This is a genomic window from Hoyosella altamirensis (assembly GCF_014191505.1).
Lineage (GTDB): Bacteria > Actinomycetota > Actinomycetes > Mycobacteriales > Mycobacteriaceae > Hoyosella > Hoyosella altamirensis.
Genome location: NZ_JACHWS010000002.1, coordinates 282,023 through 512,708, shown reverse-complemented (window position 1 = coordinate 512,708; position 230,686 = coordinate 282,023). Strand labels below are relative to the sequence as shown.

Below are 230,686 nucleotides of genomic sequence, written 5' to 3'. Positions count from 1 at the left end.
CCAATGAAGCCGCTGTGCCTGCTGGGCCCAGAATGCGTCTCGGTCCTTGTCCGCCTCGCTATAGAGATCGGGACCCCCATTGGCTTGCGCGACGAACTCTGCACTGGGAGGGTACGTCGAATGCAGGGCCTTTCCTGCCTTTCCTGGCTTCTCTGTCGCTTCCGTAGGCATCTAGGACAACTCCCTTACATCGGTGGTTCTCGCCCATGTCAGAGGGCGACCGCACTTCGCGGATGGTCACGCTTTTTGACCACCCTTGTTTGTGAGGGTAGTCACAACCACAGTAAGTGCACAGACACCTTTCCTGTGTGCGGAGTCACACCTGCGGTGAGTGGTCGTATATGTGCGGCAGGCGGCGAGATAGGGCGTCTGTATCTTGGCCTGTGTGACTGACCCATTAGCACCGATTCTCGACCTGCCGGGAGTGCTCGACTCTGCCAACAAAGCCAGGGATGTCCTCACCCAGGCGCACCGACATCCCGCGAATCGGCGTGAGTGGGCGAAGTCTGCAACAGAAGCGTCTGTGCGGGCCGCGCGTGCCTCGTCGGCAATTGATGGCGGAAAGACAGAACTTGACCCTTCAGGTCAGTTTGAGGACCCAATACTTGCGGGAGCGTTTCGTGTTTCCCAGTCTCTCGACGGGGAAGGACTGACGAATATGACGCGCGTCTGGCAGCGTGCGCCGCTGCAAGCTCTCGCGCGCCTGCACATGCTGGCTGCCGCCGACCTCATCGAGGACGAAAAACAGCTGGGCAGGCCGAGGCCGGTTGAAGGCATCGGCGCGCGACTTGATCTGTTGGCTCAGCTCGTGACGGGAGGATCAAGTGCACCGGCGCCCGTTACCGCAGCTGTTGTGCATGGCGAGATTCTGACCCTGCGGCCCTTCGGCACCGCTGACGGCGTCGTGGCACGTGCCGCTTCGCGCCTCGTAGCCGTGTCGAGCGGGCTGGATCCGCACAATCTCGGTGTGCCTGAAGCTACCTGGCTGAAGAAGCTTTCCGCGTATCGCAGTGCTGCGGAGTCATTCGCGCAGGGCACGCCTGATGGGGTGGGTAACTGGGTCATTTTTTGTTGTGGCGCATTAGAGGCTGGCGGTCGAGAAGCGATCGCAATTGCTGATGCGGCCGCCGCGCAATCAGGCTAATACACGAAAGCGGGCGGCGATTCCTAAGAATCACCGCCCGCGTAGTACGAACATCATGGTTACCATGCGTGCGATTTCGGGTTGTGTGGGTTGGCCTCGGCGTAACCATCACCGTCCTTGGCGGATCCCTACCCACAAGGGACTAATTCGCCTCGGAATAAGCGGTGGCTCGCAGGCCCACAACACTTCTGCCCTTACGCGGCATGTGCTCCGCGTGGGTTCCTGGTGCTCGTACTAGGGACTCACGGCCGGGGAGGTCGAGATCTTCTCTTCCGATTCGGCCTTAGCCTGTCGTGCTCCCGTACCTCTTTTGTACTCCTGACCTGCGGCCCCTGCAAGACGTTTCAGGAGATTGGAAAAACTCCAGTCGGTTTAGTTTCGGCGCCGGAAGTAACTAAATGCCGCTGCACCAGCGGCGACTACAGCACTAAGGCCGATTGCGGCTGTGGTCGCAACGGCTTTCGTGGACGGTGCAGGGAGTTGCGCGCGCAGGGAAATCGGGTCGGAGAACGTCAGAACCGGCCAGCCCTGGGCCGCGGCTTCGCGACGAAGCTGGCGGTCCGGGTTCACGGCCGCCGGGTGTCCTACGGTTTCGAGCATCGGCAGGTCAGACGCTGAGTCGGTGTACGCGTGCGACACGCGCAAGTCATATCCTTCTTTTTCGGCGAGTTCCTGGATCGCGCGTGCTTTTCCGGGACCGTGACAGAAGAACTCCAGTTCACCGGTGTAGCGGCCATCACGGACAGCCATCCGGCTAGCGAGCGCATGCTTCGCGCCGAGCGCATCTGCGATTGGCTTGACGATCTCCGTGCCCGACGCCGACACGACGACCACGTCGTGGCCGCGGGCAATATGATCCGATATCAGTGCTGCCGCCTCTGCGAATACGTATGGAGTGACGATGTCGTGCAGAGTTTCCTGAACGATCGATTCGACTTGTGCAACATCCCAGCCCTCACACATTGTCGTGATGTGTGATCGCAAACGATCAGTTTGTTCATGATCGGCACCGGAAAGCAGGAATAAGAACTGCGCATAGCTGCTTTTGAGGACCGCACGTCGGTTGATCAAGCCTTCCTCGAAGAATGGCTTGCTGAATGCAAGTGTTGATGACCGCGCGATGACGGTCTTGTCCAAATCGAAGAAAGCAGCTGGGCGCTGCTGGGTTCCTGTACTGGCGTGACCGTGATTCACGCAACCCAGGATAGTTCTCGAAGGTAGAATCTGATGGATCGGGCCAACGGAGAGTTCGATCGATCGGCGTGAACGAATCCTGAAAAAGTCAGATGTTGAATGCGGAAACATCGCTGTGATCCCGTGTACTATGAAGGCACTCGGACATGATCCGGGTGAGTTCAGCCCGACCCCCCGGGGCTGAACTCCGACGACCCCCGCCCCCTCCCCCCCTGGCGGGGGTCGTCCCATATCTTCATCCTGAACTCAAATGGGCGCCGCAGCTTAGCTGAATAGGCGCCCTTCTTAGTTTTGGGGATCCTGCGCCTGCCTGGTTATCCACAGGATCGCGTTATCCACAGACTTTCGTGAACTTTTCTGGTGCACAGGGGGTTAGCTGCCACACCGTTGACGGCATGCGCATAAACGAAGCGACGCTCGTGTGGCTTGGTGATACCGGGGATACCACGGTCGCGACTGAAGTGCGGCGGATCGCTGCTGCAGCGGAGTGCCCCATCGAGGAAGTACACGCCGGTGACACGCACCCGCCCGGACACACAGCTGATGTGCCTAGTCAGGTGCGAAGGCGATGGCTGAGCGCACCTGCTGTCATCCTCGATCCACAGTCAGCGTCCGCATGTGCATCGAGTTCACTGCCGCGCCGGGACGGCATCATCCTGGTGCACTCTGGTGCTGGCGATGATCCATCAGACCAGTGGCGCGAATTCATCGGTCTCGGGATCAGTGACGTGTGTGCTCTGCCGGGAGATGAGGCACAGCTCATCACAATGCTGGCCGAAAGGCTGACGTCAGGCATTGCGGCGGGCCGTGTCATCGCAGTTGCGGGTGCGTGCGGCGGTGCTGGAGCGACAGTGCTCTCAGCAGCTCTGACGCTGGTCCATTCGGTGGCGCAGCCGCGTCGTTCGCTGCTGGTCGATACTGACTCCGAGGGTCCCGGTATCGACCTCATACTAGGTCTTGAATCGGCAGAAGGCCTGCGCTGGCCTGACCTCACCAACCTCACTGGGCGTGTCTCCGCGGAAGCGTTGTGGTCTGCCTTGCCAGCAGTAGATGGTATCGCGGTGCTGGCGCACTCGCGCGACGCGCGAACCGGCCCGCACCGGAAATCCGCAGACGCCGGCGTTCTACGTGCGGTCGTCGAGTCCACGCGATCCGCCGGAGCGCTCTGTGTAGTTGATGTGGCCGCCCTGCCGAGCATGGAAGGTGAATTGCTGTGCGAGATAGCGGATCTTGTCGTTCTGGTTGTACCCGCGCAGTTGCGCGCTTGTGCTTCGGCCCGAGTGAGATCGGTCCACTTGCGTGATCGGCGTTGTGGACTCGTGGTGCGGGGGCCTGCACCGGGCGGGCTGACTGGGCGTGATGTTGCTCGAGCTGTCGGGCTCGACCTGATAGCGACGATGCGGCCGGAGGCCGGGTTAGATGCACGGCTCGAACGCGGCGGCCTCACGCTGCCGCGAAGTTCACCACTGCGGAGCGCTGCGCTGCGAATTATGGACGCGGCAGAAGTGGTAGCGGCGTGAACGGGCTGACGCAAGAGTTTCTCGACCGTGTTCGTGCCCGCCTCGCTGACACAGCCGACGCGCTCACCCCAGCTGTCATCGCAGCCGCTGTGCGCGCGGAATCGAGTGGCGTCCTTGGTGACGCCGACGTCCTGTCTGCGCTTCGTGTCCTGCACACAGAGATGGATGGAGCCGGGATTCTCGATCCCTTGCTGGAAAACCCGCAGGTGACTGACGTGCTGGTACTAGGTGATGGCAGCGCGTGGGTGGACGCGGGCCGAGGGGTTGAACGAGTCAGCGTCCGGTTTCCGGATGCCGGCGCGGTTCGCCGGTTAGCTCAGCGACTCGCGCTGCGCGCTGGACGCCGACTTGATGACGCGCAGCCCTGGGTCGATGGATGGCTGCAGGAGCTGGGCGGGCACGGGTCAGGTGTCCGCCTGCATGCGGTGCTCCCGCCGATAGCCGTGGACGGCCCCTGCGTTTCTCTGCGAGTGCTACGGCCCGCTTCGCACACGCTGCGTGATCTTGCGTCGCAAGGATCCGTGCCGAGTGTTGTTCTGCCACTGCTCGAAAGGATTATCGAGGCGCGTCTGTCCTTTCTCGTGACCGGCGGAACGGGCACGGGGAAGACGACGCTGCTCGCTGCGCTTCTCGGCAGGGTGCCGCACACGGAACGAATCGTATGCGTCGAAGACGCGGCTGAGCTCGCGCCCCAGCACCCCCATCTGATCAGGCTCGCTGCGCGGGCCGCGAATGTTGAGGGCGCAGGTGCGGTGGAACTCCGCGAACTTGTCCGGCAGGCGCTCCGTATGCGCCCAGACCGCATCGTCGTCGGCGAAGTCCGCGGCGCCGAGGTCATCGACTTGCTGGCGTCATTGAACACCGGACATGACGGCAGCGCTGGCACGGTGCACGCGAATTCGCCCAGGGAACTGCCCGCGAGACTAGAAGCGCTGGCATCCCTGGGCGGAATCAATTCGGCTGCGCTCCACAGTCAGTTGGCTGCGGCGCTGCGACTCGTCCTGCATGTCGCGCGCGATCGCCGCGGTACGCGGAGGCTTTGCGAGATAGGTCTTCTCTCGAAGATGTCCACAGGCTGTGTCGAGGTTGTCACTTGCTGGTCGTATGCGGATGGGCGAGGTCCGGCGTGGGGCGAGCTGGACGGGCTCTTGCGTACGCGGGGAGGCGGCTCATGAGCGCCGTCGCCTGTGGTCTTCTTGGTGCAGCTCTGCTGGCTGCACCAAGCCCCCAGCGGAGGCGAAGGTTCCGGAAAGTGCTCGGACGCTGCGCCAGTTCAGGGCGGTACCGGATGCCAGCGTGGACGCTCGCCACTCTGCTGGCAGTCGGCGCTGTCATCGTCAGTGGTGTCATTCTGTGGCTAGCTGGACCCGCGCCCGTCTTCGCGTTATTCGCAGTGTGCGGCGTTGCCGTGAAACGTACACAGCGCCGGATGGCCGAGCGCGCTCACCGGGCGGATATCGGACGGACCGCTGAGGCACTCGACGCTGTGATTGCTGAACTGCGCGTTGGGGCGCATCCGGCGACTGCCTGCGCGACGGCAGCAGACCAGTCTCAGGGGACCGCGCGAACGGTGTTCGCACGCGCGGCCGCACGTGCGCGGCTGGGCGCTGAGGTCTCGGCCGGATTCTCCGACTCTAAAAGCGAATCTCCCACACGACAGATCGGGGCCGCGTGGCGCATTTCTGAGAGCCATGGGGTTCGGTTGGCGGAGCTGCTCGCCGCGGTCAAGAGTGATCTGAAGGCACGCAACGCATTCGAATCCCAGCTCCACGCGGGGCTGAGCGGGGCGCGGGCGACCGCCACAATCCTGGCTATGTTGCCCCTCGCCGGAATTGGTCTCGGCGAAATGATGGGCGCGGCGCCAATCCGGACGCTCCTCTCGACGACAATCGGAGGAACGCTACTCGTGGCGGGCACGTTACTCGCGGTCAGCGGATTGCTGTGGTCAGACAGGATCCTCGCGGGTGCGCGATGCTAAACGTGGTCGCTTTATTCGCGCTGGCGGCAGCAGCCCTGTGCTGGCCAGGCACCTGTGTCACTCGGGTTATTCCCGGTGCCGGTGGGTGCGCCACGAAATCGCGTCCTGACTGCGCGGCCAATGCGAGGGATAGCGGACCGTATGGAGCCGCCGCCGTTTTCGACGTCTTCGCCGCGTGTTTACGGGCGGGGCTCTCACCTGCAGGAGCGGCCAGTGCGGTCGCCACGACACAGCAGGGACAGGTAGCTGCGTTCTTCGGCAGAGTCAGCGATCTGCTGTCACTAGGTGTGGACGAAGGAACCGCCTGGACCAGCGCTGAAGGAAATCCAGAGACTGACGCCTTCATACGGGCGGCTCAACGATCCGCCCGGGCAGGAACACCACTTGCTGAGGCGGTCAGTGAACTCGCGGCTGAACTGCGGCAAACCGCGAAGGACAAGTCAGCGGAAAAAGCGCAGCGTGCGGGCGTTCTGATCGCCGGACCGCTCGGGCTTTGCTTCCTCCCCTCGTTTATGTGTCTGGGGATCGCACCCGTTGTTCTTGGCCTTGCGTATCAGCTGGCGCAGGGTGAGCTGCTGTGAACCCGCCGACGATAACCAAGCCCCGTCCTGCAACCTGCAGCACGGCCAACGAAAGGAATGTTCATGGACGAGAGTTCAGCAGCGGCCACCCCTGGAGAAGAAGTTCACGGGGGCATCGTCGAGCTCGTGGTCAGCCGTCTTCAAGGGCTGCAAGAGGAAGAGGGCATGTCGACCGTCGAGTACGCGATCGGGACGATTGCGGCGGCGGCGTTCGCGGCAATCCTGTATACGGTGGTGACGGGGAATTCCGTGGTGGGCGCGATGACAGGGTTGATCGAGCGAGCGTTGAGCACTCCAGTGTAGGTTTCGCCGATGATTCGGGTTCGGTGACCGTTGAGGCGGCGCTTGTCACTGTTGCGCTGATGCTGACAATGTGGCTGTGCCTTGGCGGTGTGTTTGCCGGGCTCGCGTACGTGCGTTGTGTTGATGCGGCGCGCGAAGCGGCGCTCGGGGTTGCGCGCGGGGATACGGCGGCGGTGGACCGTGCCCGTAGGGCCGCTCCTCGCGGCGCAGCGATCGAGATCGTTGGTGACCGCGGGAGCGTGGTGACGGCTCGTGTCGTCGCGCGTTCCCCGGTGCTGCCCTTGCTGACGTTGCGCGCCGAGTCGGTGACCGTGATCGAAGGCGGTGGCAGTGGGCGATGACGACGGGGTAGCAACGGTGCTCGGGGCTGTCCTAATGCTGGTTGTCGTGCTCGCCGCGGTGGCTGTGGTCCATTACGCGCTGATCGTGGGGGCGCGTCATCGTGCCCAGTCCGCGGCTGATGTGTCGGCTGTTGCCGCCGCGGAGTCGCTGGCATGGCTGCACGGTGAACCGTGCGAGGTAGCGCGCGAGGTAGCGAAGCTGAATCGGTCGGAGATTCGCGGCTGTGTTGTAGCGGGTCCCGATGTGGTGGTGCGTGTCAGTGTTGGGCTGCCAGTGGTGTTGCCGGGATATCGCGATGTCAGCGCGTCGGCCCGTGCTGGTCCAGCAAAGGTGCGGGCCCGCTGGCCAGACCAGGATCTGCTGGGAGGTCGGTGAGCACTGTGCGCAGCACGCGGACAGCGCCTGCCTTATCGAGCGGGTCGTTGCCGTTGCCACATTTGGGCGACTGTACGCACGCGGGGCAGCCCTCTGAACAGGAACAGCGCTCAATCACGTCGACTGTGGCGGTAAGCCACTGACGGATCGCACTGTGTCCGCGCTCGGCGATGCCGGCGCCACCGGGATGCCCATCGTAAATGAAGATCGTGGGGAGTCCTGTGTCTGCGTGAAGTGCAGTCGAAACGCCGCCAATGTCACCGCGATCCGCGGTCGCGACCAGCGGGAGCAGTCCGATTGCCGCGTGTTCCGCGGCGTGGAGTGAGCCGGGCATTTCCGGTTCGCTGACCATTTCGGCGTCCAGGCGCTCCGGACTGATGGTCCACATGACGGCAACGGTGTGGAGCGTGCTTGGCGGCATGTCGAGCTCTACGGTATCGAGGATTTCGCCAGAGGGGAGTCGACGCAGGTAACTCACTACTTGGCTGGTCACCTCCACGTCAGCGAGCCCCAGCGTGATGTCACCGTATGCGGCGCGTGTGCGGATACCGGTGATCCGGATGTCGCTCACCGAGCGAGAGGTGGTCGACCAGCCGGGATCGTCTCTCCGTACTAGCGCCAGCCCTTCCTCGAGTTCCAGTTCTTCGACAACGTAGGTGTCCCCCTGGTGAAGGTGCACGGCACCAGGGTGAACGGTTGACGGTGCGCGGCCCGCGTCAACTGTCCCCAGCAACTCGCCCGTGGTGCTCTCGGCGATCGCTATCTGCCCCGCGGTTCCGCCGCGGATGCTGACCTCCTCGTGAGGGTTCAGCCCCGGCGCGATGAACCAGCCGTGGGGCCGACGGCGGAGCAATCCTTCGGACACGAGCTGGCCGAGAGTAGCCGAGACATCAGCACGGCCTGCTTCCTCGTCGCTGAGCGGATGCTCGGACGCTGCGCATAGGAGGTGCGGCCGCTGCACGTAGGGGTTGTCCGGGTTGGTGACCGTCGCTTCGACGGGCTTCCCCAGCAGCGATCCAGGGTTGTGGATCAGGTAGGAGTCGAGGGGGTCGTCGCGCGCAACCAGAATGACCACTGCGCCTTGTCCCCGTCGTCCCGCTCGTCCGGCCTGCTGCCAGAAGGAGGCTCGAGTCCCAGGAAAACCAGCGATCACGACGGCATCGAGCCCGGCAATATCGACACCCAACTCGAGAGCGTTCGTTGTCGTGACCCCGAGTAGGGCCCCTTCAGCGAGTTCGGACTCGATTCGGCGACGATCCTCGGCAAGATATCCCGCGCGGTAGGCGGTCACTCGGTTCGCGAGATCGGTACCGGATTCCTCGAGGATTCTGCGCACTGTCACCGCAGCGAACTCCGCGCCTGCACGCGAGCGGACGAACGTCAGAGTGCGTGCTCCTTCTCGGACTAGCGCCGCAGTGAGCCCGGCAGCTTCGGTCGTCGCGGACCGGCGGGTCCGTTCGGGCTTATCGTCGCTGTCGGGAAGATAACCAGGCTCCCACAGAGCTACCGTGCGTGATCCATGGGGCGACCCGTCTTCAGTGACTTCTACGCAATGCGCGCCAACGAGGCGTGTGGCGGCAGCACCAGGGTTAGCGCTCGTCGCGCTGGCGAGAATAAATGTCGGTGTTGCGCCGTACCTTTTGGCAATGCGGCGCAGCCGGCGAATCACCCAGGCCACACCCGATCCGAAGACGCCCCGGTAGTGGTGGCATTCATCGATGACGACGTATTTCAGGCCGCGGAAAAAGCGGGACCACCGTTCGTGGCCCGGCAGAATCCCGATGTGCAGCATGTCCGGATTTGTGCAGACCCAGCGCGCGTGATTCCGGATCCAGGGGCGTATGTCGGTCGGGGTGTCGCCGTCGTAAAGATAGGGGTGCGCGGTGCTTAGGCCTGCCACCGCGTTCGTCAGCCGTGATGCGTTCTTGAGCTGGTCGGCGCCGAGCGCCTTGGTGGGTGAGAGATACAAAGCAGTAGCCGAAGGCGACTCGGCCAGTGCCGTCAGTATGGGCAGCTGATATGCCAGGGATTTGCCCGACGCGGTGCCGGTCGCGACGACGACGTTGGTGCCTCGGTGAGCGAGATCGGCGGCCCGGATCTGGTGACTAAACGGCTGCTCCACACCACTGGAAACCAGCTCGTCACGTAGCGGTTCGTAAACCCATTCCGGCCACGCCACATACTCGGCGGAGCGCGCGGGGATCACTGTTGTGAAAGCTGGCGACCCGCCGATCGCCGAAACATTGAGTGGCTGAAGCGCCTCGATCAGCTCTTCACCGTAATCCCGCGTCGGGGGACAAGGAGGGGTACCGCTCACGCGAGCCACGGTAGCGGTGTCTCTGTGGAAGGGCGAACTGCTGCTGATAGCCAACGTGGGCGGGTTTGCCTGGGGCTTTCCGTTCGCGCGCCGTCCCCGGAAAAATGTGGGACGGTGCCGTAATGAACATTTTCACTAATAATCCTGTCTCTAGGAGCTTTTCGCGTGTCGCGTCCCGAGTTGGCGCGACCGTCGTCCTGACGGCGGGGCTGGTGGCCGTAGGCGCTGGAGCGGCGACATCGAATCCCACCGATGTTCGTTACGTGTCCTTGGGTGACAGCTTTACGTCTGGCCCGAGCTACGACCCGTTTGGGGGATGCCCGCAACTTCCCTACGCATGGCCCAAACAGTTCGCTGCACAGTGGGGACTCGGGGGTGACTGGTTTGATGCGGCATGCTCCGGCGCGGTTGTGGATGGGAGAGGGACGAACACATTCGGGGAACAACTCGGCACGGCGCGCGCTGCGCTCGGGCCGCGAACCGAGCTGGTGACGATCCAATTCGGTGGCAACGAAACTTACGGGGCCGCGGGACGCAGTGCCGCGTGGTCTATGGGCCTCTGCATCATTGATTTCGTGAATGGATGCAACGACCCGGCTGACCCCGCGGCTGTCCGGGCAGACGCAGTGACCGGGGCGGAAATGGCGCGCCGACTCACATCGGGTGATAGCGGGGATCTGATCGGAGAGATCCGCAGGGCCGCGCCGAATGCGAGGATCGCGCTGGTCGGTTACCCGACCATCTTGCCGCCGGATTCGTCCGTGTGTGCGCCCGTTAACGGGGTTGAAGACCCCAGTTTTCAGCCGCGCGCAGCGTACGCTCACGATGTTTTGCAGCGCATAGAGGGGGCGCAACGGGAGGCTGCTGGCAGACTTGGACTCGAATTCTGGTCTCTGAAGAACGCCACGGCCGGCCGGGACATGTGCAAGCCGATTGGCCAGCGCTGGATCACGCGAGTCGGTGATTTCCACGAGGAACTGCTTCCGTTCCACCCCACAAGGGAGGGTCATGCCGCTCAGGCATCGGCGCTCACCTCCATGCGGACGGGCTAGCAGCCACTGGGGTGTTGAGCCGCAAGTTCCGCTCGCGGCGTCCCCTTTACCGCTACGGTGTCGTGAAGTAGACAAGCCGGGTGCTGGAAGGTGGCGCCCAACGCGACGAGTTAGGTCTTATGCGATGAAGATATCCGGGCCAGCGGGGCGGTGTTTGGGTGTCGTCTTTGCTGCATTTCTTGGCTTGTTCGGCACGGCGGGGCTGGTGGCGTGCGGAAATGAGGACGCAGCCGAGACTGTATCGACGGAGTCACCGGAACCGACTCCTATCGAAACGGATGATTGGCTCGCGCGGTTCTGTGCGCCTTTTATTTCCCTTGACGACTCATTCCAGCACTTCGACGTATTAGTCGCTGAGCCCCCCGGTGAGCCCGCAGAGGCGCACGAGGCCTATCTTGATCTGTTCTCGCATATGCACGCAGTGCTGGAGGGCTCGTCAGCTAGCTTCGGCGAACTGGGCGACCCGCCTGTGTCGGACATGCAGCCAGGTTTCAGTCAGGCGATGTCCGACGCGACTCAGCGCGCAGCGGACGACGTGGCGGAACTCCAGGCCAGGTTGGACGGGATCGAGCCAGATGACCCGGTGGCGATGGCAGAGTTCATGTCGGACATGGAGGAGGCCCCTAACCCCATTGCGACCGCGTTCGACGACCTAGAGGAGTTCGAATCCGCGGAACTCGATGCGGCTATCGGTGGTGTCCCCGAATGCGCGGTGCTGACGACGGAACAGTAGGCTACCGGCCTATTCGGCGGTGGAGTCTGAGGTAGGACATACTGACTGCGGGAACCACAGGGCGGGGCACATCGTTGTGCTGGCGGGGCGCATGGCATTCCCCGCATATGTCAGTCTGATGGGAATGTCTGCTTGGCAGGCTTCGTGAACGAGGTGTGAGGAAGGTGCGGTCTTCAAGTGGCAGCACGCGGTAGTGGCACGGCGAACGGTTCGGCACGCGCGGGGGATTCGCGGGTGGTCCGGCGTCTCGTCATCGTCGAATCACCGACGAAGGCGAAGAAGATCGCCTCGTACCTCGGATCTGGTTACGTGGTCGAATCATCTCGCGGGCACATCCGCGATTTGCCGAAGGGCGCGGCTGACGTGCCCGCCAAGTACAAGGGCGAAGCGTGGGCACGTCTCGGTGTGAACGTCGACGAGGACTTCGAGCCTCTCTACGTCGTCAGTGCCGACAAGAAGGCAACCGTGTCGGAACTCAAGGGGCTCCTGAAGGATGTTGACGAGCTCTACCTCGCCACAGACGGTGACCGCGAAGGCGAAGCCATCGCGTGGCATCTATTGGAGACGCTGAAGCCGAAAATCCCGGTTCGCCGGATGGTGTTCCACGAGATTACGGAACCTGCTATCCGGGCTGCCGCAGAAAACCCGCGTGACCTCGACTCCGATCTGGTCGACGCGCAGGAAACACGACGGATAGTCGACCGGCTGTACGGCTATGAAGTCAGTCCCGTGCTCTGGAAAAAAGTGATGCCCAAGCTGTCAGCGGGCCGCGTGCAGTCGGTCGCGACACGCATCATCGTGCAGCGTGAGCGTGAGCGAATGGAGTTCACGGCGGCGGAGTACTGGGACATCGCAGCGACACTGGATGCTGGCTCCGGGGTGACACCGCAGACGTTCGGCGCGAAGCTCATGTCTGTTGGTGGGGAGCGCGTCGCGACAGGACGCGATTTCGGGCCTAACGGCGTATTGAAGTCCAACAGCGCGGTCCGTGTGCTTGATGAGGCCCACGCTGGGCGGCTTGCTGAAGCGCTGCAGGGGCAGGCGCTGGCAGTGACGTCGGCCGAGGAAAAGCCCTACACCCGCAGGCCTTACGCGCCGTTCATGACGTCGACGCTGCAGCAGGAGGCAGGGCGCAAGTTGCGGTTCTCCGCAGACAGAACGATGCGCATCGCGCAGCGCCTGTACGAGAACGGCTACATCACGTACATGCGTACGGACTCGACCACGCTGTCGAGTTCCGCGATTGAGGCCGCGCGGAACCAGGCGCGGGAGTTGTACGGGCCGGAGTACGTCGCGCCGTCACCCCGCCAGTACACGCGCAAGGTCAAGAACGCGCAGGAGGCGCACGAAGCTATCCGGCCTGCGGGGGAAACTTTCCAAACGCCTGGGCAGCTTCACCGGGTGCTTGAAGCCGACGAGTTTCGCCTCTACGAGCTCATCTGGCAACGCACCGTCGCGTCCCAAATGGCAGATGCCAAAGGCACGACGCTGAGCTTGCGTATCACCGGCACCGCGGCAACCGGTGAAGAGTGCGTCCTCAGTTCATCTGGCCGGACGATCACATTCCCAGGTTTCCTCAGTGCGTACGTCGAGACGGTCGACGAAGAAGCAGGTGGACAGGCTGACGATGAGGAACGCCGCCTGCCGCGCCTGACGGAAGGCCACGCCGTCACCGCGAGCGAGTTGCGGCCAGACGGACACTCAACGTCGCCGCCGTCGCGATACACCGAAGCGTCGCTAGTGAAAAAGCTCGAAGATGAGGGCATTGGGCGGCCATCAACGTACGCGTCGATCATCAAGACAATCCAGGACCGCGGCTACGTCTACAAGAAGGGCAACGCGCTCGTCCCCTCCTGGGTAGCGTTCGCGGTTGTGGGTCTGCTTGAGCGGCATTTTGGCCGTCTTGTGGACTACAACTTCACCGCGTCGATGGAAGACGATCTCGACGCCATCGCTGAGGGCAGGGAGCGCCGGTCCGACTGGCTCGCCGCGTTCTACTTCGGTAGCGACGATCGTGCTGAAGGGACTCTTGCCAAGCTCGGTGGGCTCAAGCGTCTTGTTGGCGTCAACCTCGAAGGCATCGATGCTCGGGAGATCAACTCGATCAAGTTGTTCGATGATTCCGACGGACGGCCGGTTAACGTCCGGGTAGGCCGTTTCGGCCCCTATCTGGAGCGGACGATTGGCGAGGGAGATGCCGCGGAGTCGCAGCGCGCAAACCTTCCAGAAGATCTCCCGCCTGATGAGCTGACGAGGGAGATCGCGGAGAAGCTCTTCTCTACACCGCAGGAAGGCCGTGTCCTCGGCGTTGACCCCGATACCGGGCATGAAGTGGTCGCGAAGGAGGGCCGGTTCGGTCCGTACGTCACGGAGATCATTCCCGACGATGAGAAAAACGGCGACGCGAAAAAGGCCAAGCCGCGCACTGGGTCGCTGCTGAAGTCGATGGACATTTCCACGGTGACGCTCGAAGACGCGCTCAAACTGCTGGCGCTGCCTCGTGTTGTGGGCAAGGACCCCGAAAGCGGTGACGAGATCACCGCGCAGAATGGCCGCTACGGTCCGTATCTGAAGAAGGGCAGCGATTCGCGGTCGCTTGCGACCGAGGATCAGATTTTCACTGTGACGCTCGACGAGGCGCTGAAAATTTACGCCGAACCGAAGCGCCGCGGGCGGCAGGCTGCTGCGACCGAGCCGCTCCGGGAAGTGGGGGATGATCCAGCTACCGGCAAACCGATGGTCATCAAGGATGGCAGGTTTGGCCCGTACGTCACAGACGGTGAAACCAACGCTAGCCTCCGTAAAGGCGATGAGGTCGCGACGCTGACTGTGGAGCGCGGAGCAGAACTATTGGCTGACCGCCGCGCCCGCGGGCCAGTGAAACGCACTGCGAAGAAGACAGCGGCCAAGAAGACAACCGCGAAGAAGACGCCGGCGAAGAAGAGTGCTGCCAAGAAGACGGCGAAGAAATCGTCTAGCTAGCGTTCCGCACTAGATGCCCGCCTGTAAGGAATTGGCCCGGAAGTAGTCCCGCGCCAATTCCCGTCAGGCGGGCATTCTGTATACGAGGTCAGGCGATTGACTGACTCGCATCGGACACGAGTTGTCGTGCCTCCGCTGCATCCGCTGCGGTGAGGGCCAATTTGGCGAGTTCGCTGCACTGTGCCTGCGAGTGTGCAGCCAGTGTGACGCGAACTGCTGGGATGCTGCTCGGCGCCATCGACAGGCTGGTCACACCGAGGCCGACGAGAACGAGTGCGAGCAGCGGGTCGCTCGCAGCCTCACCGCATACGCCTACGGGCTTGCCCGTGTCCTTCCCGGCCTGCGCGGTGAGGTGGACTAGTTCAAGTAGCGCAGGCTGCCACGGGTCGAGGAGTTCCGCGAGTTCACCCTGCATACGATCCGCCGCCATCGTGTACTGCCCCAGATCGTTGGTGCCGATACTGGCGAAGTCGCAGCCCTCCAGCACCTGGTGAGCCCGCAGGGCCGCCGCAGGAACCTCGACCATCGTGCCCGCTGTACGCAGGCCGTGCTCATGTGCGGCCGCAGCGAACTCGGCGGCCTCACGCGGCGTCGCGACCATCGGTGCCATCACCCAGACGTCAGCATCACTTTTCGAAGCCGCCGCAGCGATCGCGGCGAGTTGGTCGGTGAGCATCTCTGGATGCCGCTTGGTCAGACGCAGCCCACGAACACCGAGGGCGGGGTTCTCCTCGTGACCGTGGTCAACGAACTTCAGAGGCTTGTCGGCACCCGCGTCTAGCGTGCGGACGACGACTTTCCGTCCGGAGAATGCGTCAAAGACTTTCGCGTAGCTTTCGGTCTGCTCAGCGACAGTCGGAGCTGTCACCTTGCTCAGGTAGAGGAACTCGGTGCGGAGCAGCCCCACCCCTTCGCTGTCAGCTGCCGCTGCCGCGTCCAGTTCGTGCGGCGCTCCAAGGTTGACGAGCAGCTTCACAGGAACGCCATCCGCTGTCTTGCCTGGTCCTGAGCTTTTTGCGAGCGCTCGCGCTAGTTGTTCGGCGTGAGCCTTCGCCCCCTCGATTTCTGCGGATGACGGCTCGATCCGGATTTTGCCCGAGGCGCCGTCAAGCAGCACGGTTGTGCCGTCGAGGAGGGCGGTAGCGTCCGAGCAAGCCACAATCGCAGGGATGCCCAGGGACTTGGCCAGGATGGCCGTGTGGCTCGTCGGTCCACCAAGTTCGGTGATAATGCCGAGTACCTGCTTGGTGTCCAGCATCGCTGTGTCAGCCGGGGCGAGGTCTGACGCGACCAGAATGAAGGGGTGACCCGGATTGGGGATACCAGGCATCGGAAGCCCGAGAAGTTCGGCAACCGTGCGGTTGTTCAGGTCGTCGAGATCCGCAGCACGTTCTGCAAGGTAACCCCCCGCGGCTTCGAGTGCGGCCCGGAATACTCCGAACGCCCCCGTCACCGCGTGGGGGAGGGACTTACCTTGCTCGAGCTGCGCCTTGATCTGAATGGCCAGCGAGGGGTCACGGGGCATCATCGACTGGGCGAACAGTACGTCCGACGCCGGCCCGCTGGTGGCGGCGGCTCGAGCACCCAATTCGTCTGCCACGGCGTTCAGTGCGCGTTGCGCGTTTTCAATCGCGGCAGCGATGTCGGCTTCTGGCCCGCTGTCCGCTGGGAGACCCGGAGGAGGGGCAAGGCGTGCGATCGGTGCGACCGCGATGCCTGTGCTTACGGGTGTTCCTGCAATCGTGTTGCCCATGGGAGTGACTCCTGCGCTGATGAATTCTGGGTGGGGCTGTTCTATTTGCCTGAGTCGTGGTTTTCGGCGACAACTGCTGCGACCGCCTCAAGTGCGGCATCCGCTCCGTCACCCTCTGCACGGAGAACGACTTCGTCTCCACCGCGGGCATCGAGTCCGATGACCATGAGGATGCTTCGGGCGTCAACGAAGTCGCCGTCCTTCTTGGCGATCGATACGGGAACTGTCTGGCTCGCAGCGGACTGGACCAGCAGGGCTGCGGGACGGGCGTGGAGTCCGACGGTGGATCCGACGACTACGGAACGTTCTGGCATGGCTTTTCCTTCGAGATTGATACTGATGAGAGTGATTGGGGTGGTGGTGCGGCTCAAGCAGCGACAGGCGTCGGTTGTGGCACGGTGGCGGTGCGAGTGAGCTGCTTCAAGCCGATGACGACGGCGCAGGTAACGAGGCTTCCGACAATGATTGCGATGAGGTATCCGAGCGGGTTGCCGATGAGACCGATAACCCAGATGCCGCCGTGCGGTGCACGGAGAGTTGATCCGAATGCCATCGACAGGGCCCCGGCGGTTGCTCCGCCCGCGATGGTCGAGGCGATGACACGGAATGGATCAGCCGCCGCGAAGGGGATAGCGCCTTCGGTGATGAATGAGGCGCCGAGCACCCAAGCAGCCTTGCCGGCTTGCCGCTCAGCATCGCTGAACAGCTTCTTACGTACGACGGTGGCGAGCGCGAGTCCGAGAGGAGGAACCATACCAGCGGCCATGACGGCGGCCATCACGGTCAGGTTGTCAGAGACAAGAGCGCCGGTGCCGAACAAATACGCGACCTTGTTCACAGGGCCGCCGAGGTCGAAGCCCATCATCGCGCCGAGAAGTGCGCCGAGCGCGAGCGCGTTGGCTCCGGTTAGTCCTTGCAGCCAGTCGGTGAGGCCGGTCTGGACGGCGGCGATCGGGCCGCCGATGACGACCAGCATCAGGAAACCGATCGCGAAGACGGAGAGCAGGGGGATCACGAGGATCGGCATCAAGCTGTCGAGTCCGCGTGGAGCCTTGATTTTCTTAAGCCACATGACGATCGCGCCGGCGAGGAGACCGGCGACGAGGCCACCGAGGAAGCCCGCACCGATGGCGACTGCCAAGAGGCCGCCGACGATACCAGCGGCGAGGCCCACACGATCTGCCATCGCATAGGCGATGTAGCCAGCGAGAACTGCGACCAGCATGGAGAACGCTGTTGCGCCGATCTTGAACATGACACCAGCGATTCCGGCTTCAGCGAGGATCGCCGAAAGGTCGGTGATTCCGGCGTACTCGACACCTTCGTACACGCCGCCGTCGACGATAGCGGCGATCTGCGCGCCGCCGATCATGAACGCGAGGGCGATCAGAATGCCGCCAGCTGCCACGAACGGAATCATGTAGGAGACACCGGTCATCAGCCACTGCCGCAGCTGCGTGCCGAAACCGGGGGCCTTCTGTGGCGTGGCCGGTGCGGAGACCGCCGCGGGAGCAGCGCCCGCTGCGGGGGCGTTCTCGGCCGCCGCCACCGCTTCGGCGACCATTCCGGCCGCGTCGTTGATTCCGCGCTTCACGCCGCCACGGATGGTGGGTTTGCCCGCGAAGCGCTCCTTCTCCCGCACTTCCACGTCTGCCGCGAAGATGACTGCATCCGCTTCAGCGATTTCTGCGTCAGAAAGGCGTTCGGCGCCTGCGGCACCCTGCGTTTCGACACGCATTTCGTGCCCGGCGGCCTCAGCCGCCTGCTCGAGTGATTCGGCCGCCATGTAGGTGTGCGCGATGCCCGTGGGGCACGACGTCACAGCGACGAGCTTGAGTTTCTTCATCGTCCGAGTACTTCCTTGTTGACGAGGTCTACGACGTCTTGTGGGGTGGATGCTCCGCGCAGCGCGGACCGGAACGATTCGCGGACGAGGCGGCGGGCGAGAGAGGCGAGAATTTTCATGTGTTCACTTCCCCCGCCGTCTGGAGCGGCGATGAGGAAGATGAGGTCGGCGGGGCCGTCCGCGGATCCGAAGTCGACACCATTGGTGCTGCGTCCGAACGCAAGTGTCGGCTCGGTGACGTATTCGGATCGAGCGTGCGGGATGCCAATGCCGCCTTCGATTCCGGTTGGCATCTGTGCTTCACGGTCGCGAATCGCGGTCATGAACCCTGACTCGTCAGTGACGCGGCCTTCTGCGGCAAGTCGGGCGACCAGGTTCGCTGTCGCTTCGCCGCGCTCCGAACCCTGCAGGTCCAGGTCGACGAGTGCCGTGGTGATGAGTTCTGACATTGTTAGCTCCGCTCTGTGAGCACGGTGCCGTGCTTCGGTTGGGTGATGGTGACAGTGACCTGTTTGAGGTCTTCTGGTGTGGGCATGCGGGTTCCGGGCAGCGTCACTGCGGTTGTGCCCCATGCGACTGCTTCACGGAGCGCTTCTGCGCCCGCTGCGCCACCTGCCAGGAACCCGGCGAGGGTGGCGTCTCCTGCACCGACGGTGCTGAGCACTGGGCCGGGCAGTTCTGCTGCCGCGTGCAGTTCCTCTGTGTCGTCGACGAGCAGGACCCCTGCTGCGCCGAGGGTGGCGAGGACGGTCCGGGCCCCGCGTGCCCGGAGAACGTGGGCCGCTTCGATGGCGTCACCGATGGTGGTGATATCGCGGCGAGCGCATTCAGCGAGCTCTTCGAGGTTTGGCTTGATGACGTCGGGTCCGGCGGAGAGGCTCGCCTCGAGAGCTTTGCCGCTGGAGTCGATCGCCACCTGGGCCCCGTGCTGGTGGGCGTGTTCGATGAGCTGTGCGTAGAAATCAGTCGGTGCGCCCGGTGGGAGGCTGCCACATCCGGCGATCCAGTCGGCGCCGGAACTGATGACACTCGTCGCAGCCCTGACGAGATGCTCTACGTCGCTCGCCGAAAGAAGTGGTCCCGCGGCGTTGAGCTTGGTGGTGGTGCCGTCAGCTTCAGCGATGGTGATGTTGCTCCGGATGTCACTGCTGATCGTGACGGGGACGGTGGGCACTGCTTCACGGCGCAGCAGCGAAGCGAGTTCGTCACCAGCCGTACCGCCGACAAAGAGGACCGCTGCGGTGTCTGTGCCGTGGGTGACGAGGGCGCGCGAAATGTTTACACCCTTGCCTCCGGCGTGGACGTGAGTATTGGTGACGCGCTGGACTTCTCCGCGCTGCAACACAGCTACCTCGACGGTCCGGTCAAGACTGGGATTCGCGGTAATGGTGATGATCATGCGCGGACTACCTTGGGGCCGGCGGCTTCGATCTCGGTTGCGATTCTGTGGTCGAGGCCGGTGTCGGTGATGATGAGGTCGACTGCGGAGAGGTCGGCGAACCGGGAGAGACAGTCGTTGCCGAACTTCGTGTGATCAGCAAGGACGACAACACGGCGCGCGGCACCGATCATTGCGCGCTTTGCTGCCGCTTCACCGATGTCGGGAGTGGTCAGCCCACGCTCAGCGGAGATCCCGTTGGCGCCGATGAAGGCAACGTCAACGTACGTGCTGGCGAGTGCTTGCAGTGCCCAGTCGTCGACCGTCGCGAGTGTTTTCCCGCGCACTTTCCCGCCGGTCATCAGCACTGTCGTGCGCGGCCGGAAGGCGAGCGCGCTGGCGATGGGCAGTGCATTGGTGACAACCGTAAGGTCACGGTCGCTCGGCCAGATTTCGGCTAATCGTGACGTTGTCGTCCCGGCATCAATGAGGACTGAGCCTTCGTTGGGGATTTCCGCGAAGGCGGTTTTGACGATGCGCTCCTTCTCGCCAGTCATGACCGTGTCGCGTACTGCGAGCGCCGGCTCTCCGCCGAGGTAATCGAGGGGCATTGCGCCGCCGTGGACCTTCTTGATGAGGCCGCGGCGCTCGAGCGTGGCGAGGTCTCGCCGGATCGTCTCAATGGAGACGCCGAATGTGCTCGCAAGCTCGCTGGCGTCAACTCGCCCGTTGGTTCGGGTGAGTTCGACGATGCGTTGGTGTCGCTCTTCCGCAAACATGTGGTCGTCCTGCCGTTCGTGTGTGTATATATCTGTTTTACGCCCGTTTGTGTGGTATGTCAAGTGTCACAAGGAGGGTATTTTTTCTGGGGTATCACAGCAAAGGCCGCCCATTTTGGCCGTTACCGTGTGGATTGGCCGCAAAACCCAGTGGGGATATGACTAGTTGCGCCTGTTTATGACTGATTAAGAGGAAGCGTCGGCGCTGCTAAGTCAGTGGGTACGCCTCGGCCCCTGAGCACCTCGGCCCGAACGATCTGCCAGCGCTGCGCCTCGTCTGGATGCGCACGGGAGACCGACGTGGCAGACGCAAGGACGCAGCCGGGTTCATCCTTGGCTAGCTCGGTGATGCGTGCAGCCTCATTCACCGGGTCGCCAATAACTGTGTATTCAAGCCGGTGGGCTGCTCCGACATTGCCCGCGACCGTGCTGCCCGCCGCGACTCCGATACCGAAACCGACAGCATCGTCGCCGGGGCCGGTGCGCAGAATGTACGGGAGGCGTTGCGCGAGTTCTCGTGCGGCCGCGAGTGCCGCACCGGCAGGGTCTGAATGTTCTAGTGGTGCACCAAAAACCGCCATCGCTGCATCGCCCAGAAACTTGTTGACGAGGCCGTCATGCCGGTCGACCGCCTCGACCACTACATGGAAGAAGTTGTTGAGGAGCGTGACGATCTTCGCTGGGGGCTGCTGCATCGCGAGGTTCGTCGAACCAGTGAGGTCGACGAAAAGTACAGCGACAAAACGTTCCTCGCCACCAAGTGCGACGCCGTCGCTCAGTGCGCGACGTGCGACGTCAATCCCTACATACCGCCCGAACAGATCCCGCAACTCTTCACGTTCTTCGATCGCTGTCACCATCTCGTTGAACCCGGCTTGAAGTTGCCCGAGTTCCGTGGCGTCGTAGATATGGACAGGCGTGCTGTAATCGCCTGCTTGCACTCGTTTGAGTGCGGCGCGGAGCTGGTTGATGGGGTCTGAGATCGCACCAGCGGTCAGCTTGGTGACCGCCAAGCTGCCGACGAGAAGCCCAGCGCTGAGGATCAGGATCGAGGACAGGACCGCCTCGGCTGACGATCTGAGACTTCCAGTGAGCGCGGCGGTCGCTACCACCACAATTCCTGAAACGGGCACCAGGACTGTCACTGACCAGCCAACGCGAAGGCGCGAGGACACACTGGGCGGCTTACGCAGGCTCGCATCACCTGAGGCGATAGCGTCGGCGTGAACCGGCCGCAATACGCGTTCAGCAAAGAGGTACCCGATTGCGCACGCCGTGCCTGCACCAATAGCAACCGTGAGCGACGTGATGACGGCGAACTGCACGGAGTCTGCGGTGGAGGCCACGAAGATGATGCCGCCGATCGTCCAGAAGGCCGCGAGCGCCCACGCCAGCAATGGGGGGATCCGTAGCGCGCGATTGCGTGCCGCATGTCCATTCGCGCCAGTTTGAGGCGCGGATTGCCAGACGATCACGGGGCGTGCAAGCAGCCAGGCGACGCCACTGGCCAGGACCGCGGTCATCGCAAGGTAGCCCAGGAAGGGCTTGATTTGGTCGAATTCCACTTCGTCCCCGATGCGGATCGCGTCGTCACCGGGAAGCAAATACTGGAGGAAACCGAACACAAATGCGGCGCCCGCCACGTTCGCGATCTGAATGCCAATCACGTAGAGCGGCCAGGGACGGGTGAACGAGCCGGTGAGCAATGGAGGGAATGACGCAGCAGCGGCGCGCGCTCTGTCCCGGAATCCCATGACATGATCTTCGCCTATCGCGGGCAGCCAACGCGACTTCTTCGCGCAACCAGCGCTAACCTCAAAGCCGTGGCGAATGTGTTCAGCGGTCTGGTGGGTCAGGAAGACGTGGTATCCGAACTGATCTCCGCAGCCGAGGCCGCGCGGGGGACGGGTTCAGTATCCGGCATGACTCACGCCTGGCTGTTCACCGGTCCGCCTGGGTCCGGGAGATCGGTCGCGGCCCAGAGCTTTGCGGCCGCGCTCCAGTGCACGCAGCCAGGCCTGCCCGGTTGCGGAGCTTGCGCGGCGTGCACCTCGGTGATGCACGGTTCTCACGCAGACGTTCGCCGGGTCATCCCTGAGGGGCTGAGTATCGCGGTGTCTGAAATGCGAAACATCGTGCAAGTCGCCTCGCGGCGTCCCAGCGTTGGCCGATGGCAGGTTGTCATTATTGAAGATGCGGACCGGCTAACGGAGGGGGCAGCCAACGCGCTGCTCAAAGTCGTGGAAGAACCGCCTACGCATACCGTTTTCCTGCTGTGCGCGCCGTCTCCAGATCCTCAAGACATAGCCGTGACGCTCCGATCACGCTGCCGCCTGGTGGTACTCCGCACCCCGGGAGCGGAGGCGATCGAAGCGGTTCTCCGTGAACGGGACGGGCTCGACGCAGAGACTGCACGATGGGCTGCATCCGTTTGTGGGGGCCACGTGGGCCGGGCCCGCCGCCTTGCCACCGACCCGCAGGCCCGGCAGCGCCGCGAGAAGGTCCTGGCGATTGCCCGAGAGGCGTCCCGCCCAGCAGCCGCGATCAACGCTGCCGACGAGATCCTCGCTACTGCGTCCGACGATGCGAAAACGGTTGGTGCGGAACTCAATGAAAAAGAAACTGACGAACTGAAAACCGCACTCGGCGCCGGTGGTACTGGCAGAGGGACAGCAGGGGCGCTCCGTGGAGCCACCGGAGCACTCAAGGAACTTGAACGTCGGCAAAAATCGCGCGCCACCCGAACCGCGCGCGACGCATTCGACCGGGCCTTGATGGATCTGGCGGGTCTCTACCGTGACGCGCTCGCCTTCTCGTTCGCCGCGAACGTCCCTGCCACACATCCAGACGTCGCTGACACTGCGCAGAAGATCGCCCGGGACTGCCGCCCTGAAGCGCTGCTGCGCAGCATCGACGCGATCCTCGAATGCCGGGAAGCGCTCGACACGAACGTCAAGCCTGAGCTGGCGATCACCGCGATGCTGGCCGAGTTGAGCGCGCAGATGCGCGCCGGTTAACCGGGCGGTTTTTCAAACCCGCACTGGGCCCGCTAGACTGCGTATCGCTCATGTGTTGCCACGGCAGCGCGAAGAGTGTTGCCGCCTTAGCTCAGTCGGTAGAGCGCTTCACTCGTAATGAAAAGGTCAGGGGTTCGATTCCCCTAGGCGGCTCAGATAAACCCCAGGTCAATTAGTGGCCTGGGGTTTTTGTGATGGATATCGCAGCGATTTCCGGCCTTGTTTTCTCTCGGGCATCTTGCCGCGCGCTGAGGGTTTCTGGTTTACTAAGCCTTACCTAAACTACTGGCAGAGGGGTCACGCTTTGTACGCATGCATCTGCGCCGCCGTGCCGCGAGAGCAGGTTGAGGCCACAATCCTGGCTGGTGCGCGCACCGTCAGGGAGATCGGCGACCGGTGCGGTGCGGGTAAAGGCGAAGGGTGTGGTTGCTGCAGGAAGCGGCTCGCCAGGCTCCTTCTGGAGCAGCGCGCACGGGCGACATCCATGGGGAACCTGCCGAACACGGCATGAGCGATTTTGTTGTGACGCGTATCACGCAGCGGTAAAGTCTGATCAACAACGATCGGAGGGCCAAATGCGTGGTGACGACGAGGTTATCTCCCTATTGAACGAGCAGTTGACCAGTGAACTCACGGCGATCAACCAGTACTTTCTGCATGCGAAGATGCAGGCCAGCTGGGGATTTACCAAGCTCGCGGAGCATACGCGGGCGGAGTCCTTTGAGGAGATGCACCACGCTGAGTGGCTCACTGACCGGATTTTGTTGCTCGGAGGGTTGCCGAATTACCAGCGGTTATCTGCCATCCAGATTGGGCAGACGATCCGCGAGCAGTTTCAGTCAGATCTCGCGATCGAGCTCGAGGTGCTAGAGCGATTGCGCAATGGTGTGCCGTTCTTCCGTGAGAAGGGTGACGCCGTCAGCGCAAATCTCTTCGAGAAAATCCTCGATGACGAGGAGCAGCACATCGACTATCTGGAAACACAGATCGAATTGATGGACAAGCTCGGCGAGCAGCTCTATCTCGCGCAACTCGTCGATCAGCCACCGACAGCCGGCTGACACTGCCGGCGGGTTTCGCGCAATAGTCAAGAACCCCAGGTCAATTCATGACCTGGGGTTCTGTCGTGGTGTGCTGTACGCGTGGGGTTGCTAACTGCGGATCTTGTTGACTGCCCACAGCAGAATGACTGCACCGAAAAGGCAGGTAAGGAAGCTGAAGAACCAGCCGCCGCTGCCGACGTCAACTCCGACGAGTGTCAGCAGAAAACCGCCGATGAGACCACCGACGACACCGACGAGAATGTTGAGCGGAATACCCTGCTTGTCGTCGGTTCCCATGATTTTGCTGGCGATCCAGCCAGCGAGCCCACCGATGATGATCCATCCGAGTATGCCGAGTCCTAGCATTGCTGCTCCTTTGCGTGGACGGTGACAGCTACTTCATCGCTGTAATGGGGAGCCTAGTCCCAAGATCATGACTGAGCGCCGAGTAGATCAATCTGGTATAAATACATCTTGTGTCTAAGAAGTACTCATCGGCGGATCGGGTGTATGAGCACGTCAAAGAGCGGATCATCGACGGGACACTCGCGGGTGGCGAGTTACTGAGCGAAGGCGAGATCGCTTCGGCACTCGAGGTATCCCGCACGCCCGTCCGTGAAGGGTTCCTTCGGCTCGAGGCCGAGGGCTGGATGCGGCTTTTCCCGAAACGGGGCGCGCTTATCGTTCCGATCGCTGAAGGTGAGGCCGAGGAACTGGTCGAGGCGCGATATCTGACCGAGGTTCACGCGATGAGGGTGCTCGCCGACGATAGTGACGCGCGTGGGCGCGTCGTGGAGTCATTGCGTGAGTCGCTCAATCGTCTGACTGACCTTCGCGCTCGCGGTGACGTGGGCGAATTTGTCGCCGAGGACGCGGACTTCCACGCAACCATTGTGGGCGCGTGCCGGAACCGCTTGCTCATCAGCTTCTACTCGACGTTGCGTGACCGTCAGCGCAGGATGTCGGCGCAATCTATCGCTCGCGACGTGGCCACTAGCCCAAAAATTCTCGAGGACCACCAGGCTCTGATCGACGTAGTCGAGCGCGGTGATGTCGAGGCGTATGCCGAGGCAGTGTGGGCGCACATGCGCCAGGTTCACCGTCTGACCGACCGGCCCAGACCTGACATCAGGTGGGTGAATCGTGGCTAAACGTTATCCCTGGGCGATAGTCGCGGCCGCCATCTTCGCCGTGGCGTGGGGCGGCAACGAATTCACGCCGCTGCTCACGATGTACCGTCTCGACCACGGCTTTTCCGATTTCGTGGTCGATGTGCTGCTCTTCGCCTATGTGCTGGGAATTGTGCCTGGTCTGCTGTTAGGCGGACCGCTGTCGGACCGGTTCGGCCGCCGCGTGCTGATGTTGCCGGCACCGCTCTTCGCGATCGCGGGGTCGGCTGTTCTCGCTGCAGGGTCGAGCCAGGCTGCCGTGCTGTTCGGGGGACGCGTACTGTCGGGCATCTCGATCGGTCTTGCGATGGCTGTTGGCGGAAGCTGGCTGACGGAACTGTCACGCGCCCCCTACGACCCAAAAGCGTATGCAAGCGCTGGTCCGCGTCGCGTAGCGATGTCGCTCACGGCGGGCTTCGCGCTTGGCGCTGGGGCCGCCGGTGCGCTCGCGCAGTGGGGACCGTGGCCCAGCGTCACCGCATATCTAGTACACATCGCGATTACCGCGGCCGCTTTCATCCCGCTGCTCGCGGTCCCGGAAACGCGTTCTGGCATCCCCGACCACATCCGGAAGGCGCCGCTGCATGCCGACCTGAAGATCCCCTCAGCTGGTCATCGGAGGTTCTGGTTGCTGATCGTGCCGCTAGCACCGTGGGTGTTCGGAGCGGCCGCGTCAGCATACGCGGTGCTGCCGAACCTCATGACTGAACATAGTGCGGGCGCGCCAATCGCGTTTGCGGCACTGCTGTGCCTTCTCGCGCTCGGGTGCGGGTTCGGCATCCAGGCGCTAGGCAGGAGGATCGATCGCCCAGGCACGGCGCGAGGAGTCATCACCGCTTTCATCCTGCTCGTCATCGCGATGCCGTTCGCCGCGCTTGCTGCGGCGACGCTCAGTGTCCCACTTGTGATACTCGCAGCCTGTCTCCTCGGCGCCGGCTACGGCATGGCGCTCGTTTCTGGCTTGCTCGAGGTGCAGCGCATTGCGACGCCGGACGACCTGGCTGGCCTGAGCGCTGTGTTCTATTCGCTCAGCTATCTCGGCTTTGCTGTCCCGGCGATGATGGCGCTCGGTGTGCAGGTGGTGAGCTACCCGGTGATGTTCCTCGGAGGTGGCGTTATCGCCGCTCTCTGTCTTTGCCTGGCGGTATTCGGGTCACGGATCGCCCCCGCACAATCGCTCAAGGCAAGTCGGGTAAAGGCGTCGACATAAGCCAGTCATTCCACAGGTCGAGCAAAGACTCGCTGCTGTACAACGCGGCGAGGCCGGTGAAATCGTCTGTCGTGGCGATGGAATGCCGGTACCTGTTCGCCCAGTCCTGCAGCAATGCGAAAAAAGCGTCATCGCCGATCCTGGTCCGCAGGGCATGCAATGTCAGCGCACCACGCTTGTACACGCGATCATCGAACATTCGCTTGGAGCCGGGGTCCGCTAACAGCAGATCCTGAGGTTCCTTCTTCAGTTTCTCCCAGTAGTGCCGAGCCCATTCTTTCGCGGTGGGGCCGTCGCTGGATTCGGACCACAACCATTCTGCGTAACACGCGAACCCCTCGTGAAGCCAGATGTCGGACCACTGCGCTGCCGTCACGCTGTTGCCGAACCACTGGTGCGCGAGTTCGTGCGCAATCAGCCGCTCTGACCGGCGCTTGCCGTCACAGTGATTGGACCCGAAGACGGACACGCACTGAGCTTCAAGCGGAATCTCCAACGGGTCCTCGGTGACGACGACTGAGTAACCACCGCTGAAAGGGTAGGGACCGAAAAGCTTGGTGAAAACCTTCAACATGCGCCGCTGGCGGGCGAAATCATTGTCAAAGTTGCTCCGCAACGATGGCGGCACGGCAGTCCGCAACCGCACCGGCGAAGGCGACACATCGTGCAGCGTGTAGGAACCGATCTGGATTGTCGCTAGGTACGTCGACATTGGTTCCGGCTGCTCATACACCCACGTCGTGGTCCCAGCGTGCGTCTTCCGGCTGCGAAGCGTCCCATTTGACAGTGCCGCATAGGTCGACTCGGTGGTGACGCTGATCCGGTAACTTGCCTTGGCGCTCGGATGATCATTGCAGGGAAACCAGGTTGGTGCGCCATTGGGTTGGTTGGCTGTGAGCACACCGTCGGTGAGTTCCTCCCAGCCGATAGCGCCGAACTGATTGGAGACCGGCCGGGGGCGCCCCGAGTACTTCACCTCGGTCACCACTGGTGCGCCTGCCGGAACCGGATTACGGGGCGTGATGCGCAGCTTTCCGTCTTTGTGGGAAAACTTCCCCGGAACCGCGCCGTTCACGCGGACCTTCGACACGCGCAGCGAAGACGCGAGGTCAAGGCTATAGCGCGCGAGACCCTCTGTACTCACCGCGGTGATGGTCGTCGTTGCCTCGAGCCGGTTGGTTGACACTCGGTAGTTGAGGTCAAGGTCGTACCGCGACACGCGGTAGCCGGTGTTTCCGCTAGCAGGCAGGTAGGTGTCGACGACGGAAGTTGGGTTGCTCGCTGCGGCGTTACGAGCAAGGGGGCGGGCCACGTCGACGTCCTTCCGAGAGTTAGCCAAGTAAAGGCTGAGGTTCAGGGTCCCGCGGTCGCCCACGGCGTAATGGGATTCCCTTGCCAGCGAGTGTTAGCTGGAACGCTGTCACCACGCATCAGCAGCGACGCTGGTCCGAGGGTGGCGCCGTCACCGATCACAGACGCGGGCAGGACCACACTGTGCGATCCCAGTGTGGCACCAGCGCCGATTACGACGCGTCCCACACTCATGACCCTGTCATGGAACAGATGTGTTTGCACAACAGAACCGCGGTTGACGGTCGCACCGTCACCCACCTCGACAAGATCGGCCTCGGGCAGCCAGTACGTCTCGCACCAGGCGCCGCGGCCGATCTTCGCGCCCATTGCGCGCAGCCAGAGGTTCAATACCGGTGACCCGCTGCAGATTCGTGCGCACCAGGGTGCTGCGAGCATTTCAGTGAACGTGTCGGCCAGTTCATTTCGCCACACGAATCCGCTCCAGAGGGGTGTCTCATGAGGCCGGACGCGTCCAACGCACAACCATTTCGCCGCCGCGGTGAGAACCGCGGCCAGGACCGCCGCGGTGAGAGCAAGGAGTCCGCTGACCAGAGTCGCTGTCAGGAAGCCATTCGCCGCAGTTATTGCGATGATCCCGCCGATCAGCGCCGCGCCGAAGCTGAAAGTGAGTATCACCGGGACAATCCGACCGAGCTCGACCAGGGTACGCATAGCCCGCAGACGCCGGGGGGGTGCGAAGGTTCGCCGTTCCGTTTTGGTGGCCGCTTTGCGGCGACGTAACTTGACTGGCGGGCTGCCCAGCCAGGACGAACCGTTCTTGGCATTCTCGGGCGTAGCCGACAGGACCGCGACCAGCCCGTTTTTCGGTACTTTACGGCCAGGTCCTGTCATTCCTGAATTACCGAGGAATGCCCGTTTGCCGACTTTCGCCGGCCCAATGTGGACCCACCCGTTTCCTAACTCGTAACCCGCGACGAGGGTGTCATCCGCGAGGAATGCTCCGTCTGCGATCGTGGTGAACTTAGGCAGGAGCAGAACTGTCGACGCCTCGACGTTGCGCCCCACTTTCGCTCCGAGTAAGCGCAGCCAGGTCGGTGTAAAGGTGCTTGCGTACAGCGGGAAGAGGAAGGTGCGTGCCGCATCGGCGAGCCGTTCTGATGACCAGGCCTGCCAGCCGTTACGGCTGCGGACGGGGTACGTGCCGGGGGTCAGTCCGATCGCGAACAGTCGCATGGCGAGCACCGTGAGGGCCGCGAATGTCAGCATGCTGAGCAGCGCGGCACCCGGCAGCCACAACAGAAATGGGCCCACCGCGCTCACAGGTGAGGACGTGTGCGCGAGCAGCGCTGCCAAGACAAGTAACGCCGGAACTAGCGAGAGGAACGGCAGCGACGCGAGCCCCACCGCAGTGACTCCGTATATCGGCACCCATTTGCGGCCCGGCGGAGGTGAGTTGCTCGGCCACCACTGCGCCGCGTTACCAATGGGCGCTGCGGGTGAACCAGCCCAGCATTCGCCACCCGGGATGCGCCCTGAGACCGCGGATCCAGGCTCGACCTTCGAGCCTTTGCCGACGGCCGCCCCAGGAAATAGGACAGAGCGTGCCCCAATCGCTGCGCGTACACCGAGCGTGATCCGGCCGACGTGGAGATGATCACCGTCGACCCAATGGCCGGAAATATCGGTTTCTGGTTCGATGGCGCAGCCGCTGCCCACGCTCAGCAGTCCGGTTACGGGTGGAATGGTGTGCAGACTGACTCGTTTCCCGATCTTCGCGCCGAGTGCGCGCGCGTACCAGGTCATCCAGGGGGCACAGGACATTCCTGTCGCACCGGTTGCTTCGGCGATCCGTTCCGCCAGCCAGATCCTCAGATGTACCGAACCTCCCCGCGGGTATGTCCCCGGCTCGATGCCAGCAAGCAGCGAGCGCGCTGCGCCAGCTGTGATTGCGATCCGCCCGGGCGGTGTGAGGAACAGCAGTATCAGCACGGCGAGGACTGGCCAGGGGACAGCGGGCAGCCAGCCGACTGACGTCAAGCTGGCTCCGAGGGTGGATACCATCGCAGCCCAGGTTGCCCACTGGACGCCGGTTAAGGTGAACGGAACCGCGAGCAGTGCGGTTTGAGCGAACTGGCTTGCCCGTGACTGTGGCCGGACAACGCGGCGAGCTGCATCGCCAACTGGCTGGGCGGCATCAATGTGGGCTGCAAGCGCACCGAGGCGATGATGCTCGTATAGCTGCGCGACCGTCATGCCACCGTGCCGTTCCCGGAGCCGCGAGACCAGCTGCGCGGCGGTAAGGGAGCTTCCGCCGAGGTCGAAAAAGTCGGCCCCGTTATCCGTGACCTCTGCGCCCAGCACGTCGGACCAGATTTCCGCGAGCCACGCTTCTGTCGCGGTAAGCGTCACGCTTTGACTGAGTTTCCCCAATGGCCCCAATGGCCCCAATGGCCCCAATGGCCACGGTAAGGCTGCACGATCTACCTTCCCTGACGTGCGAATGGGCAGTTTGGGAAGTACAGCGAGCCGGGGAACCAGTGCGGCGGGAAGGCGGTGTGCGAGTTCTGCACGCGCGGCAGCCGCATCGAAGTCCGCACCGCTTGTCGTGACGTAGCCGACGAGAACCGGTGCGGCCGTGCCGGTTCGCTGAATTGTGGCTGCGGCTGCGATCACTCCGGGCAGCGCCTGCAGGAGAGCGTCGATCTCACCTAGCTCGACGCGGCGGCCGCCGATCTTGACCTGATCATCAGCCCGGCCGATGAAAACGAGGCCTTCGGGGTCGAATCGGACGAGATCGCCGCTGCGATACGCACGCGTCCAGCCGAGTTCGGGGAGCGGAGCGTACTTGGCCTGGTCTTTCTCGGGGTCGAGGTAGCGGGCGAGTCCCACACCACCGATGACGAGTTCACCGGTGCCGCCGACGCCAACAGGCGTCCCATCTGCGCCGATGACGGCGAGGTCCCAGCCATCGAGCGGCACACCGATCCGAACTGCCTTACCGGGAAGGAGCGGTGCGGCGCACGCGACCACCGTGGCCTCCGTGGGGCCGTACGTGTTCCACATTTCGCGCCGGGAACTGGCGAGCCGGGAGACAAGCTCGGGCGGGCAGGCCTCACCGCCGAAAATGAGCAGTCTCACCGAGTCGAGTGACTCGGCCGGCCACAACGCGGCAAGGGTGGGCACTGTCGATACCACGGTGACTCCGCGCTCGACCAGCCATGGCCCAAGATCGGCGCCACTGCGGACGAGTGTGCGCGGGGCCGGCACTAGGCATGCTCCGCTGCGCCACGCTAGCCAGATTTCTTCGCAGGAGGCATCGAACGCGACGGACAGACCTGCCAGCACCCGGTCTCCAGGCCCGAGAGGCTTCTTCTGGAGGAAAAGTCTTGCTTCGGCATCTGCGAATGCTGCAGCGCTGCGGTGACTGACTGCAACGCCTTTGGGTACTCCAGTCGAACCTGAGGTGAAGATGATCCACGCGTCATCGCTGGGCTGCGGCAACGTCCGTGGCACGACCGGCGTTGTGAACTCCTGTAATGCCAGCGGCACGGAAAGCCCGGTGTCTGTGATGACGGCCGTAACACCAGCTTCTCCGAAGACCAGTTCCGCGCGTTCCGATGGATCGTCCGCGTCGACAGGAACATACGCGGCTCCTGCCGCGAGGATCGCAAGGATGCTGACGTAGAGTTCGCTAGTGCCGGATGACATTCGGAGGCCTACACGGTCACCTGGCTGAACGCCCTGGCGGTGCAGTTCATCGGCTTTTTCGAATGCGGCGGACAGCAGTTCACTGTAGGTCAGGACGACAGCGCCGGAGTCCAGTGCCGGTGCGTCGGGGTGCTGCGCTGCCGTTGACTGCACGATATCGAGAAGTGTCCGTGGTTCGGTTGCGTAGCGTGACCGCCGCAGAGTGTGCTGGCTGGCTGTCATTCCCGCGCTGGGCAGTGCGGGCGTCTCGGCTCGTTCGTCGAGTTCATTGCCGGTCGCCGTGGTGGAGAGTGTGAACGTCATTGCTTTGCCTCCGCTTGTGCAGCGTCGTCGGAAGCATCGGCCGGAGCTAGCACTTTCAGCGCCAGGCGATGGAATGTTTGCTTCTCTTTCTTGGTCAGGCCGCGAAACACTGAATCGATTGCCGACTCGACGATTGCGTCGCTGTGCTTGCGCGCCGCATGTCCGGTCTCAGTGAGCGTGAGGGTGTGTTTACGGCGGTCCTTCTTGTCGCGGGCTCGCGTGAGCAGCCCGCGTTTCTCGAGTTCGTCGACAATGCGGACCATGTCGCTTCGGTCGATCGCGAGCGCATTGCACACCTGCTGCTGCGAGAGCGGCTGTTGGGAGAGGCAGCTCAAGATCCAGTGCGTCCGCAAGCTGTAACCAGCGTCCGTTAAGGGGCGTTCAACGTTCTCGCGCACGACTCTATGGAGGCGGGAGATGAGGAAATCGGCACTTTTCAGCGATGACTCCGGCAGGTCATGCGATTTTGGCACCGGGCCACCATACCGTTTTGTGGGATCAATAAACAATTGGACACTCCCGCAAATTCCAGACCTCGAGGAGTGAATGCGACATAGATCACGTTCGCCCGTTTCGTACCCGCTGGTGCTGGGGGCCTCGGAGTGAGTCGAAGCCGCTAACCTAGGTGGGAGAGTGGGCGCAATGTCAGGAATGGCGTGTTGTGGGTCTACGGATCAGGAACCTAGGGGGCTAAGTGGTGAGCGCTGCAGGTGGCGTGACGTCGCGTGGCATCCTTGTCGCAATCATCGTCACAGTCACGGCCTTAGCCACGTTGCTTGCCGGTTGCGCCCGCGGGCCGTCGCCCACCGGCGCGTCCCAGCCCAGCGAGCTGTTTGTGGTGAACACGAGCCCTGAGCAGCAGCGCATACGAGCTGAATCTGTGGCTGCGATCGCTGAGCGTGTACCACCCGAGATCCGTGAGGGCGGAAAACTCGTGGTGGCGACCACCGGCAACACGCCACCACTATCGTTTCGCGCCGACGACGCGATGACGATGATCGGGGTCGAGCCGGACCTCGCTCAGTTGGTAGCTGACGTCCTGGACCTCCAGCTCGAACTGCGTACGACGGGCTGGAGCGACGTTTTCGAGGGCGTGGACGACGGCCGCTACCACGTTGGTTTCGGCAACATCGCGGCGACCGGGAACCGTATGGCGCGGTTCGACATGGTTACCTACCAGCGGGAAGATCAGGCGTTCGCGGCTCTAGCCGGCTCGAGCACCGAATCCATCGACCGGCCGGAAGACATTGCAGGATTGCGCATAGGTGTCGGTGAGGGAACGCGAAGCGAAGAGATTCTCCACATCTGGAACGACGAGAACCTCGCGAAGGGAATGCGCGCGGCCGAGTTCAAGAACTATGTAGATGGCCGCGAGTACTACGACGCACTGGAATCAGGCCAAATCGATGTGACGTTCGGCCCTATGTCGATCCTGAATTTCGAAGCGGTGACGACCGCGCGCACAAAGATTGTGGGCCGCGTGCCTGGGCTTGGGACAGAACCTGCCCTGGTCTCGGCGATAACGGAGAAGGGTAACTCGCTGGGGCGGATCGTCCAGGAGGCTCTCAACGCGGTCATCGTGACAGGCAAATACCATGCGGTGTTCGAAAGGTGGGCGCTTGACCATGCCATCGTCGGCAGGTCTCAGCTGAACCCACCCATCGAATAGTGGGGGCGGGGACACAAGTTCCGTTCGCCCACCTCTGCGCGACAAACGACTCTGCGAGAGTGCGCTGTCGCGCGGAGGTGGGCGAACCGGCCTAAGCAAGTACCGACTTGACGGTCAGTGGCCGTTCTGCATGCATCGCTCGATGGACCGCCGAATCTCTGCTTCGGCTTCCTCGCGACCAACCCAGTCCGCAGCGTGAACCTCTTTGCCGGGCTCAAGGTCCTTGTATCGCTCAAAGAAATGCTTGATTTCGTCGAGATTGTGCTGTGGCACGTCGCCAAGGTCCTTGATGTGGTCCCAGCGCGGGTCGACCGGTACGCACAGTACCTTTTCGTCGTCACCGGCTTCATCGCGCATCTTGAACATCGCAACCGGGCGAGCTTCCACGATGACGCCGGGGTACACAGGCTCGGGCAGCAGAACCAGGGCATCGAGCGGGTCACCATCGCCGCCGAGGGTGTCTTCGATGTACCCATAGTCCGCCGGATACTGCATTGAGGTGAACAGGTACCGGTCGAGACGAACCCGTCCCGTCTCGTGATCGACCTCGTACTTGTTTCGCTGTCCCCTCGGGATCTCGATCGTGACGTCGAATTCCACGCGTCCTCGCTTCGCTCGTGTGTCAGTCCGGGTCAAGGATAGTCTTGGCCCCGACCCTGCTGGCAACCAGTTGCCTCGGGGCAGCTTCATGCCCGGATGAAGGGATCACGATGGCAGAAGAGGAGGCACCGGCGTCACCGGCACAGCCTCGTGGTGAGCATGCCCGGTCTTGGAGGTTGCTCACCGCCGCAGCTTTTGTGGTAGTCCTGTTGGTCCTCGCTGGCACCGCAACTCTCATCACGGCTCGGTACGCAGACTCTTTCCGTTCGGGACAGGTGCACGCGATTGCACCACCACCGCCGCTCGTCACGCTGGAACCAGCGATTCTCCCCGTCAGTTCCGCTGCACCGATACCCTCGCGAGACGAGGTCGCCGCGGCACTGGCCCCATTGCTGTCCGATCCTGCTTTGGGTTCACTCGCGGGACAGATCTCCGACGCGAACACCGGGACAGTCCTCTGGACCCAGGATCCCGCATCTCAACGTATCCCGGCTTCATCGGTGAAGCTCCTCACCGCAGCAGCAGCGCTACTGGTGATTCCGCATGACTCCCGCGCTGAGACGTTAGTTGTCGCCGGTGACGAGCCAGGTGTCGCAGTCCTGATAGGAACTGGTGATGTGACACTGAGCGGGCAACCCGACGGTGCTGCTACCTATTACGGCGGGGCCGCCCGGCTCGACGACTTGGTAGCTCAGTTGCGGGACAGTGATACGGAAATCTCACGCGTACTCGTCGACACTGATGCGTACACCGGAGCTCGACTCGCCCCTGGCTGGAACGGTGAAAGTGTCGGTGAGGGCTACATTGCCCCCATGGAGCCGGTGATGCTCGACGGCGGGCGCATCGAACCACTCGAACCTGAATCGCCTCGTTGGGAAGAGCCAGCAATCGCGGCAGGCCGTACGCTTGCGGAGCGGCTCGGAGCCGACCCAGCCGAGGTCGGCATTGGGTCGGCCAGTGACGATGCACCTGTGCTGGCCCGCGTGAGTTCAGCGCCATTGCGGGTGCGCGTCGAGCAGGCGATGCAGCTCTCAGACAACGTACTTGCCGAAGCCATTGGCCGCGAAGTTGCCATCGCGGAGGGGGAGCCAGCCTCGTTTCGGGGCGCTGCCCGGGCGGTGCGTTCGGTGCTCGCGGAACATGGCGTGGCCATGGACGGGGTGGATCTTGCCGACACCAGCGGGCTGTCGCGTGATAACGCCCTTCCCGTTTCGGTACTCGATGGTCTGATGGTGCGTGCCGCAGCCGACGACGACGGACCGGGGGAGCGGGAGGAGCCAACCGGCTCGCAGCAGGCCGGCCTGCTGCGACCGCTGCTTGATCTGCTGCCGGTAGCGGCTGGTACGGGCACCCTCGAGGATCGATTCTTCGATTCCGCGGAAGCAGGCGCAGGGTGGGTCCGCGCGAAGACTGGCACACTCGAGGGGGTGAGCGCTTTAACCGGATACGTCGTGACGCAGCGGGGACGGGTCCTCACCTTTGCCTTTATTTCGACGGACAGCAACGCGTTCGAGGCGCGGCCGGCGCTTGACGCACTGGCTGCTCAGCTCCGGACGCTACCGAGAGCGGGAGAATGAGCGACACTGAGCGTGACGAATCAGCGGGCGCGATGGTGGATTGGCGCCTGGCTGCCAGAACGGCAGAAAAACTAGTCAGGCCAGGGCCGGCGATGTCGATATACACCCGCGAACAGGTGTCAGCCGAACTCGCGGAGCTGTCAGTGTTCGCGGATGCGCCCGTCCGCGAGGTGACGCTGCTCGCGGACGATAGTCCTGTCACGCCCGCGACCATCGTCGATAGACCAGGCTGGGCCCGCGCGGCCGCTGAATCGCTCGCCGATCTCACCGGAACCACGATGGATAAACCCGCTGGGCTCCTCCGTGGGCGGCCGGCGGGACTCCAGGCTGGGGCCGTGCTCGGTTTCCTGTCCACCGCGATCATCGGGCAATACGATCCCTTTACCGGCCCCGACGGGAAGCTGCTGCTGGTAGCGCCGAATGTGGTGGCGACAGAACGCGCGATGCGCGTGAACACACGCGACTTCCGGATGTGGGTGTGCCTCCATGAGGTGACACACCGCGTGCAATTCACTTCCTCGCCGTGGCTAGCCAAATACATGCGGGGTCTCGTCGACACGCTTGGCGAGCACAGCGACGAGAACCTTTCCGAGGTGGTGGGGCGTCTCGCAGCGGCAGTCCGTCGCAGTCGTGGTGCTGATCAGAGCCGTTCGGATCTGGGCCTAGAGCGAGGCATGGTGGGAGCCCTGCTCGCGACACAGCCACCGAAGCAGCGCAACGCGATGGTTTCCCTGCTGATGCTCGGAACTCTCCTCGAAGGACATGCAGAGCATGTGATGGACGCTGCTGGTCCCGCAGTGGTTCCCTCAGTCGCCCATATCCGCAGTCTTTTCGACGAACGCCGCCGTCGCCGGAACAACCCGATTCAATGGCTCATGCGGACCTTGCTCGGCGTGGACGCGAAGATCGCCCAGTACATCAAGGGTAAGGAGTTCGTCGACGAGGTGGTCGGACGAGTCGGGATGCGTGAGTTCAACGCGATCTGGAGCGAACCCGCAGCGCTGCCGCAGCCAGGCGAGATCGGTGCGCCCGGTGAATGGATCAAACGGGTCCTCGGGTGACGACGCGGAACCTCCACACAATTCGGCTCGCGGTTCGCAACTGGCTCGAAACGTACGACGAGGCATGGGCTGGCCAGAATGAAATCGTCATCGCGATGTCCGGCGGAGGCGACTCCACTGCCCTTTGTGCCGCGGCAGCGCTCGAACTCCCTGGCCGGGTCCGGGCACTGACGATTGATCATGGTCTCCAGTCTGGGTCGGACGAGGTCGCCGCTAGGGCCGCCCAGTTAGCGCGCGACCTGGGCTGCGTAACGGCTGAAGTACTCCGTGTTGAGGTTGGCAATTCGGGCGGACTCGAGGCGGCAGCGCGGCAGGCGCGATACCAGGCGCTTGACCAGTCGCGTCGCGGGTCCCCTGTTCTCGTTGCTCACACCCTGGACGATCAGGCGGAAACCGTGCTGCTCGGTCTCGCACGAGGGTCTGGTGCCCGGTCATTGGCAGGTATGCGCGCTTTTGCGCCGCCCTGGGGGCGTCCATTGCTGGGGATCCGCAGAAGCACGACTCGTGCGGCATGCGCAGAAATTGGAGTCACCCCCCACGAAGACCCCCATAACTCCGATGCCAGGTTTACCAGGGTCCGGCTGCGGAGTGAGGTGTTGCCATTACTCGAAGAGGTGCTTGGGGGCGGCGTCGCCGAATCGCTGGCGCGAACCGCCATGCAATTGCAGGACGACGTCGTCGTGCTCGACGCTCTGGCCATCGAGTTACTGCATGCGGCGCGAACAGACAGAGGCCTCGACACCGCGGTGCTGTCCGACGCGCCCGCCGCGACGCGACGCAGAGCGATACGGTTCTGGCTACTCGACAACGGAGCGCGAACCGCAACGGACGGTCAATTGCGAGCGATTGACGCTCTCGTGCGGGAGTGGCGCGGGCAGGGCCCAGTCGCGGTGCCGAACGGCGGCAGTGGACAAGGGGAGGGGGCGCGGTTAATGGTGGAGCGGCGGCATGGCACCCTTGGGATCGCAGTGCAACTGCGCCATTCCGTCCCCGGAGGACGGCGTATCGAGAAAGGGACCTGACCCGTGTACGACGGCGACATCGCGTCTGTGCTGATCTCGGAGGAACAGATCCGTTCACGTACAGCCGAACTTGCGGCGGAACTGGCAGAACGGTACAAGCCGGTGCCCAACGCCGGTCCTGAGGATGATCTCCTACTCATCGGCGTTCTCAAAGGCGCAATGATGTTCATAACAGATCTTGCCCGCGCTTTGCCGGTGCCGACCCAGATGGAATTCATGGCGGTCAGTTCGTACGGGTCGTCCACCTCGTCATCAGGTGTGGTGCGGATTTTGAAGGACCTTGACCGCGATATCGCCGACCGGGACGTTCTGATCGTCGAAGACATCATTGACTCGGGCCTCACGTTGTCGTGGCTGATGCGAAATCTCCAGACCCGCAATCCGAAGTCCCTTCAGGTCTGCACGCTGCTTCGCAAGCCCGATGCGATCACCGTTGACGTACCCGTCGCACATGTGGGGTTCGATATCCCCAACGAATTTGTCGTGGGGTACGGCCTTGACTATGACGAGCGTTACCGGGATCTGCCCTACATCGGTTTGCTCGACCCGAAGGTATACCGCTGAACGGTTCCCTTTGTCGTCAAGTTACCTCCTGCCGTGACCTGACGGTAGCCTGGAACTCCCGGCGTGATGTTGCTGGGAAAACCAGCGACTGCCCGCTCGCGCACTGGAAGGATGAGCCACCCGGCTGAACCTGTATGAATCGCAAGACAGTTTTCAGGAACCTCGGGATCATTGCAGCAATTCTGCTGGTGATCTATGCGTTCTCGTACTTCGGCGGTGACACCCGTGAGTACCACGAAGTCGACACATCTGTGGCGCTGGCGCAACTTGACGAGCGCAATGTCGTCGAAGCGCAGATCGATGACCGCGAGCAGCAATTGCGCCTGACACTGCGTGAAGCAGTGGAAGCGACCGAGGGTGAGACGCAAATCATTGCGAAGTACCCGATGGGTGCTGCGGAACAGGTCTACGACCAGGTTCGCGCCGCCGAGCTTGACCGGTTTGACACAGAAGTGACTGAGGACAGCTGGCTGGGAAGCCTGCTGCTGTTCATGCTGCCAATGCTGATCCTTCTGGGCTTGTTCCTTTTCATCATGATTCGCATGCAGGGCGGTGGCCGCGGCGGTGTGATGGGCTTCGGCAAATCCAAAGCCAAGCAGCTGACGAAGGATATGCCGAAGACGACGTTCGCTGACGTCGCTGGCGCCGACGAAGCTGTCGAGGAACTCGAAGAGCTCAAGGACTTCCTCCAGAACCCTGCCAGGTATCAAGCGCTCGGCGCGAAGATACCTAAGGGTGTTCTCCTGTTTGGCCCGCCCGGTACCGGTAAGACGCTGCTCGCCAGGGCAGTCGCCGGTGAAGCGGGTGTGCCATTCTTCACGATTTCGGGTTCGGACTTCGTTGAAATGTTCGTGGGTGTCGGCGCTTCACGCGTACGCGACCTGTTCGAACAAGCGAAGCAGAACGCTCCTTGCATCATCTTCGTGGACGAGATCGATGCTGTCGGCCGTCAGCGCGGAGCCGGAATGGGCGGCGGCCACGATGAGCGTGAGCAGACGCTAAACCAGTTGCTCGTGGAGATGGACGGTTTCGGTGCCCGTCAGGGGATCATCATGATCGCCGCGACCAACCGTCCGGACATCCTTGACCCGGCCCTTCTGCGACCGGGCCGATTTGACCGCCAGGTACCCGTCGGCAACCCAGATCTTGCTGGCCGTAAAGCGATCCTGGGCGTGCACTCACAGGGTAAGCCGATGGCGCCGGACGTCGACATGAATGCCCTCGCGAAGCGCACAGTCGGCATGTCGGGCGCGGACCTCGCTAACGTCATCAATGAAGCTGCCTTGCTGACCGCGCGTGAAGTGAAAACAGTCATCACGAATGAGGCTCTTGAGGAAGCGGTGGACCGAGTCATTGGCGGACCGCGCCGGAAGAGCCGGATTATCAGCGAGCTGGAAAAGAAGATAACGGCCTACCACGAGGGCGGGCATACGCTTGCTGGCTGGGCGATGCCAGACCTTACGCCGGTTTATAAGGTCACTATTCTCGCGCGCGGACGCACCGGCGGCCACGCACTTGCCGTACCCGAAGATGACAAATCGATGATGACCAGGTCTGAAATGATCTCGCGGCTCGTCTTCGCGATGGGTGGCCGTGCTGCGGAGGAACTCGTCTTCCAGGAACCCACAACCGGGGCGTCGTCGGACATCGAGCAGGCAACGAAGATCGCTCGCGCGATGGTCACCGAGTATGGCATGAGTCCGCGGCTAGGAGCTGTGCGCTACGGCCAGGAGCACGGCGATCCATTTGTCGGGCGGACTATGGGTATGGCGCCGGACTATTCCCACGAAATTGCACGCGAGATTGACGAGGAAGTGCGCAGGCTCATCGAAGCCTCCCACACTGAGGCGTGGGAAATTCTGCACGAATATCGCGATGAACTCGACCAACTTGCCCGCGAGTTGCTGGAGAAAGAGACACTGGTCCGCAAGGATCTGGAGCGAATCCTCGCAAGTGTCGACAAACGTCCCCGGATCACTGAGTTCAATGATTTCGGGACACGCACGCCATCCGAGCGACCTCCCATCAAAACACCCGCTGAACTGGCGAAAGAACGCGGCGAACCATGGCCGCCGGTTCCTGAGCTCACTGGTGCGCAGGCGCCCGCGACTGCAACCGCTGAGGCTCCAGCGGGACACCTGCCCGCGAATGGTGAGGACTCGACTGCACGGCACGAGCCGGTGGGCGTGAACGGTGGCGGCCACCACAACACGTGGAACGGCCAGCCGGCCCGCCAGCAAGACCATACTGTGCATGCCGGACAAACGCACCCTGGTCAGGCCGGTTATCCTGTCCATTCGCCGACGGGCAGCAGTGCGCGAGACGCAGGGCATTCCCGGTACGGGGAACCACCGGGATGGTCTGCGCCCGGATGGCCCCCGCGCGGCGGGGAGCAGCAATCGCCGGGGCACGAAGAGGCGCCCGGCCCGGGACCGCAGGATCCTCCGCCGCGGGAACCTCAATCGGACAGTCCCGAGCACAACGAAGCAGGTGAGCCCAGCGCGTGGCGCCCGCATCAGGAAGACTCGCAGCAACAGGACGGCCGGACGTCGTGACCAGCACTCGCCCCGAGGACCGCATTGACCCAGAGGACCGGATTAACGAAGTGCCGCGTGTTTTTGATCAGCCGCGCGCTGAGGCCGCGGTCCGTGAGTTGCTGATCGCTGTCGGGGAGGACCCCTCGAGGTCGGGCCTCGCGGACACCCCAGCCCGGGTCGCGCGGGCGTACGCGGAACTTTTTGCAGGTTTGCACACGGACCCAGACCACGTGCTCGACACGACCTTCGACGAAGGACATGACGAACTCGTTCTGCTGAAGGACATCCCCATGTACTCCACGTGTGAGCACCATCTGGTGCCTTTCCATGGCGTGGCGCACGTTGGGTATATCCCGAATGACTCGGGGCGGGTCACTGGCCTTTCCAAACTCGCCAGACTGGTTGATCTGTATGCCAAGCGACCACAGGTGCAAGAAAGGCTGACCAGTCAGATCGCTGATGCGATGATGCGCAAGCTCGATCCGCGTGGAGTCATCGTCGTTGTGGAAGCCGAGCATTTGTGCATGGCGATGCGAGGTATCCGCAAGCCTGGTGCAACGACGACTACATCCGCCGTCCGTGGGCTGTTCAAGTCCAGTGCGGCGTCCCGATCGGAAGCGCTCGACCTGATCATCCGGAAGTGATTCCGGCCATGGCAGAAACCGCATCTCGGCACCCGCACCCCGGTCTTCCTGCCCCCGGACGATGTGTCGTCATGGGAATCGTGAATGTCACGGGAGACTCGTTTTCAGATGGGGGCCAATTCCTGGACCCTGAACGTGCGATCGCGCGCGGGCTGGAACTGCGTGATGTCGGCGTGGATGTTGTTGACATCGGCGGAGAGTCGACACGCCCCGGCGCGGTGCGGGTAGATCCCGGTGTGGAGGCACGTCGGGTGATCCCCGTTATCTCGGCACTGACGTCGGCTGGAGTGGCCGTCAGCGTCGATACGATGCGTGCGAGGGTCGCGGCCGAGGCGCTCGCGGCCGGTGCGACCATCGTCAACGACGTGTCGGGAGGTCAGGCGGATCCCGACATGGCGAAGGTGATTGCTGACGCCGGTGTGCCGTGGATTCTCATGCATTGGCGGTCGAACGGCGAATATGTCCACCGTGCCGACGCGGGCGGACGCGACGGCTATCGCGACATCGTCAAAGAAGTCAGCGCGGAACTTCTCACTCAGGTCGACGCCGCCGTTCGCGCGGGTGTGGACCCGTCTGCTCTCGTCCTCGATCCGGGGCTTGGATTCGCGAAAACTGCTGAAGACAATTGGGCTTTACTCCAGGCCTTGCCGCACCTGGCCGGGCTGGGTTTTCCGGTATTGATCGGGGCCTCGCGTAAACGGTTCCTCGGGTCGCTCCTGGCTGACACGGATGGTGCGGATCGTGCGGTGCTAGAGCGTGACACGGCGACAGCGGCGATCTCGGCTCTCGCCGCCGCGGGGGGTGCGTGGGGTGTGCGCGTCCATGACGCTCGCTCAACCCTCGACGCGATTGCGGTAGCACACGCGTGGACCACGGGGCGGGTCTGATGGTAGCTGACGATCGGATTGAGCTGCGCGGCCTTACGGTGCGTGGCCACCACGGGGTTTTTGAACACGAAAAGCGTGACGGCCAGGATTTCGTGGTCGACATTGTGGTGCACCTGGATTTGGCCGCCGCTGCAGCCTCCGATGATCTTGGCGACACCCTCGATTACGGTGAGCTTGCCAGGCAGGCTGCGGCAGTTATCACTGGTGAACCCTATAATCTAATTGAATCTGTGGCTGCGAGAATAGCGGACGGCGTGGTGGAAGACCCTCGAGTCGAGGCCGTGGAGGTCACCGTCCATAAGCCGTCCGCGCCGATACCTCTCGCGTTCAGTGATGTGGCTGTTGTGGTGCGCCGTGACGGCGGTGGAAAGGGACATCCCGCGTGAGCTGCGCCGTCCTGTCCGTCGGTTCCAACATGGGCGATCGGCTGCAGCATTTGCGCTCTGTGGCGGAGTCCCTCGGTGCGCGGGTGGTGTCGCGCTCGAGCGTGTATGTGACCGCTCCCTGGGGCGACACCGATCAGGAAGACTTCTACAACACGATCCTCATCGCGGAGTGCCCGACGTGGGACATGTGGTCATGGCTGGAATTCGCTCAGCGCTGCGAGCGGCGCGCTGAGCGAGTACGCGAGCGCCATTGGGGACCACGAACGCTCGACGTGGATATCGTGAGCTGCTCAGATGCAGGCGAGCAGCTCACGAGCTCTGACCCGAAGCTGACGTTGCCGCATCCCCGTGCGCATGAGCGGGCCTTCGTCCTGGTTCCCTGGCTCGAGGCCGAGCCGGCCGCCACGTTGCTGGGCGTGCCGCTGAGCGAGCATCTCGATGCACTGCCCAGGGGTGAACGAGCCGGTGTTCGGCGTCTCGACGACCAAGCCGAGTGGTTCGTGTGAACGCCACCAGGGTGCGGGATCTCGCCGTCATCGGCATCGTAGCGCTCGTCGCGTCGTGGCTGCTCGCGGAGGCTTTCTATGGCTCGCTGCCGCCTATCAGGCTTCTCGTGGGAGCCTCGCTTTACCCGGTCGCGGTTGCTGAAGTCGCCTTCGGGTTCGTCATTCGCAACCGTGTCGCCTCCCACCGCGTTGGCATGGCGCGCAGTCAACTGCACCCAATAACCGTCGCGCGGGCAGTGGCGCTTGCGAAGGCATCGGCGCTGGTTGGTGCAGCTAGCGCCGGTGTGTGGGCAGGCTTGCTACTCGTCATAGCGCCGGATCGCGCGATTGTGCGAGCGGCGATGGAAGACCTGCCTGGCGCCACGATTGGCTTCCTCGGCGCGCTCGCGCTGACGGCGGCCGCGCTGTGGCTGGAGCAATGTTGCCGCACACCAGATGACGAAGAAGACGAGGGCCGCCCGGGCGGAGATCCAAGCTGGGGCACGGACTTTCGCTGATCCGGCGAATCGCCGGACCGGTTACGCGGGCAAATGGGGGCTGCGCGGTATTTTCGGCGCATGACTGTTCAGGGGCAGCCCCGCGGGCATCGACGTCGCAGGCATAAGTCGAATAGTGCGCTGATCGCCGCGCTGTTTCTGCTCGCGATCGTTGCCAGCATCTTTCTTGTCGCCAGCAACAGCGTCGAGGCGCTGCGCATTGGGATTGTGGCGGCGCTATGGGCCGCATTCCTGGGTGCTTTGGCCGTTACCAAGTACCGCAAGGAAGCTGAAGCAGATCGGGCGAAGGTCCGTGATCTGCGAATGGTGTATGAGATGCAGCTGTCGCGTGAAGTATCCGCGCGCCGCCGTCATGAACTGACGGTGGAGTCCAAGATCCGTCGCGAACTCGATGCAGAGGTCCGTTCGGACACTTCGCAGCAGTTGGCCGCCGTGCATCGTGAATTGTCAGCTTTGCGTGGGCATCTCGAATTCTCCTTCGGCCAGGAGATCCGCGGCGCTACACGCGCCTCTTTGCCTCCGGGCGCGCCTCTGGCGCGGGCTGAGACGCCGACGGGTGCTGTCGCTTCGGAGTCAGCAGAACGCACGCAGTTCACCAGCTCCACTGAGTCCGCAGCGGGGGACGTAGTGGAGGCCGAGTTCGAAACCGAGTACGAATCCGCGGCTACCCATCGTAAGCAGCGGACCGTAGCCGAAATCATCGAAGACCTCAAGGAAGCAACGCTGCCTTCGGACTCGCGCTAGGACCTCTCCCGGGGCCGATACAAGCGAGAACAGCGGTCACGCAGACACTCTCGATGCTGCCCAACTGCCCGCGGCCATCTCTCGAACGGCATCGATTTCTGATTGGGGAACAGGGACATCACCGATTGATTCGCCGGGCTCGTCGTGGAAGATATACAGCCGCGAGACGAGTTCAGGGAAGGGCAGTGAGGCCTCCCCGAAGCGTTCGCCATGGCCTTGCGTCGAAACCTGAACCCCGTTACCCCAGTTCTGCCCGCTGTCGTAGTTGGGGTTGTAGAAGTACACCCGCATCACGCCTTCCTGATCAAGTGCGACCCGGATCAGCGTGATGGCATGCCAGCCGACGAATTGCGCGGTGCTGTCAGTGACAGCTAGGCCTGCTGGCTGAGGATGAATGATCGGCTGGTTCCGGTTGTAGAACGGGTGGTAGCTGACAAAGAACTGGCGCACGAACTCGTCGTAATTGTTCAGGGCGCCGGTAGCGATATCTACAGCGATGATGAACTCGCTGCCCACCCACCAGCCATGAAACTCAGGGTTGATCCAGCGATGCGGGTCCTCGCCGCGATCATCACATCGGCGCCCCATCTCGGCGTATACCCGATCTAGGTGGGGGACTAGGACAGCCGAGACGGGGTCAGCGTCCAGCAGCGTCGGTGCGGCAAGCGCGTCCGGCAACTCGGCAGACCAGATGGGCTGGCCTTCGAAATGCATGAGAACCGTGTCGTACCTTGCGGCGTGATACAGCAGGTAGAGCAGGTATGACGGATCGCCGTACGACCACATCGAGATCGCTCTCGCAGACTGGCATGTCGGATTGTTCCCCTGTCCGATGCCGAGCGGCTGTCCGAGAACTGAGATCGTTCCAGCCAGAAGGAAAACGCTCGCCGGCAGGGCCGTGCCATAGATCGAGGTGATGGCCGCGCTCGCGCTCGGTGCGGGGTTCAGCGCAATCTGCCGCCACAGCCCCGGCGCAATTGGCGGGGCGTAGAGAATGCCCCGCTCTAGAAGATTGACCAGGCCGTACAGCGCCTGAGATGTGGCTGGATGTATCGCATCAAGAACGAGCCGATGGGTCAGTTCGGTGTAGCAGCGGAGTGCATCCCTGCCCGTGTTGCTGAGACCGAGAGCGTCCGCGAGGAGTTCTGGGTACCCGTTCTCAAGCAACCAGCGCACAAAAGCTGCGTGGTAGTCGGATACCAGTCCGGTATCGAGCATGGCGCGGGCAAGCCCGTTGGCCTCCTGCTCGAGGCCGGGGAGGTCGATGGACTCGAGACGGGTGCGGTACAGCTGGAGACCCGGATCGTCCCTGCAGTTCTGCGTTGGGCCGAATAGCGCGCTGATCAATCGGTCTGCGCCCAGCCGCGCCTCACCGAGGCTGCCTGAGCCATTGGCGAGGGTGACGGCGATCTGGGTCACCATTGATTTGACGTGGCCGACCTGGATTGGCCGCTGAGCGAGGATGCGCCAGATTTCGTCGATCAGGCTCGTCAGGATGTCGTCGAAGCCGACATGGTCGAGGAGGAACCGAAACAGGTTACTAACGGCGGCGTCGAGTGGTCCAAGCCGAACCCGGTCAGCCTCGTTCGCTGCTCCGAACAGGCGCTCGAGATTCAGCGCAAGCACCTGAGTCAGGAAGTTCCGCGCCCCATCCGGCGATAAGCCAGGATGGTGCGCGCGCCCGGTCGCGACCGCGAGGAAGCGCAGTTCGCTGAGGCACTCGAGCACGACAGTTTTGGGCTTCCCCTCACTCAACGTGAGTTGCACGAGTGAGGGCCGCAGACCCTCAGGACTGTTCCAGTCAGATCCGCTGAAAACACCCGCGGCGTCCAGTCGGGGAGACATCGCGTACAGGTGCTCGATACCACCATCTCGGGTGAGCACCCGTCCCGCGATCTCGACTACCCGCGATTGCAAATTTGACTTTGCAAATGCGCGCGCCTGCTCGAGCTGCACAACCGCATGCTCGAGCTTCTCAGTCAGCCGCCCCAAGTCCGAGTGCACGTCGGACGACTCGATTCCGGTATTCACCCGGAGTAACCGCCTCTCTGTGGATCACACATAGAAGTCGAGTTCCTCCTGCTTCTTCAGCAATTCCCGCATGGTCTCGGGGTCGTCGCCGAAGAAATACGCAAGACCCCAGTGGGTTCCGAAAGCTGTCCGCTTTGTCACCTTATTCTCCTGCGGAGCAATGAGGTCGTGGTACTCGAAGTATTCGTGCTCTTCGGTCTCAGCTGGGATCTGCAACTCGCTCACAACGCGACGGCGCGGGTAGACACCGAAGCAGCCAGCGAATCCCTTCGCATCCGAGACCGGGCGTGGGAAGAATTGTTCGACTTCCTCCTCGGAGGAATACGGGTCGAACATGAGCACGAGCCCCTGGTAGGCGTTGAACCCGTAGGCGCGTTCCAGCAACTCGAACACTTTGAATCCCGGCGGCCGGTATGCCACCTCACCGAAGTACATCTGGCCGTCACTGGTGACGAAGTACTCCGGGTGGATGAAGCCGAATTCGATATCGAACGTCTTGATCAGCTTCTCGATCTCTTCGGTGATCCGGGGCCGCCATTTCTCGAGCTCCGGGCTCGCGGGGACGAACACTGAATAGCCGAGGTGGACGTATTCGGAAATGTTGAGAAACGCAATCTTCCCGCGGTGAATCCACGCCTCGACCGCGAACTCCCAGCCGTTGAGGTGGCTTTCGAGCAGCGCGGGGAACTCGTCCGGTGAGATGCCCGCGACATCTTCCACCGTCGAAATGACGCGGTGGCCGAGACAGCCAGCTTTATCGAAGGCTTTGAGATGGATTGGGTCGTTCGGGTCGCCGTCGAGCTTGAGCAGCGTCTGATTGACACGCTTCAGAAAGCGGATTACGTCATCAGTGTCGTGCGCTTCCTCGAAGATCCCGACGCGGATGCCGCCAAGCTGCGCTCGTCGCTTCATCAGCGCTTTGTCGCGGAAAAGCATGGCCTGCCCATGCAAGCGGGGATTGCTGTGGAGCACTGCGTTGATAGCGCCGGCCCATTCGACCGTTTCCTCATACAGTGGGATGGCGACGTCAACCCCCATGTCCTTCAGGGTCTGCGCGATCTCCATCGACCGGTCGTTGAGGCGTTCGAAGTTCCAGCTGACAAATGGGATGGCGTTTTCATGCGCGTAGTTTTCAGCCCATTCCGGCGCAACCACGACATACTTTCGATCGAAGCGGTCTACGGCGTCTATAGCACTCAAGCTCCAGCCGAGCAGCGCAACGTGGCCTTTGCTGGGATCTTTCTCCATACTCTCTCCCCTCCTGAGGGTCTCGAGCGGTGAAATCTTCCCCTGTGCAGGGGTTCAATTCCATCGGGAGGGAGGGGAACCGCCACCGTCCGCCTGTCGCGGAACGGCGCAGGGGAAGCACCTCCCTCAGGTTCCACCCTGCCATGACAGGCATCACACGCCAACTAAGCATCCGCTAGTGGCGGCACCCCCGCATTGAGGGTGACACATTTCACTGGCGCTTCACCTTCAGGACCTCTGCACCGCAGGCATATCCTGTGAAGGCACGTCTGGTACCTGCTCGGCAGGACTGGAACGAATGAGAGGACGAAGGTGACCTCCGGTATTTCGGAAGAGTTCACTCGCGGCCCCATGCCTGCGCGCTTGGCGGTCGGAGTTATTTCGGCGGGTCGTGTCGGTACCGCCCTGGGTGAGGCGCTCGCCCAGGCAGGACATGTCGTCGCTTCCTGCACAGCCGTATCCGATGCATCGGTGTCCCGGGCGGCCACCCGTCTTGCCGAGGCGCGGATCCTTCCGCCGACTGACGTCGCGGCCGTCTCCGAGCTTTTGATTCTCGCCGTCCCCGATACGGAACTCCCGGGTCTAGTGCGCGGGCTCGCCGCATGCGGAACGGTCCGTCCAGGCACGATAGTCCTGCATACGTCGGGTGCACACGGCATTTCCATCCTGGCGCCGTTGACGGAAATCGGCGTGACTCCTCTTGCGGTACACCCCGCGATGACGTTCATCGCAACAAGTGAAGACACAGCCCGCCTGCCAAGCTCATGCTTCGGTGTCACCGCGGCCGATGAAGTTGGCTACGCGATCGCCCAGGGGCTGGTCCTCGAAATGGGCGCGGAGCCTGTGCGCGTCAGCGAAGAACATCGCGTGCTTTACCACGCCGCACTTGCACACGGAGCCAATCACCTGGTCACATTGGTCGCCGACGCGGTGGCAGGCCTGCGCAGCGCCCTGCGCGGCAACGAACTCCCATGGCAGGAACCGGTCGGTGACACGCCACGTGGCCTCCCAGAACGCGTCATTGCACCCTTGCTCTCCGCAGCGCTTGACAACGCACTTCGGCACGGCCGAGGGGCACTCACGGGGCCAGTCGCACGCGACGACGCAGAAACCGTCGCCCGCCACCTCGCGGCACTCGAGCAAGTTGATGCCGAGCTCGCAACGGGGTACCGCGCGCTTGCGCGGCGTACAGCGCAAACCGCGGGCGCGGGAGAGGCAATGTTCGAGGTGCTCAATGGAGGACAGCCGGGATGACATCACTGGACACATCAGCGCGCACAGGGTTCCGGGGTGACCGAAAGCTTTACTCGCCTGGCGAACTCCGCGTGCACAGCAGCCCGGCGCAAATCAGCCGGATCACTAAGGCGCTTCGCGGCGTAGGACGCCAGATTGTCCTCGTCCCGACAATGGGCGCGTTGCACGACGGGCACCTCGAACTCGTGCGGCAAGCAAAACGGACACCGAACTCCGTAGTGGTGGTGTCGATCTTCGTCAACCCGCTGCAATTCGGTGCGAACGAAGACCTCGACAAGTATCCGAGGACTCTCGATGCCGACCTGGAACTGCTGCGGGCTGCGGGTGTTGAACTCGTGTTCGCGCCGTCGGTCGCAGAAATGTATCCGGATGGACGCAGGACGATGGTGCAGCCGGGTCCCCTGGGTGAGGAGCTCGATGGCGAAAGTCGGCCAGGGCACTTCGCGGGAATGCTGACGGTCGTGGCGAAGCTCCTACTGAACACCAATCCGCACGCTTCGTTCTTCGGTGAGAAGGACTACCAGCAGCTCACATTGATCCGCCAGATGGAACGGGACTTGGGCCTAGGCGTCAGGATCGTGGGCGTGCCCACCGTGCGCGAAGCTGACGGCCTCGCCATGAGTTCACGCAACCGGTTCCTGGATGAGCGTCAGCGGACGGCCGCGACGGTGCTCTCAGCGGCGCTGGTCGCGGGTGCGCACGCCGGTCACGATGGCCCGAGCGCGGTCCTTGCGGCCGCGCGCAAGGTGCTTTCCGAAGAGCCCTTGATCGAGCTCGATTACCTGGAACTTCGCAGTTCTGATCTCGGTGCGATGCCGCCCGAAGGCGGACCCTCACGACTACTTATCGCTGCCCGGCTGGGGACGACCCGGCTGATCGACAACGTAGGCCTCGTCGTCTCCCCGGCAGCTCCCGCCCGTCCAGCCAGCTCAAAAGGCTGAAGTCCGTCAAGGGCACCATTCACAAGGAGGACCGCCCGATGTTTCGCACCATGCTCAAGTCGAAGATCCACCGCGCGACTGTCACCCAAGCCGACCTGCACTACGTGGGGTCTGTAACGGTAGATGGCGACCTGCTCGAAGCCGCTGACCTAATCGAAGGTGAGAAGGTCACCATCGTCGACATCAACAATGGCGCACGGCTCGAGACGTACGTCATCGAAGGCGAACGCGGGAGCGGCGTCATCGGCATCAACGGCGCTGCCGCGCACCTCGTACATCCAGGTGACCTCGTCATCCTCATCGCTTACGGCGTGATGGACAACGCCGAGGCCAAGGAGTACAAGCCGCGGATCGTTTTCGTCAACGACGAGAACAAGCAGATCGAACTCGGTGAGGACCCAGCGCACGCACCCGCGGGCTCCGGGCTGAAGTCGCCACGTCAGCCAGTTCGCCCGTTGGCCTCTAGCGTCATCTGAAACCGTGCTGCTCACAGTCGACGTCGGTAACACCAACGTTGTCCTCGGTCTTTTCGAGGGCACCGGCCAGCAGGCGCGGCTAGTTGCTGATTGGCGCGTACGGACAGACCCCCATACCACCGCTGACGAGATGGCCCTGACCTTCAGGGGACTGCTCGGCCCACTGGCCGCGCAGATCACGGGCGTTTCAGCGCTCTCGACAGTGCCGGCCGTCCTGGGCCAGCTCCGAATCATGCTGGATAGGTACTGGCCGTCGGTGCCGCAGATTCTGGTCGAGCCCGGCGTCAAGACGGGTGTGCCTTTGCTCGTCGATAATCCTAAGGAAGTGGGCACGGACCGGGTCGTAAACGCGCTCGCGGCCCACAGCCTTTATCCGGGCGCGTGCATTGTCGTCGATTTTGGTACGTCGACCAGCGTCGATGTCACCTCGCCGCGCGGTGAGTTTCTTGGCGGCGCGATAGCACCAGGAATCGATATCTCTGTCGATGCGCTTGCGGGCCGGGCGGCAGCACTGCGTAAAGTCGAGATCGCGCGACCGCGCTCGGTAATCGGTAAGAACACGGTCGAGTGCTTACAGTCCGGTTTTGTCTTCGGCTTCGCGGGCCAGGTAGACGGCCTAGTTCGGCGAATACTGCGCGAACTCCCGGAATTCACGGAGACAGACGTCGCTGTGATCGCCACGGGCGGTCTCGCTCCGCTGGTCATTGACGAATGCGAAACAATCGAGCATCACGAGCCTGACCTTACGATCAACGGTTTGCGGCTTGTCTTCGAGCGCAACCTAGAGTCTCCTCGGGGTTTTCGCAGGCCAGCTGGCCCCCCGAGCCATCCGCGCCCGCGGCTGTCCCGAGCGCGTTCGCCGCGCTAGGCGCCTCGCTCGCCCGTGTAACACCTCGCGTGGTGGAGTTCGGGGTACCGATCGCCGCGCGATTGTGGCAGAATATTTCTTCGTGACACACGAACTCATCACCAATGCGGGCCCAGTCGGGTCTGTTTCCGTGTGTCGTGCCCAGAAGTGTTGTCTGCGCTGACTTACGCGTAAATCCACTTCTTTTTTCACTTCTGGGAGAATTCCGTGCTTACATCCACACTTCATCACCGGCGCACGACCTTGCCGCCGCGAAGCAGCCATCGAACCTCGCGGGCACGCGTCCGTCAGGGTGCTCGATCCAGTGCTTCGCCGCGAAACCACTCGACCGCCGAGCTGTTGTCACTGGCCGACACATATGCAGCTCGGGTGCTCGATGGGGATCTTCCGCTCGGCGCGCAGGACGCCAGTGCTCGCTGGAAACTAGCTGAGGTCGGTCAGATGACCGTGTGGCTGGTCCAGTGGACACCAGGTGCGACGACGCGGCGGGCGTCGGCAGAGGCTGTAACAGTCCTTTCGGGCGAGTTACGTGTCGAACGCTGGACTGATGAGAGTCACACCCAGCGGACAGTGCTGGCGGGCGGGCAGGCCAGCTTTACCCAGGGCAGCAAGCATGCGATAACCGCGAGCGCCCCAGAAGGATCACCCGTCTTCGCTGTTCACGTATTGCCGACTGAGGTCGCGCCAGTACTGCTTCTCCCGAGCGAACTCGCACCACGGATAGCGGAGGGTGCGAAAGTCGTCGATATCCGTTCGCAGTCAGAGCGGAGTGCGCAGGGGCCGCTCCTGGGCGCCGTCGCAGTCGACCGGGAACTCCTCGAGCACCGGCTGGACCCTGCTGGGGCGCTCCGCCTCAGCGCAGCGGTGGACACCGATGTCGAGTGGATCATTGTCTGCGGGTCAGGACATACTGCGCCAGCAGCTGTCGCGCAGCTGCGCTCGCGCGGGTTTCGGAACGCTAAGGCAATTGCGGGCGGGTTTGAGGCGCTGCGGTCCACCGGTAGCTTGGACGCCGTCCTCGGCGGTGTGCATAACCACCGGGATGCGGCCGTAATGGCCTCTCATTAGTCGTTGGCGTCGAGGGTGACGTCTCCGAAATGGAGGGTAATCGTTGCGCGCGGGGGTGCGAGGTCACCCAGAATTTCACTGATCACACTGTGAGCAGCCGTACGGACCTCTTTGGCTGCCCGGCGCAGATCGGTGAGGTAGAGGGCGCTCAGTTCGATATTGAGCCCAGTGCATCTCGTCTCGTCTACGTCGACATCGATGCGCAGCGGGGCCGTCCCGCCCAGCCCTTCGAGTGCGTCACGGAGCTTGTGGCGAACAACGAGATCTGTGACGTACAACGCGCCGCGCATCGACTCCGCTCTGATCGGAATGCCATGCCGTGTCGTTGCCCGGACCCGGGCAATCACTCGATCCGTGATTTCAAGCCACTGGGAGTCGACATCAGCGTCGCTTTCGCGAAGTTCCCGTGCAGCACGTAGCACCACGTCGCTTCCGGGATCGTTCCCGTCTTCCTGTGGCAGGGTTTCTAACGCCATGGCTGCAGCCTCCTCCCGAGTGTCACTCGAGCTCTGGAGAGATTCCCCCGGACGACGTCATAGGGCATGCTGAGGGCCTCTCCGATCTCTCGATACGACAGGTCCTCCACCTCGCGGAGCAGCCAGACGGAACGCTGCTGGGCAGGCAAACTCTGGAGTGCAGCATCGAGCGCGGTGCGGAGGTCGCGATAGCGGGCCGCCCCTTCCGGGTCGGCCAGTGGGCTCGCATCGATGTCGTCGAATATCTCCTCCACGGGGGTGGGTCTTTTCTTGCGAAGTTTGTCCGCAGCTTTGTGAGCGACGATCGAAAACAACCAGGTGCGCAGGGCTGACCTCCCATGCCAGTCTGGCAGCCCCTGCCACGCAGCGACAAATGTATCTTGTACGGCTTCCTCGGCATCGCCCGCGTCACGGAGCATTCGCCGCGCATAACGGAAGAGCGCGCCACCGTGCCGACGGACGATCTCTTCGAATTCTCGCCGCGAGCCCAGGGCAGCGCGGCGGGCAAGGATGTGGTCCGGCACTGATGCGAGCGCCCCTACCTCAGAGGCGCTCTGCCGCGCATCGTTTCCGCTCGGTTCCGCCGTTCCAATCATCCGCACAGTCTCTGTTCGTCGTTGAATGCTGGTGCGATCTACGATTTGTACCTCGATAACGTGACTGGCTGCGTGCGAGTTCCGGTTCTAAGCATTTCAGCGCTTATGTCCGATTCACTAACTAGTGGCAGCCGCCACAGAACTTTGATCATGCAATTTCCGTCTGCCACTGCGACTCACTATATGTAAGCGTTTCGCAGGAATGCACTGAAAGGTATGACATGGGCGCAACGGAGCAGTCTGCACAGGAGACCAAGACAGTGGTGCAGCGCGGAGACGGTACTTCCCTGAGTGGTGGGGGCCTTCTCGAATCGTCGCACGGCCGGACCACCATCGCGGACACAGTTGTCGCGAAGATTGCTGGTATCGCGACCCGCGAAGTCAACGGCGTGCATGGGCTGGGTGGCTCGGCCTCCCGCGCGCTCGGCGTCCTTCGTGAGCGGATTCCAGGCGGGTCGACAAATCTCTCGCAGGGCATTTCCGTCGAGGTCGGTGAGCGGCAGGCCGCCATTGATGTCGACATCGTGGCGGAATATGGTGTGTCGATTCCCGAACTCGCCAAAGGTATCCGCCGGAATGTCATCGCGGCAATTGAACAGATGACGGGTCTTGAAGTCATCGAAGTCAATGTGAGTGTGCATGACGTATACATTCCGTCCGACGATGACGAGGAAGAACCCACCAGCGCCGGATCTCGCGTGCAATGACGTCGACAGAAACACGGGTCCGCAACATCGCTGACGTCGTACTCGGAGTCAGGGGAGTCGCCGAATTGCACGGCGGGAGGTTTGGGAGTCTCGGCACGTACCTCGCGGGCGAACGGATTACGGGTGTACGGATCGACGACGACGGGAGCGTCGAAGTTCATGTGTCGCTGAACATCGATGCACCGATCCGGAAAACCGCCGAAAACATCAGGGCCGCCGTGGCCCAGCTTGAACACGGCCCGATCAACATCACGATCGAAGACCTCACCTGAAGTGGAGCTCCCTCTTCATGGGCAGCCAGGCGGCGAGACACTCGGCCGTGCGTCACCTTCACATACGGGAGAAATTAGATGTCGAATGCTCAGATAGGTTTGCTGGCCGGTCTGCTCCTCGCGATCGCGGCGATTCTTGGCGGACTTGGCGGCTTTTTGCTGGCTGTGGTGTTCGCTGCGGCGGCGACAGCCCTGGGCGCCCATCGAGATGGCTCGATTGACCTAGGTGCTTTGCTTCGAGGACGGATCCATGGCTGAGCAGGAGTCACAACTGCGTGATCCAGAGGATCGCGGGCGCCTCGACCTCGATGACCGCGTCGTTGAATCGGTCGTCAGACAAGTCACAGCGTCCCTTCCGGGAGCAGTCGCGACTTCAACAAAACTCAGCAAACTGCTCGGTCGGTCTTATCCACGGGTCGAAGTCCGGATAGCCGGGGGCCAGGTACGGGTTGCCGTGGAAACCGCCGTTGCGTGGCCTCGGCCCGCGGGTGAGGTTTGCCGGCAGCTGAAGCGCGATGTTGTGGACCGTCTCCAGGACATCACTGGACTCGCAGCGGCACGGGTCGACGTCACTGCCCACTACCTGACTCGTGTGCACGAGGATCACCCTGGCGCCAAGTCGCTCTCGACCGCGGCGGATCGAGTCCGGGACCGTACGTCAGGAGGCGGTGCTGATGCGCAAGCAGAGAAATAAGACGCCGCGTCCGCTCGGCGCGCCAGGAAGCGTGTTCGGGGCCTTGCTTGTAGTTTTCCTGCTAGTCGGCGCCGGTGCGTTGATGGTCTGGGATTTTCTCGTGACGCGTGAGCTCGTGACGGGGACGGCCTGGATACCCTGGGCTGCGCAACAGCTGGATGGGCTGAGTGCCGCCGCGTGGATGGTGCCGCTTGGCGTCGTTCTCGGCCTTGTGGGCATATGGCTGCTGTGGCTGTCGGTCAAGCCGCGGCCCCCGCTGGCTGTACCGGCCGATGGCGAAACCGTTTGGGTCTCACCGAAAGTGATGGCCGCGCTTGCGAAAGCGGCTGTGCAGGACGTATCGGGCATCGTCGGAGTAAAAACAAGCGCAACGCCGAAGCGCATCAAGGTGACCGCAGCTGTGTGGGGCGCGGCGCCTGACGACCTGGAAGCGCAACTGCGGCGCGACGTCGAACAGCGGTTGGCAGGACTTGAGCGGATCCCACCGGTGAAAGTGAACGTGCGTCGCGAAGGAGCGTCCCAATGAGTCGTGGACTGACCGCCGCTGACCGGATCGCCACCTTTGTGCTCGGATTGCTTCTGCTCGCATCTGGCAGCGCGATCGTGGCCTGGCAACTTGGCTATCTCGACCGCTTTGTGACTAGCGGTCTTGACACCACATGGGTGCAACAGACGGTCGCGTCGGAGTGGTACCCATGGGTCTCGGCAGCTCTGGGCTTAGTCGTGGCGCTGACTGCCCTTTGGTGGCTGAGCGCTCATCTGAGAACACACCGGATGGGTGAACACACACTCGACGGAAGCGACATGAGCGGACGATTCACCGTAGAACCGGATTCGGTTGCGGCCGCTGCCGCAGCCTCGCTTACGGATTCTCCCGGAATCGTCTCGGCTAAAGGCAAGGCGATCATTGAACGGGGCGCGCCAGTTATGGCAATTAGCACGGTGGTCGCGCCCAGCTTCACAGTGGCTGACGCCCTTCCCGCTGCGGCCGAGCTACGCGACCACATCCGATCCGCAATGGACGCACCGGATTTGCCGGTCCGGGTGGAGCTCAACAGGGTAGCCGCAGAAGGCGATCGAGTACGGGTGCAGTGACGCTTGGGCGGGGTGCGCGGATTTACGATTCCGGAAACTGGCCCATGTGCAACTATCCTGGTCTGCTGTGAGTACTGCGTCTGAATCTGTGAACCCCGCGAACGAGCATGCCTCCGCGCGAGATGACTCTTTCTCCGAAGAATTCGAGCAGTTGCGGATTCGTCGCGAAAAGCGTGACCGCATCATAGAAGCCGGGGGCGACGCTTACCCCGTCACCGTCCGGCGGACGCATACTCTCACCGAAATCAGGGAAAAATACACAGATCTCTCCGCGGGTGACTCAACCGGCGACATCGTCGGTGTCGCCGGCCGGGTCATGTTCATCAGAAATACTGGCAAGCTCTGCTTTGCTGTATTGCAGGAAGGCGCTGGCACACAGCTGCAGATAATGCTGAGCCAGGCTGAAGTGGGCCCCGAATTACTCGCGGCATGGAAGTCTGATGTTGATCTCGGTGACTTCGTGTTCGTCCATGGTGAAGTGATTAGCTCACGGCGCGGCGAACTGAGTGTCCTTGCGGACACGTGGGAAATGGCGGCGAAAGCGCTACGCCCGTTACCCGTTGCGCACAAGGAACTGAGTGAAGAAGCGCGAATCCGGCAGCGGTACGTCGACCTCATCGTTCGTCCTGAAGCTCGCGATACCGCCCGCAAGAGGGTCGCGGTAGTTCGAGAACTCCGCAGTGCACTTGAACGCCGCGGTTTTCTCGAGGTCGAGACGCCAATGCTCCAAACGCTGCACGGTGGCGCGGCCGCGCGTCCTTTTGTCACGCACTCGAATGCACTCGATATAGACCTCTACTTGAGGATCGCACCAGAGTTGTTCTTGAAGCGCTGTGTCGTCGGCGGTATCGAGAAGGTGTTTGAGATTAACCGGAACTTCCGCAACGAGGGTGCGGATTCTTCGCATTCGCCCGAGTTCGCGATGCTCGAGACGTATGAGGCGTATGGCACATATGACGACTCCGCGCGGATGACCCGCGAGATCGTTCAGGAGGTCGCAGACGCCGCATTTGGTACGCGACAACTCGTCCTGGCCGATGGTTCGCCGTATGACATCGACGGCGAGTGGCAGATGCTGGAAATGTATCCGTCGCTGTCAGAAGCACTCGGTGAGGACGTGACACCTGACACAAATATTGAGCAGTTACGTTCATTCGCGGCGCGCACCGGACTTGAGATCCCGGAAGGCAAAGGCTACGGCCACGGAAAACTTGTCGAAGAATTATGGGAGCATCTGGTCGGGAACGATCTCGCCAGGCCTACATTCGTTCGCGACTTCCCCGTCGAGACATCACCTCTGACCAGGCAGCATCGCACGAAGTCCGGCGTAACTGAGAAATGGGATCTCTACGTGCGGGGTTTCGAGTTGGCCACCGGTTACTCGGAGCTCGTTGACCCGGTAATTCAGCGGGAGCGCTTTGTAGATCAGGCACGGCTTGCCGCCGCCGGAGATGACGAAGCGATGGCGCTCGATGAAGATTTTCTTGCTGCTATGGAGCACGGTATGCCGCCCACTACCGGAACGGGTATGGGAATCGATAGGTTGTTAATGGCGCTCACTGGGCTCGGAATCCGTGAAACTATCCTGTTCCCGATAGTTCGTCCGCTTGGAAAACGCCCGTAATTAGTTCTATGATCGGCATTGGCGGGGAAATGCGACAAGGTTGCGATTGGTAAAGCATTGCGATCCCACGCAGGACTCAAGGGCGTGTAGTGGCACGTGAGAAAGGGATTATTTCATGGCGCAGAAGGTAACTGTAACTCTGATCGACGATCTTGATCAGGATGCACCCGCGGATGAGACTGTTGAATTTGGTCTTGATGGCGTTACCTATGAGATTGATCTGTCTTCGGAGAATGCGGCTAAACTGCGCTCCGAGATGGAGGTCTGGGTTGCCCACGCGCGTCGCCTGGCGGGTCGGAAGACACGGCGAACAGCAACCGGTGGCGCACGACCGCGCGCGACACTCGATCGCGAGCAGAGCGCGGCCATCCGGGAGTGGGCTCGTAAGAACGGGTACAAGGTTTCTGCGCGCGGCCGCATCTCGGCAGAGATCACCGAGGCGTATAACAAAGCCAACTGAAGAGCGTAAGCCCTGGGCACGCGCGCACTGCACACAAGCCTCCGGAATGATTCCGGAGGCTTGTTGCGTCCGGGGAGCGATGTTCTCTGTGGGCGTAGCGCATTGTGAAACGAATTGCCGTACGGCACCGTTACCTCAATACATGGTTATCGCAGGATGGACTGCGGGAGCCGAGTACTACCGTGATCGTGGTGGTGCAGCGGCGGCGTTCACATTCGCCCACTAGAGTGGGGAGTGCGCGGCTGGCACTCAACGAGCCCGGAGCGCCGGAGGGAGCGAGGCGAGAAATCTTCGCACACCAGCTTCCGGACCGACCAGAAGTGTGAGGGAGAGCGATGTTCGAGAGGTTCACCGATCGCGCACGGCGCGTTGTTGTCCTGGCTCAAGAAGAAGCCAGGATGCTCAACCATAATTACATCGGCACGGAGCACATCCTGCTCGGCCTCATCCACGAGGGCGAGGGGGTGGCGGCCAAGTCCCTCGAATCGCTCGGCATCTCGCTCGAAGCGGTCCGCAACCAGGTCGAAGAGATCATCGGCCAGGGGCAGCAGGCGCCGTCCGGTCACATTCCATTTACGCCCCGAGCCAAGAAGGTGCTCGAGCTAAGCCTCCGCGAGGCTCTGCAGCTCGGTCACAACTACATCGGCACGGAGCACATTCTGCTTGGCCTTATCCGCGAGGGTGAAGGTGTCGCGGCTCAGGTGCTTGTCAAACTCGGCGCGGACCTCACACGCGTACGCCAGCAGGTGATCCAGCTTCTTTCCGGATACCAGGGCAAGGAGCCCGCTGAAGCGGGCGTGGGGCGTGGAGAGGCTGGCACGCCGTCGACGTCGCTCGTGCTCGATCAGTTTGGCCGTAACCTGACTCAAGCTGCGATGGAAGGCAAGCTTGATCCCGTTATCGGCCGCCAGAAAGAGATCGAACGGGTCATGCAGGTCCTTTCGCGGCGCACCAAGAACAATCCTGTTCTGATCGGTGAGCCTGGTGTCGGTAAGACCGCCGTGGTCGAGGGTCTCGCGCAATCGATCGTCAACGGTGAAGTGCCCGAGACCTTGAAGGACAAGCAGCTGTACACGCTTGACCTTGGCTCTCTTGTTGCAGGCAGCCGCTACCGTGGTGATTTCGAGGAGCGCCTGAAGAAGGTGCTTAAGGAAATTAATACTCGCGGCGACATCATCCTTTTCATCGATGAGCTGCACACACTCGTTGGTGCAGGCGCTGCTGAAGGTGCGATCGATGCGGCGTCGATTCTGAAGCCAAAACTGGCGCGCGGTGAACTGCAGACAATTGGTGCCACCACACTCGACGAGTACCGCAAGTACATCGAGAAGGACGCGGCGCTCGAACGTCGTTTCCAGCCGGTCCAGGTCGGTGAGCCCTCCGTCGAGCACACCATTGAAATCCTCAAGGGCCTGCGGGACCGCTATGAGGCACACCACCGTGTCTCGATCACCGATGGCGCGCTCGTGGCTGCGGCGACCCTCGCTGATCGATACATCAACGACCGGTTCCTGCCTGACAAGGCCATCGATCTCATCGACGAGGCGGGTGCACGTATGCGCATCCGCAGGATGACGGCGCCGCCCGACCTGCGCGAGTTTGATGAGCGGATCGCGGAGGCGCGCCGTGAGAAGGAATCGGCCATAGACGCCCAGGACTTCGAGAAGGCCGCGAAGCTGCGCGACAAGGAAAAGCAGCTTGTGGCGCAGCGTGCTGAGCGGGAGAAGCAGTGGCGCTCCGGCGACCTCGATGTGGTCGCTCAGGTCGACGACGAGCAGATCGCCGAGGTGCTTTCCAACTGGACTGGCATCCCGGTCTTCAAGCTCACCGAAGAAGAGACCAGCCGCCTGCTCCGCATGGAGGACGAACTCCACAAGCGCATCATCGGCCAGGAAGATGCTGTTAGAGCTGTCGCCAAGGCGATCAGGCGTACTCGCGCGGGCCTCAAGGATCCGCGTCGGCCCTCGGGTTCATTCATCTTCGCCGGCCCCTCGGGTGTCGGTAAGACGGAGCTCTCGAAGGCGCTCGCGAACTTCCTGTTCGGTGACGACGATGCGCTCATTCAGATCGATATGGGTGAGTTCCACGATCGCTTCACCGCCTCCAGGCTCTTCGGTGCGCCTCCCGGCTACGTCGGCTATGAAGAGGGCGGGCAGCTGACCGAGAAAGTCCGCCGCAAGCCGTTCTCCGTGGTTCTCTTCGACGAGATCGAGAAGGCCCACCAGGAGATCTACAACACGCTGTTGCAGGTCCTCGAAGACGGCCGCCTGACGGATGGCCAGGGACGAACGGTTGACTTCAAGAACACGGTGCTGATCTTCACCTCGAACCTCGGCACCGCGGACATCTCGAAGGCAGTGGGGCTGGGCTTCACCGCAGGCACCAGCGAGGCATCGAACTACGAGCGCATGAAGCTCAAGGTCAATGACGAGCTGAAGAAGCACTTCCGTCCGGAGTTCCTCAACCGCATCGATGACGTCATCGTGTTCCACCAGCTAACGCAGGACCAGATCATCGAGATGGTGGACCTGATGACCAACCGTGTCGAGACACAGCTCAAGCACAAGGACATGGCGCTCGAGCTGACCGAGCAGGCGAAGTCACTTCTCGCGAAGCGGGGGTTCGACCCGGTGCTCGGTGCCAGGCCATTGCGCCGCACCGTGCAGCGCGAAATTGAAGACCAGCTGTCGGAGAAGATCCTGTTCGGCGAAATCGAGCCGGGTCAGATCATCGTTGTCGATGTTGAGAACTGGGACGGGACTGGGGCAGGCGAGAACGCCAAGTTCACGTTCCAGGGCAACAAGAAACCAGTTCCAGTGCCCGATGCGCCAGAAGACGCGCTTGCGGGTGCTGGCGAGAGCGGGCCGTCGCCGGAGTCCGCAGCCGAATGATGTGACACGACTTATGGCCGGGAGATGTTCTCCCGGCCATATGTCTTTTCCGGGCAATCGTGAAACTTTTTCCCTCGTACGGAGGGAAAAAGCTTCACGAATTTAAAGTGCGCGCAGTTGGGCCAGCACGTCGAGTGCGAGGTCGGCGATGCGCCACAGTTCATGGATTCGGCCCTCCGCATCGGCACGAGTCGCGTCGCTCTGAAGTGCCATCCCGTGTGCGAGCGTGAAGGTGTTGTAGCCCGCATCGGCCGCGCGGAGCATCATGCCGCTCGCGACGCCTTCACCGGCGAGCAAGTCAAGACCTTCACCTACGAAATAGAAGCGCCATAGCGGCCCGAGGTCAGCGCCGTACACCTGGCGCGTGCGGTCGATGAGCTCACCGCCATGCTGAGCGATCGTGTCCACGATCAGGTAGTAGTCCGCTACATGCTGGCTCTGCGTTCCGGTTTCGGCGACCGCGTAAGCGAGATCCACTGTCAGATGTGCGTTGTAGCCGGCCATCGCTGCCCGGGCGCCGGATTCATTGCAATCGCTCGCCAGGCTGAAGTAGTGCGCCCAGTGTGGCTCTACAGGCCCAGCAGTGAGGTGTCCGTGCAGATTCGCCAGGTACCGCTCCAAGAGATCGAAGCTGATGTCATGTGCCCAGGCACGGTCTGTGAATGCGTCAGGAGAGCGCTGAAGCGGCATAACGGCGGCTTCCTCTACGGCGTCGAGGCCGACTGAGAACAAACCACGACGATCGCCGTGGCGTTCGAAGATCCGCGCGATCTGACTATGCCGGCTGACGGCGTTCTCGAGGCGTTCGAGCCGGTTCGTCCCAGCTATGCCAGTCGGGTCCGCGAGCACAGCGATCTCTTGCTCCGCGGCAGGTGGTGCGAGGCTGCAAGCGGTAGCGACGTTCACCTCAGCGTGCGCGTAGGTGGCAGCCAGCGGAAGGGTCAAGGCGGCGACGCTCAGGGTGAGTGCTGAGCGCAGTAGTGACAGAAGGGATCGGTGTTGAACATGTGGCACTGGCGCAGTCTAAGAGAGAACCGCGAAATAGTCCTTGCTCTCGGCGGTAATTACGGAAGACTGTTCTACGGCGGCACGCTTGCGACAGCAGGACCCGCCTATGCAGGATTTGCCGAATTTGGGCATTTACAGGCCAACGAAAGGAATCTCCTATGCCAACTCGCTCCGCACGCACCGCCTGGAATGGCTCTCTGAACGAGGGCGGCGGCACTGTTGAGCTCACGAGTTCGGGGACCGGCACGTTCGACGTGTCCTTCCCGAAGCGTGCGGCCGACAATGCGGATGGAACGACAAGCCCCGAGGAGCTGATCGCGGCAGCGCATTCGTCCTGCTACGCAATGGCGCTTTCGGGACAGATCGGGGAAGCTGGCGGCACTCCGCAGAACCTCGACGTTCGCGCAGACGTCACGCTGGGCCCGGACCCTGCAGGCGGGTTCCGCGTCACTACAAGCAAGATCACTGTGCGTGCTGAGGTTGACGGACTTGACGAGGAAGCGTTCCTGAAGGCAGCTTCAGCGGCCAAGGAAGGCTGCCCGATCAGCAAGGCGCTGGCTGGTGTCGAGATCAGCCTCGACGCCGCGCTCCTCTAGTTTCCGCTAACAGAAGACTGTGCCCCGTTCGTCGATCCGAACGGGGCACAGCGGTTTTAGGGGGCCTTAAACGAGGGGGCGTTGTTTGCGCGCCGCGCGTTCGGTGAGGACCGCGAAGGCGATTCCGAGACTTGCCCACAAGACGGCGGTCGTGACGAATGACGCGACCCGGAAGTCCCACAGCAGCGCTGCGGGGAAGTCACCGGGAATGTCGTCGAACGTCGGAAGTACCAGGTACCCGAGCCCGACGATCGCTGCGAATAGAGCGGCCGAAGACGCCACCCGAAGGCTCTGCCACGCCGTCTCGAGCAGCCGGTTCACCGCCACTGCCGCGACGCACGCAAAGATCCCGAGTCCCACCGCTGCGAGCCAGAGCAGCGTGCGCTGGTTGATCGTGTCAGGGTCGCCGACCGCGGGCGGATTGGCAGGATAGATTCCGAAGGGGACCACCGCTATCGCAAGCCAGCCGAGCAGCGTCAGCAGCAGAATGAACGGCGTGGCGGACAGTGCGGCGACGCGCCGCGCGTAGTGCGCTACTGTGCCAAAGATTGCCCCGAGGGCCATTCCGGTGAGGCTTGTCGCGAGGAAGAGGCCTACTTTCTGCCCAGTCCGGCTGACGAGCTCGTCGTCCCCGTGTGAATGCGCGCCATCCGCGCCATGAGCACCGAGAGCCTGCGCTTCTTCTATCGCGATCGCCGCGTCGATATGCGGTTCACCCAAAATAAACGCCACGGAGCCGGCGAGCACCCCGGCGGCGATTCCCGCGATGGCTCCACGCCCAATTAGGGCACCGAAACTCCCCGGCACTGGCGGTGCAGTGCGAAGATCGACGCCAGGCATCCCCTGCGATTTCGCCGGGAAACTCAATGGCATGGGACCCCCATCAGGTGGCGTCCGTCGTGCATCAGTTCATGCAGGTACATCCCGGTCTGGGAGACGGCGCCCTGGTCGAAGCCGGTGAGGTAGAGGACCAGTATTGCGGCCGAAACAACAACGACGCTGAGAAGATGAGTGCTGAGGTTGCCAGCGGAGTGGGCGGGAGCATGCGCAGTGACCATCTGTTTCCTCCTGGGAATTCGCGTCCCGTAAGGTCTATGCGACGTGAAGAGCGAGGCCTGGCTCCCAGGCATGCCTGGTTACAGTGGCGCGACCGCCCCGGAATTTCACCGGGTTCCCACATCTGCAGTCGGGTTGACCAAAGGTAGTGCCGAGAATGTTAGTCGCATTCGTGGACACGTGAACACTAGTTGATCTGCAAAACTGCCGCGTCATTGCGTCCCATGATCTTGCCCGCGAGCTCGAAGGTGTAAAGGTTTTCCGCGAGGCCGATCGCGCCCGCAGAGGACTGCTGAATTCCGAAGTACCAATCCTGCCCGGAATTGTCGGTAAGCAGCCACGTGGTCGCCAGGACGCCGGGCATCGAACCGCCCTTGAAGCCGGTGTAGGACCAGTCATGGCTGCTCAGTGTCAGTCCGGGGTTGATCGCGAGGATGTCGGTGACGGTGGTGGCTTTGTCCATCAGATGGGCGTACGCGGCACAGATATCGAGCTGGCTGGCGAACCACCCCACGCCGTCCGGGTAGGCGGGCCGATAGATGATCGCGTTTTCGTCAACATCAAGGGGCGCGCCGTCAAGCGCGTCGAGTGTCGCGATGCGATCAGCCTGGCTGGCTTCGCGCCACGTCTCACGCAATTCCGGGTTTCCAGAGTTCCCAAACCCGAGGAGGAAGGTCTCGCGCGTGGTGGGGAAGGGCGTCAGAAGGTCGGGGTCGTGGTGTCCCATAGCGGCAACTTGTGCCTCGATCGCATCGCGTCCGAGCCGATCGATCAGGAGGTCAGTTGCCGTGTTGTCACTGACGGAAATCATCTTCTCTGCAGCTTCACGGACGGTAACGGTGCTCCCGTCTGCGAGATTTTGCATCTCTCCAGTGGGAAGACTCTTGAGCGCATCAGTGACCGTCAAGCGCTCGTTCCAGCGAAGGTCGCCGTCCTCGATCGCGTCGGCTACCGCGCCCAGAACGTACAGCTTCGACAAAGATGCCATGGGCATCGCGCGATCACCGTTTGTGTCGTGGACAGCCACGCACTCACCCTCATCGACTCGGGCAGCGAATATCGAGTAGTCGGTGCCGATGATGTCGAGAGCGGAGCTGAGATCGTCGAACGAGCCTATATCTGGCGTGTGCGGACGAACGAGCAGGCCATTTACGGTGTTGTCCGCGCTTACGTAGATGCGCAGTTCAACTGGCAGTCCGGTGCGTGTCTTCAGGGTGACTGTCGCGGCGGTGTTCGTTCCCGAGTAATCGACGAATTCGTAGGGGCCGGTTGTGCGCAACTGTTCAAGGGGTGCGGCGAGGCCGTCAGGCCCGAGCGCAGCGGCCACACTGGGGTCGGTCCACTCGCGCACCGCTTCGGGCGAGACGGGGTCGTCGCCGTTGATCAGGTCAAGGATGTGAGCCGAGTGAGATCCCGCGGGGGTGTCCGCGGGGATCGCTGAGACTGCCGCGGCACTCGATGCCTCCGGTGGCGTGTCTACTGGCTCGGCTAAGGCGACAGGGCTTGCTGACGCCGCCACCACGAAACTGATCAGCGCGGATGCCGATGCTGCGACCGCGACTCGGCGAAGATTCCGGAGCTCTCGCCGGCCTGTTCGGCTCCCTAGGCTCCCTGGGATCTGCACAACGCCCCCTCTGGGACTGCGCGGGGCCATTTGACCCCGGTTCGGTATGTCCTCTTTGAGCCTAGGGTGCCGATGGGGCCTGTGGTGTGACCGTTACCAGGTGGTGTCGCTGTTAAGAACGAGTTGTTATGAACTGGCCCAGAATTGACCGTAAAGTGCGCTGATTATCGGGAGTTGCCCGCGGGGCTCACGTCGAGGACCACATCGAACTCGAGGAGCGAGGCGCCGCTCGCGACGGGTTTGCGCTCGCCCTCTCCGGCGTGGGCTGCTCGTGCTGGACCCTCCGCCCAGGCGCGGAAGGCATCCTCTGACTCCCACTGCGTCACGACGAAGTAGCGTGACTCGCCCTTGACAGGCCGAAGCAACTGGAAACCTAGGAAGCCAGGGGAGTTCTCGACTGTGCCCGCGCGCGCGGCGAAACGCTTCTCGAGTTCGGCACCGGCGCCCTCCGGCACCTCGATTGCATTGATCTTTACGACTGCCATGAGCGTGATCGTACTCGCGTAAAGTGTCCTGCCGTGGTACCAGATCTGGGGCTTGACGATCTCGGCGGTGACGGCGATCCCATCGTGCTGATGCATGGCCTCATGGGCCGACGGACAACCTGGCGCCACCATGTCCCTTGGCTGCGCAGCTACGGGCACGTTTATGCCTATGACGCCCGGTTTCACCGGGGACGTGACGCTGATGATCCCAGCGCGGTGAGTGAATCGGAAATCCGGACCGAAGCCTTTGTTGCTGAACTCGCTTCGATTTTGCGGCACGTCAGTCTTGTCGAAGGTCCGGCAACGCTTGTGGGTCATTCCATGGGCAGCCTGCATGCCTGGTGCGCTGCGGCAGCTTTCCCTGAACTGATACGCGCAGTCGTGGTCGAAGACATGGCGCCTGACTTTCGCGGAAGGACGACACAACCGTGGGATAGCTGGTTCGACTCCTGGCCAGTCGAGTTCACCGATCCAGGTGACGTGTTCACCATGTTCGGGCCAGTCGCGGGCCAATATTTCCTCGACTCTTTTGACCGCACCACTTCGGGTTGGCGGCTGCACGGCCACATTCCCGTGTGGCGTGCGATCGCTGCACACTGGGGTACCCGCGACTACTGGGAACAGTGGAAGGGCGTTCAAGCCCCCGCACTCCTTCTGGAAGGGGAGTGGAGCCTCACCCCGCCAGGTCAGATGCTCGAGATGTCCAAGGTGTCCCGGCCAGCGCCCTCTAGGTACCTCAAGGTCCCGGGTACAGCGCACCTCATCCACGATGAAGCGCCGCAGACCTATCGCGGCGCGGTCGAAGCGTTCCTCGCGGGTCTCTAAGAGTTGATTCATAAGTCGGCGTGAGCCGATTCATGTTTCGTGGGGGTGTGGCTGGTCCGCCTGTTCCGTCGACGTCCCCACCGCCACCCGCGTGTGCGGGACTGCTGCCGGTGGGGTCTGTTACGGGATAGGGCGGGGCGTTCCCCTTGACCGGCAGGGGCCACGGTGTGGCTGCCGTCCTCACCAATGGCCAACACTGCGGGTGTCGGGTTGTGGTGGACGGTTGACCGGTCCGGCCCCTCTTGCTGGGCCGTTCCTACAGGTGATTCGTTCCCGGTGACGGGAATGTTCTGGACGTGACCGGCGGTCACGAGTTGGTGCGCGTGTACACGCACAGCGTGGTTTATGTACGCGGTTTTCGGGTCTGGTGTCCCGTCCTTGCCGCACGCACCGTGGGTGACGGTCGCGGCCAACAACGCCGACACGATATCCCGGTCGCCGGAGAATCCACACACGCCACAGGAATGCGTCCGTTGCGATAACGCCTTTTTGGCCCGTGCCCCGCACACGCAGTGCTGCGACAACGCGGTGGTCCAGGTCGAGGCCTTCGACATGCGGCCACCAGCGGTTTCGCATTCGGCAGTGAGCGCGGCGAGCATGATGCCGGGCGAGAACGCTGCGATACCTCGTCCCCACCGCAACGCCCAGGTGCGGATGCTGACGTCCTCGGTGACCAGGTTCGGGCCGTGTGTGGCGACGATCGCTCGTGCGGTATCGCGGGCATAGCAGGCTTTACGGTGGGCTGCTGCTGCGGATGCTGCGGCGTGATCTGCCCGAATCTGCTGGTACCGGCGGGACAGGGCGTCTCTGCGGTACGCGCGTTTAGGCACTCCGGCACCGTTCGCGTGACGGGCACCGCCCGGTGTGGTCACCTGTTTGGGTTCCAGACCAGCGGCGGCCCGGCGTTGTGCTCGGGCTCGCTGCTTTCTGCTCAGCCGGTACTGGCTGGTGTTGTTGGCGCGGCGTGATCGGTCCAGAGCGCGCTGGCGACCTCTGGCCTTATGTGCTTCACGTTCGGTCACAGCCCTCTGCTCGCCGGTGATCGTGACGCGTGAAGTTAGCACCACGCCGGAGTAGTCGCCGGGATTGGGGAAGGAGGCGATGGCGATGTTGGAGACGTTGCCGTCCACCCCGGCACACCGATCCAACGGTGCCGCGGCACGCGCGGCAGCGACGGCTGGGCTGGTCCACCCGTGGCCGAGGATCACCAGGTGAGCCTGGTAGCGCCAGCCGCCGGGAGCGTGGCGGTCCCTCACCCGCACCAGGTCGATCTTGTGCCACAGGTTCGGGTCGGCCAGGAAATGCGCCAGGCGCGGCCACTGCCCAGCCCCTTGCGGCAGCCGTACCGGCAGGACCAGGTCCCCGCCGGGCAGGCCGGTGTAGACGACGGCAAGAGCGCCGGTGTGGTCCCACCACGTACGGGGAGGCCGGGACGGTGCGGTGAGGTGTTTCGGCTGCGTCAGCACCGATGCGCCCGCAGCGGCGACAATAGCCTGATCGACGCTCAGGCCGGGTGTGGTGCTGTAGGTGTCGAGGTGGCCTTGCAGGGTTCCGACGAGTCGGTACGTTTCCCACGTCGGCTGTGTTTTGGTGTGCGAGCGGGCGCGGCCTGGGATGCGGGCGAAGTTCCACCACGACCCGATCTGCGGTGTGCCGAACCTCTTGCCGGTGCGGTCGGGGAACAGGAACCGGTCACACGTTTCCCACACCTCGTCAGCGACATGCAGGCCGGTGGCTTTGGTCAGGTGATCACGCATCCACCCCGAGTCCTCCGCATGGGTTTTCGCGCGAGCCTCAACACCTTTGCGCGACAGCCCCAACCGTGCCAGGACCGCTTTGTAACCAGTCTCGCGTTCACGGTGCGCGGCCAGATACGCGGTACACGCGTTGCGGGCATCACGCTGCAATGCGCGACGCAACCGGAACACTGCGGACCAATGCTGCTCGACGCGCCTGCGCATCACCGAGTCGGCGGACACATCCAACTCCAGGGCTATGACAGCCACCTGTTCCGGGCGGCGCCAATTCGCCGTCTTCGAGCGCCCGCGCGTACGCCGCGCAGGAGCCGGAACACTCGTCGAACTGGTCACGATATCCAGCAAAGCACGCCGGTACGACAAGTTTTTCAATCCCAGCGCTCACGAGAAGTCGCCTCATCGATTCTCATAAATGTCAGAGGTGACCGGCATGAACAACGTATGCGAACCAGAACGCTCGGACCAGCCGATATCCATGCCCTGACCGGACTGACCTGACCGAACGCGCGTTGGCGGCGATCTTCGGAACCAGTCAATCCACCGCGCACCGCATCATCCGGGACCTGCTCCCAGCCGTACCGGCCTTGTTCGACGATGGTGGCGGTGCTCGTCATGGTGAGACATTGTTGTTGGACAACACACTGATCCCGGTGCACGACCAGTCGCTGACCAGGCCGAGCAAGAATTACCGCAGGTCGGTCACCATCCACGTCCTCGCGACCACCACCAGACGGATCGTTCACGTCGGTCGGGCTTGGCCGGGCAACCGCAACGACATCATAGTCGCCAAAGCGACCGTGAACCTGCCCGCTGGAGTGACCACGTTGACCGACGGCGGCTACCGCTCCCTGCCCGGCGCGACCCTCCCTCCACCGAAAACCGACGAGCAACGTCATGCCGCGCACCGGAAAATCCGGGCCAGGATCGAGCACATCCTCGCGAGGATGAAGGACTGGCAAATGCTTCGGCAATGTCGCAGACGCGGCAACAACATCAACCACCCCGCCCGCGCAGTCGCCTTCCTCTACAACCCCAACTACGGCAGGTACTTATGAATCAACTCTTAGCCGGCTTCACCAGCAAGCGCGAACAATCCCTGTGCAGTCTGTTCGACCAGACCGTCTTCGAGGAGCGAGCCCAGCGCGCGATCGCGTTGCGTCGGGTCGGTCAGCCACACGGCGTCGATGCGGGCTCGATCAACGGGGCCAGTTGCGCCACGGAGCACATCGAGTATGCGTCCGCGCACTTGGCGGTCCGTGCCCGCGTATCGCTGGGTGCGGCGACGGGGACCTTCATGGGCGGGACGGCCAGCGCGGAGCCACGCGCATGCTGTCACCGGACAGACCGCGCATTGGGGTGAGCGCGCGGTGCAGACCGTGGCGCCGAGCTCCATCATCGCGGCTGAGAAAACTGCACCATCGCGGATGGGCAGGAGCGCGCTCGCGTCGTTGAGGTCTCTTTTGGCAGCGGGGTTACCGGGCTCCGCCTGCCCGTGTACGGCGCGCGCGATAACTCGCCGCACGTTGATGTCCACGACGGGCACGGACTGGCCGTACGCGAAGCATGCGACCGCTCGCGCGGTGTAGTCGCCAACCCCTGGCAAGGTCAGGAGGATCTCGATGTCCGCGGGAACCTCATCGTTGTACTTCTGAGCCAGGTGTGAGGCGCATTCGTGCAGGCGCAGTGCGCGGCGGGGATAGCCGAGTTTGCCCCAGGCTCGCACTACTTCAGCGGGCGATACCGCGGCGAGCGACGAGGGGCGGGGCCAGCGCTGCACCCACTCTTCCCACACCGGCGCGACCCGGGCAACGGGTGTCTGCTGCAGCATGATTTCGCTCATCAGGATCTGCCACCCCGTCACGCCTGGGCGGCGCCAGGGGAGATCGCGAGCTGATTCGCGAAACCATGTTACGAGAACCTCAGCATCGATATTCATGCACGAGTAGCTATTCTTCATGAAGTCTTTACACCTTGCCCGATGCGGGGATTTCGGCCTGTCAACCAGGTTCTTCCCAGCTAGATTGTGAGATTTCTGTAGTTCAGGTGAGGCGACCCGGCACGATTGACAGTGCAGAATAGAAGCATGCCGTCATCCAATCCGGTCTCTGCCTGGAAAGCCCTTAAAGAGGGTAACGAGCGTTTCGTCAGTGGTAAGCCCCTGCACCCTAGTCAGGGGATTGACGACCGCGCAAAGCTTGTGGACGCCCAGCACCCCACCGCGATCATTTTTGGCTGCGCAGACTCTCGCGTCGCCGCAGAAATCATATTCGACCAGGGCCTCGGGCAGATGTTCGTGATCCGCACCGCCGGTCACGTCGTCGATAGCGCGGTCCTTGGGTCGATCGAATACGGCGTCGGGGTTCTCAACGTCCCGCTGATTGTGGTGCTCGGCCACGATAAGTGTGGAGCCGTAGCTGCAGCGCTGGCAACGCTTGACGGGGGGGACATGCCCGAGGGTTTCGTCCGTGACATCATCGAACGGGTGACCCCATCGCTGCTCCGCGCGCGCCAGGACGGACTGACGACAGTCGACGAATTTGAGGCGCAGCATGTCCGGGAGACCTCGAAACTGCTGACCGGCCGGTCGAGAGTGCTTGCGGAGCGGATCGCGGATGGTCGCTGTGCGATCGTTGGCGCCACCTACAATCTGGCTGAAGGTCAGATTAGGCTGCGCACCGTCGTCGGTGATGTCGGCGAGGTTGACTGACGACACGGGCGTGGACCGCCCGGTCACATCCCGAAACTGAGAGTTCAGCCTCACTGCAGCGACACGCGACGCCTCTAGCGGGGTGAGATCGCCTCCCGCGCTTACCGTTAGTGACGTGCACGATCCTCGTTACCGTCCCGCCCAGTCAAGGCGCTTGCCGCACCCTCCAGAGGTTTATCGGCGTCGCAGGATCGCTGCTGCCGTAATTTTGCTGGTACTCCTCGGTGGCATCATCGCGGGGATCCTCGTCGGGATCAGGGCGTTCGCCGGTTCCGGGGCGGAGGACCCGACTGATGTCCAGGCCTCTGGCACGGCAACGTCCGCCCAGAAAACACCCGATGAAACAGCCTCTGAGGTGCCGAAACGCGATCCTGACGCCCGTGGTGACGATGAGGACGACCTCGATGACGATCTCGATGACGACGAGGAAGTCAAAGTCGCTGAAGGCCCCTGCGCTGATAGTTCGCTTTCGGTACGGGCGACAATCGATCGCGCGGAGTATCCGATTGGGGACCAGCCCAGGTTTGGTGTGGTCGTGACGAACATCGGTGACACGACATGTGCGCGAGATCTGGGGCCAGCGGTTCAGCAGATCTCGGTGCGTGCTGTGGAAAATGATCGCCGGGTGTGGGTGAACACGGACTGCGCGCCAACAACTGGCCGCGATGTGTGGACTCTCGCCCCTGGTGATCAGGCGGCGTTTGCCATCACCTGGTCAGGCACGGGCTCGGCGCCGGGATGTTTCGGGCCACGTGACGCGGTCGATTCGGGTGTCTACCGGGTGTTCGCCCAAGTGGGCGAAATTTCCGCTGAACCCGTCGAGTTCGCGATTTTCGATCCAGACGCACCCGAGCCTGAACCCGAATCCGAATCACCACCCCCAAGTCCCGAGAGTGGACCGTAACCGGTCAGAACTGGTTTTCCAGAGTGGAACCAGCGAGCCGGGAGAGGCCTTCCGAGATGTGGCGTGCCCGGAAGCCACTGATGCCATCCACGGTCTGAAATTCCGTCGAGCTCGCAGCCAGGAGCTTCTGCAGGCTGCCGAATGTGCCGATAAGTCGTTCGATCTGACTAAAGGGCAGTCGCGGAAGCTGGCTCAGGAGGCGATACCCGCGCGGCTCGACTGCTGTGTCCAGAGTCTCCACTGCGCGGGAGTAGCCCAGTACGTGAGCAATTTCCGTCAGATCGAGCAGAGCCCCGTCGGACAGGCTTTCAAGAGCCGCCAGCACGCGATCGATGTGCTGGTCACTGGCCGGCCCGCCGGCGCGGACGTAGTCGAGCAGTACCAGGCGGCGAGCGACCTCATTGTCGCCGAGCAACTCTTCGAGCTGCAGCGCGACTTGCCGCCCGCCCGTGCCCAGTTCAATGACGGAGCGGTCGATCTCGCTCGAAATTCTCCGCACCATTTCGAGCCGCTGAATAACTGTGAGCGCATCACGAAGGCTGACGAAGTCGTCTATTTCAGCGACGCCCAGCGCTCGAGTGACTTGGTCGAGTCGCATTCTGTAGCGTTCGAGCGTGGCGATGGCCTGGTTCGCACGGGAGAGAATCGTTGCGGTGTCCTCCAGGACGTGACGTGTTCCCGCGACGTAAACGCTAGCGATACTCATCGACTGACTTACCGAAATGACGGGGAAGCCGGTCTGGATCGCGGTGCGCTCAGCCGTCCGATGGCGAGTGCCGGACTCCTCGGTCGGGATCGTCGAATCCGGAACAAGCTGAACGTTGGCTCGTACGATCCGGGAACCGTCGGTCGAGAGAACAACCGCACCGTCCATCTTTGCGAGTTCACGAAGCCTCGTGGGTGCGAATTGGATGTCGAGGACGAAACCGCCGTCACATAGGCGTTCGATCGCATCGTCGTAGCCCAGGACGATCAGCGCTCCGGTACGTCCGCGAAGAATGCGTTCCAGGGCATCTCTCAGGCCAGTTCCAGGCGCCAGTCGGGCGATTGTGTCGACAAGTACCGGCGAGTGATCGAGGGTCACGGCAACTTCCTGTGCTTCGACAGTTTGTATCACTGCGTGTATCAGTCAGTGTGTCATTGGCGAACGTTTGTGAACGAGCTTTCCGGCCAGATTACTGGACGGCTCCCTGACCCCCGCCTTCTCAGGCCCTGCTGCCCACGAAGCTGAGCGGTGGCCCGGCGCGCGTACTCTCCGGCGGGGCAGGCTTGCCGAGCAGCGTGAGTGCCTCGCTAACCGTGCTTACCTCGGCCACCGCAACGCCCACGGGGAGCGTGCCGGACCCCGCGGGGACGATTGCGTTCGTGAAGCCCAGACGCGCGGCTTCCTGGATTCGGCGTGCTACACCCGGTACCGGGCGGATCTCTCCGGCGAGGCCGACTTCACCGAGAACAACTGTTCGCGGAGGCAGCACCCGATCGCGTGATCCAGACGCCACGGCAAGAGCGATGGCGAGATCGGCTGCCGGCTCTGTGACTCGCATGCCGCCCACTGTGGCCGCGTAAACCTCGGAGCCGGCAAGTGACAGCGCGCAACGGCGTTCGAGGACGGCGAGGATCATGGCGACTCGAGCGGAATCGAGGCCGCTGACAGCGCGCCGCGGTGAGGGGATGCCGTTGCCCGCCACCAGTGCTTGAACTTCGCCGAGCAGAGGCCGCTTCCCGTCCATCGCTACAGTGATGGAAGTGCCTGGCACCGTGTCGTTATGGTGATGGAGGAACAACCCCGACGGGTCGCTGACTTCGGCTATCCCGTTTTCCCGCAGTTCGAAGCAGCCAACTTCGTCAGTTGCGCCGAAACGGTTCTTCACACCCCGAACCATTCGGAGCGTCGAGTTCTTGTCACCTTCGAAATGAAGGACCACGTCGACTAGGTGCTCGAGTGCGCGGGGACCGGCGATGGATCCGTCTTTGGTGACGTGTCCGATGAGCAGCACCGCGATTCCTGAGGTCTTCGCGAGATGCGTCAGCGCGCTCGTAACGGCGCGCACTTGCGTGACACCTCCGGTGATGCCTTCAACGTCCGCGGCGCGCATCGTCTGCACCGAATCGACGATCAGCAGACCGGGCCGCACCTGTTCGACATGTCCGAGGATTGTCGCAAGGTCTGATTCCGCCGCGATCATCACGCGCTCATGCAGCGCATCGGTGCGTTCCGCGCGCAGACGGACCTGGCCTGCGGATTCTTCACCGGTCACGTACAAGGCCACATCGCGAGCCGCCCATTGCCGCACCACCTCGAGGAGCAGCGTCGACTTGCCCACCCCAGGTTCACCGGCAAGAAGGATGACTGCGCCAGGTACGACGCCACCCCCAAGTACGCGATCTAGTTCCGAGATACCGGTGGGCTGAGCTTTAGCCTCTGTTCCCTCGACGTCCACGATCCGGACCGCAGGCGTCGAGGGCAGCAACCCGCCGGTGCTCGAGGCGACGCGCGCCTCCGGCAGCGCTGACCGTTGCAGCGCCGATCTCTGGAGCGACGACAAGGCGGGAGCTTCCTCGATCGACCCCCAGGCACCGCACTCGGGGCATCGCCCGGCCCACTTGACCAGGACGTGCTGACATGCAGAACACCGGAAGTTCGTCTTGGGTCTCACCACGGCGATGAGCCTAGGCGAGTGGTCTGACAGAAGCGCGTGTCAGCGCCGCAGGCCCCAGGATCGATAGAAAACCGTAGTCCCTTGCAGACCAGCGATAATTAGTGATCGTCACTGGGGACGTAGGTGCGCTTGGCGGCGGGGCCTGGCTCGATCGGCACGTCCACCACAATGTCGCCAGCTTCTTCGAACGTGAAGGTGAAAGGCGTGGCGATCCCGGGCCGCACCGCGGAACTCATGTTCGTTACTTCCACAGTGATCTGGCTAGCCGCTGGCCCGAAGGTCGCAGCCTCATCAACTTCAGCGGAAAGCTGCAGAGCTGGTGTGCCGGAGCGCAGCACGCCGCCCGCGGGGATCGTGGTGTCATCACCGTCAATTGACACCTGCGCGTCAAACGACTCGATGCTCGAGAGTGTGTCCGACTCCGAAGGGCTGAGGTTGACGATCGTGAACACCAGTTGACCCGAGGTCGCTGGATCGATCGGGTACTGCTCGGCATCCTCGTACGCGATGTACACGTTGCGGAGGAGCAGGGAACCGAAGTCCACGTTGTTGCCGGTGATTGTCGGCGTCGTCACGCCTGTCTGCGTGACCTGGCCAGCGCCGCAGCCCGTCAGTGCCAGGGCGGCACCAGCGCCCAGTGCAGCCAGCGCGGCGGTAAGCCGCGTGACTCGGGTGCGGGAACGCAGGCGAGGCGCGCCGAAAGCAGCATTGTGCTGGGCGGTAGACGACGTCACGTTTCAGTCCTCCCGGGCTTCAGGTATCGATGGAGCCGCCTCCGCGCGCAGCACAATTTCCGGCGCGGCAGAAGCAACTTCACTAGGCAGCGTAGTAGGCGCCCTAAGCTGCCGCGCACTGAGGGTCCCTAACTGGGGGTCCCTAACTGGAGGGTCCTAACTGGGCTGGGCCCAAATGCGTCCGCGCGGCGGACGCGCCGCCAGTTGGCCTGGTGGCTGCGGTGCCGCAGCCCGTGCGTTCATTTCCGGCGTTTCCGGCGTAACGGGACGTTTCAGTAGCTACGAGAGCGCTACTGATCGGTATGTGATGTTTGCAGCTGCTTGCGGGAATGACTGCAGGTCAGGGGCATGGAAGTCCCTGACCTGCAACGACGCCATCCGTAATGGGCCAGCTCGTGTTAGCATAGACACATCGAAAGGGGTACGGGACATATGAATTTCAGGGTCGGAGACACCGTTGTTTATCCCCATCACGGTGCAGCCACGATCGATGCTATTGAAACCCGAACCATTCGGGGTGAGCAAAAGGAGTATCTCGTACTGAAGGTCGCTCAAGGCGATCTCACGGTGCGCGTTCCCGCCGCTAACGCTGAATATGTAGGCGTCCGCGACGTAGTTGGCCAGGAGGGGCTCGACAAGGTTTTCCAGGTCCTGCGCGCGCCGCACACGGAGGAACCGACTAACTGGTCACGCCGGTACAAGGCCAATCTCGAGAAACTCGCGTCCGGTGACGTTAACAAGGTCGCAGAAGTCGTGCGCGATTTGTGGCGCCGCGATCAGGACCGCGGGCTTTCCGCTGGCGAGAAGCGCATGCTAGCAAAGGCACGGCAGATTCTCGTTGGTGAGCTCGCGCTCGCTGAGGGTACCGACGACGTGAAGGCGGAGACGCTTCTCGACGAAGTTCTCGTCGCCTCCTGACCTGTCTGAACTGACAAGTTTTCCAGGGCGCTCCCCAAGGCTATTCCTTGGTGGGGCGCCCGTTTCTGTTCCAGGCGGCAAGCGCGAAGCCCCTGGGGGCGTGCATTCAGGTGAGCACGCCAGAGCATCCGTGCCACGCTAGGGTAGGCCGATGATGCGTGTGGGAATCGGAACTGACGTCCATCCCATCGAGCCAGGGAGACCGTGCTGGGTGGCCGGTCTGTTGTTCGAGGGTGAGTCCGGTTGTGCTGGTCATTCAGATGGCGATGTAGCCGCGCACGCTTTGTGCGACGCCGTGCTTTCGGCCGCTGGCCTGGGTGACCTTGGATCAGTTTTCGGCACGGGCCGCCCGGAATGGTCGGGCGCGAGCGGTGCGCAACTTCTCACCGAAGTGCGTCGGCTCGTGGGTGTCGCCGGTATGACGGTGGGTAACGCTGCAGTGCAGATCATTGGTAACCGCCCGCGGGTCGGTCCACGCCGTGCCGAAGCAGAAAGGGTCCTATCCGGCATCTTGGGTGCACCGGTTTCGGTCTCGGCGACGACGACCGACGGTCTGGGTCTCACGGGGCGCGGGGAAGGCATGGCCGCCGTTGCGACCGCACTGGTGGAGACCGAAGCATAGCTCGCGCCGCCTGTCAGATTCGGATGTGCGTCACTACACCAAGTAGGATTCCGCCGTGACCTCGCCGACCTTGCGCCTTTTCGACACCGAGTCGCGGACCCTGCGCGACTTCACGCCCCTCACTCCGGGGAAGGTGTCGGTGTACCTGTGCGGTGCCACGGTGCAGGGTGAACCACACATCGGTCATGTGCGCAGCGGAGTTGCCTTTGATGTGCTGCGGCGCTGGCTCAGCGCGCAGGGATACGACGTGACATTCGTGCGCAATGTCACCGATATCGACGACAAAATACTTACCAAGGCGGCCGAGGCCGGCCGTCCCTGGTGGGAATGGGCGACGACTTACGAGCGTGCCTTCGAGAGGGCGTACGACCAGCTCGGGGTGTTGCCGCCGTCCGTCGCGCCGCGCGCCACGGGACACATCACCCAGATGATCGAGATGATCGAGCGTCTCATCGAGCGTGGTCATGCCTACGCCGCTGGCGGTGACGTGTACTTCGACGTGCGTAGCTTCGCTGAGTACGGAGCGCTATCGGGCCACAGGCTCGATGACGTCCACCAAGGTGAAGGCGCGGGACTCCATAAGCAGGATCCACGTGACTTCACGTTGTGGAAGGCGGCGAAGCCGGGCGAACCATCGTGGCCGACCCCATGGGGACCGGGCCGCCCCGGCTGGCATCTGGAATGTTCGGCCATGGCATCTGCCTATCTGGGGCCAGAATTCGATATTCACTGCGGAGGCCTCGACTTGGTCTTCCCGCACCACGAGAATGAGATCGCACAGAGCCGGGCAGCGGGAGATCGCTTCGCGCAGCACTGGCTGCACAATGGGTGGGTCACCCTCGGCGGGGAAAAAATGTCAAAGTCGCTGGGCAATACTTTGTCTATCCCAGCGGTGCTGGAGCGGGTCCGGCCGCAGGAGCTTCGCTACTACCTTGGAAGCGCGCATTACCGGTCGATGCTCGAGTATTCCGAGCACGCGCTGCAGGAAGCGGCCGCAGCGTACCGGCGAATTGAGGCATTCTTCAGCCGGGTAGAGCGGCGGGCTGGTGCGGTTTCAGTGGGCCCTTGGACGGACGCATTCGAAGCCGCGCTTAACGACGATCTGGGAGTGCCCGCGGCGTTGGCCGAAATCCACCACACGATAGGCAACGCCAACACCGCACTCGAATCCGGTGATGGCGAGAAGGCGCGTGTGCTCGCGAGCCAGGCGCGGGGGATGCTAGGCATCCTCGGCGTCGACCCACTCGATGAACACTGGCACGAGATCGGTGACGCTGGCGACGGAGCGGCGCTCGCTGCCCTCGACGTACTAGTGAGGGCGGAACTCGAGCGCAGACAGCAAGCTCGCGTCGATAAAGACTGGGCATTGGCCGACGACATCAGGGACCGGCTATTCGCCGTCGGTATTGAAATCACGGACACTCCAGCAGGGCCAGAATGGGCATTGAAGACTGACCGCTGACGGTCAGCGAGAAACGGGGACATCATGGCGGGTAATTCACGCCGGCAAGGCGCAGTGCGCAAAGCAGGGTCGAAGAAGGGCGCGACCAAAGGTTCAGGCGGCAAGCGGAAACGCGGGCTGTCCGGTCGGGGCGCCACCCCGCCCGCCGAGATGCGCGTCGGCCACCCGGCAGCCCGGCGTGCGGCGGCAGCGGCGCGGCTGAAGCAAAGCAAGTCACAGACCCAGGCGGCGCGCAAGCGTGCGGCTGAGGGTCCTGAGCTCGTGCTCGGACGGAACCCAGTGGTGGAGTGCCTGCGTGCCGGCGTGCCTGCCACGGCCTTGTTCCTCGCTGTTGGCAACGAGCCTGACGAGCGGGTCACGGAGGCCGTCCACTACGCGGGCGAGCGCGGAATCTCCATCCTCGAGGTGCCGCGAGGTGACCTCGACAAGATGACGACCAACGGCCTGCATCAGGGCGTTGCGCTCCAGGTACCGCCGTATCAGTATGCGCATCCTGAGGAACTGGTCGACGCCAGCCGCAGCAGCGATCAGCCCGGTCTGGTGGTGGCGCTCGACAACATCACAGACCCACGGAACTTGGGCGCGGTGATTCGCTCAACCGCTGCATTCGGCGGGAACGGTGTCCTGATTCCTGAACGCCGATCGGCAAGCGTCACTGCGGTCGCATGGCGGACGAGCGCGGGTGCTGCGGCTCGTGTGCCGGTCGCGCGGGCAACGAACCTGACACGCGCCCTGAAAGCATTCGCCGAAAGTGGGTACTTCATCGCTGGGCTCGACTCCGAGGGAGCGGTACCCCTAGATGAGTTCACGAGCACCGACATGCCGCTTGTGCTGGTCGTAGGCTCCGAAGGCAAGGGGCTCTCCCGGCTTGTCAAGGAAACGTGCGACGTCATCGTGAGCGTGCCCATGGCTGGTGATGTGGAATCACTCAATGCGTCAGTCGCTGCGGGTGTGGTCCTCGCGGACATTGCACGGCAGCGCCGCCGGTCGCAGTAAGCGTGGGCTTCTGCACCGGCGGCACCACGGTGCACTCTGGGTCTATTCGCGTACGTACACGCTCGCGTCATCCAGCATCTCGGCACGCAGCATAGCGTCGGGGATGCCAAACGCATCGACGAGTGTTCGCGCATGAGGCCGGAGCTTTTCGACAAGTTCGTTGACTCCGCGACGGACCGCTTTGGCGCGCTCCACCGAGAGGAACCGGTGCATGATGTACCAGTCCCGGTGCTGTTCGAGGGTCGTGAAGACGAACAGATCGCAGACGAGTTCTGCGATGGCGCGCGCCTCGTCGTCGTGAATTAAGTCCAGTCCTTCGATGAACGACTCGAGTACGAGACGATCAATGTGCGCAGAACCTGCTGACAGGATGTGCTCCTGCGCATTGTTGAAGGCTTTGAATGGTGTGCCGAGTTCCTTTGTCCCATTCCGGAGGCGCTGCGCCGCCGTGCGAACCAGGTAGTCTTCCCGGTCCGCGAGAAGCTGAAGCTGCACAGCACGTTTCGAGAGGTCCCCTTCCTCGACTGTTTCGTTGCTGCGATCGGACAGGGTCTGGATCAGTTGCCGTACCCCGGACTTCTCGCGTACAACGTCGCGCGCCATCGTCGCCGCGAATTTGACCCAGTCGAGCGCGTCATAGTCGCGTACCTCATCGGAGTACGCGGTGAGCAGTTCCTTCGCGACCAGCTGCGTGAGAACGACGTTGTCGCCTTCGAATGAGGTGAAAACATCGGTATCAGCCTTGAGTGTGGTGAGCCTGTTCTCGGCGAGGTAACCCGCACCGCCACACGCTTCGCGGCACTCCTGGATAGTGCGCGTCGCGTGCCAGGTTTGCGCCGCTTTGAGGCCCGCAGCGCGCTTTTCCAGTGCGCGCTGACCCTGAGGATCCTTGTTTTGCCCAGTCTGGATCAGATGCATCTTGCGCGTCAGATCGTTCTGTGCGAAGGCGTAAGCGTACGACTTAGCGATGAGCGGCAGGAGGCGCCGCTGGTGCATGCGGTAGTCAAGCAGCACCGTCTCCGGTTCGCCCGGCGCAGGCCGGAACTGACGCCGCTTCAGCGCGTAGCGGGTCGCAATTGTCAAAGCGAGCCGCGCTGCTGCGGCCGCACCGCCCCCGACACTGACGCGACCGCGGACTAACGTGCCGAGCGTGGTGAAGAAGCGGCGACTGTCGTTCTCGATTTCCGAACGGTAGGTACCGTCCTCGTCCACGTCCGCATACCGGTTGAGCAGGTTCTCCCGGGGGATACGGACGTTATCGAAGATGATGCGGCCGTTGTCGACGCCGGGGAGCCCGCCCTTCGCGCCACAGTCCGATGTGGTGACGCCAGCGAGGTCACCGCCGTTTCCGTCACGGATCGGCACCACAAAGCAGTGCACTCCGTGTGACTCGCCCTCAGTGATCAGCTGTGCGAATACCGCAGCTACTGTTGCGTGTTCAGCGGCGCCGCCGATGTAGTCCTTCCGCGCTGAGGGGGTAGGCGAGTGGATGATGAATTCCTGAGTCTCCGCGTCATAAGTGGCGGTGGTCTCGAGATGCTGCACGTCACTGCCGTGACCTGACTCCGTCATCGCGTAACACCCAAGCAGATCGAGTTTCATCAGCGGCCGGATGTACTTCTCGTGGTGGCGTTCAGTACCGAGATTCTCGATGGCGCCACCGAAAAGACCCCACTGGACGCCAGCTTTGACGGTCAGCGAGAGGTCGGCCTGCGCGAGCATCTCGAATCCGGCCACAGCGGCGCCGGCGTCACCCGTTCCACCGTTCTCCCGCCGGAACCCGTGGTCAGGGTAACCAGTGTCGACGAGTGCCTGCATTTGTTCTAGAGCGCGCGCTCTCGCAGCCTTCATGTCCAGCGCCGGATCAGTCGTGAACGTGTCCGAAGCCAGGTATTCACGGCACTGATTGCGCATGTCCTTCCACGGCCCGTCGAGTGCGTCGCGCAGATATTCCCCGGTCGTCTTCGTCATGAGTCCGACGATAGCTGTCATGGATGATGTTGGCAGGTCGTTCGCTGGGGGCCATCATGGAGGCATGTTGACGTTGCTGCTGGGCATCGTGGCTGTGGCCGCCCTAGTGATGATCCTGGTGATCATCGCTAGAGTTCTGGAAGCCGCCCCGCCCCGTCAGGAGCTGCCTCCGCCGCCCCCACAGCTCAAGCAGCGCAGCCCAGCGGAGGAGGAATTACGTCGCCGCTTCGCCGCGGGGGAGATCGATGAAATCGAGTTCATCGAAAAACAGGCAATCCTGCGGATGGATGAGGAAGACGAACGTTAGAACGCTTACTACACCCCGTCGTCGACGGATTCGCGGCGGGCTGGAACACTGGAAGCCGTGAAATCTCCCGACGAGCATTCAGGTATGCAGCAGTCCGCCCGGCTGTTCGAAAGGGCATCGGCAGTAATTCCCGGCGGCGTCAACTCACCAGTTCGCGCGTTCGGCGCTGTGGGAGGGGTGCCGCGCTTCATACGTGAGGCCCGGGGGTGCTGGCTCTTCGACGCGGACGGCAACCGCTACGTCGACTTGGTGTGTTCGTGGGGCCCGATGATTCTGGGGCACGCGCATCCCGCTGTTGTTGAAGCCGTGCGGGAAGCTGCGGTCAAGGGTCTGTCATTCGGTGCGCCCACTGAGGCTGAGGTCGAACTCGCCGAAGAGATCGTCCAGCGTGTCGCTCCCGTCGATCGCGTCCGTCTCGTCAACTCTGGGACCGAAGCGACAATGAGTGCGGTCCGACTGGCTCGCGGCTACACCGGCAGGGCGAAAATCATAAAGTTCGCCGGTTGTTACCACGGTCATGTTGATTCGCTTCTCGCTCACGCCGGTTCGGGTGTCGCCACCTTCGCGCTGCCGACCTCTCCAGGAGTCACAGGCGCCCAGGCGGGCGACACAATCGTGCTGCCTTACAACGACCTGGAGGCCGTGCATCAGGCGTTCGCCGCGCACCCGGGCGAAATTGCAGCAGTGATCACCGAAGCCGCTGTGGGAAACATGGGTGCCGTCGCACCACTCCCCGGCTTCAACGCCGGACTGCAACGTGCGTGCAGCGAAAACGGCGCGCTGCTCATCATGGATGAGGTGATGACGGGTTTCCGGGTGAGCGCGGCAGGCTGGTACGGCCTAGAAGGCGTTGCAGGGGATCTGTACACGTTTGGAAAGGTCATGAGCGGCGGCCTTCCGGCCGCGGCGTTCGGCGGGCGCGCCGACGTGATGGAGCATCTGGCGCCGTCGGGGTCTGTGTATCAGGCCGGCACGCTGTCAGGTAACCCCGTCGCTGTTGCCGCCGGGCTGGCCACTCTGCGGCACGCGACACCAGAGGTGTACGCCGCACTGCGGAAGAATCACGCCGCGTTGCGTGATCTCCTTGCTGAGGCGCTGCGAACGATCGGGATTTCCCATCGCGTGCAATCAGCGGGCACCATGGTGAGCGTGTTCTTCACTGGCGAGCCCGTGCAAAACTATGCACAGGTCAAGGCCAGCGAGACATGGCGGTACCCGGCGTTCTTCCACGCACTGCTTGAGCGCGGGGTGTATGCGCCACCGAGTGCTTTCGAGGCGTGGTTCGTCTCGGCAGCCCTCGACGACGAGGCGTTCGCGGTGATCGCGGATGCGATGCCAGCGGCTGCACGTGCGGCAGCAGAGGCATCACCACCAGAGCCAGTCAGAGCGTGAACCCGCCTGACCGAATTAAAGATCCTTACCAGGAGCGTGAGACGTGACGGACCTCAACGAGCAGTCAGGCCCGCAGCGGGCGGAGTCCACCCGCACGATCGTGCATTTGGTGCGCCACGGTGAGGTGCATAACCCGACCGGGATCCTGTACGGGCGGCTGCCTGGATTTCGTCTCTCCGAGACGGGGCAGGCGCAAGCCAGAACTGTCGCGAAGTCGCTCGCTGAGCATGACATCACTCACGTCGTGGCATCGCCACTGCTGCGGGCACAGCAAACAGCCACACCAATCGCCGACATCCACGGCCTGAACATTCACACCGACGAAGACCTAATCGAAGCTGAGAACGAGTTCGAGGGTCTTCGCGTCTCGGTGGGTGATGGGGCGCTACGGCGGCCACGTCACTGGTGGAAGCTGCGGGATCCCTTCACCCCGTCCTGGGGCGAGCCCTACCTGCAAATCGCGCATCGTATGCTCGCCGCGGTCAACAACGCCCGTGCCGCGGCAGCAGGGCACGAAGCGGTGTGCGTGAGCCACCAGTTGCCGGTGTGGTCGCTGCGCAGATTTCTGCATGGTCAGCGCTTGTGGCATGACCCGCGCAAGCGGCAGTGCTCGCTCGCGTCCCTGACGTCCCTCGTCTATGAAGGCGACGAACTGATAGACATCGTGTACTCGGAACCGGCGGGCAAGTCGGATCCTTCGGTGACTGGGGCATGAGGTCACGGCGGCGGATCAGGCTCGCCGCCGTCGCAGTTGCGTCGGCCGCTGCTCTTACCTTCAGTGCCTGTGCGACCGCCGGTACTGACGCCGTCGTCCAGGGCGGTACGTTCAACTTCGTGTCACCAGGTGGCCAGACGGAGATTCTTTATGATCCTCCCGAGTCACGCGGAACGATTGGGATGCTCGTAGGCCCCTCCCTAGCGGATCCGGACCAGACGATAGAACTTGAAGACTTCGCGGGCCAGGTTGTCGTGCTCAATGTCTGGGGCCAGTGGTGCGCTCCCTGCCGGACCGAGATGCCCGAGTTGCAAGAGGTCTATGACGAAACAAAGGAGCTTGGCGTCCAGTTCCTGGGCATAAACGTGCGCGATCCGCAAATTGATAAAGCGCAGGACTTCGTGACGGACTTCGGTCTGACCTTCCCTTCGATCTATGACCCATCCATGCGGACGCTCATCGCGATGCGCGGTATCCCGACGAGTGTTGTGCCCATGACCTTCGTGCTCGACCGGGAACACCGCGTTGCCGCCGTATTCTTGCGCGATCTCCTCGTTGAAGACCTGCAGCCGGTAGTCGAGCGGGTGGCGCAAGAAGAATGAACTCGATGGTGCTTGCCTCCTCACTCGGGGAAACATTTCAGAACACGGCGGTCGATGGCCCACTGCTACTCGCGCTCGCGGTGTGCATGCTCGCCGGGCTCGTTTCGTTTGCTTCGCCGTGTGTGGTGCCGCTAGTCCCCGGCTATTTGTCGTACCTGGCGGGGCTCGTCGGGGTTGACGCTCCAGAAGTGACTCCGCATGAGGCGTCGCGAACTGCCACGCTCACGAAACTGCGGGACCGAACGCGTTGGCGAGTCGCCGGCGCGGCCGCGTTGTTCGTTAGTGGCTTCACTGTCGTTTTCGTGCTGGCGACTGCATCGATCTTCGGCATGATCAGTGTGCTGAGCCTCAACCGCGAACTTCTGCAGCGGGTCGGCGGCGTTGTGACAATCCTGATGGGTCTCGTATTCATCGGATTCATCCCGCTCCTCCAGCGCGACGCCCGCTTTTCGCCCCGTCACTTCAGCTCTCTGGCCGGCGCTCCGGTGCTGGGAGGCGTGTTCGGCCTGGGCTGGACACCGTGCTTGGGACCGACACTCGCTGGGGTGATCTCCCTCGCTGCGGGGACGGAAGGGTCGACTGCGGCCCGTGGCATCGTCCTGATTGTCGCCTACTGTCTCGGTCTTGGCCTGCCATTTATCGTGCTCGCGTTCGGCTCGGTGTCTGCGCTGCGAGGCGTGGGCTGGCTGCGCCGGCATGGGCGCGAAGTGAAAGTCTTCGGTGGGATCATGCTGATCCTCGTCGGTATCGCGCTGGTCAGCGGCGCATGGGAAGTTTTTGTGAGCTGGGTGAGAGAGGCGTTCATCAGCGACGTGGTACTGCCGATATGACCAAAACGGACGACCGCACAGTGCAACCAGCTCGTCACCGCGTGATCGCATCGCTGAGAAACGCGTGGCGAAACCTGACGAGCATGGGTACGGCGCTGGTGCTGCTTTTCCTGCTCGCTCTCGGGGCGATTCCCGGGGCCTTGCTGCCGCAAAACAGTCTGAACGCCCAGGCTGTTCGCGAGTACATCGCGGAGCGGCCTACTCTCGGGCCGATCCTTGACCAGTTCGGGATGTTCGATGTGTTCAGCAGCTTCTGGTTCACCGCAATCTACGCCCTGCTGTTTGTCTCGCTCGTCGGCTGCATCGTCCCCCGCGCTATCGATCACTGGCATGCGATGCGTGCTTCGGTTGTGCGCGTGCCCCGCAATCTCGGCCGTTTACCCCACCACTCAACGCTCACCCTGCCCGGGACCGCGGACGAGGCTGAAGCCAAAGTCCTCCCGGTGTTCCGCAGGTGGCGTCGAACGGTGCGCAGGGACGGCGACGTCATCGAGATCTCTGCCGAAAAGGGGCATCTCCGCGAGGCAGGCAACCTCGTCTTCCACATTGCGCTGCTGGGTGTGCTCGCCTCTGTCGCGCTGGGCCGAATCTTCGGGTACGAGGGGTCAGTCATTGTGGTTGCGAACGGTGGGCCTGGAATTTGCACAGGCAGCCCCGCCGTCTACGACTCGTTTCGGGCTGGATTGAGCGTAGATGGCACTGATCTGACGCCGTTCTGTGTGCGAGTCAACGACTTCAGGGCTGACTATCTGGCGACAGGACAGGCTGAGATGTTCACGTCGAACATCGAATACCAGGCGGGCGATGACTTACTGACCAACGAGTGGAATCCGTACACCCTGCGAGTGAACGATCCGTTGCGGGTTGAAGGCGACCGCCTGTACCTAATCGGGCATGGCTTCGCGCCGAGGTTCACAGTCACGTTCCCGAACGGTGAATCGCGCAGCGAAACACTCCAGTTCGCACCGGAGGACGCCACCACCTTCTTAAGTAGCGGGGCGATGCGTTTTGACCCGCCGGCTGGTTTGTATCCGGATCAGTCGGAGCGCCGACAGAATCAAATCGCTATCGAGGGACTCTTCGCGCCGACCGCCTTCTTTGAAGGAGATCTGCTGACCTCTGTTTTCCCCGCAATGAACGACCCGGCTGTCGCGATCGACATCTACAAGGGTGACATTGGGCTCGATGCGGGGCGGCCGCAGAACATCTTCAGTCTCGATCAGTCGATGATCGAGCAGGAACGACTGGTTCGGCAGGCACGGGTCAATCTCATGGAGGGGGAAAGCACCACCCTCGATGATGGAACCGAAGTACGCTTCGACGGCGCGGAAGAGTGGGTGTCGCTCCAGGTGTCGCATGATCCTGCACAGGGCTGGGTCCTGGCTTCCGCAATTGCGATGACGCTGGGACTGGTGGTCTCGCTACTGGTGACGCGGCGACGTGTCTGGGTTCGGATCTCACCCGACCTGCACGCCCCAACCGCGGGTGAACGACGTACTGTAGTAGAAATTGGCGGTCTGGCCAGAACGGATCAGGCTGGCTGGGGCAGCGAATTCGAGCGGGTGTGCACGCGCATCTCGGCCCGTCGCTCCCTGGATACGTAGGAAAGGCACGAAGATCTATGGACATCGACCCCGACCTCGCGCGGTACAGCGATCTGACCTTCCAGACCGCGTTCGCTGTGTATGTCCTCGCCATGCTCATGTTTGCGGGTCAATATGCGTCGGCGCGGGTGAAGAAGGCGCACGAGCGCGAACTCGTTGGTGCCGCCGTGACACCACACGGCACACCGGGCCCGCGCGTCGGTCCCGTCGTGCAGCGTTCGTGGCGCGACAAGTTCGGCGGGATGGGCTACGCGCTGATCGTTGTGGGTGCGGTCAGTCAGTTCGCGTCGCTGGTGCTGCGCGGTCTTGCGACCGACCGTTTCCCGCTGGGCAACATGTACGAGTTCACGTCGGCGATGGTTCTCGTCGCGGTGGTCTCCGGGCTGGTCTTCATTCGCAAGCCTGAGCACCGGCCGTTGTGGATCTTCGTACTAGTTCCGGTTGTTCTGCTGGTTTTCCTCTGTGGCACTGTGCTGTACGCGGATGCGGCTCCCGTAGTGCCCGCTCTGCAGTCGTTCTGGCTCCCCATCCATGTGTCTCTCGCGGTCATCGGAAGTGGGCTTTTCCTGGTTTCTGGCGTCGCGAGCTTGATGTTCCTGCTCCGTATCCGGCGGCCTGAGGGTGCAGAGGGCAAGGGATTCTTCGGCCGGATCGCCGAACATCTGCCGAGCGGGCAATCGCTTGACCGGATCGCGTACCGGACGACGGTCATCGCGTTCCCGATCTTCGGCGTCGGTGTCATCTTGGGTGCTGTCTGGGCGGAAGCGGCGTGGGGACGATTCTGGGGCTGGGACCCCAAGGAAACGATGTCCTTCGTGACCTGGATTGTTTACGCCGCATACTTGCACGCGCGGGCCACAGCCGGATGGCGTGACGTGAAAGCAGCATGGATCAACGTCACGGGTTTCGCGATGGTGGTCTTCAATCTGTTCTTCATCAACATGGTTGTTTCTGGCTTGCACTCGTACGCAGGACTGAACTGAGCCAGCCTCGCGAATCGTGAAGTATCTTCCCTCCCTATGAGGGAAAATGCTTCACGATTCCGCGCGGCACGCAGTTCGCGTCTCACATTTTGAGAAGCGGCATAATGTCAGTTTGCGTTCAGGTGAGGTTCTCGCCCTACTCTTCATGTGGCTAATCGGGGGATGGCCACGTAATGGGAATCTGCGCAGTCACTGCGCAGGGCGCTACAGGGGGAGGGGCGGCGATGCCTGCATCAGCCGACAGTCAAACAATATTCGGTCAGGAAACCGACCGTTCAGCCGAGTTTTTTGCCACTGACCAGTTCGGTTATCAGTCCGATAACACGGCTGAGCGTGTGGTGCCCCAGGAGCTGGGGCTCCGGAAACCGGCGCAACCGCGCGGAGTAGAAGCTGGAGCCTTTGAGCCCCCGTCTTCCTGGGATCTGTCCAGCTCCGTTCTGCTCAAGCCAGTGAAGGCCGCGCCACGGCGCGGGTGGCGTAAAGCCGTGTACTCCTGCACAGGCGGAGCGGTGAATCTCGGGGATGGCAGGCGGGAGGCTTACCTCGCTGCCCTCACGAAGCAGCTCAACGCTCCGCTCTACGGATGCCACAAGATCGCAGTGCTGTCCCTCAAGGGTGGCGTGGGGAAAACGACGGTCACCGCCGCTTTGGGCTCGACTTTCGCCTCCCTGCGAGGTGATCGGGTAATCGCGGTCGACGCGAACCCGGACCGCGGCACGCTCTGCAACAAACTTCCGCTCGACACTGACGCGACAGTGCGTGACTTGCTGCAGCAAGGCCCGGACATTCAGCGGTACAGCGACGTCCGGGCGTATACGTCACAGGCGCTCAGCCGTCTTGAGGTTCTTGCTTCGGATACAGACCCAGCCGTATCCGAAGCGTTCAGTGCGGACGATTACGGCCGTGTCCTCGATGTCCTCGAGCGTTTCTACAATCTGGTCCTCACGGATTGCGGAACAGGGCTCATGCACTCCGCGATGTCTGGGGTGCTCAGCAACGCGGATGCGCTGATCATCATCAGCTCTGGCTCGGTCGATGGTGCGCGCAGTGCGTCGGCAACGATGGACTGGCTGGAAGCCCATGGATATGCCGACCTGGTGACACGGTCGGTGACAGTGATCAACGCGGCGCGGCCGAAGGCGGGGAAAGTCGACCTCGATCGGGTGATCGAGCATTTTGCTCGGCGCAGCCGTACCGTGCGGTTGCTGCCATTTGATGCGCATCTCGAAGAGGGCGCTGAGATCGATATGGAGCGGCTGCGGCCTGCGACAAGGATCGCCTTGATGGAACTCGCGGCAACGATGGCCGAAGGATTCGGTCAACGCTAGTCAGTTTCCAGGCGAAACGCGTGTGAGCACCGCCATGAGCGCCGGGGTGACCCGCGACGGTGGCTGGTGCTCACACGCGTTTCGCTACTAGCGTCCTACCTGGAACTCAGTGCTCCGGGTTGGGTGACTCATTCCCGTCACTATGGGGCCCTGACTTGTCGCGACGAACGTCTCTGCCAAGCCTCCACAGGAAATCCGGATCGTCATCGGGGCCCATTGAGCGCGGAACATTGTCGGTACGCCCGAGAAGTGAGGGGCCGAAGGCCCGCCACATCAGAATTGCGAGCGTTATCAGCCCGATCAACGCCAAAATGTAAATCACGACGCACCTCCTCACTACGAGAGTAGCTGCCTTAGCGCACTGCGTGCTAGAAGGCGTGGTGGGAGGCGTGCTCCGGCGCGGTTTGAATGTAGCCGGTACTAGTGGTGCGCCTCAGAGGTCAGGCGAGCATGGAGCTCGCGTACCTCGGATTCGCGGAAGCGGCGATGCCCACCGGGCGTGCGCAGCGAACCGAGGCGTCCCGCCAGTGCCCAGCGAGAGACCGTCTTCGGGTCGACGCTGAAGAGGGACGCGACCTGGCCAGGGGTGAGGAGGCGTTCAGTGTTATCGAATCCAATGGCTGTCATCTATGTGCTCCTTCGGTTTGTGACCGCGTGGACAAAGCCATATTGACACCAAAACCCCCAGGTACTCGAACGGTCTGTCGTTGGTAAAGGGGAGGTAAGCGACCAAGCGGGCAATTCACCCCGCGAGAAACTAGGTAGCCTATGGGGGTGAGTGAATCGACACAGGACGCCCACCAGACTCCTGAATCTGCAGTAACGCCTGAACAACCCGTGTATACGCGCCGCGGGCTCGCGCGTGACGTCTTGCTCTTTACCCTCGCCAGAATCGTTCTGGCTGCCGTGCTGACTGCCGCGATAGTCGGAATCGGCATGCTTTTCGGCGTCGAGGTTTACCTTCTCGTTGCACTGCTTTTCGCGGTGATCATCGCGATGCCGCTGTCGATTGTGTTGTTCCGGCCGCTGAGGTTCCGGATTACGAGCGCGATCGCCGCGATCGACGAGCAGCGCCGCCGCGACCGTGCGGAACTGGAAGCCAAGCTCCGTTCCGGACGCGCCAGTGACAGTCGGTGAACCAGGGCTTTGTGCCGGTGACCTGATTGTCGACCGTTCCCCGGCGCGCTCCTGGGCTGACGATGCGGTCCGGCTGATCGAGGCGGACGCGCAGCGAAGCGCGGACACGCACCTGCTGCGTTACCCCTTGCCCGAGCAGTGGCCTGGCTCGGCGGCGCGGATTCAGGTGTATCTCAAAGATGAATCGACGCACATCACGGGGAGCTTGAAGCACCGGCTGGCGCGGTCGCTGTTTCTCTACGGGCTCTGTAACGGCTGGATCAGCGCCGACACAACTGTCATTGAGGCATCCTCCGGCTCGACGGCAGTCTCCGAGGCGTACTTTGCACGGTTGCTGGGCCTCGATTTTGTCGCCGTAATGCCGTCGGGCACCAGTCCCGCGAAGATTGCCCTGATCGAGGCGCACGGCGGCCGGTGCCATCTGGTGAATGACTCCGCAATGATCTACGCCGAGGCGCAGCGCCTCGCAAGTGAGACGGGCGGTCACTACCTCGATCAGTTTACGAACGCAGAACGTGCGACGGACTGGCGTGGCAACAACAACATCGCTGAATCAATGTTCACCCAGCTCCAGCATGAAGAACACCCGATTCCGGACTGGATCGTCGTGGGTGCTGGTACCGGCGGAACAAGCGCGACTATCGGCCGGTACATCCGCTATCGCCGCCACCACACTCGCCTCTGTGTTGTGGACCCAGAGAATTCGGTGTTCTTCGACTCGTGGCGTACCGGTGATCCGACCCTCACGGCCCCCTGCAGTTCCCGGATAGAAGGGATCGGACGGCCGCGTGCTGAACCGTCGTTCATTCCTGAAGTGGTCGATCGGATGGTCAAGGTTCCAGATGCGGCCTCGATCGCCGCAGCGCGGTATGCAAGCAGTCAGCTTGGGCGCCGGGTGGGTGGCTCAACTGGAACCAACTTGTGGGGGGTTTTCAGCCTTGTCGCGCAGATGGCCGCGCAGGGCCGGAGTGGGAGCGTGGTGACGCTGCTCTGCGACGCGGGTGACCGGTACTCCGGCACCTATTTCGACGACGAGTGGGTCAATCAGGAAGGCTTGGACCTCTCGGGTGCTGAAGCCGTGCTCGCGGAGTTCAGCGCCACTGGCAGATGGGCCACGCATGGGTGAGGCGGTGCGCTTCGCGAACGTCGTTCGTGAATACCAGGTGGGTGGCCAAATTGTGCGCGCACTCGATGGCGTAGATCTCAGCCTTGAGGGCGGTCAGTTCGTCTCTATCGTGGGGCCGTCAGGCGCGGGCAAGAGCACGCTCCTGCATCTCATGGGTGGCCTCGACCAGCCCACAGAGGGAACGGTGACGGTTGGCGGGGCTGATATCGGCGCCCTGTCCGATGAGGGTCTCGCTGAATTCCGGCGGCACCGGATCGGTTTCGTTTTCCAGTTCTTCAATCTTCTGCCCACGCTCACAGCGTGGGAGAACGTAGCGGTGCCGCGGCTGCTGGACGGGCGGACACTGAGTTCAGCGCGCGCAGACGCGATAGCGCTGCTCGAACGCGTGGGGCTGGGAGAACGCGTCAATCACAAGCCCGCAGAGCTCTCGGGAGGACAGATGCAGCGGGTCGCAGTTGCGCGTGCGCTCATCAACAACCCTCCGCTCATCCTGGCTGATGAGCCGACTGGAAATCTCGACTCGAAAACCGGGCACGGAATACTCGCGCTTCTGTCGGAGGTGGCGCACGGTGGTGCAGACCGTCTCGTCGTGATGGTGACTCACGACAGCAGTGCCGCCGCCGTGACGGACCGAACAATCACGATGCGTGACGGGCGGCTCGACGGCTCCCACACTGGAACGCAGTAGCGGTGAGAGCAGTGGGGAAGCCCGTGAGCAGAGCGGCGCTGGGGAGATGGTGGCTCCTCCACCTGCGTGAACTTATCGCCCGCCCAATACGTTCGGCGATCTCGATCGGTGTCATTGCTGTTTCCTCTGCCCTGCTCGTCGCGGTCCTTTCGACTTATGGGTCGCTGACCGGGTCTGTGGATCGCCTCTCTCAGGCCGTCGCGGGGGATGCTGCCCTCGAAGTCACCGCGATCGCGGATACCGGTTTCGACGACCGGGTCCTGCCGCTGGTGCGGCGTGTGCCGGGGGTTGAGACAGCTGCGCCGCTGCTCTGGGCGCCGGTCGCGTATGAGGGCCGGGGGACGCTGATTTTCGGTGCGGATCAATCTGCGGGCGCGCTTGGCGGCGATCTTGTTGGTGCGGTCGATGGTGATCTCCAGCAGTTGGCGCCGGAGTTGCTGGGTGGCGGTGTGATCGCCGGTCCAGGAGCCGGTGTCCAGGTCGGCGACGTGCTCCGGCTCCCGGGGGGCGAAGCCGAGGTGATCCAGGTCTCCAGCGATCCCGCTGCCAGACCGATCAACGGCGGGAATTTCCTCGTCACCGCGTTACCGGTCGCGCAGCGGCTGGCGGGGCGTGAGGGCACGCTGGACTCGATCTTTATCATTCCCGAACCTGGGGTTCCAGTGAGTTCGCTGCAGGACCGGGTCACTGCGGCGATCGACGGCAGGGCGCTGGTCGCTGAGCCAGAGTTCCGCGCTGCGCAGGCAGGTACATCCATCGCGCTGACTCGTGACTCCACTTTGCTCGTCGCCCTGATCGGGCTCGTTGTCGCTGGCTTTCTTGTTTTCAACTCGATGAACATGACAGTTGCCCAGCGGCGTCCCGCGATCGCGACGCTCCGGGCGCTCGGAGCTCAACGGGCGGTAATTGTTCGCGGACTCGTCGGCGAGGCCGCGTTGATAGGCCTCATCGGTGGTGTCGCCGGAATCCCGCTGGGTGCGGTGATGGGGGAACTCGCCGTCGGCCGGGTACCGCCGGTCCTCGTGCAATCCTTCAGCGGGGAAGTGGTGTTCGCGGTTCAGTGGTATGCGCCCATCGTCGCGCTGATTCTCTGTGTCGGGGCGAGCGTTGTCGCGTCCGCGGTCGCGGCACGCCAAGTCTTTTCCGTGGCCCCGGTCGAAGCGCTGCAACCAGCGGATGTGGTGACAGCCGAGGTTCACTCAGACTCGTGGACCATCCCCGCGCTCATCGCTGGCGCCGTGACGATGGCTGCGGCCGTCGTGATGGCGTTCAGTTTCAATGACCGTAAGGCCCTGCTCGCGGGCGCCCTTTTCGCGGTCGGGATTCTCGGGCTCTGCTACGGGCTGATCAAATTGATCGGGGCCTTGACATCGCGTGTGGCGGGCGCGTGCGGTCCGGCAGGCCGCCTGGGTGCAGAATCAGCATCCCGGGCACCGCGCCGCGTGTGGGCCACCGCGATGACCGTGATGATCGCGGTGGCGGTCGCGGTCTCGACAACGGGCTCGATGCGTAATCTGGTTGAGTCTGCTGGCGGGCTCGTCTCGTCGCTCGCAGACGCCGACTTCTACTTGACGACAGCGCCTGTCGATAACGTACCCGCTGGTCCGGTGGTCCCAGATGGAGTGCTCGACGACGTCGCAGCAATTCCTGGGATATCCCGGGCCACTCCCGGCCAATGGGCATATGCCAATCTCGGGGCGCCCGACAGCGCGCCCCTGAAGGTGATGGTGCTTGGTGCCAGCGAAGGGTCGACGGCTCCTGCTCTGACCGCGATGACTCCGGAAATGCGGCAGCAAGTTCTCGGCGGCGATGGAATTGCGCTTTCACGGCAGCTAGCCCGATCGCTGGACGTCGATGTGGGCGACTCCATTGATGTCGCCACCCCGTCGGGGCTGCAGCGGGGCGACGTCGTCGGGGTGGTCGATTATCTGGCTGTGGGAGCCGGCATGATCGCGATGGATCTGCCGCGGATGCAGCAGTGGTACGAGCGTGACGGCGCGACGTTTATTGAAGCCGCAGTGGCGGCTGACGCTGACCGTGCTGAGGTGGTCAGCGCTGTCGAATCGGTGCTGCCCGAAGGGGTTTTTCTCCAGACGGGTGAGGAGGCATTCCTTTCAGCCCGCCAGGCAACGGAACAGGCGGGAGCGCTGGCAGTCGGTGTGCAGTGGATCGTCGCACTGGTCGCAGCCGTTGCGCTCCTCAACACGCTTATGCTTTCGGTCCTGGACAGGCGCAGGGAACTCGGGGTTCTTCGCGCGATGGGTGCCAGCCGTAAGTTCATTTCCCGGACCGTTCTGTACGAGGCCCTTGCGGTCGGGGTGGTTGGCGGCGCGATGGGACTCCTGTTCGGCACAGCGCTTCACTACATCGCGACGGTTGCGCTTTCCGCGACAACTGCGGTGCAGATCAACTTTGCGCTCGTGCCGGTGGCCGGACTCTACGCGGCGGCGGCACTGCTTCTCGCGCTCGGCGGTGCGCTCGTGCCAGCGTGGCGAGCGGGACGAATGGACATCATCAGCGCAGTGAGCGCGGATTAGCGATCAGCGTGTCACGATAGACGCATGCTGTTCATTGCAAGCTTGGTGATTAACTCATTCGCCATTTGGCTCGCCGCAGAGTGGATTACAGGGATCTCACTCCGGCTGCCCGGAGATTCTATCGGTGCTGACGCGATCGTGATCGTGCTGATCGGTCTCGTCTTCACGCTCGTCAACATGGTGGTCAAGCCGGTCGTGAAGCTCTTGTCGCTACCGCTTGTGATCCTCACGCTTGGCTTGTTCCTGCTGGTCATCAACGCCTTGATGTTGCTGCTCACGGAATGGGTGACCAGTTACTTCGACTACGGCATCGACATCGCTGGATTCTGGGCCGCGTTCTGGGGTGCCCTGCTGATCGCGATCGTCAACTTCGTACTCGGAATGGTCGTGCCAGGTAAACGCTGATCAAGCGAACAGTCCGACGCCGACGCCTGCAGAGAAACGCACGGTGTAACCCGAAGATCCGTGTGTATTTCCCAGCAGGCGCGGGGTGTGGGAGTGGGCCTCAGTTGGCAGGCAAGATGCGCAGGCCCGCGATGGCGTGTACAGCGAGCAGTGCTGCGACGAAAACGCCCGCCCACATCGGTGAAGCCAGACTCCAGACGGAATAGGCTGCAATCGCGAACACGGCGACTTTGACGACGAGCCGCGCGGGCGGATGATCGAAGTACGGTCGTTCAGCGGCGAAGAGAAACCATGCAGCCCCAGCGGCCGCTACAGCTAGTACGCCGAACGCAATCCCTGCGGCCGTTCCGGAGAGTGCAGCGCCCGCTGACCACGCCAGCACGCCGATCGCGGCGAGCGCTATGAGTTCCAGTACAAAAAGCACGGCGAGAACCGTGCCCACAGCAAGTGTGAGCAGCATCATCGATCCTTAACTGAGATTCAGGCCAACCGCGACAAGAACCGACCACGCCAGCATCGCCAGGCCGGTGTCGCGAAGTACGGGGATGAGTTCCAGACCCTTTCGCCCGGTCCGCACCGGCAGGTGCGCCCGGACCGCCAACGGCGCGGCAGCGAGCGCGATCAACGCAGCCGCGCTGTCAAACGCCAGGGCAAGCGTAAGCAGGAAGGGGATCGCGAGTAACACGACATGCAGTGTCCGCGTGCGGGCGTCTCCAAGCCGGACCGCAAGCGTGTTCTTCCCGGCAGCGGCGTCTGTTTCGATGTCTCGAAGATTGTTGGCTACGAGCACGGCGCTAGAGAAGCAACCGACGCTGATCGCACAGAGCAACCCGACCCAGCTGATAGTTCCAGCCTGCACAAACTGGGTACCGAGTACTGCGACCAAGCCGAAGAAGACGAATACTGCGACCTCGCCGAACCCCAGATATCCATAGGGTTTGCGCCCGCCTGTGTAGAACCACGCACCGGCGACGCACGCCGCACCCACGAGGATCAGCCACCACGCTGACGTTAGGGCAAGGACTACACCTGCAACGGCGGCGATTCCGAAAGCAGCGAACGCCGCGTTCTTGACCGCGGTGGGGGTGGCGGCACCGGATCCCACCAGCCGCATCGGGCCCACCCGGACATCGTCGGTACCCCGGACGCCGTCCGAGTAGTCGTTGGCATAGTTCACCGCCACGATCAGCGCGAGCGAAACTACGAGGGCGAGCAGGGCTTTCCACCACACTGCAGCACCCAGCGCCCCGGCTGCGCCTGTCCCGGCGATCACCGGTGCTATCGCATTGGGCAAAGTGCGGGGCCGAGCCCCTTCAATCCATTCCGCTGTGGACGCCATGGTGTCATTTTCTCAGTTCTGCAGCATATTTCGCAGAGCGGCGCGGTCTACCTTGCCGGAACTAAGGAGAGGCAGGTCACTCATGATGAAGATCTGCCGTGGCGCGGCGGTCGAATCAAGCTGATCGGTGACAGCGCGGCGAGCCTCGGCCAGACTCACAGTGGTTCCCGGTACAGCGACAATCGCCGCCACTACCCGCTCACCCAGACGAGGATCGCGAAGGCCCACGACCGCGCACTCCCGGACCGAGGGAAGCTTGGCCAGGGCCGACTCGACGACTTGAGGAACGATTGTCAGACCACCAGTCGAGATCGCTTCGTCGAGCCGTCCGTGCACCGTCAGGATGCCTCCTGACAACGATCCGGCGTCGTCAGTGCGAAACCAGCCCGCTTCACCAAAAGCGGGATGGCCGGGGAGGTTCCGGTAACCGGCCGCAAGCATCTTCCCGCCAAGGACGACGCGACCGTTGTCGATCCGGACACGAGCGCCCTCGAGGGGGACGCCGTCGTACACGCACCCACCGCACGTTTCGCTCATCCCGTAGGTTCGGATAACCGGAATGCTGAGCTCGTGCGCCTGCGCACTGACGTTCGGCGGAAGCGCTGCTCCGCCGATGAGGACTGCACTGCATTCGCGAAGTGCCGCAACGGCTGCTGGGTATCCGATCGCCTTGATGAGCTGCCCGGGAACCAGGGAGACGTAAAGCGGTCCAGGCTCGCGTGCCGCTCGCTGAACGGTAGTGGCGAATCCTGCCGGGTCGAACCCGTTGCGCACGTCGATGACCACCGGAGTGGTCCCGGAGATGATCGCGCGCAACAACACCTGCAGACCCGCGATGTGATGAGGGGGAAGCGCAAGTACCCAGCGTCCCGGCCCGCCAATCCGATCATGAGAGGCGTCGATACTCGCGCGCAGCGCCGACGCTGTAACCATCGCACCTTTCGGTGTCCCGGTGGTTCCTGAGGTAGCCACGACCAGACTGATGGCGGGGTCGATCGGCTCATCGGCGCCCAGTGCGGCTGTCAAGCGGCGGGCTTCGCGTTCGTCGTATTCGGGCACGGGCAGCCACGACGCCTGACCGTTCAGCGCTTTCTCAAGATGTGGCAGCAGCCCCAACACTGATTTTCCTGCCGGAATGGGAAGCGTGCGCAGAATGGTCACGCCACGATGCTCCCACGCCGCCTGTAAGTCGATACAGTGGCGACGTGGACGAGACCGTAGAAGCAGCACTCAGTGCCCTCGATGCGGAGGACCCTGCGATCGCTGCTGACGCCATCCACGCCTGGGAAAAGCTGGCTGAAATATCGCCCCCCCAGGGGCCAACACAGGCGAGTGTGCAGCATCTCTGCTGGGCTGCGCTTCGTGAGCAGGATGAGCGTGACCCGCAACGAGCATGGGCGCAGAGTTGCGCGCTCGGCGCGCTCCTGCAGCGTCTCGGCCGGATGCGCTACGCGGCTATCGCGCGCGGCGAAACCACGCGGCGGCTGCTGTTCCTGATGGATCCCGACGAGTGGTCTGAGGCGTATCGGCTCGCCCTCGAGACCTCGGGGGTGGAGCCGCCCGACACTGATCAAGTGACGTGGCAGCACATGTGCACGTCTGAGGAACTCGCGATCGTCGAACAGATCTCCTCGACCCTCGAAGTTGCCGCGGTGACGGGCGAGTTCGGAACTGGGGAGCGCAAGAACGAAACGGCGGAGCGCCGCGCCAAACTGACCCATGCGGTGCTCGCCACGGAGCGTAAGGGTCGCCCGCTTCTCGAAGACGTTGTCGATTGCCGGATCGATCTGTGGTCAAGCCTGTCCGAGACGCGTGCCGCGATGTACGAGGGCCTACTCGATGGCCTGCATTCGGCCGCGGTTGTTCCGCATACAGTCGCCCGGCGTGTTCATCGTTTCCTGACTCTTCTCGGCGAAGGGAAGCCGGTCTCGGCTAACGGTGCTCTGCCCGCTGAGCTCGATCAGGTGATTCTCGAGGAGGAACCCGAGGCGCACCCCTGGTGGAGTGACCTACAGACTCCGCCCGCGCATCAAGTAAGCGAACTGTGGAAGCTCCTGCAGCGGATGCGGGTGGTGCGGCGTGTTCGCGGACGCATCGTGCCAACACCGCGCGCTCGTGACGCGGGTATCGACGACGCGCTGGGGTTCTTGTTGCGTGACTGGCTGGGGCCGTCCTACACGACGGAAACGATCGCGGCAGAGGCGCTGATGGCGGTGATAGGCCGTGGCCAGGGGATCACGCTCGATCCGGCTGGGCCGGCGCTCGGCGACGATGATGTAGACCCCACGATTCTCGCCGCGACGCTGCTGGCTGATGAGGGATGGACAGCTAGTGGTGACGAGATCGAACCGTATTCGGTCGCGCCCTTCGTGGACCGGGCTATCGGTGAGTTGCGAACCCTCGGTGTGGTCACACGACCCGGACTTGCACCGCACGTCCTCAAAGACGAGGTGGTGACGTTCGCGCTTGGCGTGCTCCGCCAGCGTCTGCTGCACGCGCGTTTCCCTGTGCACACTCGCTTCCGGCAGTGGTAATCAGGTGAATTGATCGATCAGGCGCAAGAGCATGGTGAGCACATCGGCGAGTGGCATCGAGGAGATACGCTCGCGAACCCGGTCAGTCACACCGTGCAGGATGAGCTCCTCGGGTCCTGTCTCGATGCTGGTCAGCTGGAGCCCGTGCGGAAGGTCGGGGACTGCGATCGCGAAGGGCTTCATCCGGTGCGCGACAGGGAGGCTGCGCTGCCAGATCTGCAGACCCGTCGGGTCGAGATAGATTACGGAGTCGCCCGCGGTAGGCCGCAACTCAATGTGACCGAGCATGGGCGCCCGCGCCCAGCTTGCCTGGACCTTGCCCTCTTTGGTGATGTCGACATGAATGTCAGGAGCGACCTGCTTGACCCAATGGTGAACTTCAGTGCTGGTGACAGTAATGCGCACCGTCACCAGTCCGACCACCAGATACGGTGCCGGGAGGGAGCGTAAGCGGGTGTCGGTGAACGTGACTTCCACCCGCTGAAGTGTCGTTCGTTCCCAGCGCACATGGTTCGCGACGAAGCGAATTGCTGCTATCTGGCCGGTCGCGAGACCGAGAGTGTGAAAATCACTGTCGATCTCAACTGGCGTGAACGACACGTCCGTATCACCTGTCTGGATAGTGATGCGGCGGCCGAGTAACCGGTCCGATGCGACGCGAAGAATGAGCTGGACGAGACCCGCCGGGCTCGTCGGCACGGTCGGGCGGAGCGACTTGCCCAGCGCAAGCAAACGGTCGACCTCCCGCCAGGGAAGCCAATCGCCGAACAGACGCTGGCTATTCATCGATTAAGTATCGCGCGCCGGCCGCTGGTCGCCACGCAATGGGTGATCGGCGGGTATCTCGACAAGCACGATGGGAATCTCATCAGGGTCCTCGATCCACATTTCGATCAGGCCCCAAGGCTCCTGGATTGCTTCACGGCGAATCGTAATGCCCTTGGTTTCGAGTTCTGTCTGTGCCGCCGCGATATCTCGGGTTTGCAGCCACAGCGCTCCAGTGAATGCTCCCCGATCGGAAGCTCTGCCGTGGGAGGCGACTTCGATGAGCCCCTGACCAGCGAAGAACACCGTCCCACCCGGGTACTCGCGGTAGATCGCGAGACCGAGCACGTCGCGGTAGAAGTTGAGTGTCCGCTCGTAGTCACTCGGCCGGAGGATAATCCGGCTGCTGAGTATCTGCACCGCGCCCGCCTCTCGTTGAGCATTAGTGATTGCTAGCAATCCCCGCTAGTAATACCAGGGGTAACCCGACCAGTCCGGCTTGCGCTTCTCCAGGAACGAGTCGCGGCCTTCCACGGCTTCGTCAGTCATGTAGGCCAGCCGCGTAGTTTCACCGGCGAAGATCTGCTGACCGACGAGTCCGTCATCAATCGCGTTGAATGCATACTTCAGCATCCGGATGGCCTGCGGCGACTTCCCGAGAATTTCCTCAGCCCATTCCAGAGCGGTGTTCTCGAGTTCGGCGTGCTCGATTACCGCGTTGACGGCACCCATGTGGTGCATCTCTTCTGCTGTGTAAGGCCTCCCGAGGAAAAAGATCTCACGAGCGAATTTCTGGCCAACTTGCCTGGCAAGATAAGCCGACCCATAACCAGCGTCGAAGCTGCCTACATCGGCATCGGTCTGCTTGAAACGAGCGTGTTCCCGACTTGCCAGCGTCATGTCGCAGACGGCATGCAGGCTATGCCCGCCGCCGGCGGCCCACCCATTGACGAGGCACATCACAACCTTCGGCATAAAGCGGATCAGCCGCTGCACCTCGAGAATGTGAAGTCGCCCTGCACGGGCAGGATCGACAGTCTCGGCGGTTTCACCAGACGCGTACTGGTAACCGCTCCGCCCTCTGATGCGCTGATCACCGCCCGAACAGAACGCCCAGCCACCGTCTTTCGGGCTTGGTCCGTTGCCCGTGAGGAGTACGACACCCACATCTGATGTCATTCGCGCGTGCTCAAGGGTGCGATAGAGCTCATCGACCGTGTGAGGCCGGAAGGCATTGCGGATCTCGGGCCGGTCGAATGCGATTCTGACTGTTCCCCGCTTTTGTCCATCACGCACGTGGCGGTGATAGGTGATATCGGTGAGGTCGTCGAATCCAGCGACGGGTTCCCAGAGGTCTGGACTGAAAGGCGCAGCGTCGGAAGTCACGAGGTGAGCATATCTAGATGCGCCGCATGGGAAGGTTGCGGGCTAAATGCGCAGTTCACAAAAAAATTTGTCAGTAATCCGCTTTAATTTGTCGCTAAGAGGTGTCTTAACGCTCGGAGGTAGGAGATGAAATCTTTAGTCCGCCCTAGTGCGCTCGCTTTCAGCGTCGTTTTCGGTGCCAGCGCCGCTGCGCTCGGCGCCTCCGGTACGGCGACCGCCCAGGTGCCCGTATGTTCGTCGGGGATCTGCACCGTGACGTTCGATGCGGCGGGCACAGAGGACTTCGAAGTGCCCGAGGGAGTCACCGTCATCAACGTCACTGCGGTTGGTGCTCGTGGTGGCGGCGGCGGGCGGACCGCCTTCGGGCCGGGCGCGGCTGGCGGTGACGCCGGACAGGACGGGGGCGCATCTGACAGTGAAGCCGAAGGTGGCCGCGGCGCGGTTGGCACGATTCCCGGTGCGGGCGGCGCGGGCTCCAATGGCAGCGGAGCCGCGGGCGGCGCGAACGGCACGGGCGGCATCGGGGCGAATGCGCAAGCAGGCGCGGGGAACGGTGGCGGCGGTGGCGGCGGCGGACTCGTCGGTGGCGGCGGCGGTGGTGCGGGCACAACCGCGTCAGGTGCCGGTGGCGGCGGCGGATCGTCCACGGGCCCAGCCATACCGGCAGACGAGCCGGCGCGGGTCACACTGACGTATGTGGACCCCGATTTCGTACCAGATCCCCCGGAAGTACCCGGTATTGACTTCGGGTCGATCGAGGATATCTTCTCCTAGCCTGTCGCTTCGCCCGGCCGCGAATTACGGTTCGCTGCCGGGCATTAGGCGTACTGTCGGATGCATGGCCTACGTCATCACCCAGGCATGTTGCAACGATGCTTCCTGTGTGCCGGTCTGCCCGGTGAACTGCATCCACCCCACTCCGGACGAGCCGCAGTTCGCCACCACCGAGATGCTGTACATCGAGCCGGACGTCTGCATCGACTGTGGTGCCTGCCTGGACGAGTGCCCGGTGAGCGCGATCTTCCCCGATGATGCGCTGCCCGCCCAGCTTGGCCGGTACGCGGAGATCAACGAGAACTACTACCGCAAGTACCCGCTTGATCCCACACTGCCGCCGTATATTCCAGAAGTTCCGCTACGCACAGACCTCGGTACGTTGCGTGTCGCGATTGTGGGTTCTGGGCCTGCCGCGATGTACGCCGCCCGCGACTTGCTGAGTCATTCCAACGTGGAAGTCGAGGTGTTCGACCGTCTTCCAACCCCGTACGGACTGGTGCGTGCGGGTGTTGCACCGGATCATCCGGGGACCAAGATGGTCGCCGACATGTTCAGGTGGACGGTCGCTAAACCCGCTTTCCGTTTCCACCTGAATGTTGAGATAGGGAACCACCTCTCGCACGAGGACCTGATGGAATACCACCACGCCGTCATCTACGCGGTGGGTGCGTCAGCGGACCGTCATTTGAACATTCCGGGCGAGGAACTTCCAGGTAGTCACGCTGCCACTGAGTTCGTCGCCTGGTACAACGGTCATCCCGATTACGCCGACCGCACTTTTGACCTCTCATCCGAGCGAGTCGTGATCGTTGGCAACGGCAACGTCGCCCTGGACGTCGCGCGGATTCTCACTCTCGATCCTGAACTACTCGCCCGGACCGACATCGCCGGCTACGCGCTGGAGGCTCTGAAGGAAAGCAAGGTGCGAGAAGTTGTTCTGCTCGGGCGCCGTGGGCCGGCCCAGGCAGCGTACAGCGTGCCGGAATTCCTCGCGCTGGGCAGTCTTCCCGGTGTTGACGTCGTCATTGATCCTGATGAGGCCAGACTTGACGAATTGAGCCAAAAAGCGGTTGAAGAATCTCCCCAACCATTGGCGCAGTACAAGGTGCAGCTCGCTTACGAGTTCGCGGACGCCGCCGCGAAACACACACCGGACCCGTCTCGTCGCAAGATTGTATTCCGCTATCAAGTGTCGCCCCAGGAGATTCTCGGCGGTGAGCGCGTCAGTGGACTGCGTGCGGTTCGGAACGAACTGGTGAGCGGACCTAATGGCCTGCGTGCACAGCCGACAGACGAGACGGAGGACATCGAAACGTCGCTCGTGCTGCGTTCAGTCGGATACCGCGGCACCGCGCTGCCGGGGGTGCCGTTTGATGAAAAGGGCGGAACTATTCCGAATGATCGCGGCAGAGTGCTGGATGCGCCAGGCGGACAGCGGATCCCCGGCGTGTACGTCGCTGGATGGATCAAACGCGGCCCCACCGGAGTCATCGGAACCAACAAAACCGACGCGGCGGAGACGGTTCAGCAGATAATCGACGACTTCAACAGCGAAAAGTTGCAGCGCCCCGTCCACTCGCGCGATGAACTAGCGCGTCTCGTCAGTGAACGTCAGCCTGCGGCTGTGGATTTGCGCGGCTGGCGGTCGATTGACGAAAAGGAGACGTCGGCTGGGAGCAAAGCGGGCCGACCGCGGGTCAAGCTTGTCGCTGTCAGCGAAATGCTGGAGGCGGGCCGCAAACGGGGAGTGTTCGAACGGAAGTGAAGCTGCCTCCACTTTCCGCTATTTTGGCTGATGCGCACGTCGTCAGCATCCCGCTGCGCGTGCGCTTCCGAGGGATCACGACGCGTGAGGCGACGCTCTTCCGTGGTCCAGCGGGCTGGGCCGAGTTTGCGCCCTTCCCCGAATACGGGGACGTGGAGGCGTCGGCTTGGCTCGCCTCCGCGGTGGAAGCCGCGTGGAAGGGTCCGCCGCCCGCGCTCCGCGACGTCATCGCGGTTAACGCCACCGTTCCAGCAGTGTCCGCCGCTCGGGTGCCGGACATTCTCGCGCGATTCGCGGGGGCGAGAACTGCCAAGGTGAAGGTCGCGGAAAAAGGACAGTCGCTGGCCGAGGACGTAGCTCGCGTGAATGCGGTCCGCGAACTGATTCCGAATGTCCGCGTCGACGCCAATGGTGCCTGGACCGTCAGTGATGCGCTGCGAGCGCTGGATGCGCTGCTGCAGCATGGACCGCTTGAGTACGTGGAGCAGCCCTGCCGCACCGTTGAGGAACTTGCTGAACTGCGGCAGCGGCTCGACGGTGCCGTGCGGGTGGCGGCCGATGAAAGCATCCGCCGCGCTGATGACCCTTTTCGGGTGGTCGAGGCCGGCGGCGCTGATGTGGCTGTCCTCAAGGTCGCACCACTTGGAGGTGCGCGCCGTGTGGTCACAATCGCTGAGCGTTTAGGCGAAGCTGGAATCCCCGTGGTCGTTTCGAGCGCCCTCGATACCGTCGTTGGTATTTCTCTCGGCGCAGCAACGGCTGCGGCGCTCCCGGTGCTCGAGTTGGCCTGCGGGCTCGGTACGACGCAACTGCTCGCCGACGATGTGGGGCCGCCCATGGAATGGGCGGAAGGCGGCCTCCGTGTCGGGCCGGGCACGGTAGACGAACTAGCCTTGAGACGGCTCGCGGCGTCAGAGGAGTGCACGAAATGGTGGCGGGAGCGGCTGACGCGGTGTTACACGGTGCTGGCTACTCAGGCGTGATTGGCCGTGCGACCTGACGGGTTTCCGGTGTGAGACCCCATTCGGTGCGGCCGAACCGGCTGAGCGGTGCGATTGCTTGCGTCGCAGGAAGCCCGTCGTCGTCGAGGGTGCTGCTGTTGGCGGTGACGAAGACGACGCGGCCGAGAATCAGATGTGAGTTACCGATGCTGATGACTTGTTCGCGGACACATTCGAAACTGACAGGTGCCGCTTTGACTCGGAGTGGTCGAACCTTGACGCTCGGAGCCGAGACGACCTTGAGGGCCTCGAATTCGCTCACTCCGGCGTCATACGCAGCTGAGCTTCCGTTGACCTGGTCAATCAGCAGCTCAGATGTGAGATTGACGACGAACTCGCCGGTCGCCTCGATGTTCGCGAGACTGTCCTTCCGGCCAACCGAGGTGAACTGGACGATTGGCGGGTGCACGCTCGCGATGGTGAAAAAGCTGTACGGTGCGAGGTTGTCCACTCCCTCGGCGGACTGGGTGGAAACCCAGGCGATAGGCCTCGGAATCACACTCGACGTGAGCAGCTGATAGACGCGATCAGGGTCCATGAGCGTGGGGTCGAAATGGGTTCGCACGGAGGCCATCGTTTCACCCTCGCGTTGACTTTTCCTAGTCGGACAGGGCTCGCTGCACGCGGGTTCGCGGAATCTGCCACTCTGGTGAGGTGAACCCGTCCACAGCTCAGGCCCGCGCAGTCGTTGATGAACTGATTCGCGGTGGCGTTCGTGACGTCGTGCTCTGCCCTGGTTCGCGTAACGCCCCACTGGCCTTTGCCCTGCATACGGCCGAGACAGCGGGCCGTATCCGGCTTCACGTCCGGATTGATGAGCGCACCGCGGGCTTCCTGGCCATTGGGCTCTCGCTCGGCTCGAAGCAGCCGGTGCCTGTCGTCATGACGTCCGGTACCGCTGTGGCGAACCTCACTCCGGCAGTGTTCGAAGCGAACTATGCACGCGTACCCATGATCGTGCTGAGCGCAAACAGGCCGTATGAGTTGCTCGGCACCGGTGCCAACCAGACGGTCGAGCAGTTGGGGATGTTTGGGAACCAGGTCCGTGCGTGCATCAGCCTGGGGATCGCCGAAGCGGATCGCGATCAGAACAGTCAGTGGCGATCGGCCGTGTGCCGGGTGCTCGCTGCTGCGCGCGGTGACCGGACGGGCAATGCAGGCCCCGTGCAGTTTGACTTACCTCTGCGTGAACCACTCGTCCCCAGCCCTGGTGAGGGAGACGAACCTCCAGGCCGGGAGGGCGGCCAGCCCTGGACGGAGACCCCGCACACCCTGTTCGACATTCCGCTGCCGATTGACCTATCGCGCGACACGATCGTGATCTCGGGACACGGTTCGGGTGCCCACCCTGAACTTGACGGCATGCCGACGGTCGCCGAGCCCACGGCCCCAGTCCATGGTTTTCCGGTGCACCCGTACGCGCTGGCCGAACTCAGACCGCAGCAGGCGATTATCACTGGCCGTCCCACCCTGCATCGCGCCGTTTCATCAGTCCTCGCTGACCCTAAAGTCGCAGTCTATGCACTCACAACGGGTCCGCGGTGGCCCGATGTCTCAGGCAACCTCACCGCGGCGGGAACGCGTGCGGTTATCTCGGGCACACCGCGTGACGAGTGGCTGGAGCAGGCCAGGGTGCTCTCGGCTGCCGCGTTCGAAGTAATGGAAGACGAGCTTGCGCATCACCCGAAAAGCACTGGTCTGCATGTAGCAAGCGAGGTGGTCCGGCGAGTTCATCCGGGGGATCTGCTCATTCTCGGGGCATCAAACCCAGTGCGCGATGCTGCGCTGGCGGGGACAGTCCCGCCGGGCGCCTCCGTTGTTTCGAATCGCGGTGTTGCGGGCATCGACGGAACGGTGTCGACAGCGATCGGTGCGGCCTCAGCGCATGGGGGACGCGCAATCGCTTTGATAGGTGACCTGACGTTCCTGCATGACAGTTCAGGCTTGCTACTGGGGCCGCAGGAGCCGAGACCTCAGGACCTCACGGTCGTTGTGGCTAACGACGACGGCGGCGGGATCTTCGAACTGCTAGAACAAGGTGACCCTGTGTATGCGGGTGCGTTCGAGCGGATCTTCGGGACGCCGCATGGTGTGAATGTATCTGCGGTATGTCAGGCGTACGGAGTCCCCTACATTCAGACAGATGCGGACGGACTCGGCGCCGTTCTTGATCTTGGTGCGGCTGACACCGGTGGATTACGCGTTGTGGAAGTGCGTACCGACCGCTCGGGCTTGCGTGAGCTACACGCTGCAGTGCGCAACGGCATATCGGAGCGCGCTCGGCGGATGCACTGAACCCCTCAGATACGCTCTGAGTCGTGAGGTTCCGGATGCTGAGGCGCGCAAAGGTAGCGGTGTACCTTGTCGCGGGCGGCATCTCCATGCTGGCGGTGATTCTCGTCATTGGCTGCTGGCGGAACGACATGATCATCGAAGCCGATATGGGTACGGCTACCGCGGAGGTGCTGGCTGCCGGAGTACGCAGGTCAGCGATTCTGTTCAGCACTCCAGACGGAATTCTGCACAATCCGCGGCTGGGTGTGCTCTACCCGACCGACCTAACCGCGGGGCAGCGCATCGAGGTCGAGTACGCGAACCGCGATCCCGATCTGGTTCGCGTCGCGGGGCGTGACGCGAAAGTCGCGGTCGTGCCCGCCCTCTCCGTCATTGTGGTGACTTGGGCAGTCGCTGCGCCGTTCCTGGTATTCGTGCGCCGGGAGTTGCGGCACGCACAACCCAGCTGAGTGCGCGGTCCGGGTGTAAACAAGAGATTCAGCTGCGGTTCGCCTGACGGTCACGTGCCGATTTCTCCGATTTCCCTGAAGTGCGCGACGCTGAGAGCATGCGAGTAGCGGTCGTGACCGAATCCTTCCTGCCGAATGTCAACGGTGTGACTAACTCCGTTCTCCGAGTGCTCGAGCATCTCAAGCGTGGCGGTCATGAAGCGATCGTGATCGCACCGGATGCGGTGGGCGGCGAGACTGCGGTACCGGAGTATGAAGGCTTCCCTGTCTATCGAGTTCCTGCGGTGATGGTGCCGATGGTGACATCGCTGCCAGTCGGGCTGCCGCAGCCGTGGATGACCGATGTGATGCGCACGTTTGACCCCGACGTCGTTCACCTTGCCTCGCCATTCTTGCTGGGGGCAGGTGGATTGGGTGCAGCCCGTCGCCTCGATGTGCCGACTGTCGCGGTTTTTCAGACGGACGTCGCGGGTTTCGCCTGCAGCTACGGGCTGGGCCTGACAGCGCGGGCCGCGTGGCGGTGGACTCGCAAGCTGCATCGCGGCGCAACGCGCACCCTCGCTCCGTCCACCGCGTCTGTTGCCGATCTTGAGCGCCACGGCGTTCCGCGCGTTCATCGCTGGGGCCGTGGCGTCGATATTGACCGGTTCACTCCGACTCGTCGCAGCGCCGAGCTGCGCGAACGGTGGACTCCTGAAGGAAAACTGATCGTCGGATTCGTCGGTCGGCTTGCTCCTGAGAAGCACGTGGAGCGCCTCGCTGCGCTCAACCACTGTGAGAATTTTCAGATCGTTGTCGTCGGTGACGGCCCTGATCGCCCGAAGCTGCAGGCGCGCATGCCGAAGGCAATTTTTACCGGCCATCTGGGTGGAATCGAGCTCGCGCAGGCATACGCCAGCTTCGATGTGTTCGTCCACCCGGGGGAGTATGAAACGTTTTGTCAGGCGGTGCAGGAGGCTCTCGCGAGCGGCATCCCAGTCATCGGGCCCGATGCTGGCGGCCCGAAAGATCTGATCGCGCACGCGCGGACGGGGTTTTTGCTTCCAGTTCCGCACTTCGAGGAGTTGCTCCCCGACGCGGTCGGCGCCTTTGCGCATCCGGTCGCACGGTCGCAGTTCGGGCGCGCGGCGCGCCGGTCAGTGATGCGGCGGACCTGGCCGGCGATCTGTGACGAGCTTTTGGGCCATTATTCCGAGGTGACGGGTCATGACCGTGCTCCGCTTGCAGTATCCGCCTGAGTCCGGTGACTGCCAGGGAAAGGTGCACCGGGTAGTTTCGATCTCGTGACGAGTGTTGAGCCCCCGGAGCTTTTGCGTGCAACTCTGGATAAGAACCCCCATGACGTCGCGTCGATGTTCGATGGAGTGGCGCGGCGGTACGACGTAACCAACACGGTCCTCTCGTTCGGTCGTGATCGAGTGTGGCGTAAGGCGACGCGCCGCGCGCTCAGGCTGCAGCCGGGTGAGGCGGTTCTCGATCTTGCGGCGGGGACCGGAGTGTCCACAGTTGAGCTCACACGGTCCGGTGCCTGGGTGGTGGCTGCGGATTTCTCTAAAGGAATGTTGCAGGCGGGCCGGTTCCGGCGAGTTCCAATGGTCGCGGGCGATGCGCTGCACCTGCCGTTTGCGGACGAGTCGTTCGATGCCGCAACGATCTCGTTCGGTTTGCGCAACGTCATTGATATCGACGCCGCGCTTGCCGAGTTGCGCCGGGTGACGAAGCGTGGCGGCCGTTTGGTCGTGTGTGAGTTCTCGACGCCGGTCGTTCCAGTTTTCAGCACTGCCTACATGGAGTACCTGATGCGAGCTCTGCCTGCGGTTGCGCGAGCAGTGAGTTCGAATCCGGAGGCCTACGTTTACCTCGCCGAGTCGATCAGGGCGTGGCCGGATCAGGCGGGTCTCGCGCGCCGAATCGTCGCGAGCGGCTGGTCGGACGTGCAGTGGCGGAACCTCACTGGTGGCGTTGTCGCACTGCATCGCGCCGTGCGGCGGTGAGGCTGGCCATGGATGCCCGGCAGGCAGTAGATGTGACAAACTGTCACATGTATTAGGTCGCGTTGATCGAAAAGGAGACAGCCCTATGCCCGGACCGCTTCATGGTGTGCGCGTGGTTGAAATGGCAGGACTGGCACCGGGGCCGTTTGGCTGCATGTTGCTCGCCGACCTCGGCGCTGAAGTCCTCCGTGTGGAACGTGCCGGTGGGGGCGGGGGCCTCGTGCCACCACAAGGCCCGATGGACCGTGGCAAGAACACGATTGCAGTGGACCTCAAATCCGACTCCGGGCGTGCGGTCGTACGCGAACTGGCCGGGAATGCGGATGTCTTCGTGGAGGGCTACCGCCCAGGCGTAGCCGAGCGCCTGGGAATCGGCCCAGATGACTTGCTGGGAATCAACCCGCGCCTCATCTACGGCCGAATCACCGGATGGGGCCAAGACGGGCCGCTCGCGCCCCGCGCCGGACACGACATCAACTACGCAGCGATCTCTGGGGGGCTCGACCTGCTTGGCAGGGCGGGTGATCCCCCCACGCCGCCAGCCAACATTCTGGCCGATTTCGCGGGCGGCGGCATGCTTCTCGCGCTGGGCGTGCTCGCTGCACTGCATGAGCGGCAGAACTCAGGCAACGGCCAAGTTGTGGATGCAGCGATGGTCGACGGCGCGGCGCTTCTGACCACGTTTATGCATGGTATGCACGCGAACGGGATGTGGAATAACCCGCGCGGTACAAACCTCCTCGATGGTGGTGCAGCGTGCTACGGCACCTACGAAACATCGGACGGCGGCTACATGGCGGTAGGCGCGCTGGAGCCCCAGTTTTACGCGGAGCTTGTAGCGAAGCTTGAACTGGAGAATGTCGATGATCTGCCCTTCCACTTGGACCTGAGTCAAGCTGAGCGCCTGCGCGAGATCCTCGCCGAAAGATTCCGGAAGCGGACACTCGCTGAGTGGACCGAAGTGTTTGCGGAGTCTGATGCGTGCGCGACCCCTGTCGTCTCAGCATGGGAAGCGCATAAACACCCGCACAATCAGGCGAGGCAGACATACATCGAGGTCGGAGGTCTCGTACAGCCCGCTCCAGCCCCCCGATTCAGCCGCACGCCTGCAGCCGTGCCGTCGCCAGCTGGCGACAATGGCGGCGCAGATGCGTCCGCTGAGATCCTGAAGAGCTGGGGTCTCAGTGAAAGCGCCGTCACCGCTGCCCGCGAGGGTGGGGGCCTCGGCTAGCGATTGGGGTACCTGACCTCCCGCGGAACTTACTGGGCGATAAGCAAGGGTCTTATATCGCCCGTAAGTTCTGACAGGGGAGTGTCCGGGTCGATCTCTATCCCGAGATCACTGAGACTGCCGTGAATCACGTGCCACGCACTACGGCTGACGAGCTCAGCCAGTTTGTCCTTCGAGATTGATCGCGTTCGGCTGCTTAGCCAGCGGTTAACCGCTGCGTCGACCAGGCCGATCACCCCGAACGCGATCGTCTCAGCACCAGACTCGTCGGCGCCGGCCCGGCGAAGCGCAGTGGCGAACACGTCCGTGACGTATAGCCCGATCGCGGTCTTCGTCCCGGAGACGACTTTGGAAACCGTTGCTGGTCTGCGCTTCGAACCGCTACCGAGGAAATGGTGCAGGTTAGGGTGTTCCGCAATCCACGACACGTAGGTGTTGATGGCGCGAACGATCGCAGTTTCAGCTTTGCCTTCGGGGGCAAGAGCGGGCGCGAGCGACACCATCAGCGTCGACACGATGTGCCCGCGCACCTGCTCGTCGAGGTCACCTCGTTCACGGAAGAGGCGATAGACAACTGACCTGGGGAGTCCCGCGCGCGCGGCGATCTGCTGAACGCCCACCCCGGCGCCTTCCGCGTCGATCGCGCTCATCGCCGCGTCGAGTACCTGGTTCCGCCGCGCGGCTTTGTGGTCTTCCCAGCGCAGACTGCGGCCGTCCACCGGCGCTTCCGGCCCCGAACTGCGATCGCTCTCATCTCCCGACACATCCTGAAGCTTACTTAGTGTCTGAGACATTCGGATTACGGCGATGCCGTGCACTCAGTGAAAGAGTGGTGTTGCGCCCAATCCGCGCAGTCAGCGAGGTGCGCAAGCCCGGCATTCGCTACGGTGTTTCCGTGGCGGGGAGACAACAAGTATTCGAAGTCTTCCGTGGGATGCCACTGTGAGAGGGTCTAGAGACAACCGAGCCGCGGATAAGTTCCGGCGCTCTGACAGGACGGGTGCGCACATCGTGAATCGCGACGACTCAGTGCACGAGGCGGGTGGCAGTTTGTCGGACAGCACGGTTGCCGGTATCGATATCGGAGATCCGGAAATGGCTTCGCGCGTCCAGGCGTCGCTGAGCGAAGTCGAGGCGCTGCTCATCGAAGAGCTCTCGGCGGGCGAAGAGTTTCTGACCGAGACCGCGCTCTACCTCGCGAAAGCCGGCGGTAAGCGGTTTCGGCCGCTGTTCACCGTGCTCTGCGGCAAACTCGGTCCGGAACCTGAGAGTTCATCAATCGTGACAGCGGCAGCGGTCGTTGAGATGGTGCACCTCGCGACGCTGTACCACGACGACGTCATGGACGAAGCGACGATGCGCCGGGGCGCGGTGAGCGCGAACGAACGGTGGAGTAATAGCATCGCGATCCTCGCTGGTGACTATCTCTTCGCACACGCTTCGCGACTTCTGTCGACGCTTGGGCCAGAAGCAGTCCGCGTCATTGCCGAGACATTCGCTGAGCTGGTTACCGGACAGATGCGGGAAACTATCGGTGCAAAGTCATCGGAAGATCCAGTCGCGCATTATCTGACCGTCATTCGGGAGAAGACCGCTTCACTGATTGCCGCCTGCGGGAAGTTCGGCGGCACCTTCTCCGGGGCGGACGCCGCGCAAGTCGATCGCCTAGACCGTCTTGGAGACGCGGTCGGGATGGCCTTCCAGATTTGCGACGACATCATCGACATTTCCTCGGTCTCGGAGAAATCAGGAAAGACACCAGGCACCGACCTCCGCGAAGGCGTGCGCACGCTGCCGATGCTTTATGCCCTTCAAGACACAGGGCCAGCCGCTGAGCGCTTGCACGAACTGTTGAGCGGTCCTATCACCAGTGATGCGGAGGTCGATGAAGCACTCGGCCTACTGCGGCAGTCAGAAGGCTTGCGGCGTGCCCGCGCCACCCTCCACGGGTATGCAGAGCGTGCGCGCGCGGAACTCCGTGTCCTGCCGCAAGGACCTGCCAACGAGGCGCTGAACAGGCTGATCGAGTACACGATCGCGCGGGTTGGGTGAGCCTTACGGCGTGATCCCTGCAACCGCTGGAACCTCTTGCACCACCCTGCTCGTTTACATAGCGGTGGTTCAGCTTGGCGCTGGTGAGCAGCGGTGATGGCAGTTACTCAAGGGCAGGCAGAGATCGGAGAACGGCGATGGCCGGTCATGCGAATGGTCTGAAGACTGCGTTACTTCTCGGTGTGATGTCAGCGCTGATCATATTTGCCGGTTCGCTTTTCGGCAGCCCCACGATGCTGTGGCTAGCCATATTTGTTGCGCTGGGAATGAACGGGTACGCGTACTTTTTCAGCGACAAACTTGCGTTGCGCGCGATGCGTGCACGGCCAGTCTCCGAGTTGGAGGCGCCCGTGATGTATCGGATCGTACGGGAGCTCGCGACAACCGCCCATAAGCCGATGCCCCGGCTGTACATCAGTCCCACAAATGCCCCGAACGCGTTCGCGACTGGCCGGAATCCACGCAACGCTGCGGTGTGCTGCACGGCAGGGATTCTGCAACTCCTCTCCGAACGTGAACTCAGAGCCGTCCTGGGCCACGAACTGGCGCACGTGTACAACAGGGACATACTGATTTCCTCCGTTGCTGGCGCCATGGCCTCAGCGGTGGCAGGGCTCGCAAATATCGCGCTAGTCACCTCGATCTTCAGCGGCCGGGACGACGACCGAAATCCCCTGGTGATGCTGATGGTTGCAATGCTCGGGCCGATCGCCGCTGCGCTTGTGCAGATGGCGGTGTCGAGATCACGCGAATTCCAGGCCGACGAGTCAGGCGCTCGCCTCACTGGTGACCCGCTCGCTCTCGCTGCTGCGCTGAGAAAGATTGAACGCGGCGTAGCGCAGGCTCCGCTGCCCCCGGAGCCGCGCCTTGCCGCTGAGTCCCACTTGATGATCGCGAACCCGTTCCGTCCGGGGGAGCGGTTCGCGGGAATGTTCGCGTCTCATCCGCCGATGCACGAGCGGATCGCTCGCCTCGAGCGTATGGCCAGGGACTACCGATAGTTCACGAACTGCAGTGCGACGTCGAAGTCCGATGACTTCAGCAGCTGGATTACGGTCTGCAGATCGTCTCGCTTCTTACTCGAAACGCGCAGTTCGTCGCCCTGGATCTGCACTTTCACGCCCTTAGGCCCGTCGTCGCGGACTTTCTTCGAGATCTTCTTGGCTTCCTCTTGCCCAATGCCCTGGACGATTGAGCCGGTGATCTTGTAGGACTTTCCGGACGCAACGGGGTCGCCCGGCTTGAAAGCCTTCATCGAAATGTCACGCCGTACCAACTTCTCACGGAAGACGTCGAGTGCTGCCTTCACCCGGTCCTCACTTTCGGCGCTGAGCACGATGTTCTCGGCACCAGACCACTCGATATGCGCGTTCGTGCCGCGGAAGTCATACCTGTTTGAGATCTCCTTCGCGGCCTGGTTCAGAGCATTGTCGACCTCCTGCCGATCGACTTTGCTGACGATGTCGAAGGATGAATCTGCCACTGTCTCCTCGTTCCCAATGTCGGCTTTTCCGAACTTGACCATGTAGCGCCGCAGTTGCAGGTCGCTGCGCCTCCGCTCGGGTGCGGCTTTGGGCAGGCGATTTGCATCTGGGGGCACCTAACGTTGTATTGTGCCTTCACGCCCTTGTTCAGCCAACGCGGGACACGGTTGGTCAAGACAGGCGTAACGGCAGGTTGCCCGAGCGGCCAAAGGGAGCGGACTGTAAATCCGTCGGCATCGCCTACGTAGGTTCGAATCCTACACCTGCCACAACAAACCCCCGGTAGCTGACGAAGCTCCCGGGGGTTTATGTTTGAATGAGGCTTATCCGCGAGCGGTGCGCTGACCTGGCGGTTTGTCAGTCGGTGTTGTTCCTGTGTAACCTCTTGAAGGCTTGAGCGCACATTCTGCTGTCCGACTCCCAGGAGACTGTCAGCGGCGTGTGTGAAGGCTGTGCCCCCTTAGCTCAGTCGGCAGAGCGTTTCCATGGTAAGGAAAAGGTCAACGGTTCGATTCCGTTAGGGGGCTCGCTTCAAAGTAGCGAGCACAACTGGAAACTCGGTTGCGGGGGTCCGGTCGAGGCGGTGTAGCTCAGTCGGTAGAGCAAGCGGCTCATAATCGCTGTGTCGCCGGTTCAAGTCCGGCCACCGCTACTTGTTTGTCAAGAAAGACATCTGAAGGGTCCGACGGACTCTTCAGCAGATATCGAAGGAAGGCAACCCGTGGCCGCCACTGACGTTCGCCCGAAGATCACGCTGGCCTGCGAGGAGTGCAAGCACCGGAACTACATCACTCGCAAGAACCGGCGCAACGATCCAGATCGGCTCGAGATCAAGAAGTTCTGCCCCAACTGTGGCACCCACCGTGCGCATCGCGAAACCCGCTGACTTAAAGTTCATTAAGTCACCGCGAGTGTGACGGCTCGGCGACAGTGAGGTGGTGAGAGCCGGTGGGGTTTACCGCTGACAGCGTAGGGGTGCGCTTCCGGATGGCCGACTTCTATGAAGTCGGGCGCGAGAAGGTTCGTGAGTTCGCGACGGCGGTCAAAGATCCACACCCGGCTCATTACTCTGAGGACGCCGCGCTGAGACTGGGGCATGAGACACTTCTCGCTCCGCTCACGTTTGTCTCCATCATCGGGATCCTCACTACTAAGCAAATGTTCGAGGAGTATGGCTGGGCCTCGGATCTCCGCAATATCATGCAGACCGATCAGCGGTTTATCTTCCACCGCCCAATCGTCGCGGGCGACCGTTTGACTGGCGAGCTCTGCGTCGAGTCGTTCAGGCATAGCGCCGGGACCGACATCATCGTGACTCGAAATTCGGTGCTGGACGATAAGGGCGAGGTGGTGCTCACCGCGTACACCACCCTCATTCGCCGCGATGACATCGAGATCGAGGGGATCGGCTGATGACCGCACGCGCCTTCGCGGGAGTGCATGAAGGTCTTGAGATCCCCCCTGCTGAGTACACTCTGACCCGATCAGATCTCGTTCACTACGCCGGTGTCTCCGGTGACCTGAATCCAATTCACTGGAGTGACGCAATAGTGCGGGCCGTCGGGCTCAAAGATGTAGTCGCCCATGGAATGCTCTCAATGGGGCTCGGAGCGACCTACGTGACGTCCTGGCTGGGTGACCCTAGCTCAGTTCTCGAGTACAGCGTCAGATTCACCAGCCCGGTGTATGTCCCCGATGACGGAGTCGGCGGTCGTGTCGAATTCTCCGGAAAAATCAAGTCGGTGAACCCCGAGGACAAGACCGCGGTTATCGCGCTTGTCGCCAAGTCTGAGGGAAAAAGGATCTTCGGTCGCGCAGTCGCGATCGTTCAGCTCACGTAGATTGCTCCCGTGATGTCTTTCGCGGTGATAATACGTGCCTCGCGCCAGAAGGTTCCGACGTGGGCACTCTGACAATTATCGCTCTAGCCGCGGGGTTCGTGCTGCTTATCGCGGGTGGTGAGGCGCTGGTTCGTGGCGCGAGCCAATTGGCGCGAACCCTCGGGATGTCGCCGATCGTCGTTGGTCTCACCGTGGTGGCTTTCGCCACTTCGACGCCGGAACTCGCCGTCAGTGCTGGGGCCGCACTCAGTGGCCACCCCGGATTGGCGGTCGGCAACGTGGTGGGTAGCAACATCGCGAATATCCTGCTCGTCATCGGGCTCACAGCGCTGTTAGCCCCGCTGCTCGTTAAGTCCCGGATTGTCCGCACTGATATCCCGATCATGGTGGGGTTTTCGGTGGTTTTGCTGGTTGTCGCCATCGATGGCACGATCAGCCGGCTCAATGGTCTGCTGCTGCTCGGAGGACTGCTGATCTATGTGGTCGTGACGGTAGTGACATCGAGAAGACGCGCTCCGGAGCCTGCGGTTGCACCGACCTCTGCAAGCGAGCAGGGAAGTGGCACGGGCGCGGCGGTGGACCGCTCGCCGAAGCAATCGGTGCTCATCAGTGTTGGACTGGTGGCACTCGGTGTACTTCTGCTGGTCGTCGGGGCACGCTTGCTCGTCACTGCTGCCAGTGATATCGCCGCGGGACTCGGCGTAAGCGACCTGATTGTCGGGCTGACCGTTGTGGCAATCGGGACGTCGCTCCCAGAACTCGCCACGAGCCTAATCGCGGCATTCAGGGGTGAGCGCGACCTTGCTGTAGGGAACATCGTGGGCAGCAACGTGTTCAATATTGGCGCCGTTCTCGGGAGCACAGCCCTCATCACCCCTATTGAGGTCGCCCCGTCAGCTATCCGTTTCGACCTGCCGATTATGCTGGCGGTTGCATTGGTGCTGCTCCCCGTCGCCTTCACGGGCATGGTCGTTAAACGCTGGGAAGGCGCCCTCTTTGCCGGGTTCTATGGGGCCTACATCGGCTACCTGGTTCTCCAGGCGTCAGGCCACGAAGCGCTCGAACCGTACAGTGCCGCGATGCTCTGGTTCGTCATCCCGATCACTGCTCTGTCACTCATTCTGCTCGCCACCTATGAGTTGGGCGTGTTGCGAGGGCGCCGTCAGGCGCGTCGGCTGAGTAGGTGAGCCCCGCAGCAGATTCGATTGCTGCGTTTGATCGAAGGCCAGCGGTGGGGCGGGGGATTGTGACTGCGCGGCGATCGTGAAGTACACTGAGGGACCTGTGACTAGAGTCTGCGCGCCGCCCGTAGGGTGGCGCGTGATTTATGGTCACGCTTGGCAGCGCCGCTACTAGAGTTGCTCTGGTAGTGCCGCTAGCGAAGGGGCGTAGCTCAACTGGCAGAGCAGCGGTCTCCAAAACCGCAGGTTGCAGGTTCAAGTCCTGTCGCCCCTGCTGCGAAAGTCAGCGACGGAAGGATCCTTTGGGTGAGTGAGCAGCGAGGCCGCAGCGCCGGCGAGGGCGGGGATCCCCCCGACTCCGGTGATTCGGCTGCCGGTGGCGCGACGCCTCGGCCGTCGGGCAAGCGCGCCAGCCGTCCGAGCCCAGTGCCCGCAGGCTCACCAGCCGCGGCAGCTCATGCGGGGAGAGACGTCGCCACCCTGGGCAGACGCGAGAATCCGATTCAGGCTATGGTGCGATTCCTTCGCGAGGTGATTTCGGAGCTTCGCAAGGTCATCTGGCCGAACCGGAAGCAGATGGTCACCTACACGATCGTGGTGTTTGTTTTCCTCATCTTCATGGTTTCGCTGATCTTCGGGCTGGATCAAGTCTTCGCCCGCGGCGTACTTTGGCTTTATGGGTGATCTTCACCGAAACCGGGACGCTATGCGTCGATACTCGGTAGTGGTGAAAGAGAACGCTTGAACGAGCCCCACATGATTCAGGGGATCCGAGATGCATGACAGAGAGGAAGCGAGTAGTCCAGTGAGCGCCCCGGAGAACGATGCAGTGGACCTCACCGAGGAGGACGCGGTGAACGCCGAAGGGGCCGCCGTGGTCGAGGCGGATGTCGAGGCTGCAGCAGCCGACGACACCGAGGTTGACCCCGTGGAGGAGCTGAAAGCGAAGCTTCGCCGTGCTGAGGGCGACTGGTACGTCGTTCACTCGTACGCGGGGTACGAGAACAAGGTCAAGACGAACCTTGAGACGCGTATTCAGAACCTCGACGCGGGGGACTACATCTTCCAGATCGAAGTACCGACCGAAGAGGTCACGGAAATCAAGAACGGGCAGCGGAAGCTGGTCAACCGGAAAGTCCTTCCTGGTTACATCCTCGTTCGCATGATCCTGAATGACGAATCATGGGGTGTCGTCCGGAACACACCGGGCGTTACCGGCTTCGTCGGCGCAACGTCCCGGCCCTCTCCGATCACGATTAACGAGGTCGTGAAGTTCTTGCTGCCGCCACAGGCACGTAAGAAGGCCCCGGCAGGTACCGCTGCCGGCGGCGCCCCGCAGGAAAGCGGAGTCGCGGCCAAGCCCGCGATCGAAGTAGACTTCGAGGTTGGCGAATCGGTGACCGTCATGGACGGCCCGTTCGCCACCCTGCCGGCCAGCATTTCGGAGGTCAATGCCGAACAGCAGAAGCTGAAGGTACTGGTCTCGATCTTTGGTCGGGAGACCCCGGTGGAACTCGGTTTCAACCAGGTCTCGAAGCTATAGCTTCACATCCACATCTGGCCTGCATAATTGTGGGCAGGATTGGGCGGCACAGGACCTCACAGGGCCGGTGCCGCCCAAGGTGTGAAAAACAGGAAACACTGAACAGTTCAGGGAAGTTGAGATGCCCCCCAAGAAGAAGAAAAAGCTCTCTGGAGTTATCAAACTTCAGATCCAGGCAGGCCAGGCGAATCCTGCCCCGCCAATCGGCCCCGCGCTCGGTCAGCACGGCGTCAACATCATGGAGTTCTGCAAGGCCTACAATGCGGCGACGGAAGCCCAGCGCGGAAACGTCATCCCCGTTGAGATCTTCGTCTACGAAGATCGGTCTTTCGACTTCAAGCTGAAGACGCCTCCAGCTGCGAAGCTCCTGCTCAAGGCTGCAGGTGTGCAGAAGGGTTCGCCGACTCCGCACAAGGACAAGGTCGCGAAGATCTCGTGGGATCAGGTTCGCGAAATTGCCAAGACCAAGCAAGAAGATCTCAACGCTAACGACGTTGATCAGGCTGCGAAGATCATTGCTGGTACCGCTCGCTCGATGGGAATCGTTGTCGAGTAGACATGGCGCGCAAGCGTCATCCCGGAGTTGAACCCCGGGGTATGAACGTACTCGTGGAAGGGCCTAGCGCTGGTCCGCACCACAACTGACCGTGCCACTCGTGGCGAAAGATTGGACAGAAATGGCAAAGCGCAGCAAGTATTACCGCTCGGCTTCCGAGCTCATTGATCATTCGAAGCTTTACGGACCCCTCGACGCGATCCGCCTGGCGCGTGAGACGTCGTCGAAGAACTTCGATGCGACAGTCGAGGTAGCACTCCGGCTTGGCGTCGACCCTCGCAAGGCAGACCAGATGGTGCGTGGCACTGTCAGCCTGCCGCACGGAACCGGTAAGACGGTCCGCGTTATCGTATTCGCCGCTGGCGAGAAGGCGAATGAAGCCGAGGCTGCGGGCGCCGACGCTGTCGGTGCTGAGGATCTGATCGAGCGTATCCAGGGTGGATGGCTCGACTTCGATGCCGCGATTGCTACCCCGGACCAGATGGCGAAGGTCGGTCGTATTGCTCGTATCCTCGGTCCTCGTGGCCTGATGCCGAACCCCAAGACGGGCACAGTCACGATGGATGTCGCGAAGGCCGTCAGCGACATCAAGGGCGGCAAGATCAACTTCCGGGTTGACAAGCAGGCCAACCTGCATCTGATCATTGGCAAGGCGTCCTTCGATGAGCGCAAGCTGGTCGAGAACTACACCGCTGCACTTGATGAGATCCTGCGTGCCAAGCCGTCCGCAGCGAAAGGTCGCTACGTCAAGAAGGTGACGATGACGACGACCACCGGACCGGGCATCCCGGTGGACCCGAACCGTACCCGGAACCTTCTCGAAGACGGCGAGTAACTAGAGCGTCGCGCGAATCCGCACCCTTTGCGCGCCATCCGCACCGGTTGATTCCGGTGCGGATGTGCCGGGAGGGGTGCGGATTACTCGTTTTCAGCCGCCCGCGCGATGTTTTCAAGAATCTCGGATGCCAGTCGCGGTGTGACAGCAGCGGGCAGGTCGTGCCCCATCCCCTCGATCATGCTCAGGCGGGCACCGGGTATCGCGCGAGCGACGGCACGTCCGCACGCTGGCCGCAACAGCGGATCTGCTGTGCCATGGATGACGGTGGTCGGCGCCTTGATGCGTTGTGCGTACGGGCGGAGGCTGCCACTGCCGAGTACCGCAGCTAGTTGTCTCACCATGCCCTGGGGGTAGTAGCTGCGTTCAATTTGTGTGCGGGAGAGTTCGCGCAATTCCTCGTGGTCCCGGGGAAAAGCAGGGCCGCCAAGAACCCGGAAGTTCCGTGCGGAGTGCTCGACTATCTCATCCATGGTGGCATTCTTTGGCGGCGCAGTCAGGAGCGCCTTGAGGGCCGTCGGCGCAGGTGGCGGCAGGAAGCGTTCATTTGTGCTCGAAAAGACAATTGATGCGGAAGCAACACGCGCGGGGTAAGTGGCAGCGACGAGTTGCGTGATCATTCCTCCCATGGATGCGCCCACGAGGTGCGCTCGTTCGATTCCGAGTGCATCGAGGAAGTTGCGTGTGTCGGCCGCCATGTCGTGCAGCGTGTACGGCACGGTGCTGGGCATACCCAGTTGACTACGTACCATCCGTGCGAGGGATGAGCCATCGACCCGCATGCCCTCGAACTTCGTCGAGAGTCCGATGTCCCGGTTGTCGAAGCGGATGACACGGAATCCCTCGCGGGCAAGGCTCTCGCAAAGTTCAGTCGGCCAAAGAGTCAACTGTGCACCGAACCCCATGATGAGCAGGATTGGGGGTGCATCGGTTGCGCCGAACTCCTCGTACGCGACGCGGATGGATCGAGTTGTCGCGGTGCCAGCCTTGTGCGGAACATTGTCGGTCTCTGTAGAGCGGTTTGACACCGCGCCTCCTTAAGAACTACGCGGACACTGGGTACCACTAGTCTGCCTGATCGCGGGAATCCACCCGATTTGGGTTTCTGGCCATGGCGCGCTACCCTTCTTTCGGACTTATGTCTGGTCTGCTCGCGCTCGCGTGGGCGGATCTACCCAAATGTAAAGTTCACCGAAGACCGTTGGTCATCGCATACGCTCCTGTGTATGCGAGCGAAGGACCGGAGTAATCCGGCGGCCCACGCAGGAGGACGAGGCTAAGGTATGTGCCGCATTAATGCGCCACGTACGTATATCAACTTGCCCCGGCTTTCTGCGCCGGGGTTTTGCTGTATCTAGGGCTTGTGCGCAGGCCTTGTATGCATGTGAGCCCTCTGGTTGGTCAGCGAATTCGGCTGAGTGAGGAGAGGAGGCGAAGCATGGCAAAGGCTGAAAAGGTCGCCGCGGTAGCGGAGATCAGCGAGCGGTTCAAGAGCTCAACCGCAACCGTCGTTACTGAATACCGTGGCCTCAGTGTTGCCGGCCTGACCGAACTGCGCCGGGCACTCGGCGCGGGGTCCTCGTACTCCGTCGCCAAGAACACCCTCGTGAAGATTGCGGCACGCGATGCCGGAGTTGAGGGACTCGACGAGCTTTTCTCGGGGCCGACCGCGATTGCGTTCATCACGGGTGAGCCCGTTGACGCCGCGAAGGCTCTCAAGAAGTTCTCGAAGGACAACAAAGCCCTCGTCATCAAGGGCGGCTACATGGATGGCCGTCCGCTGTCGGTGGACGAAGTTGACAAGATCGCGGACCTTGAGTCCCGTGAGGTCTTGTTGGCCAAGCTCGCTGGCGCGATGAAGGGCAACTTGGCGAAGGCTGCGGGCCTGTTCAACGCACCTGCTTCGCAGGTTGCGCGTCTGGCTGCTGCACTGCAGGAAAAGAAGGGTGCCGAAGGCTCAGAGAGCGCCCCAGCGGAAAGCTGAACGCACCCTGCGTTCTTCACCGCGCACACGATTACCCCACACTCGGTCATGTCATGGGATGTGGCTGGGAACAACGTAAGGAAGGACCGCCACCATGGCGAAGCTCACCACCGACGAGCTGATCGACGCTTTCAAGGAAATGACCCTTCTCGAGCTCTCGGAGTTCGTCAAGGTCTTCGAAGACACCTTCGAGGTTACTGCTGCCGCTCCCGTCGCTGTTGCTGCCGCTGGTGCACCGGCCGCTGGTGCAGCCGAGGCTGTTGAAGAGAAGGACGAGTTCGACGTCGTTCTCGAGGCTGCTGGTGAAAAGAAGATCGGCGTCATCAAGGTTGTCCGTGAGATCATCCCGAGCCTCGGACTGAAGGAAGCTAAGGAACTCGTCGAGAGCGCTCCGAAGGCCATCCTCGAGCACGTCGCCAAGGACCAGGCTGACGCTGCCAAGGACAAGCTCGAGGCTGCTGGCGCGAAGGTTTCCGTCAAGTAATCTGACTATCACTTGGTCGTGCTGTCGCTGATCATGGGCCGGAAGGTCCGATGATCAGCGAGTGCACTGCTCATCGTGGGGTCATCCAGTGCATTTCGTGTGCTGGGTGGCCCCACGATGCGTTGTGCCCGCTCTTTCTGGAACGTCACGTGACTAAGAGTTGTGGACGTCCGGGGTTGACAAAAGATGTCCGGGTTGTCTTTTATAGGCAGGACGCGCAGTCCACGCCAACAGTGTGAGTTTGTGCGCCACAATCCTGTACGCCTTCTGGTGCACCGCCAAAGTGTCGGATCGGGTTCTGTCGCAGGTGTAAACCGACACCAACACGGATCTCTTTTAAATCACATTCTGTTGCCGTTTTCTCAATTGTGGAATTTCTCGCATTCGTAGCATTCCTGGCAACAGCACCATGACCGTTACGTTACAGTGACGCGGACCACATCAAGAAGCGGTGTGGGCCTAGCTGGGAGGTTCAGTGGGTGTCGAGGTCGCTGTCGAGGGTCTGACGAAGACCTTTGGTTCGCAGAACATCTGGTCTGATGTCACGTTCACGCTTCCGGTTGGGGAGGTGAGTGCGCTGCTGGGCCCGTCGGGTACGGGTAAGTCGGTGTTTCTGAAGTCGCTGATTGGTTTGATCCGCCCGGAGCGGGGTTCGATCGTGATTGATGGCACTGATATTTTGCAGTGCACGCAGCGGGAGCTGTATGAGGTGCGGAAGATGTTCGGTGTGCTGTTTCAGGATGGTGCGCTGTTCGGGTCGATGGATTTGTATGACAATGTGGCGTTTCCGTTGCGGGAGCATACGCGCAAGTCGGAGTCTGAGGTCCGTCAGATTGTGATGGAGAAGATGGAGCTTGTGGGTCTGCTGGGGGCGGAGAACAAGCTTCCGGGTGAGATTTCGGGCGGGATGCGTAAGCGTGCGGGTCTGGCGCGGTCGCTGGTGCTGAATCCGGAGATTTTGTTGTGTGATGAGCCGGATTCGGGTTTGGATCCGGTGCGGACGGCGTATTTGTCGCAGCTGATTCTGGATATCAATTCGCAGATTGACTGCACGGTGCTGATCGTGACGCACAACATCAATATGGCGCGGACGGTGCCGGATAACTTGGGGATGCTGTTTAGGAAGCATCTGGTGATGTTTGGTCCGCGTGAGGTGCTGCTGACTAGTGATGAGCCGGTGGTGGGGCAGTTCCTGAATGGTCGTCGTCTGGGTCCGATCGGGATGTCGGAGGAGAAGGACGAGGCGACGATGGCGGCTGAGGCGGCGATGGCGGAGGCTGGTCATAGTGATGGGTCCCCGGATGAGGATGTGCGTGGTGTGATTCCGCAGATCCGTCCGACGCCGGGGATGCCGGTGCGTCAGGGTGAGTTGCGCCGCCGGGAACGGGTCCGGCATCTGATGGACGATCTGCCCGAGCCTGCCCGCCGCGCGATCCTTGAAGAACTCCGCGAATACGAAGCAACGCAGGCAGGGTAGTCGCGCCCGTAACTCACGGGCCCGCAATTCACTGGACGTCTCCAGACACTCGAAGATGAGGCAAGGCGTTGACTGTTCAAGTCGAATCGAACAAAAAGGGGCTCATCCCCGATGCAATTAATGAGATAGGCGGGCTCGTCACTTTCGCGGCCCAGACATTCCTGACTGGCCTCGCGGCAATTCTCAAGCGGCGTTTCCCGCTAGCCGAATTCGTAAGCCAGACAACCTTTCTTGTGAAGGTCTGCTTCTGGCCCTCGTTGCTGCTCATGCTTCCCATCGGCGTGGTTATTGCCGTAATGATGGGCGGACTGGCTGGCCGGGTAGGCGCGGCGCAGTATTCGGGTGCGGTCGTCTCGTTCGTAATTATCGGGCAGGCAGCTGCGCTCGTAACGGCGCTGATCGCCGCGGGTGTGGGAGGCGCCGCTATCTGTTCTGACCTCGGCGCTCGCACGATCCGCGAGGAAATCGACGCGTTGCAGGTGATGAGCGTTGACGTGGTGGAGCGCGTCGTCGTCCCGCGAGTCTTTGCCCTGGTCTTCGTGGCCCTATCGATGTGCACGATCGTGTCGTTCGCCGGAATCTTTTTCACGTACACCTACCAAGTCGTGGGAGTTGGTGAATCGCAAGGCGGATTCTTGCTGACACTGCAGGCATACGGGCGAACGTCCGACTTTGTGATGGCGCTATTTAAGTCGTTCTGTTTCGGTGTTGCGTGCTCAATTGTCGCTGCATATAAGGGAACACAGACCCGTGGTGGATCGGCCGGAGTGGCGAACTCGGTTAACGACGCCGTCGTCATGATGTTCATCGCTGTCTTCGTGATCAACGTCGTTCTGACCCAGATGTACATCGTGGTCGTGCCAGCAGTCGGAGATTACATATGATCTTGTCGCAGACAGCCACGCAGAGGCTGAAGGATGTCACGTCAGGGACTGCTGGGAGGCTGAAGAGCAGCTTTGGGGCGCTTGATGGTCACGTCATGTTCGGTGTGAAAATGTTTGCGGGCATTCCCATGGCGGTCACGCGATACCGAACCCACGTGCTTCGCGAGGTTGGCAACATCAGCTTCGGAAAAGCCTCGCTGCTTTCTGGCGGGGGCACGATCGGTGTCGTCGCGGGTATGGCCATCGTCGCTGCAGTCATGGTGTCGATCGAGATCCACCGTGCGCTAGGCCTGCTCGGCTTCACGGCACTCTCGGGTCTCGCAGCTTCGATTGCGAACACCCAAGCCCTTGCACCGTTGATCGCTGCGTTGGCGATCGCGGCAAAAGTGGGGACAGGTTTCACGGCTCAGCTGGGTTCTATGCGAATCTCGGAAGAAATCGATGCGCTCGACACCCTCGGCGTCCCTTCGGTGACCTTCCTGGCGACGGTACGGCTGATCGCGATGCTTATCGTGATCACCCCCGTCTACATGGTAGGACTGCTCGGCGCGTATCTCGCTTCCCGATTTGTCGTGGTAGGGATGCTCGGGGAATCATCCGGCACCTATGACTATTACTTCCGGCAATCGATAACGCCTCAGGCCTTCGGCTATTCGATCCTGATGACGGTGATCTTCTCCGTCATCATCGCTGTCATCGCTTGCTCATATGGATATAACGCGTCGGGCGGGCCGGAGGGCGTGGGTCGTGCGGCAGGCACGGCCGTCAGGACAACGATCCTCACCGTAGCCATTGCAGCCATGGTCTTGATCTTTGGTCTATACGGTCTGACGCCGACGATTCCAGGGATGGGACTCGAATGATCAAATCAATTCGCGGTGTCATCATCGCTGTCTTGCTCTTCGTGATCTCCGCACTGTTGATTGCCCGCGGCGCGGGTGCGCTGGACCGGTCACCAAAGGTCTATGTGGACGTGCCAGCCGCAGTTGAGGTGGCAGGTGAGGAAAGGCCACGCGAATCCGGCTTGCTCCTGGGCTCGGACAATGCGGTGCGCTACGAGGGTGTCATCGTGGGGCGGGTCAGCAACATTCAGGTCGGGGTGATCGATGAGGCAGGCCGCGAGATTTCTCGGTTAGAGATGCAGGTCGCGCCGGGAGTGCTCGAAGAAATACCGAATGACGCGCTAGCCAGGATCGTTCCGAGGACGGTCTTCGGCGACAACGAGGTTCACCTTGTCGCGCCGTACGGCGTGGAACTCACCGATCGGTCGACAGTGAACCTCACTGCGGGGGACACGCTGATCCTGGACACCGGACCCGAGGCGCGCGAACTTTACGACGTCTACGAGAAGGTCATGCGTGCGGTGTATGACCTGAATATCGAGGGCTCGCTCGAAGGTCTGCGGGAACTGCGGATCGGTGTCGAAGGCCGGGGCGAAGATCTGGGACTTCTCATCGGCCAGGGCGCGGATCTCCTCGAGTCCCTCTCGCCGCTCATCGAGGGCGAGGTCATCCCAGATCTGCGAAGAACGCTCGAAAATATCGACGTCTCGCTGCCCGACATTGTTGCGACGATGGAAAACTCGACGGATCTTGCAGATCTCCTGACTCGCCGTAGTGAGGGGATCCGCGAGGTACTCATCGCAGGCGCAGCCTTCGGCCGCGACGCCGAGAACTTCTTCGGAGCGATTGCCAACGACACCGTCGTCTTCTTGGACGGGGGAACGGTCGCAGTTACCGCGCTCAACACAGGCCAGGGAATTGACGGCACACTAAGAGGCTTGCGGAACGCCGGGACGGCATTGGGACCCGTATTTCGAACGGGCAGACTCAACATTCAGGCACTCGCGACGTTCGAGAATCCGCTTCCCTATTCGGCCGCTGACTGTCCGCAGTACCCCGGTCTTTCGTCGCCGACATGCGGTCCCGCTGAAGCGCGCACGGTGACTGAACTTTCACCGGAAGACCTGGTCCCTGGCCTGCGGGGCCTGTTTCCCGCGGGGGCGCCCGCTGACGGAGTAATGACGGAAATGCAGGCGGATCCGCTTGCTGTCCTCGAAAGGGAACTTATGCGTGGCCTCCGCGGTGCGGCGGCGCCTGCCGCCGGGCAGCCCGGATCTGACCGGCCCAGTGTTTCTGACCGGCCCAGTGCAGCCACTGCAATGCTGCTCGGGCCGATCGTCCGCGGGACGGCGGTGGAGGTTTCATGAAGCTGAGTAAAGGTGCACTGGCGGGCCTCGTTGTCTTTCTTGTGCTCGTTTTGTTCACCTCGGTGAGCGTGTGGCAGACACTGAGTCCTCCGGTCGATGGACGCTCGGCCACCTATACGGCGGAGTTCGACGACGCGACGAGCCTCAAGCGTGGAGACGACGTCACTTTGGCGGGTGTGCGCGTGGGTAAGGTCGGCGACACTGGCTGGGAACGCCAGTCCGACGGCTCAGTTCGTGCGGTGGTGAGTTTCGCGATCGAACGCGACGTCGAGCTCACCGAGAATGCCCGGGCGGAAGTCAAGTTCGCTGACATGCTCGGCGTTCGCTACCTGGGGCTGATCGACCCAGGCGGGGCTGCAGCCCTTGAACGAGGCGACAGACTCACGACTCTGGGTAAACCACCGACGGACGTAACGGAGCTGTTCAACGGCTTCCGCCCCGTCTTCCGGCTGCTGGATCCCCCGAGACTCAACCAAATGTCGGCATCGCTGATCGGAGCGCTTGAAGGCAATACGGATGTATTCGAAGCCATGCTGATCGGGATGCTCGACGTGGCGAATGTGATGCTCGCCCGCCAAGCCGAAATCGAACGGATAGCCAATACTCTTCCCGACGCTTTCGACGTTGTAATCGAGCGGCGGGACGATGTCGAAGCCGCAATCGAAGGACTCACTGCGCTCACGGAAAACCTGGCGTCGCGCAACGACGACATCATCGCGCTCCTCGACCAGGGCGGATCAACAATGGATAAGTTCGCCACGCTGCTCGACACCACGATGCCTGATCTGCGCCGCTCAGTCGCTGCGGGGATCGATGTGAGTGAGGAGTGGAGCCAAAACACTGAAGAGTACAGAGGACTGCTGGAATCGCTGCTGCGGACTGGCGAAGCTGTCAACCACTACGGGGACTACGGGTCCTGGCTCACGCTTTATATCTGCACCCTGAGCGTCCAGGTCGATGACTTCGAGGCAGACCTGTTCAACCTCATCGGGGGAACACATTCGGAGGTGTGCCGATGATCCGCTGGATTAGAGATCTCAACCAGCAACTCGTTGGTTCAGGCATCTCCAAGGTATATGTGACTCGACCTGGGCTAATCGGCGCGGTTGCCACGGTGATAGTCGTCGCGGTGCTCGCATTTGCGGCCGTGTTTCCCACGGCTGTTTACCACTTGCGGACCGCGGGATACAGCGTTGTCTTGCCCTCGGCGGGCGGGCTGTCAGCCGGTGACCCCGTCTACGTGGCGGGTCTCCCCGCTGGTCGAGTTGAGAGCGTCCAGATTGAGGGGGATGAGGTTGTCGCGGGCTTCCGCGTAGACCGATCACAAGAACTCGGCGACCAGACCGAGGCGGAAGTCAAGCTACGGACCATCCTTGGCGCCTACTACCTGGACATACGTCCGCAGGGCATGGGATCCCTCGAGGGGGGTGTCATTCCACTGGAGCGCGCTGCGGTCCCCTTCCACTTCGACGAGATCGCCCGCGCCGCATACGACGTGACGCGTACCGACGAGCCGGACCGGGAGGCCATCGACTACGAGCAGATTGCGTACCTCACTGACCTCGCATACGACTCAATTCCGAACCGGGCGCTCGCTGACGAAGCGGTGACCGCACTCGCGGACGCTGCCGCGATCATCAATGACAACGGCGACCAGATCCAGCGACTGCTCGAAACTGGGCGAGAGCTCGCCGAAATTGTCGATGCTCAGCAAGACACACTGGAGCGACTCTTCGACCAGGGTGCGATCGTCTTCGGCACGCTCGGTGTGCGAGCGCAGTTGATTAGCGGGCTCATACGGGACCTCGAGACAGTTTCCGTACGGATGACTGAACTGCTTGATTCAGAATCCGGTGAATGGGACCGCCTGATGGTGGGTCTGCAGGACGTTACCGCGATGCTCTCGGCCGAATCAGATCTGATCGAGCGAAATCTCGCCGAGGTTGCCCCCGCGTTCCGCCATGTTGCTGATGCCAGCGGCAACGGACCCTGGCTCGACGTCAACGCTCCAGCTGCCGTCTTCCCGGACAACATGCTCTGCTTGCTCGGCGTGATGGAGGGGTGCCGGTAAATGACCGATACAGCGAGCGTAAGTGGGAAAATCGGCAGGATCATCGCGATCGTGCTGATAGTCGTGCTGGTTGCGGTGACAGTCTGGGTGGTGTTCCTCAGGGACGCGAGCAAGACAATTGTGGCCGAGTTCCAGGTCGCGACGGGTCTTTATGTCGACAACGAAGTGCGGCTACTCGGTGTCGATGTGGGTAACATCGCTGAGCTCGAACCCACGGAGCGTGGTGTGCTAGTCACGATGAAGGTCAATCCGGACGTGGACCTCCCGGAAAATATTGGTGCATTCATTACGAACCGAACCTTGGTGGCGGACCGATACGTCGAGATCGTGCTGCCACCGAGGGGTGAACGGGTTGGTGAATTCCCAGACGGGGGTGTCATCCCGCTCGAGCGAACCGACGTGCCCATCGACTACGACATGCTTCTGACCTCTGCCAAGGATCTTGCGGAACGCCTCAGTGACCAAGAGGAACTGGGTGGCGTTCGGGAAACGGTCGAGAGGATGGGGCAGGCTTTCGAAGGGATTGGCCCGGAAGCCAACCGCGCCATCGAGCAATTCGCGGGAGCGACGAGAGTGCTCGGAGACAACGCGGACGAGATCGACGAGCTCCTCGAAGTCTTCGGCAACATCGCGAGGATGATCTCCTCGCGTGATGCTGAGATCCGTGAGTTCACGACATCGCTCACCGCGCTGGCGGCAGAGGCCGGCCGTCAAGACATCGATCTTGGGTCGATGATCAGCCGGATCCGGGTGATGTTCGATGAGGCGGACAGGGTGGTGACCGAACGCGGAGGCGAGTTGAGCGACATCATCGCCTCGACTGACGTGCTCGCCAATACGCTCGCCAACAGTCCGTCTGACCTCGCGGAAATCCTCGACGTGTTGCCACTTATCGGGCAGAACGTCGATCGCGCAATCATCGATAACCACATGCGAATCCGCCTCAACATCTCCACAGACCTCCAGCAACTCCCGGGTCTCGCACCGCTGTGCGGAGACCTTGGCGCGGCACTCTGCACAGGAGCGGGGCTGACGAATCCGATATCCATCCCGCCGAGCGCGTCTGACCCGTTTGGTCTCGGTGCGATCCTGCAGAACTCAGTGAGGGGAGGACGCTGATGAGGCTCATAAAGAACGGGGTCCTCTCCGCGCTCATCGCCATTCCGATCGCGATTGCCGGGACGGGATGCTCTATGGGAATGCAGAACATTTCCTTCGATCTGGTGGAAGGCCGAGCTACCTACCCGATTGAGGTCGAGCTGGAAACTGCAGACCTGGTCATGGTCGGTAGTGAGGTGCGCCTAGGTCAGCGGCTACTCGGCCGAGTCGCAGACCTGCGGACCGACGTGGCTCCAGATGGCCGTCGAATCGCGGTAGCGACCGTAAGTCTGGACAGCGACGCTGAACTTCCGCGGGACGCGACAATCACCGTTGAATTGCCAAACACCCTCGGTAACCCGTATTTGCGTGTTCGGCTGCCTGATGAGCCTTCATCTGAGATGTTTCAGCCGGGCGACCGGATTACCGAGGAACAGACCTTCAGAGGTCCCGACCTCGAGAATGCTCTCGCAAGCCTCTCTCTGGTACTCAGCGAAGGCGGAGTGGGCAGTCTCGAAGTCATTGCCAACGAAATGGAACTCGCAGTTGGCGATCGCGGCGAGGAAATCAACAGGCTCGTCACTTCGCTGCGTAGCACTGCACAGTTGCTGAGCGCTCAGTCTGGCAATATCGATCGCGCCCTCACCGCGGCAGCTGGGGCGTCTGAACAGTTGGCGGCGCAGCGAGATGCGTTCGAGCGTGGGCTCGACGCCGCGAATCCTGTGTTTGATCAGCTGAACGATCAGTGGCCGCAAATCGCAGACCTCATGGCAAGTGTCGGCGGGCTGTCCGGTGAGCTCGACGTGATTATGACGGCGTCTGAGGACGACTTACTTGCACTGCCAGCGGAACTCGCTGATTTGCTCGAGGCCCTGCGGAGTGTCGAGATTCGCAGCGTACTGCTTCCCATGACGGACTTCCTGAGCGGGGTTGCGAATGCCCAGCGTGGTGATTATCTAGCCTTCGACGGGACTCTGAACATTCCAGATGCGCTTTCATATCTGCTGATCGGTGAACGCGTCGCACAAACAGGGGGCACCCGATGAGGCGCAGCACGAAGGTTCAGTTGGCCCTTTTTATCGCTCTGGCCCTATTCATCATTCCTGCCGGTACCCGGTACGCGCTGGGAGCTCAGTTTCTGAGTCTTTCCACAATTGGCCTTGGGGAACGGCCGGTTTCTGGGACGGCGTACTTCGATAATGGGCGCGGTCTCGGGCCTGGAACTGTGGTGACATATCAGGGCGTCGTCGTCGGCGAGATCCGGGAAATACGGCCGGTCCCGCCGTCGGAAACACGTTCAGTCGACACCGATCAAGGGCCTGTCGAGATGCCGATCCAAGTCGACTTCCAGCTGGACCCCGGCGTACAGGTCTCCAACTCCGTAACACCTGTGTCCACCACGTTGAATGTTGCAGGTCTCGTCAACCTCGAGTTGCGTCCCGGGGAGGATGCACAGCCTGGCGTTTACCTGGAAGACGGCGCAGTGCTCGTTGCTGATCCCGCTCTGCAGCGCGCGGACTTCCGAGAAGTCCTGGTCGCGCTCAATGATGTGATTGAAACCGTGGATGTTGATTCTGTCAGCGCACTCCTCACAACGCTGGGAGATACGTTCACGGGCCGCGGCGAGGATATTGGCGACATCATCGACAACGTAGGCCTTCTGGCGGATGTATTCGACAAGCATTCAGAGACGGTCGAATGGTTAGGGCTCGAAGGGCCCGCAACGATGGCGCTGATAGCGGATGCGTCTGACGCGCTACCGTCGTCATTCACCACGTTTCGCACGTGGACGCGCCAGTTGGTCGAGAGCACACCCGATTTGGAGAGCCTGATCGATACCGGTCCGGGAGGGATGAGGCGGATTTCCGACATTCTCGTCAGCAATCAAGACAACGCGGAAAGCATGATGGCTGGCCTCGCCGATATCGCGCCCATCCTCGGTAACCGTGACGCTGCCCTTCGGGCGCTCGTCGACGATTTCCCCCGAGGTCTTGACGCTGCGGCGGGCATCAGCCGGGGAAGCATCGCTGACTTCCACCTTGTCGTGACGCAAGGGCCGGTGTGCTACTACGACACACCGAGGCGCGTTGTCGGTGACCAAAGCCCGCGCGAACCAAACCGCGGCGTATTCTGTCCGCCCGGAAACGGTCTCGCGCAACGCGGTGCGGTGACGGCCCCTCGGCCAGACGGGCTCGGGCTGGTGAAGTACACGTCACCAGGAATTCAGACCGGTCCACCCATTGTCAGCGATCCGCTGATCCTGGCCCCTGCCACCCGCGCCGCTCTCGGCGCGGCAGACGCGGCTGCTCGTGATGCAGGACTGCCGGGTGCAGGTGGCGCCCGGTGACGCCGGACACGCGAACATTCGAGTTGCACGACGAACAGGAGACAGTCGAGGTGTCATCGGTCGACGAGTCGGGAACGGGGCCAGTGGGGTCGCCGCCAACCGGCCAGGCTCAGGAGGAGAAGCCGGGACCGCGCGGCAGGGCTAAACCCCTTCTGGTGCTTGCTTTCGCAGGCTTGATTGCACTTTGCGGCGTTCTGGGCTACTTATATTGGGACACTTCGCGTGGCGAGCGGGCACTTGCACAGGCAGAGACCCTGCGGATTCAAGCTGTCAGCGACGCTTCAACCTATGCCGAACTCATGGGCAGCTACACCTACACCGACCTCGAGCAGAGCTTTTCGGACGTAATTTCGGTATCTACCCCCGAATTCGCTGCGGAGTATGAGACCGTCGCAAATGAGTTGCGGGACGCTGTTACGGAAAGCCGCGGCGTTTCGCGGGGCAGCGCGATCCATGCTGCCGCGCAGTCGGTCGATCAGAACCAGGCGACGGTTCTGGTTTTTCTCAACCAGGAAGTGACCAACGTCCTGAGGCCAGAAGGCGGGATCGAAGCCAGCCGCCTCGTGGTCTCGCTGGAGCGAGATGAAGATCGCTGGCTGCTATCCGACGTGCAGCCGATGTAACGAACAGAACCTGAGGTATCGCTGAGATTTACCTGTGAGAGCGCGGGCGAAGCGACCTCTCGCAAAGCGTGAACCATCCCGTGTCAAATGTATGTACACGCGGGATTTGTCTGGAAGATACGTGTTCGTCAAGAGTGAAAGTTATTGTGCGCCAATGGGTTACCCGACACGACCCCTGGGGTAACTCGTCGTCTATCGAATCCGCAGCCCACAAGGGGAGGGGCGGTGTAAAGCGGAATTCGAACCTGAAGTAACGTTCGGGGTCATACGCGTCCCATTGGTGGGTTAAAGTGACGCAACCCACACTGTGTATGGATGTGGGCCTAGCTGGGAGGTTCCGTGGGAGTCGAGGTCGCTGTCGAGGGTCTGACGAAGACCTTTGGTTCGCAGAACATCTGGTCTGATGTCACGTTCACGCTTCCTGTTGGGGAGGTGAGTGCGCTGCTGGGCCCGTCGGGTACGGGTAAGTCGGTGTTTTTGAAGTCGCTGATTGGTTTGATCCGCCCGGAGCGGGGATCGATCGTGATTGATGGCACGGATATTTTGCAGTGCACGCAGCGGGAGCTGTATGAGGTGCGGAAGATGTTCGGTGTGCTGTTTCAGGATGGTGCGCTGTTCGGGTCGATGGATTTGTATGACAATGTGGCGTTTCCGTTGCGGGAGCATACGAAGAAGTCGGAGTCTGAGGTCCGTCAGATCGTGATGGAGAAGATGGAGCTTGTGGGTCTGCTGGGTGCGGAGAACAAGCTTCCGGGTGAGATTTCGGGTGGGATGCGTAAGCGTGCGGGGCTGGCGCGGTCGTTGGTGCTGAATCCGGAGATTTTGTTGTGTGATGAGCCGGATTCGGGTTTGGATCCGGTGCGGACGGCGTATTTGTCGCAGCTGATTCTGGATATCAATTCGCAGATTGACTGCACGGTGCTGATCGTGACGCACAACATCAATATGGCGCGGACGGTGCCGGATAACTTGGGGATGCTGTTTAGGAAGCATCTGGTGATGTTTGGTCCGCGTGAGGTGCTGCTGACTAGTGATGAGCCGGTGGTGGGGCAGTTCCTGAATGGTCGTCGTCTGGGTCCGATCGGGATGTCGGAGGAGAAGGACGAGGCGACGATGGCGGCTGAGGCGGCGATGGCGGAGGCTGGTCATAGTGATGGGTCCCCGGATGAGGATGTGCGTGGTGTGATTCCGCAGATCCGTCCGACGCCGGGGATGCCGGTGCGTCAGGGTGAGTTGCGCCGCCGGGAACGGGTCCGGCATCTGATGGACGATCTGCCCGAGCCTGCCCGCCGCGCGATCCTTGAAGAACTCCGCGAATACGAAGCAACGCAGGCAGGAAGCAACTGATGGCTATCTCGGCTGGTGCGCTGCGAAACAACAAGGTTGGCCAAGCAGCTGAAGGGATGCTCGCCCAGGCGGGTCTCATCCTTCAGCTGCTAGTAGACGTCGTCCGGAACACTTTCAGGAAGCCGTTCCAGACGCGAGAGTTCATCCAGCAGGCTTGGTTTATCGCCAGCGTGACGATCCTGCCCACGGCACTCGTCGCGATCCCGTTCGGCGCAGTTGTGTCCATGATGACGGGTGCGATTATCCGGCAGCTAGGTGCCGAGGGCTTCACCGGTTCTGCCAGCTCGCTCGCCGTGGTGCAGCAGATCAGCCCCATGGTTACCGCGCTACTTGTCGCTGGCGCCGCGGGATCCGCAGTGACAGCGGACCTCGGTTCGCGCACCATCCGCGAGGAAATCGACGCGATGGAGGTCCTCGGGATCAACCCGGTCCAGCGCCTCGTCGTTCCTCGCGTGCTCGCGATGATTCTCATCGCAGCCCTGCTCAACGGCCTGGTCGCAGTTATCGGTGTGGCCGGCGGATACGTCTTCAACGTCATGCTCCAAGACGGCACGCCAGGTACTTACGTGGCGGCCTTCTCGGCGCTGGCGCAACTTCCCGACCTGTGGATCGGTGAGATCAAGGGCATGATCTTCGGTGTCATCGCGGGTGTGGTCGCGGCCTATAAGGGTCTCCATCCGAAGGGCGGTCCGAAGGGTGTAGGCGATGCGGTGAACGAGGGTGTGGTTATCACATTCCTCCTCCTGTTCTTCGCAAACTTCATCCTCACCGCGGTGTACATCCAGATCGTTCCTCCAAGGGGGGCATGAGGTTATGACTGCTACGAGAGGCCGACTCGACGTGATGAGTCGCCGGGCGAAAACAGTCGTCCGGAAACCCGTCGGCGCGCTGGACTCGCTGGGCGAGCAGATGGCCTTCTATGCCCGGGCCATCGGCTGGATTCCGGCGACGATAAAGAAGTACCCGAAAGAAGTAAGCCGTCTGCTTGCAGAGGTCACCTTTGGAACCGGTGGTCTGGCAGTGATCGCGGGCACCTTTGGTGTCATCATCGCGATGTCGATGTTCACCGGCGTCGTCGTCGGTATGCAGGGCTTCGCGTCACTGGATCAGATCGGCGCTTCGGTGCTCACGGGCATGCTGTCCGCGTACATCAACACTCGCGAGATCGCGCCTGTGATTGCCGCGCTTGCCCTATCGTCGACGGTCGGTTGCGGCTTCACCGCGCAGCTCGGCGCTATGCGCATCTCAGAGGAGATCGACGCGGTCGAGGTTATGGCCGTTCCAAGCCTTCCGTTCCTCGTCACGACCCGCATCGTGGCCGGCTTCATCGCCGTTATCCCGCTCTACGTCGTCGGATTGCTGTCTGCCTACTTTGCCTCCAGAGCGATCAATATCTACCTCAATGGGCAGTCGACAGGCGCGTACGACCACTATTTCAACCTGTTCTTGCCGCCTGAAGACGTCTTATGGTCGTTCGGCAAGGTGCTGGTCTTTGCCTTCGTGCTGATCATGGTGCATTGCTTCTATGGCTATACCGCGAGCGGCGGTCCCGCAGGCGTGGGAGTCGCGGTGGGCTCTTCAGTGCGGACAGTAATTGTGACGATCGCGATTCTTGACTTCTTCCTCAGTCTCGCGATCTGGGGTACTTCGACGACGGTGAGGGTTGCGGGATGAGTGCGCCGGGTAAAGCGAGAGTTCGCATCTATGGGCTGACCTTCATCGTGCTCATCATCGCGTTCGTCCTGTTCACGACCATGACATTCGCGAAGGTGTTCAAGCCCGTAACCAAGGCTGTGGTGAATGTAGAGACGCTTGGAAACTCACTGCAGAGAGAAGCCGACGTCAAGATCTCCGGCGTCATCATCGGTGAGGTCAGGGGCACCCGGTCAACACCGGACGGGCGCGCTGAGATCGACATCGCGATCGACCGAGACCAAGCCGACTTCGTGCCCGCCAACGTCACCGCACAGATCTTGCCGAAGACGCTCTTCGGTGAGCGGTACGTCGAACTCGTCATGCCAGAAGACCCGGGACCGCCGATCGCCGCCGGAGCGATCATTCCCGAGGACGATTCGGGAAGCGCGATCGACGCCTCCCGCATGTATGACGTCTTCTATGACCTCCTCACCGCAGTGCCGCCGCAAGACCTCGCGGTAACCCTCGGATCGCTCAACCAGGCGTTCAGCGGACGTGGTGAACGCATCGGCGTAATGGTGGAGCGCTTCCAGGAAATGGCGGAGGGCATCAACCGGGAACTTCCGAACCTCGAGGCCACAATCCAGGACTTCGCGACCTTCGCGGATACCTACAGTGACGCGCTGCCCGACATCGTCGACGCGCTTGACACATTCCGGACGACCAACACCACAATCGTGGAGCAGCGGTCCTCAATAGATCTGATGCTTGAGACTCTCACCCTGGCTGCAGGAGACCTGCGCGGTTTCCTCGATGTCAACGGGGACAGGATCATCAACATCGCAGCGGACTCACGCGAGACGCTGGAACTGCTCGCGCGCTACTCGCCGTCTTACGGCTGCGCGATCGGTTATTTCGCTGACCTGGTGCCACGGTTCGAGCGTGCCTTCGGGGCGGGTACCGGGCGCGCTGGCGGCCTCAACGTCACAGTGCAACTCGCGAATCCGCGAGGAAAGTACCTACCAAATCAGGATGAGCCACGCATGTTCGATACGCGCGGACCGATCTGCTACCAGGCGGTGCCTCCGACTGAAGGCAAGTTCGGCCAATACCCGGGCGGCGCCATCAACGACGGCGCCTACGCGCCGCCATCGCGCAACCCAGGCCCTCAGAACCTCCAGCAATTGCCAGACCCGTTGGCCTCCGTAGCACCTTTGGGGGGTAGCGGAAGCGCATCCGACATCGCGGGAAGCCCAGCGGAACGAGACGCACTGTCCGTCGTCTACGGCCAAGCGACAGGCCTCGAGCCGGAGGACGTACCCGGCTGGACAACGCTGATTGGGGCACCAGTTCTTCGGGGAGCAGAGGTGAGCTTCGAATGAGAGGCCTAGCAGCACCACTGATCAAGCTCGGCATCTTCATCGTTGCCACAGTGCTCGCCGTCAGCGTGCTCGCCGTTGCGATCGCCAACTACCTTCCCACCGGCGGCAATACCTACAAGGCGCGATTCACGGATGTCACCTCCATGAATGTGGGTGACGAGGTTCGAATCGCGGGCGTGCGCGTTGGAAGTGTCACCGGTCTCAAGGTTGTTGACCGAAGCGAGGCCGAAGTCGAGTTCCGGTTGCGACCGGGAATTGAACTCCCGGCAGATGTCCAAGCAGCGATCCGCTACCGCCACCTGGCAGGCCAGCGTTACCTCCTGCTCAACCAAGGTGATGCACAGAATGGTCAGCTACTTGAGCCGGACGCAACCATCCCGAACACGAGCACTAAAGATGCAGTCAACCTCACGGTGCTGTTCAACGGCTTCCGGCCGCTGTTCGAAACCTTGCAACCGGAAGATGTGAACAGGCTCGCGGACCAGATCATCCAGATCTTCCAGGGCGAAGCCGCGACGATCACTCAGCTGGTCGCGAACGTCGGCACGCTTACCAACGCGATTGCTGACCGGGATGCCGTAATCGGAGCTGTGGTCAACAACCTGAACTCAGTACTCGAGCGGGTGAATGAGCACGACGACGACATTCGGGACATGGTGTCCTCATTGGACGTCCTGGTATCCGGGCTCTCCGATGACCGCGAAACGGTGGGCAGCGCATTCGCTTCGCTTGCCTCGATGTCTGAGGAACTGAACGCGCTGCTCGAGCCGTCCCGCCCGTCGATTCAAGGGAACATTTCGGCAATCGATCAACTTGCGGGCAACCTCAATACGGGACGGCCCGCTGTCGAATCCGCGATTCAGAACCTGCCGGTCAAGCTCGAAAGCGTCGGCAAGACCGCTTCCTACGGCTCGTGGTTCTCGATCTATCTGTGTGGAATCGACCTCACGCTCGGGCCGGGAGCCCCTCCAACCCGGCTTAACCTGCCGACAGGCCTGCCGCAGATTAACCAGCCGATCTACACCAATGCGGCAACGCGCTGCCAGCCAGGGGGTATCCAATGACGACCCACCGCAGCCCGGTAATTACCGGATTCATCGGTTTGTTGGTCCTTCTCTTCGCCACACTGTCCGCCTTCTACCTGTCTGACGTTCCCATTTACGGTGCGTCTAACCGCTATTCAGCTGAATTCAGCGAGTCGAGCGGCCTGCAAAGCGGCGACGAGGTCCGAGTAGCGGGGGTCAAAGTTGGTGACGTCACCGACGTCAAGCTCGAAGGTGACAGGGTCGTCGTGGACATGCTCGTCCAGGACACCTGGATAGGTGACCGAACGAGTGCCTCAATTCAGATCAAGACCCTGCTGGGGCAGAAGTACGTCGAACTCGAACCACGCGGCACTGAGGGGCTGGATCCTTCGGTACGAATCCCATTGGACCGCACCGTCGCTCCATACGACGTCGTGCCTGCGTTCCAGGAAGCTGGGCGCACACTCGGCGAGGTGGATATGCCGCAGGCAGCTGAGGCATTCGAAACGCTGTCTGATGCATTCCGTGACACACCTGAGCATATGCAAAACGCCATCGAGGGAGTCACCAGATTGTCGGAGACGATCTCTAGCCGCGATCAGGAGCTGATCGAGCTTCTTGAGAAGACACGCACTACAACGCAGATTTTCGCGGACCGCAACCAGGAGTTCCAGCGGTTGATCTCCAACGCCGGGCTGCTGCTTCAAGAGCTGAACATCCGGCGTGAAGCGATTTCGCTCCTACTGACATCAACTCAGGACCTGTCTAATGAACTGACCGGGCTGGTCGCGGATAACGAGCAGCAGATCGGTCCAGCGCTTGCGCAACTGCAGGGCGTCACCGACATGCTTGTCGCGAACCAGGAGAGTCTTGGCCAAGCAGTGAATCTGATGGCCCCGTTCTACCGCGTCTTCGCCGACACGCTGGCTAATGGCCGCTGGTTCGACATTGCAATCCTCAACATCACTCCGCCAGGGCTCCCGGATGTACCTGGAATCCGCGAACCGATCCGCACCGTGGGAGGCAACTGATGACGCGGCAAAAGACGTTCGGGGTGATTGCCGCCGGCCTGGTGCTGGTCCTGTTGGCCGGAATAGTTGTCTGGTACTTCTTCTTCCGGCCTGGCATGAAGATCACGACCTACTTCCCGACCACGGTAGGCATCTACAGCGGCACAAACATTCGCGTGCTCGGAATCGATGTCGGCAAGGTTTCAAGCGTGACCCCCGTTGGTGACGAGGTGCGCGTGGAGATGAACATCAATCGCGGCGTGGACCTTCCCGCTGAAGTCCACGCGATGCAGATGACTCCGTCGCTTGTTTCAGACCGTTTCATCCAACTCGCCCCCGCGTACTCAGAAGGTCCGAAACTCGAAGGGCCAAACGCAGAGATCCCCCGTGAGCGCACAGCAACTCCCGTGGAGGTCGATGAGATCTATCAAGCACTCGCTGACTTCACAGAAGCAATGGGTGCCGACGGAGCGAACGCCGACGGTGCACTCAGTGAGTTCATCGACGTTACCCACGAGAACCTAGTCGGAAATGGGGAGGCCCTAGGCCGCTCTATTACCGAACTAGCCGAGGCCTCACGCGTCTTTGCGGATTACCGTGAAGACTTCTTCGGTACCGTCCGCAACCTGCAGGAACTATCGACTGCACTGGCCGAGAACGACGCGCAGGTGCGCAACTTCAACACCCAGATGGCAACGTTCTCGGACTTCCTCGCGGGTGAGCGGGACAATCTTGGTGCGGCAATCAATCAGCTTTCGTTCGCCCTCGACGACGTCGCAAGGTTCGTCAATGACAACCGAGAAGCACTGTCAAGCAACATTGATGGTCTCGCACAGGTGACGGGTCGTGTATCGCAAGAGACAGAAGCGATGCGAGAGGTCTTGGTGACCATTCCCATCGCGATCAGCAACCTCGCCAACGCGTACAACGCAGAGGCTGGGGCACTATCGGCACGCGTGAACCTGCTGGAACTCCAGGATCTCGGTGGCACAATCTGTGGTTTGGTAGACCTGCAACGTCTCTACCCAGGCGACTCGCGGTTTGCTGAACTCGGGCGGCAAATGGCGCCGATAATCAGACAGTGCGAAGGCTTGGCGGAGCAGGTCAATGCCGGTATTCAGAGCCCCGGAGTGGTTTTGCCGCTAGGGATCATGAGCAACGATCTAGTTCAGCGCTCAGGGCCAGTTCCGGGCACAGTTCCGGGCCAGTTCTCGCCGATTCCGCAGACGGAAACTGAGCGTTCATTGACTGCACCGCACGGGGGAGGTGGACAGTGACGAAATCACCCGCTGTTCGTAAGAGGGTTGTCAGAGGGGTCGCCGCCGCTGCAGGGTTGTCGGCGCTTGCGATGACCGCCTCTGGCTGCTTCGTGATGAGCGACGGCATCTACACGTTTCCCCTTCCAGGCGGTCCGAGCCTGGGCCCTGATCCCATCTCCGTGACCGCAGAGTTCGACCAGGTGCCTGAGGTTTTTCCGGAGACCATGGTCAAGGTCAATGGCGTCAATGTGGGCAAGATCGATAGGGTGGACCTGAGTGATGATGGATGGAATGCCGTCGTCTCCATGACGTTGCAAAACGATCTCCAGCTTCCCGCGAACTCACGGATCTCCATTCAGCAGACTGCACTGCTGGGTGAGAAGTTCCTCGCCATCGAGCCGCCACCTCAAGCTGACCGTGTCCCGGAGGTGATTGAGGAGGGCGATGTCATCCCAATCGACAACAGTCGGGTCCAGATCGAGATCGAGGACATCTTCGGAGCACTTTCGCTACTGCTGAACGGCGGCGGCGTGGCCCAGATCCAGCCGATTATCGAGGAACTTGACCGGGCTTTCGGCGGTCGTGAACCACAGGTGAAAGCGCTTCTGAATGACACCAACCAGCTGGTGGCAAGCCTGAACAACCAGCGCGCGGAGATTCAGCGCGCGTTTGACAACGTCGAGGTTATGTCTGGACGCCTGGACAACCAGCGCGAGCAGATCAGCCGGGTGGTGGAGGAAATTCCCCGTGGAACTCAGATCCTCAGCGAGCAAACGCCCCAAATCATCGAGATGCTCCGGCAGCTCGACGGGATGAGCCAGGTCGGGACTCAGGTGATTGGGCAGGCCCGCGACGATCTCGTTCAAGATCTGCGCGCGCTTCGCCCGACGCTCCAGGCGCTAGCGAATTCAGGACCGGATCTTCCGAACTCTATTCAGCTGCTCCCGACCTATCCATTCCCGGACGCCGCCATCGATTCAACCTTCGGTGGAGCTATCAACGGCTGGCTGGCGGTCGATCTGTCGATCGCCGACACTCTGGAGAACCTCGGTGTGGGCCAGGGCACGCCACAGTATGTGGCTCCATACGGTTCGCCACAGCCGACAGTTGACCCGTCGAACCCGTACATCGGAGGCAACGGGCCACGGCCGGGTCCGGGGACACAGCCTCTACTTCCACTAGGAAATCTCGTCCAAGTCGGACTGCCGAATGGTGACGAGATGCCAGGTCCGATCCAGGACCTCCTGAATATGTTGGGAGATCGGCAGCCATGATTTCACGATTCGTAAAGATCCAGCTCATCCTCTTCGTGATTGTGGCTGTGGTGGGTGTGATTTTCGTGAGCGCCAAGTACGCGCGTCTCCACACACTGCTCGGTTTCGGTGAGTTCCCCGTATATGTCGAGATGGAAGACAACGGCGGAATCTTCCCGTACGCGGAAGTCACGTACCGGGGTGTCCCAGCGGGACTGGTTGGCGAGGTAGTGCCGATACCCGGTGGTACTCGGGTGGAACTCCTCATTCGCAACGACGCGCCGGACATCCCCGCCGACTCGCGAGCGAAAGTGAACAACCGCTCGGCCGCAGGTGAGCAGTTCGTCGACCTCCAGGCTGACACTGACGAAGGGCCGTTCCTCGAATCAGGCTCCGTGATCGAATTCGAGAACAGTTCAGCGCCGGTGCGGGTTGAGTCGCTGCTCAACGGCCTGTATGACCTGTCGCAGTCGATCCCCCTGGATAAGTTCCGGGAAGTCGTGGCCGAGACCGCGGAGATTTTCCATGGCCGCGGTGAGGATCTAGGCACGATCATCGACTCCTTCGATGCCTTCTCCGAGGAGGCGAATGAATCGATGGATCAGACCCTGCAGTTCCTTCGCGACGGCAGCGTGGTCCTTCGGACTCAAGCTGAGCAGGCGAATGAGGTGCGGTCGTTTTCGCGCGATCTGACTCTGATCACCGACCAGTTGCAGCAGAGCGATCAGGATATCCGCCGGATAATCAACACGTCGACGGACGCAGGCGCGGCCGTGTCCGCGCTCCTCGAGCGAGGTGGGCCAGGCCTCACTGAGTTCTTGCGGACTACCGAGCCGATAGCCGAGGTTCTCGGTGAGCGCGGCCAGTTCCTGCGCCCGGTGCTGCAAGCGCTGCCGGCGCTTGGTGCGGCTGCCTACACCGCAGCGCCTGGTGACGGCACTGCTCGATTTGGACTCATCTTTGAGTTGAACAACCCTCCGGCATGTACGGTCGGGTACGAAGGCACCTTCCAGCGGCTTCCCGCAGGCCCCACGGGTAATCCCATGATCAATGGCGCGATGAGTGACTGGGAATGGGATACGTCGATCGGCTGCCGGACACCGCAGGGCAGCCCCGTCGGTGTTCGAAGTTCGAACAAGGCAATCTTTGCTGATCCGAGTGTTCCTCAGCCGTGGGACAACAACCCGAAGCGTGCCGGTGACCACACAGATCTCGCACCCTTCGGTCGGCAGGCCTTTGAACTACTTGAGCTTGTCGGCTGGAACTGACAGCTAAGGTAACCGGACTGGGGTCCCGCGCGACGCGATCGTGAAGGATTCACCTTCTGTGTAAGGGTGAATCCTTCACGATTGTGGGCTGCTGGGCCCCATTCGCATGCACAGATCTGTCTGTTGGCTGAGAAATCTTCTTGGAAAATCGCGGGAAGGCAATGTGATTACTTCGCAAAGGTACGGTGTACGCGTGAGTGACAAGACTGTCGAAACTGATCCAGCTCCGACCAAAACTCAAAAGTCAGGGGGGAAGCTGGGTGCGGTAGTGATTGCGCTTTTCGTACTGGCAATCATCGCCCTCGGGTGGGTCGGCTTCGCGTGGTGGAAGGCTCTCGATCAGGCAGGCGTCTCAAGCGAGCGGGACAGGCTGCTCGGTGAGGCCAGGCAAGCTGCCGTGTACCTCAACTCATTCGATACCAATGATCTTGATGCGACTTTCGGAAATATTGAGTCGGTCATCACCGGTGAGCAGTTGCGCGCGGAGATGGAAGAAGCACGCAATCAGCTCGAGTCCGATGCCCCGTCCGGGGGCCGTATCAATGCTGACGTGACCGATATCGCCATTGTGAACTTCGATCCCGACTCCGATGAGGCGCTGGCTATCGCTGTCGTTCTGAGGACGACGGCCGGGCCCACAGGGCAATCCGTGACGCAGCGGGTCATGATGGAAATGCAGCTGGCGCGCGTCGATGGTTCGTGGAAGGTCTCGGCATCAACTCAGGTTGGGACACCGGCATTGGTCGCTGAATCGCCGGGTGCGGACGGCGAGTTGCCGCCAGAACTGATGCCTGAGGGTGCGGAGCTTCCACTCGAAGAGCTGCCCACCGGTGAAACTCCCGGCGAAGGTGTCCCAGAAGATGAATCTCAGCCTGGGCAACCTGGTGAATAGGCCGGTTTCGCGGATCTAGAAGTATTAGGAGTCCCTATCTATGTCTCGTCCTCGTCGCACTACACCTGGCCCCGGAGGGAAGAACCGCCGGCCCAAGCTGGCTGGCCACGGGAGCAGCCGTGACCCGCAAGTACAGGGCACGGCGAGTGATGCGTCCACCGGCCCGAAGCGCCGCTCAGACAAGCGGGCCGGGGGCGGTTCTGGCCGCCACTCCGCTGGGCGCAGCGCACTAGCTGGCGTCAATACTCGATTGCTGTCCGCAACGATCATCGTTGGCGCAATCGCCATTGCCGGCGCAGTCGTTCTTGCGGTGGTGCATGGCCCATCGGCGTTGCGCGGACAGCCGCAGAGCGACGGCATCGCGTTCGTCGATCAAGCGGCGACCACGGAGGTGGAGAACCGCACGAAGGAGGCTCTCGCAGCAGTCTTCAGCTACGACCACAGAACCCTCGACGAAGACTTTGACCGGGCGTTGTCGTTCCTCACCGAGGATATGCAGGATGAGTACCGGCAGACTATCGACGCAACTCGACAGGCAGCCGAACAACGCCAGGCCACAGTCGAGATGGCGATCCGGCATGCCGGTGTGCATGCGTTGTCAAACGATGAAGCTGAACTGCTCGCGCTGTCACTTGTGAGCACCGAGTACGACGACGTGCCGGGGGAGATGTACTCCGGCCCGCTGCGCGTGGTCCTCAAGAAGGTGGATGGCGACTGGCTTATCGACTCGATCGACGAGCGATAAACGACACATCTTGGTGTTTCAGCGTCGCGGCCCCGGTGACACGAGAAGGAAGTAGGATTATGCTTCCGATGGGACGACAGTAACCGCGCATGGTTGCTAGGAGGCAGCTGCGGTCGTTTCGTCCCACCGGAAGCGTTCTATAGTCATGCGCGTAAGGCGGGCGAGCGGTACGATTCTGCTGCCACGCCAGATGCTCTATTCGACATCTGACTAATGTTCGTCTATTGTTGGACGTTGCGCTGGCTGCCTCCTGTCCATACCTCGTTGTTCGTCTTGGCGCTAATCGTGCCCAGTCGAGTGGGGAGGGTTCGTTCGGGGTGCCACCAGCGGACTCAAACACTCAGCAAAGCAGACGACAGCGATTGCCGTTCGTAGTTCAGAGCGGCGCGCGTGAGGTGCTGGAAGGACGCATCTTGGCAGTCTCCCGCCAGACCAGTTCAGTGGCCGGTATCCCCGGGGCTCCTAACAGGGTATCTTTTGCGAAGATTCGCGAACCCCTTGAAGTACCCGGGTTGCTAGACCTTCAGTTGGATTCGTTCGAATGGTTGATCGGTGCTGAGAGGTGGCGCAAGCGTGCCGCAGCCCGCGGGCAGGAGATCCTGACGAGCGGTCTTGAAGACGTTCTCGAAGAGATCTCACCGATCGAGGATTTCGCCTCCTCAATGTCACTTTCGTTCTCTGACCCTCGGTTCGAAGAGGTTAAGGCCTCCGTCGACGAGTGCAAAGAGAAAGATATGACGTACGCCGCTCCGCTCTTCGTGACGGCGGAGTTCATCAACAACGAAACCGGCGAAATTAAGAGCCAGACGGTCTTCATGGGTGATTTCCCGATGATGACCGACAAGGGCACTTTCGTCATCAATGGCACGGAGCGGGTTGTGGTTTCGCAGCTCGTCCGGTCGCCTGGCGTTTATTTCGATAAGACCCGCGACAAGTCCACGGAAAAGGACCTGTACAGCGTCAAGGTCATCCCGAGCCGGGGAGCCTGGCTCGAGTTCGACATCGACAAGCGCGACACGGTTGGCGTGCGTATCGACCGGAAGCGGCGTCAGCCCGTCACCGTGCTACTCAAGGCGCGTGGCTGGACCAATGAGCAGATCGCGGAACGCTTCGGCTTCTCCGAGATCATGATGTCGACGCTGGAGAAGGACAACACCGCTGGCACCGACGACGCACTGCTCGACATCTACCGCAAGCTTCGTCCGGGCGAGCCGCCGACGAAGGAAGGTGCGGAGAACCTCCTCGAAGGGCTGTTCTTCAAGGAGAAGCGCTACGACCTGGCGCGTGTCGGCCGCTACAAGGTGAACAAGAAGCTCGGCCTGACAGTCGATCCCACCTCCACGGTGCTTACCGACGAGGACATTGTCACCACGATCGAATACCTCGTTCGCCTGCAAGCTGGCGAGCGGCGGATGGCTGCTGCCAACGGCGACGAGATTCGTGTCAATGTCGATGACATTGACCACTTCGGAAACCGCCGCCTGCGCACTGTTGGTGAGCTGATTCAGAATCAGATCCGCGTGGGCCTGTCCCGCATGGAGCGTGTTGTTCGTGAACGGATGACGACCCAGGATGTCGAGGCGATTACGCCGCAGACACTGATCAACATCCGGCCAGTTGTCGCTGCGATCAAGGAGTTCTTCGGAACTTCGCAGCTCAGCCAGTTCATGGATCAGAACAACCCGCTTTCGGGGCTCACCCACAAGCGGCGCCTATCAGCGCTGGGCCCGGGTGGTCTGTCTCGTGAACGTGCAGGTCTCGAAGTGCGCGACGTACACCAGTCGCACTATGGCCGCATGTGCCCGATTGAGACGCCGGAAGGCCCGAACATTGGTCTGATCGGTTCGCTTTCGGTGTATGCGCGGGTCAACCCCTTCGGCTTCATCGAAACTCCGTACCGCAAGGTCATCGATGGTCAGGTGACGGATGACATCTTCTACCTGACAGCTGACGAGGAAGACCGGTACGTCATCGCGCAGGCGAACTCGCCGCTCGATGCCGAAGGCCGCTTCGTTGAGGATCACATCCTCGTTCGGGTCCGGCGTGAAGCCGAGTCCGAGGTGGAGTTCGTATCACCGAACCAGATCGACTTCATGGACGTCTCACCACGTCAGATGGTTTCGGCTGCGACCGCGATGATCCCATTCCTCGAGCACGACGACGCTAACCGTGCCCTCATGGGCGCGAACATGCAGCGTCAGGCTGTGCCGCTGCTCCGCAGCGAGGCACCACTCGTTGGTACTGGCATGGAGCTGCGCGCCGCATACGACTCAGGTGATGTCATCGTCAGCGAAAAAGCTGGCGTCGTCGAGGAAGTTTCCGCCGACTACATCACGATCATGGCTGATGACGGCACCCGCCGTACATACCAGTTGCGCAAGTTCAGCCGGTCGAACCAGGGCACATGCATCAACCAGCGCCCGATCGTCGACGAAAGCCAGCGCGTTGAGGTCGGACAAGTTATTGCTGACGGTCCTTGCACCGACGAAGGCGAAATGGCCCTCGGTAAGAACCTGCTCGTCGCGATCATGCCGTGGGAAGGCCATAACTACGAGGACGCGATCATCATTTCGCAGCGCCTCGTAGAAGAGGACGTCTTCACCTCGATCCAGATCGAGGAGCATGAGCTTGATGCCCGCGACACCAAGCTCGGTGCCGAGGAAATCACCCGTGACATCCCGAACGTTGCTGACGAGGTGCTCGCTGATCTCGATGAGCGGGGAATCGTCCGGATCGGTGCGGAAGTTCGCGACGGCGACATCCTCGTCGGCAAGGTCACGCCGAAGGGCGAAACCGAGCTGACGCCGGAGGAGCGCTTGCTCCGTGCGATCTTCGGTGAGAAGGCACGTGAGGTGCGCGACACCTCGCTGCGTGTCCCCCACGGTGAAACCGGCAAGGTCATCGGTGTTCGCGTGTTCTCACGTGAGGACAATGACGACCTTCCCCCAGGTGTCAACGAACTTGTGCGCGTGTACGTGGCGCAGAAGCGGAAGATCCAGGACGGTGACAAGCTTGCTGGCCGCCACGGCAACAAGGGCGTTATCGGCAAGATCCTCCCGCACGAGGACATGCCGTTCCTCCCGGATGGCACGCCGGTCGACATCATCCTGAACACCCACGGTGTTCCGCGCCGTATGAACATCGGCCAGATTCTCGAGTCGCATCTCGGCTGGATCGCGAAATCGGGCTGGAAGATCGACACGGTCAACGGGACTCCTGACTGGGCGGCAAACCTCCCCGAGGATGTCCTCGAAGCGCCAGAAAACACGCGGACCGCGACACCGGTCTTCGACGGTGCCAAGGAAGACGAACTGGCGGGTCTGCTCGGTTCGACTCTGCCGAACCGTGACGGCGACCAGATGGTCGGCGCAAACGGCAAGGCCCAGTTGTTCGATGGCCGTTCCGGCGAGCCCTTCCCGTACCCGGTCGCGGTCGGTTACATGTACATCTTGAAGCTGCACCACATGGTCGACGACAAGATCCACGCCCGTTCGACCGGTCCTTACTCGATGATCACCCAGCAGCCGCTAGGTGGTAAGGCCCAGTTCGGTGGTCAGCGGTTCGGTGAAATGGAGTGCTGGGCCATGCAGGCCTATGGCGCCGCCTACACCCTGCAGGAACTTCTGACGATCAAGTCGGACGACGTCGTCGGCCGCGTCAAGGTGTACGAAGCGATCGTCAAGGGGGAGAACATCCCTGAGCCCGGTATCCCTGAGTCGTTCAAGGTTCTGCTCAAGGAACTGCAGTCGCTGTGCCTCAACGTCGAAGTGCTTTCTTCGGACGGCGCTGCGATTGAGATGCGTGACACCGATGACGACGATGTGGAACGTGCTGCTGCAAGTCTTGGGATGAACAGCCGGGCGATCTGACACAGGTTCTGGTACGGCGCGGCCGCCACGCTGGTTTCCGCGCCGGGGCTTATTAGGTGAAGAAGGAATTGCAGTCCGGTACCACAGATCGGCAACCCACACCCGATCTGTGGCGCCATAACCCTTACGGGGAAAGGAAGTTACGTGCTAGACGTCAACTTCTTCGATGAACTCCGCATCAGTCTCGCCACTGCGGAGGACATCCGGGCCTGGTCGCACGGCGAGGTCAAGAAGCCGGAGACGATCAACTACCGCACCCTCAAGCCCGAGAAGGACGGTCTTTTCTGTGAGAAGATCTTCGGCCCGACTCGTGACTGGGAATGCTACTGCGGTAAGTACAAGCGTGTCCGCTTCAAAGGCATCATCTGCGAGCGATGCGGTGTCGAGGTCACTCGCGCCAAGGTTCGTCGTGAACGCATGGGCCACATCGCTCTCGCCGCACCAGTAACCCATATCTGGTACTTCAAGGGCGTGCCGAGTCGTCTCGGCTACCTGCTTGACCTCGCGCCGAAGGATCTGGAAAAGATCATCTACTTCGCCGCGTACGTGATCACGCATGTCGATAACGAACTGCGTCACAACGAGCTGTCGACTCTCGAAGCGCAAATGAACGTCGAGAAAAAGGGTGTCGCCGATCAGCGCGATGCCGACCTCGAGGCGCGTGCCCAGAAGCTCGAAACCGACCTCGCACTCCTCGAGACCGAGGGCGCGAAGGCGGATGCGCTTGACAAGGTCAAGAAGGGCGCCGAGCGCGAGATGCGTCAGATTCGCGATCGCGCGCAGCGGGAGATCGATCGTCTCGAAGAGATCTGGAACGTCTTCACCAAGCTCGCCCCCAAGCAGCTGGTGCTTGATGAGCTGATCTACCGTGAGCTCGTCGACCGGTACGGCGAATACTTCGAAGGCGGCATGGGTGCTGAGGCGATCCAGAAGCTGCTCGAAATCTTCGACGTGCACGCCGAAGCGGAAATCCTCCGCGAAACCATCCGCAGTGGCAAAGGCCAGAAGAAGCTTCGCGCACTGAAGCGTCTGAAGGTCGTTGCAGCGTTCCAGCACACCGGGAACTCGCCGCTTGGCATGGTGCTTGATGCTGTGCCGGTGATTCCGCCGGAACTGCGCCCGATGGTGCAGCTCGATGGTGGCCGTTTCGCGACGTCCGACCTGAACGACCTGTACCGCCGCGTCATCAACCGCAACAACCGCCTGAAGCGCCTCATCGATCTCGGAGCTCCCGAGATCATCGTGAACAACGAGAAGCGCATGCTGCAGGAATCGGTTGACGCGCTGTTCGACAACGGCCGTCGTGGCCGGCCTGTCACCGGCCCGGGCAACCGTCCGCTGAAGTCGCTGTCGGATCTGCTCAAGGGCAAGCAGGGCCGCTTCCGTCAGAACCTTCTCGGTAAGCGTGTCGACTACTCAGGCCGTTCCGTCATTGTTGTTGGTCCGCAGCTCAAGCTGCACCAGTGCGGTCTGCCGAAGCTGATGGCGCTCGAACTGTTCAAGCCGTTCGTCATGAAGCGTCTCGTCGATCTCAACCACGCGCAGAACATCAAGTCTGCGAAGCGCATGGTGGAGCGTCAGCGCACACAGGTGTGGGAAGTCCTCGAAGAGGTCATCACCGAGCACCCAGTGATGCTCAACCGTGCACCCACGCTGCACCGCCTGGGAATCCAGGCCTTCGAGCCGATCCTCGTCGAGGGTAAGGCCATCCAGCTGCACCCGCTCGTCTGTGAGGCGTTCAACGCTGACTTCGACGGTGACCAGATGGCTGTGCACTTGCCGCTGTCGGCCGAGGCTCAGGCAGAGGCACGTGTGCTGATGCTGTCGTCGAACAACATCCTGTCGCCGGCATCGGGGCGTCCGCTTGCGATGCCGCGTCTCGACATGGTTACCGGCCTCTACCACCTGACCCGCAAGGTCGACGGTGCCAAGGGTGAATACCAGCCGGCCACCGGTGACAGCCCTGAGCGTGGTGTGTATGCGACACCGGCAGAAGCCATCATGGCGTTCGATCGTGGCGAGCTGGCACTGCAGGCGCGGATCAAGGTGCGGATCACGAACCGTCGCCCTACTCGGGAACAAGAGAACGTATTGTTCCCGGAGGGCTGGAAGCCCGGCGACGCATGGCTTGCTGATTCGACCCTGGGTCGCGTGCATTTCAACGACCTGCTGCCCTCGGACTATGCATTCGTCAACGACGTGATGCCGAAGAAGCGCCAGTCGGTCATCATCAACGATCTCGCCGAGCGTTACCCGATGATCGTCGTCGCGCAGACAGTGGACAAGCTGAAGGATTCCGGCTTCTACTGGGCCACCCGGTCCGGTGTGACAGTCGCGATGTCCGACGTGCTGGTTCCGCCGGAGAAGCAGCAGATTCTCGCGGAATACGAAGACAAGGCCGAAAAGCTGGAGAAGAAGTACCAGCGTGGCCAGGTCTCGACCGACGAGCGCCGTGACGGTCTGGTGGAAATCTGGAAGGAAGCGACAGAGAAGGTCGGTAAGGCCCTCGAAGATCACTATCCAGATGACAACCCGATCCCGATGATCGTGAAGTCGGGTGCTGCGGGCAACATGACCCAGATTCGCTCGCTCGCGGGCATGAAGGGTCTGGTGACCAACCCGAAGGGTGAGTTCATCCCGCGTCCGATCAAGTCCTCCTTCCGTGAGGGCCTGACCGTGCTCGAGTACTTCATCAACACGCACGGTGCGCGTAAAGGTCTGGCTGACACCGCCCTTCGTACCGCCGACTCGGGTTACCTCACCCGTCGTCTCGTCGACGTTTCGCAGGACGTCATCGTCCGCGAAACGGACTGCGGAACTTCTCGCGGTCTCGAGATGCCGATCGCCGAGATTGGCTTCGATGGGCAACTCCACCCTGTTGAGCACGTCGAGACGAGTGTTTACGCCCGGACCCTGGCGTCGGATGCGATCGATAAGGACGGCAACGTCGTTGTCGAGCGTGGCCACGACCTCGGTGACCCTGCGATCGAGAAGCTGATCGAAGCAGGAATCACGGGTGTGAAGGTCCGCTCGGTGCTGACCTGCACCACCGCGACGGGCGTGTGTGCGACTTGCTACGGTCGCTCGATGGCGACCGGGCAGCTCGTCGATATCGGTGAAGCTGTCGGTATCGTTGCCGCCCAGTCGATCGGTGAGCCTGGTACGCAGCTGACAATGCGTACCTTCCACCAGGGCGGTGTCGGTGAAGACATCACCGGCGGTCTCCCACGTGTCCAGGAACTGTTCGAAGCGCGTGTGCCGAAGAACAAGGCGCCCATCGCTGAGGTTTCGGGTCGTGTCCGCATCGATGACGATGACCGCTTCTACAAGGTCATCATCGTTCCGGATGACGGCAGTGACGAAGTCACCATCGACAAGCTCCCGAAGCGTCAGGGCCTTGCCCGCTTCAAGCATGACGATGGCGTTGAGCGAATCCTGGCCGAGAACGACCACGTCGAGGTTGGACAGGAACTCCTCGAAGGCTCCGCGGATCCGCACGAGGTGCTGCGTGTTCGCGGCCCGCGTGAGGTTCAGATCCACCTCGTGAACGAGGTCCAGAAGGTCTACCGTTCACAGGGTGTGTCGATCCACGACAAGCACATCGAAGTGATCATTCGCCAGATGCTGCGTCGCGTGACGATCATCGATTCGGGCTCCACCGAGTTCCTTCCCGGCTCGCTCGTTGAGCGCGCCGACTTCGAGGCGGAAAACCGTCGCGTCGTCGCGGAGGGTGGCGAGCCCGCAGCAGGTCGTGCAGTGCTCATGGGTATCACCAAGGCATCGCTCGCGACCGATTCGTGGCTGTCCGCGGCCTCCTTCCAGGAGACCACTCGAGTGCTCACCGATGCGGCCATCAACCGCCGCAGCGACCGCCTCATCGGTCTCAAGGAGAACGTGATCATCGGTAAGCTGATCCCGGCCGGTACCGGCATCAACCAGTACCGGAACATCCAGGTTCAGCCGACCGAAGAGGCCCGCGAGGCCGCATACTCTGTCGCTTCGTACGAGGACCAGTACTACGGTCCCGATACGTTCGGCATGAGCACCGGTGCCGCGGTTCCGCTCGACGACTTCGGCGGATACACCGACTACCGGTAGTCAGCAGGAGCTCCACCACAAAGCCCGCCCTGGAATTCCAGGGCGGGCTTTTGTGATTTCTGGTCACGAGTGGGCAGTTATGCGCGAGATACAGCGCCAGATTTATATACATAACCGCCCACTTGTGAGGCGGGACTAGGTGCGAACCGGTATGGACAGCCGTGCGGTCAATCCGGTCGCCGGGGTGCCGCTCAGTTCGGCCATCTGAGTCGCCCACCCGTCACGGAAGACCATATCGCCGGGGAGACTCAGCTGCGCGAAACTGCGGTCACTTCCGGGATAGTCCGCCACCGAGTACACCGACGCGGACACGTCTTCTGGCAGAGCGATCTGTGAGGTCAGAAGCGGAGTGCCCGCGCTGCTCGCACTGTCCAGGCTGGAGAACACCTCGAAATGAATATGCGGCCACCTGCCGGGGTAGCAGCCTGGGAAGATACTGGTGAACGTGACCCTGCCCGATGAGTCGGAGACACCGACGCCGCGCAGGTAGTTCTCTGATGCGGCGCCTGGTGAGTAGAGGGAGTAGTCGCCGTTCCGGTCACATTGCCACACGTATATCGCAGCACCAGCGAGCGGTGCGCACCCGGCTGTCCAGTCCTGCAGAGTGAGGTCCAAGGACATGGCCACACCATCAGCCACCGCGGACGAGTCCCCGAAGCTGCGACGAATATCCGTGCGAACCACCCCGTCGCGCACCAGCACGTTCGGACCGTTCGATCCGTCGCCGGGGAACGGCCCAGCGGTCTCTTCAGGAACGGCGACACAACTGTCAGGATCGCCGAGCCCTGCCTCCGACGCTGGAGAAGTGGGGCTAGCCTCGCCAGATCCCGCGCGGGGCGCTGTGCCGCCGCACGCCGCGGCGAAAGCCCCGGCGCTGGTTATCCCTAGGATTGCGAGCAGACTCCGGCGGCTGAGCAGGCGGGGCATGTCATACGCCAAGCCACGATCAAGGTCGTCAGCGTGATTATCGGGCATGTTCACGATCTTTACCTTTGATTATGTCAGCACGCTGGCATAAACCTGGGAAGAAGCTGTCAATCGCGCCTAGTGCAGCGGCAGAACCATTGCCTGTGCATGAACTTTTCCGCCCACGGTGAACCATATCGTGAGGTCCTTCTCGCCGTGGCGTGTGCGGAGCAGAACGTCGTCGTCGGGGGCTATGGGAACGAGATACTCAATGACGGTGCGGGTGGGCACCTCGTGCAGTTCGGGTCGCGTGCGAAGCGCCGCGTCGACAGCCTGGAGGTACATGGCATTGTTGACGTGCGCCATCACGTCGATGTCGGTACTCCGCAACGGGAAGGGTGTGACAGCGTCGTCAGGACCAGGAGAGTCGCTAATCCACTGTTGCCACCTGAGGCGTGAGGTCAGCGCCGTACCGCTGAGGAGCTTCTCGAACCTGTCCGTGATGCGGGCGGGCCTGAGGGTTTCTGCGTTGAAGTTGATCCAGAACCCCTCGGTCTCGACGAGTCCGCCATCGTCAGTGGTCATCCGCACTCGCATCGAGCACCAGCGGCTGGAAAGTCCGGAGCACCACCGGTTGATGTGGACAAGGCTGGGGAACTCAGGCGGCTGGATGACATCGATGACAGATCTCCGTACGACCCAGGCGGGGTGCTCTGCGCGCGCGTCCACGGCATCGAGGTGGTCGAACCCGGCGTCCTGAAGGTACCGTGCGATCCCGTCGAGCCGGAGACGCCAATTCTTGTCTACGTCACCGGCCCGCATAGGCCAGTTGGTCGTGAAGACATGGCCGTCGTGGGGGAGCGGCATCAAGGGAGTGTCGAGCATGGTGGCTCCTGGGTGACTAGCGCGGAACATGGAACTTGTCGAGCCGGGCGGCGCCGCGATCGAGTTGATCCCAGCGCCGGGTGGTCGTCAGCACAGCGATCGCCGAGGTGGGGAACTTGCTGCGCATCTGGTCGGCCTCGTCACTGTCATCGTTGTCGGCTAGCCACAAAGCGGCCTCCGGGATGCCGGGCCAGTGGGCAATGACGAGCAGCGTCTGGCTGTCCTCGCCGATGAGTCCAACCTCTTCGGCGATTATCTCAGGATCTGCGCCATAGAGACTCTCAAGGTACTGCACGGGCGCGTCGATCCCTGATGCCGCGAACGTTTCCCGGGTGCGTACCGCTGACGAGCACAGCACATGGTCGACTGGAGCGGTTACCCGCTGGAGCCATTTGCCCCCCAATGCGGCTTCCCGTTGACCGCGCGGCGCGAGGGGCCGGTCGTGGTCCGGAACGCCATCCGGATAGGCAGACTTGCCGTGACGCATGAGGATGAGGGTGCGGCGAGACTCCATGGCCGTCCAGCGTAGCGGCAGCGGGGTGTCAGAGCTCACGTGAAGCCCCAGAACGGCCGCCGTGTCTCGGGACTTATGAGGCGAGGGCGAAGTCCGGGGCCTGGAGTGCCCGGCGCAGAAGATGAGCGAGCGCGTGTGCCACGGCCTCAGTGCGTTCGAGGATGACCGAATGGCCCGCACCCTCGACACGCACCAGGTCCGCTGCGGGGAGCGCGGAGGCAAGGGCTGCTGAGTGATGAAAGGGCGTCATATGGTCAGCAGAGCCGCACAGCACCAACGCTGGGATCTCCTGCAATGCGGAGAGGGCCAACGATTCGTTGAGGTGGAGCAGAGACCGCAGAAAGCCAATCTTGGTGGCGAGCGCGGTCTCGTTGACCATGGCCGTGACCAGCGAGGTCACGTGCGGGCTGACGCGTCCCTCTCCAAACGCGGTGGCACGGATGATGTGTCTGGCGATGCGACGGCTGAGCCGGTGCGGAATCTCCATTAAAGCGGGCGCGCGGTCGACTGCACGGTGCAGAAGGTGCGCCAGCGGATGGCGGAGCAACTGGCCGACACCAGCGTCGGTGAGGCCATGGGACGCTGTGGCGATCAGGCCAACGCCGATAACGCGGTTGCCGATCATATGGGGGAACTGGCGCGCATAGGACATGGCCGTCATCCCGCCCATCGAGTGCCCGACGAGAACTACGGGGCCATGCGGCGCCACCGCGCGGAGCACAGCATCGAGGTCGCGGCCGAGTTGGTCGATGGTGTACGTCCCGGCCGGCGCGGAGCCCGACTCGCCGTGGCCACGGTGGTCATACGACACCATCCGGATGTCGTACCCGAGCGTCCCGGCGAGGTGCTCGCGGAGCGCGGACCACGAGTCTGCCCGCAAGCAGTGACCGTGAATAAAGACGAGGGTGAGGGGCGCGGAGCGGTCACCACATTCGGTGACAGCGAGGGGCACGCCGTCGTCGCTCAGAACCATGCTGCGCATAATGCGGGGATCGGCCCGAAACATCGCCGTTGACGTGCTCATGGTCCCTCCGTCCGCGCCGCTGATTGTGCGTGTGCCGTCTTCCGGCACCTTCCAACTATCGGTGTTGCGGAGGGTTCACGGCACCATCCCTGGGGGTGGAGTCAACGCACCCTTCGGGTAGGTGTCAGCAGTTCGGCCGACTCACCGGCCGGACCATCGAGGGGCGCGTTTCTCGTCGAAGGCGCGGATCCCCTCGGCAGCATCGTCGGAGAACGAAGCGGCAGAGGCGATCTCACTTTGTCTGCTGAACGCCTCCGTGACTGGCCACCCAGGCGACTCGTCGACGATTCGCTTGCTGAGCTCCACGGAGAGGGGTGCGCTCTCGGCGATGACATGCGCCAGGTTCCTGGCCACTTGCGCCGCATCACCGGGCGCGCACAGCCGATTGATCAGCCCGAGCTCATACGCACGGTGCGCGGAGATAGGGGCGCCGGTGTACGCGAGTTCCAGCGCGATCGCGCGGGGCAGACGTTGCGCCAGTCGCAGTACTCCGCCCGCAGCCGCGACTAGGCCGCGGCGAGCTTCGGGAAGCCCAAACGAAGCGTCCTCGGCTGCGACGACAAGGTCACAGGCCAGGGCGAGCTCGAAACCGCCGGCCAATGCGTTTCCCTCCACGGCGGCGATCACTGGTTTGACCGGTGGTGTGCCGGTAAGGCCGAGCAGTCCCCGCCGCGGTGTCACCGGGAACTGTCCTTTTGCCGCAGCTTTCAGATCCATGCCGGTGCAGAAATCAGTGCCGGCACCGCGCAGGATGGCAACGCGCGCATCGGGGTCGGCCTCAAAGGTATCGATCGCCCGCTCGATTTCCAGAGCGAGGGCCAGATCAATGGCGTTGCGCACCTGGGGACGGTTGAGGGTGATCACGCAAAGTGGCCCGTCCCACTCGACCATCAAGGAGGGAACGTGCGCCGCTCCGGTGGAGAGAAGACGGTCCCGTACCGTCCCGGTGCTGGTGTTCCGGTGTGCGCCCAGGCTGGAGACCGCACCATCGGTCAGCGTGATGGTCGTGTCAAGAAGGTCTGTCGCTTCACCGAGCGCGACGTATTCAGCTTCGGTTGCGCGCGCGAGTACTCGGTCGCCGTCGACGGTGATACAGCTGACGATCAGTGCCTCTGGACTGCCGTTGCTCTGATACGTGACCGTGTAGCCCTCGACTAGCGCTTCGCCGCTGTAGTTCGTGCGGACTCGGCGTTTCGGTGGGCGGCGCATACGCAGCCCCGCATCGATCTGCCGGAACAATGTTCGCGGCGGCTGGGCCGAGTAGATCCCGATCGCATGTTTGGTGGCGTACCAGCCGAGCGCGGTTGCGAGGCCGTAGGCAGTGGGTTCGTTGCGCAGCTGCGTGGCGAGCGCAGCGATCCCGTGGGTGCTGTAGTTGTTGAGCGGCCCGCCCGCGAAGGTCAGCCCACCTGTCTGGGTGAGCGGCCGCGCAGGATCGTCGAGAGGCAGGGAAAGCTGCTGCGCGGCAGCTTCGACAGCGAACGGGAAGCACGAGTAGAGATCGAGGTGCTTGACGTCATCGATTGTCAGCCCCGCGTGGGCGAGTGCAGCGCGGGCCGCCGCTCCGATCGCGGGAACCTCGGCGATGCTGTGGCGCTCGGATACGTGCCATTCTTCTTCCGCATGCGCGGCTGCGTGAATGAAAACCCAGTGCTGTGGCGGTATACCCGCAGCCGCGGCGGTGGCAGCGCTGCACAAAACGAGCGCAGCCCCCTGGTCGACGGTGAGGTTCGCCGTCATCAGCTTGGTGTAGGGGCTCGCAATGGGACGGTTATCTGCAGCGTGGTCAGCGATCCGTTCGGGCGAATGGTATTCCGGCAGCCAGGCGAACCGGTTCTTGGTGGCAGCAGCCGAGAAGCGCGACCACAACGAGCTTATGGCGGTGACATGTTCTCGGATGTCCCGTTTGAGGGCACCTCGAAGCGCGGATTCCATGAGTGCGTACATCGGTGCGGGTGTGAGGAGTCCGGCCGCGTTCTCCGCCTCGTTGTTCCCGGGCCGGTCGGAACCCACTCGCCGGGGCGCTCCAGCCCCGCTGTGCGGGCGATCCCAATCGGGCGCGGCCCCGGACTTCTGCGCGATCGCGAGTGAGGCGAAGGCTTCGGCTCCTGCGATGATGGCGACGTCGAGTTGTCCCTCGCTGATCGACTGGGCTGCATCGCTGACCAGCCGTTGGGGCGCGTCACCGCCGAGCGGTGCGGACTGGACCAGCTCAGCGTCATCGATGCCAAGCTCCCGGGCAAGAAGGGCCGCCTGATCGTCACCGTAGGCCCACGACACTGTCGAGACAGCACTGACGCGCACCCTGCTATCGAGTAACCGAGCATTACCGGCATCTTTGATTGCGATTCTGGCGGCATGCGCTGCCAGTTCGAGTGGCGACTGAATCGTGTCGGCGCTATTCGGCCGATGGACCGTCTGACCGATTCCGGTGAGGACTGGTGCCCACGGGTCGACCAGCTTTCCGGAGGGCGCGTGAAGTACGGGATCGGGGCGGGGGCCCGAGGGCGGAGGAATCTGACGGGTGAAAGCCCCGGCTTGCCCGGTGCTGGAGGGTTCAGCTGGCGCACCGTTCAGGAGGCGTGTGAGGTTTCCCAGCGCTTCTTTGGTGGCTGCCTGGAGTGTGCTGGCAACCAATGAACCCATAGGTCCTTTGAGTGCATCGCTGTGAAACCCGCCGGTCACTGTGAGTTCCGTTCCTGCTGGGGTTTCTTTTGCGCCGAACCAGATGCCAACGGTGGTGCCCATCGGCCCGGTACCTTCGATCGCGAAAGCGGCGGGCGGCGCGTAATGGGTCACTGTCCACTGAACGCGAGCTGGGGTTCCAAGGATTCGAACGTCTTCAATGTATTGCGAGCCACTCGTGACCTGCCCGGGCGCTCCGTTGGGCCAGTCAGCATGAAGCGTGAACCACTTCCCGAAGCTCTTGAAGTCGAGCACGCGTTCCATGATTTCGTCGGGCTGTGCCGTGACCAGCGCGGTTTCGCCAAAGGTGTGTGCGAAGTCGCGGGAGAAATGAGCCTCGGTGGGTGCAGCGCTGGTGGATGCAGCTTCGCGCTGCAGGAGGGACCGAACTGACGCCTCTCCGATGATTCGTGCAGTGCGCATCGGCATCAGTGGGTCCTGCCTGACCATGCGCAAAGCGTGCGCGACATTCCTGCGGACGCGTTGAGTAACCAAGGTGCGTTCCTTCCAGCGGTAGTCAGGACCAGCCTAATCCAAAAAGAAGCAAGCATGCTTGATTCTTTTCCGATTCGGTGTCACTCTTGTCTCACATACCTATGGCAGACCGAAGGTGGATTGGATGTCTGATCCTGGCCGACTCGTGGCCGAAGTTGTCGATGATCTTGACGCCGAAGGTGATGCGCTTGACGCATTGGTCGCTGACCTCCCGGAAAGCGCCTGGAGCACACCGACACCAGCGGAAGGATGGACTATCGCGCACCAAATTGGCCACCTTGCCTGGACCGATGATGCGTCGATCGCCGCCGCTACTGACCCGGAGCGCTTTCAGGAAATAGTCACGCTCGCATGGTCGAATCCAGCGGGTTTCGTGGACGACGCGGCAGCGGAGTGGGCAGTCGTTCCGCCCGGCGAGCTGCTCGCGAGGTGGCGCAGCGGTCGGGCGCAGCTGTCCAAAGCGCTACGCAACGCTGAGCCAGGCACGAAGCTTCCGTGGTTCGGGCCCCCAATGAGTCCGGTGTCCATGGCAAGCGCCCGGATGATGGAAACCTGGGCCCACGGCCTCGACGTCGCGGACTCGCTGGAAGTGGCCGTGCAGCCGACCAGCCGTCTCAAACATGTCGCACATATCGGTGTGCGGGCACGGGACTTCGCGTTTGCGCTCAACCAGCTAGAGGCGCCCAAAGAGCCGTTCCGGGTAGAGCTGACAGCCCCGGACGGCAGCATCTGGAGCTGGGGCCCAGAGGACGCCAGCCAGCGCGTCACATGCACTGCACTCGACTTCTGCTACCTCGTCACACAGCGTCGCAACATCACCGAACTCGACGTCGACGCCACCGGGCCGGATGCCGAGCAGTGGCTCACCATCGCGCAGGCCTTCGCGGGCCCGCCCGGAAAAGGTCGCGAACCGCAAGCACCAACGAACTCGTAACGGAGCGAAGGAACACATGGCAGCATCCCCCGTACCACCTCCAATGATCCGGGTCGGCAACTGTTCCGGCTTTTACGGTGACCGCATCTCCGCTATGCGCGAAATGCTCGACGGCGGAGACCTCGACTACCTGACCGGCGACTACCTGGCCGAGCTCACGATGCTCATCCTTGGCCGCGACCGCATGAAAGACGCCAGCCTCGGGTACGCGAAAACGTTCGTGCGGCAAATGGAAGAGTGCATGTCGCTCGCCCTCGAACAAGGCGTGAAGATAGTTGCTAACGCCGGTGGCCTGAACCCTGCAGGTCTGGCCGCAAAGCTCTCCGGTATCGCGGAGAGCCAGGGCCTGAAGGCAAAAATCGCGTACGTCGAGGGAGACGACCTTCGGGAACGTGCGCAAGAACTCGGCCTCGGCAGCCCCTTGACCGCGAACGCCTATCTTGGTGCTTTCGGAATCGCGGAGTGCCTCAAAAACGGCGCCGACATTGTGGTGACAGGCCGGGTAACCGACGCCTCGGTGATCGTCGCGCCTGCGATCGCCGAGTTTGGCTGGTCGCGCACCGACTTCGATCAGCTCGCTGGTGCCGTTGCAGCTGGCCACGTCATCGAATGCGGCACCCAGGCGACCGGTGGCAACTACTCGTTCTTCAGGGAAATTTCTGACATGAGCCGCCCCGGTTTCCCGATCGCGGAAATCTTCCCGGACGGTTCCAGCGTCATCACCAAGCATGATCACACCGGCGGCGAAGTCAGCATTGGCACCGTCACCGCTCAGCTCCTCTACGAGATCAGCGGCGGGCGATACGCCGGACCCGACGTCACCACGCGAATGGACACCATCAAATTAAGCGATGACGGTCCTCATCGCGTCCGCCTTTCCGGCGTGAAGGGTGAAGCTCCGCCCCCAGACTTGAAGGTCTCCCTGAACACACTCGGTGGATTCCGCAACCAGGCCGACTTCATTGTCACTGGCCTCGACATCGACGCCAAGGTCGAACTCGCGAAGCAGCAGCTCGAGGCGTGGCTGACCAAGCCTCCCGCTGAACTGCGGTGGGAGGTGTCAGGCACGGCGCGCGAGAACGCGCCCACCGAAGAGCAAGCGAGTTCGATCCTCCGCTGCATCGTGAAGGACATGGACCCGAAGATTGTCGGGCGCTCCTTCACCAGCGTCGCTGTCGAACTTGCGCTCGCGAGTTACCCGGGCTTCGCGCTGACCGCTCCTCCGGCTGATGCGCAGCCCTACGGGCTGTTCACGCCGGGCTACGTACCTCAAGAAAGCGTCCCGCACGTGGCCGTTCTCGCCGACGGACAGCGAGTCGACATCGCGCCTGCGCCGGAAACACGTGCACTCGAGGACACCCCCGAACCCAGCCTGCCCGCCAAACCAGCAGTGACTGAAACGCGCCAGGCGCCGCTCGGCGCCATCGCTGGCGCACGCAGCGGTGACAAGGGCGGTGACGCCAACGTCGGAGTATGGGTGCGCACCGACGAGGAGTTCGAGTGGCTCGCCCACACCCTCACCGTCGACGCGCTCAAAAAGCTTCTTCCAGAAGCTGATGGTCTGACCGTCCGCCGCTACCCCCTTCCGCACCTGAAAGCCATCAACTTCGTCATCGAAGGCATTCTCGGCCAGGGCGTGGCCTCGCAGGCGCGTTTCGACCCACAAGCCAAGGGACTCGGTGAGTGGCTGCGGTCCCGCCATCTCGATATCCCCGTTGCCCTCCTCGACGCCGAAGGAAACGAATGACATCCGCAAGTACGGCAACCTGGCCCTCGCGAGCGTTGTGGGACAGTCCCGAACGCCAGGAACTCCGCAAGACCGTGCGCCGCTTCACCGAACAACACATCCTTCCCCACCAGGATGAATGGGAACGCGTTGGCGAACTGCCACGGTCGCTGCACAAGAAGGCCGGTGACCTCGGGCTCCTTGGTGCTGGGTTCCCCGAATTCGCCGGTGGCGGTGACGGCAACCTGATCGACGCCATGATCGTCGCGGAGGAACTGTGCTATTCCGGAGCTGCAGGGGGCCTTCTCGCGTCGCTCTTCACCCACGGGATCGCCTTGCCGCACATGATCACTGCAGGAAACCCGGACCACATTGAGAAGTGGGCCAAGCCGACCCTCGACGGTGAGCTGATCGGTTCACTCGCGATTACCGAACCAGGCGGTGGTTCTGACGTCGCGAATATGCGCACGACAGCACGGCGCGACGGCGATGAGTTCGTCATCAACGGCTCGAAAACCTTCATCACCTCGGCGGTACGGGCCGATTTCGTGGTCACCGTGTGCCGAACCGGAGACAAGGGACAGCTGTCGCTGATCGTCGTGGAAAAAGGCACTCCCGGCTTCACCGTCGCCCGCAAGCTCGAGAAGATGGGCTGGCTGTGTTCGGACACCGCGGAACTGCATTATGACGATGTTCGTGTACCGGCAGCGAACCTGATCGGTGAAGAACACAGTGGATTCACGCAGCTTGCTCAGGGGTTCGTCACCGAACGCGCGGCACTTGCCGTGCAGGCTTACGCGAGCGCGCAGCGCTGCCTGGATCTGACATTGCAGTGGTGCCGCGACCGCGAGACTTTCGGGCGGCCCCTCATCAGCCGACAGGCCGTGCAGGCGACGCTCTCGGAGATGGCCCGCAAGATCGACATCGCACGGGTGTACACCCATCAGCTGATCGAGCGTTTCACGTTCGGTGACGGTGACCTCATCGCGGAAATGTGCTTTGCGAAGAACACCGCCGTGGAATCAGGGGAGTGGGTCGCTCACCAGGCTGTGCAGCTTTTCGGCGGCATGGGATACATGCGTGAAAGCGAAGTCGAGCGGCAGTACCGCGACATGCGCCTCCTCGGGATCGGCGGCGGCACGAACGAGATTCTCACAGGACTTGCAGCTAAGCGATTGGGGTTCAAAGCATGACAGTTCTGCAATCAGCCCTCGACACCGCTTCAGAGGAGTTCGCCGCCGCGAAAGAGGCGATGATCACGAAGCTCGGTGAGGTCGAGGCAGAGTACGACAAAGCTATCGGAGGCGGCGGGCCCGACAAGGTCGAACGGCACCGCAAGCGGGGGAAGATGACCGCCCGGGAACGCATCGAACTGCTCATCGATGAGGATTCCGCCTTCCTCGAGTTGTGTCCACTCGCCGCATGGGGCAGTGACTTCCAGGTCGGTGCCAGCCTCGTGATTGGCATAGGCGTCGTCAGCGGCGTGGAATGCTTGATCGTTGCCAACGACCCCACAGTCAAGGGCGGCACCAGCAACCCGTGGACGCTGAAGAAGTCCTTCCGCGCGAACGAAGTCGCCTTCCAGAACCGGCTTCCCGTGATTTCACTCGTCGAGTCCGGGGGCGCGGACCTTCCCACCCAGAAGGAAGTGTTCATTCCCGGCGGCCAGATGTTCCGGGACCTCACTCGCGCCTCCGCGCTTGGCATCCCCACCATCTCGCTGGTATTCGGCAACTCCACCGCCGGCGGTGCATACATCCCGGGCATGTCCGACCACGTCGTGATGATCAAGGAACAGTCCAAGGTGTTCCTCGGCGGCCCGCCGCTGGTCAAAATGGCGACTGGTGAGGAATCCGATGACGAGTCGCTCGGCGGCGCGGATATGCACGCGCGCACGTCGGGTCTCGCGGACTACTACGCCCTCGACGAGCAGGACGCCATCCGGATCGGACGTGACATCGTGTCGCGCCTCAACTGGAAGAAGAAGGGCCCAGACCCGAAGACGGAGTACGCTGACCCGCTTTACGACACGGAGGATCTGCTCGGCGTCGTTCCGAGTGATCTGAAGATTCCATTCGACCCCCGCGAGGTCATCGCACGGCTTGTCGATGGTTCTGAATTCGACGAATTCAAGCCGCTCTACGGCTCATCGCTAGTAACGGGCTGGGCGCAGCTGCACGGCTACCCGGTGGGGATTCTCGCGAACGCGCGCGGCATCCTGTTCAGTGAGGAATCACAGAAGGCTACGCAGTTCATCCAGCTCGCTAACCGCTCGAATACACCGCTGCTGTTCCTGCACAACACCACCGGCTACATGGTTGGCCGGGAGTACGAACAGAACGGCATCATCAAGCACGGCTCGATGATGATCAACGCGGTCTCCAATTCGAAGGTGCCGCATATCTCGCTGCTGATGGGTGCCTCGTACGGTGCCGGCCACTATGGCATGTGCGGGCGGGCCTACGAGCCGCGTTTTCTATTCGCCTGGCCCAGTGCGAAGTCCGCCGTTATGGGGCCACAGCAACTTGCTGGAGTCATCTCGCTGGTCATGCGCGCCGCCGCTGAAGCCAAAGGCCGCCCGTTCGACGAGGAAGCCGACAAAGGGATGCGCGCCATGGTGGAGGCGCAGATCGAAGCGGAGTCGCTGCCGATGTTCCTGTCGGGACGTCTCTTCGACGATGGTGTCATCGACCCGCGCGATACACGCACCATCCTCGGTTTATGCCTGTCTGCTATCCACACAAACGAAGTTGAAGGCACAGCCAACTTCGGCGTATTCCGGATGTGAGCGCGATGAATGGAACTGACGAAATGATCGACGTAAAAGACATCAGTCGCGTGCTCGTCGCGAACCGTGGTGAGATCGCTCGCCGGGTTTTCGCGACGTGCCGTCGCGCAGGCATCGGCACTGTCGCCGTGTTCTCAGACGCAGACGCGGATGCGCCGCACGTAAAGGAAGCAGACTCGGCCGTGCGGCTGCCAGGGAACACTCCCGGCGAAACATACCTTCAGTCGGACAAGCTCATCGCGGCGGCGAAAGCATCCGGCGCGGATGCGATTCACCCCGGGTATGGCTTCCTTTCTGAGAACGCCGAATTCGCCCGGGCCGTCATCGACGCCGGCCTGACCTGGATCGGTCCTCCAGTGAAAGCCATCGAGCTGATGGGGTCGAAGGTCGAGTCCAAGAAGATGATGGACGCCGCAGGAGTGCCCGTCCTCAACAAACTTGACCCGGACACCGTCACGGAAGGGGAACTGCCTGTCCTCATCAAGGCCTCCGCCGGTGGTGGCGGTCGCGGTATGCGCGTTGTGCGGTCCCTCCCCGAACTTCCTGGTGCAATCGAAGCGGCGCGCTCTGAGGCGGGTTCCGCGTTCGGTGACCCGACTGTGTTCTGTGAGCGTTACCTGGAAACAGGACGGCACATCGAAGTGCAGGTCATGGCTGACCAGCACGGAACTGTCTGGGCCGTCGGTGAGCGTGAATGCTCCATCCAGCGCCGGCACCAGAAGGTCGTGGAAGAAGCTCCTTCACCGCTGGTGGAACGGCTCAAGAGCGAAGGCATGCGTGACCGCCTTTTCGAGGCGGCGCAGCTCGCGGCGAAAGCCATCGACTACGTCGGGGCTGGCACTGTCGAGTTCCTGGCTGATGAGACCGGCCATTTCTACTTCCTCGAGATGAACACCCGGCTCCAGGTCGAGCATCCTGTCACGGAATGCACCACTGGACTGGATCTCGTTCAGCTGCAACTCGACGTCGCAGCCGGGGCCGTTCTCGACGCCGAACCGCCCGCTATGCGCGGGCACTCGATCGAGGTCCGCCTCTACGCGGAAGATCCGGCACAGGACTGGCAACCGCAGAGCGGCACGGTGCACCACCTCGAAGTACCGGGCCTGCGCAGGGAGTTCGAGGTTCTCACGGAACTGGGCGTACGGCTCGATTCCGGTGTCGTCGACGGGTCAGTCGTGAGCGTTTTCTATGACCCGATGCTCGCGAAAGTGATCTCCTTCGCGCCCACCCGCAGGCAGGCCGCGCAAGTCCTTGCCTCGGCGCTCGCTGGAATGCAGTTGCACGGTCTGGTCACTAACCGGGACCTACTCGTGAACATTCTCCGCCATCCGGCTTTCCTCGCGGGTGACACCGACACTGCGTTCTTCACGACCCATGGTCTTGACGTTCTGTCCGCGCCGATCACCTCCGAAGATGCTGTGGGGTGGGCCGCCGCGGCGGCAGCGCTCGCCGACTCGAAAAACACCCGGGCGGACGCGGCGGTGCAGCGCGGGATCCCCAGTGGCTGGCGCAACCTGCCGGCGCAGCACCAGCGGCGCGTCTACACGACACCTCAGGGTGACCACGAGGTGAAGTACCGCTTCACTAGGAACGGCCTGTCCGTTGAAGGACACGAAGAACTGACGCTTGTGGCCGCCGCGCCACATGAGGTCATCTTCGAGATCAACGGTGTTCGAAGGCGTTTCAGTGTTGCCCGGTACGGGGCGATGCGCTGCATCGATTCGCCGCTCGGTCACGTGACGTTCACCGCCGCCCCGCGTTTCGTCGATCCCTCCGCCGAGGTCGCGGCGGGGTCGCTGCTCGCACCAATGCCGGGCTCAGTCATTCGTCTCGCCGCCGCAGTAGGGGACCGTGTGACCGCGGGACAGCCCATCCTGTGGCTCGAGGCGATGAAAATGGAACACACGATCTCCGCCCCGACTGACGGGACTTTGACTGAACTGCCTGTTCAAGCAGGCCAGCAGGTTGATGTTGGCACTGTGCTTGCCGTTGTCAGCGACGAAGACAACGCGGAATCCATCCAGGAAACCTCCGGAGAAGAGGGACAGAAATGAGCTTCGTAGAAACCGAAGAGCAGCGCGAACTCCGCAAGGCGGTAGCGGATCTCGGCGAGAAGTACGGCTGGCAGTACATGCTCGAAAAGTCGCAGAAGGGGGAGAAGACTACCGAGCTGTGGGACGAAGCAGGAAAGCTTGGCTTCCTCGGGGTCAACCTTCCTGAAGAGTACGGCGGCGGCGGTGCAGGAATGTACGAGCTGTCACTCGTGCTTGAGGAGCTTGCCGCAGCGGGAACGGGCTTGTTGATGATGGTTGTGTCGCCCGCGATCTGCGGCACGATCATTGCTCGGTATGGCACTGAAGAGCAAAAGCAGAAGTGGCTTCCTGGAATCGCGGATGGCTCGATCACGATGGCATTCGGGATCACCGAACCCGATGCTGGTTCGAACTCGCACAAGATCATCACTACCGCCCGGCCGGATGGCGATGAGTGGCTGCTGACGGGCCGGAAAACGTACATTTCAGGGATCGACCAATCGCAGGCTGTGCTTGTGGTTTCCCGCACCGAGGATGCCAAGACCGGCAAACTGAAGCCCGCGCTCTTCATCGTGCCGACTGATGCCGAGAACTTTGAGTACCAGCCCATCGAGATGGGCATCATGAGTCCCGAGAAGCAGTTCTCGTTGTTCTTCGATGATGTCCGCCTTCCAGCCGACGCGCTGGTGGGTTCCGAGGACGCGGGTCTGATGCAGCTGTTCGCTGGGCTCAATCCGGAGCGCATCATGGCGTCGGCTATGGCGATCGGGATGGCCCGGTATGCGCTGAACAAAGCCACGAACTATGCGAAGGAACGCCAGGTTTTCAAAACCCCGATTGGCGCGCATCAGGCGATCGCCCATCCGCTCGCGCAATGCCACATCGAAATCGAGCTCGCGAAACTTATGATGCAGAAAGCAGCGGTGCTGTACGACTCAGGTGACGACTGGGGTGCGGCGTCGGCGGCGAACATGGCAAAATACGCCGCCGGAGAAGTGGGAACCAAGACAGTCGACCAGGCGGTACAGACCCACGGCGGAAACGGTCTCGCGATGGAATACGGCCTTGTGCCCCTGATCGCGGCATCTCGCCTGACGAAGATCGCGCCGGTCAGCCGTGAAATGATTCTGAACTTCATCGCGCAGGCCAACCTCGGTCTGCCGAAGTCGTACTGATCGGGAGAGAGTATGAGCGAACAACTCGTGCAATACGCCGTTGACGGCGGGATCGCGACGATCACACTCGACTCGCCGAAAAACCGCAACGCGCTCTCAACGCGACTGGTTCAGGGTGTTGCGGACAGCTTGCAGTCCGCTGCGCAGGACGATGACGTCCGCGCGGTCGTCCTCACCCACACGGGTGGCACGTTCTGCGCGGGTGCTGATTTGCAGGAAGCCGCAGAATCCGGCGGCGAGCAGCTGGACCCGCTCAAGGTTGCCAAGCTCAGGACCAGCCAGATGCGTGATCTGCTGCGTGCGATCGTGGCGCACCCGAAGCCCGTGATCGGTCAGATCAACGGTCATGTGCGGGCGGGCGGTATGGGTCTCGTCGGCGCCTGCGACCTTGTCGCGGCAGGCCCCGACAGTACGTTCGCGCTGACGGAGGCGCGCCTCGGACTGGCGGCGTCGATCATCTCATTGACGCTGCTCCCGAAAATGGATTCCCGAGCCGCTTCGCGGTACTTCCTGACCGGGGAGAAATTTGATTCGGAGACCGCTCAGCAGATCGGCCTGGTCACGCAGGCCAGTGCAGATCCAGCGGCGACGGTAACCCAGTGGTCAGCGGAGCTGGTCAAAGCGTCACCGCAGGGTTTGCGAGAGTCGAAGGGGCTCACGACGGCGGAAGTTCTTGCTGGGATTGACCAGCGAGGTGACGAGCTTGCGGCCCTTTCAGCACGGCTATTCGCCTCCGAGGAGGCACGCGAAGGGATGATCGCATTCCTGCAGCGCCGTCCGCCCCGATGGGCTGAGAAGTACGAGACGGTGGGCCGCTAACGGTGACCATCCGCGAACCCCAGCAGGAGCGCAGTCGCGCGACTCATCAGCGCCTGCTTGAAACCACCATTGAGTGCCTCGCCCAGCACGGCTGGGCGGGCACGACAGTGGGGGTAGTGGCGCAGCGGGCTGGCGTATCGCGCGGTGCTATTCAGCACCATTTCCCGACCAGGGAAGATCTGATCACCTCCGCGCTCGAGTTCATTTTCGACCAGCGAATGGCGGAAGTCCGGGCCGCCGCCGCAGATCTGCCGGAGGGCGCCGAGAGAGTTGAAGCAGTGGTCATCCGGTTGGTCGACTACTTCACGGGTGTTCTCTTCAAGGCTGCTCTGCAAGTGTGGACGGCGGCCGCGGCAGACCCCGCACTGAAGGAACGGGTGGTTCCGCTGGAACTGCGCTTTGGACGGACCGTTCACACGATCGCGACCGAACTGCTCGGTGCCGACGACTCGGATCCTGATACGCACCGTCTGGTGCAGGCCACTCTCGACATGGCTCGTGGCTTGGGCCTCGCGGATGTGCTGACGGACGACTCCCGCAGGAGATCGCAAATCGTTGCCACGTGGGCGCAGCACCTCAGTACTGCGCTCACGCGGGTACGGGCACCAGTCGAGGCGCCCTAGCAGATTGTCCTTTTGAGATTCGTGCGCCGCGGACGGCACGGTTCGACAGGTAGCATCCGGTACGTGGAGACTCGTGGGCTGAGACGCGTTGGCGCCGGACTCGCGGCTGCGCTGTGCGTGCTGTTAACAGCCTGCTCAGATGGCGCAGAGACGGAGCCTGAGCCGCAACAGGACGAGCCTGGCCAGGTGGATGCAGCGGGATTGTTCTTCGGGGAATGCGGCGGAGTGTCAGCTGACGAACTGATGCAAACCACAGGAATTAGTAACGTTCGGCTCATAGAGCGAAACTCAGTCGGCTGTCGCTGGGAGGACCCGAACTTCTTCGGCGCGCGCGCCTCATTTTCCTGGTACCGGGGTAGTCCGATCGGGCGAGAACGGGCGCTGGTGGAGCTCTCGGGCCGGGACGTATTTGACGTGTCTATGCAAGGCCCCAATGGTGAGCTGCATGGTTTCGCCGGGCGCGGCGTGGGCATCTGTGAGGTATCGATCGAGTCGGAATCGGATTTCTTTGTCTGGTCGGTCGTGTTCGATCAGCTTTCGCCGCCGCGCGATATGTGTGAGCGGGTTGAGGCGCTGGCAGAAATGACGGTGACACGTGCCGAATAGATGCAGTTTCGAATGGCGGCGTGCCCTGGCGTGCGGCGCGGCCGCAGCCCTCCTCGGCGCCGGCCTCGTCGGCTGCACCAGGGAAATCGAGGGCACCGCGCGCGCTGATGGCTCCGTGGGTCAGGTGGACAGTCAAGAGTTCCTGAACCTGCTTGATGAGTGCGAGTTCTTGCCGGCTGAAGACATTGCAGAGGTGTTCGATGCCGATGGGGTGAGCAATACGTTCTTCGGCGCCATCTGCCGGTACGACGTCTATGGCCCCGCAGGCACGGTAGGGGTGACGCTGGCGTGGTTCGAAGACGGATCCTTGTGGCGCGAGCGCAGGGCCACGGAGCAGCTCGGTTACGAGGTAAACAACGTCTCGGTTGCGGGGCAGGGCGGGTTTGAGGTCCGCATTCCCGACGATCCGATGGCGTGCGGGGTCGCGACACGATCTGGCGACGGCGGCTCCCTGACTTGGTGGGTGCATCCGCAGGGATCGCGTGCGGGAGTGAACAGCTGTGACGCCGCTTTGGAACTGGCGGAGATGAGTGTCAGGATGAACTTCTGACGCGACGGAGTACGGCTGCAGCCTTCAGGAAGTGCCCGCCGGTGGGTGGGGATGCACTGACTTTGACCTGGACGGTGATATAGAGGTATTGTTGCCGGTCGTGCCCGATGCATTCGGGTCGAATCGCAAGCCTGAATTCAGTGACTCCGGCGGCAGAGAACTGTCCGCCGGTGTTGGTGCGGGTGCTGTAGCGAGCGCTTCGCAAGTATTTTCGCTGGTCAGGGGTGCGACACTCCCGACCTCGGGATGACGGGCCTGGGCTTGTACTGTTGAGCCCGGTTAACCCAGAAAACTTTGAATACGTTCCGCTCTTGAACAAGAGAGTGAAGAAGCACCAGAGGAAAGCCGGTCTATGCCCACCATTCAGCAGCTGGTCCGTAAAGGGCGCCAGGACAAGGTCGCCAAGACCAAGACCGCGGCCCTGAAGGGGAGCCCCCAGCGTCGCGGTGTGTGCACACGCGTGTACACCACCACCCCCAAGAAGCCGAACTCTGCGCTGCGGAAGGTGGCCCGTGTACGCCTGACCAGCCAGATTGAAGTTACGGCATACATCCCCGGCGAGGGGCACAACCTTCAGGAGCACTCCATGGTGCTCGTGCGTGGCGGTCGTGTGAAGGACCTTCCGGGTGTTCGCTACAAGATCATCCGCGGTTCGCTTGACACGCAGGGTGTCAAGAACCGCAAGCAGGCACGCAGCCGTTATGGCGCGAAGAAGGAGAAGAGCTAATGCCTCGCAAGGGCCCAGCACCCAAGCGTCCGCTCATCGCTGATCCTGTGTACGGGTCGCCGCTCGTTACGCAGTTGGTGAACAAGGTTCTGCTCGATGGTAAGAAGTCGACCGCGGAGCGCATCGTTTACAGCGCTCTGGAGCAGGCTCGCGAGAAGACCGGTACCGACCCGGTTGTCACTCTGAAGCGCGCTCTCGACAATGTGCGTCCCGCCCTTGAGGTCCGCAGCCGCCGCGTTGGTGGCGCGACTTACCAGGTGCCGGTTGACGTTCGTCCCGCCCGGGCTACCACCCTGGCAATGCGCTGGCTCGTGACATTCTCACGTGCACGACGTGAGAAGACAATGGTCGAGCGGCTCGCCAATGAGCTTCTCGATGCGAGCAACGGTCTTGGTGCATCGGTGAAGCGGCGTGAAGACACGCACAAGATGGCTGAGGCTAACCGAGCGTTCGCGCACTACCGCTGGTGACGACCCTTCGCAGCTGTCCGTTTCTGCCGGCCAGCTGCATGGGGAAGTGCCGGGCTCGATACAGTTACGGTGAATACCGTGCAACGCCTGTCACCCGACTGAGCCTGGCGAGAAGATCGTGATGACAGCGATAACAGCGATAACAAGGCAACCGCACACAACGACAAGAACGAGCGGGGAAGATTCCAGTGGCACTTGACGTGCTGACCGACCTGAACCGGGTCCGCAACATCGGCATCATGGCGCACATCGACGCCGGCAAGACAACAACCACCGAGCGGATCCTGTTCTACACCGGGATCAACTATAAGATCGGTGAAGTTCACGATGGCGCGGCCACCATGGACTGGATGGAGCAGGAGCAGGAGCGGGGTATCACCATTACCTCCGCAGCTACCACGTGCTTCTGGAAAGACAACCAGATCAACATCATCGACACCCCTGGTCACGTCGACTTCACAGTCGAGGTGGAGCGTTCGCTCCGTGTCCTCGATGGTGCGGTTGCTGTCTTCGACGGCAAGGAAGGCGTTGAGCCGCAGTCCGAGCAGGTCTGGCGGCAGGCGGATAAGTACAACGTCCCCCGTATCTGCTTCGTCAACAAGATGGACAAGCTCGGGGCCGACTTCTACTTCACCGTGCAGACGATCAAGGATCGCCTTGGCGCGAAGCCGCTGGTTCTCCAGCTCCCCATCGGTTCCGAGAATGACTTCATCGGCGTTGTGGACCTGATTGAGAACAATGCGATCATCTGGCACGAAAAAGATGAGCAGGGCAACCCCGGGCGCGGGCAGGTTTTCGAGGTCATCGACATCCCGGAGGATCTTGCTGAGCGCGCGGAGCAGTACCGCCAGGAACTGATCGAGACCGTCGCGGAATCCGATGAGGAACTGCTCGAGAAGTTCTTCGGTGGCGAGGAGCTGTCGAACGACGAGATCAAGGGCGCTATCCGCAAGCTCACCATCTCCGGTGAAATGTATCCCGTGATCTGTGGCTCCGCTTTCAAGAACAAGGGCGTACAGCCCATGCTGGATGCGGTCATTGCTTACCTTCCGTCGCCGCTCGACGTGCCGTCGATCGAGGGTCATGTTCCCGGGGACGAGTCTGCGGTTCTGACCCGCACGCCCAACTCGGACGAGCCCTTCTCTGCGCTCGCGTTCAAGGTTGCTACGCACCCGTTCTTCGGAAAGCTCACCTACGTCCGCGTCTACTCGGGCAAGGTCGACACGGGCTCGCAGATCACGAACTCGACCAAGGGCAAGAAAGAGCGTGTTGGCAAGCTCTTCCAGATGCACTCGAACAAGGAAAACCCTGTTCCGTTTGCATCCGCGGGCCACATTTACGCGTTCATCGGTCTCAAGGACACCACCACGGGCGACACGCTGTGTGACGCGTCGAACCCCATCATCCTCGAGTCGATGACCTTCCCGGACCCGGTCATCGAGGTAGCGATCGAGCCGAAGACGAAGTCGGACCAGGAAAAGCTCTCCACGGCTATCCAGAAGCTCGCCGAGGAAGACCCGACCTTCAAGGTCCACCTCGACGACGAGACCGGTCAGACCGTGATCGGCGGTATGGGTGAACTCCACCTCGATATCCTCGTGGACCGCATGAAGCGTGAGTTCAAGGTCGAGGCGAACGTCGGTAAGCCGCAGGTTGCTTACCGTGAGACGATTCGCGGGACCGTGGACAAGCACGAATTCACCCACAAAAAGCAAACCGGTGGCTCCGGACAGTTCGCTCGCGTCATCATCAAGCTCGAGCCTTTCAAGGGCGAGGATGGCGAGCACTACGAGTTCAAGAGCGCTGTCACCGGTGGGCGTGTGCCGAGGGAGTACATTCCTTCGGTGGACGCTGGCGCACAGGACGCCATGCAGTACGGCGTGCTGGCTGGCTACCCGTTGACCGATGTCAGGGTCACGCTCCTCGACGGTGCGTACCACGAGGTCGACTCATCGGAAATGGCCTTCAAGATCGCCGGTTCCCAGGCCCTTAAGGAAGCTGCCCGCAAGGCGCATCCGGTGATTCTCGAGCCGCTCATGGCGGTCGAGGTCATCACTCCTGAGGACTACATGGGAGATGTCATCGGTGACCTGAACTCCCGCCGTGGTCAGATTCAGGCCATGGAGGAGCGCAGCGGTGCCCGTGTCGTCAAGGCACTCGTTCCGCTGTCGGAGATGTTCGGCTATGTCGGCGACCTCCGGTCGAAGACTCAGGGCCGGGCGAACTACTCAATGGTGTTCAACTCCTACGCTGAAGTTCCCGCGAACGTGGCGAAGGAGATCATCGCGAAGGCCACCGGCGAGTAAGTTCACCAACCGCCGCCCATAGGTAGTATCTCCGGGTAGCCTTCCTAGGAGCCGCTTCTCTGGGAACCCCTCTTCATCTGGGGTAACGGCAAGACCACCACGTTAGAACAACCGCACTGCTGCAAACTGCAAGCACTAATTAGTCCAGGAGGACACAAAGTGGCGAAGGCGAAGTTCGAGCGGACCAAGCCGCACGTCAACATCGGCACCATCGGTCACGTTGACCACGGCAAGACCACGCTCACCGCTGCTATCACGAAGGTTCTGCACGATACCTTCCCCGACCTCAACAAGAGCTTTGCGTTCGATGAGATCGACAAGGCTCCTGAAGAGAAGCAGCGCGGTATCACCATCAACATCTCGCACGTCGAGTACCAGACGGATAAGCGTCACTACGCTCACGTCGACGCACCCGGCCACGCCGACTACATCAAGAACATGATTACCGGCGCCGCGCAGATGGATGGTGCAATCCTCGTGGTTGCTGCTACCGATGGACCTATGCCGCAGACTCGCGAGCACGTTCTCCTCGCTCGCCAGGTTGGCGTTCCGTACATCCTCGTTGCGCTTAACAAGGCTGACATGGTCGACGACGAGGAAATCCTCGAACTCGTCGAGATGGAGGTCCGTGAGCTCCTGTCTTCACAGGAGTTCGATGGCGACAACGCACCTGTCGTTCAGGTTTCTGCACTCAAGGCGCTTGAGGGCGACGCGAAGTGGGCCGAGAAGATCGTTGAGCTCATGCAGGCTGTCGACGACTCGATCCCGGATCCTGTCCGTGAGACCGAGAAGCCGTTCCTCATGCCGATCGAGGACGTTTTCACGATCACCGGTCGCGGTACCGTCGTCACCGGCCGTATCGAGCGCGGCAAGGTCAACGTGAACGAGGAAGTCGAGATCGTCGGCATCCGCGAGAAGTCCACGAAGACCACCGTCACGGGCATCGAAATGTTCCGCAAGCTTCTTGACTACGGCGAGGCTGGCGACAACGTTGGTCTGCTCCTCCGTGGCATCAAGCGCGAAGACGTTGAGCGTGGGCAGGTTGTTGTCAAGCCGGGCTCGACCACTCCGCACACGGACTTCGAGGGTCAGGCATACATCCTTGCCAAGGATGAAGGCGGCCGCCACACGCCGTTCTTCAACAACTACCGTCCGCAGTTCTACTTCCGTACCACGGACGTGACCGGCGTCGTTACCCTTCCTGAGGGCACCGAAATGGTCATGCCGGGTGACAACACTGAGATGGTCGTCAAGCTCATCCAGCCTGTTGCCATGGACGAGGGTCTGCGTTTCGCCATCCGCGAGGGTGGCCGCACCGTTGGTGCAGGCCGAGTGACCAAGATCATCAAGTGATCTGACGCTCGACCGAATCTTCGTAACGGCACTCACCCCGTTGGGGTGGGTGCCGTTGCTTTGTGTTGACCGGGAATGAGTAAGCAGTGCGCCCTTAACCCTTATCAGGGCGGTGCAGGCGGTAGGCTCACTTGATGCGTTACCACCGAGTAAGGTCGTCTATCGGTCCCGCGGTGGTAACTCCTAGCGGGGCTAAAAGCAATATCATGTGAGATGAGCAACGGGGTATTGGAGGTAGGTTGATCTGAGGTAACGACGGGCCCGGTTACCGCGATGTAACCGGCAGAGTGCAGGTCAACAATTGATGCGCTCTTTTAGCCTTCTTGACGATTGGCAGATTCTTAGAGCATCAACTAGCGGATTTCGCCAACAGGGCCTAGAAGAAGACCCTGAAGGCGTCTTTGTGGTTGTGCTGGTGCAAATGGAGATGACGCGTGAGTCCTAGTGATGTGCCGGAGATTGACCGTGCGGAGGAGCAGCCCGTTGGCGATAGCTCATTCCCGCTGTCGTCGGCTCAGTACAGCATCTGGATGGCGCAGCAGCTTGATCCAGAGACGCCAGTTACGATCGCGCAGTACGTAGAGATTCACGGTGAAGTTGATCATGAGCTTCTGACACGTGCCGCCATGCAGGCAGGCCGGGAAACCGGTTCTGGGTACATCAGGATCGTCGAGTCCGGCGGTGCGCCAGTCCAAATGGTTGATAAATCCATTGACGACAGCATCACTTTCTTCGACCTCAGTGGCGACAAGGACGCGGTGTCGCGGGCCCGGAAGTGGATGCGCGATGAGTACTCGTCACCGATAGATATCTCTAGGGACCGCCTGGCGGTATCCAGCCTCATCAAGGTCGGCCCCGGTCATTACTTCTGGTACCAGCGAATTCACCATGTCGCGGTCGACGGGTTCGGTGCTATGAACGCGCTGACTCGTGTGAGCGACATCTACTCCGCACTTGTGAACGGCGACGAGCCGCCCGCAGCGCCGGTCGAGGGACTACGCGCGATCTACGAGTCGGAAGTCGCTTACCGCCAGTCCCCGCGATTTGAACGCGACCGGGAATTCTGGCGTGCATACACCGAAGGACTTCCAGATCGAGTTTCGCTCGCGCAGCGCTCAGCGCCTGCTGGGAAACAGAGCCTCGTTGCCTCCTCTTCGGTGGGCGAAACGACGGAGCAACTGCTCGACGAATCAGCGCAGCGGTATAACGGCTCCTGGTCACCAGCCACAATCGCGGCCTTCGGCGCCTACCTGGCACGAGTGACCGGGAACGACGAAGTCGTGCTCAGCCTGCCCGTATCAGCGCGTGTGACGAAAACGATGCGCCGGTCCGGCGGCATGGTCTCAAACGTGGTTCCCTTGCGCATCGCGGCCACGCCTGACCAGACTCCAAAGCAGCTGACTGACCTTGTGCAGAGCCAGATCTTCTCGGCGCTGCGTCATCAGCGTTTCCGATACGAAGACATTCGCCGTGACATGGGCAGCGTGTCGGCAGACCGCGAATTTTTCGGTCCCACCATCAACATCATGATGTTCCAGCCGGAGTTACGGTTCGGCGACGTCACCGGGGAAATACACATCCTCAGTACGGGTCCCGTCGAAGACCTGTCCGTCAACCTGTATCCGAGTTCAGGCCCGGAACGGATTCACATCGATTTCGAAGCGAATCCGGGACGCTACTCACGTGCTGAACTCGAACGGCACCATGCCCGTTTCCGCACCTACCTGCAGCGCTTCCTCGAACTTGGTGAGTCCGAGTCGATCCGCTCTATCTCGATTCTCGGACAGGATGAGCGGGAGTCTGTACTTGGCTGGGCGCGCGGTCCCCGTACCCCGCTCGCTCCGGAGTTGCGTTCCCTCAGCGGAGCCGTCCGTGCCCGCATAGAAGCTGCGCCCGGCGATGTTGCTGTCGTAAGCACTGCGGGCAGCCTGACCTACGGCGAGCTCGGAAAGTCCGCTGATGCCCTCGCGGCAAAACTGGCGGCCAGGGGGGTTGGCCGCGAGAGCGTCGTTGCTCTCGCAGTGCCCCGGTCCCGGGAATGGGTCGTCGGCATGCTGGCGGCTTGGCAGGTGGGTGCGAGCTACGCACCCGTCGATCCCACCTTCCCCGCTGACCGGCTGGAGGCAGTCCTGACGGACACCAACGCCGCAGTGGTCGTGAGTCTCCCGGGCTGGGAGCACGCAGGTTCAGTCCCGCCTGCGTCGTTGATCGAGTGCGACCTCGTCAGCCTGTCCCGAGAAGATGCTCAGCCGCCTGCCGAACCGGCAGACCCCTGGCTAGAGCCCGGCGCCGGAGCCCGCACTGCCTACGTCATCTCCACGTCAGGCTCGACGGGGCGCCCGAAGCCCACCGTCGTTCCGATGGCCGGCGTCGCAAACACTGTTGCGTGGTACCGCGATGACGTGAAACTCACGCCGGGTGAGGGTGTGCTCGTCGCCTCGTCACCAGGTTTCGACCTCACTCAGAAGAACGTGTGGGCGGCACTGGCCAGTGGGGCGCATATCGTTCTCGCTCAGGACGGTTTCGACCCCAGCGAAATACTCCCAGCGATTTCCGAGCACGCGGTCACCCTCACGAATATGTCCCCGAGCGCGTTCGAAGCGCTCGTAGAGTCGGACACCGCAGGTGTCCTCAAGAAAATGCGCACCGTCTTCCTCGGTGGTGAGGCGATTCGCCCGCGGCCGCTCGAAAGCCTGCTGCGCGCCGGTGTCCGAATCGTCAACAGTTACGGGCCCACCGAAGCCTCAGATGTGGTGTCCTTTGCGGAGATGTCGCTGAAGGACCTCCAGTCGGTCCCGATCGGCCACGCGATCCCGAATATTGAGCTGTACGTCCTCGACCGCAGCCTCGCTCCAGTACCCGTCGGTGTCGCAGGAGAGCTTTACGTCGGCGGTATCGGTGTGGGCCGTGGATATGGTGGTCTGCCGGAGCTGACGTCCAACCGGTACGTCGCAAGCCCGTTCGGCGTGCCTGGCGAGCGCATGTACCGCACCGGTGACCTTGTGCGGTGGCGGGATGATGGCGAGCTCGAATACATCGGCCGCACCGATTTTCAGGTGAAGCTTCGTGGTTTCCGCATCGAACTCGGTGAGGTGGAACTCGCGTTGCTCAGCCACCAGGATGTGGCGCAGGCAGCTGCAGTGGTGCACCGTGGCAACGGAACACCAGACCGGCTCGTCGGTTACGTTGTCGGAGCTGCGAACAATGTCGACGAAGCGTCCGTGCTGTCGAGCATCTCGGAGTTCTTGCCGAGCTACATGGTGCCCTCCGCGCTCGTTGTCCTTGACGAATTCCCCCTGACGCCGAGCGGGAAGATTGACCGTAAAGTTCTGCCCGTTCCCGACTTCGGCTCGATGGTGTCTTCGTCGCGTGAACCAGCGAACGAGACGGAGCGAATACTCGCGCAAATTTTCGCCGACACCCTGGGCCTGCCCACCATCGGTCTGGATGATTCATTCTTCGCCCTCGGTGGCGACAGCATCATGTCGATTCATGTCGTTTCGCAGGCGAAAGCCGCGGGGATAATCATCTCTCCACGTGACATCTTCGAGCGGCGAACTGTCTCGGCGCTAGCACTTGTCGCGCGCACCGCAGACACTGCGGACTCTGCGGCGGTACTCGCGGAACTCGACGGCGGCGGCACCGGCGAAATGGCGCTCACCCCGGTCATGGAGTGGATGGTTGAGCGTGGCGGTGACTACCGCCAGTACTCGCAGGCAGCACTGCTCACCCTGCCTCCAAGGATCACCGAAGACGGTGTTGGACGGACCCTCCAAGCCGTCATCGACCACCATGACCTGCTTCGGGCCAGGATCGACGGGCATACGCTGGTAGTCCCCGAGCCAGGCACAGTTGACGCTAGTGCACTGCTCACCCGGGTAAAGGTCTCCGAAACCCCGGGCACTGCCGAGTTCCAGGACATCGTCTCGAACCAACTCGTAGCTGCGGCGGATCAGCTTGATCCGGTAAACGGTGTCATGTTGCGGGCGATCTGGTTCGATACCGGGGCCGGTTCGCCCGGCCGGATTCTCCTGGTGATCCACCACGTCGCAATCGACGGCGTGTCCTGGCGGATCATCGTGCCGGACCTTGCATCTGCGTGGGCGCAAATCAGCTCCGGACGCGAACCGGAACTCGCGCCGGTTGGCACCTCGTTCCGCCGCTGGTCACACGGACTTGTGGAGGAATCAGGTGCCCGTGAGGACGAGTTCGGTATCTGGGAATCGATGCTCACCGGCACGGAACCCGTACTTGGCGCCCGCCAGTTCGATCCGGCACGCGACATCAACGCGACCCTGGACCGGCTGACACTCGAGATCGATCCCGCTATCACCGACGTCTTGCTCACGAAGGTCCCCGAGGTTATTCGCGGTGGCGTCGATGACGGCTTGATTGCCTCGCTTGTACTTGCGCTGGGCAAATGGCGCGACGCGCAAACACCGCTCATTGGCCTGGAAGGGCATGGCAGGGAAGAAGGCGCGGTGTCCGGGGCTGACCTGACCCGCACAATGGGCTGGTTCACCACGGTCGCGCCAATCAGATTCGATACGACCGACTGTGACATCGCTGATGCGATGGCCGGGGGAGCGTCGGCTGGCGTGCTTCTCAAGGCCGTCAAGGAACAACTGCGGTCGGTGCCGGATCGCGGCATCGGTTACGGCATGCTGCGTTACCTGCACCCTGATGGTGCGGAGCGTCTCGGTGGCGCGGCGCAGCCGCAGGTGATGTTCAACTATCTTGGGCGTTTCGTCACCAGCGAGATCCCTGAGGAACTCCGCGATCTGGGCTGGATGCCGTCAGACGATGCTGACGAACTCATGTTCACCTTCGCGCCGGATATGGCTGCTCCTGGTGTCCTCGACATCACGGCGATGATCGCTCCTACCGCGACTGGCCAGGTGCTGAAGATCGTGCTTCTGTACCCGTCGGAACTGCTGACGAGCGACGAAGCTGCGGAGTTCGCGGGAATTTGGCGTGATTCGCTGGCCGCGATCGGACGATACGCCGAGGACCCCCACGCCGGTGGTCTCACGCCGTCCGATCTGCCGCTTGTTTCGGTCGACCAGCGGACGATCTCCGCCCTCGAAACCCAGTTCCATCAGGTCACCGATATTTGGCCGCTGTCACCGCTGCAGGCCGGCATGCTGTTTCACGCGGTACTTGCCGAAGACAGCGTCGACGCCTACATGGTTCAGCTGGTGCTCAACGTCAAGGGCACGATCGACCAGGACCGGCTGCGCCGTGCCCTCAACGGTGTACTCACCCGGTACCCGAACCTGCGTGTCGCGTTCGCGACGAACAATGTGGGCGACCCGATCCAGGTTGTGCTGGGTGAAGCGGAAGCAACCGTCACGCTCCGTGATCTCACGGCAGATGGTGAGCTGCGTGGTTCAGCCATCGATGCAGCGGTCGACCAGGCCCTCGCTGAGGATCGCGCGGCCCGTTTCGACATGGCGCGCGCGCCGCTCGTGCGAGTCACCATTCTCGTCGTCGCGCCGGGCGAGTACCGGCTAGTCCTGACCAACCACCACATCCTGATGGACGGCTGGTCCACGCCGCTGTATCTGCGCGACCTGATCGGGCTGTACCTGTTCGATGGTGACGCGTCGCAACTTCCCGCCGTCCGGTCGTACAAGGACTACCTGGAATGGGTGGGTCAGCAAGACGCGCAGGTATCGCTGCAGGTATGGCGCGATGCGCTCGCGGGAGTGGAGGAGCCGTCCACGCTCATCCCGCTGGAGCGGGCCCGGCGACACGAGGCACCGCCACAGGAGATCTCACACCAGTTCTCACCAGAGCTTTCCCAGCAGATCTCACACGTTGCGCGCGAACTCGGGGTCACGGTAAACACGGTCATTCAGGCTGCGTGGGGCATCGTCCTCGCCACCGAATCGGCACGCGACGATATCGTCTTCGGTGCGACCGTGTCAGGCCGGCCGCCGCAGCTCGACGGCGTCGAAGACATGATCGGGTTGTTCATCAACACCTTGCCGGTGCGGGTGCGGCTTGAGCCGACTGAAACCTTCGCGGAGCTGCTCACCCGGCTCCAGACCGAGCAGGCTGGCCTGCTCGAGCATCATTACGTCCAGCTTGCCGACATCCAGCGAGCCGCAGGACAAGGCGCCATCTTCGACACGCTGACCGTGTTCGAGTCCTACCCGGTCGACCGTGCTGGGCTCGGAGAAGACAACGACATCGCGGGTATGCGCATCACGGGCGTCACCGGTCTCGACGCTGCGCACTATCCGGTCACCGTCATCGCGCACGCAGAACCGGCGTTGCAGCTCATTATCAAATACTTCCCGGACTTGCTCGACGGCAGCCGGATGCGGGCAGTTCTTGATCGGCTTGTACGCACCGTGTCGGCGATCGCCGAAGCGCCGGGCAGCCGTTACGGCGGCTATGACGTTCTCACGGCGCAAGAGCACTCGCAGCTTGCCCCCGTCGCCGGCCCCGCGAGTATCGCGCCGCGGCCGCTGCCGGACATTTTCAGTGAATCCGCGGCTGCGGCGGCCGACAACATCGCGGTTGTGGACCGTGACCGTTCGCTGACGTATCGCGAACTTGACACACGCTCCTCGCAGCTCGCGCGGCTGCTCATCGACCGCGGTGTCAAAGCGGAGGATTTTGTCGCTCTCGGCATGGCGCGCTCGCAGGAGTCGATCCTCAGTGTCTGGGCGGTCGCGAAGTCTGGCGGCGCGTTTGTGCCGATCGACCCCGACTACCCGGTCGAGCGCATCGAGCACATGCTGACGGACTCGGGTGCGCGTGTCGGTCTCACCGTCGCATCCCAGGTCGGCCATCTCCCGGACACTGTCGACTGGATTGTGGTCGACGATCCAGCGTTCGGCGCCGAACTCACGCGCTACTCGGCGGAGCCGGTGACAGACGCGCACCGCCTCCAGCCAATCAGGCCGCGGAACACCGCGTACATGATTTACACCTCAGGCTCGACCGGCGTGCCCAAGGGTGTTGTGGTCACCCACACCGGGCTCGCGAACTTCGCGGCTGAACAGCGGGAACGCTACAGCGTGACGTATGACTCGCGTGTCCTCCACTTCTCGTCACCGAGTTTCGACGCGTCTGTGCTCGAGTACCTGCTCGCTTTCGGCACCGGCGCGACCATGGTGATCGTCCCGCCGGGCACCTACGGCGGGGAAGAGCTCGCTGCGGTTATCAGCGAGGAGAAAGCGACGCACGCGTTCATCACGCCTGCCGCGCTCGCATCGGTGGATCCTGAAGGTCTCGACACATTCCAGCACGTCGTCGCAGGTGGCGAGGCGGTGCCAGCTGATCTTGTCGCTCGGTGGGCACCTGGCCGCCGTATGTACAACGGCTATGGTCCGACGGAAACCACCATCATGGTGATGATTTCGGACCCGATGTCACCAGGACAGAAAACGGTGACGATCGGCCCGCCGATCCGCGGAACTGAAGCGCTGGTTCTCGATTCGCGACTGCGTCCAGTCCCACTAGGTGTGCCTGGCGAGCTGTATGTCTCCGGTCTCGGTGCGGCACGCGGCTACCACGCGCGGCCGGGCCTCACTTCCGAGCGTTTCGTCGCGAACCCGTTCGGCGTCCCGGGTGACCGGCTTTACCGCACCGGCGACCTCGTGCGCTGGACCACGGACGGGCCGTCCGGGGGCCTGGAGATCGAATACCTGGGCCGCACTGACTTCCAGGTGAAGGTGCGTGGTTTCCGCATCGAACTGGGTGAGATCGACGCGGTGCTCAGCACGTTTGCGACTGTGGACTTCGCTGTCACCATCGGCCACACCGGCGCGAACAACATCACTCGGCTCGTTTCCTACGTGAAGCCTGTCGCCGGAGCGACGATCGATACCGCTGCACTGAGTGAACACATCGCTGAGAGCCTTCCCTCCCACATGGTTCCGTCTGCGATTATTGTTCTCGACGAGATCCCGCTGACGGTCAACGGCAAACTCGATCGCAGGCGCCTCCCCGAGCCTGACTTCGCGTCCGCAGAAGAGGCGTACGTCGCGCCGCGGACACCCGCGGAGATCGCGATCGCTGAGGTATTCGCCGATGTCCTGGGGCTGGAGCGGGTCGGTGCCCACGACAGCTTCTTCGACCTCGGTGGCAACTCGCTGACAGCCACCAAGGTCACCGCGCGGACGAACGATGCGATTGGCTGCCGCCTGGGCGTGCGGGAAGTGTTCGAGCGCCCGACAGTTGCGGAACTCGCTGAGCGCGCGGTCGCCCTGCTTGCAGGTGCTGGAGACGCGGAACGTCCAGCGCTGACTTCAGCGCCGCGCCCAGACCGGATCCCAGTTTCCCTCGCCCAGCAGGGCATGTGGTTCATCAACCAGTTCGACCCCACTTCGGCGGTGTACAACATCGCGTTCGCCCTCGACATGCGCGGCGCGCTCGATGTCGCGGCCCTGCAATCAGCAATGGGGGATGTGCTCGCCCGTCACGAGGCGCTGCGGACGATTTTCCCGGCTGATACGGAAGGCCCTTACCAACTGATCCTCACTCCGGAGCAGGTGGCGGCGGATATCCCGGTGACTCGAGTAACGGCCTCCGACGTCGACGCCGCTAGCGCTGATTTCGCTACACGCGGCTTCGACGTGACGAAGGACCTGCCCATCAGGGTCATGCTTTTTGACGTGGACAAGTCCCGGCACGTGCTGGCCGTGGTCATGCATCACATTGCTGCGGACGGTGCGTCGATGGCGCCGCTGGCGGCGGACCTCATGGTTGCGTACGCGGCGCACACTGGCGGGAGCGCCCCTGAGTGGGAGCCGCTCGAGATCCAGTACGCGGATTACGCGTTGTGGCAGCGTGCGGTACTCGGTGCGGAGACCGATCCGTCGAGCGTGCTGTCCCGTCAGCTCGCCTACTGGTCGCACACTCTCGCCGGCGCGCCGGGGCTGTTGCCGCTGCCCACCGATCATCCCAGGCCACCGGAACAATCCCTGCAGGGCGACACAGTTTCGTTCCAGCTGAGCGCGGATCTGCACCGGCAGATCGAGGAGATCGCGCGGCGCAGCAATGCCACCGTTTTCATGGTGACTCACGCCGCGTTCGCTGCGCTGCTGGCACGGCTATCGGGGACGACTGATATAACGATCGGCACGCCGATCGCGGGCCGCGGTGAAGCGTCTCTCGACCAGCTTGCGGGCATGTTCGTCAACACTCTCGTGCTGCGGACGCATGTCGAGCCTGAAGCGACGTTCGCGGAACTCGTTTCGCAATCCCGGGAAACCGACCTCGCCGCGTTCCAGAACGCGGACGTCCCGTTCGAGCGTGTCGTTCGCGAAGTGGGGGCTGAGCGGTCAGCTGACCACTCACCGCTGTTCCAGGTGATGCTGGCGTTCCAGAACACAGACCCGGTGAAGTTTGACATCGCTGGGCTTGAGGTTGTTGCCGACGCGATCGACGTCAACACAGCGAAGTTCGACATCCTCATGACGCTCGAAGAGGTTCGCGGTGAAGACGGTTCAGCGGCCGGTATCAAAGCGCTGATCACCTATGCGACGGACCTTTTCAACCGCGCAACGATCGAACAATACGCCGATCGGTACACGCGGTTGCTTGAGTCAGCGTGCGCGGACGTCAGTATCGCAATCGGGGACGTCAACATCCTCAGCGAGCATGAACAGAATCTTTTCACGAACCGGCATGCATCCATGGGCGGGCTGGAACGGCGTCTGGAAACTGCGGCTCACGAGAAACCTGATGCGGTCGCGTTCACGGTCGAGGATCGCGCGATCACCTATTCGGAAGTGATCACCCGTGCTCACGACATCGGCACCAGGCTGGGGGACCAGCGGGTGCGACGCGAGGGGCACTATGCGCTTGCTCTGCTGACGTATGCGGCAGGTGCGGCCAGCGAACCGGCCGCGATGCAGCTGATGGACCGTTTGCTGCCGGTGCTCGATGCAGTAGCTGGTGACGCGGAGCTAGCACTGGGAACGATCGGCGCGGCTAATCTGCTGCCGCAGATCGGGGCGGGCACGCAGGATGCAGCAGGCTGGAATGACACCGCGCACTGGGTGCCTGAAACGACGCTGGTCTCGCTGTTCGAAGAGCAGGCTGCGAAGACTCCGGACTCTATCGCTCTCGTTTACCGCAAACGTGAGGTCACGTACGCGGAACTCGATGGCTGGGCAAATCAGGTCGCGCGCAAGCTGATCGAGCGCGGCGTCGGGCCTGAATCGCGCGTTGCGCTCGTCGCCCGCCGGTCGCTTGAGATGGTCGTCGGCATGTACGCCATCGTGAAAGCGGGAGGCGCTTACGTCCCGGTCGATCCGGACCACCCGGCAGACCGCATAGCGTGGGTACTCGAATCGGCTGACCCGGTATGTGTGGTGACCACGAGCCGTGATCGCGTCGCCATGCAGGGCGCTGTGGAGTCATTGGAGATCGACCGGCTTGACCTCTCGGCGTTCAGCTCCGCTCCGGTCACAGATGAGGACCGTGGAGCGCCTATCCGTACCGATAACACCGCGTACGTCATCTACACGTCGGGGTCGACGGGACGGCCGAAGGGCGTAGCTGTCAGTCACCGGGCGATCGTGAACCGTCTGCTCTGGATGCAGGCTGAGTATCGTCTCACTGAGCGCGATGTCGTCCTGCAGAAAACACCATTCACCTTTGATGTGTCGGTGTGGGAGTTCTTCTGGCCGTTGGAACTCGGCGCTCGGCTCGTCATTGCGCTGCCCGATGGTCACCGCGACCCCGCCTACCTCTGTGACCTGATCGGTGCCCAGGGTGTCACCGTGTTGCACTTCGTGCCATCGATGCTTGCGGTGTTCGTTGCTTCCGCAGCGGAAGGCGGCCGCAAGGAGCAACTCGAAACGCTGCGCCTGGTCTTCGCCAGTGGTGAAGCACTCGCACCGCCCGCAGCCGAAGCACTTACCCGGCTGACTAGTGCTGAACTGCACAATCTCTACGGGCCGACCGAAGCCGCCGTGGATGTGACGTACCACCAGTACACAGCCGAAGACACGGTCACGGTCCCGATCGGCGCACCGGTCTGGAACACGCAGGTGTACGTGCTGGATTCGCGGCTGCGCCTGGTACCGATCGGTGTCCAGGGCGAGCTGTATCTCGCGGGTATTCAGTTGGCACGCGGATACGTTGGGCGACCAGATCTCAGTGCGGATCGTTTCGTGGCGAACCCGTTCGGGGAAGCTGGCGAGCGGATGTACCGCACCGGTGACCTCGTCCGCTGGACAGTCAATGGAGAGCTCGAGTACATCGGGCGTACCGACTTCCAGGTGAAACTGCGTGGTCTTCGCATCGAACTCGGCGAAATCGAGGCTGTGCTGCGAGCGAACGAGGGCGTCGATCAGACTGTCGTCACGCTGTACCACGATCCGTCAGGTGGCGAGCAGCTTGTCGGTTATCTCACCACTGAACCGGGCGCTTCAGTCGACCTCGATGCCATCAAACGAGAGGCAGCTAAGCAGCTGCCGGACTACATGATTCCGCGCACGCTGATGGTGCTCGATGAGCTTCCGCTCAACATCAACGGCAAACTTGACCGCAAGGCACTGCCAGCGCCGGATCTCGGCGGATCAGCCAAAACCTTTGTGGCGCCGTCTGGCCCGGTCGAAGAAATCGTCGCGGGCATCTTCGCGGAAGTCACCTCGTTCGATCGCATCAGCGTTAACGAGTCGTTCTTCGACCTCGGCGGCAACTCGCTGAGCGCCACCCTGGTCACGGCGCGCATCAATGACGCGCTCGGTGCGGAATTGACGCTGCGTGACTTGTTCGAATCGCCGACAGTCGCGGGACTTTCCGCGATGCTCGAGCACGAGGGGTCACGGATTACGTCTCGGCCGAAACTCGTGCCGGGTGTCCGGCCGGACCGGCTTCCGCTCTCGCTGGCGCAGCAGCGGATGTGGTTCCTCAACCGCTTCGACACCGCGTCCGCGGTCTACAACATGCCGCTGGTCCTGCGTCTCACCGGCAAGCTGTACGTGTCAGCCCTGCAAGAAGCGATTCTGGATGTGATTGGCCGCCATGAGTCGCTGCGGACGGTGTTCCCCGCAACCGACGACGGGCCAGTGCAGGTTGTTCTGCCCGCGTCCAAGGTTGGGATCGACATTTCACCGGTTGATATCGCGGAGACGGAATTGCATCGCGAGCTTTTCGCGCTCGCGTCGGTCGGCTTCGACGTCACAGCCGAGGCGCCGGTGCGCGCGGCCCTGCTGCGAACCGCTCCCGACCAGTACACCCTGCTCCTCGTGGTGCATCACATCGCGGCCGACGGTGCCTCGCTGAAGCCGCTGGCGACCGACCTCGTGGGAGCCTATGTGGCCCGCGCGAACGGTGACGCTCCGGCCTGGGAACCCCTACAGGTCCAATACGCCGACTTCGCACTGTGGCAGCGGGAACTTCTCGGTAACGAGAACGATCCTGAGTCCCTGGCGGGTCGGCAGATCGAATTCTGGAAGGAAACGCTCGCGGGGGTGCCAGAACTGCTGGAACTGCCCACGGACCGGCCACGGCCGGCGCGGCAGTCGCAGCGCGGCGCGACGATGTCGTTCGCCATCGATGCTGAACTGCAGCGCGATCTGCAGCACCTCGCGCGCAGTAATCGCGCCACCCTTTTCATGGTGATGCATGCCGCGTACGCGGTCCTCCTTGCGCGGCTTTCCGGTACCGAGGACGTCACCATCGGTACCCCGATCGCCGGTCGCGGGGAGCGCGCACTCGACCCACTTGTCGGCATGTTCGTCAACACGCTCGTGCTGCGCACGCCGATCGAAGGCCAGGAATCGTTCACCGACCTGCTCAGTTCAGTGCGTGACCGGGACCTGGCAGCCTTCACGCACGCCGATGTCCCGTTCGAGCAACTCGTCGACGTCCTGAAGCCGCACCGCTCGACCGCCCACGCACCGCTTTTCCAGGTAGTGCTCGCGTTCCAGAACACCGAACCGATCGCGTTCGACCTGGACGGGATCGCTGCGGAGTTCCAGACAGTGGATGTGCACACCACCAAGTTCGACCTCATGCTCGACTTGGCGGAGAAGTGGGACGCCGCGGGAGAACCTGCCGGTATCGAAGGCCATTTCGTATACGCCACGGACTTGTTCGATGCCGACACGATTGATTCATTCGCGCGCCGCTTTGTGCAGCTGCTCCAGCACTTCGTTGCTGCGCCGGAGCAGCCCGTCGGTGATGCGGTGCTTCTCGATTACGCGGAACACGCAGCACTCGTCCCGGTAGCGGGTGACTCGGCGGCTGCGCTGCAGACCCTGCCGGAGATCTTTTGCGCCGCCGCTGCCGTCGACAAGCAGCGCACCGCAGTGATCTCCGGGGACACGACCCTCACCTATGCGGAGCTTGACTCGCGATCGAGTCAGCTTGCCCGGATGTTGCTGGCACGCGGCGTTACCGCGGATTCGGTCGTTGCGCTCGCGCTGCCACGCTCCGAAGATCTCGTGATCGCGGTCTGGGCGGCCGCAAAAGCGGGGGCAGCTTTCCTTCCCGTCGACCCGTCGTACCCTGAAGACCGCATCGCGCACATGGTGGCGGACTCGGTGGCCGCTGTTGGTGTCGCACGCGAAAGCGATGTCAGTCAGCTTCCGGACAGTATCGAGTGGCTGCCCGTCGGCGCCGAGGCACTGACGGCGGAGCTAGCGGCCTACGGCGAAGACGCGCTGACCGATGCGGAGCGGGGCTTCCCGATCAGACCAGACGCCGCCGCGTACATGATCTACACCTCAGGCTCGACGGGCCTGCCGAAGGGCGTCGTGGTCACCCACAGCGGACTGTCCTCTGTCGTGCACGAACAGATCGATCGGTTCGCGCTCGACTCACACTCCCGAGTCCTGCAATTCGCGTCGCCAAGTTTCGATGCTTCGGTGTTCGAGCTTCTGATGGCGTTCGGTTCCGCGGCGACACTTGTCGTGGTGGAGGGCGGTCGTGAGGCCGCTGGGTCCGTGGGTGCAGTGCTGCGCGACCACCATGTCACCCACGCTGTGATCACGCCGTCCGTCCTTGCCTCGCTGGATCGCAGTGATGTGACGGATATCCGTACGCTGCTGGTGGCCGGTGAAGCATGCCCACCTGAGCTGGTCACCGAGTTCGCGCCGGGACGCACAATGCTGAACTTGTACGGTCCCACTGAAGCGACCATCTGGTCGACAAGCAGTGCACCGATGGCGGCAGGACAAGCGATCGACATCGGCCGTCCGGTGCGTGGAACCGACGTGGTGGTCCTTGATTCACGGTTGCACCCAGTACCGGTCGGCGTAGCCGGCGAACTGTACCTTTCGGGTGTCGCACTGGCGCGTGGTTACCACCGCAGGGCGGGCACCACGAGCGACCGGTTCGTCGCGAACCCGTTCAGCGGAAACGGTGAGCGCCTGTACCGCACAGGTGACCTCGTACGCTGGAACAAGGACGGCGACCTTGAGTACCTCGGGCGTACCGACTTCCAAGTGAAGATTCGCGGTCTGCGTATCGAACTCGGAGAGGTCGAAGCGGCCCTTGCGCGGCACGAGTCCATTGATCAGGCTGTCGCTGCAGTGCACCACGACGCGAACACTGGCGATGTTCTCGTCGCCTACATAGTCGGCGCTGCAGGCGCGGTTGACGTTCCTGCGGTCAAAGCCGCACTCGCGGAGCAACTGCCACCGCACATGGTTCCGCAGGTGTTCATGCAGCTCGAGGCGATGCCGCTCACTGCGAACGGAAAGATCGACCGCAAGGCAATGCCCGAGCCGGATGTGGTGGGCGCGGCGCTGGTCGAGTTCCGGGCACCTTCGAGCCCACTCGAAGAAATCATCGCGGGCATCTTCGGTGAGATCACCGGCCGTGACCGGGTGGGTGCCGACGACGACTTCTTTGATATCGGCGGTAACTCGCTCTCGGCGACTCGTGTCGCCGCACGTGTCAGTGAAGCGACAGGCCGCACGATCGGGGTCCGTGAGCTATTTGAGGCCCCGACAGTTGCTCAGCTCGCAGTCGTCGTCGAGACCGCGGACGAGAGCAAGCATGCCCGTCCTCCGCTGGTTCCGCAGCCACGCACCGCGCCTGCGCCGCTGTCGCTCGCCCAGTCACGGATGTGGTTCATCAACCAGCTCGACACAGAGTCCGCGGCATACAATATTCCGCTGATGCTGCGGTTGAGCGGGACCGTCGATGTTTCGGCGCTGCAGGCTTCGGTGCTCGATGTCATTGCCCGGCATGACGTTCTCCGCACGATGTACCCGGAGACCGCCGATGGGCCTGTCCAACAGGTTGTCGCGGCTCGCGAGGTGCCACTCGATCTGACACCGCAGCCGGTCGGTGACGAGACAGGCCTTGCCGAAGCGATCCGTAAGGTCGCGCAGCGCGGTTTTGACGTCACCGCTGCGCCGCCAATCCGTGCGGGGCTGTATCAGCTCACCGACGACGAGTACGTTTTGGTTATCGTCGTGCATCACATCGCGGCGGACGGGGAATCAATGCGTCCTCTCGCTCGCGACGTCATGGTCGCGTACAGCGCCCACGCGGATGGTCAGGACGTCAGCTGGGACCCGCTCAAAGTTCAATACGGTGATTTCGCCATCTGGCAGCGCGAGCTGCTCGGCGACGAAACCGACCCAGACTCGCTGGCCGCGCAGCAGCTCGAGTACTGGAAGTCCACACTCGCTGGTTTGCCCGAGCTGGTAGAGCTGCCAACGGACCGGCCGCGGCCCGCGGTCGCCAGCATGCGCGGCGCGACCTACGATTACCGGATCGATGCTGGACTGCACGCCAAGTTCGTTCAGCTGGCACGCCAATCCAACGTCACCACCTTCATGGCGGTGCATGCTGCGCTCGCCGTCCTCATGGCGCGAATGTCAGGGACCACGGATATCCCGCTGGGAACCCCGGTCGCCGGTCGCGGTGAGCGCGCGCTAGATGACGTGGTCGGAATGTTCGTCAACACGCTCGTCCTGCGCACCGAGGTGGATCCGGGTCTCTCGTTCGCTGAGCTCCTCGCACAGGTCCGGGAAGCTGACCTCGGCGCGTTCACCCATGTGGACGTGCCGTTCGAGCGGCTCGTCGAAATTCTCAACCCGGTGCGCACTCAGGCACACGCGCCGCTGTTCCAGGTGATGCTCTCGCTGCAGGACGACGCGTCTCCGACCGTGGAACTGCCCGGCATGACAGTGTCGCCTATCGAGATCAGTACCAACACGTCAAAGTTCGATCTCAGCTTCGGAGTACTGCAGGACTGGGATGAAACGGGTGCGCCCGCAGGAATGACGCTCAGTCTCACCTATGCGACGGATCTTTTCGACGAGTCGTCGATCGCACGGTTTGCCCAGCGCTTCGAACGCATTGTCCAGCGGGTTGTTGAGGGCCCCGAGGTTGAGGTCAGCGACATCGGCGTGATGTCGACCGCTGAGCACACGCAGGTGCTTCTCGAGTGGAACTCGTGGGAAGACGTTCTGCTGGTGCCGATGCGCGACGTCATCACCCAGTTCGAAATGCAGACGGCCCAAACTCCGGGCAGCATCGCTGTCGTCGCAGGCGACGAAGAGGTGACGTACGCCGAGTTCAACGCACGCGTGAACCAGCTTGCCCGTTACCTTGTCGAGCAGGGCGTGCAAGCAGAATCACGCGTAGCCGTCATGCTCAATCGATCGGTTGACCTTCTCGCGGCGATCTATGCGATCCTCAAGGCCGGCGGAGCATACGTTCCGATAGATCCTGAGTACCCAGCTGACCGCATCCAGCACATGCTCAGTACTGCAGATCCGCAGCTGATCGTTGTTTCCGCGGAAACCGCCGCCCAGTTACCGGATGCACGCTGCCCCAGTGTGGTTATCGATTCCCTGGACGTGTCCGCGTACTCCGCACAGTCACTGACAAACGCGGACGTACACGCGAAGATTCACGGCGGGAACACGGCGTACATCCTGTTCACTTCGGGGTCGACTGGCCGGCCGAAGGGGATCGAAGTAAGTCGTGACTCCCTGGCCTATTCCATCGCGTGGCATCAGCATGACTTCCCGATCGGGCTCGATGACGCTGTTCTGCAGAAGACTTCGGTTACGTTCGATCCGTCAGTCGCGGAATTGTTCTGGCCCCTGCAAACCGGCGCGCGGCTCGTGTTCGCGAAGCCCGGCGGACATCGCGATCCGGAATACCTCGCGGAGGTAATCGCGGACAAGAAGATCACGGTCACTCACTTCGTCCCGTCGATGCTCGAAGCGTATCTGAGCGTGACAGACGGTGCGGGTCTCAGGAATTTGCGGACCGTCTTCAGCGGGGGCGAGGCGCTCTCCGCTGCGCTGGCCCGGCGTTTCAGCCGTGCCTGTGACGGCGGCCTATACAACGTGTACGGCCCTGCCGAGGCGACAATCCGTACGCACACATATTTGTGGAACAACCAGACGAGCGGTGCAAACTCGGTGCCCATCGGGCGCGGAGTGCCAGGAACACAGGTGCTGGTGCTCGACCAGAGCCTCAAGGCAGTACCCATCGGTGTGGCTGGCGAGCTGTACGTGGCCGGACCGCTCCTGGCTCGGGGCTATGCGCATCGACCGGATCTGACAGCGGACCGGTTTGTCGCAGACCCATTCGGTGCGCCGGGTGAACGGATGTATCGCACCGGTGATCTAGTCCGCTGGTTGCCGGATGGTTCCCTCGAATATCTTGGCCGGACTGACTTCCAGGTGAAGCTGCGCGGTCAGCGCATTGAGCTCGGCGAGATCGAAGCTGCCTTGCGGGACCACGCGAGCGTTACAGGTGCGGTGGTCGTTCTTCGTAAGGACCCGCGCCTCGGTGATCAACTCATCGGTTACGTCACGGCTCGCCCTGACTCTGAAGTGGATGGCGGCGACATTCGTGCCGCGCTGGCCGACCGCCTGCCGGATTACATGGTCCCGGCAGCTGTGGTGGTTCTGGCGGAGTTCCCGCTCAGCGCCAACGGCAAACTGGACCGGAAGGCGCTGCCGGATCCTGTCTTCGACTTCGGCCCGCGGACGTACATCGCACCGCGAAATCCGATTGAAGAGATCATCGCGGACGTGTACGCGGAGGTACTCGGTGCGGAGCAGGTGAGCACGGATATCTCGTTCTTCGACCTCGGTGGCAGCTCGCTCGCCGCGATGAAAGCGATCGCGCGTATCAGCTCTGGGCTGGGCGTTCGTGTCCGGGTTCAAGATCTGTTCGACGCACCGTCAGTGGCGGCACTCGCTGAACGTGTGGAGCATGCGCAATCACACGCTGGCGCGGTCCGGCCGCTTGCTCCGGCTGACCCGCGTCCGGACTACATTCCGCTTTCGCTAGCGCAGCAACGGATGTGGCTGCTGAACCGGATCGACCCGGGCTCAGCCGCGTACAACATGCCCCTCGTTCTGCGTCTCTCAGGCCAGCTGAATGCCGGCGCGCTGCAGGCGGCAGTCAATGATGTCGTCGCGCGACATGAGTCGCTGCGCACTATGTTCCCCGATTCAGCGAACGGACCGGGACAGGTCATCCTGGGTGCGAGCGAAGTGACGATTGACCTGACTCCCCGCGCCGTCACCGAGTCGGAGGTCGTTGAACACGTCACGAGCTTCGCTGGCCGAGGCTTCGACGTCACCAGGGAAGTCCCGCTCCGAGGTGCTCTCTTCGAACTGTCCGAGCAAGAACACATCCTCGCGATCATCGTGCACCACATCATCGGTGACGGTGAGTCCATGTCGCCGATGGCGCGCGACGTCATGATCGCGTACACGGCTCGTGCGGCAGGCGAAGTACCGGCGTGGCCGCCGCTCGAGGTGCAGTACGCGGACTTCGCGCTGTGGCAGCGAGAGGTGCTGGGCGACCCTGGCGATCCGGAGTCACTGGCAGCGCGCCAGATTCGCTACTGGCAGGAGGCTCTCGCGGACCTGCCTGAGCTTCTCGACCTTCCGACCGACCGGTCCCGGCCGGCGGTCGCAGGGACAGAAGCGGGCCATGTCACCCTCGAACTCAGCGCGGCTGAGCACAGTGGGCTGGTAAGCCTCGCTGACCGGCACAGCGGATCGATGTTCATGGTGTTGCACGCTGCGCTCGCCGTAGTTCTCTCACGCGTGAGTGGCGCGCGGGATATCGCGATCGGCACGCCCGTCGCCGGACGGGGCGAGGCCGCGCTTGACAACCTCATAGGAATGTTTGTCAACACGCTGGTCCTTCGAACACAGGTGGACAGCGCCGCCGCATTCAGCGAGCTTATGCAGCACGTTCGGCAGGTCGACCTGGGCGCATATGAGCATGCTGACGTGCCATTCGAGCAACTCGTGGAGGTACTCAAGCCACACCGGTCGACCGCGCACGCGCCCCTTGTACAGGTAGTTTTGTCGCTGCTGAACCCACAACAGCGCAAGGTTGAACTGTCCGGGCTCACTGTGGAACCGCTCGAAGGCGACGAGTCAGCAAAGTTCGATTTGCTGCTTGGCGTGGAGCAGCACTTCACGGACGACGGCCGGCCCGCAGGCCTGACCGCGCGCTTCGTCTACCGGACAGATATTTTCGACGGTTCGTCGATTGAGCGGCTCGGGCGCCGACTCGAACGGGTCGTGCAGGCGGTGTCAGCCAACCCTGACGCCATCGTCGGCGATATCGACATCGCTGACGAGACCGAGTCTGGATCCATCGTCCGTGGCGGAGCGCAACTCGCGGCAACTGGTGGAGCAGCCGAGGCTGGTGTCCTCACGGGTGCGGAATCGCCTCCAGCTGAGACGCTCGCGCAGATACTGTCTGCCGCAGCTGAAGCGAATCCAGGTGGAACGGCCGTTCTGACGGAGGCGAAGCCACTCTCGTACATGAATCTGGATAAGCGGTCTTCGCGGCTCGCGCGTTTGCTCATACGGCAGGGTGCAGGGCCAGAAGACTCGGTGGCCGTTGTCATGCCGCCATCGATCGAAGCGGTCGTCGCCCAATGGGCAGTGGCGAAAACCGGCGCCGCCCTAGTGCTTCTTGATCCGCGCGGCGTAGAGGACCAGATGGTGGCCACGGCACTGGCAGCATCTGGGACGCGCATCGGAGTGACGATGAGCGCGTTCCGCGGCACCCTTCCGTCCGCCGCCACGTGGATATCCCTCGACGACGACGAAATCAAGGCACAGCTGAAGGCCATGTCCCCGGCCCCAGTGTCGTTCTACGACAGGCTGGGTCAGGTGCGGCTGGACAACACTGCCTATATCGCGTTCTCGGGCGCAAGTGTGGATCTGCACGCGGTAGCGGTGACCCACCGCGCGATCGCGGGTGCAGTGGCTGCGTTGCGAGACCGGCTCGATGTGACAACCGAGACACCAGTGCGGCTGGCAGATTTCAGTGACGTCCACGAATCGGTGTTGCGACTCGTCCTCGCCGCGTCCGAATCGTCTGCCCTGGATATCAGGGAATTGGAAGCCGAACCGGGCATGCTCTGGCGCCACGCCACCCTGAATTCAGCGCTCCCCGCCGCCGATGTGCGCGTCGTCGGTGCTGCGGAGGCGCCTGCAGCGACCATCGCCAACGGCGCGCCAGCACTCGGCGACCCAGTGCCGGGATCGAAGGTGCTCGTACTCGATGACACACTCCAGCCTGTCGCCGAAGGTGGTGAAGGCGAGCTCTATCTCGCCGGAGATGCCGTGGGCCGCGGTTACGTCCGAGCCACCGCGCTGACCGCTTCTCGTTTCGTCCCCGACCCAACCAATGGCGAGGGCGAACGGATGTACCGGACCGGGATTCGCGTGCGCTGGGGAGCGCAGGGCGCAGTCGAGTATCTGGCAAGTGCGAGCGGTCGTTGATGACTCCGCCTGGTTGATCAGAGTACGAAACGTGAGCCGGTTCAGTGAATACGATGTAACAGACGCTGACGGCGGTCCGGTATCCCCTGTGGTGCCGTCTATGTGAGATGGGAAGGTTCGATGAGCGCTGGCCCTAATATGCGTGTGCAGCTGCTTCCGCAGCTGATGGCGACGGCGGTAGAGGCCAACCCGACAGGTGCCGCGCTCATCATGGGGGAGAAGACTGTCTCGTACGCGGCGCTGGACAAGCGTTCGTCGCGGCTCGCGCGGTTCCTGATCTCACGGGGGGTGGGTCCGGAGTCCTTCGTTGTCATCGGCTTACCCCGGTCTATTGAGTCGATCGTCGCGCTGTGGGCGATCGCGAAAAGTGGCGCCGCTTTCGTGCCGGTTGATCCTGCAGCACCCGAGGGTCGTATCGCGCATATCGTTTCCGATTCAGGGGCGCGCTTCGGTATCACAACGACCGAGACGCGGCCAGCATTGCCGGGTTCAGTGACGTGGATCGAACTCGACGATGAGGCTGTCAAAGCTGAACTCAAGACGCATCCCCCGACGCCCATCTCTTACCTGGATCGCCTCGGGATGCTGCGTCCGGAGAACCCCGCCTACATGATCTACACGTCGGGCTCGACGGGCCTGCCGAAGGGCGTCGTTGTCACGCATCTCGGGCTATCACTGCTCGCGGCAGAACAGCGCGAACGGTTCAGGATCGATGCGCAGTCGAGGTCCCTGCATTTCGCCTCGACGATTTTCGATGCGTCCATTCTCGAACTGCTGCTCGCGATTCCGGCGGGCGCGACGATGGTCATCGCACCCAGCGACGTCTACGGAGGCCAGGAACTCGCGAATTTCATTCGTGAGCACGCGCTTACCCATGCTTTCGTGACGCCAGCTGCGCTGGAAACGGTCGATCCGGCTGGGGTCACGGAACTGCGGGTGATCATCGTCGGGGGTGAGGCGTGCCCGCCAGAACTCGTCGCGCAATGGGCGCCGGGGCGTGAGTTTTACAACGGTTACGGCCCCACTGAGACGACTGTGATCGCTACCTACGCCGGGCCGATGCAGCCAGCGGAGAAAGTCACGATCGGGGCGCCGATCCGAGGCACAACCGCGATTGTGCTTGATTCCAGGCTGAAGCCGGTCCCCTCGGGCACCACCGGCGAGCTCTATATCGCTGGACCTGGTGTGTCCCGCGGTTACCACGCGCGAAACTCGCTGACAGCGGACCGGTTCGTCGCAAATCCGTTCGGGAATCCTGGCGAAAGAATGTACCGCACAGGCGATCTAGTGCGGTGGACGAGCGATAAGCAGCTCGATTACATTGGCCGCTCCGACTTCCAGGTCAAGGTGCGTGGTTACCGCATCGAACTCGGTGAGATCGATGCATCGCTGCGTTCGCATCCCGATGTGCGGTTTGCGATCACGCTGGCCCACAAATCACCAGCGGGCGAGAACATCCTGGTGGCGTACATCCAGCACAATGAGGGTGCGACGGCCGACACGGACGAGTTGCTGGGCCACGCGAGCAAGAGCCTTCCGGGTTACATGGTGCCCAGTGTTGTTGTACCGATCGACGAGGTACCACTCACGCCGCAAGGCAAGGTAGATCGGCGCGCGCTACCGGTCCCTGACCTGTCTGGGGGTGAACGAGAATACGTCGCGCCGGTAAATGCGGTTGAAGAACAGATCGCCGCGATCTTCGCGGAGGTACTCGGGCTCGAGCGGGTCAGCACCCAGGAGTCGTTCTTCGAACTCGGCGGCAACTCACTGATGGCGACCCGGGTGATCGCGCGCGTGAACGAGTCGATGGGCACGGACATCATTGTTCGCCAGCTCTTCGAAACCCCGACGATCGCGGCGCTCGCCGAGCTCATTGACGTTCCTGAACATCAGATCACCCAGCGGGTGCCGCTCAAAGCGCGGCCACGACCCGAGACCATCCCGCTCTCCCTCGCACAGCAACGCATGTGGTTCATCAACCAGTTCGAGCCGGAATCCGCTGCTTACAACATTCCGCTTGCGCTGCGCCTCACCGGCTCCGTGGACGCTGACGCGATGCGCCAGGCCTTCGCCGATGTGATTGAGCGGCACGAGTCGCTGCGCACTATCTACCCGAGCTCTGCTGACGGCCCAGTACAGCGCATTCTCTCCGCTGCCGAAGCCGATGTCACGCTCGACGTGATCGCAGCGGAAGGTGAAGCAGATGCGACCGCCAAAGCTGCGGCATTCGGTACACGAGGTTTCGACGTCAGTGTTGAACTGCCTATTCGGGGCGCACTTCTCGCGCTTTCCGGAAATGAGCACATCCTTGTCGTGGTGATGCACCACGTCGCGGCGGACGGCAGCTCGCTCGTTCCGCTGGCCAAGGACGTAATCACGGCGTACATGGCTCGAATCTCGGGCACCGAACCCGGCTGGGGCCCGCTCGAAATTCAGTACGCAGACTACGCTCTGTGGCAGCGTGAGGTTCTGGGCGATGAGGGTGATCCCGCATCCCTGGCGGCCCGGCAACTGGCGTACTGGCAGAACCAGCTCGCAGATCAGCCTGACTTGCTGGAACTCCCCACTGACAAGCCTCGTCCAGCCTCGCAAACACTGCACGGCGGCAAGGTGTTGTTTGACATCGGTCCGAACTTGCACGCAAAGCTCGCGCGCGTCGCGAGCCAGAACAGTGCGACCGTCTTCATGGCGCTGCACAGCGCGTTTGCCGTACTTCTTGCGCGTTTGACTGGGACCGGCGATGTTTCAGTGGGTACCCCAATCGCAGGCCGGGGGAGCAGGGCGCTTGACGACCTCATCGGCATGTTCGTCAACACGCTGGTTCTCCGCACTAGGGTGACCGACGAGGCCACATTTTCCGAGTTGCTGCGCGAAACCCGCGATACGGACCTGGAGGCGTTCGCACACGCGGACGTTCCGTTTGAACAGCTGGTCGAGGTCATCAACCCGACCCGGTCCACCGCGTATGCACCGCTCGCGCAAGTCGGTTTCTCCTACCAGAACCTCGAGAAGCCATCGTTCGAATTGCCGGGTCTGACAATCGAACCGCTTGGTGTGGACACCGAAGTGGCACAGTATGACCTGCACCTGCACGCCAGCGAGAACCTGGACGGGATGGGCCAGCCGGCAGGCCTGAACGCGGGTTTCACCTACGCGCTCGACCTATTCGAGCAGGACACGGTTCGTGAGTTCGCGAACCGCCTGCTCAAGGTTGTGGAAGCAATCGTCGACAATCCGGATGTCCCAGTTCTCGAGGTGGACATTCTGTCTGCAGCGGAGCGAAACTATGTGCTTCGTGAACTCAACGCCACGTCGGGCCGCGAGCCAGGAGGCGTGCTCACCGATTTTCTCGACGCACGAGTCGCGGAGAGCGCTGACGCAGTTGCACTCGAATTCGCAGGTGCGGCACTCACATACGGCGAGTTCGATGCTCGCGTAAATCAGCTGGCCCGAAAGCTCATCGCCGAAGGTGTCGGACCCGATGTCGTTGTCGGGCTTGCGGCTCGTCGTTCTTTCGAACTGCTCGTGGGCATGTACGCGATCGTCAAGGCTGGCGGGGCATATCTGCCTATCGACCCTGAGCACCCCGCTGATCGCACTGCCTACGTCGTCGAGTCAGCACGGCCGCTGTTCGTGCTGTCAGTCGCAGGCGAAGATGTGACGCTTCCCGCCGGGGTACGCCGGCTCGACATCGACGCTCTTGATCTGGAGCAGTTCAGTGCATCGCCCATCACCCAGCTAGATCGCCGTGAACCGCTCAGTTCGTCGAACCTCGCGTACGTCATCTATACGTCCGGCTCGACTGGGCGTCCGAAAGGGGTTGCACTGCCGCACAAAGCGGTAGTCAACCAGATTGCCTGGAAGCAGACCGCGTATCCGCTGAGTCGAGACGACGCGCTCGTTCTCAAAACACCAGCGTCATTTGACCTTTCGGTCTGGGAATTCTGGTGGCCGCTGGCGTCCGGTGCGCGGCTTGTTATTGCTGACCCGGACGGACATCGTGATCCGGCGTATCTCGGTCGGTTGATGAGCGAGCGCAAAGCCACCGTGGCCCATTTCGTGCCCTCTCTGCTGGACACATTCGTCGCAGTCAACGGTGACGAGGGCGTCCGCGCGATCGACTCGCTGCGCTACGTCCTGTGCATTGGCGAGGCGCTGCCAGCTGCGCTTGTCCACAAGTGGGCGACGACCGCTGACGTCCCGATTGAGAACCTGTACGGCCCGACGGAAGCTGCGGTTTCGATCACGTCCTATCGCTGTACCGGTGACGAACAGGGTGCGGTGCCGATCGGCGCGCCAGAAACAAACAGCCAGGTGTACGTCCTCGATCGGCGTCTCAGCCCAGTTCCCTCCGGTGTTGCTGGCGAGCTTTATCTTGCAGGCACCCAGCTTGCCCGTGGGTATTACGGTCGGCCCGACCTCACCGCTGAACGATTTATCGCCAACCCCTTCAGCGGGCGCGGTGAGCGCCTCTACCGCACCGGTGATCTCGCCCGATGGAATCGGGAAGGACACCTCGAATACGTTGGACGCTCCGACTTCCAGGTGAAGGTCCGTGGCTTCCGTATTGAACTCGGTGAGATCGAGAACGCTCTCACCCGCCTCGAATCGGTGGCCCAGGCGGCCGTCATTGTGCACTCCGATGCGCCGACCGGAGATCAGATCGTTGGCTACGTCGTAGCCCACGGAGATTTCGATACAGGCAGCGCAAAGGCGCAGCTAGGCCGGGACCTGCCTGCCTACATGGTTCCGTCGCTATTCGTGCAACTCGACGAGATGCCACTGAACGCGAACGGCAAACTCGACCGGAAGGCTCTGCCAGCTCCAGAGATCGGGGCGGCAGCAGGCGAATTCGTGGCACCGCGCAACCCCGTAGAAGAAATCATTGCCGGGGTTTACTGCGAGGTTCTTGGGCTGCCCGAAGCGAGCGTCACCGCGGGATTCTTTGATCTCGGTGGAAACTCGTTGCTCGGAACGCGAGTGATCGCGCGCATCAACTCGGCGCTCCAAGTGAACCTCGGGGTGCGCGCCCTGTTCGACTATCCGACGATTGCTGCGCTGGCTCAGCATGCGGAGCAATCCGCGGGTACTGCGCCGCGACCCGCTCTGACCCGCCGCGAGCGTCCGGCGGTTGTTCCGCTTTCACTCGCACAGCAGCGCATGTGGTTCATCAACCAGTTCGATACTGCGTCGCCCGCCTACAACATCCCGATGGTGCTTCGGCTTTCAGGCGACCTCGACACGGAGGCGCTGTCGGCGGCGTTCCGTGATGTGCTCGAACGACACGAGTCATTGCGCACCATGTATCCAGGTGGCGATGGGGGTCCCCGCCAAGTTGTTCTGCCAATGAGCGAATTCGCGTCCAGACTGGTTGTCACAGAAGTGGGCGCTGACGAATTGCGGTCCCGAGTTGTTGACTTCGTCAACCAGGGCTTCGACGTTTCGGTGGCGCCTCCGATTCGGGCTTCATTGTGGCGTGCAGCGCCGGGAGAGCACGTGCTCGCGGTGGTCGTTCACCACATCTCCGCCGACGGCGCCTCGATCGCCCCCCTCGCGCGCGACATCATGGTGGCGTACAGCGCTCGCACCGCGGGAGAGGAACCCGGCTGGAAGCCGCTTGACGTGCAATACGCTGACTTCGCTCTCTGGCAGCGCGAGGTCCTCGGCGATGAATCTGACCCGGACAGCATCGCGGCGCAGCAGCTCGAATACTGGACCCGCACGCTCGCGGGATTGCCTGACGTGATCGAACTGCCAACCGATCACCCGCGTCCGCCGGTGCAGTCGATGCGCGGCGCGAACTTTGAGTTCGACATCAGCGACGACCTGGTCAAGGCACTCACTGTGCTTGCTCAGCAGCAGGGCGTCACGCTCTTCATGGTGGCGCACGGAGCGCTCGCCGTATTGCTGTCCCGCATGTCAAGTAGTGATGACATCGCGATCGGAACCCCGATCGAAGGTCGCGGTGAAGCGGCCCTCGACGACCTGGTCGGCATGTTCGTGAACACGCTTGTTCTCCGCACACTCGTCGAGCCGGGCACCTCGTTTGTCGAATTGCTTGAATCCGTCCGGCAGGCGGACCTCGAAGCGTTCATGCACACCGATGTGCCATTCGAGCGACTCGTGGATGTGCTCAGCCCTGAGCGTGCAACGTCGCATTCACCACTCTTCCAGGTTGTACTGGCGTTCCAGAACATCGCGCAGGCGCACCTCGAACTCGCTGGCCTTCGTATCGACGGAATGGCGGACGACCTAGCAGTCTCGAAGTTCGACCTGCAGCTCACACTGGCTGAACGTGGCGGGGAAGGCGCCCAAGGGGGCGGCATGCACGCTGTCTTCACGTATGCCACCGATCTCTTCGACGAGCCGACGGTGAGCGATTTTGCTCAGCGCTTCACGAGAATCCTCGAGGCGATAACGGCAGACCCGTCAATCGCGGTGGGCGACATCGAACTGCTCGGCACTGCCGAACTCGCTGGGCTTACGCCCGCTGCGGGAGCGGAACCACCTGCCCCGCTGCGCTTCGCGGAGATCATCGAGCACGCCGTCGCACTAAATCCTTCTGGCACGGCTGTAGTCGACGGCGAAAGGTCGGTCACCTATCGCGAGCTCGATGAGTACTCGAACCGAATCGCCAGGGCGCTTCTGACATCTGGTGTTCGTCGCGGCGACGCGATTGGGCTGGCGATCACACGCTCGCTAGAGTCGATCGCTGCCACGTGGGCAATCGTCAAGACTGGTTCCGCTTTTCTCCCAATCGATCCGAACTACCCGGCCGATCGCATTGAGCACATGGTTGCTGACAGCGGAATCACAGTAGGCCTCACGATGGCCGCCCACGTCAGTGCTCTCCCGAGTGGAATCCACTGGGCCGCACTCGACGACACTGCGTTCCGATCGCAGGTGGAGGCCGCATCCGCGCACCCGGTGCAGGAGACTGAGCACGGCGGGCAGGTGGCTTTGGATCAGCCTGCCTACATTATTTACACCTCCGGTTCGACGGGTTTGCCGAAGGGTGTCGTGGTTCCGCACCGCGGTCTCGCGGCCGTGTCGCACGAGCAGCGCGACAGGTTTGGCATAGTGCCGAGCTCGCGTGTGCTCTTCTTTGCCTCCCCGAGCTTCGATGCTTCGATACTTGAACAGTTGATGGCGCTCGGTGCAGGCGCTACGACGGTCATCGCCCAGCCGGGCATCTTCGGTGGCGACGAACTCGCGGAACTGCTCATCAGCGAACATGTGACGCACGCCTTCGTGACCCCAGCTGCACTCATGTCGGTGAGCCCGGTGGGGATCACCGACCTTGAAATGGTTGCTGTGGGCGGCGAAGCGTGCCCGCCGGAACTGGTCAGCCGCTGGGCTGACGACCGGACGATGTTCAACCTCTACGGACCGACTGAAGCCACCGTGTGGTGTCTGGGCAGTCGGCTTTCGGCCGGTGAACCGATCGATATCGGTGGGCCAATTCAAGGAACCTCCATCGTCGTTCTGGACGCACGGCTGAAGCCCGTTCCTGTGGGTGTTCCGGGAGAGCTGTACCTGCTTGGCGAAGGTATTGCGCTCGGCTACCACGGTCGCCTTGAACTCACAGCTGACCGTTTCGTGGCCGCGCCGTTCGGCGCGCCCGGAACCCGTATGTACCGCACCGGCGATCTTGTTCGCTGGTCGAAAACGGGAACAATCGAGTTCGTTGGTCGTACCGACTTCCAGGTGAAGGTGCGCGGTTTCCGGATCGAGCTCGGAGAAATCGACGCAGCCCTAACACGACACGCGAGTGTTTCCACGTCCGTGACGGTGGGGCATAAGCGTGAGACTGGTCAGACGGTACTGGTGTCCTATGTGATCCCGGCATCAACAAGCGCGGTCGATGAGGCGACGCTGCGCGAATTTGTGAGCGAGTCTCTCCCGGACTACATGGTGCCGTCCGTCATCATGGCTATCGGCTCGATTCCGCTCACACCCGTCGGAAAACTCGACCGTAAAGCGCTCCCAGAACCAGTATTCACCTCGTCGGAACAAGAGTTCGTCGCACCTGAGACTGACCTCGAGGCGAAACTCGCACGGATCTTCGCGGACGTGCTTGGAGTCGAACAGGTCAGTGTCAACGAGTCGTTCTTCGCACTCGGCGGCGACAGCATCATGTCCATTCAGCTGGTTTCCCGAGCTAAAGCTGAGGGCATCGTGATCCGTGCGAGGGACGTGTTTGAGCAGCGAAGCGTCGCGGGGCTCGCGCGCGTCGCACGCAGCGGTGCCGAAGCCGACGTCCTCGCAGAACTGCCGGGCGGTGGCGTCGGCACCGTCACTGCACTCCCCATCGTGGAGTGGTTGCGTGAACTTCTCGGGTCGTCCGGAAGTTATCACCGATTCCAGCAGTCAGTACTGCTCACGGTTCCCGGCTCGGCGGATCGTGACACGGTCCTCACCGTGATTCAAGCGGTGCTAGACACCCACGATGCTTTGCGGTCACGATGCGAGTTCACTCCCGAGGGGACCCGGTTCGAGGTACTTGAGCCCGGGGATGTTCGTGCGTCAGACGTCCTGGCCGAGCGCGTGGTGTCCGCTGAAACGCTCGCCGACAGATCTGCCCTTGCCGCGGTTATCGCAGACGAGTTCACCGAAGCCGTCGACCGGCTTGACCCGATCAACTCTCGGATGACGCAGTTCGTGTGGGTCCACAGCGATCGAACCGGGAATTCGGCGGCTGCCCCCGATGGGCGTCTCATCGTTGCGATCAACCACCTCGCTGTCGATGGTGTTTCCTGGCGCGTACTGGTCCCCGACTTCGCGGTCGCTGGGGCGCAGGCGAGCAGCGGAGCACCAGTCACTCTGCAGCCCGTAGGTACATCCCTGCGGCGCTGGTCGCACGGCATCGCGGAGCGCGCCTCGGACGCTGCAATCGTCGCAGACGTGCCATTCTGGCGCGAGGTACTGCAAGGACCGGACCCCCAACTCGGCTCGCGGGAGCTCGACGCCGAGCAAGACTTCATGCCCTCAGTTCAGCGGGTGTCCGTCGAACTGAATGAACAAGCGACGGATTCGCTGCTCACCACGCTGCCCGCTAAATATCGGGGCGGCGTCAATGACGGCTTGCTGACTGCGCTGGCGCTCGCTGTGCGCCGGTGGCGCCGGCAGCGCGGTATTGACGAGCCGTCCGTGCTGGTGGCCATGGAAGGCCATGGCCGTGAGGAAGAGATCCTGCCGGGAGCGGACCTGAGCCGGACGGTCGGCTGGTTCACCAGCATGTACCCGGTGCGGCTGAGCACTGAGCGCATCGACGTCGACGCGGTGGCGGCGAACGGGGAAGCCGCGAGCTCGGCTATCAAAGCGGTGAAGGAGCAACTTCGCGAGCTCCCACGCAACGGCATGAGCTACGGAATACTCCGCCATCTCAACGCCGAGACACGCGCGGAACTGGCCCAGTTCAGTGAGCCGCAGATCGCGTTCAACTACCTGGGTCGCTTCGGCACCACCGAGGGGATGGATCTGGCCGACGTTTCATGGATTCCTGACGGTGACATCGAACTCAGCACCGAGCCTGATGCCACGATGCCGGCGACATCTGCGCTGAGTATCACCGCGACTGTTACCGACAGTCTCCAAGGGCCTGTTCTGAAAGCCTCGTTCGCGTATGCGTCCGGCGTACTGAGTGAGCACGAGGTTGCCGAGCTCGCTGAATACTGGGTTGAGACGCTCGATGTTCTTGGCCGCCACGCCGAATCAGTTGAGGCTGGGGGTCTTACGCCGTCGGACACGATGGTGCATGGCGTCACGCAGTCACAGATCGAGGCCATTGAATCGCGTTTCATCCGTGTCGACGAAATCTGGCCGCTGACGCCGTTGCAGAGCGGCTTGATGTTCCACACTCTCCTCGTTGGTGATGGGCGGGACGTTTACACGACACCCACCCGCCTGAAACTCGGTGGCACGGTAGATCCAGCGCGCATGCGCCGGGCCGGGCAGGCGCTAGTGGACCGTCATCCGAACTTGCGTGCCGCGTTCCTTCACACCTCGGATGGGGATGCGGTGCAAGTGGTTCCGCAGCGTGCTGAGCTGCCGTGGACCTACACAGACCTCACGACACTCGATCCGGCTGCCCGTGCAGCTGAGCGGGACCGCCTTGTCGCCGTCGATGGCGCAACGGGATTCGCGATGGATTCGCCGCCACTGCTGCGTATGCACTTGATAGCGGTCGCTGCCGATGAGTACGAGCTGCTAGTGACGAACCATCACATTTTGCTGGATGGCTGGTCGATGCCGCTCTTGCTGAAAGAGTTGCTCACCCTGTACGTACTCGACGGTGACACCACCCATATGCCGGCGGTGCAGGATTACAAGAGTTTCCTTGAATGGCTCCAGCGCCAGGACCACGCGCAGTCACTCAAGGTGTGGGAGACGGCGCTGCGCGAGACCGATACTCCGACGGTTGTTGCGCCGCAGGTGCAGGAAGGCGACCACGGTGAGCCTGCGGATGTCACACGTGATCTTTCGGAGGAACTGACCGGTGCGCTGAGCGGACTTGCGAGTCGCTCGGGGGTCACGCTGAATACGATCGTGCAGGCGGCGTGGGGCATCTTGCTGGGCCGTCAGCTCGGGCGGCAGGATGTGGTGTTCGGTGCGACCGTGTCTGGCCGTCCGCCTCAGGTTTCGGGTGTGGAGCAGATGATCGGGTTGTTCATCAACACGCTCCCAGTGCGTGTCCATATCGACGAGGACGACAGTTTTGAAGCCCTCATAACCCAGCTGCAGCGGGAACAGAGTGAGTTGGTTGACCACCAGTTCATCGGTCTTACCGAGATTCAGAAAGCTGCTGGTGCCGGGGCGGTGTTCGACACGCTTGCGGTTTTCGAGTCGTATCCAGTCGACCAGACCGGTGATTCGGCGACAGATCTTGCAGGGATGCGACTGCTGAGCGCCGAGGGCAGCGATGCGACGCATTATCCTCTGACGCTGCTGGCGTTTACCGAGCCGAATTTGCGGTTGAAGCTGAAGTACTTCCCCTCTTTGTTCGATGCCGAAGCCGTGGTTGCGCTGATCGATAAGCTTGAGCGCTTGCTGAGCGCTGTCGCGGCCGATGCAGCCAAGCCGGTGGGTTCGATTGATCTGCTGGACCCCGTGGAGCGGGATCTGGTGTTGCATGGCTGGAACACTGAGGGCCCGGGTGCGGCCACGGGTGCGACGCTGGTGTCGTTGTTCGAGGCGCAGGCTCGCAAGGTGCCGGACAGAATTGCTGTGCGGTCGGGGACGGCTGATTTTACGTATCGCGAGCTGGACGCTAGGTCGAACGAGTTGGCCCGCATGCTCGTTTCCCGCGGGGCCGGTCCCGAGTCGTTGGTGGCGGTGGCGACTGCGCGTTCGAGCGATCTGCTGGTCGCGATACTCGGTGTGCTGAAGTCCGGTGCAGCTTATGTTCCGGTTGACGTTTCGTATCCGGCGGAGCGCATCGAGTACACGCTTGCTGATGCGAAGCCCGTTGTTGTGCTGACGACATCGGGGGAGCAGGGTGCGTTGCCCGCGGGGCACGAACTGCTGGTTCTTGACGATGACCGAGTCAGGCTGGAATTGGACAGCTTCGATGATGGCCCGTTAGCGGATGCTGAGCGTCGCGGTGAGCTGCGGCCAGACAATGTCGCGTATGTGATTTACACGTCGGGTTCGACGGGTAAGCCGAAAGGCGTAGCAGTCACGCACTTCACGGTTACGTCGCTGATGGCGAACACGGAAGCGCTGTTCGGTTTCGATGAGTCGGACGTGTGGACGCTGTTCCACTCGTATGCGTTTGATTTCTCGGTGTGGGAGATCTGGGGTGCGTTGTTGTACGGCGGCTCGGTTGTCATTGTCGACTACCTGACGTCACGTTCGCCGGGGGACTTCCTTGCTCTGCTGGCTGCCGAGGGTGTGACTGTTCTGAACCAGACTCCGACGGCGTTCTACCAGCTTGTTGAGGCTGATCGTGAGGCTGGCGGCGCTGACTTGAGCCTGCGGTACGTGATTTTCGGTGGCGAAGCTCTGGATCTGTCGCAGCTGGAGCGGTGGTATGAGCGGCATCCGGAGGATGCTCCGCGGCTGGTGAACATGTATGGCATCACTGAGACGACGGTGCATGTCACGCACCGTGAGCTTGACCGTGAGTTCGCTGCGCGTGCGTCCGCGTCGGTGATTGGCCGCGCGATTCCGGGGCTGAGCGTGTACGTGCTGGACGAGAGGCTGCGGCCGATGCCGGTCGGCGCGACAGGCGAGTTGTATGTCGCTGGTCCGCAGTTGTCCCGGGGGTATCTCGGCCGGCCGGATCTGTCGTTCTCTCGGTTCGTGGCGAATCCGTTTGGCATGCCAGGTGAGCGGATGTATCGCACGGGTGATGTCGGGCGCTGGAACCGTGATGGCGAACTCGAGTATTTCGGGCGGTCGGATTTCCAGGTTCAGCTGCGCGGCTTCCGTATTGAGCTCGGAGAGATTGAGGCGGTGCTGGGCCGGCATCCGGGGACGGCGCAAACTGTCGTCCTTGTCAAGGACAATGAGCTGCTGGGGGAGCGGCTGATCGGCTATGTGGTGGCGGAAAGCGGCGCTGAATTAGATGGACCGAGTTTGCTCCAGGAGGCCGGTAAGCATCTTCCCGCGCACATGGTGCCTGCTGCGGTCGTCGTCCTCGACGCGCTGCCGCTGACCGCGAACGGCAAGCTCGACCGGGCAGCTCTGCCTGACCCTGAGACCGGTGGCGCAGCAGGCGAATACGTGGCACCGCGAACTGAGAACGAGGCTTTGGTAGCGCGAGTTTTCGCAGAGGTGCTGGGGCTCGATAGGCTCAGCGTCAGCGCAAGTTTCTTCGAACTCGGAGGAAACTCGTTAGTTGCAGTCAAGGCAATGACCCGATTGTCGGACGAACTCGGTATATCAGTGCCGCTTCGTGTGCTGCTGGGCACGCCCACGGCAGAAGCCGTCGCGAGTGCCATCGAGGACGTCATTCGCGGTGGTCACTCGGCGCCGGAAGGCTCGCCGTTGGACGTGATCATTCCGATCCGTGCCGAAGGCGATCAACCTGCGTTGTTCGCGATACATCCGATCGTGGGGCTGGCTTGGTGTTACGCGGGGCTACAGGCGCGGATTCCGGAGGGGATCCCGATTTACGGAGTGCAGACTCCGGCGGCTTCATCGAGTGAACGAGTCCCTGACTCAATCGAAGATATCGCTCAGCTGTATGTGCAGGAGATCAGACGAGTGCAGCCGGAAGGGCCGTACCGGCTGCTTGGCTGGTCGCTTGGCGGCGTCATCGCTCATGCCATGGCGGTCCAGCTTCAGGCTGAGGGTGAGCAGGTGGACTTGCTGGCCATGCTCGATAGCTTTGCAAATGGGGCCGGTGAGCACGTCGAGGAGCACGCTGTCACAGCGCAGGATCTTCTTGGTGGCTTCGGGCTGGGCAGCCTTCCACAGGAACCTCAGGACATCGCAATAGTGCTTGACGCTATCGAATCGGAAACGTCAATCTCGCGTGACGTCCTGGTCCGCATGCTTGACGTTGCCGAAAGGTCAGCGCGCTCAATGGCGCAGTACCGGCCAGCCGTTTTCGAGGGCGATCTACATCTGTTGACGGCTGCCAAGGGCAGGGAAGACCTCGGTGTGGCCGCACGCTCATGGACCGATGCGATTTCCGGAAAGGTGCGAGACGTTCCTGTCCCGTACACCCATTGGGAGATGACCTCGGCAGGTGCGCTCGATGACCTCATTGAAACTCTCAAGCGGACAGGAATCTTCGATTATTCCTCCGCCACGTAGGCAGAAACTACTACGTTGGAGTGGTCGGATATTCCGAATCGGGGCCCAGACGGTCACGGTGGAAACTCGCTGAAAACACTCATCCCCCGAAGGCTATACATTATTGGCGCTGCGTAACCAGTTTCCTGGTGCATCCCGCACCAGGTGTGCGCGGCGTAATGGCGCCCTATAGTGGAGATGACGTTAGATGACTTCAAATTCAAAGGTTGCTGTCAACCTCGGTGGTGTTCCTGAAACGTTGTTGGGAACGCTCCGAGACAGAGCTGTCGAGGGTCTCCGTGCGGATGCCCGGATAGTCGACCCCATTAGCGTTGGACTTTACGAGAGAATTGAATTCGACTGGAGCCGTCTCGGCCCCCCGTCGCAGCCAAACTATATGCGCGCGCTGGCTTTCGATGCGGAGGTCAGGAAGTTTCTGCAAAATACGCCTGCGGGCTGCGTTGTTTCGTTGGGCGATGGACTGGATACAGGTTTCTTCCGTGTGGACAACGGTAAATGTAACTGGATTTCAGTCGATATTCCAGAAGTGGCTCGGCTTCGAAACGAACTTCTGCCGGCGAACGCGCGACTGCGCAATTTCGGTTGTTCGGCCTTCGACACGAGGTGGATGGATGAGGTCAGCCCCGGCATGAAGGCCCCGATCTTCCTCGCTCAGGGGTTGTTCCAGTACTTCAGTCGCCAGGATGTTGTGAGTCTGCTGGAGCGAATCGCGGTGCGGTTCCCGGGTTCGACTGTGGTGTTTGACGTGGTGCCCGAATGGTTTGTCAGCAAGACGAAGCGTGGCTGGAAGAAGAGCGAGGGTTATCATCTCCCCGAGATGTCCTTCGCTTTGTCAACCGACGAAGCGGAGGGCCTGCGCAAGGACGTGCCGGCAATCTCGAGCATTCAGGTCATTGCCCTGCCCGCGGGGCACCGCGAGTTCGGGAACCTGACGATGGCCACGGTTCGCGCGGTGCCCTGGCTGCGGAGGCGTTTTCCCGCGGTACTGCGCGTAACGTTCGCTTCGTGAGCTGAGATTCAGCGCACGGGCTCAGCGGTCCGTGCGCTTCTCAATCGTCCAAACTCGTCGTGGAGACCTTGGATATAGAGATCAGGGGCTTGTAGTTGATCCGCGTTGGCGAGCACGGAAATGCTCAGGGTGTCGCCCAGCGACGAAATCTCATGCTTGAGCCCAATGCCAGGGTTGAGGGAGATAAGCCCGCAGGTTCTGAGTACGCGCGAAGTTGCGAAGTAACCAATATCGCGACTTCGCGGAATGTTTGTCACGACAGTATTGGCTCCCGTGACGCGCTCTCCCTTGACAGCCGCTGCTTCCTCCCCTTTGAGGATCATGTTGAGAACAAGGGGCGGAAGTTTCAGAGCGAGGGAACCGGCGCCGATTACCGCTCCAAATTCGCGTACCCGCTGCTTCTCCCAGTAGCTCGCCCCGCTGATGGAGTGGAGGCGCTCAACCGGGTCGGCGATGTTGGTATGCAAATCGACGCACAAGCCGGTGAGAGTGTTGCCGATGACGGGTTCCTCAGTGTTCCTCAGGGACATCGGTACGCCGCAGAGCAGGCCCTCGTCCGGTAGTTTTCCCGTAGCGCCGAGGTATTCGCGAAGTGCGCCCGCGATGATTGTCAAAGCAACATCATTCAACGTGGCTTCAGGTGCCAGGGCACGGAGCTCTTGCACCTCATCAATCGGAAACCATGCGGCGTCGAAAACTCGCTCACCGTGAGTCGGACCGTTGAACACCGTCCTTGGGGCGGTTTGTCTGATTTTAGGGCGCTCGCCGCGGGCGACACTGCCGTCGTACCGGCGTTTGAGGCTTCGAAGGCTCGAAATCTCCTCCCTAAGGCCGAGCAGCTTCGAGGTCGCGTTTCGTACCGCGGTGAGTATCCGGACTCGCGAATCGATCGGCCGCGCACTGTTCGCGGTTGTCCATTCATACTCTCGCAGGCTCGTCGGCGACTGCGTGAAAAGATGCGCTGCGAACTGCGAGAGCCCGAGGCCGTCCATGACGCCGTGGTGCACCTTGACTGCAATCACTGTGCCCGCTCCGGGTGCGACGCCTTCATCATTGAATCCGGCGAGGACATGTACCTCCCAGAGCGGCCGTGTGAGATCCATAGGAGCTTCCAGGATCTCGACGAGGTCCGCCCGCAGTGCTGCCCAGTCACCTCGTCCTGATACGCCGCGGAATCTGACGTGAGCATCTGGATCAACAGCCGCGGCGCGCACCCAATAGGGGTGGTCAACTTGTATCGGTGACCTCGCCAGACGGATAGCAGATGCGGGGTTATTCGCAAGACATGAGAGAATATGAGTACGGATTGATTCAGCGGATTCCGCTATGGATCCCTCGATAAAATATGCACTGACCAGGTTGGGGCGGTACTTCGCGCGCTCCCGCAAAAACATCAGACTACTTATTTCGTCCAGCTGCTGCACAGGATACTCCTGTTCGTTCTCCGTATATCAGGCATTTCGGCAGTGTTTCGTCTCGAGTTGCGGACCCAGGTCAGAAGACAACCGCAACATGGATTGTGCTGCATTTCAGAGCCGGACGCACTGTAGCGTTGCTCACCAATGAATGTCTGTGACAAAAAATTGGCTAATTCTTGTTGAAATCGCAATCTATCCTAAAATGCGGAGTGCGGTTCCGCAGGGTAGCAGCAGTTTTCTGCTGACGACTCGGGTCGCGCAAGGTGCAGGTCGGTGAGCGGGGGTAACGTAAGCATGAACCGTCCTTACTTGTACAAATCGGGCCGGGCCAAGCAGACACAAAACTAACGGGACTGACACGTGAAACTAGATAACGCTGGCACATGGATCGCGCACATTGGCAAACATGTCGGCAGTACAACGATGATGAACTTGACTGCATTCGACGACAGGTTTCGAGATGATCCGTTGGACGCGGAGGAAGTCGAGCGGTACGTTGCGTCGCGTCTTGCTTCCGTGCCGTACTTTCAGTCACGGGTGCAGCGAACGCCGCTCGGGCTTGGCAACAGTCATTTGGTTCCCGTGGACGATTTCGACTTGTCGAGGCATGTCAAAGTCCGTGAGGCGCCAGGTTCCGGCAGTTGGGCTGAATTGCGTGACGAACTCGCTGAACTGAGGGAAACGCCGTTGGACCCTGACCTCCCGCCGTGGCATGTCTCCGTGGTCACCGGGGTTCGAGGCGTGCCCGGCAGTACCGGCCGCACGGTATGTGTGGTGACGCGACTTGAACACGCGGTCACAGACGGCGCTGGGAGCGTTGCGCTCGCTCGTCAGCTGTTCCCGGATACGCCGAGTTCTGAGGAGACCCTTTCGCGCGATGTGGTCCCGGTTGTCCCGCGGCGCTATTCGCTGCTTACCAGCGCGCTGATGCAAGTACCGGACCGCGTTGGACGGTTCACAGTGAACTGCCGGGACGCGCTCGCGAAGCGTAAGTCCAAGAGCGGCGCGCCGGACGACGCCCCGCACCCGCCGCTTCGCGGGCCTGCACCCGAGACCGTCATCGACCGCGCAAATGGGCCGCTGGAATACCGGGCTTTCGCCGTAGGTCTAGCGGAGATTCAGCGAGTTCGCGCCCTGGCTCCCGGTGCGACGATCAATGACATCTTCATTGCGACCGTGGGAGGAGCCCTGCGGCGCTACCTGGGGAAGTTCGGCGAGGTGCCTGAAGAGGACCTCAGGTGCGCTATCACTGTAGCGACGGCCAAACGCGACCTGTCACCGTTCGTTGGCAACGACTTCACCATGGCCGCGGTGCCCTTCTGGATTGCTGTCGAAGACCCCATTGAGCGACTCCGCTGCATCGTGCAATCGACAAGGAGCGTTAAGGAGCGTCTTCGCTCTGGACCGAAAGTGCCGATTGAGCGGGCCCTTCAAACGGTGCCGCCGATGTTTATCCCGAACATCCTAACGAAGCTATCTGGGGGAAAGTCCCTGGTTAACGCGGCAGTGGTGAATGTGCCGCGCGGTAGTCGGCCAATGTATTTCGGGCAAGCGAAGTCAGTCGCCTCGTTTGGTTTCCCCTTCACCGACGGAGTTCCGGTCGCACATTCTGTGAGCTCGCTCGGGGACGTAGCAACGGTGAATGTCCTCTATGACTCCGCCGCTATTCGTGATGGCGACGCCTACCAGGAAATGCTCGAGGCCGAATTGGGCGCGTTTCTCGACTTGTCTGCCTGACCTGCAGAGAGTGGGCTTCTGCCCCCATAGCGGGGGGCATGAATGTAACTCCCCGTACTCGTTTCGTAACCACTTTGTGTGAACAACAGGGGTCTCACGAGCCACATGTGCCAGTAGTCTCGGACCAGTGCTTGACCGTCGCATCTCGGCTTGCGTTTACGACCGCGCTCTGAGATGCGTACGGGGAGCTGCCATGTCGGAACTCGCGAGAAAGCTGGTTGCTGAATTTCGTTGTCGGTCGCACGGTCGAATGAGGTAGGTCTGCAAGTGGATGAAGAAGTGAGGGCTTGGACACTTCACCGCTTGATCTCTACTGCCGCGGCGGTCGCGCCGAAATCAGGGTCAGTGGGCGAACAAGGGGCAGAGGTAACCTTTGCCCAGCTCATTGAAGCGGCTCGCGAAATCTGGTCGCACAGTTTCGATGGCGAGATCGACGAAAGCTCAGCTGTGCTGCTCGCGGTTGCTGGCACCGTCTTTGCTGGAGATGGCCAGGATGGGGCTCAACAGCTTGCTGAGAAGCTTGGCAGCATCGTCGCCGCAATCGACGGTTCGAGCGGTGACGCTGCGGAAGAGACGCAGGAAACTGTAGGCGAAGAACGTCGAGCAATCGTTCTCAGGCTCTTTGAAGAGCGGTTGTGTTCAGCCGCCGTCCGGAGGCAGCAAACAAACGGCACTGCCTCGGAGCACATCGAGCGTTACACCCGCGCAGTCGCTTCAATGTAGAGCCAGTTCAGCGGCCCTGCCGGTGAGTTGCTCAGCCTGCGGCGGATCTCCGGTAACCCACGATCGCTGGCACCGAGAAGAGCACGACAAGGCTCCCTGACCATATCGCGCAGCGAATCAGTGGCGAGCTGTAGTCTTCGCCCAGCGCGATACCTCGCATCGCCTCGACTGCATGTGAAAGCGGCTGGTTCTCCACAAATGGCTGTGCCCACGAGGGGAAAGCCTGCAAAGGCACAAACCCGGAGCTGAAGAACATCCCGAACATGATGAACAGCTGAAGGGCCGCGATAAGCGTCTGTTTCGTCGTGATCAGTGCGCATGCGGTGGCTACTGTAGCGAAGCCGATACCGAACATCAGGGGCACGGAGAGGAACGCGAAAGTCGCTGTGACGCTGTTGAGCCGGAATCCCAACGGGAAGGCGACGATCAATATCAAGATCGTGGTGAGAACGATGCGTACCGCTTCGGCCATGAGGCGGCCCGCTAAATCAGCTCCCCGGTGAATCGGAAGGGACCAGTACCGGCTGAGTACCCCGTTCTCGCGTTCCTGGATTACAAGTACCACGCCCGCGATTGATCCCACCATCGCCGCTACCAGCGACATCAGTGGAGCGAACCGGTAGGCCGCGGGCTCGTTCGAAAACCCTTCCATGGTGATACCGATGACCATCCAGAGCATCACCAGCATGATCGCCGGGTACGCGACAGCCTGAACCATCGTCAGCGGATCCCGGCTCCAGATGATCAGGAGTCGCTTCGTCATGAGCAAGCTCTGTCTGACGAAAGTGATCGGAGACGACTCCGAGCGCGTGAAATTGAGTTCAGGAAACTGAGTCGTGGCAGTGGGGCGTGGGTTCGTCTTCATCGCTGTACTCATCTCCTCCGAGCTGCTGCCCACACGGCCAGACCGCCGAGTGCTACGAACAGGGCAGCACTCCAGACGAGTCCGGGGCCGACAGTCTCCCAGGTCGCGGTTCCGCCGGCGAAGGCCCGCATGGTTTCGGCAAATTGCGATACTGGCTGGTTTCGCACGAACGGCTGGGCGAACTCAGGGAAACCCGTTTCGGGTATCAGTCCCGTGGACATCATTCCGAAGATAAGGATGGGGAGAGTAAGAGCCTGGGTGACCGCACGCGGGTTGGCAGTGATCGTGCCTAGCGCGTCTGCACCGAGAATCAGACTGAAACCTACGAACAGAACGAACGCAACGAAGAACGCCGCCTGCAGTGCACCGCCTTCGAAGCGGAAGTTGATGATGTGCCCGTAGGCGATTGCGGCTGCAAGGGCAACGATTGCGCGTGCGAAATTACCCGTCATACGCGAGAACAGGGGGACTGCGCGCGGAATAGGCATTGTATAAAGCCGCGCCGTCATGCCCTGTTGGGCATCGCGAGCGGCCTTGAGTGCAGCCTGCTGCATCGTCAGGGCCACCGCACCGAACGCGATTAGCGGCACAACGAACTGGCCGTAGTTCCGAACGCCACCCCCGCCCATGTACGTGGGGAGCTCAAGCATTGTTCGCAACGGCACGTAGTAGGCGAGAGTGAAGATCGCGGGAGTGATGAGCGCAATGATGAAGTCGCCGTTGCGGGCCATCTCGCGCAGCGAGCGTGTGCTGAGCGCAGCCCATTGGCGCAATGCGGTCGACCTAGACGACAGCGTCTCGTTTGCCGTCAGCGACAGCGAAATCACCCCGGACGTCATTTGCCGCCCTTCTGTGCCGTGCCGTGACCGGTAAGGGCGAGGAACACGTCATCGAGGGAGGGGCGGCGCAGCGCCACGTCATCAAGCTCGATTCCCTCGGCGGAAAGGCGGCGCAGCACTTCGCTGAGCGTGGCCGGTCCATCTTCGGCAGGAATGGCGATCCGGTCGGCATCGTCCGGGAGTTCCCCAGGGATTGCGCCGTCGGGGTAGAGATCCGCGACCAGGAGCTGGATCTTGCGCAATTGACTGGGTTCCAGCGGTACCACCTCGCAGAAGGTTCCGCCGGTACGCTCCTTGAGCTGGTTCGCGGTGCCTTCGGCAATGACGGTGCCCTTGTCGATGACGATGATGTTGTCGCTGAGCAGGTCTGCTTCTTCGAGGTACTGAGTCGTCAGCAGAACGGTGATGCCTTCGTTTTTCAGCTCACTGACCAGTGACCACACGGCCTGACGGCTGCGCGGGTCGAGACCGGTCGTCGGCTCGTCGAGAAACACCACTTCAGGGCGTGTTACGAGCCCGCAGGCGATATCGATGCGGCGGCGCATGCCGCCCGAGTAGCCGCCCACCCGGCGGTTAGCCGCGTGTTCGAGATCGAAGGCGGTGAGAAGCTGATCCGCTCTTGTATGCGCGGCTTTGCGGTTCAGGCCCATCAATCGGCCGAAGAGCACGAGGTTCTCACGTCCGGTCAACGTTTCGTCAAGCGCGGCGTACTGCCCCGTCAGCATGATGGAGCGGCGCACCTGGGCAGCCTGCTCGACCACGTCGTACCCTGCGACCCACGCCTTGCCGAAGTCGGGACGCTGGAGGGTGGAGAGAATGCTGACAGTGGTGGTCTTGCCGGCGCCGTTCGGGCCGAGAACGCCGAGAACGGTTCCCTTGGGGACGGAGAAGCTGATCCCGCTCAGTGCGGTGACGTCACCGAAGGTCTTGACGACGTCGTCGACGAGAACGGCGGTCTCCGGCGATGAACGCATCCAAACTCCTGTTTGCGGTCAGTGTGGCGCAAAACCCCACACAGTGTGTCCGAATGGAGCGCCATCCGGCATTCTGCTGGGCAGGCACCTGCGCCCCAATGGTAAGCAGACCCCGCGTTGCTTGACCGGCAAACCTAGTTCAAGGTGTATTGATCGGACAGGCAACGGACTTATCGTAGCCCGCCGAGCCTACGTTACTTGCCGGTCATGAGTTGTCGCTCAATTCACAACTGTCATCTAAGGAGAATTGTCGGCCATGCCTACTGCTGAGCTGAATGGGATTCGCCTGAGCTACCGGGTTCATGGTGAAGGGCCGCTTGTGGTTTTCGTTATGGGTACTGGAAGCCCGGGACGGGTCTGGGAGATGTATCAGGTTCCCGCCCTTGTGAAAGCTGGCTACACAGCGGTGACCTTCGAAAACCGCGGTATCGCACCAACTGACGAGTGTGCAGCAGGTTTCACAATCGATGACATGGTGGAAGACACGGCGGCGCTGATCGAGCACTTGGCTGCTCAGGGGCATGGCCCGGCGTCCGTCGTGGGGACCTCCCTGGGCTCGCGCATCACGCAGGAGCTTTGCCTCGCTCGCCCGGATTTGGTGCAGAAAGCGGTGCTTCTCACCGCTCACGGGCGCATGGATCCGGTGATTCGCTCCCTTTCTCGGGGGGAGCGGGAGATTTACGACAACAATGTGACGTTGCCGGCCGCGTATCAGGCTGCGGTGAACGCAATTATGAATCTTTCTCCCGCTACGCTGCGCAACGACCAAAATGCGCTCGACTGGCTGGCGATTATCGAGTATTCGAGTGGCCCGGCATCGGCTGGGGTGCGGGCGCAAATGGGACTGTCCGATTTTCCGAGCAGGCTTGATGCCTACCGCAGCGTCACGGTCCCGGTGCTTGCCGTCGGATACCTCGATGACAGGCTGATCCCGCCCCATCTGGCGCGCGAAGTAGCGGACGCGATCCCCGGAGCCCGCTATGCGGAGGTGCGCGACGCCGGACACTATGGCGCACTCGAACAGCCGGACCGCGTGAACAGTCTGATTCTCGAGTTCCTCAGTGCTTGATCGGAACTGGACGATTCCGGGTGACTTCGAAGAAGACGGGAATCGCGATGGGTGCTCCTTCCAGAGCGAGATAGATATCGGCGATGGAGTCGGCGACCGCGCTGCCCGCCTGGCTTAGATCTGCGTTGCCGGGGAGTGTGATCGTGAGACTGATTGTCGGCACACCCCGGTCAAGGAAGGGGTGTGCGCGAACGTCAGCGGCGGCGGGAATCCGCCCCTTCAGGTCGTGAGCGACAGCGCCTGCGAGTGCACGGAGATCAACGGTGAGGTGGCCGTCGGCGCTATCCGGGTCGAGAACCACGGGGCCAATGCGATCCGGCCACAACGCGAGCCCCACCACGAGCCCCCCGAGTGCGATCGCCACGAGTGAGATACCGAAAACAGCCCGCGGCCACCATCGTTCATCGGTCAGTTCGAGCAGCGTTTCGGGGTTGATATGCCCTGCCGCAGTCCGCGCCCAGCCCCAGCCAGCTTGATAGCCAAGAGTGACGAGGGAACCGAGGGCGAGGATAGCGCCGACCATCACGCTGACGACCCGGTTCAGTGCGACGATCAGCGACGTCATCGGACGCCGTCCAAGGCTATCGCTGACCCAACTTTGACTTCGATGGCGGGCGGGTCCAGCAGCAGCGCCAGCCCCGACTGAACCGCCTCATGCACGCGGTCGCGAAGCCCAGGATCGCCCGCTTCCGATACATCGATCGTTACGACCGCCCGCTTGCGCGACACGGCGGTGCGCGCGTTGATGACACCGGATATTTCTCGCGCAAGAGCGGTGCACCGCCGCGCGATGTCTTTAGGGCGCATCCACGCAGGATCTTCCGTGGCGAGCCGGAAGTGTGTTTTCCGTCGGGGAAGAACCGCGGCGATAAGCGCATACACTCCAACGACGAGGGCTGCCGCGGCGGGAAAATACATCCAGTCCTGCCACCCAGTCTCGACAAGGTATTCAAGCGTCGGCGGTATCCAGGCGGGCCCTGGGAGAACCTCGCGAAAGATGAGGAAGTCTCGCACGCCGACGGCGCCGAGCGCGATCAGTCCGGCGCCAGCTATCAGCCCGAAGTACAGGGCCGCGGGGGTGGAGAGCGGATCGTGGGGGATGGTCGGCGGATGCGGCGGGTGCTCGGGTTCCCCTTCGACAGTTGCGTGATGTGATTCGCGCGCGGCTGAGAACGCCGAAACCCGGATGTCGATTCGTGCGGGATGCTCGCCCGTCAGCGCGGCTATGTCCTTCCCGACGCGTGCGCGCAGCTCATGCGTTACATGGGATAAGCGCGCCGGCCACGCGGTGGCGATATCAAGCGTGACGTGCGCGTCCGCGGGTGTTCGCGAACCGGTCCTGGCAAACGCTACCGACGCGTTGGGGAGGTCGCGGCGGGCGAAACGGGTGCGGTAGGCGGCGACGTCGGGCAGTGATTTGGCGGCTGCGACCGCGACACGAGTGAGGACGCGCTCACGGATATCGAGGCCTCCCCGGTCACCCCGGTCGTCGGGTGTTTCCAGCTCAGCCACGACCACGGCTCCGCAGGAGGGCGCCCAGATCGATATAGCCATCGCGATGTGCGCCGAGTGTGAGCCCAATTGCGCCGAATGCCGCGGCGAGGAAAAAGCCACTGGGACCGCCCCAGATGAACGCGAGGGCCAGAAGCAGGCCGGTGAATAGGCCCGCCGCAGTGTTGTTCATTCCGACTCCCTTGTCTGAGGGCATCATCAGGCTTCATCAGGCATCATCAGGCTACGCTCCGCTGTTGTCGGAGGAGGAGCCATCCGGCAGCTGCAGCAAGTTAACGCCCGCTAGACCGAAAGGGCCCCGCGGCGTATGCTCACGCCCCGTGAATACGTCAAATCAGTCGTCGCAGAGAAATGCCGAGCCGAGGGCCCTGGGTCTCTGGCGGCGTTTCGGGGGTAACCGGATCGGCCGGCTCGCCTTTTCAGCTGGAGTGTGGGCGAAAGCGCCCTACTTCGTGACGGTTGTGCCAGTGGTGCGGAGCGCGGAACCTGGACGTGTTGTCATGACCTCGCCTAAGTGGCCTGGCGTACACAACCACATCGGCACGTTCCATGCGATCGCCATGTGCAATATCGCCGAAGCGGCCATGGGTGTCCTCATGGAGGTGACGGTCCCGCCGAGCCATCAGTGGATACCGAAGGGGATGGCGGTTGACTACCTGGCCAAGGCTCCGTCAAGCTTGACCGCTACTGCGACAATTGAGCCGATCGACTTCGGAACCATCAGTGACGGCACTGACGTAGTCGTCACGGTTTCGATCACGGACAAGAACGGCAACGAAGTTGTGAACGCTCGGATCACGACCTGGGTTCGCCCGAAAAACTAGCTCGAACGGCGGTTATACCCCGGATTTGGCTGATCACTCCTCGTAAGGCATACTATTCGGGTTGCCTTGAGTAGCCCAGACTTGTTCTCGGGCCGCCAAGGCAGTGGTCAGTGCTGCGGCCTGCGCATTTGCGACGGTCAGCTGCGTTTCGCCTGGTCGCGGAGTGCAGTGCAGCTAGTAGCGAGAGACAAACCGAGCGTCCTCAGGGGCGCATCCGGGACACGTTCACGCTGCCCGTCAGGGCAGAAGAATGCGCGGAGAGGCGACACGCCCGACCGCGTGGACCGGAGAACCATGACAGGTGAACAGCGGCAGCGGATCGGATCTGGCACGCGCCCGCGGGCTGTGGTTCGTCTGGAATGGCTGCTCAGCATCCTGACGTAAGGATGCAGGGCATCGAAGGGGTGGTCCCAGGACCACAACATCGAAAGGTGTGACCCGAGGGGGTCACAGCTACAGCGGCAAGGAAAAGGACACAAGCGTGGCGGGACAGAAGATCCGCATCAGGCTCAAGGCCTACGACCATGAGGCGATTGATGCGTCAGCGCGCAAGATCGTCGAGACGGTGACCCGTACGGGTGCTCGGGTCGTCGGCCCGGTGCCGTTGCCGACCGAGAAGAACGTGTACTGCGTCATCCGCTCGCCGCATAAGTACAAGGATTCGCGCGAGCATTTCGAGATGCGCACTCACAAGCGTCTCATCGACATCCTCGACCCGACGCCGAAGACGGTTGATGCGCTCATGCGGATCGATCTACCGGCGAGCGTCGACGTCAACATCCAGTGATCGTGCAAGACGCAGTGGAGACACGCTCAAATGACTAAGCAGAACGAAGCAAAGATCAAGGGCATCCTGGGCAACAAGCTCGGCATGACTCAGGTCTTCGACGATCGCAACCGCGTTGTGCCGGTAACTGTCGTCAAGGCCGGGCCGTGCGTCGTTGTCGGGGTGCGAACCGAAGAGACTGACGGCTACAACGCTGTGCGGCTCGCATTCGGTGCAATCGACCCCCGCAAGGTAACCAAGCCCGTCGCCGGGCAGTACGCGAAGGCTGGTGCGACACCGCGCCGCCACCTCGTTGAGCTCCGTGTAGCAGACCCGTCACAGTACGAGGTCGGCCAGGAAGTTACAGCGGACGTCTTCGCGGATGGCGCCACGGTAGATGTGACCGGCATCAGCAAGGGCAAGGGCACCGCTGGTGTCATGAAGCGCCACGGTTTTTCCGGGCAGGGCGCTTCACACGGCGCTCAGGCTGTGCACCGCCGCCCAGGCTCCATCGGTGGCTGCGCCACCCCGGGCCGCGTTTTCAAGGGCATGCGCATGGCAGGCCGCATGGGCAACGAGCGTGTCACCACCCAGAACCTGACGGTTTACAAGGTGGACAGCGACGCTGGTCTGCTCCTTATCAAGGGCGCCATCCCCGGTCGTAAGGGCGGCCTTGTTGTCGTCAAGACCGCTGTGAAGGGTGGCGAGTAAATATGACCAGCGTTAAAGACACCGTGGCAGCAACGAAATTGCAGCTGGATGTCCGTACCCCCGAGGGCGGCACCAACGGCACTGTCGATCTGCCCGCCGAAATCTTCGACGCGCCAGTCAACGTCGCACTGATGCACCAGGTGGTCGTGGCTCAGCTTGCAGCCGCGCGCCAGGGCACCCACTCGACGAAGACGCGTGCCGAGGTCAGCGGTGGTGGCAAGAAGCCATACCGCCAGAAGGGCACCGGCCGTGCGCGCCAGGGCTCGACCCGCGCGCCGCAGTTCGTCGGTGGTGGCACGGTTCACGGCCCGAAGCCGCGTGACTACAGCCAGCGCACCCCGAAGAAGATGATCGCGGGTGCACTGCGCAGCGCGCTGTCAGACCGTGCGCGCAGCGAGCGCATCCACGTCATCACCGAGGTAGTGGCTGGTCAGGTACCATCCACGAAAGCGGCGAAGACTTTCTTCGCGCAGATCAGCGACCGGAAGAAGTTCCTCCTGGTCGTCGGTCGCGAAGATCTGGCTGCGTGGCTGAGCGTGAGCAACCTCGACAACGTTCACCCCATCGCTCCTGACCAGCTCAACACGTATGACGTGCTGGACAGTGACGACCTGGTGTTCACCGTTGAGGCTCTGGATTCGTTCATCGCCGCACGGACCGCCAAGTCGGGTGCAGCATCATCTGAGGAGGAGTCGAAGTGACCACCTCGAAGACCCTCGCAGATCCGCGCGACATCATCCTCGCGCCGGTCATCTCTGAGAAGTCTTACGGGCTGATCGAAGAGGGAACCTACACCTTCCTCGTGCACCCGGACGCGAACAAGACGCAGATCAAGATCGCCATTGAGAAAATCTTCGGCGTGAAGGTCGTGAGCGTGAACACCGCCAACCGGCAGGGCAAGAAGAAGCGGACCCGATTCGGGTTCGGCAAGCGCAAGGACACCAAGCGCGCCTTCGTCACCCTGACGGCAGACAGCAAGCCCATCGAGCTCTTCGGAGGTCCGGTCGCCTAGCACCCCAATTCACATTGGGGCCTAGCTGACTGGGACTGACGAAACAAAGAGGACTGAAGACTCATGGCAATCCGTAAGTACAAGCCAACATCCCCGGGCCGCCGGGGTGCGAGCGTCGCTGACTTCGCGGAGATCACGCGCTCGACTCCGGAAAAGTCACTGGTTCGCCCATTGACCAAGTCCGGTGGCCGTAACGCTCATGGCCGGATCACAACCCGGCACAAGGGCGGTGGACACAAGCGTGCATACCGCGTCATCGACTTCCGCCGCGCGGACAAAGACGGCGTCAACGCGAAGGTCGCTCACATTGAGTACGACCCCAACCGCACTTCGCGGATCGCGTTGCTCCACTACCTCGATGGCGAAAAGCGCTACATCATCGCTCCGGCGAAGCTGAAGCAAGGCGACGTCGTCGAGTCGGGACCCGGCGCAGACATCAAGCCAGGTAACAACCTGCCGCTGCGCAACATCCCGACAGGTACGGTCATCCACGCGATCGAACTCCGCCCAGGTGGCGGCGCCAAGATCGCTCGCAGTGCGGGCACTTCCGTGCAGCTCGTCGCAAAGGATGGTCCATACGCCCAGCTGCGTATGCCGTCCGGCGAAATCCGGAATGTTGACGTCCGCTGCCGTGCCTCGATTGGTGAGGTGGGCAACTCAGAGCACGCCAACATCAACTGGGGTAAAGCTGGCCGCATGCGGTGGAAGGGCAAACGCCCAACCGTCCGTGGTGTGGTGATGAACCCGATCGACCACCCACATGGTGGTGGTGAAGGTAAGACATCGGGTGGCCGTCACCCGGTGAGCCCGTGGGGCAAGCCGGAGGGTCGCACCCGTCGTCGCAAGGAAAGCGACAGGATGATCGTTCGCCGCCGCCGTACAGGCAAGAAGCGCTAGGAGGGAGTGAAAGATGCCGCGCAGCCTTAAGAAGGGCCCGTTCGTCGATGACCACCTCCTCGCGAAGGTGGACGTCCAGAACGACAAGGGAACCAAGCAGGTCATCAAGACCTGGTCCCGCCGTTCGACGATCATTCCGGACTTCATTGGTCACACGTTTGCGGTCCACGATGGCCGTAAGCATGTCCCGGTGTTCGTTTCCGAGAACATGGTCGGTCACAAGCTCGGTGAGTTCGCGCCGACCCGGACATTCAGAAGCCACATCAAGGAAGACCGGAAGAGCAAGCGCCGATGAGCAACAACAACACTGCGACCGAGAACCCGACCGCTCGGGCAACGGCTCGCTTCGTGCGCGTGACGCCGATGAAGGCACGACGCGTCGTGGATCTCATCCGCGGGCGTGATGCTGCCGACGCGCTGACCGTCCTCAAGTTCGCCCCACAGGCGGCGAGCGAGCCGGTCGCCAAGGTGCTCGCTAGTGCCGTTGCGAATGCCGAGAACAACCTGAGTCTCGATCCGCGGACACTGGTGGTGTCGGAGGCCTATGTAGACGAAGGTCCCACGATGAAGCGCTTCCAGCCGCGCGCGCAGGGCCGGGCATTCCGGATCCGCAAGCGCACCAGCCACATCACTGTGGTTGTGGAAAGTGTGGAGTCGAAGTCCACAGGCAACCGTAACCGCCGGAAGGGAGCTCAGTAGTGGGCCAGAAAATCAACCCGCACGGCTTCCGTCTAGGTATCACCACGGACTGGAAGTCCCGTTGGTACGCGGACAAGCAGTACGCGGAGTACGTGAAAGAAGACGTCGAGATCCGCAAGCTTCTCAAGACTGGTCTTGAGCGCGCTGGCATCTCGAAGGTGGAGATCGAGCGCACACGCGACCGTGTGCGTGTCGACATCTTCACGGCACGCCCAGGCATTGTCATCGGACGCCGCGGCACCGAGGCGGACCGTATCCGTGCACAGCTCGAGAAGCTCACTGCCAAGCAGGTGCAGCTGAACATCCTCGAGGTGAAGAACGCCGACAGCGACGCGCAGCTTGTCGCTCAAGGTGTAGCGGAGCAGCTCTCGAACCGCGTGGCGTTCCGCCGCGCGATGCGCAAGGCGATCCAGTCGGCTATGCGCCACCCGCATGTCAAGGGCATCCGGGTGCAGTGCTCGGGCCGTCTTGGTGGTGCCGAAATGTCGCGTTCGGAGTTCTACCGCGAAGGCCGTGTGCCGCTGCACACCCTCCGCGCGGACATCGACTACGGGCTTCACGAGGCAAAAACAACGTTCGGCCGGATCGGCGTGAAGGTCTGGATCTACAAGGGTGACGTTGTTGGTGGCCGCCGTGAGGCAGATGTTGTCGTGCCAGGAGCTGACGATCGTCGGCCACGCCGTGAGCGCCCGTCACGCCCCCGCCGCGGTGGCGCTGGTTCCTCAGCGCCTGAAGGCGGACGGAAGACGGCTGACGCTGGTGTCGGGGCTGCTGGCGCAGGTACTGCGCCAAGTGAGAGCAAGGAGGCCTGACGATGCTGATCCCACGCAAGGTGAAGCACCGCAAGCAGCACAAGCCCAAGCGCACGGGTCTCGCCAAGGGCGGCACCCAGGTGGTATTCGGTGACTTCGGTATCCAGGCTCTCGAGCCGGCGTACCTGACCAACCGGCAGATCGAATCCGCGCGTATTGCCATCAACCGGCACATCCGCCGTGGTGGCAAGGTGTGGATCAACGTGTTCCCGGACCGGCCGCTGACCAAGAAGCCAGCCGAAACCCGCATGGGTTCAGGTAAGGGCTCACCCGAGTGGTGGGTCGCGAACATCAAGCCTGGCCGCGTGATGTTCGAGATGTCATACCCCAATGAGGAGGTGGCTCGTGAGGCTCTGCGCCGCGCGATCCACAAACTCCCAATGAAGTGCAGGATCGTGACGAGGGAGGGACAGTTCTGATGGCTACCGGAACAAAAGCCTCAGAGCTCCGTGAACTCAGCAAAGAAGAGCTGGTCGAGCGGCTACGCGAAGCTAAAGAAGAGCTCTTCAACCTGCGTTTCCAGATGGCAACCGGACAGCTCGACAACAACCGTCGTCTGGGCACCGTCCGTAAGGACATCGCACGGATCTACACGGTGCTGCGTGAGCGCGAACTCGGGCTTGCTGCAGGACCGGAAACCGAGACGGCTGGTGACGCAGCATGAGTGAGGACAACAGCGTGAATTCGGCTCAGGCGGAAGGCTCCGCCCAGACCCAGAAGCCCCGTGGCCGGCGCAAGACGCGCATCGGCTACGTGGTTTCCGACAAGATGCAGAAGACGATCGTCGTCGAGCTTGAAGACCGCGTGAAGCACTCGCTTTACGGCAAGGTCATCCGGCGCACCAGCCGGGTCAAGGCTCACGACGAGAACGAGACCGCAGGCATCGGCGACCGCGTGCAGCTGATGGAGACCCGTCCGCTGTCGGCCACCAAGCGCTGGCGGCTCGTCGAGGTTCTCGAAAAAGCCAAGTAGTCTTCCTTCTGCCCGCCGCAGCGTGAGCCGCGGTGGGCAGAGCGGGGCAATAAGGACAGATTGGGACCGAGCGTGGTCAGGTCGGAAATCTGCCACGTATAAATCCAGGTTCAGGAGAAGATAGTGATCCAGCAGGAATCGCGACTTCGGGTCGCCGACAACACGGGTGCTAGGGAGATTCTGTGCATCCGCGTTCTCGGTGGATCCGGACGTCGTTACGCCGGTGTGGGTGACATCATCGTTGCGACGGTGAAGGAAGCCATCCCTGGCGGCAACATCAAACGCGGCGAGGTCGTCAAGGCCGTTGTCGTTCGCACCAAGAAGGAACGCCGCCGTCCCGACGGTTCGTACATCCGATTCGATGAGAATGCAGCTGTCATCCTCAAGAACGCTACCGACCCACGTGGCACCCGAATCTTCGGCCCCGTTGGTCGTGAGCTTCGTGACAAGCGCTTCATGAAGATCGTTTCGCTTGCGCCGGAGGTGTTGTGATGAAGGTACGTAAAGGCGACACAGTTCTCGTCGTATCAGGCAAGGACAAGGGCGCTAAGGGCAAGGTCATTCAGGCTTTCCCGAAGACCGAAAAGGTGCTTGTCGAGGGCGTGAACCGTATCAAGAAGCACACGCCCATTTCGGCAAACCAGCGCGGTGCTCAGACCGGTGGAATCGTCACCCAGGAAGCGCCAATCCACGTTTCCAACGTCATGGTGGTCGATGCTGACGGGAATCCAACCCGGGTGGGATACCGCGCCGATGAGGAGTCCGGCAAGCGCGTTCGGATCTCCCGCAAGACCGGGAAGGACATCTGAGCATGACTGCTGTTGAGCACCCAGAAAAGTACCGGAGTGAAGTGCAGCCGCGGCTGAAGTCCCGCTACCGCAGCGAGATCAAAGACGCGCTGAACAACGAGTTCACGTACGCGAACGTCATGCAGATCCCCGGTGTCGTGAAGGTCGTCGTCAACATGGGCGTCGGAGACGCCGCTCGTGACGGCAAGCTGATCAACGGCGCTGTCCGGGATCTCTCTCTGATCACCGGTCAGAAGCCTGAGGTTCGTCGCGCCCGGAAGTCCATCGCGCAGTTCAAGCTGCGCGAAGGAATGCCCATCGGTGCCCGCGCCACCCTGCGCGGTGACCGTATGTGGGAGTTCCTCGACCGCCTGGTCACCATCGCGCTGCCCCGTATCAGGGACTTCCGTGGACTGTCGCCCAAGCAGTTCGACGGAAATGGCAACTACACGTTCGGTCTCAATGAGCAGTCAATGTTCCACGAGATCGACATCGACTCGATCGACCGTCCTCGCGGCATGAACATCACTGTTGTGACCACCGCGACAACTGACGAAGAGGGCCGTGCGCTGCTGAAGCACCTCGGCTTCCCCTTCAAGGAGAGCTGAGCATCCGATGGCTAAGAAAGCACTGGTAATCAAGGCCGCTCGCAAGCCGAAGTTCGCCGTCCGCGCGTACACACGGTGCCAGAAGTGCGGTCGTCCGCACTCTGTCTACCGCAAGTTCGGTCTGTGCCGCGTGTGCCTTCGCGAGATGGCGCACAAGGGCGAACTGCCCGGCGTGCACAAGTCGTCCTGGTGAGATTTCAAGAATTATCAATTTGCACTTCGCTGCAGGCCCCTGCGGGGAACCGTGGCGAGAAAGGTGAGTAGGTCACTCCCATGACCATGACCGATCCTGTCGCAGACATGCTGACGCGTCTGCGCAATGCCAACTCGGCATTCCACGACACCGTGGTGATGCCGCACTCAAAGCTGAAGGCGAACATCGCCGAGATCCTGAAGCGCGAGGGATACATCGCCGACTACCGCACCGAGCCTGCTCGGGTCGGTAAGTCGCTGATCGTCGAGCTGAAGTACGGGCCTACCCGTGAGCGCTCGATCGCTGGTCTGCGCCGTGTTTCGAAGCCGGGTCTGCGCGTATACGCAAAGTCCACCAATCTGCCGAAGGTACTGGGTGGCCTCGGCGTGGCGATCATCTCCACGTCGACAGGCTTGCTTACCGACCGTCAGGCTGCGACTCAGAGGGTGGGCGGGGAAGTCCTCGCCTACGTCTGGTGAGGGAGGCCACGACATGTCACGTATTGGAAAGCACCCCGTGCGAGTCCCGTCCGGTGTTGACATCAACATCGACGGCCAGAAAATTGTCGTGAAGGGCCCGAAGGGCACCCTCGATCTCACCATCGCCACACCAATCACGGTCGCTCGTGACGATGATGGAACGATCGCGGTTTCACGTCCCGATGACGAGCGTAAGAGCCGCGCACTACACGGTCTCTCACGCACGTTGATCAACAACATGGTCGTCGGTGTCACCGAGGGCTACACCACGAACATGGAAATCCATGGCGTGGGCTACCGCGTGCAGCAAAAGGGAAGCAACCTCGAGTTCGCCCTCGGGTTCAGCCACCCTGTGCCGATCGAGGCGCCGGAAGGCATCACCTTCAAGGTGGAGTCGCCGACCAAGTTCTCGATCTCTGGCATCGACAAGCAGCAGGTGGGGCAGGTCGCTGCCAACATCCGCCGCCTGCGCCGTCCAGACCCCTATAAGGGCAAGGGCATTCGTTACGCCGGCGAGCAGATCCGTCGCAAGGAAGGAAAGACGGGTAAGTAATCATGAGCCAGGCAACACAAGCAACAGATAAGCCGATCAAGCGCACGCCGGTCGGTACCGACGTCTCGACGCAGCGCCGTATCTCCCGTGCCCGCCGCCACTTCCGTCTGCGGAAGAAGATCGCGGGTACTGCAGAACGTCCCCGTCTCGCAGTGCACCGCTCCTCGCGGCATATCCACGTGCAGGTGATCGACGACCTCGCAGGACGCACACTCGCTGCCGCATCGTCGATGGAGCCAGACGTGCGTGCTGTCGAGGGTGACAAAAAAGCCCGGAGCGAAAAGGTCGGTGCCCTCATCGCCCAGCGCGCCAAGGATGCCGGCATCGAAGCGGTGGTGTTCGACCGGGGTGGCAACGACTATCACGGCCGCATCGCCGCACTGGCTGATGCCGCACGTGAAGGTGGATTGAAGTTCTGATCATGATGACCACCCGAAACACACCAAATCGTACGAACGGAAGGAAAGCCTAATGCCGGGACGTGGTCGGCGTGACGGCGGCAGCGGACCCGCCGGTAGTAACAATCCAAGTGGTGACGACCAGAAGGACCGCAGAGATCGTCGCGACCGCCGCGGCGACAATGCCCGTGGTCCAGCGAACGAGAAGTCGAACCATCTCGAGCGCGTCGTCGCGATCAACCGAGTCGCCAAGGTCGTCAAGGGTGGTCGTCGTTTCAGCTTCACCGCCCTCGTCGTTGTCGGTGACGGCAACGGTGTCGTCGGTGTC

General features: G+C 62.2%; 201 protein-coding genes, 5 tRNA genes, 2 pseudogenes and 1 riboswitch (2 of these 209 cut by a window edge). Of the genes and pseudogenes, 153 read left to right on the top strand and 55 right to left on the bottom strand.

Annotation, left to right across the window (positions count from 1 at the left end; translation table 11 throughout):
* Positions 1-171: the beginning of an acetate--CoA ligase gene (gene acs / locus FHU29_RS11155; RefSeq protein ID WP_064441318.1), read on the bottom strand. 1,800 nt of this gene lie to the left of the window's left edge; 171 of the gene's 1,971 nt are visible here — the first part of the coding sequence; it begins with the start codon at positions 169-171; the stop codon falls past the left edge of the window.
* A 214-nt stretch (positions 172-385) separates the two neighbouring features.
* Between acs and FHU29_RS11150 the strand changes: the two genes are divergently transcribed.
* A complete protein-coding gene (locus tag FHU29_RS11150) occupies positions 386-1,144 on the top strand; it encodes a Fic family protein (protein ID WP_064441317.1) in 759 nt (252 codons plus the stop codon).
* A 372-nt stretch (positions 1,145-1,516) separates the two neighbouring features.
* Here the strand turns inward: FHU29_RS11150 and FHU29_RS11145 are convergent, their stop codons facing one another.
* The gene (locus tag FHU29_RS11145; RefSeq protein ID WP_157095262.1) at positions 1,517-2,449 is read right to left on the bottom strand and encodes an HAD-IB family hydrolase; all 933 of its coding nucleotides are present in this window, start codon (positions 2,447-2,449) and stop codon (positions 1,517-1,519) included.
* Positions 2,450-2,733: 284 nt separating this feature from the next.
* Here FHU29_RS11145 and ssd point away from each other — a divergent pair, with 284 nt between their 5' ends.
* The 7 genes from ssd to FHU29_RS11110 all read left to right on the top strand — a co-directional run bounded on the left by ssd (position 2,734) and on the right by FHU29_RS11110 (position 7,437).
* Entirely contained in the window at positions 2,734-3,858 is a 1,125-nt protein-coding gene (gene ssd, locus FHU29_RS11140; RefSeq protein ID WP_083962421.1) for a septum site-determining protein Ssd, read from the top strand.
* A gap of 5 nt (positions 3,859-3,863) precedes the next feature.
* Positions 3,864-5,033, top strand: coding sequence for a TadA family conjugal transfer-associated ATPase (locus tag FHU29_RS11135; protein ID WP_064441414.1), 1,170 nt, complete (start codon positions 3,864-3,866; stop codon positions 5,031-5,033).
* Positions 5,030-5,836 carry a type II secretion system F family protein gene (locus tag FHU29_RS11130; protein ID WP_064441316.1) on the top strand — a complete coding sequence of 269 codons (807 nt, stop codon included), beginning with the start codon at positions 5,030-5,032 and terminating at the stop codon, positions 5,834-5,836. Before FHU29_RS11135 ends, FHU29_RS11130 begins: the two co-directional genes overlap by 4 nt.
* A gap of 2 nt (positions 5,837-5,838) precedes the next feature.
* Positions 5,839-6,417, top strand: coding sequence for a type II secretion system F family protein (locus FHU29_RS11125; RefSeq protein ID WP_341478967.1), 579 nt, complete (start codon positions 5,839-5,841; stop codon positions 6,415-6,417).
* A gap of 63 nt (positions 6,418-6,480) precedes the next feature.
* The gene (locus tag FHU29_RS11120) at positions 6,481-6,720 is read left to right on the top strand and encodes a DUF4244 domain-containing protein (RefSeq protein WP_183377541.1); all 240 of its coding nucleotides are present in this window, start codon (positions 6,481-6,483) and stop codon (positions 6,718-6,720) included.
* Between the two features lie 23 nt (positions 6,721-6,743).
* Positions 6,744-7,061 carry a TadE family type IV pilus minor pilin gene (locus tag FHU29_RS11115; protein ID WP_064441314.1) on the top strand — a complete coding sequence of 106 codons (318 nt, stop codon included), beginning with the start codon at positions 6,744-6,746 and terminating at the stop codon, positions 7,059-7,061.
* Positions 7,051-7,437 (top strand): Rv3654c family TadE-like protein, encoded by a 387-nt coding sequence (locus FHU29_RS11110; protein WP_083962420.1) that lies wholly within the window; start codon positions 7,051-7,053, stop codon positions 7,435-7,437. The genes FHU29_RS11115 and FHU29_RS11110 overlap by 11 nt, the downstream gene beginning before the upstream one ends.
* Here the strand turns inward: FHU29_RS11110 and FHU29_RS11105 are convergent.
* Positions 7,361-9,754 carry a DEAD/DEAH box helicase gene (locus tag FHU29_RS11105; RefSeq protein WP_423785871.1) on the bottom strand — a complete coding sequence of 798 codons (2,394 nt, stop codon included), beginning with the start codon at positions 9,752-9,754 and terminating at the stop codon, positions 7,361-7,363. The two genes, FHU29_RS11110 and FHU29_RS11105, sit on opposite strands and share 77 nt — an antisense overlap.
* Before the next feature lie 122 nt (positions 9,755-9,876).
* Here FHU29_RS11105 and FHU29_RS11100 point away from each other — a divergent pair, with 122 nt between their 5' ends.
* From FHU29_RS11100 to topA, 3 genes are all read left to right on the top strand, one after another.
* Positions 9,877-10,806: an SGNH/GDSL hydrolase family protein gene (locus tag FHU29_RS11100; RefSeq protein ID WP_183377540.1), complete on the top strand. Its 930-nt coding sequence runs from the start codon at positions 9,877-9,879 to the stop codon at positions 10,804-10,806.
* Between the two features lie 124 nt (positions 10,807-10,930).
* The gene (locus tag FHU29_RS11095; RefSeq protein ID WP_064441311.1) at positions 10,931-11,539 is read left to right on the top strand and encodes a hypothetical protein; all 609 of its coding nucleotides are present in this window, start codon (positions 10,931-10,933) and stop codon (positions 11,537-11,539) included.
* Between the two features lie 177 nt (positions 11,540-11,716).
* Positions 11,717-14,521: a type I DNA topoisomerase gene (gene topA / locus FHU29_RS11090; protein WP_064441310.1), complete on the top strand. Its 2,805-nt coding sequence runs from the start codon at positions 11,717-11,719 to the stop codon at positions 14,519-14,521.
* Positions 14,522-14,609: 88 nt separating this feature from the next.
* Here topA and ptsP read toward each other — a convergent pair whose 3' ends face one another.
* From ptsP to FHU29_RS11055, 6 genes and pseudogenes are all read right to left on the bottom strand, one after another.
* Complete coding sequence (gene ptsP, locus FHU29_RS11085; protein ID WP_064441309.1) at positions 14,610-16,274, bottom strand: phosphoenolpyruvate--protein phosphotransferase; 1,665 nt, start codon at positions 16,272-16,274, stop codon at positions 14,610-14,612.
* Positions 16,275-16,315: 41 nt separating this feature from the next.
* Positions 16,316-16,588 carry an HPr family phosphocarrier protein gene (locus FHU29_RS11080; RefSeq protein WP_064441308.1) on the bottom strand — a complete coding sequence of 91 codons (273 nt, stop codon included), beginning with the start codon at positions 16,586-16,588 and terminating at the stop codon, positions 16,316-16,318.
* 53 nt (positions 16,589-16,641) lie between these two features.
* Positions 16,642-18,569, bottom strand: a pseudogene (locus FHU29_RS11075) (PTS fructose transporter subunit IIABC).
* 2 nt (positions 18,570-18,571) lie between these two features.
* Complete coding sequence (gene pfkB / locus FHU29_RS11065) at positions 18,572-19,519, bottom strand: 1-phosphofructokinase (protein WP_064441305.1); 948 nt, start codon at positions 19,517-19,519, stop codon at positions 18,572-18,574.
* Entirely contained in the window at positions 19,516-20,277 is a 762-nt protein-coding gene (locus FHU29_RS11060; protein ID WP_064441304.1) for a DeoR/GlpR family DNA-binding transcription regulator, read from the bottom strand. Before FHU29_RS11060 ends, pfkB begins: the two co-directional genes overlap by 4 nt.
* 176 nt (positions 20,278-20,453) lie before the next feature.
* The gene (locus FHU29_RS11055; RefSeq protein ID WP_083962418.1) at positions 20,454-22,031 is read right to left on the bottom strand and encodes an adenylate/guanylate cyclase domain-containing protein; all 1,578 of its coding nucleotides are present in this window, start codon (positions 22,029-22,031) and stop codon (positions 20,454-20,456) included.
* A 69-nt stretch (positions 22,032-22,100) separates the two neighbouring features.
* On the opposite strand from FHU29_RS11055, the gene FHU29_RS11050 reads away from it, so the two are divergent.
* From FHU29_RS11050 to bfr, 4 genes are all read left to right on the top strand, one after another.
* Positions 22,101-23,294 carry a DNA polymerase III subunit delta' gene (locus FHU29_RS11050; RefSeq protein ID WP_064441411.1) on the top strand — a complete coding sequence of 398 codons (1,194 nt, stop codon included), beginning with the start codon at positions 22,101-22,103 and terminating at the stop codon, positions 23,292-23,294.
* An 80-nt stretch (positions 23,295-23,374) separates the two neighbouring features.
* A tRNA-Thr gene (locus FHU29_RS11045) sits at positions 23,375-23,447 on the top strand.
* A gap of 22 nt (positions 23,448-23,469) precedes the next feature.
* Positions 23,470-23,805 (top strand): (2Fe-2S)-binding protein, encoded by a 336-nt coding sequence (locus tag FHU29_RS23670; protein WP_269747850.1) that lies wholly within the window; start codon positions 23,470-23,472, stop codon positions 23,803-23,805.
* A gap of 64 nt (positions 23,806-23,869) precedes the next feature.
* Positions 23,870-24,355: a bacterioferritin gene (bfr, locus tag FHU29_RS11035; RefSeq protein WP_064441303.1), complete on the top strand. Its 486-nt coding sequence runs from the start codon at positions 23,870-23,872 to the stop codon at positions 24,353-24,355.
* 90 nt (positions 24,356-24,445) lie between these two features.
* Here the strand turns inward: bfr and FHU29_RS11030 are convergent, their stop codons facing one another.
* A complete protein-coding gene (locus tag FHU29_RS11030; protein ID WP_064441302.1) occupies positions 24,446-24,703 on the bottom strand; it encodes a GlsB/YeaQ/YmgE family stress response membrane protein in 258 nt (85 codons plus the stop codon).
* A gap of 110 nt (positions 24,704-24,813) precedes the next feature.
* Here FHU29_RS11030 and FHU29_RS11025 point away from each other — a divergent pair, with 110 nt between their 5' ends.
* Complete coding sequence (locus FHU29_RS11025; protein ID WP_064441301.1) at positions 24,814-25,488, top strand: GntR family transcriptional regulator; 675 nt, start codon at positions 24,814-24,816, stop codon at positions 25,486-25,488.
* Positions 25,481-26,716, top strand: a complete 1,236-nt coding sequence (locus FHU29_RS11020) for an MFS transporter (protein ID WP_064441300.1) — start codon at positions 25,481-25,483, stop codon at positions 26,714-26,716. Before FHU29_RS11025 ends, FHU29_RS11020 begins: the two co-directional genes overlap by 8 nt.
* On the opposite strand, the gene FHU29_RS11015 is transcribed toward FHU29_RS11020, so the two are convergent.
* The 3 genes from FHU29_RS11015 to FHU29_RS11005 all read right to left on the bottom strand — a co-directional run bounded on the left by FHU29_RS11015 (position 26,685) and on the right by FHU29_RS11005 (position 32,514).
* Positions 26,685-28,028 (bottom strand): M1 family metallopeptidase, encoded by a 1,344-nt coding sequence (locus FHU29_RS11015; protein ID WP_064441410.1) that lies wholly within the window; start codon positions 28,026-28,028, stop codon positions 26,685-26,687. The two genes, FHU29_RS11020 and FHU29_RS11015, sit on opposite strands and share 32 nt — an antisense overlap.
* Positions 28,029-28,069: 41 nt before the next feature.
* Positions 28,070-31,960 (bottom strand): Pls/PosA family non-ribosomal peptide synthetase, encoded by a 3,891-nt coding sequence (locus FHU29_RS11010; protein WP_064441409.1) that lies wholly within the window; start codon positions 31,958-31,960, stop codon positions 28,070-28,072.
* 77 nt (positions 31,961-32,037) lie between these two features.
* Positions 32,038-32,514 (bottom strand): MarR family winged helix-turn-helix transcriptional regulator, encoded by a 477-nt coding sequence (locus FHU29_RS11005; protein WP_064441299.1) that lies wholly within the window; start codon positions 32,512-32,514, stop codon positions 32,038-32,040.
* A 224-nt stretch (positions 32,515-32,738) separates the two neighbouring features.
* Between FHU29_RS11005 and FHU29_RS11000 the strand changes: the two genes are divergently transcribed.
* Positions 32,739-33,710: a transporter substrate-binding domain-containing protein gene (locus tag FHU29_RS11000; RefSeq protein WP_183377539.1), complete on the top strand. Its 972-nt coding sequence runs from the start codon at positions 32,739-32,741 to the stop codon at positions 33,708-33,710.
* Between the two features lie 114 nt (positions 33,711-33,824).
* Here the strand turns inward: FHU29_RS11000 and FHU29_RS10995 are convergent, their stop codons facing one another.
* Positions 33,825-34,310: an inorganic diphosphatase gene (locus FHU29_RS10995; protein ID WP_064441298.1), complete on the bottom strand. Its 486-nt coding sequence runs from the start codon at positions 34,308-34,310 to the stop codon at positions 33,825-33,827.
* Between the two features lie 110 nt (positions 34,311-34,420).
* Between FHU29_RS10995 and dacB the strand changes: the two genes are divergently transcribed.
* The 11 genes from dacB (at position 34,421) to FHU29_RS10940 (ending at position 44,735) form a co-directional block, all read left to right on the top strand.
* Positions 34,421-35,887 (top strand): D-alanyl-D-alanine carboxypeptidase/D-alanyl-D-alanine endopeptidase, encoded by a 1,467-nt coding sequence (gene dacB, locus FHU29_RS10990; protein WP_064441297.1) that lies wholly within the window; start codon positions 34,421-34,423, stop codon positions 35,885-35,887.
* On the top strand, positions 35,884-36,948 hold the full coding sequence (locus tag FHU29_RS10985; protein WP_064441296.1) for a zinc-dependent metalloprotease: 1,065 nt from the start codon (positions 35,884-35,886) through the stop codon (positions 36,946-36,948). Before dacB ends, FHU29_RS10985 begins: the two co-directional genes overlap by 4 nt.
* Positions 36,924-37,970 (top strand): tRNA lysidine(34) synthetase TilS, encoded by a 1,047-nt coding sequence (gene tilS, locus FHU29_RS10980; RefSeq protein ID WP_064441295.1) that lies wholly within the window; start codon positions 36,924-36,926, stop codon positions 37,968-37,970. Before FHU29_RS10985 ends, tilS begins: the two co-directional genes overlap by 25 nt.
* A 3-nt stretch (positions 37,971-37,973) precedes the next feature.
* On the top strand, positions 37,974-38,534 hold the full coding sequence (gene hpt, locus FHU29_RS10975; protein ID WP_064441294.1) for a hypoxanthine phosphoribosyltransferase: 561 nt from the start codon (positions 37,974-37,976) through the stop codon (positions 38,532-38,534).
* A 134-nt stretch (positions 38,535-38,668) separates the two neighbouring features.
* Positions 38,669-41,089, top strand: a complete 2,421-nt coding sequence (gene ftsH / locus FHU29_RS10970) for an ATP-dependent zinc metalloprotease FtsH (protein WP_064441293.1) — start codon at positions 38,669-38,671, stop codon at positions 41,087-41,089.
* Positions 41,086-41,715 (top strand): GTP cyclohydrolase I FolE, encoded by a 630-nt coding sequence (gene folE / locus FHU29_RS10965; protein ID WP_064441292.1) that lies wholly within the window; start codon positions 41,086-41,088, stop codon positions 41,713-41,715. The genes ftsH and folE overlap by 4 nt, the downstream gene beginning before the upstream one ends.
* A gap of 8 nt (positions 41,716-41,723) precedes the next feature.
* Positions 41,724-42,602: a dihydropteroate synthase gene (gene folP / locus FHU29_RS10960; protein WP_064441291.1), complete on the top strand. Its 879-nt coding sequence runs from the start codon at positions 41,724-41,726 to the stop codon at positions 42,600-42,602.
* Positions 42,602-42,988 carry a dihydroneopterin aldolase gene (gene folB / locus FHU29_RS10955; RefSeq protein WP_064441407.1) on the top strand — a complete coding sequence of 129 codons (387 nt, stop codon included), beginning with the start codon at positions 42,602-42,604 and terminating at the stop codon, positions 42,986-42,988. Before folP ends, folB begins: the two co-directional genes overlap by 1 nt.
* The gene (gene folK / locus FHU29_RS10950) at positions 42,985-43,494 is read left to right on the top strand and encodes a 2-amino-4-hydroxy-6-hydroxymethyldihydropteridine diphosphokinase (RefSeq protein WP_064441290.1); all 510 of its coding nucleotides are present in this window, start codon (positions 42,985-42,987) and stop codon (positions 43,492-43,494) included. The genes folB and folK overlap by 4 nt, the downstream gene beginning before the upstream one ends.
* The gene (locus tag FHU29_RS10945) at positions 43,491-43,991 is read left to right on the top strand and encodes a DUF3180 domain-containing protein (RefSeq protein ID WP_064441406.1); all 501 of its coding nucleotides are present in this window, start codon (positions 43,491-43,493) and stop codon (positions 43,989-43,991) included. The genes folK and FHU29_RS10945 overlap by 4 nt, the downstream gene beginning before the upstream one ends.
* Positions 43,992-44,051: 60 nt before the next feature.
* Positions 44,052-44,735 (top strand): DUF6779 domain-containing protein, encoded by a 684-nt coding sequence (locus FHU29_RS10940; RefSeq protein WP_064441289.1) that lies wholly within the window; start codon positions 44,052-44,054, stop codon positions 44,733-44,735.
* A 36-nt stretch (positions 44,736-44,771) separates the two neighbouring features.
* Here FHU29_RS10940 and FHU29_RS10935 read toward each other — a convergent pair whose 3' ends face one another.
* Both FHU29_RS10935 and FHU29_RS10930 read right to left on the bottom strand, forming a co-directional pair.
* Entirely contained in the window at positions 44,772-46,766 is a 1,995-nt protein-coding gene (locus FHU29_RS10935; RefSeq protein ID WP_064441288.1) for a hypothetical protein, read from the bottom strand.
* Between the two features lie 24 nt (positions 46,767-46,790).
* Positions 46,791-48,014: an ATP-grasp domain-containing protein gene (locus FHU29_RS10930; protein WP_064441287.1), complete on the bottom strand. Its 1,224-nt coding sequence runs from the start codon at positions 48,012-48,014 to the stop codon at positions 46,791-46,793.
* Positions 48,015-48,365: 351 nt separating this feature from the next.
* Between FHU29_RS10930 and FHU29_RS10925 the strand changes: the two genes are divergently transcribed.
* From FHU29_RS10925 to FHU29_RS10905, 5 genes are all read left to right on the top strand, one after another.
* Positions 48,366-49,268 carry a Rossmann-like and DUF2520 domain-containing protein gene (locus FHU29_RS10925; RefSeq protein WP_064441404.1) on the top strand — a complete coding sequence of 301 codons (903 nt, stop codon included), beginning with the start codon at positions 48,366-48,368 and terminating at the stop codon, positions 49,266-49,268.
* On the top strand, positions 49,265-50,209 hold the full coding sequence (gene panC, locus FHU29_RS10920) for a pantoate--beta-alanine ligase (RefSeq protein ID WP_232323014.1): 945 nt from the start codon (positions 49,265-49,267) through the stop codon (positions 50,207-50,209). The genes FHU29_RS10925 and panC overlap by 4 nt, the downstream gene beginning before the upstream one ends.
* Positions 50,210-50,247: 38 nt before the next feature.
* Entirely contained in the window at positions 50,248-50,685 is a 438-nt protein-coding gene (gene panD, locus FHU29_RS10915; protein ID WP_064441286.1) for an aspartate 1-decarboxylase, read from the top strand.
* Between the two features lie 4 nt (positions 50,686-50,689).
* Complete coding sequence (locus tag FHU29_RS10910; RefSeq protein WP_064441285.1) at positions 50,690-51,553, top strand: type III pantothenate kinase; 864 nt, start codon at positions 50,690-50,692, stop codon at positions 51,551-51,553.
* 207 nt (positions 51,554-51,760) lie between these two features.
* A complete protein-coding gene (locus FHU29_RS10905; RefSeq protein WP_157095258.1) occupies positions 51,761-52,621 on the top strand; it encodes a rhodanese-like domain-containing protein in 861 nt (286 codons plus the stop codon).
* Here FHU29_RS10905 and FHU29_RS10900 read toward each other — a convergent pair.
* Complete coding sequence (locus tag FHU29_RS10900) at positions 52,618-53,097, bottom strand: hypothetical protein (RefSeq protein WP_064441284.1); 480 nt, start codon at positions 53,095-53,097, stop codon at positions 52,618-52,620. The genes FHU29_RS10905 and FHU29_RS10900 overlap by 4 nt on opposite strands.
* Complete coding sequence (locus FHU29_RS10895) at positions 53,088-53,693, bottom strand: RNA polymerase sigma factor (RefSeq protein ID WP_064441283.1); 606 nt, start codon at positions 53,691-53,693, stop codon at positions 53,088-53,090. The genes FHU29_RS10900 and FHU29_RS10895 overlap by 10 nt, the downstream gene beginning before the upstream one ends.
* A gap of 221 nt (positions 53,694-53,914) precedes the next feature.
* On the opposite strand from FHU29_RS10895, the gene FHU29_RS10890 reads away from it, so the two are divergent.
* The 9 genes from FHU29_RS10890 (at position 53,915) to FHU29_RS10850 (ending at position 61,436) form a co-directional block, all read left to right on the top strand.
* Entirely contained in the window at positions 53,915-54,400 is a 486-nt protein-coding gene (locus FHU29_RS10890; protein ID WP_083826419.1) for an Asp23/Gls24 family envelope stress response protein, read from the top strand.
* Positions 54,397-54,672, top strand: a complete 276-nt coding sequence (locus FHU29_RS10885; protein WP_064441282.1) for an Asp23/Gls24 family envelope stress response protein — start codon at positions 54,397-54,399, stop codon at positions 54,670-54,672. The genes FHU29_RS10890 and FHU29_RS10885 overlap by 4 nt, the downstream gene beginning before the upstream one ends.
* Positions 54,673-54,750: 78 nt before the next feature.
* Positions 54,751-54,930 carry a hypothetical protein gene (locus FHU29_RS10880; protein ID WP_064441281.1) on the top strand — a complete coding sequence of 60 codons (180 nt, stop codon included), beginning with the start codon at positions 54,751-54,753 and terminating at the stop codon, positions 54,928-54,930.
* On the top strand, positions 54,923-55,366 hold the full coding sequence (locus FHU29_RS10875) for an Asp23/Gls24 family envelope stress response protein (RefSeq protein WP_064441280.1): 444 nt from the start codon (positions 54,923-54,925) through the stop codon (positions 55,364-55,366). Before FHU29_RS10880 ends, FHU29_RS10875 begins: the two co-directional genes overlap by 8 nt.
* Entirely contained in the window at positions 55,347-55,892 is a 546-nt protein-coding gene (locus FHU29_RS10870) for a DUF6286 domain-containing protein (protein ID WP_157095256.1), read from the top strand. The genes FHU29_RS10875 and FHU29_RS10870 overlap by 20 nt, the downstream gene beginning before the upstream one ends.
* Positions 55,889-56,461 carry an Asp23/Gls24 family envelope stress response protein gene (locus FHU29_RS10865; RefSeq protein ID WP_064441278.1) on the top strand — a complete coding sequence of 191 codons (573 nt, stop codon included), beginning with the start codon at positions 55,889-55,891 and terminating at the stop codon, positions 56,459-56,461. The genes FHU29_RS10870 and FHU29_RS10865 overlap by 4 nt, the downstream gene beginning before the upstream one ends.
* Positions 56,462-56,549: 88 nt before the next feature.
* Positions 56,550-58,085 (top strand): lysine--tRNA ligase, encoded by a 1,536-nt coding sequence (gene lysS / locus FHU29_RS10860; protein WP_064441402.1) that lies wholly within the window; start codon positions 56,550-56,552, stop codon positions 58,083-58,085.
* Positions 58,086-58,200: 115 nt separating this feature from the next.
* Positions 58,201-58,545 carry a histone-like nucleoid-structuring protein Lsr2 gene (locus FHU29_RS10855; protein ID WP_013805146.1) on the top strand — a complete coding sequence of 115 codons (345 nt, stop codon included), beginning with the start codon at positions 58,201-58,203 and terminating at the stop codon, positions 58,543-58,545.
* Between the two features lie 335 nt (positions 58,546-58,880).
* Positions 58,881-61,436: an ATP-dependent Clp protease ATP-binding subunit gene (locus FHU29_RS10850; RefSeq protein ID WP_064441277.1), complete on the top strand. Its 2,556-nt coding sequence runs from the start codon at positions 58,881-58,883 to the stop codon at positions 61,434-61,436.
* A gap of 102 nt (positions 61,437-61,538) precedes the next feature.
* On the opposite strand, the gene FHU29_RS10845 is transcribed toward FHU29_RS10850, so the two are convergent.
* On the bottom strand, positions 61,539-62,450 hold the full coding sequence (locus tag FHU29_RS10845) for a DUF5995 family protein (protein WP_064441276.1): 912 nt from the start codon (positions 62,448-62,450) through the stop codon (positions 61,539-61,541).
* 152 nt (positions 62,451-62,602) lie between these two features.
* Here FHU29_RS10845 and FHU29_RS10840 point away from each other — a divergent pair, with 152 nt between their 5' ends.
* Entirely contained in the window at positions 62,603-63,040 is a 438-nt protein-coding gene (locus FHU29_RS10840) for an OsmC family peroxiredoxin (protein ID WP_064441275.1), read from the top strand.
* Between the two features lie 66 nt (positions 63,041-63,106).
* Here the strand turns inward: FHU29_RS10840 and FHU29_RS10835 are convergent, their stop codons facing one another.
* From FHU29_RS10835 to FHU29_RS10820, 4 genes are all read right to left on the bottom strand, one after another.
* Positions 63,107-63,880, bottom strand: coding sequence for a CbtA family protein (locus FHU29_RS10835; RefSeq protein WP_064441274.1), 774 nt, complete (start codon positions 63,878-63,880; stop codon positions 63,107-63,109).
* Positions 63,881-63,903: 23 nt separating this feature from the next.
* Positions 63,904-64,098, bottom strand: coding sequence for a CbtB domain-containing protein (locus FHU29_RS10830; protein WP_064441273.1), 195 nt, complete (start codon positions 64,096-64,098; stop codon positions 63,904-63,906).
* 54 nt (positions 64,099-64,152) lie between these two features.
* Positions 64,153-64,216: riboswitch (cobalamin riboswitch) on the bottom strand.
* Positions 64,217-64,283: 67 nt separating this feature from the next.
* Positions 64,284-65,720 (bottom strand): serine hydrolase, encoded by a 1,437-nt coding sequence (locus FHU29_RS10825; protein WP_183377538.1) that lies wholly within the window; start codon positions 65,718-65,720, stop codon positions 64,284-64,286.
* Positions 65,721-65,884: 164 nt separating this feature from the next.
* Positions 65,885-66,205: an antibiotic biosynthesis monooxygenase family protein gene (locus FHU29_RS10820; RefSeq protein ID WP_064441401.1), complete on the bottom strand. Its 321-nt coding sequence runs from the start codon at positions 66,203-66,205 to the stop codon at positions 65,885-65,887.
* A gap of 90 nt (positions 66,206-66,295) precedes the next feature.
* Here FHU29_RS10820 and FHU29_RS10815 point away from each other — a divergent pair, with 90 nt between their 5' ends.
* Positions 66,296-67,030, top strand: a complete 735-nt coding sequence (locus tag FHU29_RS10815) for an alpha/beta fold hydrolase (RefSeq protein ID WP_083962430.1) — start codon at positions 66,296-66,298, stop codon at positions 67,028-67,030.
* Positions 67,031-67,038: 8 nt separating this feature from the next.
* Here FHU29_RS10815 and FHU29_RS23665 read toward each other — a convergent pair whose 3' ends face one another.
* Positions 67,039-69,120: a zinc ribbon domain-containing protein gene (locus FHU29_RS23665; protein WP_183377537.1), complete on the bottom strand. Its 2,082-nt coding sequence runs from the start codon at positions 69,118-69,120 to the stop codon at positions 67,039-67,041.
* Between the two features lie 176 nt (positions 69,121-69,296).
* On the opposite strand from FHU29_RS23665, the gene FHU29_RS10805 reads away from it, so the two are divergent.
* Positions 69,297-69,842, top strand: a complete 546-nt coding sequence (locus FHU29_RS10805; protein ID WP_183377536.1) for a transposase family protein — start codon at positions 69,297-69,299, stop codon at positions 69,840-69,842.
* Between the two features lie 8 nt (positions 69,843-69,850).
* On the opposite strand, the gene FHU29_RS10800 is transcribed toward FHU29_RS10805, so the two are convergent.
* A complete protein-coding gene (locus tag FHU29_RS10800; protein WP_064442360.1) occupies positions 69,851-70,723 on the bottom strand; it encodes an HhH-GPD family protein in 873 nt (290 codons plus the stop codon).
* Between the two features lie 147 nt (positions 70,724-70,870).
* On the opposite strand from FHU29_RS10800, the gene FHU29_RS10795 reads away from it, so the two are divergent.
* The gene (locus tag FHU29_RS10795) at positions 70,871-71,494 is read left to right on the top strand and encodes a carbonic anhydrase (protein ID WP_064442359.1); all 624 of its coding nucleotides are present in this window, start codon (positions 70,871-70,873) and stop codon (positions 71,492-71,494) included.
* A 115-nt stretch (positions 71,495-71,609) separates the two neighbouring features.
* The gene (locus FHU29_RS10790; protein ID WP_183377535.1) at positions 71,610-72,398 is read left to right on the top strand and encodes a DUF4232 domain-containing protein; all 789 of its coding nucleotides are present in this window, start codon (positions 71,610-71,612) and stop codon (positions 72,396-72,398) included.
* Positions 72,399-72,402: 4 nt separating this feature from the next.
* Here FHU29_RS10790 and disA read toward each other — a convergent pair whose 3' ends face one another.
* The 3 genes from disA to FHU29_RS10775 all read right to left on the bottom strand — a co-directional run bounded on the left by disA (position 72,403) and on the right by FHU29_RS10775 (position 75,792).
* The gene (disA, locus tag FHU29_RS10785) at positions 72,403-73,482 is read right to left on the bottom strand and encodes a DNA integrity scanning diadenylate cyclase DisA (protein ID WP_064442366.1); all 1,080 of its coding nucleotides are present in this window, start codon (positions 73,480-73,482) and stop codon (positions 72,403-72,405) included.
* Positions 73,483-73,603: 121 nt separating this feature from the next.
* On the bottom strand, positions 73,604-75,058 hold the full coding sequence (radA, locus tag FHU29_RS10780; protein ID WP_064442357.1) for a DNA repair protein RadA: 1,455 nt from the start codon (positions 75,056-75,058) through the stop codon (positions 73,604-73,606).
* A 98-nt stretch (positions 75,059-75,156) separates the two neighbouring features.
* The gene (locus tag FHU29_RS10775; RefSeq protein ID WP_083962550.1) at positions 75,157-75,792 is read right to left on the bottom strand and encodes a copper chaperone PCu(A)C domain-containing protein; all 636 of its coding nucleotides are present in this window, start codon (positions 75,790-75,792) and stop codon (positions 75,157-75,159) included.
* A 432-nt stretch (positions 75,793-76,224) separates the two neighbouring features.
* Here FHU29_RS10775 and FHU29_RS10770 point away from each other — a divergent pair, with 432 nt between their 5' ends.
* The 4 genes from FHU29_RS10770 to rlmB all read left to right on the top strand — a co-directional run bounded on the left by FHU29_RS10770 (position 76,225) and on the right by rlmB (position 79,790).
* Complete coding sequence (locus FHU29_RS10770; protein WP_013805164.1) at positions 76,225-76,710, top strand: CarD family transcriptional regulator; 486 nt, start codon at positions 76,225-76,227, stop codon at positions 76,708-76,710.
* A 154-nt stretch (positions 76,711-76,864) separates the two neighbouring features.
* Complete coding sequence (gene ispF, locus FHU29_RS10765) at positions 76,865-77,332, top strand: 2-C-methyl-D-erythritol 2,4-cyclodiphosphate synthase (RefSeq protein WP_041451392.1); 468 nt, start codon at positions 76,865-76,867, stop codon at positions 77,330-77,332.
* A gap of 55 nt (positions 77,333-77,387) precedes the next feature.
* The gene (gene cysS, locus FHU29_RS10760) at positions 77,388-78,794 is read left to right on the top strand and encodes a cysteine--tRNA ligase (RefSeq protein WP_064442356.1); all 1,407 of its coding nucleotides are present in this window, start codon (positions 77,388-77,390) and stop codon (positions 78,792-78,794) included.
* 24 nt (positions 78,795-78,818) lie between these two features.
* Positions 78,819-79,790, top strand: a complete 972-nt coding sequence (rlmB, locus tag FHU29_RS10755; RefSeq protein WP_064442355.1) for a 23S rRNA (guanosine(2251)-2'-O)-methyltransferase RlmB — start codon at positions 78,819-78,821, stop codon at positions 79,788-79,790.
* Between the two features lie 42 nt (positions 79,791-79,832).
* On the opposite strand, the gene FHU29_RS10750 is transcribed toward rlmB, so the two are convergent.
* Positions 79,833-81,761, bottom strand: coding sequence for an acyl-CoA dehydrogenase family protein (locus tag FHU29_RS10750; RefSeq protein WP_064442364.1), 1,929 nt, complete (start codon positions 81,759-81,761; stop codon positions 79,833-79,835).
* Positions 81,762-81,780: 19 nt separating this feature from the next.
* On the opposite strand from FHU29_RS10750, the gene FHU29_RS10745 reads away from it, so the two are divergent.
* The 8 genes from FHU29_RS10745 to FHU29_RS10710 all read left to right on the top strand — a co-directional run bounded on the left by FHU29_RS10745 (position 81,781) and on the right by FHU29_RS10710 (position 89,522).
* Positions 81,781-82,068, top strand: coding sequence for an SHOCT domain-containing protein (locus FHU29_RS10745; RefSeq protein WP_064442354.1), 288 nt, complete (start codon positions 81,781-81,783; stop codon positions 82,066-82,068).
* A gap of 84 nt (positions 82,069-82,152) precedes the next feature.
* A complete protein-coding gene (gene hemL, locus FHU29_RS10740) occupies positions 82,153-83,460 on the top strand; it encodes a glutamate-1-semialdehyde 2,1-aminomutase (RefSeq protein WP_064442353.1) in 1,308 nt (435 codons plus the stop codon).
* 43 nt (positions 83,461-83,503) lie between these two features.
* A complete protein-coding gene (locus FHU29_RS10735; RefSeq protein ID WP_064442352.1) occupies positions 83,504-84,175 on the top strand; it encodes a histidine phosphatase family protein in 672 nt (223 codons plus the stop codon).
* Positions 84,172-84,777, top strand: coding sequence for a TlpA disulfide reductase family protein (locus tag FHU29_RS10730; protein WP_064442351.1), 606 nt, complete (start codon positions 84,172-84,174; stop codon positions 84,775-84,777). Before FHU29_RS10735 ends, FHU29_RS10730 begins: the two co-directional genes overlap by 4 nt.
* Positions 84,774-85,607, top strand: a complete 834-nt coding sequence (locus FHU29_RS10725) for a cytochrome c biogenesis CcdA family protein (protein WP_423785870.1) — start codon at positions 84,774-84,776, stop codon at positions 85,605-85,607. Before FHU29_RS10730 ends, FHU29_RS10725 begins: the two co-directional genes overlap by 4 nt.
* Positions 85,604-87,211 (top strand): cytochrome c biogenesis protein ResB, encoded by a 1,608-nt coding sequence (resB, locus tag FHU29_RS10720; RefSeq protein WP_064442349.1) that lies wholly within the window; start codon positions 85,604-85,606, stop codon positions 87,209-87,211. Before FHU29_RS10725 ends, resB begins: the two co-directional genes overlap by 4 nt.
* A gap of 17 nt (positions 87,212-87,228) precedes the next feature.
* Positions 87,229-88,194 (top strand): c-type cytochrome biogenesis protein CcsB, encoded by a 966-nt coding sequence (gene ccsB / locus FHU29_RS10715; RefSeq protein ID WP_064442348.1) that lies wholly within the window; start codon positions 87,229-87,231, stop codon positions 88,192-88,194.
* A gap of 173 nt (positions 88,195-88,367) precedes the next feature.
* Positions 88,368-89,522, top strand: coding sequence for a MinD/ParA family ATP-binding protein (locus FHU29_RS10710; protein ID WP_423785869.1), 1,155 nt, complete (start codon positions 88,368-88,370; stop codon positions 89,520-89,522).
* A 106-nt stretch (positions 89,523-89,628) separates the two neighbouring features.
* On the opposite strand, the gene FHU29_RS10705 is transcribed toward FHU29_RS10710, so the two are convergent.
* Positions 89,629-89,844: a hypothetical protein gene (locus tag FHU29_RS10705; RefSeq protein ID WP_013805177.1), complete on the bottom strand. Its 216-nt coding sequence runs from the start codon at positions 89,842-89,844 to the stop codon at positions 89,629-89,631.
* A gap of 98 nt (positions 89,845-89,942) precedes the next feature.
* Positions 89,943-90,149 carry a BldC family transcriptional regulator gene (locus tag FHU29_RS10700; protein WP_013805178.1) on the bottom strand — a complete coding sequence of 69 codons (207 nt, stop codon included), beginning with the start codon at positions 90,147-90,149 and terminating at the stop codon, positions 89,943-89,945.
* 147 nt (positions 90,150-90,296) lie between these two features.
* On the opposite strand from FHU29_RS10700, the gene FHU29_RS10695 reads away from it, so the two are divergent.
* Genes FHU29_RS10695 through FHU29_RS10675 form a run of 5 tightly spaced genes read left to right on the top strand, consistent with a single transcriptional unit; the run spans position 90,297 to position 95,415 of the window.
* Entirely contained in the window at positions 90,297-90,659 is a 363-nt protein-coding gene (locus FHU29_RS10695) for a DUF4229 domain-containing protein (protein WP_183377534.1), read from the top strand.
* Positions 90,646-91,785 carry an L-cysteine desulfhydrase Cds1 gene (gene cds1 / locus FHU29_RS10690; protein ID WP_064442345.1) on the top strand — a complete coding sequence of 380 codons (1,140 nt, stop codon included), beginning with the start codon at positions 90,646-90,648 and terminating at the stop codon, positions 91,783-91,785. The genes FHU29_RS10695 and cds1 overlap by 14 nt, the downstream gene beginning before the upstream one ends.
* On the top strand, positions 91,778-92,473 hold the full coding sequence (locus FHU29_RS10685) for an ABC transporter ATP-binding protein (protein ID WP_064442344.1): 696 nt from the start codon (positions 91,778-91,780) through the stop codon (positions 92,471-92,473). The genes cds1 and FHU29_RS10685 overlap by 8 nt, the downstream gene beginning before the upstream one ends.
* A 23-nt stretch (positions 92,474-92,496) precedes the next feature.
* Positions 92,497-95,010: an FtsX-like permease family protein gene (locus tag FHU29_RS10680; protein ID WP_157095391.1), complete on the top strand. Its 2,514-nt coding sequence runs from the start codon at positions 92,497-92,499 to the stop codon at positions 95,008-95,010.
* Between the two features lie 24 nt (positions 95,011-95,034).
* Positions 95,035-95,415: a phage holin family protein gene (locus FHU29_RS10675; RefSeq protein ID WP_013805183.1), complete on the top strand. Its 381-nt coding sequence runs from the start codon at positions 95,035-95,037 to the stop codon at positions 95,413-95,415.
* A 100-nt stretch (positions 95,416-95,515) separates the two neighbouring features.
* Here FHU29_RS10675 and FHU29_RS10670 read toward each other — a convergent pair whose 3' ends face one another.
* From FHU29_RS10670 to menE, 3 genes are read right to left on the bottom strand one after another with little or no spacing between them, the layout of a single operon-like run.
* Positions 95,516-95,878, bottom strand: coding sequence for a YrdB family protein (locus FHU29_RS10670; RefSeq protein WP_083962546.1), 363 nt, complete (start codon positions 95,876-95,878; stop codon positions 95,516-95,518).
* 6 nt (positions 95,879-95,884) lie between these two features.
* Complete coding sequence (locus FHU29_RS10665) at positions 95,885-96,754, bottom strand: 1,4-dihydroxy-2-naphthoate polyprenyltransferase (protein WP_064442341.1); 870 nt, start codon at positions 96,752-96,754, stop codon at positions 95,885-95,887.
* A 12-nt stretch (positions 96,755-96,766) separates the two neighbouring features.
* On the bottom strand, positions 96,767-97,873 hold the full coding sequence (gene menE / locus FHU29_RS10660) for an o-succinylbenzoate--CoA ligase (RefSeq protein WP_423785875.1): 1,107 nt from the start codon (positions 97,871-97,873) through the stop codon (positions 96,767-96,769).
* Positions 97,874-97,959: 86 nt separating this feature from the next.
* Between menE and FHU29_RS10655 the strand changes: the two genes are divergently transcribed.
* Positions 97,960-99,288: a hypothetical protein gene (locus FHU29_RS10655; protein WP_064442339.1), complete on the top strand. Its 1,329-nt coding sequence runs from the start codon at positions 97,960-97,962 to the stop codon at positions 99,286-99,288.
* Here the strand turns inward: FHU29_RS10655 and FHU29_RS10650 are convergent, their stop codons facing one another.
* Genes FHU29_RS10650 through FHU29_RS10640 form a run of 3 tightly spaced genes read right to left on the bottom strand, consistent with a single transcriptional unit; the run spans position 99,289 to position 101,439 of the window.
* A complete protein-coding gene (locus FHU29_RS10650) occupies positions 99,289-100,074 on the bottom strand; it encodes an LmeA family phospholipid-binding protein (protein WP_013805188.1) in 786 nt (261 codons plus the stop codon).
* A 3-nt stretch (positions 100,075-100,077) separates the two neighbouring features.
* Positions 100,078-100,473, bottom strand: a complete 396-nt coding sequence (locus FHU29_RS10645; protein ID WP_064442338.1) for a VOC family protein — start codon at positions 100,471-100,473, stop codon at positions 100,078-100,080.
* A 45-nt stretch (positions 100,474-100,518) separates the two neighbouring features.
* Complete coding sequence (locus FHU29_RS10640) at positions 100,519-101,439, bottom strand: 1,4-dihydroxy-2-naphthoyl-CoA synthase (protein WP_064442337.1); 921 nt, start codon at positions 101,437-101,439, stop codon at positions 100,519-100,521.
* 126 nt (positions 101,440-101,565) lie between these two features.
* Here FHU29_RS10640 and FHU29_RS10635 point away from each other — a divergent pair, with 126 nt between their 5' ends.
* From FHU29_RS10635 to FHU29_RS10625, 3 genes are all read left to right on the top strand, one after another.
* Positions 101,566-102,213 (top strand): hypothetical protein, encoded by a 648-nt coding sequence (locus FHU29_RS10635; protein WP_064442336.1) that lies wholly within the window; start codon positions 101,566-101,568, stop codon positions 102,211-102,213.
* Positions 102,214-102,277: 64 nt separating this feature from the next.
* Positions 102,278-103,981 (top strand): FAD-dependent oxidoreductase, encoded by a 1,704-nt coding sequence (locus FHU29_RS10630; protein ID WP_064442335.1) that lies wholly within the window; start codon positions 102,278-102,280, stop codon positions 103,979-103,981.
* Entirely contained in the window at positions 103,978-104,964 is a 987-nt protein-coding gene (locus FHU29_RS10625; RefSeq protein ID WP_064442334.1) for an o-succinylbenzoate synthase, read from the top strand. The genes FHU29_RS10630 and FHU29_RS10625 overlap by 4 nt, the downstream gene beginning before the upstream one ends.
* Here the strand turns inward: FHU29_RS10625 and FHU29_RS10620 are convergent.
* Positions 104,951-105,556, bottom strand: coding sequence for a flavin reductase family protein (locus FHU29_RS10620; RefSeq protein ID WP_221194908.1), 606 nt, complete (start codon positions 105,554-105,556; stop codon positions 104,951-104,953). The two genes, FHU29_RS10625 and FHU29_RS10620, sit on opposite strands and share 14 nt — an antisense overlap.
* Before the next feature lie 80 nt (positions 105,557-105,636).
* Between FHU29_RS10620 and menD the strand changes: the two genes are divergently transcribed.
* Both menD and FHU29_RS10610 read left to right on the top strand, forming a co-directional pair.
* Positions 105,637-107,277 carry a 2-succinyl-5-enolpyruvyl-6-hydroxy-3-cyclohexene-1-carboxylic-acid synthase gene (gene menD / locus FHU29_RS10615; RefSeq protein ID WP_064442333.1) on the top strand — a complete coding sequence of 547 codons (1,641 nt, stop codon included), beginning with the start codon at positions 105,637-105,639 and terminating at the stop codon, positions 107,275-107,277.
* Positions 107,278-107,312: 35 nt separating this feature from the next.
* A complete protein-coding gene (locus tag FHU29_RS10610; protein ID WP_064442332.1) occupies positions 107,313-107,726 on the top strand; it encodes a hypothetical protein in 414 nt (137 codons plus the stop codon).
* A gap of 50 nt (positions 107,727-107,776) precedes the next feature.
* Here FHU29_RS10610 and FHU29_RS23200 read toward each other — a convergent pair whose 3' ends face one another.
* Entirely contained in the window at positions 107,777-107,923 is a 147-nt protein-coding gene (locus tag FHU29_RS23200) for a hypothetical protein (RefSeq protein ID WP_232323080.1), read from the bottom strand.
* On the opposite strand from FHU29_RS23200, the gene FHU29_RS10605 reads away from it, so the two are divergent.
* From FHU29_RS10605 to FHU29_RS10595, 3 genes are all read left to right on the top strand, one after another.
* Positions 107,873-108,964, top strand: coding sequence for a glycosyltransferase family 4 protein (locus FHU29_RS10605; RefSeq protein WP_232323079.1), 1,092 nt, complete (start codon positions 107,873-107,875; stop codon positions 108,962-108,964). The genes FHU29_RS23200 and FHU29_RS10605 overlap by 51 nt on opposite strands.
* A gap of 45 nt (positions 108,965-109,009) precedes the next feature.
* On the top strand, positions 109,010-109,720 hold the full coding sequence (locus tag FHU29_RS10600; RefSeq protein ID WP_064442330.1) for a demethylmenaquinone methyltransferase: 711 nt from the start codon (positions 109,010-109,012) through the stop codon (positions 109,718-109,720).
* An 85-nt stretch (positions 109,721-109,805) separates the two neighbouring features.
* Positions 109,806-110,951 carry a CaiB/BaiF CoA transferase family protein gene (locus FHU29_RS10595; RefSeq protein ID WP_064442329.1) on the top strand — a complete coding sequence of 382 codons (1,146 nt, stop codon included), beginning with the start codon at positions 109,806-109,808 and terminating at the stop codon, positions 110,949-110,951.
* A 29-nt stretch (positions 110,952-110,980) separates the two neighbouring features.
* Here FHU29_RS10595 and FHU29_RS10590 read toward each other — a convergent pair whose 3' ends face one another.
* The gene (locus FHU29_RS10590) at positions 110,981-111,715 is read right to left on the bottom strand and encodes a TetR/AcrR family transcriptional regulator (protein ID WP_232323077.1); all 735 of its coding nucleotides are present in this window, start codon (positions 111,713-111,715) and stop codon (positions 110,981-110,983) included.
* Between the two features lie 247 nt (positions 111,716-111,962).
* Here FHU29_RS10590 and FHU29_RS10585 point away from each other — a divergent pair, with 247 nt between their 5' ends.
* Both FHU29_RS10585 and htpX read left to right on the top strand, forming a co-directional pair.
* A complete protein-coding gene (locus FHU29_RS10585) occupies positions 111,963-113,003 on the top strand; it encodes a polyprenyl synthetase family protein (RefSeq protein ID WP_064442328.1) in 1,041 nt (346 codons plus the stop codon).
* A gap of 137 nt (positions 113,004-113,140) precedes the next feature.
* Positions 113,141-114,004, top strand: coding sequence for a zinc metalloprotease HtpX (htpX, locus tag FHU29_RS10580; protein ID WP_064442327.1), 864 nt, complete (start codon positions 113,141-113,143; stop codon positions 114,002-114,004).
* Here the strand turns inward: htpX and FHU29_RS10575 are convergent.
* Positions 113,995-114,486: a YajQ family cyclic di-GMP-binding protein gene (locus FHU29_RS10575; RefSeq protein ID WP_064442363.1), complete on the bottom strand. Its 492-nt coding sequence runs from the start codon at positions 114,484-114,486 to the stop codon at positions 113,995-113,997. The two genes, htpX and FHU29_RS10575, sit on opposite strands and share 10 nt — an antisense overlap.
* A 188-nt stretch (positions 114,487-114,674) precedes the next feature.
* Here FHU29_RS10575 and FHU29_RS10570 point away from each other — a divergent pair.
* The 12 genes from FHU29_RS10570 to rplA all read left to right on the top strand — a co-directional run bounded on the left by FHU29_RS10570 (position 114,675) and on the right by rplA (position 120,443).
* Positions 114,675-114,756, top strand: a tRNA-Tyr gene (locus FHU29_RS10570).
* Positions 114,757-114,941: 185 nt separating this feature from the next.
* Positions 114,942-115,014 (top strand) — tRNA-Thr (locus FHU29_RS10565).
* A gap of 52 nt (positions 115,015-115,066) precedes the next feature.
* Positions 115,067-115,139 (top strand) — tRNA-Met (locus FHU29_RS10560).
* A gap of 69 nt (positions 115,140-115,208) precedes the next feature.
* On the top strand, positions 115,209-115,373 hold the full coding sequence (gene rpmG / locus FHU29_RS23195; protein WP_074390933.1) for a 50S ribosomal protein L33: 165 nt from the start codon (positions 115,209-115,211) through the stop codon (positions 115,371-115,373).
* A gap of 62 nt (positions 115,374-115,435) precedes the next feature.
* Entirely contained in the window at positions 115,436-115,900 is a 465-nt protein-coding gene (gene hadA / locus FHU29_RS10550) for a (3R)-hydroxyacyl-ACP dehydratase subunit HadA (RefSeq protein WP_074390932.1), read from the top strand.
* Complete coding sequence (hadB, locus tag FHU29_RS10545) at positions 115,900-116,328, top strand: (3R)-hydroxyacyl-ACP dehydratase subunit HadB (protein WP_064442325.1); 429 nt, start codon at positions 115,900-115,902, stop codon at positions 116,326-116,328. Before hadA ends, hadB begins: the two co-directional genes overlap by 1 nt.
* A 59-nt stretch (positions 116,329-116,387) precedes the next feature.
* Positions 116,388-117,515 (top strand): calcium/sodium antiporter, encoded by a 1,128-nt coding sequence (locus FHU29_RS10540; protein WP_064442324.1) that lies wholly within the window; start codon positions 116,388-116,390, stop codon positions 117,513-117,515.
* A gap of 195 nt (positions 117,516-117,710) precedes the next feature.
* A tRNA-Trp gene (locus FHU29_RS10535) sits at positions 117,711-117,783 on the top strand.
* 32 nt (positions 117,784-117,815) lie between these two features.
* Positions 117,816-118,193: a preprotein translocase subunit SecE gene (gene secE / locus FHU29_RS23660; RefSeq protein ID WP_013805208.1), complete on the top strand. Its 378-nt coding sequence runs from the start codon at positions 117,816-117,818 to the stop codon at positions 118,191-118,193.
* Between the two features lie 121 nt (positions 118,194-118,314).
* Positions 118,315-119,052 carry a transcription termination/antitermination protein NusG gene (gene nusG, locus FHU29_RS10525; RefSeq protein WP_064442323.1) on the top strand — a complete coding sequence of 246 codons (738 nt, stop codon included), beginning with the start codon at positions 118,315-118,317 and terminating at the stop codon, positions 119,050-119,052.
* 121 nt (positions 119,053-119,173) lie between these two features.
* On the top strand, positions 119,174-119,608 hold the full coding sequence (gene rplK / locus FHU29_RS10520) for a 50S ribosomal protein L11 (protein WP_013805210.1): 435 nt from the start codon (positions 119,174-119,176) through the stop codon (positions 119,606-119,608).
* Positions 119,609-119,729: 121 nt separating this feature from the next.
* A complete protein-coding gene (gene rplA / locus FHU29_RS10515) occupies positions 119,730-120,443 on the top strand; it encodes a 50S ribosomal protein L1 (RefSeq protein WP_064442361.1) in 714 nt (237 codons plus the stop codon).
* 83 nt (positions 120,444-120,526) lie between these two features.
* Here the strand turns inward: rplA and FHU29_RS10510 are convergent, their stop codons facing one another.
* On the bottom strand, positions 120,527-121,471 hold the full coding sequence (locus FHU29_RS10510) for an alpha/beta fold hydrolase (RefSeq protein ID WP_064442322.1): 945 nt from the start codon (positions 121,469-121,471) through the stop codon (positions 120,527-120,529).
* A gap of 410 nt (positions 121,472-121,881) precedes the next feature.
* On the opposite strand from FHU29_RS10510, the gene rplJ reads away from it, so the two are divergent.
* Together rplJ and rplL are read left to right on the top strand one after the other, a co-directional pair.
* Positions 121,882-122,427 (top strand): 50S ribosomal protein L10, encoded by a 546-nt coding sequence (gene rplJ, locus FHU29_RS10505; protein ID WP_064442321.1) that lies wholly within the window; start codon positions 121,882-121,884, stop codon positions 122,425-122,427.
* 94 nt (positions 122,428-122,521) lie between these two features.
* A complete protein-coding gene (gene rplL / locus FHU29_RS10500; RefSeq protein ID WP_013805216.1) occupies positions 122,522-122,911 on the top strand; it encodes a 50S ribosomal protein L7/L12 in 390 nt (129 codons plus the stop codon).
* A gap of 8 nt (positions 122,912-122,919) precedes the next feature.
* Here rplL and FHU29_RS10495 read toward each other — a convergent pair whose 3' ends face one another.
* The gene (locus FHU29_RS10495; RefSeq protein ID WP_157095389.1) at positions 122,920-123,060 is read right to left on the bottom strand and encodes a hypothetical protein; all 141 of its coding nucleotides are present in this window, start codon (positions 123,058-123,060) and stop codon (positions 122,920-122,922) included.
* Positions 123,061-123,386: 326 nt separating this feature from the next.
* Between FHU29_RS10495 and FHU29_RS10490 the strand changes: the two genes are divergently transcribed.
* From FHU29_RS10490 to FHU29_RS10380, 23 genes are all read left to right on the top strand, one after another.
* Positions 123,387-124,388 (top strand): ATP-binding cassette domain-containing protein, encoded by a 1,002-nt coding sequence (locus tag FHU29_RS10490; RefSeq protein WP_183377532.1) that lies wholly within the window; start codon positions 123,387-123,389, stop codon positions 124,386-124,388.
* Positions 124,389-124,456: 68 nt separating this feature from the next.
* A complete protein-coding gene (locus FHU29_RS10485; RefSeq protein ID WP_013805219.1) occupies positions 124,457-125,272 on the top strand; it encodes an MlaE family ABC transporter permease in 816 nt (271 codons plus the stop codon).
* Positions 125,269-126,135 (top strand): ABC transporter permease, encoded by an 867-nt coding sequence (locus FHU29_RS10480; protein ID WP_083962604.1) that lies wholly within the window; start codon positions 125,269-125,271, stop codon positions 126,133-126,135. Before FHU29_RS10485 ends, FHU29_RS10480 begins: the two co-directional genes overlap by 4 nt.
* Positions 126,132-127,481: an MlaD family protein gene (locus tag FHU29_RS10475; RefSeq protein ID WP_064442586.1), complete on the top strand. Its 1,350-nt coding sequence runs from the start codon at positions 126,132-126,134 to the stop codon at positions 127,479-127,481. The genes FHU29_RS10480 and FHU29_RS10475 overlap by 4 nt, the downstream gene beginning before the upstream one ends.
* Positions 127,478-128,500, top strand: coding sequence for an MlaD family protein (locus FHU29_RS10470; protein WP_064442585.1), 1,023 nt, complete (start codon positions 127,478-127,480; stop codon positions 128,498-128,500). The genes FHU29_RS10475 and FHU29_RS10470 overlap by 4 nt, the downstream gene beginning before the upstream one ends.
* Positions 128,497-129,552 (top strand): MlaD family protein, encoded by a 1,056-nt coding sequence (locus tag FHU29_RS10465; RefSeq protein ID WP_064442584.1) that lies wholly within the window; start codon positions 128,497-128,499, stop codon positions 129,550-129,552. Before FHU29_RS10470 ends, FHU29_RS10465 begins: the two co-directional genes overlap by 4 nt.
* On the top strand, positions 129,553-130,671 hold the full coding sequence (locus FHU29_RS10460; protein WP_064442583.1) for an MCE family protein: 1,119 nt from the start codon (positions 129,553-129,555) through the stop codon (positions 130,669-130,671). It abuts the gene before it with no gap.
* Positions 130,671-131,696: an MCE family protein gene (locus tag FHU29_RS10455; RefSeq protein WP_064442582.1), complete on the top strand. Its 1,026-nt coding sequence runs from the start codon at positions 130,671-130,673 to the stop codon at positions 131,694-131,696. Before FHU29_RS10460 ends, FHU29_RS10455 begins: the two co-directional genes overlap by 1 nt.
* Entirely contained in the window at positions 131,693-132,997 is a 1,305-nt protein-coding gene (locus FHU29_RS10450) for an MlaD family protein (protein WP_064442581.1), read from the top strand. The genes FHU29_RS10455 and FHU29_RS10450 overlap by 4 nt, the downstream gene beginning before the upstream one ends.
* Positions 132,994-133,620 carry a hypothetical protein gene (locus FHU29_RS10445; RefSeq protein ID WP_064442580.1) on the top strand — a complete coding sequence of 209 codons (627 nt, stop codon included), beginning with the start codon at positions 132,994-132,996 and terminating at the stop codon, positions 133,618-133,620. Before FHU29_RS10450 ends, FHU29_RS10445 begins: the two co-directional genes overlap by 4 nt.
* A 339-nt stretch (positions 133,621-133,959) precedes the next feature.
* A complete protein-coding gene (locus FHU29_RS10440) occupies positions 133,960-134,967 on the top strand; it encodes an ATP-binding cassette domain-containing protein (RefSeq protein WP_183377531.1) in 1,008 nt (335 codons plus the stop codon).
* Positions 134,967-135,776, top strand: coding sequence for an MlaE family ABC transporter permease (locus FHU29_RS10435; protein ID WP_064441088.1), 810 nt, complete (start codon positions 134,967-134,969; stop codon positions 135,774-135,776). The genes FHU29_RS10440 and FHU29_RS10435 overlap by 1 nt, the downstream gene beginning before the upstream one ends.
* Positions 135,777-135,780: 4 nt before the next feature.
* Positions 135,781-136,641, top strand: coding sequence for an MlaE family ABC transporter permease (locus tag FHU29_RS10430; RefSeq protein WP_013805229.1), 861 nt, complete (start codon positions 135,781-135,783; stop codon positions 136,639-136,641).
* Positions 136,638-137,984, top strand: a complete 1,347-nt coding sequence (locus FHU29_RS10425; protein ID WP_064441087.1) for an MCE family protein — start codon at positions 136,638-136,640, stop codon at positions 137,982-137,984. The genes FHU29_RS10430 and FHU29_RS10425 overlap by 4 nt, the downstream gene beginning before the upstream one ends.
* Positions 137,981-139,048 (top strand): MCE family protein, encoded by a 1,068-nt coding sequence (locus tag FHU29_RS10420; protein ID WP_064441086.1) that lies wholly within the window; start codon positions 137,981-137,983, stop codon positions 139,046-139,048. The genes FHU29_RS10425 and FHU29_RS10420 overlap by 4 nt, the downstream gene beginning before the upstream one ends.
* Positions 139,045-140,040 (top strand): MCE family protein, encoded by a 996-nt coding sequence (locus FHU29_RS10415; RefSeq protein ID WP_064441085.1) that lies wholly within the window; start codon positions 139,045-139,047, stop codon positions 140,038-140,040. The genes FHU29_RS10420 and FHU29_RS10415 overlap by 4 nt, the downstream gene beginning before the upstream one ends.
* On the top strand, positions 140,040-141,296 hold the full coding sequence (locus tag FHU29_RS10410; protein WP_064441084.1) for an MCE family protein: 1,257 nt from the start codon (positions 140,040-140,042) through the stop codon (positions 141,294-141,296). The genes FHU29_RS10415 and FHU29_RS10410 overlap by 1 nt, the downstream gene beginning before the upstream one ends.
* Positions 141,293-142,552 carry an MCE family protein gene (locus tag FHU29_RS10405; protein WP_232323004.1) on the top strand — a complete coding sequence of 420 codons (1,260 nt, stop codon included), beginning with the start codon at positions 141,293-141,295 and terminating at the stop codon, positions 142,550-142,552. The genes FHU29_RS10410 and FHU29_RS10405 overlap by 4 nt, the downstream gene beginning before the upstream one ends.
* Entirely contained in the window at positions 142,549-143,799 is a 1,251-nt protein-coding gene (locus FHU29_RS10400) for an MCE family protein (protein WP_064441083.1), read from the top strand. The genes FHU29_RS10405 and FHU29_RS10400 overlap by 4 nt, the downstream gene beginning before the upstream one ends.
* Positions 143,800-143,992: 193 nt before the next feature.
* Positions 143,993-144,691 (top strand): hypothetical protein, encoded by a 699-nt coding sequence (locus FHU29_RS10395; protein WP_064441082.1) that lies wholly within the window; start codon positions 143,993-143,995, stop codon positions 144,689-144,691.
* A 40-nt stretch (positions 144,692-144,731) separates the two neighbouring features.
* The gene (locus FHU29_RS10390) at positions 144,732-145,436 is read left to right on the top strand and encodes a hypothetical protein (RefSeq protein WP_064441081.1); all 705 of its coding nucleotides are present in this window, start codon (positions 144,732-144,734) and stop codon (positions 145,434-145,436) included.
* Between the two features lie 395 nt (positions 145,437-145,831).
* The gene (rpoB, locus tag FHU29_RS10385; protein WP_064441111.1) at positions 145,832-149,305 is read left to right on the top strand and encodes a DNA-directed RNA polymerase subunit beta; all 3,474 of its coding nucleotides are present in this window, start codon (positions 145,832-145,834) and stop codon (positions 149,303-149,305) included.
* Positions 149,306-149,449: 144 nt separating this feature from the next.
* A complete protein-coding gene (locus FHU29_RS10380) occupies positions 149,450-153,403 on the top strand; it encodes a DNA-directed RNA polymerase subunit beta' (RefSeq protein ID WP_064441080.1) in 3,954 nt (1,317 codons plus the stop codon).
* A gap of 135 nt (positions 153,404-153,538) precedes the next feature.
* On the opposite strand, the gene FHU29_RS10375 is transcribed toward FHU29_RS10380, so the two are convergent.
* From FHU29_RS10375 to FHU29_RS10355, 5 genes are all read right to left on the bottom strand, one after another.
* Entirely contained in the window at positions 153,539-154,378 is an 840-nt protein-coding gene (locus FHU29_RS10375) for a dioxygenase family protein (protein WP_221194905.1), read from the bottom strand.
* Between the two features lie 69 nt (positions 154,379-154,447).
* Complete coding sequence (locus FHU29_RS10370) at positions 154,448-155,194, bottom strand: acyl-[acyl-carrier-protein] thioesterase (protein WP_064441078.1); 747 nt, start codon at positions 155,192-155,194, stop codon at positions 154,448-154,450.
* A gap of 16 nt (positions 155,195-155,210) precedes the next feature.
* Entirely contained in the window at positions 155,211-155,708 is a 498-nt protein-coding gene (locus FHU29_RS10365) for a SixA phosphatase family protein (protein ID WP_064441077.1), read from the bottom strand.
* A gap of 73 nt (positions 155,709-155,781) precedes the next feature.
* Positions 155,782-156,732 carry an alpha/beta fold hydrolase gene (locus tag FHU29_RS10360; RefSeq protein ID WP_064441076.1) on the bottom strand — a complete coding sequence of 317 codons (951 nt, stop codon included), beginning with the start codon at positions 156,730-156,732 and terminating at the stop codon, positions 155,782-155,784.
* Positions 156,733-156,873: 141 nt separating this feature from the next.
* The gene (locus tag FHU29_RS10355; RefSeq protein ID WP_064441075.1) at positions 156,874-159,867 is read right to left on the bottom strand and encodes a type II toxin-antitoxin system Rv0910 family toxin; all 2,994 of its coding nucleotides are present in this window, start codon (positions 159,865-159,867) and stop codon (positions 156,874-156,876) included.
* 169 nt (positions 159,868-160,036) lie between these two features.
* Between FHU29_RS10355 and FHU29_RS10350 the strand changes: the two genes are divergently transcribed.
* The 17 genes and pseudogenes from FHU29_RS10350 to FHU29_RS10270 all read left to right on the top strand — a co-directional run bounded on the left by FHU29_RS10350 (position 160,037) and on the right by FHU29_RS10270 (position 211,509).
* On the top strand, positions 160,037-160,846 hold the full coding sequence (locus FHU29_RS10350; RefSeq protein ID WP_157095217.1) for a TIGR03084 family metal-binding protein: 810 nt from the start codon (positions 160,037-160,039) through the stop codon (positions 160,844-160,846).
* Between the two features lie 16 nt (positions 160,847-160,862).
* A complete protein-coding gene (locus FHU29_RS10345) occupies positions 160,863-162,593 on the top strand; it encodes an acyclic terpene utilization AtuA family protein (RefSeq protein WP_064441074.1) in 1,731 nt (576 codons plus the stop codon).
* Positions 162,590-163,765, top strand: a complete 1,176-nt coding sequence (locus tag FHU29_RS10340) for an acyl-CoA dehydrogenase family protein (protein ID WP_064441073.1) — start codon at positions 162,590-162,592, stop codon at positions 163,763-163,765. Before FHU29_RS10345 ends, FHU29_RS10340 begins: the two co-directional genes overlap by 4 nt.
* Complete coding sequence (locus tag FHU29_RS10335; RefSeq protein ID WP_064441072.1) at positions 163,762-165,360, top strand: acyl-CoA carboxylase subunit beta; 1,599 nt, start codon at positions 163,762-163,764, stop codon at positions 165,358-165,360. Before FHU29_RS10340 ends, FHU29_RS10335 begins: the two co-directional genes overlap by 4 nt.
* Before the next feature lie 5 nt (positions 165,361-165,365).
* Entirely contained in the window at positions 165,366-167,414 is a 2,049-nt protein-coding gene (locus FHU29_RS10330) for an acetyl/propionyl/methylcrotonyl-CoA carboxylase subunit alpha (protein WP_083962396.1), read from the top strand.
* Entirely contained in the window at positions 167,411-168,568 is a 1,158-nt protein-coding gene (locus FHU29_RS10325) for an acyl-CoA dehydrogenase family protein (RefSeq protein ID WP_064441071.1), read from the top strand. The genes FHU29_RS10330 and FHU29_RS10325 overlap by 4 nt, the downstream gene beginning before the upstream one ends.
* A gap of 12 nt (positions 168,569-168,580) precedes the next feature.
* Complete coding sequence (locus FHU29_RS10320) at positions 168,581-169,387, top strand: enoyl-CoA hydratase family protein (RefSeq protein ID WP_064441070.1); 807 nt, start codon at positions 168,581-168,583, stop codon at positions 169,385-169,387.
* Between the two features lie 2 nt (positions 169,388-169,389).
* The gene (locus FHU29_RS10315) at positions 169,390-170,010 is read left to right on the top strand and encodes a TetR/AcrR family transcriptional regulator (protein WP_183377530.1); all 621 of its coding nucleotides are present in this window, start codon (positions 169,390-169,392) and stop codon (positions 170,008-170,010) included.
* A gap of 63 nt (positions 170,011-170,073) precedes the next feature.
* The gene (locus FHU29_RS10310) at positions 170,074-170,616 is read left to right on the top strand and encodes a DUF3558 domain-containing protein (RefSeq protein ID WP_064441069.1); all 543 of its coding nucleotides are present in this window, start codon (positions 170,074-170,076) and stop codon (positions 170,614-170,616) included.
* Positions 170,606-171,166, top strand: a complete 561-nt coding sequence (locus tag FHU29_RS10305) for a DUF3558 domain-containing protein (protein ID WP_083962394.1) — start codon at positions 170,606-170,608, stop codon at positions 171,164-171,166. Before FHU29_RS10310 ends, FHU29_RS10305 begins: the two co-directional genes overlap by 11 nt.
* A gap of 352 nt (positions 171,167-171,518) precedes the next feature.
* The gene (gene rpsL / locus FHU29_RS10300) at positions 171,519-171,893 is read left to right on the top strand and encodes a 30S ribosomal protein S12 (protein ID WP_013805256.1); all 375 of its coding nucleotides are present in this window, start codon (positions 171,519-171,521) and stop codon (positions 171,891-171,893) included.
* Positions 171,893-172,363, top strand: a complete 471-nt coding sequence (gene rpsG, locus FHU29_RS10295) for a 30S ribosomal protein S7 (RefSeq protein ID WP_013805257.1) — start codon at positions 171,893-171,895, stop codon at positions 172,361-172,363. The genes rpsL and rpsG overlap by 1 nt, the downstream gene beginning before the upstream one ends.
* A 188-nt stretch (positions 172,364-172,551) precedes the next feature.
* On the top strand, positions 172,552-174,669 hold the full coding sequence (fusA, locus tag FHU29_RS10290) for an elongation factor G (RefSeq protein WP_064441067.1): 2,118 nt from the start codon (positions 172,552-172,554) through the stop codon (positions 174,667-174,669).
* Positions 174,670-174,828: 159 nt separating this feature from the next.
* Positions 174,829-176,022 (top strand): elongation factor Tu, encoded by a 1,194-nt coding sequence (tuf, locus tag FHU29_RS10285; protein WP_013805260.1) that lies wholly within the window; start codon positions 174,829-174,831, stop codon positions 176,020-176,022.
* A 434-nt stretch (positions 176,023-176,456) separates the two neighbouring features.
* The gene (locus FHU29_RS10280) at positions 176,457-196,736 is read left to right on the top strand and encodes a non-ribosomal peptide synthetase (RefSeq protein WP_157095215.1); all 20,280 of its coding nucleotides are present in this window, start codon (positions 176,457-176,459) and stop codon (positions 196,734-196,736) included.
* A 120-nt stretch (positions 196,737-196,856) separates the two neighbouring features.
* A pseudogene (locus FHU29_RS10275) lies at positions 196,857-210,500 on the top strand (non-ribosomal peptide synthetase); the annotation flags it as partial.
* A gap of 187 nt (positions 210,501-210,687) precedes the next feature.
* Positions 210,688-211,509 (top strand): class I SAM-dependent methyltransferase, encoded by an 822-nt coding sequence (locus FHU29_RS10270; protein WP_064441064.1) that lies wholly within the window; start codon positions 210,688-210,690, stop codon positions 211,507-211,509.
* 8 nt (positions 211,510-211,517) lie between these two features.
* On the opposite strand, the gene FHU29_RS10265 is transcribed toward FHU29_RS10270, so the two are convergent.
* Positions 211,518-212,933, bottom strand: coding sequence for a wax ester/triacylglycerol synthase domain-containing protein (locus FHU29_RS10265; RefSeq protein WP_064441063.1), 1,416 nt, complete (start codon positions 212,931-212,933; stop codon positions 211,518-211,520).
* Positions 212,934-213,287: 354 nt separating this feature from the next.
* Here FHU29_RS10265 and FHU29_RS10260 point away from each other — a divergent pair, with 354 nt between their 5' ends.
* Together FHU29_RS10260 and FHU29_RS10255 are read left to right on the top strand one after the other, a co-directional pair.
* Positions 213,288-214,664, top strand: coding sequence for a wax ester/triacylglycerol synthase domain-containing protein (locus FHU29_RS10260; protein ID WP_064441062.1), 1,377 nt, complete (start codon positions 213,288-213,290; stop codon positions 214,662-214,664).
* A 303-nt stretch (positions 214,665-214,967) separates the two neighbouring features.
* Positions 214,968-215,387 carry a hypothetical protein gene (locus FHU29_RS10255; protein ID WP_157095213.1) on the top strand — a complete coding sequence of 140 codons (420 nt, stop codon included), beginning with the start codon at positions 214,968-214,970 and terminating at the stop codon, positions 215,385-215,387.
* Positions 215,388-215,418: 31 nt separating this feature from the next.
* Here the strand turns inward: FHU29_RS10255 and FHU29_RS10250 are convergent, their stop codons facing one another.
* The 3 genes from FHU29_RS10250 to FHU29_RS10240 form a co-directional block, all read right to left on the bottom strand.
* Complete coding sequence (locus FHU29_RS10250; protein WP_183377529.1) at positions 215,419-216,150, bottom strand: ABC transporter permease; 732 nt, start codon at positions 216,148-216,150, stop codon at positions 215,419-215,421.
* Positions 216,151-216,260: 110 nt separating this feature from the next.
* Positions 216,261-217,091 carry an ABC transporter permease gene (locus FHU29_RS10245; RefSeq protein ID WP_064441059.1) on the bottom strand — a complete coding sequence of 277 codons (831 nt, stop codon included), beginning with the start codon at positions 217,089-217,091 and terminating at the stop codon, positions 216,261-216,263.
* Entirely contained in the window at positions 217,088-218,065 is a 978-nt protein-coding gene (locus FHU29_RS10240; RefSeq protein ID WP_064441058.1) for a daunorubicin/doxorubicin resistance ABC transporter ATP-binding protein DrrA, read from the bottom strand. Before FHU29_RS10240 ends, FHU29_RS10245 begins: the two co-directional genes overlap by 4 nt.
* Positions 218,066-218,321: 256 nt before the next feature.
* Between FHU29_RS10240 and FHU29_RS10235 the strand changes: the two genes are divergently transcribed.
* Positions 218,322-219,134, top strand: coding sequence for an alpha/beta fold hydrolase (locus tag FHU29_RS10235; RefSeq protein WP_064441057.1), 813 nt, complete (start codon positions 218,322-218,324; stop codon positions 219,132-219,134).
* Here the strand turns inward: FHU29_RS10235 and FHU29_RS10230 are convergent.
* The 3 genes from FHU29_RS10230 to FHU29_RS10220 are packed head-to-tail and all read right to left on the bottom strand — an operon-like array spanning position 219,124 to position 220,818.
* Complete coding sequence (locus FHU29_RS10230) at positions 219,124-219,699, bottom strand: Asp23/Gls24 family envelope stress response protein (protein WP_064441056.1); 576 nt, start codon at positions 219,697-219,699, stop codon at positions 219,124-219,126. The genes FHU29_RS10235 and FHU29_RS10230 overlap by 11 nt on opposite strands.
* Complete coding sequence (locus tag FHU29_RS10225) at positions 219,696-220,646, bottom strand: DUF6286 domain-containing protein (protein WP_064441055.1); 951 nt, start codon at positions 220,644-220,646, stop codon at positions 219,696-219,698. The genes FHU29_RS10230 and FHU29_RS10225 overlap by 4 nt, the downstream gene beginning before the upstream one ends.
* Complete coding sequence (locus FHU29_RS10220) at positions 220,639-220,818, bottom strand: hypothetical protein (protein WP_064441106.1); 180 nt, start codon at positions 220,816-220,818, stop codon at positions 220,639-220,641. Before FHU29_RS10220 ends, FHU29_RS10225 begins: the two co-directional genes overlap by 8 nt.
* Positions 220,819-220,966: 148 nt before the next feature.
* On the opposite strand from FHU29_RS10220, the gene FHU29_RS23180 reads away from it, so the two are divergent.
* The 20 genes from FHU29_RS23180 to rpsE all read left to right on the top strand — a co-directional run.
* Positions 220,967-221,470, top strand: a complete 504-nt coding sequence (locus FHU29_RS23180) for a hotdog fold domain-containing protein (RefSeq protein WP_064441054.1) — start codon at positions 220,967-220,969, stop codon at positions 221,468-221,470.
* 481 nt (positions 221,471-221,951) lie between these two features.
* Positions 221,952-222,257 (top strand): 30S ribosomal protein S10, encoded by a 306-nt coding sequence (gene rpsJ / locus FHU29_RS10210; RefSeq protein WP_003938093.1) that lies wholly within the window; start codon positions 221,952-221,954, stop codon positions 222,255-222,257.
* A gap of 30 nt (positions 222,258-222,287) precedes the next feature.
* Positions 222,288-222,947, top strand: a complete 660-nt coding sequence (gene rplC, locus FHU29_RS10205; RefSeq protein ID WP_064441053.1) for a 50S ribosomal protein L3 — start codon at positions 222,288-222,290, stop codon at positions 222,945-222,947.
* A gap of 2 nt (positions 222,948-222,949) precedes the next feature.
* Positions 222,950-223,648 carry a 50S ribosomal protein L4 gene (rplD, locus tag FHU29_RS10200; protein ID WP_064441052.1) on the top strand — a complete coding sequence of 233 codons (699 nt, stop codon included), beginning with the start codon at positions 222,950-222,952 and terminating at the stop codon, positions 223,646-223,648.
* Entirely contained in the window at positions 223,645-223,959 is a 315-nt protein-coding gene (rplW, locus tag FHU29_RS10195) for a 50S ribosomal protein L23 (RefSeq protein ID WP_013805280.1), read from the top strand. The genes rplD and rplW overlap by 4 nt, the downstream gene beginning before the upstream one ends.
* Positions 223,960-224,022: 63 nt before the next feature.
* Positions 224,023-224,856 carry a 50S ribosomal protein L2 gene (gene rplB / locus FHU29_RS10190; protein ID WP_013805281.1) on the top strand — a complete coding sequence of 278 codons (834 nt, stop codon included), beginning with the start codon at positions 224,023-224,025 and terminating at the stop codon, positions 224,854-224,856.
* A 13-nt stretch (positions 224,857-224,869) separates the two neighbouring features.
* Positions 224,870-225,151 carry a 30S ribosomal protein S19 gene (gene rpsS, locus FHU29_RS10185; protein WP_064441051.1) on the top strand — a complete coding sequence of 94 codons (282 nt, stop codon included), beginning with the start codon at positions 224,870-224,872 and terminating at the stop codon, positions 225,149-225,151.
* Positions 225,148-225,555 carry a 50S ribosomal protein L22 gene (gene rplV, locus FHU29_RS10180; protein WP_013805283.1) on the top strand — a complete coding sequence of 136 codons (408 nt, stop codon included), beginning with the start codon at positions 225,148-225,150 and terminating at the stop codon, positions 225,553-225,555. The genes rpsS and rplV overlap by 4 nt, the downstream gene beginning before the upstream one ends.
* Positions 225,555-226,367 (top strand): 30S ribosomal protein S3, encoded by an 813-nt coding sequence (rpsC, locus tag FHU29_RS10175; RefSeq protein ID WP_013805284.1) that lies wholly within the window; start codon positions 225,555-225,557, stop codon positions 226,365-226,367. Before rplV ends, rpsC begins: the two co-directional genes overlap by 1 nt.
* Positions 226,368-226,369: 2 nt before the next feature.
* On the top strand, positions 226,370-226,786 hold the full coding sequence (gene rplP, locus FHU29_RS10170) for a 50S ribosomal protein L16 (RefSeq protein ID WP_013805285.1): 417 nt from the start codon (positions 226,370-226,372) through the stop codon (positions 226,784-226,786).
* Positions 226,786-227,031: a 50S ribosomal protein L29 gene (rpmC, locus tag FHU29_RS10165; RefSeq protein ID WP_013805286.1), complete on the top strand. Its 246-nt coding sequence runs from the start codon at positions 226,786-226,788 to the stop codon at positions 227,029-227,031. Before rplP ends, rpmC begins: the two co-directional genes overlap by 1 nt.
* Complete coding sequence (gene rpsQ / locus FHU29_RS10160; RefSeq protein WP_013805287.1) at positions 227,028-227,339, top strand: 30S ribosomal protein S17; 312 nt, start codon at positions 227,028-227,030, stop codon at positions 227,337-227,339. Before rpmC ends, rpsQ begins: the two co-directional genes overlap by 4 nt.
* A 123-nt stretch (positions 227,340-227,462) precedes the next feature.
* A complete protein-coding gene (rplN, locus tag FHU29_RS10155; protein WP_064441050.1) occupies positions 227,463-227,831 on the top strand; it encodes a 50S ribosomal protein L14 in 369 nt (122 codons plus the stop codon).
* Complete coding sequence (gene rplX / locus FHU29_RS10150) at positions 227,831-228,148, top strand: 50S ribosomal protein L24 (RefSeq protein WP_013805289.1); 318 nt, start codon at positions 227,831-227,833, stop codon at positions 228,146-228,148. The genes rplN and rplX overlap by 1 nt, the downstream gene beginning before the upstream one ends.
* Before the next feature lie 2 nt (positions 228,149-228,150).
* Positions 228,151-228,735, top strand: a complete 585-nt coding sequence (gene rplE / locus FHU29_RS10145; RefSeq protein WP_013805290.1) for a 50S ribosomal protein L5 — start codon at positions 228,151-228,153, stop codon at positions 228,733-228,735.
* Between the two features lie 7 nt (positions 228,736-228,742).
* A complete protein-coding gene (locus FHU29_RS10140) occupies positions 228,743-228,928 on the top strand; it encodes a type Z 30S ribosomal protein S14 (protein WP_013805291.1) in 186 nt (61 codons plus the stop codon).
* Positions 228,929-229,008: 80 nt separating this feature from the next.
* The gene (rpsH, locus tag FHU29_RS10135) at positions 229,009-229,407 is read left to right on the top strand and encodes a 30S ribosomal protein S8 (RefSeq protein ID WP_013805292.1); all 399 of its coding nucleotides are present in this window, start codon (positions 229,009-229,011) and stop codon (positions 229,405-229,407) included.
* A 13-nt stretch (positions 229,408-229,420) separates the two neighbouring features.
* Positions 229,421-229,960, top strand: coding sequence for a 50S ribosomal protein L6 (gene rplF, locus FHU29_RS10130; protein ID WP_041450800.1), 540 nt, complete (start codon positions 229,421-229,423; stop codon positions 229,958-229,960).
* Positions 229,961-229,962: 2 nt separating this feature from the next.
* Positions 229,963-230,379 carry a 50S ribosomal protein L18 gene (gene rplR, locus FHU29_RS10125; RefSeq protein WP_013805294.1) on the top strand — a complete coding sequence of 139 codons (417 nt, stop codon included), beginning with the start codon at positions 229,963-229,965 and terminating at the stop codon, positions 230,377-230,379.
* 52 nt (positions 230,380-230,431) lie between these two features.
* A protein-coding gene (rpsE, locus tag FHU29_RS10120; RefSeq protein ID WP_013805295.1) for a 30S ribosomal protein S5 crosses the window boundary here: on the top strand, positions 230,432-230,686 show its 5' end (the start). Its footprint extends 393 nt past the window's final position; the window shows 255 of its 648 coding nt (coding positions 1-255); its start codon is at positions 230,432-230,434; its stop codon lies off the right edge, out of view.

What these genes read in the sequence shown, in the direction of transcription:
- FHU29_RS11145 (WP_157095262.1), bottom strand. Translation starts at nt 2,449, where the DNA reads ATGTTTCCGCATTCAACATCTGACTTTTTCAGGATTCGTTCACGCCGA.
- ssd (WP_083962421.1), top strand. Translation starts at nt 2,734, where the DNA reads ATGCGCATAAACGAAGCGACGCTCGTGTGGCTTGGTGATACCGGGGAT.
- FHU29_RS11130 (WP_064441316.1), top strand. Translation starts at nt 5,030, where the DNA reads ATGAGCGCCGTCGCCTGTGGTCTTCTTGGTGCAGCTCTGCTGGCTGCA.
- FHU29_RS11120 (WP_183377541.1), top strand. Translation starts at nt 6,481, where the DNA reads ATGGACGAGAGTTCAGCAGCGGCCACCCCTGGAGAAGAAGTTCACGGG.
- FHU29_RS11100 (WP_183377540.1), top strand. Translation starts at nt 9,877, where the DNA reads ATGAACATTTTCACTAATAATCCTGTCTCTAGGAGCTTTTCGCGTGTC.
- FHU29_RS11095 (WP_064441311.1), top strand. Translation starts at nt 10,931, where the DNA reads ATGAAGATATCCGGGCCAGCGGGGCGGTGTTTGGGTGTCGTCTTTGCT.
- ptsP (WP_064441309.1), bottom strand. Translation starts at nt 16,274, where the DNA reads ATGGGCAACACGATTGCAGGAACACCCGTAAGCACAGGCATCGCGGTC.
- FHU29_RS11080 (WP_064441308.1), bottom strand. Translation starts at nt 16,588, where the DNA reads ATGCCAGAACGTTCCGTAGTCGTCGGATCCACCGTCGGACTCCACGCC.
- pfkB (WP_064441305.1), bottom strand. Translation starts at nt 19,519, where the DNA reads ATGATCATCACCATTACCGCGAATCCCAGTCTTGACCGGACCGTCGAG.
- FHU29_RS11060 (WP_064441304.1), bottom strand. Translation starts at nt 20,277, where the DNA reads ATGTTTGCGGAAGAGCGACACCAACGCATCGTCGAACTCACCCGAACC.
- FHU29_RS11055 (WP_083962418.1), bottom strand. Translation starts at nt 22,031, where the DNA reads ATGGGATTCCGGGACAGAGCGCGCGCCGCTGCTGCGTCATTCCCTCCA.
- bfr (WP_064441303.1), top strand. Translation starts at nt 23,870, where the DNA reads ATGCGTGGTGACGACGAGGTTATCTCCCTATTGAACGAGCAGTTGACC.
- FHU29_RS11030 (WP_064441302.1), bottom strand. Translation starts at nt 24,703, where the DNA reads ATGCTAGGACTCGGCATACTCGGATGGATCATCATCGGTGGGCTCGCT.
- FHU29_RS11010 (WP_064441409.1), bottom strand. Translation starts at nt 31,960, where the DNA reads ATGACAGCCAGCCAGCACACTCTGCGGCGGTCACGCTACGCAACCGAA.
- dacB (WP_064441297.1), top strand. Translation starts at nt 34,421, where the DNA reads ATGGCAGAAGAGGAGGCACCGGCGTCACCGGCACAGCCTCGTGGTGAG.
- FHU29_RS10985 (WP_064441296.1), top strand. Translation starts at nt 35,884, where the DNA reads ATGAGCGACACTGAGCGTGACGAATCAGCGGGCGCGATGGTGGATTGG.
- tilS (WP_064441295.1), top strand. Translation starts at nt 36,924, where the DNA reads ATGGATCAAACGGGTCCTCGGGTGACGACGCGGAACCTCCACACAATT.
- ftsH (WP_064441293.1), top strand. Translation starts at nt 38,669, where the DNA reads ATGAATCGCAAGACAGTTTTCAGGAACCTCGGGATCATTGCAGCAATT.
- folP (WP_064441291.1), top strand. Translation starts at nt 41,724, where the DNA reads ATGGCAGAAACCGCATCTCGGCACCCGCACCCCGGTCTTCCTGCCCCC.
- folB (WP_064441407.1), top strand. Translation starts at nt 42,602, where the DNA reads ATGGTAGCTGACGATCGGATTGAGCTGCGCGGCCTTACGGTGCGTGGC.
- FHU29_RS10940 (WP_064441289.1), top strand. Translation starts at nt 44,052, where the DNA reads ATGACTGTTCAGGGGCAGCCCCGCGGGCATCGACGTCGCAGGCATAAG.
- FHU29_RS10930 (WP_064441287.1), bottom strand. Translation starts at nt 48,014, where the DNA reads ATGGAGAAAGATCCCAGCAAAGGCCACGTTGCGCTGCTCGGCTGGAGC.
- FHU29_RS10925 (WP_064441404.1), top strand. Translation starts at nt 48,366, where the DNA reads ATGCCTGCGCGCTTGGCGGTCGGAGTTATTTCGGCGGGTCGTGTCGGT.
- panC (WP_232323014.1), top strand. Translation starts at nt 49,265, where the DNA reads ATGACATCACTGGACACATCAGCGCGCACAGGGTTCCGGGGTGACCGA.
- panD (WP_064441286.1), top strand. Translation starts at nt 50,248, where the DNA reads ATGTTTCGCACCATGCTCAAGTCGAAGATCCACCGCGCGACTGTCACC.
- FHU29_RS10900 (WP_064441284.1), bottom strand. Translation starts at nt 53,097, where the DNA reads ATGGCGTTAGAAACCCTGCCACAGGAAGACGGGAACGATCCCGGAAGC.
- FHU29_RS10895 (WP_064441283.1), bottom strand. Translation starts at nt 53,693, where the DNA reads ATGATTGGAACGGCGGAACCGAGCGGAAACGATGCGCGGCAGAGCGCC.
- FHU29_RS10890 (WP_083826419.1), top strand. Translation starts at nt 53,915, where the DNA reads ATGGGCGCAACGGAGCAGTCTGCACAGGAGACCAAGACAGTGGTGCAG.
- FHU29_RS10885 (WP_064441282.1), top strand. Translation starts at nt 54,397, where the DNA reads ATGACGTCGACAGAAACACGGGTCCGCAACATCGCTGACGTCGTACTC.
- FHU29_RS10880 (WP_064441281.1), top strand. Translation starts at nt 54,751, where the DNA reads ATGTCGAATGCTCAGATAGGTTTGCTGGCCGGTCTGCTCCTCGCGATC.
- FHU29_RS10875 (WP_064441280.1), top strand. Translation starts at nt 54,923, where the DNA reads ATGGCTGAGCAGGAGTCACAACTGCGTGATCCAGAGGATCGCGGGCGC.
- FHU29_RS10870 (WP_157095256.1), top strand. Translation starts at nt 55,347, where the DNA reads ATGCGCAAGCAGAGAAATAAGACGCCGCGTCCGCTCGGCGCGCCAGGA.
- FHU29_RS10865 (WP_064441278.1), top strand. Translation starts at nt 55,889, where the DNA reads ATGAGTCGTGGACTGACCGCCGCTGACCGGATCGCCACCTTTGTGCTC.
- FHU29_RS10855 (WP_013805146.1), top strand. Translation starts at nt 58,201, where the DNA reads ATGGCGCAGAAGGTAACTGTAACTCTGATCGACGATCTTGATCAGGAT.
- FHU29_RS10850 (WP_064441277.1), top strand. Translation starts at nt 58,881, where the DNA reads ATGTTCGAGAGGTTCACCGATCGCGCACGGCGCGTTGTTGTCCTGGCT.
- FHU29_RS10840 (WP_064441275.1), top strand. Translation starts at nt 62,603, where the DNA reads ATGCCAACTCGCTCCGCACGCACCGCCTGGAATGGCTCTCTGAACGAG.
- FHU29_RS10835 (WP_064441274.1), bottom strand. Translation starts at nt 63,880, where the DNA reads ATGCCTGGCGTCGATCTTCGCACTGCACCGCCAGTGCCGGGGAGTTTC.
- FHU29_RS10830 (WP_064441273.1), bottom strand. Translation starts at nt 64,098, where the DNA reads ATGGTCACTGCGCATGCTCCCGCCCACTCCGCTGGCAACCTCAGCACT.
- FHU29_RS10820 (WP_064441401.1), bottom strand. Translation starts at nt 66,205, where the DNA reads ATGGCAGTCGTAAAGATCAATGCAATCGAGGTGCCGGAGGGCGCCGGT.
- FHU29_RS10815 (WP_083962430.1), top strand. Translation starts at nt 66,296, where the DNA reads ATGCATGGCCTCATGGGCCGACGGACAACCTGGCGCCACCATGTCCCT.
- FHU29_RS10800 (WP_064442360.1), bottom strand. Translation starts at nt 70,723, where the DNA reads ATGAATATCGATGCTGAGGTTCTCGTAACATGGTTTCGCGAATCAGCT.
- FHU29_RS10795 (WP_064442359.1), top strand. Translation starts at nt 70,871, where the DNA reads ATGCCGTCATCCAATCCGGTCTCTGCCTGGAAAGCCCTTAAAGAGGGT.
- FHU29_RS10770 (WP_013805164.1), top strand. Translation starts at nt 76,225, where the DNA reads ATGAATTTCAGGGTCGGAGACACCGTTGTTTATCCCCATCACGGTGCA.
- ispF (WP_041451392.1), top strand. Translation starts at nt 76,865, where the DNA reads ATGCGTGTGGGAATCGGAACTGACGTCCATCCCATCGAGCCAGGGAGA.
- rlmB (WP_064442355.1), top strand. Translation starts at nt 78,819, where the DNA reads ATGGCGGGTAATTCACGCCGGCAAGGCGCAGTGCGCAAAGCAGGGTCG.
- FHU29_RS10750 (WP_064442364.1), bottom strand. Translation starts at nt 81,761, where the DNA reads ATGACGAAGACGACCGGGGAATATCTGCGCGACGCACTCGACGGGCCG.
- FHU29_RS10745 (WP_064442354.1), top strand. Translation starts at nt 81,781, where the DNA reads ATGGATGATGTTGGCAGGTCGTTCGCTGGGGGCCATCATGGAGGCATG.
- hemL (WP_064442353.1), top strand. Translation starts at nt 82,153, where the DNA reads ATGCAGCAGTCCGCCCGGCTGTTCGAAAGGGCATCGGCAGTAATTCCC.
- FHU29_RS10730 (WP_064442351.1), top strand. Translation starts at nt 84,172, where the DNA reads ATGAGGTCACGGCGGCGGATCAGGCTCGCCGCCGTCGCAGTTGCGTCG.
- FHU29_RS10725 (WP_423785870.1), top strand. Translation starts at nt 84,774, where the DNA reads ATGAACTCGATGGTGCTTGCCTCCTCACTCGGGGAAACATTTCAGAAC.
- resB (WP_064442349.1), top strand. Translation starts at nt 85,604, where the DNA reads ATGACCAAAACGGACGACCGCACAGTGCAACCAGCTCGTCACCGCGTG.
- ccsB (WP_064442348.1), top strand. Translation starts at nt 87,229, where the DNA reads ATGGACATCGACCCCGACCTCGCGCGGTACAGCGATCTGACCTTCCAG.
- FHU29_RS10710 (WP_423785869.1), top strand. Translation starts at nt 88,368, where the DNA reads ATGGGAATCTGCGCAGTCACTGCGCAGGGCGCTACAGGGGGAGGGGCG.
- FHU29_RS10700 (WP_013805178.1), bottom strand. Translation starts at nt 90,149, where the DNA reads ATGACAGCCATTGGATTCGATAACACTGAACGCCTCCTCACCCCTGGC.
- FHU29_RS10685 (WP_064442344.1), top strand. Translation starts at nt 91,778, where the DNA reads ATGGGTGAGGCGGTGCGCTTCGCGAACGTCGTTCGTGAATACCAGGTG.
- FHU29_RS10675 (WP_013805183.1), top strand. Translation starts at nt 95,035, where the DNA reads ATGCTGTTCATTGCAAGCTTGGTGATTAACTCATTCGCCATTTGGCTC.
- FHU29_RS10670 (WP_083962546.1), bottom strand. Translation starts at nt 95,878, where the DNA reads ATGATGCTGCTCACACTTGCTGTGGGCACGGTTCTCGCCGTGCTTTTT.
- FHU29_RS10665 (WP_064442341.1), bottom strand. Translation starts at nt 96,754, where the DNA reads ATGGCGTCCACAGCGGAATGGATTGAAGGGGCTCGGCCCCGCACTTTG.
- FHU29_RS10650 (WP_013805188.1), bottom strand. Translation starts at nt 100,074, where the DNA reads ATGAATAGCCAGCGTCTGTTCGGCGATTGGCTTCCCTGGCGGGAGGTC.
- FHU29_RS10635 (WP_064442336.1), top strand. Translation starts at nt 101,566, where the DNA reads ATGAAATCTTTAGTCCGCCCTAGTGCGCTCGCTTTCAGCGTCGTTTTC.
- FHU29_RS10630 (WP_064442335.1), top strand. Translation starts at nt 102,278, where the DNA reads ATGGCCTACGTCATCACCCAGGCATGTTGCAACGATGCTTCCTGTGTG.
- FHU29_RS10620 (WP_221194908.1), bottom strand. Translation starts at nt 105,556, where the DNA reads ATGGCCTCCGTGCGAACCCATTTCGACCCCACGCTCATGGACCCTGAT.
- FHU29_RS10610 (WP_064442332.1), top strand. Translation starts at nt 107,313, where the DNA reads ATGCTGAGGCGCGCAAAGGTAGCGGTGTACCTTGTCGCGGGCGGCATC.
- FHU29_RS23200 (WP_232323080.1), bottom strand. Translation starts at nt 107,923, where the DNA reads ATGACCGCCACGCTTGAGATGCTCGAGCACTCGGAGAACGGAGTTAGT.
- FHU29_RS10595 (WP_064442329.1), top strand. Translation starts at nt 109,806, where the DNA reads ATGCCCGGACCGCTTCATGGTGTGCGCGTGGTTGAAATGGCAGGACTG.
- htpX (WP_064442327.1), top strand. Translation starts at nt 113,141, where the DNA reads ATGGCCGGTCATGCGAATGGTCTGAAGACTGCGTTACTTCTCGGTGTG.
- hadB (WP_064442325.1), top strand. Translation starts at nt 115,900, where the DNA reads ATGACCGCACGCGCCTTCGCGGGAGTGCATGAAGGTCTTGAGATCCCC.
- rplK (WP_013805210.1), top strand. Translation starts at nt 119,174, where the DNA reads ATGCCCCCCAAGAAGAAGAAAAAGCTCTCTGGAGTTATCAAACTTCAG.
- rplA (WP_064442361.1), top strand. Translation starts at nt 119,730, where the DNA reads ATGGCAAAGCGCAGCAAGTATTACCGCTCGGCTTCCGAGCTCATTGAT.
- rplJ (WP_064442321.1), top strand. Translation starts at nt 121,882, where the DNA reads ATGGCAAAGGCTGAAAAGGTCGCCGCGGTAGCGGAGATCAGCGAGCGG.
- rplL (WP_013805216.1), top strand. Translation starts at nt 122,522, where the DNA reads ATGGCGAAGCTCACCACCGACGAGCTGATCGACGCTTTCAAGGAAATG.
- FHU29_RS10480 (WP_083962604.1), top strand. Translation starts at nt 125,269, where the DNA reads ATGATCTTGTCGCAGACAGCCACGCAGAGGCTGAAGGATGTCACGTCA.
- FHU29_RS10475 (WP_064442586.1), top strand. Translation starts at nt 126,132, where the DNA reads ATGATCAAATCAATTCGCGGTGTCATCATCGCTGTCTTGCTCTTCGTG.
- FHU29_RS10470 (WP_064442585.1), top strand. Translation starts at nt 127,478, where the DNA reads ATGAAGCTGAGTAAAGGTGCACTGGCGGGCCTCGTTGTCTTTCTTGTG.
- FHU29_RS10465 (WP_064442584.1), top strand. Translation starts at nt 128,497, where the DNA reads ATGATCCGCTGGATTAGAGATCTCAACCAGCAACTCGTTGGTTCAGGC.
- FHU29_RS10460 (WP_064442583.1), top strand. Translation starts at nt 129,553, where the DNA reads ATGACCGATACAGCGAGCGTAAGTGGGAAAATCGGCAGGATCATCGCG.
- FHU29_RS10455 (WP_064442582.1), top strand. Translation starts at nt 130,671, where the DNA reads ATGAGGCTCATAAAGAACGGGGTCCTCTCCGCGCTCATCGCCATTCCG.
- FHU29_RS10450 (WP_064442581.1), top strand. Translation starts at nt 131,693, where the DNA reads ATGAGGCGCAGCACGAAGGTTCAGTTGGCCCTTTTTATCGCTCTGGCC.
- FHU29_RS10435 (WP_064441088.1), top strand. Translation starts at nt 134,967, where the DNA reads ATGGCTATCTCGGCTGGTGCGCTGCGAAACAACAAGGTTGGCCAAGCA.
- FHU29_RS10430 (WP_013805229.1), top strand. Translation starts at nt 135,781, where the DNA reads ATGACTGCTACGAGAGGCCGACTCGACGTGATGAGTCGCCGGGCGAAA.
- FHU29_RS10425 (WP_064441087.1), top strand. Translation starts at nt 136,638, where the DNA reads ATGAGTGCGCCGGGTAAAGCGAGAGTTCGCATCTATGGGCTGACCTTC.
- FHU29_RS10420 (WP_064441086.1), top strand. Translation starts at nt 137,981, where the DNA reads ATGAGAGGCCTAGCAGCACCACTGATCAAGCTCGGCATCTTCATCGTT.
- FHU29_RS10415 (WP_064441085.1), top strand. Translation starts at nt 139,045, where the DNA reads ATGACGACCCACCGCAGCCCGGTAATTACCGGATTCATCGGTTTGTTG.
- FHU29_RS10410 (WP_064441084.1), top strand. Translation starts at nt 140,040, where the DNA reads ATGACGCGGCAAAAGACGTTCGGGGTGATTGCCGCCGGCCTGGTGCTG.
- FHU29_RS10400 (WP_064441083.1), top strand. Translation starts at nt 142,549, where the DNA reads ATGATTTCACGATTCGTAAAGATCCAGCTCATCCTCTTCGTGATTGTG.
- FHU29_RS10390 (WP_064441081.1), top strand. Translation starts at nt 144,732, where the DNA reads ATGTCTCGTCCTCGTCGCACTACACCTGGCCCCGGAGGGAAGAACCGC.
- FHU29_RS10375 (WP_221194905.1), bottom strand. Translation starts at nt 154,378, where the DNA reads ATGCCCGATAATCACGCTGACGACCTTGATCGTGGCTTGGCGTATGAC.
- FHU29_RS10370 (WP_064441078.1), bottom strand. Translation starts at nt 155,194, where the DNA reads ATGCTCGACACTCCCTTGATGCCGCTCCCCCACGACGGCCATGTCTTC.
- FHU29_RS10365 (WP_064441077.1), bottom strand. Translation starts at nt 155,708, where the DNA reads ATGGAGTCTCGCCGCACCCTCATCCTCATGCGTCACGGCAAGTCTGCC.
- FHU29_RS10360 (WP_064441076.1), bottom strand. Translation starts at nt 156,732, where the DNA reads ATGAGCACGTCAACGGCGATGTTTCGGGCCGATCCCCGCATTATGCGC.
- FHU29_RS10355 (WP_064441075.1), bottom strand. Translation starts at nt 159,867, where the DNA reads ATGGTCAGGCAGGACCCACTGATGCCGATGCGCACTGCACGAATCATC.
- FHU29_RS10350 (WP_157095217.1), top strand. Translation starts at nt 160,037, where the DNA reads ATGTCTGATCCTGGCCGACTCGTGGCCGAAGTTGTCGATGATCTTGAC.
- FHU29_RS10345 (WP_064441074.1), top strand. Translation starts at nt 160,863, where the DNA reads ATGGCAGCATCCCCCGTACCACCTCCAATGATCCGGGTCGGCAACTGT.
- FHU29_RS10340 (WP_064441073.1), top strand. Translation starts at nt 162,590, where the DNA reads ATGACATCCGCAAGTACGGCAACCTGGCCCTCGCGAGCGTTGTGGGAC.
- FHU29_RS10335 (WP_064441072.1), top strand. Translation starts at nt 163,762, where the DNA reads ATGACAGTTCTGCAATCAGCCCTCGACACCGCTTCAGAGGAGTTCGCC.
- FHU29_RS10330 (WP_083962396.1), top strand. Translation starts at nt 165,366, where the DNA reads ATGAATGGAACTGACGAAATGATCGACGTAAAAGACATCAGTCGCGTG.
- FHU29_RS10325 (WP_064441071.1), top strand. Translation starts at nt 167,411, where the DNA reads ATGAGCTTCGTAGAAACCGAAGAGCAGCGCGAACTCCGCAAGGCGGTA.
- FHU29_RS10320 (WP_064441070.1), top strand. Translation starts at nt 168,581, where the DNA reads ATGAGCGAACAACTCGTGCAATACGCCGTTGACGGCGGGATCGCGACG.
- rpsL (WP_013805256.1), top strand. Translation starts at nt 171,519, where the DNA reads ATGCCCACCATTCAGCAGCTGGTCCGTAAAGGGCGCCAGGACAAGGTC.
- rpsG (WP_013805257.1), top strand. Translation starts at nt 171,893, where the DNA reads ATGCCTCGCAAGGGCCCAGCACCCAAGCGTCCGCTCATCGCTGATCCT.
- FHU29_RS10270 (WP_064441064.1), top strand. Translation starts at nt 210,688, where the DNA reads ATGACTTCAAATTCAAAGGTTGCTGTCAACCTCGGTGGTGTTCCTGAA.
- FHU29_RS10250 (WP_183377529.1), bottom strand. Translation starts at nt 216,150, where the DNA reads ATGACGAAGCGACTCCTGATCATCTGGAGCCGGGATCCGCTGACGATG.
- FHU29_RS10245 (WP_064441059.1), bottom strand. Translation starts at nt 217,091, where the DNA reads ATGACGTCCGGGGTGATTTCGCTGTCGCTGACGGCAAACGAGACGCTG.
- FHU29_RS10240 (WP_064441058.1), bottom strand. Translation starts at nt 218,065, where the DNA reads ATGCGTTCATCGCCGGAGACCGCCGTTCTCGTCGACGACGTCGTCAAG.
- FHU29_RS10235 (WP_064441057.1), top strand. Translation starts at nt 218,322, where the DNA reads ATGCCTACTGCTGAGCTGAATGGGATTCGCCTGAGCTACCGGGTTCAT.
- FHU29_RS10230 (WP_064441056.1), bottom strand. Translation starts at nt 219,699, where the DNA reads ATGACGTCGCTGATCGTCGCACTGAACCGGGTCGTCAGCGTGATGGTC.
- FHU29_RS10220 (WP_064441106.1), bottom strand. Translation starts at nt 220,818, where the DNA reads ATGAACAACACTGCGGCGGGCCTATTCACCGGCCTGCTTCTGGCCCTC.
- rplC (WP_064441053.1), top strand. Translation starts at nt 222,288, where the DNA reads ATGACTAAGCAGAACGAAGCAAAGATCAAGGGCATCCTGGGCAACAAG.
- rplD (WP_064441052.1), top strand. Translation starts at nt 222,950, where the DNA reads ATGACCAGCGTTAAAGACACCGTGGCAGCAACGAAATTGCAGCTGGAT.
- rplB (WP_013805281.1), top strand. Translation starts at nt 224,023, where the DNA reads ATGGCAATCCGTAAGTACAAGCCAACATCCCCGGGCCGCCGGGGTGCG.
- rpsS (WP_064441051.1), top strand. Translation starts at nt 224,870, where the DNA reads ATGCCGCGCAGCCTTAAGAAGGGCCCGTTCGTCGATGACCACCTCCTC.
- rplV (WP_013805283.1), top strand. Translation starts at nt 225,148, where the DNA reads ATGAGCAACAACAACACTGCGACCGAGAACCCGACCGCTCGGGCAACG.
- rplP (WP_013805285.1), top strand. Translation starts at nt 226,370, where the DNA reads ATGCTGATCCCACGCAAGGTGAAGCACCGCAAGCAGCACAAGCCCAAG.
- rpmC (WP_013805286.1), top strand. Translation starts at nt 226,786, where the DNA reads ATGGCTACCGGAACAAAAGCCTCAGAGCTCCGTGAACTCAGCAAAGAA.
- rpsQ (WP_013805287.1), top strand. Translation starts at nt 227,028, where the DNA reads ATGAGTGAGGACAACAGCGTGAATTCGGCTCAGGCGGAAGGCTCCGCC.
- rplX (WP_013805289.1), top strand. Translation starts at nt 227,831, where the DNA reads ATGAAGGTACGTAAAGGCGACACAGTTCTCGTCGTATCAGGCAAGGAC.
- rplE (WP_013805290.1), top strand. Translation starts at nt 228,151, where the DNA reads ATGACTGCTGTTGAGCACCCAGAAAAGTACCGGAGTGAAGTGCAGCCG.
- FHU29_RS10140 (WP_013805291.1), top strand. Translation starts at nt 228,743, where the DNA reads ATGGCTAAGAAAGCACTGGTAATCAAGGCCGCTCGCAAGCCGAAGTTC.
- rpsH (WP_013805292.1), top strand. Translation starts at nt 229,009, where the DNA reads ATGACCATGACCGATCCTGTCGCAGACATGCTGACGCGTCTGCGCAAT.
- rplF (WP_041450800.1), top strand. Translation starts at nt 229,421, where the DNA reads ATGTCACGTATTGGAAAGCACCCCGTGCGAGTCCCGTCCGGTGTTGAC.
- rplR (WP_013805294.1), top strand. Translation starts at nt 229,963, where the DNA reads ATGAGCCAGGCAACACAAGCAACAGATAAGCCGATCAAGCGCACGCCG.